Raw genomic sequence first — 191,841 nt, 5'->3', positions numbered from 1 at the left:
GCGGCCAATACCGATATCCATGCGGGGATCACGACCGCGGTCATCGTGAACACCGCCATCGTCCTCGTCGGCACCCTCACCACCGTCCTCTTCCTGCGCACCAAGCAGCCCAGCTGACGAAGTGCGCACCTCCACTAAGGCAACTCCGCCTTGTGACAGCCCTGCCCCGGCCGCGAACGTTGGCCCCGGGCCCGGCGCGAGCGCCGGCTACCGATGGAAAGGAACCCCGATGGCCACACCCACCGTCGTCAGCTGGGAACAGGTGTCCGTGCCCACCCCGTCCGGGCGCCTTCCCGCCCGGGTGTACCGGCCCGGTAACGCTTCACCGCAGGGCTGGCTGGTGTGGGCCCACGGGGGCAGCTGGCGTGCCGGATCCGCCCAGGACTGGCACGGCGCCACCGCCGAACTCGCCCGCCACTCCGGCTTCGGCGTGGTGAGCGTGGACTACCGGCTGGCTCCCGACGTACGCCACCCGGCCATGGTCGAGGACATCCTGTCCACCCTGACCTGGGCCGGGGAACAGCAGGACGGGCCCGCCGGAGCCGTGCCCGTCCTCGCCGTCGGCGGGGACAGCGCCGGCGGCACCCTCGCCGCCTCGGCCGCCCTCGTCTGCCGCGACCGCGGGCTGCCGCTGGCCGCGCAGGTGCTGGCGTACCCGCCGCTGGACCCCGCCTGCGCGGCGGCCTCGTACCACCGCTTCCCGGACCTGTTCCCGACGGCCTCCTACCTGATGGCGGCCTGGCAGGACTACCGGCACCCCGGTCGGCCGGTCGCCGCGGACGGCACCCGGCTCCACAGCACCCCCTTCGAAGCCGCCGACCTGCGCGGACTCGCACCGGCCGTGATGGCCACCGGCGACCTCGACCCCGTCAGCGACGACGTGCACCACTACGGGCGCCTGTTGCGGGCGGCCGGGGTGGAGGTCGCCCTGCGGGAGTTCCGGCAGACGGGCCACGGGGCGTTCCTGCAGCCGGGCCGCGGCCCGGGCGGGCACCCGGCGGCGTCGATGCGCGGCTGGCTCGGGCTGGCCCTGCGCCGGCTGACCTCACCGAACGGCCCCGAAGCCGCACCCTCTTCCCTTACCTGGAGCTGATATGACCACCTCCGACGTCCCCAACCTCGACGCCCTGCTGCGCCACTTCGCCGATCTGCGCGACGGCATCCACGGCGGCTCCGTCTCCCGCCCCGACAAGGAGGAGCACTTCCGTACCGCCGCGCGCCTGCTGGACCCGTACGCCCGCCAGGCGCTCGGCGAGCTCAACGACGAACTGCTCCTCGGACAGGGCGTGATCGACGCCAGCGGCGTCCAACGAGCCGGCGACCGGAGCCTCTTCCACGCCTGGACCCTGTGGTGGGACGAGCAGTCGGCCGCCGACATCCCGCCCGTGACGCTGTACGCGCACTACGGAGCCTCCTTCCACCACCCGCACCTGCGGGGCGCGACGGTGTCCGAATGGCCGCTGAACGTCTTCGACGACGCACAGGCAGCCGCCGAACTGCCCACCCTGCGCGCGATCGCCGCCGCGGACCTCCACAACCTGGTCTTCGAACGGGACTTCAGGATCGTGCCCGCGACCATGGCGGGCGCCACCGGCCTCCCCGTCCACCAGCACTGAAAGGCGGCCCGTCATGACGAAGCTGCGACTGTCCGTACTCGACCAGACGCCGGTCGGCGAGGACCACACCCCGGACCAGGCGCTGCGCGCCTCCGTGGATCTCGCCCGCGCCGCCGAGGGCCTCGGCTACACCCGCTACTGGGTCGCCGAACACCACGACTCGCCCGGCTTCGCGAGCAGCGCGCCGGAGATCCTCGCGGGCACCCTGCTCGCCCACACCGCGCGGATGCGGATCGGGACCGGCGGGGTGCTGCTGCCCCGCTACGACCCGGCGAAGGTGGCCGAGGTGTTCGGCGTACTGGCCTCCCTGCACCCGGGACGGGTCGACCTCGGCATCGGCCGGGCCGGCGGCCCCGCCCGCGACTTCCCGCAGCGGCTGGCGCAGCTGCACGCACTGCTGGGGGAGGGCGGAGTCGTCCCGCACGCACCGGTCCCGCCGCAGATGTGGCTCCTGGGCGCGGGACGCGAGTCGGCGCGGCTGGCCGGGCTGCTGGGTACGGAGTTCGCGTTCGGGCACTTCTTCTCCCCGGCGGGCGGCCAGGAGGCCTTCGAGGAATACCGCGACCGGTTCCGCACCTCCACGGGCGACCGGCCGGGCGGCGCGCTTGCGGTACGCGTGGTGACGGCGGACAGCGCCGGCCGCGCCGAGGAACTGGCCCAGAGCCTGCTGCTGTGGCGCGCCCGCAAGGACCTCGGACAGGACGGCCCGCTGCCGTCGTACGAGACCACGCGCCGCCACCGCTGGACGGGCGCGGAACTGGAACGGGCCAAGGTGCACCGCACGGCCCTCGTTTCCGGAGCGCCGGAACAGGTGTCCGCGGTACTGACGGCCCTCGCCGGGAGCCACGGCGTGGACGAGCTGATCGTCAACACCCTGACCTGCGACCCGGCGGACCGACGGCGTTCCTACGAGCTGCTGTCCGAGGCTTTCGCCCTCCCGGGCCCCGATCCGCGATCCGCAGCTGCCGCGGTGGGCGTCTCCGGCCCGGCCCTCCGGGGTCAGGAGCGGTCGAGGCCCCAGGTCTGGAGCGCGTAGGCCCGGCCCTTCTCCTCGCCCGTGATCAACGGCACGTCGAGGAGACGGAAACCGGCCCGGGTGGCCACGCCGACGCTGGAGGCGTTCTCGGCCTCCAGCTCCAGGATCACCTGGTCCACCCCCAGCTGCTCGAAGGCATAAGCGGCCATCACCCGCACCGCGCGGGCGGCCAGACCCTGGCCCCGGTGCGCCGGACCGAGCGCGTATCCGAGCTCCGTGCCCTCGGGCGCGCGCTTGAGCATCACCTCGCCGAGCGGGGCGCCGCCGTCGACGGTGATGGCCAGCAGGACGGCCGTACCCTCCTGGCGCAGCTCCCGCGCCCGGTTCAGACGGTTGCGGGCGGCCTCGTCGTCGAAGGGGGAGACGATCGGCGTCCAGTACGCGACGTCCGGGTGGTCGAACAGCCCGGGCATCGACGCCAGGTCCGCCGCCGTCCAGTCGCGCAGGACCAGACCCTCGCCCGTCAGCTCCATCCGATCGGGAAAGGACGGCGTCGTGCTGCTCATGCGGGAGGACCTCCGTGATCGGTGCGGGACGAACCAAGATATCCGGCGACCGGTCATCGGTTCACCGGGTTATCCGCCCGGCGGTGCCCACGCGCCCGCTAGACCGCGTACCGGTCCGGGGCGAAGAGGGAAGGGTTCGCCGCGATCCAGTCCGAGGTGCGGCGCAGGCCCTCCTCCAGGCCGACCCGGGGCCGCCAGCCGGCCCAGTCACGGGCCCGGGAATTGTCCGACAACAGGCGCTGGACCTCGCTGCCCGACGGGCGCAGCCGGGTCGGGTCCACCACCACCTCCGCGTCCCGGCCGGAAGCCGCGATCAGGGCCTCGGCCAGGGCGCCGACCGAGATCTCCTCGCCAGTGCCGAGGTTGACCACCTCACCCAGCGCCCGGTCGCACTCCGCCACCGCCAGGAAGCCCTCCGCCGTGTCCGTCACGTACGTGAAGTCCCGGGTCGGCGTGAGCGAGCCGAGACGGATCTCCCGGGAGCCGGCGTGCAGCTGCGCCAGGATCGTCGGGATGACCGCGCGCGCCGACTGGCGCGGCCCGAACGTGTTGAACGGGCGCACCACCGTCACCGGGAGCTCGAAGGCGTGGTGGAAGGAGAGCGCCATCATGTCCGCGCCGATCTTCGACGCGGAGTACGGGGACTGCGGCTGCAGCGGGTGGCTCTCGGAGATCGGGGCGGTCAGCGCCGTCCCGTAGACCTCACTGGTCGACGTGTGCACCAGACGCCGTACGCCGTGGCGCCGGCAGGCCTCCGCCACGTTCTGCGTGCCCGTGACGTTCGTCTGCACGTACGCGCCCGGCGAGGCGTAGCTGTACGGGATCCCGATCAGCGCCGCCAGGTGGAAGACGGTGTCGCAGCCGGCCACCGCGTCGCTGACCCGGCCCGCGTCACGGACATCGCCCGCCCACATCTCCACCGGACCGTCCGGGTCGCCGAGGTAGCGCGCCAGGTGGCCCTTCTCGGCGTACGGCTTGTAGTGGACGAAAGCGCGCACCCTCGCCCCCCGCGACACCAGCAGGTCCACCAGGGTCGAGCCGATGAAGCCCTCCGCGCCGGTGACGAGGACGGTGCGGTCGGTCCAGCTGTTCATATGCGCTCCAGGTGAGGGGTGGGGACGAGGCCGGCGACGCGGAGGACTTCCGCGGCCAGCAGTTCGGCGGCCCGCGCGTGCGGGCCGGGGTCGGCGGCGCCGGCCATCGCCGACAGCCGGGCCGGGTCGGCCAGCAGCGGCCCGATGAGGCCGGCGAGACGTTCGGCGGTGGTCTCGGCGTCGGGCAGGAGCAGTCCCGCCCCCGCGTCCGACAGCACCCGCGCGTTGTGGGTCTGGTGGTCGCCGGGCGCGTACGGGTAGGGCACCAGGACCGCCGGGACCCCGGTCGCCGCCAGCTCGGCGACGGTCGCCGAGCCCGCACGGCACACCACCAGGTCGGCGGCCGCGTAGACGAGGTCCATCCGGTCCAGGTACGGCACGGCCCGGGCGATCCGCTGCCCACCGGACGACAGCAGCTCGGCCATCGTGTCCGCCAGCGCGTCCGGACCGGTCTTGACCAGCAGCTGTACGTCGTCCCGGTACTGCCAGAGGTCGGCGAGCGCGGCTGCCGCCCGCGTGAGGCGGACCGCGCCCAGGCTGCCGCCGTTGAAGACGATCAGCCGGCGCCCCGCGGGCACTCCGAGCGCGCGCCGGGCCTCGGCGCGCAGCGCGGCCCGGTCCGGGCCGGGCAGTTCCGCGAGGCCGGACAGGGCCGCCGAGATCGGCATCCCGGTGGTCAGCGCCCGGTCACCGCCCGAGAGGTGGCCCCGGCTGCGGTCGAAGGCCACCGCGACGTGCGGGGTGAGCCGGGCCGCGAACTGGTTGGCACGCCCGGGCACCGCATTCGACTCGTGGATCACCGCCGGCAGCCCCGCCAGCCGGGCCCCGAGCACCGCGGGGGCGCTGGGATATCCGCCCATGCCCACGACGATGTGGGCACCCTGCGCCCGGATCACCGCACGCGCCTGGTGCGCCGAGCGCAGCAGCGCCGCGGGGAGCAGGTAGCGCTTCGCGCCCAGCGCGGGATCGAAGGGGATCATGTCGACGGTGTGCAGGCGGTAGCCGGCGCCGGGGATCAGCTCGGTCTCCAGGCCCCGCTCGGTCCCGATGAACGAGACCACGGCTCCGGGCACGGCGCGGCGCAGCGCCTCCGCGAGGGCGAGACCGGGATAGATGTGCCCGCCGGTGCCGCCCGCACCGATCACGACGGAGAGTGCCGCGGTTGTGCGGTGTGTGGTGGTGGTCATGTGCGCACACTCCCGGTGCGCCCTAAGAACGTTCTAAGAGCCGATCCGGCGGCCCGCAGCGGATAGCCGCAGTTCAGTGCCTGCCCGCCGCGCCCGCGCCCGCCCCGAGGGGCCAGGCGCGCACGGGGCCTCCGGAGCCGTGTGTGGCTCGCCTGCTCCACCCAGCCACGGTCGCCCGTACCGGCCGCGTCTCGGTGTGGATCCCTGCACGCGCCGTCGGCCGGACAGCGCGCTCGGCGTGCTGGACCGGCGCGGGCACGGCAGGCTGGGGGCGTGTCGGACCAGACGGAAATCATCGTGCATCCGGTGTCCCCCAAGGGCGGCCGGAAGGTCACCGTTCATGCGCTCGGCGTGGACGTGGACCTCGGGCGTGCGCAGACGCCGAGGGACGTTGCCGAGTTCCTGCGTCGCGCCGGCCTGGAGGACGTGGACCTGAGCGAGGACGGGCCGATCACCTGGGAGGGCGGCGGCCCCGAAGTATGGAAGCGCCCCGACGCCTGAGGGCCGGCGGCGGTACTCGGGGAGCCAATCGGGGAGCCACGAGAGGCAGCACAAGCAGGATCTGCCTGGACTGCCATGGACAGTGGGGAGCCGGAACCCTTGGCCGCAAGGGCTCCGCAACGGCGCTTCCTAAGCCTCTCCTTTCCCCTGGCTCAAGAACGTTCTAAGAGGTTTTCTCAGAAGCCTTTGGCAGGCTTTGCCCCATGAGCTCCACGGACAGCACAAGCAGCACGCGCGGTTCAGGCGGTACGGGCAGGCAGCGCATCCTCGTCGTCGACGACGAGCCCGAGGTGCGGGCAGCCGTCGAGGACGGACTCGCGGTCGAGGGGTACGAGGTCCGGGGCGCCCCGGACGGCCTCGCGGCGCTCTCCCAGGTCGCGGCCTGGGAGCCCGACGCGGTCGTCCTCGACGTGATGATGCCCGTGCTCGACGGCCTCGCCGTCTGCCGGCAGCTGCGGGCGCTGGGCGACCGTACTCCCGTTCTCGTCCTGACCGCGCTCGACTCCGTCAGCGAGCGCGTCGACGGACTGGAGGCGGGCGCCGACGACTACCTCGTCAAACCCTTCGCCCTGGACGAGCTGGTCGCCCGGGTCCGCGCGCTCCTGCGACGGGCCGCGCCCGGACCCGCCGGCACCGCGGCCGCCCCGCTCGGCTTCGCCGACCTCGTCCTGGACCCGGCGACCCGCACCGGCCGCCGGGGGAGCCGCCCGCTGGAATTCAGCCGGACCGAAGCGGCCCTGCTCGAACTGTTCCTGCGCCACCCCGGCCAGGTGCTCCCGCGCGAGCTGATCCTCGAACTGGTGTGGGGACGGGACTTCGGGCCGGACTCCAACTCCCTCGCCGTCTACGTCGGCTACCTGCGCCGGAAGCTGGAAGCCGCGGGCGAGCCCCGGCTCGTGCACACCGTCCACGGGGTCGGCTACCGGCTGGAGGCGGCGTGAGCGGCGGCCGCCGGCGGCTCGGCCGGGTCTGGCGCAGGCGCGGTCCGCTGCGCACCCGGCTGGCGCTGTCGGTCACCGCCGCCGTGGCCCTCGTGGCCGTCGGGGTGTGCGCGGCGGCGTACCTGGTGGTCCGGTCCGCACTCTACGAGCAGCTCGACCTCAGCCTCACCCAGTCCGCGCGGCTCGCCGCCCAGCGCAACCCGGGGGCCGCGCCGGGCGTCCTGGCCGGGGAATGCCGGTTCCTGGCGGCGCCCGCCTGCGCGGAGGTCGTCCCCGCCGACCCCGCCGACGACCCCCGTCCGCCGGGACAGCTCCCCGTCGCCCCCGCCGCACGCAAGGTCGCCGAGGGCACGAAGTCCCCCTACTACACGAACATCACGGTCGCCGGACACCCCGCCCGGATGCTCACCACCGACTACGCCAAGGGCCGCGCGCTCCAGGTCGCCCTGCGGGCCGACACCGCCCTGGACGGCATCGAGGAAGCCGCCCGCTGGCTGGTCCTGACAGCTGCCGCCGGTGTCCTGCTGGCCGCCCTCCTCGGCTACTGGGTCTCACGGACCGGCCTGGCCCCGGTCGCCCGGCTCACCGCGACCGCCGAGCGGATCGCCGCCACCCGCGACGCCCGCCACCGCATCGAACTGCCCCCACCGGGACGCGAGGACGAGATCACCCGCCTGGCCACCAGCTTCAACACCATGCTGGGAGAGCTCGAACAGTCCATCGCCGCGCAGCGCCAGCTGGTCGCCGACGCCTCCCACGAACTGCGCACCCCGCTGACGGCACTGCGGACCAACGCCGAACTGCTGGCCCGGGCCGATCGGCTCACCCCCGAGCAGCGCGAGCGCGCCTCGGCCGCGCTGGGGCGGCAGCTGCGGGAGGTGACGGGGCTCGTCAACGACCTGATCGAGCTGGCACGCGACGAAGAGCCGCAGCCGCTGGTGGAACAGGTCCGGCTGGGCGCACTGGTGGAGCACTGCACGCAGGCGGCGCGGACGCACTGGCCGGCCGTGCCCTTCCACGTACGCGTGCCGGCCGAGCCCGTCGTGGTGGCGGGGGTACCCGCGCGACTCAGCCGTCTGCTCGGGAACCTGCTCGACAACGCGGCCAAGTTCAGCCGGGACGGGCTGCCCGTCGAGGTGGAGCTGGTGGCGGGCCTCCCGGACCGGGGACCGGAGCTGACGGTCCGTGACCACGGCCCGGGGATCTCGCCGGACGACCTGCCGCACATCTTCGACCGGTTCTACCGGGCCGGGGCGGCCCGCGCCCTGCCGGGGTCGGGGCTCGGCCTCGCCATGGCGCGGCAGATCGCGCGGGCGCACTCCGCCGAGCTCACGGCGGAGGCCGCCCCGGGCGGGGGCGCACTGTTCCGGCTGGCGTTCTGACCCCCTTGCAGGGCTGTGACCGGCCCTGCGGGGGCGGGCGGAATCCCGCTCACCCCGAGCCGCGGGACGGCCCTGGGACGAGCCCAGGAAACCGGCTCTGAGCTGGGCGGATGTTCGTCCCCTTCGGCCCCGGGACCGACGCGGCCGTGCTGCGGTTCCGGTCCGCGTACCCGCGGGAGACCGGCGGCCCGGACGGCATCGTCGGCATCAAGACCTGGGGATCCCTCATCCCCGCCGCGGAGGGCTGAGGCCTCCCCGGTTGTGATCTTCGGCCCAGTCTCCTGCGGACACTCCGTCGGGCGGCCGGTCTGCGGCAGGGTGTCCGGTAAGGAGTCCGAAGACGGGGGAGAGATCGATGAAGCGGCACGTCGAGTTCGAGCGTCTGCACAACTTCCGTGACCTGGGCGGCTATCGGTCCGCCGACGGCCGGAACGTCCGGTGGGGGACGGTGTACCGGGCCGACTCGCTCGGCAAGCTGGCGGGCGGCGACTGGGAGCGGTTCCTGGAGCTCGGGATCGGGACCGTGATCGACCTGCGGTATCCGTGGGAGATCGAGGCCAAGGGGCGGGTGCCCGAGGCGGAGCGGTTCCGCTACGTCAACCTGAGCATCGAGCACCGGCCCTACGACCAGGCCGAGATCGACCCGGACATCGACCCCTGGCGCTACCTCGCGGACCGGTTCGCCGAGGTCACCGAGGACGGGGCCGAGGAGATCCGGCAGGTACTGGAGGAGCTGGCGCACGCACCCGGACCCCTGGTCTTCCACTGCACCTCGGGCAAGGACCGGACCGGACTCATCGGAGTCTTCCTGCTGACCCTGCTCGGGGTGGACCGGGCCGACGTCCTCGCCGACTTCGCGCTCACCGAACTGGCCACCGAGCGGCTCGCCGCCGACTGGCGGGCCGCTCACCCGGGCCGGGTCATGAAGTGGCCGAGTTACGGCCGCGCCCCCGCCGTGATCATGGAGTTGGTGCTCGCGGACCTCGAGGCCCGGTACGGATCCGTGCACGGCTACCTCACGGACCGGGCCGGCCTGTCGGAGCGGACCGCGGAGCGGTTGCGCTCCCGCCTGCTGACGGGCGGCGGCGGCGATGACGGCGGCAACGGCGGCCGCGCGACGTGAAGTCGCTCTGGTGGCGCCACCGGCGCGTCTCCTACCATCGGAACACGGGTGGGGGAGGGGGGTGCGTTCATGGCAGCGCACGTGGGGCGGCTGGAACGCTTCGTTGCCTGGGTGCTGCGGAACGCCGACGTCGTGGTCGCCCTCGGCATCGCGATGGCGGTCGGACTCCTCGACATCTTCGGCGACGTCATCAGTGACGACGTCTCCTCGGGTGCCACCCTCGTCGTGCTCGGCCTCCTCGCGACCGGGTCGATCGTGGAGCGGGTGCGCCGGCCCGCGAGCATCCAGGAGGCGATGAGCGGGACCCGGCAGGCCCTGGAAGACCTCGCGATGGTGCGTTCGCTCTCGGGCAACGAGGTCGGCGAGGCGCTGCGCAAGGCCCGTCAGCACACCAACCTCTGGTACTTCAAGGGCGGTACGGGCACCTACCTGCGGGCGGTCACCCTGCCCCTGTGCGTGGCCGCCGCCAAGGAACAGCGCTCCCAGCTCAACGTGAAGATCGACATCGTCAATCCGGCCGACGAGCGGGCCTGCGCCGCGTATGCCCGGTTCCGGCAGATGTTCGGCGGGCAGCGTCGCGGAGACGACGTGTGGACCACCGACCGGGTCCGCCGGGAGTCGTACGCGACCGTCCTCGCCGCCTGCTGGTACCAGCGGCAGCTGACCACGCTGGAGATCAGCGTGCACCTGTCGGCCGCCGTCCCGACCCTGCGGTTCGACCTGTCGGAGACCTGCCTCGTCATCACCCAGGACGACCGGTCCCGGGTGAACCTGCTGGTGGAGCGTGGGCAACCGCTCTACGACTACTACGTAACCGAGTTGCACCAGAGCCGCGAGCAGGCGACCGTGCTCGATCTGCGCGTCGCCTCCCCGCTCGGCCAGGAGCCCACCGTCGACGAGGTGCGGACGCTCTTCGACGACCTGCGGCTGCCCTTGCCGCGCGTCTTCACCGACAGCGACATCGGCAAGATCATCGAAAAGGCCCTGCACGCGGAGGACCCCTACAGGAGGTGATGCGCTCCGGCGCGTGCCCATGGACCGCGAGCTCGAAAGCACTCTCGCCACCCTGGAGGAGATCGCCTCCGGGACCCGGGAGTTACATGCTGTCCGTCATCCGCTCGGATTCCTCTGCCTGCCACTGCTGAGAGAAGGACCGCGCGGAATCTGCGTGCACCTCTTCGAGACCGGCAACCGCGCCGATCCGGACGCGTCACCGATGCACGCCCACAGCTGGGAACTGCGCAGCCGCGTGCTGTACGGGCGGGTGGCCAACGTGCCCGTACGGACGAGCGCGGTGCGGGACGGCGAGGAGGGCGCCACCCACCGGGTCTTCGAGGTGTTCAGCGGGAGCGACGGCGTGGACGAGATCCGGCCGACCTCGCTCCTGGTACGGAGCGAGCCCGGACCCGCCCACATCAGCGCGGGCGGGGAGACGTACACCCTGCCGGCCGGCGAGTTCCACGCCACCGCACTGGAAGGCATGGAACCCGCGGCCACCCTGGTGCACGGCATGTCGATCCCCGGGCAGCTCGACCTCTCGCTCGGCCCGCTCGACGGCCGGCCGCGCCGCACGACCCGCCGGCTGTGCGACACCGCGCAGACCGTGCGCAGCGTCCACACCGTCCTCAGGAGGATCGATGCCGAGCAGCGGGCCTGATTTCGACCACGAGAGGCAGGTCGCCGTCGCCGCGGCGGAAGAGGCGGGCGGCCTGCTGCGCAGGCGCTTCGGCACGGCGCGGTGCGTGCGGACGAAGGGCGGGTCGGGGGACGTGCAGGTGGACCTCGACCTCGCCGCCGAGAAGCTCGTGCTCAGCCGGATACAGCGCCACTTCCCGCACGACCGGATCCTGTCCGAGGAGGCCGGGCTCCTGGAGGCGGCGGGCGAACGGACCTGGCTGGTCGACCCGCTGGACGGCAGCAACAACGTCGTCATCGGGCTGCCCACCTATGCGGTGGGGATCGGGCTGTGTCTGGGTGGTACTCCTGTGATGGGAGTGGTGCACGAGCCGGTCACCGGGGAGACCTGGCACGCGGTCCGGGGGTACGGAGCCCACGGGCCGTCCGGCGCGCTGCCCGGCCCCGGCCCCACCCTGCCGCGCTCCGGCCCCGTCGTCGCCTGGACCCAGGGGTACGCCGTGGAACGGGGCGACGTGACGGCGGTGGCCCTGCGCGCGGTGCTGGAGCTGCGCTGCCGGCGCGTCCTGCAGCTGTGGGCGCCGCTGCTCGGCTGGAGCCTGCTGGCGCGCGGCACCATCGACGCCTTCGTCGGCTACCGCGCCGAGGGCGTCGACCTGCCGACCGGGGCGCTGCTCGCGGCCGAGGCGGGCGTGGAGCTGCGCACGCTGTCCGGGACGGCGTTCAGACCCGGCTTCGCAGGGGCCGACACCGGGCGAAGCTTCGTGGCGGCACGCGGCGAGATCCTCGCGTACCTCCTGGACGAGGTGGGGTCCGTCACCACGGCCTAAAGGGTTCAGTGCGGGCGCTTCCTCGAGGACCATGTCTGGCGCGAGTCCGGTCTACCCGGAAGCGGCGGGCACCGCGGTGATCACCGAAGGCGCCTGCCTGGGAACGGGGTTGATCGTGCCGCACCGCAAACGTGCTGGACGTCCCCTCCTGCGTGGTCAGGAGGAGGACACGAGATCCGTGAGGGGCAGGTCCTCCACGGTCGGCGACACCTTGGTGGTGACGACGCTCATCCACCGAGCATCCGGGTTGGACAAGATGATGATCGACGGCTGATCATGCAACGCCCGGTCAAGCAAGGGTGACGAACGAGAGGGGGCGTGGGGGCGCGTGGAGCTGCGCGACATCGAGATCTTCCTGACCTTGTCGGAGGAGCTGCACTTCGGAAGGACAGCCGAACGGCTGCACGTTTCCTCGGCACGGATCAGTCAGGCGATCAAGAAGCAGGAACGGTCGATCGGGGCGAAACTGTTCGAGCGGACCAGCCGGCGGGTACGGCTGACGCCGGTGGGTGAGCAGTTGCTCGGGGATTTGCGGCCGGTGTTCCTAGGCCTGAAGGCGAGCATGGACCGGGCGCGGCTCGCCGCCCGGGGCCAGACGGACATCCTGAGGATCGGCCTGATGGTCACCAACGGCCACGAACTGCGGCCCTTCTGGGACGCCTTCCGTTCGCAGCATCCGCAGTGGGGACTGCGGCTGAACCACAACGGCTACATCGACCCGTTCGCGCCGCTACGCAACGGAGAGATCGACCTGCTGCTGTCATGGCTTCCGGTGGAAGAACCCGATCTGACCGTGGGGCCGGTGCTCTTCGTGGAGCCCAGGGTCGCACTGATGGCCTCCGACCACAGGCTGGCCGGACGCTCGTCCGTGACCCTGGAAGCGTTCGCGGACCACGGCGTGGCCGGGCCGGACGGACTCCAGCCCGAGTACTTCGAGGACGCCTTCGTCCCGTTCTCCGCGGCCAGCGGTCGTGCCATCGAACGGAAGTTCCAGGTCACGACGCTGGACCAGCTGTACACGCTCGTGGCCGACGGGGAGGTCATCCACCTCCTGGGCAATCAGGTCACCCGCTTCTACGTCCGCCCCGACGTCACGTACGTGTCCGTTCGTGACATGCCCGTCCTGCGGTGGGGGCTGGTCTGGCGTTCGGACAACGACAGCCCGATGGTCCGGTCGTTCGTCCGCATAGCCCGCCGGCTCGGCACGATGTCCTTGTGAGGGAATCCGGACCGATGCCGAAATTCGTAGAAGGAACCGGCTGACCCAGGTCGCCGGAGAACGCCGCAGGCGCGGGGCCGACGGCGTGTGGTCGCGGCAAGTGGTCACTCATCGGACGGACACATCCGATCAGCTGACCAACCTCCCGAAGAGGCACGCTTCAGGTCGTGGCCGCCAGTGCCAGGGTCGCCGCCAGTGTGCCCGCCACCGCCAGCACGAAGCCCGTGCCGAAGAAGCGGCCCAGGTCGATCCGGGTGCCGTGCCAGCGGCACCGCTCGAACCACAGGAGGGTGGCCAGCGAGGCCCACGGCGTGATGACCGGCCCCACGTTGACGCCGATCAGCTGGGCGAGCAGCTGCTCGTGGTTGGCCACCCCAATGGCCGCCTCGCCCGCCAGATAGGCCGGGAGGTTGTTCAGCACGTTCGAGAAGCCCGCCCCGACCGCCGCCGACCTCAGCGTGCCGACGACGCCGTTGTCGGAGCCCATCGCTGCCGCGAGGATGTCGTGCAGCCCGTGGGCGTTGACCGTCTCCACGACCAGGAACATCCCCGGGACCAGGACGAGGAGCCGCCAGGGGATCAGGGAGAGGCGCAGCGCTTCCCGGCCGCGCACCCAGAAGGCCACGACCACGATCAGCGCGGCCGCCATCGACGCCGACCACAGCGGTACGTCGGCGAGCAGGATCGCCAGCAGGAATCCGGCGCACGCCACCGCGCTCACCCGGAACAGGACCGGGTCCGCGGGGCGCGGCAGGGGGGGCGGGGTGTAGCGGGTCTCGCCGCGGCGCCCCGGGCGCCAGTAGAAGCCCCACAGGCAGGCCATCGTGACCGCGATGGCGGCCAGCTGCGGCGCCCACATGGTGGCGGCCATCTCCGACGGTTTCAGTGCGATCCGGTCCGCGGCCAGCAGGTTCGTCAGGTTCGACACGGGAAGCAGCAGGCTGGCCGTGTTCGCCAGCCACACCGTGGTCATCGCCAGCGGTACGGGCGCGATACCGACCCGGGTCGCCAGCGCCAGCATCACCGGGGTCAGCAGGACCGCCGTCGTGTCCAGGTTGAGGGTGATGGTGGTGACGGACGCGAACAGCACGCAGAGACAGAAGAGGAGGGGGTACCGGCCGCGCCCCGCCCGGGCCACCCAGGTGGCGACGACGTCGAAGACCTCCGCCTTGCCGGTCAGTTCGGCGAGGACGATGACGGTGGCCAGGAACACCACCAGCGGTCCGATGCGCTCCAGCACGTCCGTGGCGGGTCCGGTGGGCAGCAGGCCCGTGGCGACGCACAGCGCACCGAGTGCGAGCAGGCCGCCGGCCAGCCAGTCCAGGGGATGCAGACGCCTGAGGAGGGACACGCCGAACAGGTTCGCACATACACACGCCCCGGCATCAGACGGGGCGGAAGGAACCGGACAGGCCCGCCCGGGCGACGTCTCCGGCGGCCCGCACGGGATCGCCCCGCCCTTGACGGGACAAACCCGCCGCAGGGGGCACGGCCCTACGATGGACTCATGATGACGGACGGGCAATTCGGCGCTCCCGCAAGAGAGTTCGACTTCTTCATCAGTTACTCCCCGGCAGACGAACAATGGGCCGCATGGATCGCCTGGACCCTGGAGGAAGCCGGCTACCGCACGGTGGTGCAGGCCTGGGACTTCGTACCGGGAACCAACTTCATAGACTTCATGGACCGGGGGGTCAGCGAGTCCCTGGCGGTCATCGCCGTACTGTCCCGCCACTACGAGCGTTCCACCTACGGTCGCATGGAATGGCAGGCCGCGCTCCGGGCCTCGCCCGAGTCGCCCGAACGGAGGCTGCTGACCGTCCGGGTGGACGAGATCCCGATCGAGGGACTGCTCGCCACCATCACCTACGTCGACCTCGTCGGCGTGGCGGACATCGACGCGGCCCGCTCCCTGCTGCTGAACCGGGTCGGGCAGGCCGTCGACGGCCATGCCCGGCCGGGCCGCCGTCCCGGCTATCCGGGGAGCGGACCAGGACCCGTCCGCCACCCGGAGCAGCCCAATCCGGGCCGGCCGCAGCCGAGCGCGCTCGCCGGCCCCGGCTGGTCGGGGCGCCGGCGGCCGGCCCGGGCACCGCTCTACCCGCAGGCCGCCGCGGCCGGACACGGCGCCCAGGACACCGTGACCGTCCTGCACCTGGCCGGGCCCGACTTCGGGCGCGGCCGCGAACCCGACTCGCTCAGCCGGCAGATCCGCGGCGACCTCATCATGCTCAGGGACGCAGGAGCACCCGCCCCCGATCTGATGGTGGTCACCGGTGACCTCACCGCGTCCGGCAGCCCGCGCGAATGCGACCAGGCCCTCAGCTTCCTCACCGCGCTGCGGTCCCAGCTCGACCTGTCCCCCCAGCGGGTGATGGTGGTGCCGGGCGCGCAGGACGTGAACCAGGCCGCATCCCAGGCCTACTTCCACACCTGCGAGGCGGACGAGGTGGCACCGCAGCCCCCGTACTGGCCCAAATGGCGCCACTACACCCGGCTGTTCCGCGGCCTCTACCAGGGCCTGGACACCGTCTTCGACAGCGACCAGCCCTGGACCCTCTTCCCGGTGCCCGAACTGAGCACGGTCGTCGCCGGATTCAACTCCTCCATGGCCTACAGCCACCGCCCCGAGGAGCAGTACGGCTTCATCGGCCGCGACCAGGCCGCCTGGTTCGCCGAGGCCATGCGCCGGTACGAGGAGGAGGGCTGGCTGCGCATCGGCGCGCTCCGCCACCCGCTCACCGACGGCCGCCGCCCCGGTGACGCGGTCGGCGGCCCCGGCGGACTGCGGGACGCCGACACCTTCGCCCGGCTGGCCGCCCCGCGGCTGCACCTGCTGCTGCACGGGCCGACCGGCGGCCCGCGCACCACCACCTCCGCGCCCAGCCGGACCCAGCTCGCCGGGACTTCCGGGGCTTCCGCGGCTTCCGGGGGCGCCGGTGAGCTGCCCCTGTTCGGCTCCGCGGCCCCCGCCCGGTTCCAGCTGCTCCAGGTCGGCGCCGAGGGCGTGACCCGCTGGGACGACCGGATCACCTCCGCGTCCGAGACCTTCCCCGCCGCGTGGCGGCAGACCCGCCGGGTCTTCCCCGTACCGGAACTGCCCGCCGTCATCGAGGTCGAGCGGGCCGGCGGCCGGGCCCCCCTGGACGATCCGGCCGCCTCGCTCGCCGAACGGGTGAAGGAGATCTGCCGCGTGCGCCGGGAGGGCGTACGGCTGCGCGACGTCCCGCGCCGCGAACCGGGCGACATGGTGCAGATCATGGCCACCTGGCAGGAGCAGGAGGACGGCGTCGTCCAGCAGCAGCGCATAGCCGTCCACCCCGGGAGCCCCACCGAGGAAGAACTCGACCGCTTCATCGCCCAGGTGCACGCGACCGACACCGGCTCCGAGGCCGTCCTGGTGTACGCGGGCGAGGCCCCGGCCGGCGGGCTGCGCCGCCGGGCCGCCGCCCACGGCGTCCGGGTCCGGGTCCGCAGCTTCATCGAGTTCCAGGGCCTGCTCGACCTCCGGGGCTACGTCGCCGCGCAGACGGCCCGGCTCAGCAGCAGCGAGCAGTACGCCCCCGGCCTCTACCTCCCCCAGCGCTACCGCGACGCCGACCGCCCCGACGGCCAGGAACGTGACGGACTCGTCGAGGAGCTGCTGGAACTCCTGGAGTCCGATCACGGCCGGTTCGTCCTGCTCCTCGGCGACTTCGGACACGGCAAGACCTTCGCCCTGCGCGAGCTCGCCCGGCGCATCTGCGAACAGCTCCCGCACCTGACCCCGCTGCTGATCCCGCTCAATTCCCTCGACCGGGCGCACAGCCTCGAAGGCCTGGTCGCCGCCCACCTGGCCGGCCACGACGTCGACACCATCGACCTGCGGGCCCTGCGCTACATGCTCGCCCAGGGCCGCGTCGTCCTGCTCTTCGACGGCTTCGACGAACTGGTCAACCGGGTCAGCTACGACCGGGCCGCCGACCACCTCCAGGTCCTCCTCGACGCGGCCGTCGACCACGCCAAGATCGTCGTCAGCAGCCGCACCCAGCACTTCAAATCGCACGCCCAGGTCCTCACCGCGCTCGGCGAGCGCGTCGGCCTGCTCCCACAGCGCAGGATCCTGGCCGTCGAGGGCTTCACCCCCGCCCAGATCCGCTCCTACCTCGTACGCAGCTACGGCGACGAGCGCGCCGCCGACCACCGCTACCAGCTCCTGCGCAACATCCCCGACCTCCTGATGCTCTGCCGCAACCCCCGGCTGCTCTCCTTCGTCGCCGATCTGAGCCAGGACCAGCTGCGCGCGGTCGCCGGAGCGGGCCGGGCGCTCAGCCCCGCCCGGCTGTACGAGGACGTGTTCACCTCCTGGCTCGACCACGAGGAACGGCGCGGCCAGGGCGGGCCCGGCGCGCCGCCCGGGCTCACCATCGACCAGCTGTGGGCCGCGGTCACCGCGCTGGCCTGGCGGCTGTGGGAGAGCGGCCGCAGCGCCCTGCGGCTCGACGAGCTCACCGAGACCGTGGCCGACACCCTCAGCGAACTCACCGAGTCCCCGCTCACCCCCTCCGAACGCGCCCAGGCGGTCGGCGCGGGCAGCCTGCTGGTCCGCAGCGACGACGGGGTCTTCCAGTTCATCCACGGCTCCGTCATCGAATGGCTGGTGGCGCGGGAGGCCGCCCGCCAGCTCGCCCGCGGACAGCACACCCTGCTCCTCGCGCGCCCGCTCAGCCAGCTCGCCGTCGAGTTCTTCTGCGACCTCGCCGACCACGAGCAGTGCGCCCGCTGGGTGCGCGAGGTCCTCGACTCCCCGGGGCGCGCGGTCAGCGAGGCCGCCCGCGCCAACGCCGTCCGGATCTCCGACCGGCTCCGGGTACCGGCCAACGCCGACCTGCGCGGCGCCCGGCTGGCCGGTGAGGACCTCTCGCACCGTGACTTCTCCGGGGTCGACCTCACCGACGCCGATCTGACGGACGCCCGGCTGATCGGCGCCAACCTCTCCGGCGCGCTGCTGCGGGGCACCCGGCTGACCGGCGCCCGCCTCGACCGGGCCGACCTGAGCCGGGCCGACCTGACCGGCGCGAACCTCAGCCGGGCCCGGCTGACCCGGACCGATCTGCGGGGCGCCCTGCTGACCGGCAGCCGCTGGCACCGGGCCGCGCTCATCGACGTGACGATGGACGACGCGGTGCGGTCGGCCCCCGAGCTCGGGACCGCCGCGATCGCCCCCGGGATGCCCGTGGACGCCGGGTTCCGGCCCTCCGCCGTCGGGGTCCCGTACGGCTTCGGTGTGCGCACCAGCCGCCTCCCCGAACCCATCGCGTACAGCAGCGACGGCGAACTCCTCGCGGTCGGCAGCGAGGACGGCTCCGTCCTGGTCTGCGGCGCCGACGACGGCCGCGCCGTGCGCACCCTCCAGGGGCACGAAGGGCGCGTGTACGCCGTGAAGTTCCGGCCGGACGTCATCGCCACCGGCGGCTCCGACGGCGCCGTACGGCTCTGGGACCCGGTGACCGGGACGTGCCGGCACCACCTGCGGGTCCACCCCGACGGCGTGTGGCCGGTCTCCTTCGACGCAGGCGGCACCCTGCTCGCGACCGGCGACCGAGAGGGCCTGGTCACGGTCTGGGACACGGCCACCGGCGAGCCCGTGCACCGGATGCCGGGTCACACCGCGCCCGTCTACACCGCGGTCTACGGACCGGACGGCCTGCTGCTCACCGGGGACGCGAGCGCGAAGGTACGGCTCTGGGACCTGAACACCGGGCACTGCGTCCGGGAGCTCGACGGCCACCAGGGGGCCGTCTACCGCGCCCGGTTCAGCCCCGACGGGACCCTCTTCGCCACCGCCGACCGGGGCGCGCCCGGGCAGGGCGGCACGGTGCGGATCTGGCGTACGGCCGACGCGCGGCTGCTGCACGAGTTCACCGGACACACCGGCCGGGTGTACGTCCTCGACTTCCACCCCGACGGCAACCTCCTCGCCAGCGGCGACACCGACGGCCAGGTGCGGCTCTGGGACCCGGTGGTCGGCGCCCCCGCCGGAATCCTCGAACGGGGCACCGGAGCCGTCTACCAGGTGCTCTTCGGCGACCACGGCAAGCTCCTCGCCGCCTGCGACAGCAACGGCGCGGTCCGGCTGTGGACGGTCACCGGGCGCCCCCACGGCTACACGATCGCCCTCCATCCCCAGCAGCCGACCGAGCACCGCGGCACGGCCTGGGCGTGCGCCTTCCGGCCCGGCGACAGCCAGCTGCTCACCGTCGGCAACGACGGCGGCGCGCAGATCTGGGACGCGGCCACCGGCCAGGGCAAGCGCATCCTGCGCGGCCACGGCCGCAGGATCAGCGGTGTCGCCTTCAGCGCGGACGGCACGCAGCTGGCCACCGCCGGGAACGACGGGGTCGTACGGCTGTGGGAGACGCGCACGGGCCGGCGTACGGAAGAGCTCACCGGGCGCGGAGACCGGCTGGTCTCGGCGGCCTTCAGCCCCCTCGAACCCATCCTGGCCACGGCCAGCAACGACGGTGACATGTACCTCTGGAACCCGGTGGGCGGCGAGTACCTGCGGGAGCTCGACGCCGAGACCGAGCACGTCTGGGCGGAATCCTTCAACGCCGACGGGACCCTGCTGGCCACCGCCAACGACGACGATTCCGTCCGCGTCTGGTTCCGCCCCACGGGTTCCCCCGTGTCGACACTGGCCGAGCACCGGGGCCGGGTCCGCTCGATCGCCTTCCGCCCGGACGCCGACGTACTGGCCACCGGCTGCGACGACAGTTTCGTACGGGTGTGGGATGCCAGGAGCGGAGGTCTCCTGGAGCAGCTCGGCGGGCATGCCGACCGGGTGTACGGCGTCGCGTACGGCCCGGGGAGCGCCTGGCTCGCCAGCGCGAGCTGGGACGGTACGGCCATCGTCTGGCGGGACGGGCAGGCGGACCGGCGCCTGCGCGGACGCGGCGGCAGGCTGTGGACGGTGGCCGCCCACCCGAGCCGCCCGCTGCTGGCCACCGGCGGCGACGACCGGGCCGTCGGCCTGTGGGACGCGGAGACGGGCGAGCACCTCACCGACCTCGTCGGCCACACCGGCCGGGTGCTCTCGCTCGCCTTCTCCCCGGACGGCACGACCCTGGCGAGCGGCGCCGAGGACGGCACCGTACGGCTCTGGAACGTCCCGGCGGACGGGGAACCGCCGTCCCTGCGTGCGACGCTGATGGGCATGACGGGCGGCTGGGCGGCGCTGACACCGGCCGGCGGGTACAAGTACGAGGGCGATGTGGCCGGTGAGTTCTGGCACGTCGTGGGCATGTCCCGGTTCACCCCGGGGGAGCTCGACGAGTACCTGCCGGGCATCCACCGGCTGCCGCTCGGCGAGGAGCTCTGACGCCCTGACGGCCTCCGCTACGGTTGGTCCGCATGACGCACACCGAAGCAGAGGTCACCGCGGAGCTGGTCCGGGACCTGTTACGCGATCAGCACCCCGATCTGGCGGACCGCCCCGTGCGGTTCGGCGCCCGGGGCTGGGACAACCAGCTGTGGCGGCTCGGGGAGGACCTCGCCGTCCGGCTGCCTTGGGCGACGCCGTCCGCGGACGCGCTGCTGCGCAAGGAGCACGCCTGGCTGCCCGCCCTCGCCCCGGCCCTGCCGCTGCCCGTTCCCGTCCCGCAGCGCATCGGCGAGCCCTCCGAGCGGTTCCCGCGCCCCTGGATCGTCACCACCTGGGTGCCCGGTGAGCCCGCCGACCGCGCCCCGGCCACGAACGCCGCCGACGCGGCCGAGGGGCTGGCCGCCTTCCTGACGGCTCTTCACCGGCCTGCCCCCGACGGGGCACCCGCCGGCAACTACGGCCGCGGGGGGCCGCTGGCGGCGATCGCCGGCGGGGTCGCCGAGGGGCTGGCCTCGGCCACCGAGCTGGGGCTGATCCCCGATCCGGACGCCGTCCGCGCGGTCTGGGAGGACGCCGTCGCCGCGCCCGTCTGGGCGGGCCCGGCGCTGTGGCTCCACGGAGACCTCCATCCGGCGAACGTCCTGACCGCCGACGGCTCCTTCTGCGGTGTGATCGACTTCGGTGATCTCTGCGCGGGCGATCCGGCCTGCGACCTGGCCGCCCCCTGGATCCTGCTGCCCGACGGCGCCGCCGACCGCTTCCACGCCGCCTACCGGCCGGCCCCGGACGAGGCGACCCTGCGCCGCGCCCGCGGCTGGGCCGTGCAGCGCGCCCTCGGCGGCATCCTGATCGGCGAAGCCGGCGTCCGTGGCCGCCCGGGCGGCAAGCCCACCTGGGGCCCACCCGCCCAGGCCGCACTGCGACGCCTCGTGGCGACCGCGGGCTGACCGGCCCGGCCGCCGGCTCAGCCGAGGGAGGAGACGGACGGGACGACGACCCCGTAGAGATCGGCGATCGTGGCCAGCGCGGAGTGGTGGAGCTGCTCGGCTGACACCTCGGCGACCGCCGTCCGCAGCGGCCGGGTCGCGCAGGCGTCCGCGACGACCGTGGGCCGGTTGCCCCGCAGGAACGCGCCTTCCGCAGTGAAGGTGACGCACATGTGGGTCATGAACCCGGCGAGGATGACGTCCTTGTGGCCGGCGGCGTCCACGTGGTCGCCGAGGTCCGTGTCGACGAAGGCGTTGGGGACCGTCTTGACGACCACGGGTTCGCCTTCGACGGGAGCCACCCGGGGGTGGATCCGGCCGATCTCGGCCCGGATGTCGTACGGGCTTCCCTCGCCGCCGTCGTTGATCACGTGGATGACCTTCGCCCCGGCCTCACGGGCCCGGGCCAGCAGCGCGGCGGCGGCGTCGAGGGCGGCCTCCCATCCCGTCAGCTCCATCACGCCCCGGGTGTAGGTGTTCTGGCAGTCGATCAGGATCAGCGTCGCTCCGGCCGGTGACGCCGGGCTCTGATCGAGGCCGCTCAGATCGCGCAGGGTCGTCTTGGACATGGAAATACCCTCCTGGGGTGTCACGTCGAGAGGTGCCGGCCGCGGAGCGGCGGCCGTGCTCTCCACGCTAGGACCCACCCCGGATGTCGGCAATGTCATCCAACCCGCAGAAACCGACATACGGTGGGTCCTGACACGGCCGTCGTCGTACCGAACGGAGACCCCCTTGAGCACCGTCGGACGGTTCATCGTCGTCGTCCTCTTCGACGGCGTCGACCTGCTGGACGTCACCGGACCTCCCGAGGTGTTCGCCCTGCTGCAGCGGGAGCTGGGCGAGGCGTCGGGATACCGCGTGGCCCTGGCCGCCGAGACCATGGACCCCGTCACCACCTCCGCCGGGGTCCGGATCCTCCCCGACACCACCTTCCAGGAGGTGGCGGGGCGGAGCATCGACACCCTGCTGGTGCCCGGGTCGGTGGAGGTCGACGGCCGGGGCCGGGTCCGCGCCCTCGCCGACCCCGCCGTGGTCGACCGGGTGCGGACCCTCGCGGCCACGGCCCGGCGCGTCGCATCCGTCTGCGTGGGCGCGCACATCCTCGCGGACGCCGGGCTGCTGGACGGCAGGCGCGCCACCACCCACTGGTCGACCGCCCGCCAACTCGCCGACGAGCACCCCTCGATCGAGGTCGACGCCGATCCGATCTTCATCCGCGACCAGGACGTGTGGACCGGCGCCGGGATCAGCGCCTGCCTCGACCTCTCGCTGGCCCTCGTCGCCGACGACTTCGGCGAGGCCGCCGCCCTGCGCGTCGCCCGCCAGCTGGTGATGTACCTGAAACGGCCCGGCGGGCAGAGCCAGTTCAGCGTCCCGCTCGAGCCGGTGTCGACGACCCGCCGCATCGAGGACCTCCGCCACTACGTCATGCGGAACATCGCCGAGGAGCTGACCGTCGCCGACCTCGCCGAACAGGCGCACGTCGGCGAACGGCAGCTCACCCGGATCTTCAAGACGGAACTGGGGACGACCCCGGCCGCCTACATCGAATCGGCCCGCGTCGAAGTGGCCCGCAACCGGCTGGAGTCCACGGACGACACCCTCGAACGCGTCGCGACCGTCTGCGGCTTCAACACGACCGACACCCTCGTCCGTGCCTTCCGCCGCAAGCTCGACACGACGCCGACGGAGTACCGCAACCGCTTCCGGGCGTCCTGAGGGCTGCCCGTACCCGGCTCAGACCGTCGGGAAGGCCAGCAGGGCCACCGGAGCCGAGGTCGGCCGCGGTGAGCCGCCGGCCGGTTCGACGGTGACGCCCATCCCCGACGCCGCGTTGACCGGGCCGTCGAGCAGGGTGGCCGTCGCCGGGGTACCGGTGTCCATCAGCCCCGCCGAACGCATCTTCCCGCCGCCGTCGTCGTACCAGAGCTGGTACACCTTGCCGCCGGGCGGCGCCGGCATGCCGGAGGCCGCGAACACGGCCTGGTTGCGGGAGGCCGAGACGACCACCGTGCCCACCGCTCCGCCCCGCAGCGGCGCCGTGGACACCCGGGCGTCGGTGGCCGCGAGCACCGCGCCGACCGCGTCGTTGGTGAGACGGGCCTGCTGCGCCTGCTGCCGGGCGTCCTCGGCCTGTTCGTACTGGGACACCGCGACCCCGCCGAGCGCCACGGCCGCCGCGATGCAGGCCGCCAGGGCCCAGTTCGACACCGGCCGCCAGCGGGGCCGTACGTGGCCGCCGCGTCCGGACTTCACCGTCGAGGGCCCTTCCTGGCGTACTGTCGCGATCTGTCGCATCACCGCGTCCCGCAGCGCGGGACTCGGCGGCGCCGCCACGGCGAGCCCGAGGCGCGTGACGGTCTCGGAGAACTCCCGGACCTCCAGCGAGCAGGACATGCAGTCGGAGAGGTGCCGCTCGACGGCGGTCCGTTCGTCCGGTTCCAGGGCGTCGAGCACGTACGCGCCCGTCAACGTGTGCGGATCCGCGGTGTTCACACGCCCACCCCCAGGCAGTCACGAAGCCGGATGAGCCCGTCGCGCAGCCGTGTCTTCACCGTACCCAACGGCAGGGCCAGCAACTCCGCGACCTCCCGGTGGGTCAGACCACGGTAGTACGCCAGGGTGACCGACTGCCGCTGCAGTTCACTCAGCCCGTTCAGACAGCGCCGTACCTGCTCGCGCTCCAGCCGGCTCTCCACCTGCTCCACCACCTCGTCGTAGGCCGTGGTGTGGTCCAGCAGCGCCGCCCGCTTCTCACGGTTGGTCGACGCCTGCGCGGAACGCACCCGGTCGACGGCCCGGCGGTGGGCCAGGGTCAGCACCCAGTTCATCACCGACCCCCGTGACGGCTGGTAGCGGGCGGCGGTCCGCCAGAGCTCGACCAGTACTTCCTGGGCGACCTCCTCGGACTGGGCCGGGTCCCGCAGCACGGTCCGTACGAGGCCCAGCACGGGGCCCGACACCGCCTCGAAGACGGCCGTGAACGCCTGCTGATCACCGCGGGCCACCCGGCCCATCAGTTCCGGCAGGTCGGGAGCGGCCGACGGATGCCGGCCTATGCGCACGTTCTCTCTCACCGGGGAGGTCCTCCAGGAGTACTCGGTTGCACAGCTCATTCGGAGCCGAGGGGCAGGTGGATGGGTCGCGGCGGACAGGGCCTTCGGCAGCCCGGGAACACGGCTCGACAGCTTGTGCGGGTCGCCGTCCGTTCGGGTGAGGGGGCCATCCGGATGAGGGCCGGTGCCGAATAGGCGGCGTGACTCACCGATGGGTGGGTCCCGTAGACGCAGGAGAGACCATGAGCATTCACACCTTCCGCCGTGCCGCCCTCGCCGTGACCGCCGCAGTGCTGCTTCCGCTGGCACTGTCCGCCTGTTCGGAGGAGAGTACGAGCAATCAGGGAGCCGCCGCGCCCGACGCGGTCTCTTCACCCCAGCCGATCGGTGAGATCGAAGCGGGCGCGGGCGGTCCGTTCGGCCCCGCGTGTGCCTCGGTGCCCAAGAGCGGCGCGGGCTCCTTCGACGGTATGGCGCAGGACCCGGTGGCCACCGCCGCCTCGAACAACCCGGCGCTGTCGACGCTGGTCACGGCCGTGAAGAAGGCCGGCCTGGTGGACACGCTGAACAATGCCCAGAACATCACGGTGTTCGCGCCGACCAACGACGCGTTCGCGAAGATCCCGAAGGCGGATCTGGACAAGGTCCTGGCGGACAAGGCGACCCTGACCAAGATCCTCACTTACCACGTGGTGGGCGAGAAGCTCACCCCGCAGCAACTGGGGAGCGGCTCCTTCCAGACCCTCCAGAAGGGAATGATCACCACCAAGGGCTCGGGCACCGCCTACCAGGTGAACAACTCCTCCAAGGTGGTCTGCGGCAACGTCCCCACCGCCAATGCCACCGTCTACATCGTCGACACGGTCCTCATGCCGAAGTAGGCGCGCTCCGGACGATCAGCTCGTGGGCGGCGGTCCGTGCATCCAGCCGGACCGTGCCCCTGGAAGTACTCCGGGAGCACCCGCGACACCCGATCGGAGCAACTCCATGACGGACGCACAAGGACCCTCGGCCCCGGCCACACGGTGCCTGGTCACCGGAGCCACCGGCTACATCGGCGGCCGGCTCGTCCCCGAGCTCATCACCGCTGGCCACCGGGTGCGCTGCCTCGCCCGCACCCCGGAGAAACTGCGCGACCATCCCTGGGCCGGCCAGGTGGAGATCGTCCGCGGCGACGTCACCGACGCCGCGTCGCTCGCCCCCGCCCTGCGGGACGTGGACGTCGCCTACTACCTCGTGCACGCCCTCGGCACCGGGCGCGGCTTCGAGGACACCGACCGCCTCGCCGCACGCAACTTCGCCGAGCAGGCCCGCGCCGCCGGCGTCCGCCGCATCGTCTACCTGGGCGGACTCACCCCGAGCGGGGTTCCCGACCGGGACCTCTCGCCCCATCTGCGCTCCCGCGCCGAGGTCGGGCGCATCCTCCTGGACTCCGGGGTCCCCACCACGGTGCTGCGCGCCGCCGTCATCATCGGCTCCGGCTCGGCCTCCTTCGAGATGCTCCGCTACCTGACCGAGCGGCTGCCCGTGATGGTCACCCCCAGCTGGGTGCGCACCCGTATCCAGCCCATCGCCGTCCGCGACGTCCTGCGCTACCTGGTCGGCAGCGCCCGCATGCCCGCCGAGGTCAGCCGCGCCTTCGACATCGGCGGCCCCGACGTCCTCACCTACCTCGACATGATGCGCCGCTACGCCCGGGTCGACGGGCTGCCCCAGCGGCTCATCCTGCCCGTACCGGTCCTCACCCCGAGGCTCTCCAGCCACTGGGTCGGCCTGGTCACCCCGGTGCCCCGCGCCATCGCCCGCCCCCTCGCGGAGTCCCTCAAGTACGAGGTCGTCTGCGACGAGCACGACATCGCCACCTGGGTGCCCGACCCGCCCGGTGCCCCCCTCGACTTCGACACGGCCCTCACCTACGCCCTCCAGAAGGTCCGCGACGCCCAGGTCCTCACCCGCTGGTCCTCCGCCTCCGTGCCCGGCGCGCCGAGCGACCCGCTGCCCACCGACCCCGACTGGGCCGGCGGCAGCCTCTACTCCGATGTGCGCGAACGCACCGTCGAAGCCTCGCCGCAGGCCCTGTGGCGGGTCGTGGAGGGGATCGGCGGGGAGAACGGCTGGTACTCCTTCCCCCTCGCCTGGGCCGTCCGCGGCTGGTTCGACCGGCTCGTCGGGGGCGTCGGACTGCGCCGGGGCCGCCGGGACGCCGCACACCTGCGGGTCGGCGACTCCCTGGACTTCTGGCGGGTCGAGGAGATCGAACGCGGCCGGCTGCTCAGGCTCCGCGCCGAGATGCGGCTGCCCGGCCTCGCCTGGCTGGAGATGTACGCCGAGCAGGACGGTGACGGCCGCACCCGGTACCGGCAGCGGGCGCTCTTCCACCCGCGCGGCCTGGCCGGTCACCTGTACTGGTGGAGCGTCTCGCCGTTCCACGCCGTCGTCTTCGGGGGCATGGCCCGCAACATCGCGCGCACGGCGGAGGCGGGTGAGGACCGCGACCCGGCCGCATCCGCCGGATCCGCATCCCCCGCGTCCGCTGCATCCGCCGGGGCCGCGCGCGCCGAATGACGGGCAAGGCCAGCCCAGCGACCACCGCGCGGCACCTCCAGCGTCCGCCCGGTGGCCCGATGCCAGGAGCACCACCATGAACGTCTCGGTCGTCCTGTTCACCTCGGACCTCCGCGTCCACGACCATCCGCCGCTGCGCGCCGCGCTGGGCCAGGGGAACGAGACCGTTCCGCTCTTCGTCCGCGACCCGGCGGTGGACCGCGCCGGCTTCGCGGCGCCCAACCGGCTCGCCTTCCTCGCGGACTGCCTGGCCGGACTCGACTCCGGGCTGCGCGAGCGCGGCGGCCGCCTCGTGGTGCGCTCGGGGGACCCCGTCGCCGAGGTGTGCGCCGTCGTACGGCAGGCCGACGCCGACGAGGTGCACATGGCGGCCGGGTGCAGCGCCTTCGCCCTGCACCGCGAGCAGCGGCTGCGCAGCGCCCTGGAGGCCGACGGGCGGCGCCTGTACGTCCACGACGGCGTGGTCACCGCCCTGCCCGCCGGCGCCGTGACCCCGAGCGGATCCGATCACTTCGCCGTCTTCACCCCGTACTTCAGGCGCTGGTCGGGCGAGCGGCTGCGCGAGCCGCTCGCGCCGCCGCGGGAGGTCCGGGTGCCCGGCGCCATCCGCTCCGAGGCGCTCCCGTCCCGCGCCGCCGTCGCATCCGTCTCGGCGGGCCTGGCCACCGGGGGCGAGCGGGAGGGCAGGCAGCGGCTCACGGACTGGCTGGGGGAGTACGCCGACGGGTACGAGGAAGGCCACGACGACCTCCCCGGCGACGCCACCTCCCGCCTCTCCCCGTACATCCACTTCGGTGCGGTCTCGGCGGCCGAGGCCGTGCACCGGGCGCGGTCCCGGGGCGGGGCGGGCGCCGAGGCCTTCGTACGGCAGCTCTGCTGGCGCGACTTCCAGTACCAGCTCCTCGCCGCCCGCCCCGGCGCCGCCGCCCGGGACTACCGCACCCGGGACGACCGCTGGCGGCGCGGCAAGGCGGCCGAGGCCGACCTGCTGGCCTGGAAGGAGGGCCGCACCGGCTATCCCGTGGTGGACGCGGCCATGCGGCAACTCGCACATGAGGGCTGGATGCCGGGCCGGGGCCGGCTGCTCGCCGCGTCCTTCCTGACCAAGACGCTCTACATCGACTGGCGCGCCGGAGCCCGCCACTTCCTCGACCTGCTGGTCGACGGCGACGTGGCCAACAACCAGCTCAACTGGCAGTGGGTGGCCGGTACCGGCACCGACAGCCGCCCCAACCGGGTGCTCAACCCGGTGATCCAGGGCAAGCGGTACGATCCCGACGGCGCGTACGTACGCCGCTGGGTCCCGGAACTCGCCGGCCTGCCGGGCTCTTCGGTCCACGAGCCCTGGCGGCTGGCCGGCCTGGAACGGGCCCGGTACGACTACCCGGATCCCCTGGTCGGGCTCCCGGAAGGGCTCGCCCGCTTCCGGCGGGCCCGCGGCAAGGACGGCCCGTGACCCCATCGGCTGTCGGCGGTCACAGGTGGGTGCCAGACTGGACGGGTATTCGGAAGACGCCTGGTCCGGGCCCGCCGCGCGCCCGGAGGCCGGCCTGAAGCCCGGCCCGTCGGCGGTGCTCCCGCAGGCCGCCCGGTTCACGCGGGTGTGCGCCTACGACCGCCCCGGTACGAGACCCGGCTGGACGGTGCGCCGAACGGCTCGACGCCGGTCACCCGGCCCACCACGGCGGCAGCGGGCGAGGGACCTGCGGGCAGCGCTCGCCGCGGCCGGTGAGCACCCGCCGTACGGACTGGTCGGCGCCTCGGGGGGCGAGCAGGCCCGTGCCGGTCAGGAGCGGTGAGCGGCCGCACCGCCTCCGCCTCCTCCTGCCGCGGCGGTCGTCGCCGCCTCGCACAGTCCGCGCAGCAGGCCCAGCGCCTCCCGCAGCCCGCCGGGGCGCAGCATGCCCGGGGCGGGTACGGGCCCCGCCCAGCCGGGGCCCGCCAGGAGGACCGTGGTCCGGGCGCGGGCGCCCTTGACCCCCCAGGTGGTGTCGGCGACGTGCCGGGCCAGGGCGTGGTGCGCGGTGGAGCGGGCCTGGGCCCACAGCACGACCGCGACCGGCCCCGTCCGGCGCACGGCCTGGTCGAGCGCCTCGGGCGGGACCGCCGCCCCGAACATCCGGGCGGGCAGGCTCAGTTCGGCGAGACCGGCGGCGAGCGCCTCCAGCGGGAGCGTGTGCTGCTCGCCCGGTACGCACGCCAGCAGGATCGGGGGAGCGCTCGCCCGGGGCCCGGACAGCGCCCCGATGCTCACGCGGCGCAGCGCGGTGGAGACGTGCCAGGAGAGCAGGTGCTCGACCTCGACGTACTGGTCGCCCGAGGTCTCCCACTTGCGCCCCACGGCGTGCAGGGTCGGCACCATCACCTCCTCCCAGGTGGTGACCAGGCCGTACTCGCCGATCAGGGAGCCGAGCATCTCGTCCATGGTCGGTGAATCGAGGCGGACGGCGGCCCGGCCCAGCCCCCGGCACTCCTGACGCACGTCGCCGAGCGGCAGGCCGTTGCCCGATCCCGGCTGGCGGCCCGGTGCGGCGGGGGCGGAAGCGGGCACGAGGGGCGCCGGACCGGCGCGGGCGGCGCGCGCGGCGCGCGCCGCCTCCGCGGGCGGCACCCCCGACGCGGTCAGGCGGCACATCTCCTGCAGGACGGCGATGTCCCCGGAGGTCCACCGCCGGTGCCTGCCGTCCTCACGGGCGGCCGGCCCGATGCCGTACCGCCGGTCCCAGGAGCGCAGTGTCGTCGGGGCGACCCCCAGCCGGCGGGCCACGGCTCCGGTGGTGACACCGTGCGCGGGCTCGGCGGCCTCGGCCGGCCCGGCGGCCTCGCCGGGCTGTGCGGGCTCGTTCATGCATCCATCATGCGACGCACAATCGATGCGAGTGGAATCGATGCGCGGGCGGGGCGGAATCTGGACGGGAACCCGGTCCCGCGTCCCGGCCACGAGGAGCAGTCGCCATGAGCGCACCGAGCGTCACCGTCCGGCCGTCCCCCGCGACCGCGGACCGGGAGCGGCTCCTCGACCACGAGGTCGCCGACGGTTTCGTACGCGGCGACGAGCGGTGCCTGAGCGCCGCGTACCGGCGCTGGGGCGGGCTCGTCCTCACCCTGGCGGCCCGCACCCTCGGCGATTCCAGGGAGGCCGAGGACGTCAGCCAGCAGGTCTTCCTGGCCGCCTGGCAGGGCCGCGCCAGCTACCGGCCCGAGCGCGGACCGTTCCCCGGCTGGCTGGTCGGCATCACCCGGCGGAAGATCGCCGACGCGCTCACGGCCCGTACCCGCCGGCTCGACCTGGCCGCCGCGGCCGGCGCCGCCCTGCCGCCCACGGGCGAGCCGGCGGCGGGCCCGGAAACCGTCCTGGACCGGCTCCTCGTCACCGGCGAACTGGCGAAACTGCCCCGCGCACAGCGGGAGGTGCTGGCCATGGCCTTCTACGCGGACCTGACCCAGGCCCAGATCGCGGAGCGCACCGGGCTGCCGCTCGGCACCGTCAAGAGCCACGCCCGCCGGGGGCTGCACCGGATGCGCCACTGCCTCGGCGGCGAGGCCCGCGGTGGCGGCAGCACCGGCGGCAGCGCCGGTGGAGGTGGTGGAGCCGGCCGGTCCCCGACAGCCGTCGAAACAAGATCCCATCCGCCGGCCGTCCGGCACCGAAGTACCCGTGAAACGCCCGGCACCGGCCGTGCGGGGCAGGCGAGCGCGAGGGGTTGAGTGACGTGGACCGGAGGAGAGTCGCTGTGGTGGGCGGAGGCGTGGCCGGGCTGACGGCCGCCCACATCCTGCAACGCACGTACGACGTGGTGCTGTACGAGGCGGACGACCGCCTCGGAGGCCACGCCCACACCCATGAACTGCCCACCGAGGACGCGGGAACGGTCCACGTGGACAGCGGATTCATCGTGCACAACGAGCGCACCTACCCGCACCTGCTGCGGCTGTTCCGCGAACTCGGCGTCACCACCCAGGAATCCGAGATGAGCATGTCCGTCCGGTGCGACGGCTGCGGCCTGGAGTACGCGGGCGCCCGGGGCGCGGCCGGACTGCTCGGCGGAGGCAACTGGCTGCGCGGACGCCACCTGCGCATGCTCACCGAGGTCCCGCGCTTCCACCGCGCCGCCCGGCAGCTGCTCGCCTCCCCCGACACCGGGCAGACCCTGGGGGAGTTCCTCGACCGGCGCGGCTTCTCCCGTTACTTCGTCGGACACTTCGCCATCCCGCTCGTCGCGGCCGTCTGGTCGTGCGCACCGGACACCGCCCTCCAGTACCCCGCCCGGTACCTCTTCCGCTTCCTGGCCCACCACGGACTGCTGTCCGTCAAGGGATCCCCGCAGTGGCGTACGGTCACGGGCGGTTCGGCGAGCTACGTGGCCAAGGCCGCCAAGCACCTGACCTCCGTCCGCACCTCGACCCCGGTCCGGGCCGTCGTGCGCGCCGCCGACCACGCGCGCGTGCTCACCCCGGACGGCGACTCGACCCCGTACGCGGCCGTGGTCGTCGCCGTCCACCCCGACCAGGCGCTGCGCCTGCTGGCCGATCCGACCGAGGACGAGATCCGGATCCTCGGCGCGTTCACCTACTCCCGCAATCCCACCGTGCTGCACCGCGACACCTCGCTGCTGCCGCGCTCCGCGCACGCGCGCGCCTCGTGGAACTACTGGCTCCCCTCCTGCTCGGCCCGGCCCGAGACCGTCCAGGTCAGCTACGACATGAACCGGCTCCAGCGGCTGCCCACCGCCGAGCCGCACATCGTCACCCTCAACGCCCGCGGCCGGGTCGACCCCTTCGACGTGATCGCCCGCATGGTGTACGAACACCCCGTCTACACCCCGCAGTCCGTCGCCGCGCAGCAGGAACTGCCCCGGCTGAACACGTCCGTGACCGCCTTCGCCGGTGCCTACCACGGCTGGGGCTTCCACGAGGACGGCTGCCTCTCCGGCGTCGCCGCCGCCGAGGCCCTGGGGGTGAGGTGGTGAACGACAGCCCCGCGGGGCGGGCCGTCCCGCCCCGCGTACCGGCCCTGTACGAGTGCACGGTCGCCCACGCCCGCACCACCCCCGTCCGCCACGCCTTCCAGCAGCGCACCTACCTGTGGCTCATCGACATCGACGAGCCGCCCCGCATCCCCCGGGCGCTGCGCCCGCTGGCCCGGTTCGACCCCCGGGACCACTTCGGCGGCCGGGCACCCACCCTGCGCGCGGGCCTGGAGGCGCAGCTGTCCGCCCACGGCGTGAAGAACGCGGACGGGCACGTCCTGATGCTCGCCCACGCCCGGGTCCTCGGGCACGTCTTCAACCCGCTGACCCTCTACTGGTGCCACGACCGCGCCGGTACCCCGGTCTGCGTCGTCGCCGAGGTCCACAACACCTACGGCGAGCGCCACTGCTACCTGCTGCGCCCCGGCGCCGACGGACTGACCGACGTCCCGAAGGACTTCTACGTCTCGCCGTTCTTCGCGGTCGAGGGCTTCTACCGGATGCGGCTGCCCGTCCCCGGCGACCGGCTCGACCTGACCGTGCAACTGCGCCAGGACGACGGAACCTGCCCCTTCACCGCGACCGTGACGGGCCGCCACCGCCCGGCCGGCGCCCGCGCCCTGCTCGGCGCCGCCCTGCGCCACCCCTTCTCCACCGCCCGGGTCTCCGCCGGCATCCGCTTCCACGGCATCCGCCTCTTCCTCCGCGGCCTCCCGGTCCGCCCCCGTCCCGTCCGTCCCACGCAGGAAGGCACCTTGTGACCGTCTCGTACCTCCCGGCCCGCGAGAGCGCGCCCGCACCCGTCGACCCGGCGCGCTGGCCCGACGTGGCCCGGCCGCCCCGCGCCTCGGCCCTGCGTACCGCCGTCGCCGAGCGGATCATCGGCCGCGCCCTCGCCCGGCTCCCGCTGCGGGTCCGGCACGGGGGCGGAGAGCCGCCCGCCTACCGGGTCCCCCGGCAGGCGGGAGCGCTGCCCACCCTCACCCTCCACGACCCCGAGGCCTTCCACCGCAGGATCGGCGCGGACGGCCTGATCGGCTTCGGCGAGTCGTACATGGCCGGGGAATGGGACAGCGACGACCTGGTCGGAGCGCTGACCGTGCTCGCCACCCACGTGGACGACCTGGTGCCGGCGCCGCTGCGCCGACTGCGCGAAGCCTGGGTGCGCGGGCGCCCGGAGCAGCAGCGCAACACCCCCGAGGGGGCGAGGGAGAACATCCACCGCCACTACGACCTGTCCAACGAACTGTTCACCCTGTTCCTCGACCGGAGCATGAGCTACTCCTCGGCGGTCTTCGCCGCCTTCCCCGCGTCACCCGCCACTTTCACCGCCGCCCAGCACCGCAAGATCGACCGGCTCCTCGACCTCGCGGACGTCGGACCGGGCACCCGGCTGCTGGAGATCGGCACCGGCTGGGGCGAGCTGGCGATCCGGGCCGCCTCCCGGGGCGCCGACGTGCTGACCGTGACGCTCTCCGCCGAGCAGCGCGACCTGGCCCGAGAACGCATCGCCGCGGCCGGCCTCGGCGACCGCGTCACCGTCGAACTGCGCGACTACCGGCACGTCGAAGGCGCCTTCGACGCCGTCGTCAGCGTCGAGATGATCGAAGCGGTCGGCGCCGAGTACTGGGCCACCTACTTCGCCGCCCTGCGCCGGCTCCTCGCCCCCGGCGGCCGCGTCGCCCTCCAGGCCATCACCATGCCGCACGAGCGCATGCTCCTCACCGCCCGCACACACACCTGGATCAGCAAGTACATCTTCCCCGGCGGCCTCATCCCCTCCCGTGAGGCGATCGCCCGCGCGAGCGCGGCGGCCGGGCTGAGCACCGTGGCGGACGACGGCTTCGGCGACCACTACGCGGAGACGCTGCGGCTGTGGCGCGAGGAATTCGACCGCCGGGCCGACTCCGTCTCCGCCCTCGGCTTCGACCGCACCTTCCACCGCATGTGGGAGCTCTACCTCGCCTACTCCGAGGCCGGGTTCCGCTCGCGCTACCTGGACGTACGCCAACTCCTGCTCACCGCCGACCGGCACGGGCCAGGGGAGCCCCGATGACCGTCGCGACCCAGGCCCAGGCCCTGGCGACCGGCGTCGACGGGGGCGCGCTGTCCGTGAACCTCGCCGCCGCGGCCGGCGCCGCCTTCGCCGTCATGCTGGTCACCTTCGCCGTGGCCGCCGTCAAGGGCCTGCACCGGATCGTCGACATCGCCTGGGGAGCCGCCTTCGCCGCGGTGGCGCTCACCAGCTGGCTGCTGTCGAGCGGGTACGGCGACGACGGCCGGCGTCTCGCCGTCGCCGCGGCGACCGTCGTGTGGGGACTGCGCCTCGCCCTGCACATCGCCCGGCGCGGCCGGGGGCACGGCGAGGACCCGCGCTACGCCCGCATGCTCGCCCGGGCGCCGGGCAGCACCCGGCTCTACGCCCTGCGCAAGGTCTACCTCCTCCAGGGCGCGCTGGTCTGGCTCGTCTCGCTGCCCGTACAGGCCGCGTCGTACGTGCCCGTTCCGCTCGGGCCGCTCGCCGCCGCCGGCCTGCTGCTCTGGGCGGCCGGACTGCTCTTCGAGGCGGTCGGCGACCTCCAGCTGGCCCGCTTCAGGGAACGCCCCGAGCACCGAGGAACGATCATGGACCGCGGTCTGTGGAGCTGGACGCGGCACCCCAACTACTTCGGCGACTTCCTCGTCTGGTGGGGCCTTTATCTGCTGGCCTGCGCGACCTGGCAGACTGCGGCACTCACACTGGTCTCACCGCTGGTGATGAGCGCGCTGCTGATCTGGGGCAGCGGCAAGAGACTGTTGGAGGCACACATGGCGGACCGGCCCGGCTACGCCGCCTACGCCGCCCGCACCAGCGGGTTCTTCCCGCGCCCGCCGCGCCGCATACCCCGGGAGGCGGGGTGAGCGCCGGGACCGAGCGGGGCACGGAGGCCACCGGCGAGGGCCGCGCCCTCGTGCTCCGTACGTCCCCCGCGACCCCGGCGGCCGCGGTCCTGCTGCTGCACGGAGGGCGCGAGGAGGGGCCGGAGCCGCCACCCCTGGTCAACCTGCCCGCGCTGCGGATGCGGCCCTTCGCGGCCGCCGTCGTCCGCGCGACGCGCGGCCGCGATGTCCTGGTGGCGGAGGTGCGCTACCGCCACCGCGGCTGGAACGGCTCCCGCTGCGACGCCGCCCGGGACGCGGAGGCGGCCCTCACGCGGCTGCGGGGACTCGCCGGAGACGTACCGGTGGTCCTGGTCGGCCATTCCATGGGCGGCCGGGCGGCGCTGCGGGCGGCCGGCGCGCCCCTGGTGCACGGCGTGGTGGCCCTCGCCCCCTGGTGTCCGCCGGGCGAACCGGTGGACCACCTCGCGGGCCGACGGCTCTACCTGCTGCACGACGAGGAGGACCGGGTCACCTCGGCCGCCGGGTCCTGGGAGTTCGTCCGCCGGTCCCGGCTCGCGGGCGCCGACGCCACCGCCATCCCGATGTCCACGGGCGGCCACGCGATGCTCCGCGGCGCGGGCGCCTGGCACCGGCGCACCGCGGCGCTCGTCACCGGCCTGGTCACCCGGGACTGAGGCCCGCCCGGCGCCGGATGTTCACCACCACCCCTGCGACCAGCAGCAACCCCAGCGCGTCGGCGAGGACGAGCGTGTCATTGCTGCTCGGCGCGCGCTCTTCAGCGGTTCGCCGGTCAGTGACCGGCAGGCGGCTCGAAGCAACCGCCCTCGGGGTACGGGCCGTTGGTCTTCACCACATAGTTGGTCTTCTGCACGTAGGCGGTGACGCAGGCGTCGTCATGGACCCGGACGCCGACCAATGCGCCCTCGGGCGTGACGTAGTGGTCGGTCTCGAAGCGCGGCCCCATGTCCCGCACGCTGAGGGTTCCGCCGAGCCACTCACCCTTCGGCCCGAACCGCTCCTCCTGGAACCCGACCTCGAGCAGCGCCGCGCGCACGCTCGCCGGATCCCACGTCCCGCCGTCCCAGAGCCGTTCGAGGACGGGCTCGATGCGGTCGGCGTCCCGCTGCGCGTCCTGCGCGCTCGCAGGAGACATGTCACCGGGGATACGGAAGCCGTTGTTCTCGCGATAGCGCGAAGTGCCTTCCGACGCGGCACCGGCCGGGCTGGGATGGGAGCGGTCCCAGCTGTGCTGCGTGAACATCAGCAGTGCTCCGGCCAGGGTGGCGGCGAGCAACTGCGTCAGCGCCGTCCAGCGCGCACGGAACACGAGCGCGAGGGCCGCGATCACGAGCACGGCCACGAGGTAATGCTGGATCCGCGCGATGTGCGCGAGGTCCGCCGCGTCGATCCGCTCCCGGTTCCCCTGCGCGGCCCAGACCTCCAGGCCGTGCCCGAACATGAAGTCCAGCACGAGCCATCCCACCCCGAGCAGTAGGAGGGGAATACCGATGGCCAGGTCTGCGCCGAGGGACGTCCGGCGCGACCAGGGTCGCCAGTCACGCCACGATCGGGGTTCGGTCAGGGAATCGATCATGGCCGCATCATGTCGAGCCGGCCGCGGGCAGGCATGAGTACGCGTACTCAGGCGCCGCGCCCAGGGGGTGTCCTGCGGATCAGGCCGGGCTCGCGAGATCCGGAAGAGACACCGCCTGGAGGCCGAGCGAGCGGTACTCGTCCAGCACCGCGAAGCCGGTGCTCGGCCTGGTCGGCCACGACCTGTATCCCGTCCATCCGCCCAGCCCAGGCAGGGCCGTGGCCCACCCGTCGGACTTTTCCGCCGGCCGGCAGGACACCCCCAGGGGGTGAACGACCAATCCGGCGGCGGCAGCGCTGCGAAGTCACCGGTGTGAGCATCGACATGGCAGTCATCGAGCGGGGAGCGGCGGCCGCGCTGGCCGGGCTGGTGTCCGGCTACGCGGCACTGGCGCTGGCGGAACTGGCCGCCGCCGGGATCCGGCCCGAGGCCGGTCCGGTCACCGCCATCGGGGGAGCGGCCATCGACCGCACACCCGCCGGGGTCAAGGACTGGGCGATCCGCACCTTCGGGGCCGACGACAAACTCGTCCTGCAGCTCGGGATCCTCGCCGTGACGGCCCTCCTGGCGATGGCCCTCGGCCTGCTCGCCCTGCGCGGGCGGCGGACCGCGGCGGCCGGCGTGTTCCTCTTCGGCCTGGTGGGAGCCGTGGCCGCGCTGAACCGGCCGGACTCCGCCGGATTCGCCGACGCCCTGCCGTCCCTGGCCGGCGGCCTGGCGGGGGCCGCCGCGCTGTTCGTACTGACCGGACCGCTCGTGACCGCCCCGCCCCCGGCAGGGCCGACGGGCGAGAGCACCGGCTGGAGCCGCCGCCGCTTCCTGCTGCTCACGGGGGCCGCCGCGGCGCTCGGCAGCGGGGCGGGGGCCGTCGGCCGGGCCCTGAACTCGTCGCACTCCGGCGACGCGAGCGCCTCCCGGGCGGCCGTGGTCCTGCCGGCCCCCGCGTCACCGGCACCGGACCTGCCCCCGGGCGCGGCCCTGCGCGTACCGGGGATCAGCCCCTTCACGACACCGAACAAGGACTTCTACCGCGTCGACACCGCGCTCGTCGTCCCCAGGGTCCCGGCCGGGACGTGGCGGCTGCGGATCCACGGGAAGGGCGTGCGCCGCGAGCTGAACCTCTCCTTCGAGGACCTGCTCGCCCGCCCGCTCATCGAGCGGGACATCACCTTGACCTGCGTCTCCAACGAGGTCGGCGGACCGTACGCGGGCAACGCCAGGTGGCTCGGCGCCCGCCTCGGCGACCTGCTCGCGGAGGCCGGCGTACAGCCCCCGTCGCAGGGCGGACCCGCCGACCAGCTGGTGGCCCGCTCCGTCGACGGCATGACCCTGGGCGCTCCGGTCGAGGACGTCATGGACGGCCGGGACGCCCTGCTCGCGGTCGGCATGAACGGCGAGCCGCTCCCGCTCGCCCACGGCTTTCCGGTGCGGATGGTCGTCCCCGGCCTGTACGGGTACGTGTCGGCCTGCAAGTGGATCGAGGACATCGAGCTCACCACCTTCGACGCCTACGACCCGTACTGGGTCAAGCGCGCCTGGGCCGCGCGTGCACCGGTCAAGACCCAGGCGCGCATCGACACCCCCAAGCCCTTCGCCCGCCCCGCCACCGGCACGGTGATGGTGGCCGGGGTCGCCTGGGCCCAGCACCGCGGCATCGACCGCGTCGAGATCCAGATCGACGAAGGACCGTGGCAGGAGACCGATCTCGCCACCGAGGACTCCCACGACACCTGGCGCCAGTGGTCCTACTCCTGGCAGGCCACGTCCGGTACGCACACCCTCACCGTCCGCGCCACCGACCGGACGGGCGAGACCCAGACGGAACTCCGCACCCCGACCCTCCCCGACGGGGCCAGTGGCCGGCATTCCGTCGTCGTCATGGCCGGATAGGCGCCGGACCGGCACCGAACGGGCCTCTGACGGGCGCGGGACCGGCGCGGGACCGGCGCCGGACGGGCGTCGGACCGGTGTCGGGAACACCTTTCCGGCCGACCTGTGGCGACACCTCGGCCAAGCCCGTGAGCAGGCCGGTACGCGCCTATTTGACGTGCACCTGCTAGGGCAAAATGGCAGATGTCACGGGCAAATCGGTACGGGAGGGTGTGGTCTTGGCGTTGCTGTCCTTACCGGTACGGCGCATACGGGCACTACGGGCGAAGGGCGGGGTGGGATCGGGCCTGCAACGCGCCCAGTCCTTCCTGATCGTGGCCACCCTCCTGTACCGGGCGAGCCATCTGACGGTGGGCGCCCTCGCCGTCGCCCAGCGCCGCTCGGAACTCCCCCTGCAGTACGCGGGATTCGCCGCCGCCCTCGGACTGAGCGTGCTGACCTACGGCGCCGCCCTGCGGCGCGGCTGGTTCGACCGGCGGCACATCTGGGCGGACGTCCTGGTCACCGGCTGCGTACTGCCCCTGGCCCTCTGCACCTGGGGCGGAGTGCGCGAACCGCCCACGATCGCGTGGGCCATGCTGCTCGGCGGGTCGGCGAGCGCCGTCGCGGCCATCTCCCTCGAACGGCTCCACGCCCTCACCGTCATCGCCCTGCTCATGGTCACCCACTTCATCGGCTACCAGGCGGTGGGCGCGAGCCCCGCCGTCGTTCTCGGCCATCTCAACTCGATCGTGTCCTCGGCCGTGATGACCTGGCTCTTCCGCTGGTACCTGCTCCGCCAGGGCCGCCTCCTCGACGAGGCCAACGCCCGCGCGGTGGCCGCCGAGGCCCACAAGGCGCGCTACGCCGAACGGCTGGAACACCACCGGGTGCTGCACGACACCGTCCTCGCCACCTTGACCACCCTGGCCTCCGGCTCGGTCGACGCCAACGCCCCCGAGGTGCGCCAGCGCTGCGCGCGCGAGGCCGCGTACCTGCGCCGGCTGATCCAGCAGACCGCCGCGGAGGTCCACCACCGGGAGATCGGCACGGCCCTGGAGGAGGCGGTCGGCTCCGTCGAGAGCCTCCAGCTGCGGGTCACCGCCCAGTACCACGACCTGCCGCAGGTGCCCCCCGAGGTCGCCGCCGCGCTGGGGGACGCCGTCCGCGAGGCGCTGAACAACGTACGGCGCCACGCGGGCACCGGACACGCCTACCTCACCGCCACCAGGGACCCGGACGCGCGCGGGGGAGCCGTCGTCACCGTGGTCGACCGGGGGCCCGGATTCGACCCCGAGCGGTGCGAGCCCGGCCTCGGCCTGCGCGGCTCGGTCCACGGCCGGATGGCGGAGGTGGGGGGCCGGGCGACCGTGGACACCGCCCCCGGCGAGGGCGTACGGGTGGAGCTGAGATGGCCCGGGTGATCACCGTTTCGGTGGTCGACGACGACCGGATGCTCCTCGACGGCCTGCGGGCCTGGCTCGGCGGCGTGCCGGAGCTGCGGCTCGTGGCGACCGCCGCCACCGTCGGGGAGCTCCTCGGCGCACCGGACGCCCAGCGTCCGTACGGCTTCGGGGCCACGGGCTACTCGCCGCCCGACATCGTCCTCCTCGATCTCGTCCTGCGCGACGGCTCCGCCCCCGCCGACAACATCCGGCGGCTGCTGCGGACCGGAAGCCGCGTCCTGATGATCAGCACGGTGCCCGACCGCTCCCGGATCATCGAGGCCGTCCGGGCCGGCGCCGACGGCTACCTCACCAAGGACCACGACCTGCCCACCCTGGTCGCCGCCATCAAGGACCTGGCCTCGGGCCAGGGCGCCCTCTCCGCGGAACTCGCCTTCGCCTGCGCCTACGACGACAGCCCCGCACGCCCCCGCCTCTCGCCCCGGGAACGCCAGATCCTCCTCGACTACGCCTCCGGACTGACCCTGAAATCCGCCGCCCGGCGCGCCGGCATCACCGTCCACACGGCCAAGGACTACCTGGACCGGGTCAAGGCCAAGTACCAGCAGGCGGGCCGCCCCACCTACACCAAGCTCGACCTGGCCCGACGGGTACGCGAGGACAGTCTCGACGCGGGCTGACCACCCCCACAAGCCCCCCAAACGGACGGCTACAGGGGGCACACGCACCGTCCCTATCGTCGTCCGCGGCGGTGCCTCGGACGGCCCGCCGGAAAGGGGACGAGCCGGTGTCCATCTTCTGGCCGGCGCTGCCGGAGGACTGTACCGCCGCGGGCCCGGGCGGCGGCCCGCACCCGAGGCGAGGGGAACTCGTCGGCCGCGGAACCGAGATGGGGCAGATCATGCTCGCGCTGGCGGCCGCCCGGTCCGGTCGCGGCACGGCACTCTTCGTCACCGGTGAGCCCGGTGTCGGCAAGACCCGGCTCGCCACCGAGGCCCTCGCCATGGCCGCCGAGACGAACATGGTCACGGTACGGGGGAGGGCCAGCGCGGTCGGTTCCCCCGTCCCCTACCGGCCGCTGGTCGAGGCGCTGCTCCTGCTGTCCCGGGCCGGCCTGCTGCCGGACCCGGCGGAACTCGCCCGCTACGGGCCGGTCATGGCCCGGCTGCTGACCGGCGCCCGGAACACGGACGCCGACGCCGCCCCGCACCTCGTGGTCGCCGAAACCATGCTGCGCCTGCTCGCCGTCGTCGGGGAACGGCAGGGCTGCCTGCTCGTCCTCGACGACCTGCACGACGCCGACGCCGGAACACTGGCGGTCGTCGAATACCTCCTCGACAACATCGGGCACCAGCCGGCCGTACTCCTCCTCGTCACCGGATGCGCACCCGTTGCGGCGACCGAACTCGCCACGCGGGCCCGCCAGCGCGGAGCCGCCGCGGTGCTCGGCCTCGCCCCCCTCAGCCGCCCCGACGTGCACCTGCTCATCGCGGCCGAGCTGTGCGTCCCCCCGGCCGAGGTCTGCCCGGACCTCGTCCACCGCGCGGCCGACAGCAGTGCCGGAATCCCCTTCGTCGTCAAGGAGCTCGTCCACGACCTCACCGGCCGCCCCGCCCGCCACGACCGCCTCGGCCCCGGGACGCCGTCCGTGCCGCCCACCGTCGCGGACAACGTCAGGCGCCAGGCCGGGCGGCTCGGCCCGCTCGGCGTGGAACTCCTCGGCATGGCGGCCCTGTTCGGCCGGCGCTTCGCACTGCCCGTCCTGGAGCGCGCCATCGGCCGCGACCACGCCGAACTGTCCGCGGCCCTGCGCGCCGCCGTCGCCTCGTACCTGATCACGCCGGACGGGCCGGGCGCCCAGTGGTACACCTTCCGCTACCCGCTGGCGGCCGAGGCCCTGCGGGACGATCTCGGCCCGGGGGAGCGAACCCGGTACGTAGGGCGGGCCGCGCGCGCCCTCACCGAGCTCCACCCCGGGCTGCCCGGGACGTGGTGCGAGCACGCCGCCCAGCTGCACGAGCACGCCGGCGACACCCCCGAGGCCATCCGCCTGTACTCCGAGGCGGCCGGGCGGGCGGCGGGCGAGGGCGCGGTGGACCGGGCGGTGGACCTGCTCACCCGGGCCCACCGGCTCGTCGAACCGGGTACCGCGCCCGAACTGCACGCCACGGTGCTGGAGCGGCTGCTGGACGCCGTCGCCCGCTCGGCGCGGTTCGACCGCCTGCCCGCGCCCGCGGCCATCCTGTCCACCCTCGGCGGCGACGGCGGCGGGCACGGCATCCCCGCCCAGCGGCGCGCCGGACTCCACGCCCGGCTCAGCGACATCGCCACCCTGACGGGCCGCCCCGCGGAAGCCCTGTGGCACCTCGACATCGCCCGCGCGCTGCTCGGAAGCCACCCGGCCGACCAGTACGCCGCCCTCGTGGACCTCTGCGCCGTGCACGTGGAACTGAGCCGGCTCGCCCCCGACAGGCTGAGCACCGCCACCCGCTACGCCCACCGGGCCCTGGAAGCCGCCCAGCGCGTCGACCTGCCGGACGTGGCCTGCAGGGCCCTGCTGCTCCTCGGGCAGCTGGCCCGGGAACAGGACGAGCCGACGGCCGCGGCCCACTTGCGGCGGGCGCGCGCCATCGCCCTCGCCCGCCGGCTCCCCGTCCCGCGCATGGCCGCCGACGTGCACCTGGCCATCGTCGCCGCGAGCCACGACGGCCGGCCCGACCGGATCGAACAGGCCCGGCAGGAGGCCCTGGGCATGGGCCTGCTGCCCCTGGCCCACGAGACCGGCTTCGTCCTCGCGCTGGACCGGATCCGGCACGGCCGGTTCGACGAGGCCCGGGACCGGATCCGGGAGGCCGCCGCCGATGCCTCACGCCTCGGCCTGGGCCGCCCCCTGGCCATGCTGCGGCTCGCCGAGGCCGTACGGTACGCCCACCAGGGGCGCCGCGCCGAGATGCGCGGAGCGCTGGAGCGGCTGGCCCCGCTGCTGGACGCGGCGCCCGGCTTACGCGCGATGTCGTACGGGATGGCGCGGGCGTTCTGCTCGCTGCTGGAGGAGCGGCACGAGGCCGCCGGGCAGGAGTTCGCGCAGGCCCTCGCCTACGACGCGGAGAATCCCGCGACGGGCGAGTTCGGCAAGCACGGCATCATCCTGCTCCTCGGCGTACTGGCCGGCCGCATGGGGCGGCGCCACCACGCCGAGGTCACACGCGCGAGCGCCGGCGCCACCCGCTGGAACCACCAGTTCACCGGCCTGGCGCACGCCGTGCTGCTCGGCCGCGAGGGCCGCCCCGACGAGGCGACGGCCGCCGCAAGCAAGGCACTCGAGGCGGCCGAACCCTTCCCCATGGCACGCAGGCTGTGTCTGCGCCTCGTCGCGCAGTCGGCGTACGACGACGGCTGGGGCACGCCGGTCGAGTGGCTGCGCGAGGCGGAGGAGTACTTCCACGACGCCGGACTCCAAGCGGTCGCCGGAGCGTGCCGGGCCCTGCTGCGCGGGATGGGCGCGTCGGTCCGGCAACGGCGCACGGGCAGCGAGCGGGTGCCGCAGGACCTGCGCCGTTGCGGGATCACCGTCCGTGAGTTCGAGGTGGCCCGGCTGGTCGCCGAACGCATCAGCAACAAGGACATCGCCGGCCGGCTGCACATCTCGCTGCGCACCGTCGAGAAACACGTGGCGAGCCTCCTGCAGAAGACCGGCCACCCGAACCGGACGGCCTTCGCCACCGCCACCCGCGACCTGGTGGCCTAGAGTCCTGGGATCAGGACAGGCGGGCCAGCGGGTGTCCGGCCGTCAGGGTCACCACGCGGTCGAAGCGGCCGTCGAGGTCCTCGTCCCCGTGGTGCACGACGAGGAGCGCGCGCCCGGCGGTCCGCTCGCGCAGCAGCCGGAACACCAGCTCCCTGCCGTGGTCGTCGAGGTTCGCGAACGGCTCGTCGGCCAGGTACACGTCCGCGTCCTCGCACAGGAGCGCGGCGACCCCGGCGCGCTGGCGCTGGCCCGAGGACAGCTCCGAGGGCAGCTGGTCGGCGGGCACGTCCAGGTCCAGCGCGGCGCGCAGCCGCTCGTCGGGGACGAGGTCGCGCACCGGCAGCGGGGGCAGGTTCACCGGAGCGGTCAGACTCGCCACCCGAGGCGGCAGGGTGACCGACCCGGCGTCGGGGGCGAGCGTCCCGGAGATGATGTGCAGCAGCGTGGTCTTCCCGCAGCCGTTGGGGCCGCGCAGCAGCACGTGCTCGCCGGCGCGCAGCTCGAAGGCGTCGAACGAGACCCCGGCCACCCCGGACGCCCCGCTCGCCCCGGCCTCGGGCCCGTCCCCGTCGGCGCCGCCGTACACGACACGGGCTCCGCGGACCCGTACCAGCGCCCCCTCGTCGTGGTACGGGGTCTCCCGAGCCTCCCGCAGGGACTCGATCCGTTCGAGGACGGCCGTGCTCCGGCGGGCCTGCGGAATCATGTTGATGAGGTCGAACATCCCGGTCACCGCCCGCCACAGCGAGTTGACGAAGGCGAGGAAGCTGCCGAAGGACATCCGGCCGGAGAAGACGAAGAAGGCCCCGACGATCATCGAAGCGGTGTCCGACAGGTTCATCACCAGGTCGCTGAGGGTCCGCTGGCGCTGCGCCAGCCGGAAGTTGACGAAGGTGATGCCGAGGAAGCCGCGCAGCGCGTCCTGGTTCGCGCGGCGCGTCCCCGGCAGCAGCGACGGCAGACCGCGCAGGGCGGGGAAGGCCTCCAGGGTCCGGGTCAGCGTGTTGACGTACCTGGCCTCCGCCTCGCGTTCGGGACCGGTGTTCTCCTCTATCCGCCTGCCGAGCCGGTTGCTCACGAACACCAGCGGCGGCACGATCACCAGCAGGACGAGGCTGGCCTGCCAGGACAGGTACAGCAGCACCCCGAGGAAGACGACCGAGGTGACCGCCTGCCGTGCGATGCGCAGGGACACGTCGACGGCGGGCAGCACCCCCTGGGACACGTCGTTGTGGATGCGGCTGACGTACGAGGCGTTGCCCGCCCGCGACACCTTCCGGCCGTCCAGGCCGAGGGCGCGGGCCAGCAGCTCCGTCTCCAGCACCAGAGTGAACGCGTTCTCGAACCGTTTGCGCCGGCAGGCGATCCAGTACCCCGTCAGGTTGAGGGTCAGCCCGAGCGCGAGGTAGGTGAGCCCGAGGAAGAGGAAGCGCCGCAGGTCGGCGGTCAGGATCGCCTCGTCGAACAGGGCCTTGAGCAGCAGCGGGTGCAGCAGCGCCTCCAGCCCGCTCGTGGCGACCTCGGCGACGAGGATCACCACGAAGGGGGCCCGGTGCCCCCGCAGCGTGCGCCAGAGCTGCCTCACCGCCCGACCTCGTCCAGCAGGAAGTCGGCCGGGCCTCCCCGGTTCACCCGGTGGAGCACCCGCAGCAAGCCCGCCGAGCCGGTCAGGTAGTCGGTGGAGCAGCGCAGCAGCCCCTCACCGGGCAGTCCCAGCAGGGGCGGCCGGCCCTCGGCGCGGGGCAGCCCGAAACGTTCCGCGGGCTCGAAGAGGAAGACCTTCCGGATGAAGTCGAGCTGGCGCAGCGCCGTATCGCGGTACGCCCGGTCGCCGGTGAACTCGGCCGCGTCCAGCAGCGCGTCGGCGACCCCGGCCATGCCGAAGGCGTAGCCCGGCATCACCGAGTACCGGACGTCCAGCCCGCGCAGGACGGTCCGGGCCGCGTCCGTGTCCCCGTAGCGGAGCAGTACCTTCAGCACGCCCGCGGACCCGACCTCGACGTAGGGCTCCATCGTCCCCTCGTGCTCGAACATGACCGGGCCGCCCTCGTCGTCGATGGGCTCGGCGTGGGCCATCTCCCAGGCGAGCGCCTCCCGCCCGAGCCGCAGGTAGCGCGCCTCGCCCGTGATCTGGTGCATGCGCAGCAGGAACATCGCGACGCCGGCCTGCCCGAAGCCCAGGCCGGTCAGCGGCTCCGTCGCGGTGAACTCGTTGAGCCAGTGGGCCTGCCCGCCGTCCCGCTGCGCCGTCTCGTACAGCGCCTGCGCGCACTCCCGCGCCGCGGCGAGGTCGCGGGGGTCGTGGCCGCGCAGGAAGAAGCGCAGGTTCGTCATGCCGATCCCGGAGAGGCCGTAGTAGAAGGTGTGGTCGCCCTTCTCCACCGCCCGCTCGTTGGCCCGGGTCAGCAGCTCCCTGGCCGGTACGCCGAGCCCGAGGGAGTCGGCCGCCCAGGCGATGCCGGACAGGCCGTTCATGAGACCGTCCGGGTAGCCGGCCGGATCGATGTCCGCCAGCCTGCGGCCCAGCCAGGCACGCCATTCGGGCCGGACCGGGACGCCGCTGGCGTGCAGCGCCCACAGGACTCCGCTCGCCCCGAAGCCCAGGCTCAGCGGGTTGGTGACGTGCGCGAAGGGGTCCACGGGGAAGAGCGTGTCGCGGCCGGTGTCGGCGCTCGTTTCGACGAACGCGGCCACCCCGGCCTCCGTCTCCGCCAGGGCGAGCCGCTCCTCGACGACCGGGCGCGACGGCAGGGCCTCGACCGCGCCGAGCAGGCCGGCCTCGTCCTCCAGGGCCTTCAGCAGGCCGGTGAGGTCCATCCGGTCCTGAGCCAGGTCGGTGATCAGCCGGTGCACCCGCTCCGGCCAGCCCAGTCCCTCGGTGATGAAGATCCGGTACAGATCCAGGACGTCCTCGCGCAGGTACGACATGGCGGCGATCGGGAAGATGAAGTACGCCATGGTCGACGCGAGGGCGTACCGGTCGCCCTCCGGCCCGTACGCCTTGAAGCGGTTGCGGGAGAGGCTGAACCCCGGGGTGTAGAGCTCGACCGGTTTCGCCAGAGCGGCGGCACCGCTCTCGGCCAGCCGGCAGGCCTCCAGGTCGACGATGGTCACCTCGTAGGTGTCCGGGTCGATCAGCAGGTTCGCGGCGGTGAAGTCGGTGAGGATCACACCACGGTCGTGGGCGGCCTGGATGGCGCGGGCCAGCCCGCGGAAGACGGCGAGGAAGATCCGCAGGTACTCCCGCGACCGCTCGATGTCGAACCCCGGCCGCGCCAGCGGGTTGCGTTCCAGCAGCACCGAGCGGATGTCGGAGCTGTCGACGAACTCCTCGGCGATGTAGTGGTGTTCCCAGTGCCGGAACTTCGCGATCGGCGCCGGGTACGAGCCCGCGTCGGCCAGCCGGTTCAGGAACATCCACTCGCGGCCCAGGATGTCCACGGCGTCGTGGTCCTGCCGCGGGTTGATGTTGGTGTGCGGGCGGGCCTCCTTGAGCAGCACCGGGCGGTCGTCGTCCGCGGTGTCCTCGGCCGTGTACACGCCGCCGCTGTTGGAGAACTGGATCGCGCCGGTCACCCGGAAGCGGCCCCCGAGCAGGCCGTCGTCCCCCTCGTCCTCGTCGGCGGGCCGCCAGTCGTCGAACGGCCAGGGCACCCAGGAGGGATGCGCGTGGCCCGGGCGCCGGTCGTCGGGGACGGGTCCGTCCGGTCCGAGGATCCGCGGCATCCTGCGGCCGAGGACGTCGACGGTGTGGGTGTCGAGGAACTGGCCGTAGCGGAAGTAGAGGGCCTTGTTGTCCCGGTACCGCAGGTCGGACAGGACGTAGGCACCCTCGACGCCCTTCAGGAGGCGGGCGAGGTCCGCGAGGCACGTGCGGAACTCGTCGTCGTCGCGCGGGTAGACGGTGACGAGTTTGCCGCCGCTGCCCCGGGAGATGGCCTTGGAGTTGAGCATCTCGAAGACGTTGAGATCGAGAGCGATCTTGAAATCGATCTCGCGTTCCGTCAGGTGGCCGATCACCGAAGCGGCGACCTCGCGCACGTGGCGGTGGCTCGACGAGACGTGGATCTTCCAGCCCTGCGCCGGCAGGTTCTCGTTGTGCCGGAAGCTCCACCAGATACCGCTGCGGACGAACCGGGCCCGGACCCGCTCGTCGAACGCGGCGAGGAAGTGGTCCGCGTTCGGCTCGTAGAAGACGTCGAGCGGGTCGAAGAACAGTGTGTCGTTCCACGCGAAGAGGAAGCGGTAGACCCAGCGTTCGTTGCGCATGTCAGCCTCTGTGATCGTCCGGGGGCCGCCGGCAGCAGCGGCTGCGGCAGCGGCCGTCGGGAACGGTGGGTCCGTGCGGGGGCGCGCCGAGCCCACGCACGGACCCGGCAGGTCAGTTCGGGTTCTGCGGCTCGCGCGGAGACTTGCAGCAGTCGCTGCTGCTGCTCGTCAGGCTGATGGTGGCGGCAGCGCTGGGCGTGACGCGGGCCTCCATGTTCTGAAGCTTGAGGACGCTCATCCGGATCACCTCCTCGAAGGTCGGGTGCGCGGTTCGCGCTGATGTGGATTCCTGGCCGGCCGATCGGCAGGTCCGACTCAACGCCATCCGCTCCACCCGCACATGGGCGGTGACCCCGCATAATCTCCGCCCGCACCCCCCACCGGAATGCCGCCCGGAACGGGGCGCAATGGTGGTGGTCCGCACGCTCCGGCCGACGGCACCCGGTGTGGTAGAGAAGGGCGATGTCAGAGGCGGTGTCTAGCCTCGGGGCTATGTCTGAGACCTCCACGGGTACGCCCGACGACGTGAATGCCCCGCTCGACGATCCGCGGTGGACCGCGCAGTGGGCCGACGGCCCCGTACCGGACCAGCGGCGGCTGCGTCCCCTCATCGGCCACAGCGGCCCGGTGCGGGCGGTGGCCACGGCGACCGTCGACGGCAGGCCGGTCGCGGTCTCGGGCAGCCGGGACCACACCGTGCGCGTCTGGGACCTCGCGACGGGCGAACAGCTCCACGAACCGGTCACCGGCCGCACCGACCCGGTGTCCTCGATGACGGCCGAGGTGCTGTCCGTGGCCACGGCGGTCGCCGACGGCAGGCCCGTGGCCTTCAGCCGGCACGGCGACGGCGCGGTCCTGGTGTGGGACCTGGCCACCGGTCGCGCGGCCGGGGAGTTCGTCAGGCTCGTGGAAAGCGCCGTCCTGGACGGGCGCCGGGTCCTCCTCACCCTCGGGGCCGACGGGACCCTGTCGGTGGGCGACCTGCTCACCGGCCGCCGGGTCGCCGCCTTCCCGTCGGCGGCCGGCATCGCGATGCTGGACGGCCGCCGTGTCGTCCTCACCGTCGACGACATCGACGTGGACCGGACGGTGCGCGTGTGGGACCTGGGCACCGGGGAGCAGCTGGCCCGGTCGCTGGAGGTGGTGCGGACCGTCGCCCTCGACGGACGCGTGCTCGCCGTCACCGCCGGGGAGCCGGACCAGGGGGAGCAGCGGCTGTGGGACCTGGCGACCGGTGAGCCGGTGGAGACCCCCTCGGCCGCCGCGGCCCTGTCCGGCGGCGAGGACCGGCCCGGCGTGACGACCCTGACGGTGGTGCACGGACGCGCCGTCGCCGTCGGCCTCGACGGCGAGGAGCCCCGCTTCATCGGTCCCCTGGCTGGCGCCCGCCAGAACGGGGCCCTGGTACGGACCCGGGCGCGGGAGACCGCGGTGCTGGACGGGCGTACCGTCGCCCTCACCGCCGAAGCGGACGGGACCCTGCGCGTCTGGGACCTGACGGACGACCGGCCGCGCGTGAACGGTATGCGGGTGATCGGTGCCGTCGGCGCCAGCGGCACGGCGCCGGCCTTCCCGCCCGGCCCGGAGCAGGAGGCGGACCTCTGGCGCCGGCTCTCCGGCCGCGGGACCGGCCCTTCCGGCAGCGGCCCTTCCGGCAGTGGCGATCCGGTCCTGCTCACCGTGGAGCAGGACGACACGGTGGTGGTACGGGACCGCGCCACCGGCCAGCCCGTGGGCCCGCCGCTGACCGGCCACACCGGCAAGGTCTGGGACGTGGCCACCGCCGTCGTGGACGGGCGGCCCGTGGCCGTCACGGCCGGCGCCGATCACACGCTCCGGACCTGGGACCTCAGCCACGCCCACGCCGACGCCCACGCCGACGCCCACGCCGACGCCCACGCCGACGCCCACGGCGACAGTCCGGCCCGCGCCGGCCACACCGGTACGGTCTCGGCGATCACCACGGCCGTTCTCGACGGGGGCCCGGTGGTTGTCACGGCAGCCGCCGACCGCACCCTGCACGTCCGGGACCTGACCACCGGTCAGCCGGTCACGGCCCCCGTGACCGGCCTGGAGGGCGAGGTGACCGCCATGGTCGCATCGGTGGTGGACGGGCGGCCGGTGGTCGTGACCGCAGGCTCCGGTGACACCCTGCACCTGCTGGATCCGGTGGGCGGGGAACTTCTCAGCGAGCCCGTCACCAGCCACCACGGCCGGGTACTGGCCCTGGCCGGCGCGACCCTGGACGGCCGGCCGGTCGTGGTCACGGCCGGCGCCGACCGCACCGCGGCGATCTGGGACCTCGCCACCCGCCGCCTCGTCGGCGAACCGCTCACCGGCCACACCAGCAGGGTGACCGCCGTCGCAACGGCGGAACTGGCGGGGCGGCCCGTCGCGGTCACCGGAAGCTGGGACAAGACCGTACGGCTGTGGGACCTCACCACCGGCCGGCAGATCGGCGAACCCCTGACCGGCCATACCGACTGGGTGACATCGGTGGCCACCACGCTCGTCGACGGCAGGCCCGTGGCGGTCAGCAGGAGCCGGGACAAGACGGTGCGCCTGTGGGACCTGGCCACGATGCGGGAGATCGGCGAACCCCTGACCGGCCACACGGATCCGAACGGGCCCATGGTCGTCACCGCCGGGGGCGCCCGGCCGGTGGCGGCCATCGGCCAGGGCCAGGCCGTGCGGTTCTGGGACCTCGCCACGGGGCGGGAGGCGGGGACCGAGTACGCGCTGCCGCTCCCGGTGGCCGCGCTCGGGGCCGCGCCGGGCGGACGGCTCGTGGTCGCCTTCGGCCCGGAGGTCACGGTGCTGCGCCCGGCGGCAGGTTGACTCAATCGGATCGTACCCCTCCGGTAGGTCGGGAGAATCTCAGCAGCAAGAGGCGGTGATCGGCCGTGCGGGCGGGGGCGAGTGAATTCGCCGCTGCCGTACGGCGGTTCACCGATCCCCCCCCCAGTACCGTGAGAGGCACCACGATGACCACACACCGCGTCAGGCGTTACGCGGCACGCACGTTGACCATGGCGGTCGCGGCCTGCGCCGTCGCTGCGGCGACCACCCTTCCGGCGTCCGCCGCCGACCAGCCGACCAGGCAGCAGCTCATGGCGGACTGCGCCTCGGGCGAAGGCAAGTGCACCTTCAACTCGCCCCAGCTCGGGGAGGCGTACCTGGGTGAGTTCCGCCAGGTGTCGAACTCGCTGTTCAACTGCAGCACGTCGGACGCCACCCAGTCGATGACCTGGGACGACACGGTGGGCTCCACCGACTCGCTGGGCGTCTCCGTCACGGCGGGAGGCAAGATAGCGGGCATCGTCGACCTGAGCGTAACCGCGAGTTACAGCCATAGTTGGTCGAGCAGTCATTCGGAGAGCAGCTCGCTCAACATGACGGTGAAGCCCGGCGAGGTCGGATGGATCTCGCGCGCCCAGGTGATGCAGAAGGTCTCCGGTACCTGGCAGACCCACTACGACAGCCCCAAGTGGAACCACTACTACTGGTTCTTCCAGGACACGATCACCAGCCCGGCCAAGAACGGCACGGACGGCAAGAGCAACGCGGTGGTGGTCAAGAGCCGCAAGATGACGGCCGCGGAGAAGCGCTCCTGCACCGCCGAGGGCCATCAGGGCCACACGTTCGTACAGTCCCGCTGAACGCTCCCGGCCCCGCCCCGCTCCCCGGGGGCGGGGCCGGGACGGCACGGGCCGCACCGGGTTCGGGGGCGGCCCCCCGCCGGCATGCTGCCCGGGGGACGACGAAGACCGACGAGGTATCCGATCCGGCCCGGGAGGCCCTGGAGGCCTCGAGGGGCCCCTCGCGACGGCCCGGGAGTCCGTCGGGCTGTACCGCGGGCTCGCGCGCGGACACCGCGTACCGCCGCAGCTCGGCAACGCGCTCTCCCTGCTCGCGGCGGCACTGGGCGACCTCGCCCTGGCACCGGCGTCGCACGCCCGCGTGCGGACCTTAGGCCGGTGCCGACCTCGCCGGGGGCCTGGCGGCCGCCACGGAGGCGGTCGGCCTCTTACGCGCGCCCGCGGCCGAGGTCCCGCAGATGTACGCCCCCTCCCTCGCGGAGGTCCGCGCCCTGCAGGACCGGCTGCGGGCACCGACCCCGCCGCCCCGCCGAGGGGGCTTTTAGTCGACGTTCATGAGGGTGTCAAGTCCCGAGTTTCCGGAACATGACCTGGATATGGCCCCCGGGGCTTACTTGTGGTGCGGGCCTCACCGGAAACAGAACGAGGCAGACGAAAGAAACGGAATACCCCTTCTTTCGTCGACATCACCGCAGCGTCCCGGAAATCCGGGCACGTCACATACCCCTCTTGAACCTGTAGGAGAAAGTCATGAACCGCAAGATGCACACCAGCAACGTTGTCCGTCCCACCCGTCGCGGTTTCCGCGTCGCCACTCTGGTCGCCGCGGCCGCTGTGGTCACAGGAGGAGTTGTGCTTCCGGCGTCCATGGCCTCGGCCGCTCCGGTGGCCACCCACGTCGCTACGGCCCTCCCGAACGGTGGGGGCGCCGGAGGTGACGGTGGTAAGGGCGGTACCGGCGGTCTCGTCGGTGGCGCCGGTGGTGCCGGTGGCTCCGGTGGCGGCAGTGTCCTGGGCACCGGCGGCAAGGGCGGTAACGGCGGTACCGGTGGAGGCGGCCTCCTGCTCGGCGGCGCCGGTGGCGGTGGCGGCGGTGGCGGCGAAGGCCGCATCGGTGGCGCCGGTGGTAACGGTGGCGACGGCGGCTTCGGCGTCCTCCAGGGCGGCAACGCCGGTGGCGGCGGCGGGGGCGGCGACGGCTTCCTCAAGGGAGGCAAGGGCGGCAACGGCGGTAACGGCGGCTTCAGCATCTTCAACGGAGGCAACGGCGGCAAGGCCGGAGACGGCGGCCTCGGTGGCCTGATCGGCGGCGAAGGAGGCAACGGCGGATCCGGTGGCGGCAGCCTCTTCTGACCGCTCACCCCGCAGTACCCAGCTCAACGGGGTGGAGGCCTTCGGGCCTCCACCCCCACCCCCCCACAGTTCCACCCCCTCGTCGGTATGTGCCGAAACGGAGAAACCCCTCATGTTCACGAAGTCCTGGCAGCGTCCGATCATCCTGGTCACGGCCTCTCTGGCCCTCGTCACCGGTACGGCGTGCGCCGCGCAGGCGTCGCAGTCCCACACCCCCACGAACATCAGCGCCTCGGCCCCGGCCGGCAAGCCCGACCACTGCATCGGTTTCGGCGCCGGCGGCAAGGGCGGAGAGGGCGGCAAGGGCGGCCGGGGCGGCGAGCCCGGTCAGCCGGGTGAGCCCGGCCAGCCCGGCGGGGTCGGCTGCTTCAAGTTCGAAGACCTGCCCGACAAGCCGAAGGCGGACCTGACGGTGGTCGACAAGGTGCGCATCGTGCTCATCGTGATGGCGGCCGACGACCCGGACCAGACCACGAAGAAGATCGCCGACAAGTACAAGATCTCGGACGAGCAGATCGACACCTGGAAGAAGTACTACGTCGACGGCGACTGGTTCGCCCTGATGGCGGACGACGTCCGCTCGTGAGACCCAGGCGCCCCGGCCCGCAGCGGGCCGGGGCGCCGGAGAAACCTCGGGGAACGAACGGCCGGACATGAATCGGCCCATTCGACAGGAATGCGGAAAGCGGAACACCGTGACCGCGCCACGGAAAGCAATTTCCAGGAAAGGCAGAGTTTCATGCGTACGCGATCCATGAAGTTTCGGCTCGGTCTCATCATTTCGGCGACTCTGATCGGCGCGGGTGCGATGGCACCGGTCGCCACGGCGGCCCCGGCGCCGTCCGCCCGGACGGTCTCCGCGTTCGACACCGGCGACGCGCACCCGGGCGGCGGCCGCTTCGACGGCCGCGCGGTGCTCGGCGGGGTCAAGGTGGACAAGGGCAGCGTCCGGGTCGGCGACCGGGTCTGTGCGGGCAGCTGCGACGGATCGGTGAACGGCACCAAGGGCGGCAAGGGCGGAATCTGCGCCGGGCTGTGCAACGGGAGTGCCAACGGCGGCAACGGCACCACGGGCGTGCCGGGCGGCAACGGTACGAACGGCGGCAAGGGCGGAGTCTGCGCCGGGACCTGCAACGGGAGTGCCAACGGCGGCAACGGTGGCACCGGCGGGGTCGCGCTCCCCGGCGGTGACGGCGGCAAGGGCGGCAACGGCGGGGACGGCGGCCTCTGCATCGGCTTCGGCTGCGGGACCACCGGTGGCTTCGGCGGTAACGGCGGCGCCGGTGGCAGCGACGACGACTGACCGCCGAGGACCGCGGCGCGCACCGTGACCGGTTCCCTTCGGGGACCGGTCACGGTGCGTTTCCGCGTGCGTTTCCGCGTGCGCTTCCATGTGCGCGTCCGTCCCGTCCGTGCCGCTTGACGGGGCGGCGCGCGGAGGGGCCGCTCGATAGACTTCCAGGTATGGAAGAGCGGCCTGCCGCGTCCGGCGGCGTCACCCGGCCGGGTGAGGGGGGCGTCCGATGAGCGAGGTATCCAACCTCAGCGTGTACGCGGGCCGTGCCTCGGGCCTCATCGGCAAGCAGATCGCGGGCTACCGCGTGGAGCGCATGATCGGCCGCGGTGGCATGGCCGTCGTCTACTGCGCGAAGGACCTGCGCCTGGACCGTACGGTCGCACTCAAACTGATCGCCCCCGAGCGCGCCCGCGACGAGACCTTCCGGCGCCGCTTCACGCACGAATCGCGGGTGGCCGCGTCGATCGACCACCCGCACATCGTGCCCATCTTCGAAGCCGGTGAGACCGACGGCGTCCTCTACATCGCCATGCGCTACGTCTCCGGCCTCGACCTGCGCGCGCTGCTGGACCGCGAGGGCCCGCTGCCCGTGGCGACCGCCCTGCGCATCGCCGCCCAGGTGGCATCGGCGCTCGACGCGGCCCATGACCACGATCTCGTGCACCGGGACGTCAAGCCAGGCAACATCCTGGTCGCCGCGGGCACCGACAGCGAGCACCCCGAGCACATCTACCTCACGGACTTCGGGCTGACGAAGAAGGCGCTGGCGCTGACCGGGTTCACCACGGACGGCGAGTTCGTCGGCACGCTCGACTACATGGCGCCGGAACAGATCTCCGGCAGGCCGGTGGACGGCAGGTGCGATCTCTACAGCCTGGCGTGCGTCGTCTACGAAACCCTCGCCGGCGGGCCGCCCTTCGAGCGCGAGGAGGACGCGGCGCTGCTGTGGGCGCACCAGTACGACCCCCCGCCCCCACTGACGCAGCGGCGGCCGGGAATCGCTCCCGCCGCCGCCGACGTACTGACCAAGGCTCTGTCCAAGCTCCCCGAGGACCGCTACGGGTCCTGCCTCGAATTCGTGGCCGCTCTGCGCGTCGCCACGGGAGGCGGCACCGGCCGTCAGGCCGATCCGCCGTCGCGGGAGGGTTCCCGTCCCCCCGGTGTCCCGGGGGACTCCGTGCCCCCGCGGGAGCCCCCGGACTGGGCCCGGCCGGTCTTCTACGGCCTGCCCGGCGGCGGCTCGTAGGCCGCCTCGCCCGTCACGGGCGCTTCCGCATTCCTTCGTACGTCGTTCCTGCGTGGTCCCCGCACGTTCCTGCGGCTGTCACAGACCCATGGAGATGGCCAGGCGGGTCATCTCGGCCGTGGTGCTGATGTTCAGCTTGGCGCGGATGCGGCGCAGGTAGGCGTCGACCGTGTGCTTGGAGAGCCCCATCTGGCGGGCCGTCTGCAGGTAGGTGCAGCCTGCAGCGATGTGTCGCAGTGCCTCCTGCTCGCGCGGGGCGAGGGTGGGGGCGGTGGCTTCGGTCTGCGGGGCGACGAGGGTGAGGCTCATGATTTCCTCCGACGGATCGGCCTGGTCATCACTGCTCACGTCCTCGGAAGCAGGGGACGTATACCGGAATGTCGGTGTTTGTCCCTGATAAAGAGCTTGTCGGCGGGACTTCATGGAGCTGTCCGTCGACTGTCACAGGCGCGTCACAGGGAACATTTACGTGCATATCGCCCGGCCTCGTGCGCGTCCTCAGTACTCGGTGAGGGACTGCTCGGCCCAGATGGTCTTGCCGATGGCCGCGTGCCGGGTGCCCCAGCGCTGGGCGAGCTGGGCGACCAGCAGCAGGCCCCGCCCGCCCTCGTCGAAGGTCCGGGCCCGCCGCATGTGCGGGGCGGTGCTGCTCGCGTCGGAGACCTCGCAGATCAGGGTGCTGTTCTTCTCGTGGATCAGCCGCAGCTGGATGGGCGGCTGGCCGTACCTGATCGCATTGGTGACCAGCTCACTGACCAGCAGCTCGGTGACGAAGGCGGCCTCCTCCAGCCCCCAGGCCGTCAGCTGGTCGGTGGTCTGGCGCCGGGCCATGGCCACGACGGACGGGTCGGAGGGCAGGTCCCAGACGACCACCTGGTCCGCGTGCAGGCCCCGGGTGCGCGCGACGAGCAGGGCCACGTCGTCGTCCGGGCGGTGCGTCAGCATGGCCGTCAGTACGCGGTCGCACACCGCGTCCAGCGTGTCCGCGGGCCGGACCAGGGCCGCGAACATGCTGTCCAGCGCCTCGTCGATGTCGTGGTCGCGGGCCTGCAGCAGACCGTCCGTGTACAGGGCGAGGATGCTGCCCTCGGGCAGTTCGACCTCGAGCGTCTCGAACGGCAGACCGCCCAGGCCCAGCGGGGGACCGGCCGGGACGTCCAGCAGGTACACGGAGCCCTCCGGGGAGACCACGGCGGGCGGCGGGTGGCCGGCCCGGGCGACCGTGCAGCGGCGGATGACCGGGTCGTAGACCACGTAGAGGCAGGTGGTGCCGATGCCCCCGGCCGTCTCCCCGCCGGACTCCTGGTCGCCCTCGTCGGCGGACAGGTGGATGACGAGGTCGTCGAGGTGGGTGAGCAGCTCGTCGGGTCCCAGGTCGACATCGGCCAGGGTGCGTACGGCGGTGCGCAGCCGCCCCATGGTCGCGGTGGCCCGGATCCCGTGGCCGACGACGTCCCCCACGACCAGCGCCACCCGGGCGCCCGACAGCGGGATCACGTCGAACCAGTCGCCGCCCACGCCGGCCTCGCCGGCGGCGGGCAGATAGCGGGAGGCGATCTCCAGCGCGGCCTGGTCGGGCAGCGTGTGCGGGAGCAGGCTGCGCTGCAGCGTCATGGTCGTCGTGTGCTCCCGGCCCGACCGGTAGGCGTTGCGGATCCCGGCCGCCGCCCGGGCCGTGAGCTCCTCGGCCACCCGCAGGTCCTCCGGCTGGAAGGGCTCCTGGCGCCGGTGGCGGGAGAAGACGGCCACACCGAGCGTGCCCCCGCCGGCCCGCATCGGCACCACCATGATCGAGTGGGCCCCGTACTCCCCGATCCAGGCGGCCCCGGGGTCCTGGGCCGCCCACCGGGCGAGGTCGGGGTCCGCGGCCCCGTACACGGCGCCGTGGCCCGCGAGCAGCGCTGCGACGGGCGGCGACAGCGGCGGATAGCTGGTCGTGTCTCCGACGGCGACGCCGGACTCGGGGGTTCCGTCGAGGACCGACCGCGCCGCGGCGCGGCACACGGTGACCGGCCCGTCAGCCTGGACCGAGGACGGCTCGTCGCCGCGCGGGAGCGGTTCCAGCAGGTCGACGACCGCGAAATCGGCGAACCGGGGGACGGCGGCGTCGGCCAGCTCGTGCGCGGTGCGGACACTGTCCAGCGTGGTCCCGATCGGCGCGGTGTCGACCTCGTCCGTCAGGAGCATCTGGTGCTGGACGCTCTCCGCCCCGCCGCGGTCGTGCGCGGCCAGACATACGGCGCGCACCCGGCCGTCCGGGTCCCGCAACGGCGCCAGCGAGGTGGCCCAACCGTGCTCCGCGCCGGCGCCCGTCGGGTGGACGAAGGCCTCCATGTACTGCGGCTCACCGGAGTCGAACGCCAGGCGCATCCGGCGCTCGGTCTCGTCGCTCATGGGATCCGGCGCGATCTCCGGCAGCCGTAGACCCCGCATTTCGGCCTCCGTGAGGGAGAGCGCGCGTTCCATGCCGGCGTTCGCCCGCACCAGGCGCAGGTCCGCGTCGAAGACCGCCAGAAAGCAGGGGGACTGGGTGAACGCCCATTCCTTCATCGGTTCGTCCCAGGGGGAGCGGCGCGCGCCCCCGACGGCGGACACCACGAACCACTTGACGATCCCGCCGCTGGACGTCCAGCGGTGCGCGAGCAGGGCCACCTCCATGCGGTGACCGTCCCGGTGGCGCAGCGCCACCGTGCCGCTCCACCGCTCCCGCTCGGACGGCACCCGCCGCGCCGCGTCGCTGAGGACATCGGCGAGCCGGTGGGCGGCGGGCAGCCCCACGACCTCGGACGGAACATAGCCGAGCAGCCGGGTCGCGCCCTCGCTCCACTCGGTGACGATGCCCTGCTCGTTGATCGTCGCCGAGGCCGTGTAGGCCGACTCGAGGGAGGCGCCCGTCTCCTCGGGCCGCTCACCAGGAGAGGTGGGAACTTGCTCCATCGCCACTCATCTCGCCCTCGCTCGTTCCGCTGCCGCCGTCCCACGGGGACGTGCTAGGCCAGGCGCTCCTCTGACCAGAATGATCCAGCCGGGCAAGGAGCACCAACGCAGTACCGGCACGCGGGGCACTCAGCCACCCGGGTGCGCGAGGACGAGGGCGAGCGCCGCGTCGTCCGCCCGCCAGACCATCGCACGGCGCTGTCCGCCGAGGAGGGGCGGCCGGAGGCCGAGGATCGGGATGCCGCGTGGAGCGGCGCCGAAGACCGAGCTCCGGTCGGCCTTGACCGCGGCCTCCTTCAGCGCCCAGGCCCCGGTCATGGCGCCGGGCCGCTCCCTGCCGACGAGGGAGAGCTCCTCGGGTGACAGGAAATGGTCCGCGACCCGGCGTACGGCGTCGGCCGAGTCCATCTCGCACAGGTCCACCCCGACCGGTTCCGGCGCGAGAGCCGCAGCGACGTGCCCGGCGGTGTGGCTGATGGAGACGTACAGGTCGGCCACCGGGCTGCCGCCGACGACGACGCGGGGGCTGCCGTCGTCCCGCGGGAGGATCTCCACGCCGTCCGGCGGTGCGGAGACCACCTCACCCACCAGCTGCTTGGCGAGCAGCCGGCCGGCCGTCCACTCGGCCTGCCGCCAGGGCCGCAGCCCGCGGAGCACGCGCCGCTCGGCCGGTGAGAGCGGCGGCACCCGCCGGAGCTCGCCGGCCCGGGCCACGATCAGGCGGGCTCCGCCCCACAGGTGGACCCGGCCCGGCACGATCGGCCGGAAGCCGGCGTCCACGGCGGTGGCGGTCACGAGACCGGCGCCGAGTCGAGGAGCAGCAGCTCGCGCGCCAGCGCGGCCACGGCCTGGCGGATCTGGCCGGGCGTGTGGTCGTACGTGATGAAGAACCGCAGCCGGGCCTGCTCCTCCGGTACGGCCGGATGGAGGATGGGGTTGACGCTGATGCCCTGCCGGAACAGGGCCTCCGCGAGCTGCAGGGTCTTCAGCGAGTCCCCGACGATGCACGGCACGACCGGCGTGTCATGGCTGTCCCCGGTGTTGATGCCCGCCTCGCGCGCGAGGTGGACGAAGAGCGCCGCGTTCTCCGAGAGCCGCGCCACCCGCTGCGGCTCGGCACGCAGCATGCGCAGGGCGGTCAGCGAGGCCGCGGTGTCGGCCGGGGTCATCCCGGCGCTGTAGACGAAGCCCGGCACGGTGTAGCGCAGGTACTCCACGACCGGGCGGCTCCCCGCGACGTAGCCGCCGCAGCTCGCCAGCGCCTTCGACAGCGTGCCCGACCACAGGTCGACGGCCGAGCGGTCGATGCCGTAGTACTCGCCGATGCCACGGCCCGTCCGGCCGATCGTCCCGATGCTGTGCGCCTCGTCGATCATCAGCAGCGCGCCGTGCCGGCGCTTGACGTCGACGAGGGCGGGCAGGTCGGCGATGTCCCCGTCCATGCTGTAGACGCCTTCGACGACGACGAGCACCCGCCGGTACTGGTCGCGGACCTGCGACAGCAGGGCGTCGAGGGCGGCGGCGTCGTTGTGGGGGAAGGGCCGCCGGGTCGCGCCGGCGAGCCTGCACCCCTGCAGGATGCTGTCGTGCGCGAGGGAGTCGTGGACGATGAGGTCCCCCGGTCCGACGAGGTGGCCGATCACGGTGACGTTGGTGGCATGGCCGTTGGCCAGGGTGATCGCCGCTTCGCATCCGAGCAGGCCGGCGATCTCGCTCTCGAGTTCCAGGTGGAGCGGTCGGCTGCCGGAGAGCAGCCGGCTGGCGGAGACCGAGGTCCCGCAGCGCTCTATCGCCTCGTGGGCCGCCTCGTTCACCTGCGGGTGGGTCGCCATGCCCAGGTAGTTGTAGCTGGAGAAGGAGAGGAGTTCCCGGCCGTCGACGACGGTGGTGTCCGTCAGCGCGCCCTCATGGACGAGGAAGTACGGATTGGCCAGCCCCAGCCCGGAGAGCGTGGCGATGCGCTCGGAGTGGGCGGTGACCTCCGGGAAGCACTCGATCCGTGTGTGCTGCTCGGGCAGCGGGGAGGCGGCCGGGTCCGTGGCGGTCGGCGGGTCGCAGGCCAGGGGGACCGACGGGTCGGCGGGCGGCGGTGCCGGGGCTTCGCCGGCTGCGGAGCGCTGCTCGGGGACGGGGACGGGGGTCGGTACGGCGTCGCCGCAGCCGCTCGCGATCATCGCCGCGATCCCTCCGACGGTCGGCCGGTCGGTGGCCGTGTCGTCGCGGGTCCACTGCGGCCACTGCCGCTTGAGGGAGGTGAACAGGTCGGTCAGCATCAGCGAGTCGAACCCGAGGTCGTCGATCAGCAGCTGGTCATCGCGCAGATGGGCGACGGGGAACGCGCTGACCCGGGCCACGTGCGCGAGCACGGACTCCGTAACCGTGCTGATGTCCCCGGCCGGAGACGGCCCCTCGTCGGCGGGCTCGGCGGGCTCGGCGGGTTCGGCGGGTTCGGCGGGCGCCGTGGGAGTGACCGAGGGCACCGGGGTGGTTCCGGACGGCGCCGGGGCGGCGGCCTCCGAGGCCCGGTTCCGCTCGGGGAGCGTCTCGGCGAGACGGGCCAGCAGAGCCGCCTCCGCAGCCGGGTTCGGCCCGGGGAGGGTTTCGGCGAGGCGGGCGAGCAACGCCGTCTGCTGCTGGACCAGCCGGAGCAGCTCGTCCATCGGGTGGAGCGGCGAGTCGTTCATCGTGATCTCCTCGGCGGATACGGGCCGGAACTGGGACTGGAGCCGGGGCTGGGGCCGGCGGGAGGGGGCGGAGCCGCCCGTCGTCCCCACGCCCCGGCGGGGCACCCAGTAGGACTGCGTGGCGAGCTTCGCCACCGGAAGGTCGAGCAGCCGGCGCTCCTCCTGGGGAACCAGGGCGCGCGGGTCGACCGGGGCGCCCAGGACCGCGAGCCGGGCGAGGGCCCGGACGAAGCCCCGGCCGCCGTCCGGCGCCACCCCGGTGACCGGCACGACATGGACGTCGCCGTGGTCGGTGAGGTTGCGGCGGACCGAGGTCAGGAGCGAGTTGCCGCCGGTCACCTGGAGGAAGACACGAGCCCCCTGGTCGTAGGCGGTGCGCACGGCGTCGGCGAACTGGACCGGCGCGGACGCGTGCCGGCCCCACAGCTCGCGCAGCCGCTCGGGATCGCCGCAGACGGCCGCGTTCACGGATGAGACGAACGGCAGCACGGGGCTGCTGACGGGGCGGTCGGCGAGGTCCGCGCTCATCTTCTCGTCGGCGGCGGCGAGCCGCGGCGAGTGGAAGGCGTTCGACACGTCGAGCGCCACCGTGACGACCCCCGCCCCGGCGCAGGCCTGCCGCATGGCGTCGAGCCCTTGCGGCGTGCCGCTGACCACGACCTGCCTCGGCTGGTTGAAGCAGGCGAGCCACACGTCGTCGATGCCGGTCACCAGGCGACGGCAGGTCTCCTTGTCGGTCTGTACGGCGAGCATCCCGCCGCGCAGACCGCTCTCGGCCTCCCGGAGGGTCGCGCCCCGGTGCACCAGCAGCCGTACGGTGTCCTCGTCGGTGAGCGCGCCGGCCGCCGCGGCCGCGGCGAACTCCCCGACGCTGTGGCCGAGGACCAGGTCGGGCGCGATGCCGAAGCCGGCGAGGAGCCGGGTGGCGGCGATCTGGACGGTCCCGAGCAGCGGCTGGCACACCTCGGTGGAGGCGAGCCTGCGCCCGCTCTCCTCCGCGCCGTCCCCGGCGGTCGCCGCCCCGCCGTACAGCAGGTCGCCGATGTCGAAGCCGGTGGCCTCACGGGCCGTTGCGCCCAGGCCGTCGACGGTCGCCCGGAAGCCGGGGAACCGCTCGTAGAGGTCCCGCATCATGCCGGGCCGCTGGCTGCCCTGACCGGGGAAGAGGAACGCGAGGCGGCGCCGCTCGGCCGGCAGCGGGGCGTCGGCGGCGAAGGCGTCGTCCCCGAGGTCGCCCCGCTCGCCCTCGACGAGCTGCTCGCGGGCGTGGCGCAGCCGCCGTACGAAGGCCTCCGTGTCGTCGGCCACGATCGCGAGCCGGGCCGTCAGCGGCCGGCGGGAGCCCAGGGTGTGGGCCACGGCTGCCAGCGGGGCCGGGTCCGCCGTGTCGAGTGCATCGAGAACGTCGCCGATGTGCTGGTCCAGGAGCTCGGCACTGCCGGCCGAGAGCATGACGAGCTGAGGGCCGGCGTCCCGGGTGTCCCCGGCGTCCCCGGAGTCCCCGTTCTCCGCGGTGTTCCCGGCGCGTTCCGGGAGACGGCCGGCGGCAGGGGCGGGGGCGGGCCGCTCCTCCAGCACCACGTGGACGTTCGTCCCGCCGAAGCCGAACGAGCTGACGGCGGCCCGGAGCGGCGTGCCGGACTCCGGAAAGGGCCGTGAGGTGTCGGCGAGACGCAGGCCCGCGGCGTCGATGCCCAGCCCCGGGTGCGGGGCCGTCTTCGGCTGCGGAACGATCGTCCGGTGGTGGACGACCAGGGCCGTCTTGATCAGTCCGGCGATGCCCGCGGCGGACAGCGAGTGCCCGATGAGGGCCTTGCCCGCGCCGACGTAGCACAACGAGGGGTCGTCGTCGGGGTACTCGGTACGCAGCCGGCGCAGCGCCTCGACCTCGGCGCGGTCGCCGGTGGCGGTGCCGGTCCCGTGGGCCTCCAGGAAGTCGACCGAGGACGGGGCGACCCCCGCGTCGTCGTAGGCCCGGCGCATGGCGCGCAGCTGGCCTTCGGGAGCGGGCGCCAGCGGCCCGGGGGACGCGCCGTCGTTGGCCGAGCCGACGCCCTTGATCACCGCGTAGACCCGGTCGCCCGCGTCGAGCGCGTCGGCGAGCGGCCGTACGACGACGGCGCCGGCGCCCTCACCGAGGACGAAACCGTCGGCCCCCTCGTCGAAGGGGCGGCACATTCCGGTGGCGGACAGTGCCCGGAGCGTCGAGAAGCCGATCAGGCTGTCGGGGGTGAGGTTGAGGTACACGCCACCCACGACGGCGATCCGGCAGCTGCCCTGGCGCAGTTGGCTGACGGCCTGGTCCAGGGCCACGAGCGAGCCGGAGCAGGCGGCGTCGACGGTGAAGCTGGGCCCGCCGAGGTCGAAGTGCCGGCTGACGGTGCCGGGGGCCATGTTGAGCAGGCTCCCCGGCAGGCTGAAGGGCTGCACGGTGCCGAGCGATCCCGCGTGGTCCCTGACGGCGTCGAGGATGCCGCCGGCGTCCGCCGCGGCCTGCCCCGCGTCCTCGGCCAGGGCGATGGCCCGGATGGGGGCCGACATGAGGTCCTTGTAGTCGGACACCGACATGCCGCAGAAGACCCCGGTGTTCTCCCGGTCGAAGTCGCCCCGGCCCAGCCCCGCGTCGTCGAGGGCCTCGCGGGTGACGTCCAGCAGCAGCCGGTGCTGCGGGTCCATGGCCCGGGCACGCGCGGGCGGCACGCCGTAGTGCAGGGCGTCGAAGCGGTCCACGTCGTCCAGGAAGGCGACCTGGTCGGTGTACGCCGCATGGGGGGCCGACGGATTTCCGGGTTCGTGGAAGGTCTCATGGTTCCAGCGCTCCTTCGGCACGGCGGAGAACTGCCGTTCCCCGCTCAGCAGGAGCTTCCAGTAGGCGCTGATGTCGGGAGCGCCGGGGAAGCGGCAGCCGAGTCCGGTGATGGCGATGTCGGTCATGGGAGTTCTTCCTTGTCGTGAAGGGGGAGGAGTACGGGGGAGGGGACGGGGACGGGGACAGGGACGGGTACGGGGAGGGGCCGGTGGTCAGTGCCGCGCACGGGCCGGGGACCGCAGGGCGGGCCGGGCCGCGGGACACCTGCGGACGGGAGCCGGGGGCGGACGGGACGCCGGGAGCGGCTCCTTGGGCCGGATGGGACGCGGCGCCCACCAGTTCAGGCCGCCGGCCAGCCGCATGAGCGCCGGTACGAGGACCCCCCGTACGAGCGTGGCGTCGAGGAGGACGCCGAGGCCCGCGCCGATCCCGAAGAACTGCAGCAGGGACACCTGCGAGGTGCCGAAGCTCAGGAGGGTGAAGGCGAGCAGCGCCCCGGCGGTGGTGACGATGCCGCCCGTGCGGGCCATGCCCGTGACGATCGAGCGGGCGTTGTCCTGCCCGGCGTCGTGCGCCTCCTTGATGCGCGCGAGGACGAACACCTCGTAGTCCACAGAGAGTCCGAAGACGATGCAGAACAGCAGGACCGGCATGGTCGTACTGAGGGGCCCCGGCGTGAAGCCGAGCAGCTGGTGCAGGTGACCCGACTGGAAGACCCACACCATGGCCCCGAGGACGGCCGCGAGGCTCAGCGCGTTCAGCGCGATGGCCTTCAGCGGCAGCAGCAGACTGCGCGTGAAGCCCAGCAGCAGCGCGAAGGTGGTGACGGAGATCAGCGCGAGCGCCAGTGGGATCCGGTCGCCCACGGTCGCCTTGGCGTCGACCAGGACCGCGCTCGGTCCGCCGACCAGGACCTCGGTGCCCGCGGGGGCGGGGACCGCGCGGATGTCGTGGACGAGCTGCTGGGCGGCGTGCGACTGGGGGTCGACCAGCGGCACCACGGAGAGCTGGACCGGGCCGTCGGCGGCCGGCCGGGTGGTGGCCGCGGCCGGGCCGGAGACCGCAGCCCGCGCCCCGTACCGGAAGCCGCCGTCGGGTCCCACGACCTGGGCGACCTGCGGGAACGCGGACAGGCGACGGGCGTACTCCACCCGCTCCGACGAGGAGGCGTCGCCCGTGGTGACGACCGTCAGCGCGCTGGAGCCCTTCATGTCGAACCGGTCGCGCACCAGGTCGCCGGCCTGCCGGCCGGACGCGCTCGACGGCAGCGCCCGGTCGTCCGGGGTGGCGAAATCGGCGTGCGCGAAGGGCGCGGCGAGCAGCACCAGCAGACCGATCACCGGCAGTGCCGCGACCAGCGGGCGGCGTACGACGATCCGCGCCAGCTCCTCCCAGAATCCGGACCGGGAGCCGGAGCGGACCTTGTGCCGCCACGGCACGGCCCAGGCGTTCACCCGCTTCCCGAGCAGTGCGAGCAGTGCGGGCAGCACGGTCACGGCGCTCACCGCCGCGATCGCCACCACGGCGATGCCCGCGTAGGCGAAGGAGCGCAGGAAGTACGGCGGGAACACCAGCAGGGTGGCGAGCGCGGCGGAGACCGTCGCGGCGCTGAAGGCGATCGTGTGGCCGGCGGTGCGCACGGTCCGTACGGCGGCGGTACTCGGGAGGAATCCGGCGGCGAGCTCCTCCCGGAACCGCGAGACGACCAGCAGTCCGTAGTCGATGCCCAGCCCCAGGCCGAGCGCCGTGGTGAGGTTCAGCGCGAACACGGAGACGTCGGTGACGCTGCCGAGAACGCTCAGGACCAGCAGCGTCCCGGCGATGGCGAGGATCCCGATCAGCAGGGGCAGGGCCGCGGCGACCACACTGCCGAACACCAGGACCAGCAGGATCAGGGTGCCCGGCAGGACGACGGACTCGGCCCGCTTCAGGTCGGACTCGGAGATGTCCTGGAGCTCGGCGTCGACGAGGGCGCTCCCTCCGACGTGCACCGCGAGGGCCTTCCCGGCCCCGGCCGGGGTGGCCAGCTCCGCGCGCAGCCGCTCGGCCCGCGCCGCGAGCTCTTCCCCCTCGCCGTCCACGTGCGCGACCAGCATCGCCGCGTGGCCGTCGCGGCTGCGCAGCTCCGCCGCGCCGCCGGTCCAGTACGAGGTCACGGCGCTCACGTGCGGCTGCGCGGTGAGCTTTCGGGTCAGTTCCTCGCCCGCGCCGCGGGCGGGCGGGTCGCCCGCCGAACCGCTGCCGCTCTCCGCCACGAGGACGAGGTTCGGGGAGGCGCCCAGGCGCTCGGCGGCCAGGCGCGCGGCGCGGCTGGACTCGGACCGCGGATCGTCGTATCCCTGCGTCTTCAGCCGTCCGGTCGCATCCATGCCGAAAAGGACGGAGAGGACGAGGAAGACGAGCGCGCCGACGAGGACGAGTCGGGGGTGACGGGTCACGAAGGCCCCTGCGCGGCGGAACATGGATGCCTCCGGTACGGACGGCGATTCGCTCCTGCTCTCGCGCAGGAAGGTCGATATCCACCGTGCCCGGAGGCGCGACGAGGCCGTAGTCCCGGCCATTCGTACCTTGACAGGAGCGGAGGGGACGGTACCCCGAGTGCGTCGACACGCAGGGTGACATTGCGTGCCCGTGGGTCACTCGATGTAGTGGGTCCGTGGTGGGAGTGGCGGCGCCGGGGTGCGTCCGGTGCGTCCGCCGCCGACTATGGGCGGCGTACCACCCCCACTGCCGTTGTCAGGAGCTCACCATGCTGGAGCGCAAACTGCGCAAGGACCGCACCGAGGTCACCTTCATCCTGCCTGTCGACACCCCGCCGGGACCGGTCAGTGTGGTGGGCGACTTCAACGACTGGCAGCCCGGTGTCCACACCCTGGCCCGCCGGAAGGACGGCAAGCGCGCCGTGACCGTCGAGCTGCCCAGCAAGAGCACCCATTCCTTCCGGTACCTGGCGGCCGGGGACTACTGGTTCAACGACGAGAGCGCCGGGGACCAGGACGGCCCCAACAGCCGCCTGCACACCTGACGGCCCGGACTCCTCTCGGACCGGAGCGCGCCCCGGCCTTCGGCCGGGGCGCGTTTGTGCGGCACCGGTCCGATCAAGTAAGGTTAGGCTAAGCTAATCGATCAACAGTACACATTTAAGGGCGAGTTGGTTGGCCCCTCACTCCTGCGTGCCCGTTTTGTCTATCGACAGGGCGCCGGGGAATCAGCTTAGCTTTGCCTAAGTTTCGGTCGCGGCTGCGTCGGCGTGCCGACCCGTCCGGGTGGGGATCGAAGGGATGACGTAGAGCGACATGGGCACCCTTGCAGTGGAACGCCCCGCGCCCAGGGGCGTGACGGAGGCCCGGCGGCGGCGGGTCGTGGGCTCGGTCACCCTGGTGCTGGTCCTCGTGGCCGCCGTGGTGGTGTCGTTGGCCGTCGGCGCGCGGGCGCTGACCCCCGCCGAGGTGTGGCGAGGGTTATCGGCGGCGCCGGACCCCGACCAGCGGCTCACCGAGATACGGCTCATCGTGCGGACCGTACGGGTGCCGCGCACGGTGCTCGCGGTCGTGGCGGGCGTGGCCCTGGGGGTCGGCGGGGCGCTGATCCAGGGGTATACGCGCAATCCGATCGCCGACACGGGCCTGCTGGGCGTGAACTCCGGCGCCTCCTTCGCCGTGGTGCTGGTGATCGCCCTGTTCGGGTTCGCCAACCCGTTCCAGTACGTCTGGTTCGCCTTCCTGGGCGCCGCGGTCGCCGGCGTCGTCGTCTTCGGGCTGGCGAGCATCGGCCGGGGGGCCGGTAACCCGCTGACCCTCGCACTGGCCGGACAAGGGGTCACGGTGTTCCTCGCCGCGATGACCACGGCGGTCGCGCTGTCCGACAAGGCCTCGCTGAACGCCCTGCGGTTCTGGAACGCGGGCTCCGTGGCCGGTGTCGGGTTCGACGTCATCCGGCCGGTGACCGCGTTCGTCGCCGTCGGGCTGGTGCTCGCGCTGATCACGCTGCCCGCCCTCAACCTGCTCAACCTCGGCGACGACGTCGCACGGGGGCTGGGGGTGAACATCGTGCTGAGCCGGACCGTCGGCATCGCCGCCGTCACCCTGCTCGCGGGAGCCGCCACGGCGGCGTGCGGCCCCATCGCCTTCCTCGGCCTGATGGTGGCCCACGTGGCCCGGTACCTGACCGGGCCGGACTACCGCTGGCTGGTGCCGTACGCGGGCCTGCTCGGCGCCATCGTCCTGCTGGTCTGCGACATAGCGGGGCGCCTGCTGGTGCGGCCGGGGGAGCTGGACGCGGGGGTCGTGGTGGCCCTCCTCGGAGCCCCGTTCTTCGCGGCCCTGGTGTGGCGCGGAAAGTTCAAGAGTGCGTGACCGGGACCGGGGTGAAGGCATTGGCATCGGTGACGCCGGGCGTGCGGCTCGGCCCCGTCTCGTTCGTATGGCGGCCGTGGGCCGTGTGCGTCACGCTGCTGCTGGCGGCGGCGGCCTTCCTCGTGTTCTGCGTGTCCATCGGCGTGGGGGACTTCCCCATCGGCCTGTCGCGGGTGATGGCCACGGTCGTGGGCGGGGGCGAGCAGGTCGACCAGTTCGTCATCATGGATCTGCGGATGCCGCGCGCCCTGGCCGGGCTCGTCGTGGGCGTCGCGCTCGGGGTGTCCGGGGCGATCACCCAGTCGATCGCGCGCAACCCGCTGGCCAGCCCGGACATCCTGGGGATCACCGGGGGCGCCGGCGCCGTCGCGGTGTTCCTGGTGACGGTGTCGGGCGGGACCGCCACGGCGCTCGTCCACTCCGTGGGCCTGTCCGGGGCGGCGCTCGCGGGCGGCCTCGGCACGGGTCTCCTCGTGTACTTCCTGGCCTGGCGGCGCGGGATCGACGGCTTCCGGCTCATCCTCATCGGCATCTCGGTGAGCGCCGTGACGGAGGCGGTCACGACCTGGCTGCTGGCCACCGCCGACATCAGGGACGTGGCCCGGGCCCAGGCCTGGCTGGTCGGCTCGCTGGACAACCGGTCGTGGGACGACGTGGGTGTGGCGCTGTGGTGCACCCTCGCCCTGATGGCCGTCGTGACGGTGGTCGCCTTCCAGTTCAAGCCGCTGCACCTCGGTGACGACGTCGCCGCGGGCCTGGGCGTCCGGTACACGAGGGTGCGGGCGGTGCTGCTGCTGTGCGCGGTGCTGCTGGCCGGCGTGGCGGTGAGCGCGGCCGGCCCGGTCCCGTTCGTCGCGCTGGTGGCGCCCCAGGTGGCGATGCGGCTGGCGAAGTGCCCGACGCCGCCGATGGCGGCCTCCGGGCTGGTCGGCGCCCTGCTGCTGATCGGCGCGGACCTGGTCGCCCGTACGGCACTGCCGATCACCCTCCCGGTCGGGGTGGTGACCGCCGTGATCGGCGGTCCCTTCCTCATCCATCTGCTGGTGCGGGCCAACCTCCGCTGACCGGTGGCCCCGCAGACCCGTAGACCGCCGGACATCCGACCCTCAGACCCTCAGACCCTTCAGACGTGCCTACTTCAGGGGGAGTTGTGTCCGTATCGCAGACCGCCGGGATCGAGTCCGACGGGGCCGAGGTCGTACGGCTGGCGGCCAGAGGGGTCACCGTCGGGTACGGCGGCCGGGTCGTCATCGACGACCTGCACGTGTCGATCCCGCCGCGGGTGATCACCACGATCATCGGCTCCAACGGGTGCGGGAAGTCCACCCTGTTGCGGACCCTGTCCCGGCTGCTCAAACCGACCAGCGGATCGGTCGTGCTGGACGGCGAGGACATCGGCCGGCTCAGGACCCGGGACGTGGCCAAGAAGCTCGGCCTGCTGCCGCAGGCTCCCGTGGCGCCGGAAGGGCTCACCGTGGCCGACCTCGTGGCCAGGGGCCGCCATCCGCACCAGAGCTGGCTGCGGCAGTGGTCCTCCGACGACGCCGACGTCGTGGCGCGGGCCCTGGCCATGACCGGGGTGTCCGACCTGGCCGACCGCCCGGTCGACGCCCTGTCGGGCGGGCAGCGGCAGCGGGTCTGGATCTCGATGACGCTGGCTCAGGGCACCGACCTGCTGCTCCTGGACGAGCCGACCACGTATCTGGACCTGGCGCACGCGATCGACGTGCTCGACCTCGTGGACGACCTGCACGAGTCGGGATGCACCGTCGTCCTGGTGCTGCACGACCTCAATCTGGCCACCCGCTACAGCGACAACCTCATCGTGATGAAAGCCGGTTCGATCCTCGCGCAGGGGCACCCCCGTGACGTGATCACCGCCGAGCTGTTGTACGAGGCGTTCGGGCTGCGCGCCAAGGTGATAGACGACCCGGTGGGCGACAGGCCGCTCATCGTCCCCATCGGCCGCGCCCACGTGAACACCCCCTAGATCAAACAAAGTTACGCCGCAAGTAAGGCTAGGCTAGCCTCACTTGAGCGCGGTAGGGTTTGGCTGCCCTCGGGCGGAACTGCAATGGACGGCACGAAAGCAAGGGATTTCGGATGCTCTTCCATCGAACGACACGTATGAAGCCCTGGCGGCGGTTGGCGGCGGGAGCCTCCGCCGCGGCCCTCGGTGTCGGCCTCCTGGCCGGATGCGGTTCCGATTCGGCGGACCAGGCCGACAAGAAGAGCGACAACGCCCCGGCCGTCGGGGGCACCTTCCCGGTCACCGTGGAGCACGCCTTCGGATCGACCGAGGTCGAGAAGGCTCCCAAGCGGGTCGTCGCGGTCGGGTACACCGACGACCAGGCCATCCTGGCGCTCGGCATCAAGCCGGTCGGCATGGTCGACCAGTATCCGAACCCGCCGGGCACGTCCCCCGACATCAACACCCAGTGGCCCTGGGTGAAGGAGAAGTGGGGCGGCACCCGCCCCGAGGTCATCATGAACAACGGTGACGCCGGCCCGAACTACGAGAAGATCGCGGCCCTGCGGCCGGACCTGATCATCGCCGTGTACTCCGAGATCGACCAGGCCGCCTACGAGAAGCTCACCAAGATCGCGCCGACGGTGGGCCGCACCAAGGCCGAGAAGGAACCGTTCAGCGCTCCCTGGCAGGACAACGCCGTCCACATCGCCAAGGCGCTCGGCCAGGAGGCCAAGGGCACCGAGCTGGTGAAGGGCATCCAGGACAAGCTCGACACGGCCAGGAAGACGCACCCCGAGTTCGCGAACCAGACCGCCGTCCCCGTGTCCTGGTACAAGGACTCGGTGGCCCCCTTCACCACCACCGACGTGCGCGGCCGGCTGGTGACGGGCATCGGCTACAAGGGCCGGACCGAGATCGACAGAATTGCGGACGGCAAGTTCTACACCACGCTCTCCCCGGAGCGCATGGACCTCGTCGACGTCGACCGCATCTTCGTCATCGCCGACAAGGCGGACCAGGAAGCCCTGAAGAAGTTCCAGCTGTTCACCAACCTGAACGCGGTCAAGAACGGCAAGGTCTCCTACCTCCTCGACAGCGAGGGCCCGGCCGTCGGCGCGGCCATGTCCCAGGGCACCCTGCTCTCCCTGCCGTACGCCATCGACGAACTCGTCAAGTCGGCCGGCCAGGTGTGAGCCTCACCGCCGCGCGCGTCGCCCCGTCGACCCTGCGCACGACGACCGGACGCGAGGCCACCCGCTGGGTCACGGCGCACTGCCGCGAGGTGCCGTGGCTCACCTTCGCCACCGTGTTCACCACGGTGGCAGGGGCGGCCCTGCAGGTGCTCCCGCTGCTCCTGCTCGGCCGCGTCGTCGACGCGGTGGTCGCGGGCGGACCGCACTCCATCCTGGTCACGACCGGGGTGCTGATGGTGGCCGCCGCGCTGCTCGGCGCGGCGGCCACCGCCCTGTCGGCCTACCTCATCGGGCGCCTCGGCGCGGACCTGCTCGCCCGGCTGCGCGAAGGCGCCGTCCGGGCGGTGCTCGGGATGCCGAGCGCCCGGATCGAGCAGGTCGGCCGGGGGGACGTGCTCTCCCGGGTCGGCGACGACGTGGCCGTCCTGTCCAAAGGCATCAGGACGGCCGTCCCCACCGTGTTCTCGGCCGGGGTGCTGGTCGTCATCGCCACGATCGGCATGTTCGGCCTGGACTGGCGGCTCGGTCTGGCCGGTGCCTGCGCGCTGCCCGCGTACGGTCTGGCCCTGCGCTGGTACCTGCCCCGCTCCGCCCCGCTCTACCGCCAGCAGCGGGCGGCCCAGGCCGACCGCGCGCAGGCCCTGATCAGCGGACTGAACGGGATAGACACGGTCCGGGCGTACCGCCTCGAAGGGGCCGTCCGCGAGAAGGTCACCCATGAGTCGTGGCGGGTACGCGACCTCGGCATCGAGGTGTTCCGGCTCTTCGGCCGGTTCGTCGGCCGGGAGAACCGCGCCGAGTTCATCGGGCTGGTCCTGATCATCGTGGTGGGGTACGCCCTGCTGGAGGCCGACGCCGCCAGCCTCGGCGAGGTCTCCGCGGCCCCGCTGCTGTTCCACCGGCTCTTCACCCCGCTGGGCTCCATCATGTTCACCTTCGACGAGGCGCAGAAGTCGGGCGCGAGCCTGACCCGCCTGGTCGGAGTGCTGGAGGAGGACGCGGAGGACCGGCTGGTGGGCTCCCTGGCCGTGGCGGGGGCGGCGGACCCGCCGGACCCGCCGGACCCGGTGCCCGTGACCGTGCGCGGGCTGACGTTCCGCTACCCCGACTCCGAGGATCCCGTCGTCCGGGACGTCGACCTGACGATCCCGGCCGGCACCTCGCTCGCCCTGGTCGGGGCGACGGGCGCGGGCAAGTCCACCCTGGCCGCGCTGATCGCGGGCATCGGCACCCCGCAGAGCGGGTCCGTGCGCATAGGGTCCACCGACCTCGCCGGCCTCGACGAGGCCGGGGCCCGGGCCCTGGTCAGCATCCTCACCCAGGAGACCCACGTCTTCTCCGGACCGCTCGCCGAGGACCTGCGCCTGGCCGCACCGGAGGCGACCGACACCCAGCTGATGGACGCCCTGCGCACGGTCGGCGCCGACGGCTGGGTCGACGCGCTGCCCGACGGTCTGCACACCCTGGTCGGCGAGGGCGGCGAACGCCTCGACGCCACCAAGGTCGCCCACGTCGCCCTGGCCCGGCTGGTGCTGGGCCGCACCCCCGTCGTGGTGCTCGACGAGTCCACGGCGGAGGCGGGCAGCGAGGGCGCGGCCGAGCTGGAACGGGCCGTGCTCGCCGCGTGCGCGGGACGGACCACGCTGTTCGTGGCACACCGGCTGACCCAGGCCATGGCGGCGGACCGGATCGCCGTACTGGACGCGGGACGCGTCGTGGAGCAGGGGACGCACGAGGAGTTGGTGGCCCTGGGCGGCCGCTACGCACGACTGTGGCGGGCCTGGCGCGAGGGCAGCTAGGCCGCCCCATTTTTCGGCTGGGCCAACATATCGATCTGGAAAGGGCGTTGAGCCTTCGATGACGGAATCGACCGCTCGTCTCGTGCTGCTTTCTCCCACCCGCCTGGCCGAAGTGCGCCGGCGGTCCGGCGACTACGGCGACACGGTGATCGCCCGGGCGTGCGCCGTCGCACTGGCCTATTGGGCCACGGGCCGCAGCCCCGACGGCCTGGATCTGACCCCCGGCACCCTCTTCGCCGACGTCCTCGGCTGGGCAGACAACGGCGGTGCGGGACCGGCCGGCTGGGAGGTCGGGACGGACGGCTCCGACGGCCCGGACGGCCCGCCCGGCCGGAGCATCACCCTCCCGGAAGGCGTCGTACCGGCCGACGCGCAGCTCGCCCTGGACGACCTGGCCGACTTCCCGGACCGGCCCCTCTCCACCATCGGCCCCTGCGGTGTCGCGCAGCGGCTCGCGACCCTGGCCGAGTGGAACGACACCGGGGCGGACCGGATCCGCCCGACCGTCGTCGAGATGTTCCGCGAGCAGGCACGCCTGCGGCCGGACGCCGTCGCCGTCGTCGACGAGCACTGCTCGCTGACCTACCGCCAGGCCGCCGAACTCTCCGCCCAGCTGGCCCACCACCTCATCGAACGCGGCCTCACCGCCGAACAGGTCGTCGCCATCTCCCTCGACCGCTCCGCCGCCATGGTGATCGGCCTGCTCGGCGTGCTCCAGGCGGGAGCCGCGTTCGTACCGCTCGATCCGCAGTGGCCCGCGGCGCGCCGCTCCGTCGTCATCGCCGACGCCCGCGTCGTCCTGCAGCTCAACCACTCCGGCGAACACGCCCCGGACGAACCGGAAGCCGTATCCGTCGACCTCGGCGACTGGCGGTTCGGCTCCTGCTCCGGCGAGGGGACCGGGGTCACCGTCCCCGGAGACGCCCTGGCCTACGTGATCTTCACCTCCGGTTCGACCGGCCGGCCCAAGGGCGCGATGATCCGCCACGAGGCCATCAGCGAGCGCCTGCTGTGGCAGGCCGGGGAGATCCTGGGCTTCGGCCACGACGACGCGTCGCTGTTCAAGGCGCCGCTGTCCTTCGACATCTCCATCAACGAGATCTTCCTGCCGCTGGTGTGCGGCGGCCGGCTGGTGGTCCTGCGCCCCGGCGGCGAACGCGACCCGCACCACCTGCTGAGCGTGATCGCCGAGCAGCGCGTCACCTTCACCTACCTCGTGTCGTCCATGCTGGACGTACTGCTGGAGATCGCCGGCGACTCCGGACGCCTCGACAGCCTGCGGCACGTGTGGTGCGGCGGCGAGGTGCTGACCCCGGAGCTGTACGAGCGCTTCCGCACCCGGCTCGACATACCCATGTACCACGGCTACGGCCCCGCCGAGACGACGATCGGCGTCTCGCACGTCATCTACCGGGGCGCCGCTGAACGCCTGTCGACGTCGATCGGCAAGGCCAACCCCAACACCCAGCTGTACGTGCTCGACGACGAACTGCGCCCGGTCCCGGTCGGGGTCGGCGGCGAGCTGTACGTCGGAGGGTTCCTGCTCGGGCGCGGCTACGTGGGCGCGCCCGGCCTGACGGCCTCCCGGTTCGTCGCGAACCCCTTCGCCACGGACGGATCCCGGCTGTACCGCACCGGTGACCTCGCCCGCTTCGCCCCCGACGGATCCCTGGACTTCCTCGGCCGCGCCGACAACCAGATCAAGATCCGCGGCATGCGGCTGGAGATCGAGGACGTCGAGGTCGGCCTCGCCGAGCATCCCGCCGTACGCCACACCTGCGTCGTCGCGAAGAAGAACACGGCCGGCGGCACCTACCTCGTGGGCTACGTGATCCCCGCCACCGGGAGCGAGGACCTGCGCGTCGACGAGGTCAAGCAGTGGGCCGCCGGGCACATGGTCGAGTACATGGTGCCCGCCCACATCGTCGTGATGAAGGAGTTCCCGCTCACCGCCAACGGCAAGCTCGACCGGGGCGCGCTGCCGGAGCCCCAGGCCGGCGCGGGCGCGCTCGCCCCGCCCGTCACCGAGAACGAGCGCCTGGTGTGCGCGGCGGTCGCGGCGGTGCTGCGGCGTGACGCGGTCGGCGTCGACCAGGACTTCTTCCAGCTCGGCGGGGACAGCATCCTGGCGATCTCCCTGCTGAGCGCCCTGCGCGAGGCGGGCCTCCACGTCACGGCCCGCCAGATCTTCACCAACAGCGTCGTGGGCGCGCTGGCGGCGGTCGCGGACCGCGAGGCCGCCGCCGTGGACCACGGCGACGTCGCCACCGGGACGGTCGTGGGATCGCCGATCGTGCAGTGGCTCGGCGCGACCACGGACGCCATCGACGGCTTCGTGCAGTCGGTCGTGCTGAACACCCCGGCGAACCTGACGGCCGACGCGCTCGATGCCGTCCTCACCGCCGTCGTCGCACGGCACGACATGCTGCGCGCCAAGCTGGTGCGGGGCGAGCGCTGGAGCTTCGAGATCCCGGAGGCGGACCGGGCCGTGGCGCGATGGCAGGAGAGCGACCGGCCGCTCGACGAGTGCGTCACGCTCGCCACCGAGGGTCTGGACCCCGCCGACGGCGTGATGCTGCGCGCCGTCTGGCGCCGCGAGGCGCGCCAGCTGGTCCTGGTCGCGCACCACGTGGTGATCGACGGCGTGTCCTGGCGGATCCTGATGGAGGACCTCTCCACGGCGTGGCGCTGGTACGTCTCGGGCGCACCCGTCGAACTGCCCCCGGTGGGCACGTCGTTCCGGCGCTGGACGCAGCTCCTGGCGCGCGCGCGGTTCGACGCCGACCTCGCCCATTTCCGGCGCGCCCTGCCCGGGGCGGACGCGCCGCTGGGCCGGCGCGCGCTGTCCGCGGCCGACACCGTCGCCCGGGAGCGCACGACGACCCTCTCGGTCGGCCCCGACGTCACGGCCGCGCTGCTGGGCGAGGTCCCCGCGAGGTTCCACGCGGGCGTCAACGACGTGCTGCTGACCGCGCTCGCCGTCACCCTCGCCCGGTGGCGCCGCGACCTCGGCCAGGACCAGACGTTCGCGCACATCGAACTGGAGGGCCACGGCCGCGAAGGACGCCACGTGGCGGACTCCGCCGGCTTCGAGCCGGAACTGTCGCGGACCGTGGGCTGGTTCACCACCCTGTTCCCGGTGACCGTCGACCCCGGCGCGGCCACCGACCTCACGGCTCCCGCCTACCTGGTCGCCGCGCTCAAGGCGGTCAAGGAGGACCTCGCGCGGGTCCCGGGCAACGGCGTCTCCTACGGCGCCCTGCGCTACCTGGCCGACGCCGCGTTCGACGCGCCCGCCCCCCAGGTGCTCTTCAACTACCTGGGCCGCTTCGACGCGGGCTCCTCCGGCGACTGGGAGCTCGCCCAGACCACCGGCCGGCTGGGCGAAAGGCGCGACCCCAGGATGCGGCTGCCGCGCGCCCTGGAGTTCAACGCGATCGCCGAACCCGCCTCGGCCGGCGGCGCGTACGAACTGGTCACCACCCTCTCCTGGCCCGACGGGCTGCTCACCGACCAGGACGTCGAGACCATCGGCGGGTACTTCCGCGAGGCCCTGACCGGACTGGCCGCACTGGCCGCACTCGACCTGGCCGGACTCGGCCTGGGCGGCCACTCGCCCAGCGACTTCGCCGTGCCGGCGCTCACCCAGGCCGACGTCGACGAGCTGGACGGTCCGGCGCTGCGGGACGTCCTGCCGCTGACCCCGCTCCAGGAGGGCCTCTACTTCCACTCGGTCTTCGACGACGACTCCGCGGGCAGCTACGTCGAACAGCAGCTCCTGACCCTGGACGGGGAGGTGGACGCCGGCCGGCTCGCGGCGGCGGCCACCCGCCTGCTCACGCTCTTCCCCAACCTGGCCGCACGCTTCACGGCCCTCGCCGACGGCCGCGTGGTCTCCGTCCTGGAGGGCGGGGTGCAGGCCCCGTTCACCACCCTGGACCGCCCCGGCATCACCGGCGAGGAGATCCGCGAGCACGCCGAGCGCGATCGCCGCGCCGGGTTCGACCTGGCGAGCGGCCCGCTGATGCGGTACACGCTGATCCGCACCGGCCCTGCCCGCAGCGTCCTGGTGCAGACCGTGCACCACATCATCGCCGACGGCTGGTCGGTGCCTCCGATGCTCCGCGCCCTGCTGGCCGAGTACCACGCGCCGGGGACCGTGCACCCGCGCGGCGGCTTCACCGACTACGTGCGCCGGCTCGCCGGACGCGACGAGGACGAGAGCGACCGGGTGTGGCGCGAACAGCTCGCCGGGCTCCCCGGCCCCTCGCTGGTCGCCGAGGGGCACACGCCGTCCGACCGGTTCGCCGACACCGCCACCTCGCCGGAGGGGGACATCGACGAGGCCGCCCGGTCCGCCGGTGTCCCGCTCAGCGTGGCCGTGCACAGCGCCTGGGCGGCGACGCTCGGCGGCCTCCTGCAGGGCAGGGACGTCGTCTTCGGCTCCACGGTGTCCGGGCGCGACGCCGACGTGCCCGGCATCGGGGACATGGTGGGTCTGTTCATCAACACGATCCCCGTGCGCGCCCGGTGGGCCGCCACCACCACGGCGCGCGACCTGCTCGCCTCGGTACGGGACCACCAGAGCGCGGTGCTGGCGCACCAGCACGTCTCCCTCGCGCGCATCAGCCGCCTGAGCGGAGCGGGCCCGCTCTTCGACACCCTGGTGGTGTTCGACGTGGCGACCGACGTGGCGGGCCTGCGCGGACCCGAGGACACGCTCGTCATCGGCGACATCGTGAACGAGGGCGCACCGCACTACCCGTTGACCCTCGTCGTGGAGCGCGCGCCCGACGGCCGCCCCCGCTTCAACCTGATCCACGACGGCGCGCTGGTCCGGGAGCCGACCGCCCGGACGATCCTGTCCACCTTCACCCGCACCCTCACCGGCCTGCTGACCCGGCCGGACGCCCTCGTCGACGACCTGGCTCCGACCGGCACCCTGCCCCCCGCACGGATCACCCCGACGACGCTGGGCGCACTCTTCGACGCCGCCGCGCACCGCGATCCGGCCGCGACCGCCCTCACCCAGTGCGCCCTCGACGGCGGCAGCCGGTCACTGACCTACGGTGAACTGGCCGCCGCGAAGGACGAGCTGGCTTCGTCCCTGCGCGCCGCCGGTGTCCGGCCGGGCGAACGCGTCGCCGTCGCCGTCCCGCGCTCCCTCGAACAGGTCGTCGCCCTCGTCGCCGTCGTCAGCGCGGGCGGTGCGTACGTACCGCTGGACCTCGCGTACCCGGACGGACGCCTGGAGTACATCCTCACCGACGCGGCTCCGCAGGTCGTGCTCGTGGACCCGGAGCACCGGGACCGCTTCACGCGGCTGCTGGCCCGGGCGGGCGTACCGGCCCGTGTGCTCGTACAGGGGGAGCGGCCGCCGCAGGCCGCCCAGGCCGCCCCGGATGCCCCGGAGGTCCAGGACACCCAGGCCGCCCGGGACGCCGCCGGGTCCGGGGCCGACTGGCACGATCCCGCGTACGTGATCTACACGTCCGGGTCGACCGGCAGGCCCAAGGGCGTCGTCGTCCCGCACTCCAGCGTGGTGACCCTGCTCGCGAACACCCGGCCCGCCATGGACTTCGGCCCGCACGACGTGTGGGTCCAGTTCCACTCGTACTCCTTCGACTTCGCGGTGTGGGAGCTGTGGGGCGCGCTCGCCCACGGCGCCGAGCTGCTCGTGCCGGAATACGGACTGACCCGCTCACCCGTCGACTTCCACCGCCTGGTGCGCGAGCGCCGGGTGACCGTCCTCAACCAGACCCCGTCGGCCTTCTACCAGTTCATCGAGGCCGACCGGCACGCCGACGAGCCCGCCACCACCCTGCGCCGGATCATCTTCGGGGGCGAGGCACTGGATCCCGGGCGGCTGCGCGGCTGGGTCGAGCGGTACGGGACGGCCTCGCCCGAACTGGTCAACATGTACGGCATCACCGAGACCACCGTGCACGTCACGCACCGGGTCCTGACCGACGATGACTTCCGCTCCGGCGAGGACGTCAGCCCGATCGGCGGCCCGATCCCCGGACTGGTCACCTACCTGCTCGACGACCGGCTCCGGCCGGTCCCGCCGGGCCGGGTGGGCGCCATCTACGTCGCCGGCGACCAGGTCTCCCTCGGCTACCTGCGGCGCCCGTCCCTCACCGCGTGCCGGTTCGTCGCCGACCCGTTCGCGGCCGACGGATCCCGGATGTACCACACGGGTGACCTCGCCCGCCGTACGCTCGGCGGCGAGCTGGAGTTCACCGGCCGAGCCGACGACCAGGTGCAGCTCAAGGGCTTCCGCATCGAGCCCGGTGAGGTGGAGTCCGCGATCCGGGAACTCGACGGTGTGGTCGACGTGGCCGTCACCGTGGCCGACAGCGCGGACCACCTGGTCGCGCATGTCGTGGGCCGGGTGCCCCAGGACCTCGCAGGCCTCCTGGCCTCGAAGCTGCCCGTCCACATGGTGCCCGGCCTGGTCCTGCCCGTCGACGCCCTGCCGCTGACGGTCAACGGCAAACTGGACCGCGAGGCCCTGATCGCACGCGCCGCGCCGCACGACGCGCCGCACGGCGTACCGGCCGCCGCGAGCGGCTCCCCGAACGCCTCCCCGACCGCCTCCGTGACCGCCTCCGCACTCACCGCACTGGTCGGCATCTTCACCGAGACCCTGCCCGGCACCGCCGTCGACGGCGACAGCGACTTCTTCCGGGCCGGCGGCGACAGCATCCTCGCCATCACCGTCGTCAACCGGGCCAGGGCCCTGGGCTTCGCGATCGCCCCCCGGGACGTGTTCCTGCTCAGGACCCCGCGCGCGCTCGCCGAGCACCTGGCGACGAGCACCCCGCACCCCGCGGCGCCCGGCGCACCCGTACCCGCACCGCGCGAGGACGGCCCGCTGACCCCGACCCCGATCATCCTGCGCCGGCGCGAACTCGGCGGATCCCTCGCCCGGTTCGCCCAGGCCCGGTCCCTGGTCGCGGCCGAGGGCACCGGCCACGCCGACGCCGAGCGCGCCGCGAACGCCGTCGTCGCCGCACACCCGGCCCTGCGGCTGCGGCTGCGCACCGAGCACGGGGTGTGGGCCCTGCGCACCGAACCCGCCCGCGCGGTCACCGTCGTACGCAGCGACGCGCCCGATGCGACGGCCGCGGCGGACGAAGCCGCCGGGCGGCTCGACCCCGAGACCGGGGACGTCGTCGCGTTCTCCTGGCTGGAGACGACCCGGACCCTCGTGGTCACCGCGCACCACCTCGCCGTCGACGCCGTCTCCTGGCTGATCCTGCTGGACGACATCGCCACCGCCCTGCGCGGGAACCCGCTCGCCCCGCCGACCACCTCCTACGCCGCGTACGCGCAGGCACTGGCCGACCGGTCGGCCCACGAGACCGACGGCCTCGGGCACTGGATCACCACCCTCCAGGCACCCGCGCTGCTGCCCGTGGCCGAGCGGCCGCGCGAGACCACGGTCGTCCTCCCGCCCGGGACCAGCGACCAGGTGACGCGCACCGCGCCCGCCGCACTCGGCGTCGGCCTCACCGAGCTGCTGTGCGGCGCGCTGCGCACCGCGCTCACCCGCATCCAGCCCTCGCCCACCGATCTGGCGATCGAGCTGGAGCGGCACGGCCGGGTCCCGGCATCGGCACACCACGACTACACCCGTACGGTCGGCTGGTTCACCGCCATCGCCCCGGTGCGCCTCACACCGCACACCGACCCCGTCGCCGCGGCCCGTGAGGTCGCCGAACGCCAGCCGGACGAGCGCGCGCACGTCGCGTACGGCGGGCTCCGGTACCTCAACCCGCAGACGGCGCCGCTGCTCACCGCCCGCCCGCAGGTGCTGTTCAACTACCTCGGCCGGGGCGGCGAGTCTCGGGCCATCCACCTCACCGGCGCCGACGAGGGCAGCCCGTACGCCGTCGAGGTCAACGCCTGGACCGACGCGGCCACCGGAAGCCTGCACGCGGTCTTCACCCTCGCCGAGGGCATACCCGACGAGATCACCGAGCACTGGCGCGCCGCCCTGGAACTCGTCGCGGCCGCCGCCACGACCGCCGAGCGCACGGCGCCGGTCACCCCGCTCCAGCGCGGCCTGTTCTTCCAGGCGCAGCTGGCGGGCGCGGCCGGACACTACGTCGCGCAGAGCTGGTTCACCTTCGACCGGCGCCTGGACACCGACGCGCTGGCCGAGGCGATGGCCTGGGTGATCGCCCGGCACCCGGTCGTGGGCGCGGGCTTCACCACCGACGACGACGGCAAGGCCGTCCAGGTCCTGGGCGCGGGCCGGCGGGTCGGCGTCCGCACGGTCGGCCTCGCGACGGAGGCCGAGATCGAGGCCCTGCTCGCCCGCGACCGCGACACCGGATTCGACCCGGGTGAGCCGCCGCTGATCCGCCTGACCGTGGTGCGGCTGCCCGGCGACCGCGACGGCCTGCTGCTCAGCTACCACCTGCTGTTGTGGGACGGCTGGTCCCGCGAGATCGTGCTGCGGGACCTCTTCGACGCCTACGAGGCCTCCCTCGCGGGCGAGTTGACGACACCGGCCCCGGCCGCGCCCGCCTTCGAGGACTACGCCCGGGCCCTCGACGCCAGGGACCCGGCCGTCTCGGAACGCTTCTGGGCGCAGCACCTGGCCGGCCTCCCCGGCCCCACGCTGCTGGCCGGCCCGGCGCCGGCCCTGGTCGACGACCTGCCGCGGACACTCGTACACACCCTCTCCGCCGAAGCGTCGCAGCTGCTGCGGGACGTCGCCCGGACGCACGGCGTCACCCTCAACTCGGTGCTGACCGGCGCGTTCGGGCTCCTGCTCGCAGCCCGCACCGGCCGCGCCGACGCCGTGTTCGGCGTGACCGTCTCGGGCCGCGAGGGCGAGGACCTCTCCGAGGTCGTCGGCGTCCTGCTCAACACCGTGCCCATGTGGACCAGGGCCCGGCCGGACGACACCGTCCGGGACTACCTGACGGCCGTACAGGCGGCCCGGGTCGAGGCGATGGAGCACGAGCACCTCGGACTCGGCGAGATCCAGCGGGCCGGTGGCCACGACACCCTGTTCGACAACCTGTTCGTGCTCCAGAACTTCCTGGACATGGACGCGTTCGCCGAGATGAACACCCGGCACGGCATCACCGCGGTCCGGGCCGACGACTCCACGCACTATCCGTTCACCTGGGTCGTCACCCCCGGCGACCGGCTCACGGTCAAGCTGGAGTACCGCGACCACGACACCGCGGCCGCCCGGGGGCTCCTCGACGACTACCTGGACCTGCTCGGGGACCTGGCCCGCTCCACCGGCCCGGTGGGCACGCTGCCGGGCGCGGGCCCCGAGCCGGTGCCCGCCGCGCGCACGGAGGTCGGCACGGACACCGTGGTCGACCGGTTCGACCTGGCGGCCGACCGCGATCCACGGCGGGTCGCGCTCGTCGCCCACGGCCGGACCATGACCTTCGAGCGGCTCCGCGACCGCAGCCGGGAGCTGGCGGGCGTGCTCGCCGCACGCGGCATCGGACCCGGGACGACGGTGGCCCTCGCCGTCCCGCGCTCCCTCGACTCGATCGTCGCGCTCTTCGCCGTCCTGCGCGTGGGCGCCGCGTACGTGCCGCTGGAGCTGGACCACCCGGACGAGCGGATCGCCGCCATCGTCGCGGACGCCCGCCCGGACGTGACCCTCACCGTGAGCGCCGTCTCACCCCGGCTGACCGGCGACCTGATCGAACTGGACCGGCCCCTCCCCGGGGCCGAGCCGTTCGTGACCTTCGCACCCGACGACCCGAACCGCCTGCGCCACCCCGCCTACACGATCTACACCTCCGGATCCACCGGCAGGCCGAAGGGCGTGGTGACCGAGTACGCAGGGCTCACCAACATGCTGATCAACCACCAGCGGCGGATCTTCGAGCCGGTGCTCGCGGACCACGGCCACCGGGTCTTCCGCATCGCCCACACCGTGTCCTTCGCCTTCGACATGTCGTGGGAGGAACTGCTCTGGCTCGCCGACGGCCACGAGGTGCACATCTGCGACGAGGAACTGCGCCGCGACGCCCCCCGCCTCGTCGAGTACTGCCTGGAGCACGGGATCGACGTCATCAACGTGACCCCGACCTACGCGCAGCAGCTGGTGGCCGAGGGCCTGCTCGACCACCCCGAGCGGCGGCCCGCCCTGGTGCTGCTGGGCGGCGAGGCCGTCAGCCCCACCCTGTGGCAGCGGCTCGCCGACACCGAGGGCACGGCCGGCTACAACCTGTACGGCCCCACCGAATACACCATCAACACCCTGGGCGTCGGCACCTTCGAGTGCCAGGACCCGGTGGTCGGCGTGGCCATCGACAACACGGACGTGTACGTCCTGGACCCGTGGCTGCGACCGCTGCCGGACAATGTCCCCGGCGAGCTGTACGTGGCGGGCATCGGCATCGCGCGCGGCTACCTCGGGCAGCCCGCCCAGACCGCCGACCGGTTCGTCGCCTGCCCGTTCGGCGCACCCGGCGAACGCATGTACCGCACCGGGGACCTGGTGGCCCGGCGGCCCGACGGGAACCTGATGTACCTGGGCCGCACCGACCAGCAGGTCAAGATCCGCGGCCACCGCGTCGAACCGGGCGAGGTCGAGGCCGCGTTCGCCGCGCACCCGGCGGTGCGGTTCGTCGCCGCGGTCGCCCAGCCCGACCCGCAGGTCGACGGCGCGTACCGGCTGGCCGCCTACCTCGTACTCGGCGGCCCGGGCGGTTCCGACCTGGCGGCGGTCGCCGCCGAGGTGGGGGCCGGGCTGCCGGACTTCCTGCGCCCGACGCACTACGCCCAGGTCGACCGCATCCCGCTGACCGTCAACGGGAAGGCGGACACCAAGGCGTTGCCGGAGGCCCGGCCACTGGGCACGCTGACCACGGCGGGGGAGCGCGGCCCGGAGACCGGGACCGAGACCGTCGTGTGCGAGTTCTTCGCCGAAGCACTCGACCTGGACGACGACGAGGTGAGCGCGCTGAGTGATTTCGTGTCCCTGGGAGGCCACTCCATGCTGGCGGTGCGGCTGATCGGCCTCCTCCGCCGGGAGTACGGTCCCGTGATCACGGTCCGCGATCTGTTCACCCTGCGAACCCCGGAAATGATTGCCCGCCACCTCGATGAAAACTCCTGACACGCAGCGGCCCCGACCGGGGTCCGACATCCTCAAGACCGCTCTGCGCCGCAACATCGGCGCCATGACCTGGGGCACCGTCCTCATGGGCCTCTACCAGGCCGGTGAGACCGCCTTCCCCATCGCGCTCGGCCTGATCGTCGAGCACACGATGCAGGACCGCGGCCCCGGTGCGCTCGCCCTGTCGATCGGCGCGCTGGCCGTGATCATCACGACCGTGTCGCTGTCGTGGCGGTTCGGCATGCGCATCCTGCAGAAGGCCAACACGACCGAGGCGCACCGCTGGCGGGCGCGGGTCGCGGACTGCGGGCTGGAGCCGGTGGCCAGGGACGCCGGCCTCAAGTCCGGCGAGGTGCTGACCATCGCCACCGAGGACGCCGACCAGACGGCCGACATCATCGAGGTGGTGCCGCTGCTGCTCAGCTCACTGGTCGCCGTACTGGTCGCGGCGGTCGCGCTGGGACTGGCCGACCTGCGGCTCGGCCTGCTGGTGATCGCGGGCACCGCCCTGATCCTCTCCGTCCTGAGCGTGATGTCCCGGCGGATCGGCTCCAGCACCCGCGAACAGCAGGCCAGGGTGGCCCGGGCGGGCGCCAAGGTGGCCGACCTGATCACCGGTCTGCGCCCGCTCCACGGCTTCGGCGGCAACCACGCGGCCTTCCGGTCCTACCGGAAGGCCAGTACGGAGGCCAAGCACCAGGCGATCACCGTGGCCGGGGTGAACGGCGTGTACGCGGGCACCGCCACGGCCCTGAACGCGGCGCTCGCCGCCGGCGTGACCCTGACGGCCGGCTGGCTGGCCTTCAACGGCCACATCACCGTCGGGGAGCTCGTCATGGCCGTGGGGCTCGCCCAGTTCATCATGGAACCGCTGAAGCTGTTCTCGGACATGCCCAAGTACGTGATGACGGCCCGCGCTTCGGCCGAACGCATGGCGCTGGTGCTGGCCGCGCCCCCGGTGGCCGCGCACGGGACGGAGCGCCCGGCCGCCGGCGGTGGCCTGGAGGTCGACTGCGTCCGGTACGGGACCCTGCGCGCCCTGAAGTTCCAGGTGCCGGCGGGCGAGTTCGTGGCGATCGCCGTCTACCAGCCGCGTGCCGCGGCCGACCTCGCCGCGATCCTGGCCGTGAAGGTCCCGCCGCACGCGTACGAAGGAGCGGTGCGGGTCGGCGGGGAGGAGCTCGCCGCCCTGTCGGTCGAGGCGGTCCGCGAGCACATGCTGGTGAACCCGTACGACGGGGAGATCTTCGCGGGCACCCTCCGCACGAACATCGACCCGTCGGGCACCAGCCGCACGGTCGACGCGGCCGTCGAGGCGTCCATGCTGAACGACGTCGTCGCCCTCCACCGCGAAGGACTCGACCACGGCGTCCGCGACCGCGGCGCGAACCTCTCCGGCGGACAGCGCCAACGGCTGTCCTTGGCCCGGGCCCTGGCCGCCGACTCCGACATCCTCGTCCTGCACGATCCGACCACGGCCGTCGACGCGGTCACCGAGCAGCTCATCGCACGCAACGTCGCGAAGATGCGCCGCGGCCGCACCACCGTCGTGATCACCAGCAGCCCGGCCCTCCTGGACGCCGCCGACCGTGTGCTCGTCCTGGACGACGGGGTCATCACGGCCGAGGGCACCCACCGCAACCTCCTCGCCGGGGACGAGGAGTACTGCCTGGCAGTGGCCCGTTGACCCGTCCTGGGCGCGGCACCGGCAGTACCGGCCACGGGCTCCGTCCTGACCTGGAGCCTCACCCGTGACGATGACGTGGCGGCAAGGACCGTCAAGACCCCGGTGGCACCGCTCGGGCGGGCGAAGACGGGGACGGTGTGGCCGGGGCGGCAGTGGCCCAACTACCGCCATTTAAACGGAATCACATGCACCGAATGCGTGATGTGTCACTGTGTCAGGAGTGACGTTGCATTGCTCGACAAATGCGAGTTATGGTCCCAATGACCAATCTGACCTGGCAGCGTGCCGGAGGGGACCAAAGGGGCCGTGATGCCCCGGCGGACCGGGCGCTGAAGGTGTTCATATGCGCAATAGGGGGATTTGTGCTGCGTAGGTCCGTGCGCTCTGCGTTTCCGGGCGGTTTTCGAGGTCCGGAGCGATGCTCCGCAGCCTCGGCGCATTGCCGCACGCCCGTCATGATGAACGCCTCGACCGGCTCGCCCTTTCAGTCTTCTTCACCCTGACTCGTCGGGTACCGGCGGGCCTCCCGGCCTGAACGACTTCGTCTTTCGGCTCTTCTTCCGCTCGGTCTGGCCCAGGTACTCGGCGCCGTGCGGACTGCGGTGCGCGGTGCGCCTTCCGCAGGGCTGCCCCACGCGGCTGCCGGACCGCCGCGGCGCGTCTGCCGTCACTTTCACCAGCTCATGCCCAGCCGCCGGTTTCCCGGTGGCAGAGGAGTTTCGCAAGACCATGCACACCAATCACACCACTTCCCTACGAGTGCGACGGATCGTCACACGGGGCCTGGTGACCGCCACCGCCCTCGCAGCCGTCGCGGGCACCGTCGCGCCGAGCGCGTTCGCCGACAGCGCCTCCGGGACTGCCGCATCGGATGCCGTGGCCCGCGCCGCGGGCATCGGGACGACCGACGGCCAGCGCGTCGAGGCCGCGGCCGTGGTCCGCCTGGACCCGACCGCCGACCTGCTCCTGCTCAGCGACTACGACTTCATCCACGCACTGTGGCAGAAGGCCGTCGAAACGGGCGAGAAGCTGGACGCGGTGCGCACCGCCTCCGAAAAGGCGATGGCCGGCACGGCCGCCGAGGACCACGTGCGGTTCATCACCTCCGGCATCCATGAGGCGTACCGGCTCGACCAGGAGCGCGAGCGCTACAAGGCCGAATCCGAGCGTGCGGCCAGGCTGGCCAAGTCCCAGGTTCTGCTCGCCATCGGCATTCCCAGCACCCCGGAGCTGCTGTCCCTCGGCGACGACAACTTCGTCCGGGCCGTCGCGAGGCACGCCGCGTCAGGCCCCGAGGTACGGGCAGCGGCGCTGAAGGCGCTGCTCGGCGAGCCGGCGGACTGGCGGGAGTTCATCCTGAACGGCGCCCGTGACGCCCACAAGCGGGACGTTACGAACGAGCTGAAGGAACTGGAGGAGAAGAACCGCAAGGAGGCCGAGCGCCTCAAGGAGCTCGCGGCCCGCAAGAACGCCGCGGCCCTCTTCCGCATCACGCCCTCCCAGGCCATGCTCGAACTGAGCGACGACAACTTCATCCGCGAACTCCTGCGCCTGTCCCCCGCCGACCTCAAGAGCAGCGAGCTCTACGCGGAAGCGCAGCGCGCCACCCTCGCCTCGGACCCCACCGTGTGGAAGGCCTTCATCCACACCGGCGCCGATACCGCGTACAAGCGCGATGCCGAGAACCAGCGCAAGAAGCTCGCGGCGGCGAACCGCAAGCTCGCCCTGCAGATCAAGGCCGCAGCGCAGAAGAGCGGGGTCAACCTCAATCTGGCCGAGGCAGCCATGAAGGCGCTGGCCGGCAGCGACGAGGACGTCGCGCTGTTCCTCAGGCCGGACACCCAGGAACGGCTCAAGCGCCAGTCCCTCCGGGCGCGGGACAGCGGGGACTACGCGCGCCAGTCCGACGCGGACAACGGCAGGGCGGTCATGAGGAACCTCTCGGGCAGCAGCTCACTGAACGACCGTGAGGACGCCACCTGGGTCGTCGTACCCTCTCTTGCGAGCGAGCCCGGCTGCTACTCCTTCGAGTCCGTGCGCAAGCCCGGCTATTACCTCAGGAGCGGGGAGATGGAACAGGGCGCGCCGAAGGTGGAGATCGCCGCCGACGACCGCAGCGAAGCATTCCGCAAGAGTGCCAACTGGTGTGTCCGCCAGCCCCCGGCGCTCCCCGAGAAGGGCGGAGTGTCCTTCACGCAGGCCGGCGACACGGGCCTGAGGTGGCTGTCGCCCACGCCTCGGGACGTCTACGCCCGCTCCAACTTCACGTTCCCCGCGATCGGCAGTCAAGAGGCCCTCCTGGCCGTCTGGACCATGTCTCCGCCGCTGGCTCCCTGACCGCCGTGAAGGGCCCCTGCTCGTCCGGTCCGTCACGGAGCAGGCATGCAAGGGCGCCGGTGTCGATCGTGCCGCGTTCGTGAGAACCGCCCGACGAGCAGGTTCGGGTCGCGGTGCCCGGTGCGCCGCGGCCCGGCCTGACGAGCGCTGATGTCACAGAGCTCTTCGGCGGCCGGAAAAGATGGGCCTTTCGGACCAGAGGCAAGAAAACCAGCCAAGGGGCGGAAGGCGGTACGTATGGCCGACGATCACCGGAGTGGGTCGGAAGCGGCCGTACGGCCCGTCCGCTCGGCTCGTGCGGACCGTCCTCGCCGCCGTACGAAGCAGCGCGGGCAGAGCGTCAACTCGGCATGAGCGCCGGCTTCGTTGACCCGATCTCCGTTCCCCGTAAAGGGATTCCCGGGAAGCCGGGGGACTTCGCTGTGCGTAGTCGAACGTAATTCGGAACGTGAAATTCCGATGGCGAAAACAAGATCATTGTCGGGTTTGGGTATTCCTGTTACGGTCTCGATGACTGGCTGGGGAGCCGGTCAGGGGCCCACGAAGTGAGCGACCGACTCACACTGTTCCACTTTGTGCGCGTCCGTAAGGCAATTCACGGGGATACGGGGGACGGGACGGCAGTGGGCCGTGCGTGCGTCCAAGCGCGGTGACGACGCAGGGCACCGACGCGTCGACCATTCCGCGGACGGCAGGAAACGACAGCCCGTCGGGCTCGTGCGGGGCACTGTCGTGACGCTGCTGCCGGCTTGCGTCGACATCGCGCGGCGGCGGGGAAATCCCTCCGCCGCGCCGACGCGGCGACGGATGCGCGTACGTACGGAAGACCGGGGGCGATCTCCCTTCTTCCGCGATACCCATGTCGACCCCATGCTCCCCCAATTCAAAGCATCAAAGGGGCTTTTGAAACAGCATGCACAACAGAAACACCACCCCCCTGCGGCAGACCGTCGCACGGGGAATCGCGACCAGCACCGCGCTCGCCGCCGCTCTCGGCGTGGCAGCACCTGGCGTTGCGCTCGCCGCGCCGTCGCAGACCGCACCCCCGGCGACGGCGCAGGCCTCGAGCATCGGAACGACGGACACCCAACGCGTGGAGGCGGCGGCCGTCGTGCGGCTCGACCCCGCCCCGGACGTTCTCCTCCTCGGCGACTACGACTTCGTCCACGCCCTGTGGCAGAAGGCCAGGGACGGGGGTGAGCGGCTGGACTCGGTGCGTACCGCCGCGGAACAGGCCATGGCCAGTACCAAGGCCGAGGACCACGCGCGGTTCGTCATCACCGGTATCCACGAGGCCTACCGGCTCGACCAGCAGCGCGAACGGGACCGGGCCGAGGCCGAACGCACCGCCCGACTCACGAAGTCACAGGCGCTGCTGGCCGTCGGCATCCCCAGCACCCCCGAACTGCTCGCCCTGAGCGACGACAACTTCATCCGCGTGATCCTGAAGCACGAGGTCTCCGGGCCGGAGGTACGCGCCGCCGCCATACGTGCGCTGCTGAGCGACCCGGCGGCCTGGCGGGAGTTCATCGACAACGGTGTGCGCGAGGCCCACAAGCGCGGCGCCTCCTGACGTGAGCAGCCGAGAGGAAGCGGGCTTTCCGATGGCACGGATCTTGTGGCAGGTGAGTGTGGTCCTGGGGGTCGTCGCGGGAACGTGCACGGGTCATTCCGCCCACGCCCAGGACGCACCACCTGAGCGGACGTCGCTCCGGGCCCCGGCAGCAGTGCCGACGCTTCCGCCGCCGACATCCGTGCCTGCGCCGAGCCCCGGCTCGGAGGCGTCACAGGCGGCGCTGACCGCGGCCGCGGCCGGTGCGCGCAAGCAGGTGCAGGGGATCGCGCTGTCGGGGCTCCCCGCGGAATTGCGGACCTCGGCGTGGAACGCGCTGCGCAGCACCCGTGGTGATGCGGCGATCGCCGACTGGCTGGCGCCGGGCGGCGGGTACGACCTGGCGAAGCAGCGCCTGAAGGACGCCCGGACTCGCAACCGCATGTTCTGCGAGCGCGTGTTGCGCACCCATCCGGCGGATCTCGCGCCCCAGACCCGCGGTGCGGTGGAGCGGGCTCTGAAGGGTTCGGACGCCGACCGGGCCGCCTTCGTGAAGACCGGTTACGCCCAGGCGCAGCAGATCGACCGGATGGCCCGGGAAGCTGCCGCGGGTGAGCAGCGCGCGCTGCTGGACCGGGACCGGGAGTTCGTGCGGTCGCTGGCCGAGCACGATCCGGGCGAGCAGGTCCGGGTGGCGGCGCAGTGGGCTCTACGGCCCGGGGCCGCGGACGAGGACGTGCGGGAGTTCTACGGCTTCGGCTGGGTGACCGGCGGGGCTCTGGACCTGGAGGGCCACCGACTGCGGACCGCGGACTCCGAGGCCCTGCGCCACCGGGCGTTGACCCTGCTCCTGAAGACCGCGGCCGAGGCGGAGGAGGCGCTGCGCGGCGCGTCGGACACCGCCGCGGCCCGAGCCGAGGCGGAACGCGCCTGGCAGGCCGTGACCGCGCACGCCCAAGGCGCCCACACGGCCTGGTTGGCGGAACGGCAACGCGCCGGGCAACAGGCTGACAGTTGGAAGAACATACAGGCCCTCGCCGCGGGGGCGGCGGAGGAAATCTGGCAGCGCATCGCCGACCCCGCCGCAGAGAACCAACGCTCCTGGGCCAAGGAGGAACAGGACGCGACCGGGTCCGCCGCCTTCTGGCAGGACATCCTCCAGCGGGCCCACGACGGTGAGAACCGCGTGACGAGCTGACGCCCCCAGGGGGCGATCGGCGTCGGCCGATCACGTCGGGCGGGCTCATACGACACCCGGGTGCCCCGTCCCCAGCAGGGGACGGGGCACCCGGCTTTTCTGCTGCACCCATTTCATCACCATGTCCATCTCAACCATTTCAGGGGGATTTCTCTCGTGAGGGGAACAGTCCGGCCGGGGGCCGGAAAACGGCCCGGCCGTGTACGGGCGGCCGTCGCCAGGGCGGTGTCCACGATGCTGGCGGCTTCGCTGCTGGGCGGCCTGGTCGCTCCGGCCCAGGCCGCCACGCCCGGCCCGAACAGCTTGTCCTCGGCTCAGGCGGCCGCACTGCTGGCACAGTTCGCGCGGGCGAAGGAGGCCGCTGCGCCGCTCGGGGCGCCGCAGACCGGGCTCGCCCGGCTCAGCGCGGATGCCGACCGTCAGCTGGTGGAGGACTACGCCGAGTTCGACGAGGAGGAGGAGGTCCGCGAGGCGGCCAGGAAGGCGCTGGAGAGCACCGATCCGAACGCCGTCCGCCAGTTCCTGGAGCACGGTGAGGCTGAGGCCCGGCGGCGTGCCAAGGACAAGCGGAACACCGGTGACACCGAGAACCGGAAGAAGATCGAGCCGCTGCGGGGCACGGGCGGGCCGTTCTTCAACGCCGAGGTCGAACGTGTACTGACGGGGACCGCGCAGGACCGCGCGGACTTCCTGGCGTTCGGCGCGGAGATCGCGCGCGGGCGCGACAGGACCACCCAGGACAACGACCGCAAGCGGGCCGAGGAGAACCGCAAGCGCGTCGAAATGCTGGTCGCCTCCGGCGGTCCGGAGGTGAGGAACGCCGCCCGGCTGGCCCTCGCCGGCGGTGACGACAAGGTGATCGCGGAGTTCCTGGACAAGGGCTATCTGATCGCGGCGCAGAAGGACGCCGACGAGCGGGCCGCACGGGAGAAGGAGCAGAAGGAGGCGCTGGAGGCCGCGGAGAAGCTGCGCAAGCTCGCGCAGAAAGCCACCCGTGCCGCCGAGGCCCGCAGCAAGCTGATCGCGGCGCACGGCGATGCCGTACGAGCATTGAAGAACTCCGCCAACGCCATGAGCCGGGCGGCCGCCGCCTCACGCGATGCCGACCGGCTGCTGGCCGCGGACCGGGCGGGCAAGCGGCTGTCGGACTACACGAAGCTCAAGGAGGACGTCGCCCAGCAGGTCGGCTTCGCCGACACCGCCGCCAAGCAGGCCGCGGTCGCCGCCGGGCAGGCCAAGGTACAGGCCGAGGTCCTCGTGGAAACCGGGCTGACCTACGGCACGCAGTGGTCCGACGTCGCGGCCGGCATCTCCGCGGCGGCCGGCGCCGCGCTGCGCGCCGCGGAGACCGCCGCGCACGCGGTCGACGCCAGCGCCGCGGACTCCGCGGGCCTCAACTCGCAGAACCAGGCCCAACTGCACGAGCAGCAGGCCAAGGCATGGCGTGAGAACGCCGATCAGCACGCCGCGGCCGCATCCGAACTGGCCCGGCAGGCCGAGCAGCAGGCCAAGACCGCGGCCGACGCCGCGGCCAAGAGCCGACAGGCCCGGATCGATGCGGAGCAGGCCGAGAAGGAGGCCTGGGAGCACGCCCGTAACACCCGCGACGCCCGGGTGGAGGCCCAGCGGCAGGCGAAGATCGCCGACGACCAGCGAGTCGTCGCCCAGCGTGAACGCGACCTGGCCACCGCCGCCAGGGTGCGGTCCGAGCAGGAGCGGGACGCCGCGGCACAGGCGCGTGCGCTCGCGGACGCCGAGGCACGTACGGCGTCGGCCAAGCGCGCCGAGGCACAAGCGGCCGCGGCCACCGCCGCACGGATGCGCGGAGACGCGCAGACCCAGGAGGGAAACGCCTCCAAGGCCTCGAAGCTGGCGACGGACGAGGAGACCAAGGCTCGCGACGCGCGGAACAAGGCCTACGAAGCGGAACGGCTGCACAGGGCGGAGGAAGCCCGGGCCCGGGCCACCGAGGCACTGGCCGCCGCAGCGAGCAGCACGTCCGACGCCGGTCTCGCTCGGCAGGCGGCAGAGGCGGCACGAGCGGACGCGAACGCGGCCGGGCGGGAGGCCGTCACCGCCCGTACCGCCGCCGACTCGGCCACCGGCGCGGCGATGAGGTCGCGAGAGGCGGCCATCGCATCGGCGGGTGCGGCGGCCAGATCCCGCGCGGCGGCGACCGAGGCCGGAGGGCACGCCACACGAGCCGACGCGGCGGCGAACAGGGCCGAGGCCGCCGCCTTCGCCTCGAACGCGGCGGCGAACACCGCCGAGGCCCAGGCCGCCCTCACCCGCGCCGCGACCCAGCGGGCGAACGCCAAGGCGGCCGAGGCCACCGCACAGGAGAACCGCGCGGGCAGCGCCGCACATGCGGCCGCCCGGCTGGCCGGGCTGGCCGCCATCCAGGCCAACCAGGCTCTGCAGGCGGCCAACCGCACCAGGGACGAGGCCGACGGGGCCACCCGCGAGGCGGGCATGGCACAGCTCCAGTCCGCCATCGCGGTCCAGGCCGCCACCGGAGCCCGGACCACAGCGGCGGGCATCGCCGATCCGGCGAACACCGCGATCGCGCTCACCGCGCCCTTCGCCGGCAAGGACGTCGACGCGGACTTCGCCGCGGCGGTGGCCAATGCCGCGCTGCAGACCGGCAAGGAGCAGGTCGCCTCCGCGGAGGCGAAGGCCGCCGAGGCGGTCCAGGCCGCCGAAGCCGCCGAGACCGCGGCGAAGCAGGCACACGCACAGGTTGCGCCGGCGTACAAGGCGGCCGCCGCGGCCGCCCGCTCGACGGCGAACGCGACGAAGTCCTCGGCGGCCGCGACGGCGTCGTCCGCACAGGCCGCGGAGGACGGCGCGAAGGCCAGAGCAGCCGCGGCACGGTCCAACCAGGCCGACGCCCAGGCGCAGACCGACGCCCAGCAAGCCCGTCAAGCGGCGAAGGACTCCTACGCGGACGCGGTGGCCGCCAGGACCGCGGCCGCCCAGGCCGAAGCCGAGGCGGGACGGGCTCGGGGCGCCGCCCTGGAGGCGGAGAACCAGGCGACTGCCGCCAGCAGCGCCGCCACCCTGGCCGAAAAGGAGGCGAGCACCGCCCGGGCCGCGGCGACGCAGGCGGAGAAGGACGCCGCTGACGCCGAGAAGCTCGCCACCTCCGCCGAGGAACACGCCAAGACCGCGGAGACCGCCGCCAAGAACGCCAACCAGCACGCCCGTGAGGCCGACGAAGCGGCCAAGAGGGCCGAGGAGGAACAGCGCGAGCAGCAGCGCAGGGAGCGGGAGGAGGCCGCGAAGACCAAGCCGAAGGGCGACGCACCGGCCGCCCCTGACGAGGCGGAGCGCAAGGCGCTCGAAGCCGCCGGCATCAGCCTTGACGAGTATCAACTGGCCCGGGCGCTCACGGAGCAGAACCTCCTCGACTACCTGCTGGAGAATGGCGCCGAGATCCTCGTCGAACTCTTCCTCGAGGACATCAAGGCCTGCATCGACGATCCCGACATCCCGACCTGCCTCTGGGCCGTCGTTCAGAACATCGGCCCGGCCAAGGCGCTCAAGGTCGCCAGCAAGATACCGAGGATTGCGAAAGCCATCGCCGGGATCAACACGTTCCTCGACAAGTCGGCCAAGGCGAAGAAGCTCATCCAAAAGGGCGAGAAGATCGTCGAGCAGGTCAGGCGGGGACTTCCTGACTGCCTGATAGACAAGGTCAAGGACAAGAAGCCGGGCCCCACCCCGAAGTCCGGCATGCTGCTGGCCGGCGCCAACGGAAAGGACAAGGGCAAAGACAAGGGCAAGGACAAGGACGACGACGACTGCCCGGCCATCGGGATCACCATCTATCGCACCCCGAAGGTGGTCGACAAGGAATACGAGGACAAGTACGGCCCCAACCCGGCCTCACACACCACTGGTGACCAGTCGGTCTACTTCGGAGAGCGCAGCGTGGCCGCGGAATACATCGGTAGCGGCAGCGGCCCCTACGCGGACGGCATGTTCAGGTACGATATGTCGCCGGAGTTTCTGGTGAAATTCTCGAAGTCCCCTGAGCGATACGACTGGAAGGGTCCGAACGGTACCCCGCGCGTCGAGTTCGTGATTCCCGTCGACCGACTGAAGGAGTTCAACGAGCTCACCGTGAATCGTAGGTGGCTGCACAAGGGGAAGGACGGCGGCAAATGAAATTCCGCTTGCACCATGAGGTCGACGTGACCGTGGTCGCCTCTCAACCCTGGGGGCTGGACGTGGAGTCGCGGGACGGCACCCCCGGGTTCGTCGACCGGACCATGAGCCCGGCCTGGCCCTCAGGTGATCAGGACGCTCTCGTCGGCACGGTGCTCCGCACCGTCGTCATCGACGACCGACGAGACCCGGTGCGCCTGAGCGCTCTCGACGCAGACAGGGAAATCGCCCGCCGGAAGCGCTCGGCGGCCGGCGGCTGATCCCTCCGGCTCGGCCGCCCCAGAGGCCCATCGGATTCGACCCCGGTGGGCCTCCGGGCCGTCCGGCCGAATGGGTTGCGCCGGCTGTCGCGCAGTGCCGTCCTCGCCGCCCGTGGCCCCGTCCGCCCGTGGTCTTCGTGGCGTCCATCGTGCAGCACATACATACAGCCCGGCTCGCCGGCATGCGATGCATGGCCATCAAACGTGAGAACGTCGCCATCGCCGTTCGCACTGAACGAGGGACCCGGCGCGATCGGCGGATCGGCGCGGGCGTCGGCCGGGCCGCTGAGCGGCCCGGCCTTCAGCGGATCAGGCGTGGACCTGAACCCATTGGGTGCACTTGCGCTCGCTGCCCTTCGCGACGCACCCGCGCAGCTTGTACGCGTGGCCCTCGGGCAGGTTGCCGGAAACGACCTTCATGTAGATCGCCTTGTGGCCGCGCGTGGAAGCGATGCGCCCCGTGCTCAGCTCGGCCTCGACCGCCCATCCGTCGGGGCTGATGTCCTTGGCGATCAGGGAGTCGCCCGGAATGTCGGGCGCAGGCTGCGGATCGGCGTTCCACCGGGCGAAGCCCATGTCGTGGCCGTCCGTGGGGCTGACGAGGTTCATCGTGAACGACCCGTCCCCCGCCCGCGCGGCAACGCCCGAGATCCCGGTCCTGGACACGGAGAAGTCGATGTCGGTCGAGAGGTCGCCCACCTCGTCCGCGCTGGCGGTCGCGGCCCCGGCCGTGAACGCCACGCCGACGAAAAGGGCGGCCGAACCGAGGACCGCGCCGATGCGCTTGTGTATCGAACCCATGATTTCCTTTGTTCCCGCGCGCGACGGCACGCCGCCGCGCGCACGCTCTCCCGCCGGCCTCGAACTTCGCCGGGGGTCGTTCAACACCACTGTAACCAGGGTCCGTTGAGAGCCTACTGGCGGGTATCGGTCGAACCGTCATACCCGCCGGGCGACTTCGGCGGCATCCGGCGCAGCGGGTGACCGGGCTCGGGGGAGCATCGGCCGGCGGTCGACGCCGACCGTGACAGGGGGCGGCCCCACGACGCCGAGGCGCCGGGGGCCGCTCCTGCTTCACCCGCGTGCCACGTGGGGGGCTCGCGGGGTGATGTCAGGTCCTGTCGCGCTTGTCACGCAGGGAGTCCTGGATTCCGCGGGCGCGCTCCTCGGCCTCGCTCATGGCTTCCTTCGCCTTGCCCTTGGCCTGGTCCGTCTTGCCCTCGGCCTTCATCCGCTCATTGCCGGTGACCTTGCCGGCGGCCTCCTTGGCCTTGCCCTTGGCCTGATCCATCTTGCCCTTGTCTGCCATGGTGAACTCCTTGGTGTAGGAAATGTCGACGGACCCAAACTAGGCTGAAACAGACAAACGTGCGCGGCGAGGCCGGCGGTCGGCGCATGTTTTCGAGCCTCAGGCTCTGGGCCGTACGCGTGAACACCGGCGGGTTGCCGCCACAGCGGAGCCCGGGCCGCGGATCGGGCTGTTCGGCTCGCTCGGAAGCGACCTCGGTTCCGACAGGCCGTCTGCCCCGTCGGCCTTCTCCCATGCGCAAGAGTTCGCTACTGCGCTAGCGCCAGGCCGCCTCTTTCGGATCTTGTCGGCCGAGCCCGCGTTGTCCTCGGTCGGCGACGCTCCGCATCGCCCCCCTCGTCCGCCGTGCGATCCTTCCCCTCGGCCCTGGCGCCTAGCCGAGCGCCCAGGCCACGTCCCGGAGCAGGGCCTGGCGCCAGCCCGCACGGTCGTGGCCCGACGCCGACCGGGAGGCCCGCACGGTCGCACCGGCCCGCTCGGCCAGGGTCTCGACCAGCTCGCAGTGGGGCAGCATCCGTGTCTCGTGTTCCCCCACGTCGAAGGCGATCCGCAGGCCGGAAAGGTCGGGGCGCTCCCGCAGGCGTGCGGCGACGGAGCCGCCGACCGGACCGCCGAGGGGGTCCGCCGACCGCACGGCGCCGGGTGTCCACCACAGCGAGGCCGACTGGCAGGCGACCCGGGACACCAGATCCGGGAACTCCAGGGCCGCGTACACCGCGCTCAGCCCGCCCAGGCTCTGCCCGGCGACCACCAGGCGGTCCCCGCCCACGGGGACGCCGGACTCCGCGACCAGCGGCAGCAGTTCGTCACGGACCGCCTCCCACAGCTCCGGCCGGCATCCGAACTCGGCCTCCCGGTCCCTCGTCGGCAGGAAGACGAGGGTGACGGGGGGCATCTCGCCACCGGCGACGGCGGAGTCGAAGGCGGTCATGGCCGGGTGCAGGTACAGCCAGTCGTCCCCGTCCAGCAGCAGCACCACGGGCCCGCCGCCGCCCGCCGGGTGGATCCGTACGGTCCGCCGCCCGCCGAGCCGCTCGCTCGCCCAGCGGACCCGGGTCCGCGGGACGGGCAGGACGTCCTCGGCTCCGAAGGCGGGCCAGTGCGGCTGGGCCGGAGCGTCCGGGGTGGCGGCGACGGACCGGTCGCCGCCCGCGCCGGCCGGGTTGAACGGGTCGGCGTACGCGGTGTCGTCCACGAGGAACTGGTAGGTCACCCGCAGCCGCGCCGGCATCCGGACCTCGGCGTACCAGCAGTCCGTACCACCCCAGCGGCGCAGGGGGACGTCCTGCGACCAGCTCTCGAAGCCGATCCGGGCCGCGCCGCCCCGCCACAGGAACAGGGTCGTCCAACCGCCGCCGTCGGCGGGTACCGACCTGGGCCCCGCGACCGCCGCCCAGAACTCCTCGGACCCCGGCTCACCGGGCAGCCCGTATGCGGCGAAGGCGGTCTCCAGGGGCATGAAGTCTCCTAGCGGCGACGGGAGTCAGGCGAACCTCATTTATAGCGTTCCGGCGGGGTCCGGGAGAGGATGACCTTGGAAGGCGCTTCTCGTCGGCGGAAGGGGCAACGTGCGGGCCGTGATATCTGCGGGTCGGATGGTCACGGGTCCGGGCGGCCAAGTGGTCCCGGACGGGGCCGTGCTGTGCGACGGAGACGCGATCGTGGCAGCCGGACCGCGCGCGGAGGTCGAGGCGCAGGCCGGGACGGACACTCCACGGCTTGACTTCCCCGGGTCCACCCTGCTGCCCGGGCTCATCGATGCCCACGTCCATCTCGCGCTCGACGCCGGTCCCGACCCCGTGGCCGGCCTGCAGGCGGCAGGAGACGCCGAGCTCTACGCCGGGATGGCCGACCGGGCCGGACGGTTGCTCGCCACGGGCGTGACCACCGCGCGCGACCTCGGCGACCGGGGCGGGCTCGCCGTACGCCTGCGGGACGAGATCGCGGCCGGTCGGGTACCGGGGCCGCGGCTGCTGTCCGCCGGAACACCGCTGACCGTCCCGGGCGGGCACTGCTGGTTCATGGGCGGTGAGGTACGGGGGAGCGAGGCGATCCGCGCGGCGGTCCGCCGCAACGCGGCCGCCGGAGTGGACCTCATCAAGGTCATGGCCACGGGCGGAGGCATCACCAAGGGCGGACCGGCCAGTTGGCAGGCCCAGTTCACCCCCGAGGAGCTGAGCCTGCTCGTGGCGCAGGCGCGGAGCTCCGGGTTGCCGGTGGCCGCGCACGCCCACGGGACCGAGGGCATCGCGGCCGCCGTGGCCGCCGGGGTGGACACCATCGAGCACTGCACGTGGATGGGGCGCTCGGGCTTCGACGTACGGGATGATCTGGTCGACGCCATCGCGGCGCGCGGCATCGCCGTCTGCCCTGCGGCGAGCCCCGACTGGCGGGGTTTCGCCGAGCGGTTCGGCCGGGAGCGGGCCGAGGAGATGTTCGGGCGGCTCCGGTGGATGGCGGAGCGCGGCGTGCGCCTGCTGCCCGGTACGGACGCGGGCGTCCCGTACGCCGTCTTCGACGGGTTCGTCTCCAGCCTGGAGTTCTTCGGACACATCGGGCTGGCACCGGCCGAGATCGTCGACCTGGCCACCTCGGGCGCCGCACGGGTCCTGGGGATCGGCGGCGACACCGGCCGGCTCGCGGCCGGGCTCCGGGCCGACCTGCTGGTGGTGGACGGAGATCCGCTCACCGACCTCGCCGCGTTGCGTGCGGTCCGGCTGGTCGTGGCCGGCGGACGGGCGGTCAGTCAGCTGCCGGGGGCCTCCTGAGCAGGGGCATCAGGGGTGGGCCGGCCGCCGGGACGCGTTCCAGGACGCCGCCCGCGAAGACGTCGTAGAGCGGCAGCGTCTCCAGGTGGACGTAGCCGATGTGGCAGTCGCAGGTGGTCAGCGGGCACGGACGGGGGCCGAGCGCCGTCCGGTAGGAGCCGTCGTAGAGGTTGCCGAGCTCGGCGCGGACGAAGTGGCAGCGGCGGACCGTGCCGTCGCCGTCCACCGAGATCACCGACTCCCCGGTGCGGCACGGCAGTCCGGCCGAGCGGTGCGGGTGCCGGCTGTACGGGAACAGCGGGTCGAGGGCGGTCCACAGGCCGGCCTCGGCGTCGGTGTAGCCGTGACCGTCGGCCGCGTTCACCCACAGGTAGACGTGGGCGGGGAGGTCGGCGCGCAGCCTGCGGGCGTGTTCCAGGTTCTCGGGGAGGCCGACGATGCCGACGCTGTGGCGGATGCCCCGGTCGGCGAGGTCACGCAGCTTGACCAGGAAGCGGTCGTACGGGGTCTGCCCCGGGTGGTAGGTGCACCACAGGGCGAGCGTGGCGGGGTCGGCCTCCCCGAGCCAGTCCGTGCGGCAGCTCAGGTTGGTCTGGATGACGACGCGGTCGACGTGCGGCTGGTGCGAGAGGTCGACGAGGGCGCGGCGGTACCAGGAGCGGACCAGCCCCTCACCCCACGGCGTGAACAGCAGGGAGAGCCGGTCCTCCCCGGAACGGGAGCGCGCCCAGCCGGTGAACCGTTCGAGGGCTGCCCGGTCGGCGCGCAGCTGGGCCGTGGTGTCACGCCGCTTGGCGAACGGACAGTACGGGCAGTCGTAGTCGCAGGAGGCCAGCGGGCCGCGGTAGAGCAGGGTGAGGTCCACGGCGGCTACTTGGCCTCGTAGGCGGCCATCGCGGCCCGTACGGCCGGCGAGAACAGCTCCGGGCCGAGCGCGTCCGAGTGGGCCAGGCCCTCGGGGGACAGGCGCAGGAGCGGGCCCGTACCGTCCTCGTCGAGCCAGCCGCGGGCGGCGAACGCGGCCAGTTCGGCGGGGAAATCCTCGTGCGGGCCGGCGCCGAACCGCTCCCGGTAGTCGGCGACCGGCATGCCCTGCGCCTGCAGCAGCGACTGGAGGAGGTGGCGGCGGCGGGCCTCGTCGCCGTTGGTGGGACGGCCGTGGACGGCACGGGTGAAGTCGTCGGTGGCGGTGTAGTCGTCGATGATCCCGCGGATCTCGCCCATGTCGACCGCGTAGTCGAACGAGTAGTGCAGCGCGGAGGTGTAGGAACGGGCGCCGCAGCCCAGGCCGATCATGCCGTCGGTCTGGCAGGCGTGGTCGTCCGGGCCCTGGGGCGCCGTACCGGCCAGCCGGAACATGCGCATCGACACCTGCTCGTAGCCGTGCGCGAGGAGGTGGTCGCGGCCCTGCCGGTAGAGGCCGAGGCGCTGCTCGTCCCAGGCCCGGTCGGTGAGCGCGGTGCGCCGGGCGAGCCCGGTGAGGGGGCGGACGTACAGGGGGTACAGGTACAGCTCCTCGGGGCGCCAGGCGAGGGCGGCGTCCAGGGAGGTGCGCCAGGTGGCGGAGGTCTGGCCGTCGATGCCGTAGATGAGGTCGATGTTGAGGACGGGGACGCGGGCGTCACGGATCCGGCCGAGTGCCGCCTCGACATCGGAGCGGCGCTGGGGGCGTACGGCCGCCCGGGCCTCCTCGGCGACGAAGCTCTGGACGCCGATGCTGACGCGGGTGGCGCCGCGCTCGGCGAGGACGGCGAGCCGGTCGGCGGTGGCGGTGGCCGGGGACGTCTCGACGGACAGCGGGACGGCGCGCAGGTCGGCGCCCATGCGCCGCTCGGCGATGTCGCAGAGCCGTTCCAGTTCGAGGGCCGTCAGGAAGGTGGGCGTCCCGCCGCCGAAGGCGGCGTTGGCGAAGGAGACCGGGCCGTCGTCGCCGAGGGCGTCGCGGACGGCGGTGGCCTGGCGCTCCAGGGCGTCGAGGTAGCGGCCGGTGAGCCCGTCGGGTGCGCCGATGCGGGTGAAGAGGTTGCAGAAGCCGCAGCGGACCTCGCAGAAGGGTATGTGGAGGTAGAGGGAGAGGGCGTCCTTGCGTTCGCCGTGCCACAGGTCCCGCAGGGCGGGCCGCTCGGGCAGCGGCCGGTAGGCGGTCTTGTGGGGGTAGGCGTACACGTAGGCGCTGTACGGGCTGCCCGGCGGCGCGGTGGGTGCGAGCGGGGCGGGCGCGGGTGCGGGGGCGGTCATGCGGACGGCTCCAGGAAGAAGTGGGCGTACGGCACGGTCCAGACGGCCTCGTGGGCGAGGCGGTGGCCGGTGTAGCCGTCGTCGCCGTAGGTGGTGCCGTGGTCGGAGCAGACGATGGCGAAGCAGCGGCGGCGGGAGCTCATGGCGGTGAACAGCCGGCCGATGTGCCGGTCGATGTATTCGAGGGCGGCGGCGTGGGTGGCGCGCGTGTCGCCCGCTTCGGCGGTGGCACCGGCGAGGTGGAACCAGTTGGGCTGGTGCAGCGCCGAGGCGTTGACGAACAGGAACAGCCGCTGCTCGGCGGGGAGCGCGGCGACGACCTGTTCGGCCCGCTCGACCTGTGCCTCGAAGGAGGTGGGCGACGCGACACCGAAGGCCGGTTCCCAGTGGCTCTCCTGGAACATGCCGGGGAGTACGCCGCCCAGCGCGCCCTGCTTGTTGAAGAAGCCGACGCCGCCGACGCACACCGTGCGGTACCCGGCCGCGGCGAGGCCGGACACCAGGTCGGGGGAGTCGAAGACGTACGTGCGGCCGGCGGTGCTCTCGCTGCCGGCGAAGCGGGCGGCGAACAGCCGGGGGTGCGGGCCGGGCCGGGCGGGGGTGGGCAGGAAGCCGGCGAACATCGCCTGATGGGAGGCGTAGGTGAAGCTGCCCGGGGCGTGCCGCTCCTCCCAGACGCCTCCGGGCAGGTGCCGGGCCAGGTTCGGAATGCGTCCGGCGGCGGCCAGTTCGACGGCGACGTCGTGGCGCAGGGTGTCCAGGGTGAGCAGGAGCAGGTCGTCGCGGCCGACGACCTCGTTCATGTCGGGGAGCGGGAGCGGGAGCGGGGGCGGGGGCGGGGGCGGGAGTGCTGGGGTCTCAGGCGGGTGCACGGTGGTTCCTCGTGGGGTGGTGCTGCACGTGTCTTCGGATGGCGGCGGCCACCTGCGCGGCATAGGTGTCCTGGCCCTCGGCGCCGCTGCCGGGCAGTCCGGTCAGGCCCGGCAGGAGGTCGCCGAAGGCGTTGACCTCTGCGACGGCGAACCGGCGCCAGCCGACCGCGGGCAGAAGATCGACACCGACGCACAGGGTGCCCGGGAAGCAGGCCGCGGCCCGCTCGCAGGTCCGCAGGGCCTCGGCCCAGGCGGGGCCTGCCGCCTGGACCGCGGCGGCCAGGTCGCCGCGCCGGCCGCCGAGATGGAGGTTGGTCATGGGGGTCCGGCTGGTGCGGACCACGGCGTGGGTGGCGCGGCCGGCCACGACGACCACGCGCAGGTCGGCCGCCCCGTCGCCGAGGGAGGCCTTGGGCCACCAGCGTTCGACGTGGAGTCCGTCGGGGGCGAGGGCGTCGACCAGCGCGGCGACCTCCGGCTCGCGCGTGAGGCGCCGTACCCGCAGGGAGTTGTGCAGCCGGCCGCCCTCCGCGCTCTCCACGGAGGTGGTCGCCCTGATCCGGCCCCCGGCGGCCGTCTCGACGGCCACGACACCGGAGGCCGAGGAACCGTGGGCCGGCTTCAGGAACACCCGCGGCATGCCGTGCGCGGCCATGAGGGCCCGTACGTCCTCCCAGCCGCGTACGGGGGCGTCGCCGCCGGAGGTCGGCGACCGCGGCACGGGGACCCCGGCGCGGGCGAGGACCTCGTGGCAGAGCCGCTTGTCGAAGAGGACGGCCAGCTCGTCGGGGTCGTCCAGGCGCAGGCCGCCGGTCAGCGACCGGACGGCCGCCGTGAAGGCGGCGTACCAGCGGGCCCCGCCCTCCACCCGGGTGGGGTCCCCGGCGCCGCGCAGGAGCCGGTCGACCTCGGCGTTCTCCCCCGGCGACTCGATCCGCACGATCTCGTCGGCGGCGAAGGCGGCGCCGCCCCCGCGCAGGACGTCCGTCCAGGGCACGACACGCGGCGCGGGCAGCCCCGCGTCGCGCACCGCCCCGGAGAACAGGGCGACGCGCCGGTTCTCCGGATTGCCGACGACCGCCCAGCGCGGCGGTGGTGCGTGGTCCGTCATGGCCCGCGCGCTACTCGCCGACGGCGACGTAGCGCCAGACCCGGCCGTCGTCCTCGTCCTCTTCGGCGTGGCCGCGGTTCAGGTCGAGGGTGACGCCGGCGCCGCCCAGGACCTCCTGGAAGCGCTCGCGCAGCGCCGCACCCAGGTAGTTGTGGTGCAGGTCCAGCTTCTTGAGGTGCGTCAAGGGCTGTCCGGAGAGCAGGGCGGCGCCGCCCCGGTCGGTGAGGACGCCCATGGACAGGTCGAAGGTCTCCAGGCGGGCGACGACGGGAGCGGACGCGACGGCCGTGGCGATCTCGTCCTGGATGTCGCTGTTGCGCAGGCCCAGGTGACGCAGGCGCGGCAGCCGGTCGCCGTCGAGGATCGGCGCCACGTCGGCGACCGCCGCGTCCCCGCCGTACTCGCTCGTCCCGAGCCACAGGTCGAGGTGGACCAGGGCGGGCAGGTCACTGGCGGCGACGCCGCGGACCGCCTCGGCGGGCATGCCGCCGGTCTCGACGGTCAGGGAGCGGAGCCTGCGGTGCGTGACGGCGGGGAAGACCAGCCCCGAGCCGCCGCGCACGCCGAACTCCTCCAGCTCCGGGAAGCCGTCGAGGAGCGGGCCGACGTCGCTCTGGTTGATCCAGGAGATCTCGCAGAATTAAGCCCTGTCAGGCCCTGGGCCAGCGAATCCCTTGATCGCGGTCAATGGAGTGGGAAACAACTGGGAGATGATCTAGGGAACCTGTCCCTTCAGCCTCTCCTGAAGCCCGTCCCAACGCTCCTGCATCGTCTTCATGATGGCCTGCTCCATGGCCACTGTCACGCTGCTGTAAGTCCCCTCCACACCACCCAGTTCGTGCCCCATGCGGGCCTCCACCGCGTACCGGTTGTGTCCGTGCTCGTCGAGCCACGCCTTGTGCCCGTGGCGGAGCAGGTACAGCCTCCGCCCCTGGAACTCGGGCACCTTGGGGATCTCGGGCCGCGGAATGCGCACGCGGGGCCCCTCGGGCCGCTCGGCAGCGCCATGGGTGATGGTGCGCCAGTACGTCTGGTTGAAGTCCTGGGCGGCCAAGCAACGCCCTCGGGCCGAGGGGAAGACCCACGGCCGGTTGTGCGACGCCAAGACCTCGGCCAGCATCTCAGCAAGGAACGGTGGGATCACCAGCGTTCGGGCACTGGCGTACTTGGGCGGGAAGTACTCGACGTCGCCTCGCCCCACCCGCGCGGTGCGCTGAGCCTGCCACTGCACACGGATGGCCGGCATGAGGTCCGCGCCCGCCCCGTAGCGGTTGGCGTCATCGACGTATCGGTCGGCCTCTGCAGGATCGTCGCGCGGATCGGAGGCGGGCCAGTAGGGATAGCAGTGTTCGCGTCGCAGACCGAAGAGCTCGCCTGGTCGCATGCCCGTTACCGCCATGGTCCAGATCAAGGCATAGCCCGGACCGCCGAGGACCGTTCGGGCGTTGCGGGCCAGCGCCTCGACCGTCTCCTCGGACAGGTCCCGCTTGCGCTCCTTCGGCTTCTTCACGAACTTGCCGCGGCGCTTGGTCCGGTCGACGGGGGAGACCTTGATAAGCCGCGGCACGGCGTCGTCGAGGATCATGTTGAACGTGGACATCACGTTCTTCGCGGCGGAGGTGCCGACCTTGTCCTCGACCCGCTTCTTGAAAGCCCGGTACTCCAGGACGTCGATGTCGCCGATGGCCTTGCCCCGGAAGTAAGGCCGGATGTGGGCCTCGACGCGGGACCGGTAGGCCACCTCTGTTGAATAGGCGTGGTTCATCGTGCCGAGCCAGTCGTCCAACCAGTCGGACAGGAGCGTGGCCTTGTCGCGGTTACGAACGTGGGTGCCGTGCCGGATCTCGTAGAGCTTGTCGAGTCCGTGCTGGGTGGCGGCTTCCTCGTCGGTGAATCCGCCTTTGGATTCGTACCGCTTCCGTCCGTTGGCGAGGTACTCGCCGCTCCACCATTTGACGCGGCAGGTTCCGCCGCGCCATTCCAGATGGACGTGCTGCTCAACCCGGGCCATGGTCAGCCCCTTTCCTTCGCCTGGGTGGTGCGAAGGCCGGCGGGCACCCCTGCCGCCCGGCTTCGCAGTGACCGCTACACGTCTGCCCGGCCAACCTGACAGCCGGCGCAGTCTGAGCAGGGTGCCCCCTGTGCCTCCATCAGCTGCATGACCGTCTTGCGTGTCGGCTGGTCGTGCAGTGCTGCCAGAGGTAGAGCGCACACCGTTTCATCGTCGATCCGTAGTGCCTGTCCCATGAACGCCGGGCCTAGATCGAGAGTGACCACTTTTACCATTGGGTCCTCCCACGTGTTGCCTTGTAGAGAACCTCCCCAGGTGCCCCAAAGGGTGGCACGCGGAACAAGCTTGCGGGAGGGGATGGTTGAAAGTTCTCGATCTCCCAGAGTTACGATCCGATTACGGGCTAATGGTTGTACGCAAATCGGCGCAGTTTAGGACGCCTCGGGAAGGACACCGCGCTTGCGTAGCTCTTCCACCACCCGGTCCTGCAGCTCTCGGATCTCCCGAACGGTCAGGTTGGGGGTCGTGGCCATGGCGGAGTCCTTGATGATGTCGCGGACGTCTTCCGGCACGAGCGAGTCCGGCACCCGGGTGGTCATGTAGGTGCCACCCTGCGCCGTGTGGTAGCTGACCGGCACGGGCTCGCCGCCTTCGGCGATGTGGACGCAGGTGCCGGTCGCCCAGCCGAGAGTGGCGTCGACTTTCGCGTAGCTGACGTCGCGCACCGACTCGCCCTCTTCGACCCGCTTCCAGGTGTCCTTGGAAACGCCGGCGGCGTGCGCCGCGGCCACGCGGGACGGGAACTGTTCCAGCCGTCGGGCTTTGACGGCCTTCGCAAGCCGTCCTAGGTCAAGGGTCATGGGGCCCAGTTTGACAGGACCGGCTAGGTCCAGCCAGGTCCGCCCTCCAGAACGGCCTAAACCTTAATCAGACACGCCTAACTAGAGCTGACTACTACCGACCAGTAGAAAGATCATGGCCATCTAAGGCTAACTAGAGCTAGACATTCAGAGCTAGCTAGGGCTAGATTCAAGGCATGCACCAGCCCCCAACCTTCGAGGTCAACGGGGACGCGATCCGCAAGGAGCGCATGGATGCGGGGCTCGAGATTTCCGAGCTGGCAGAGGCGGCAGGCATAAGCCGGCGCTACCTCTCCCACCTGGAGAACGGCACCCGCAGCCGCCCTCGCCCCCGCCGGTACGCCGCGCTCCGCAACGCCTTGAACATCACCGACGACCGACTCCTCGCCGCGCCGAGGACCGGAAGCAAGGAGTGACATGCCCACCGCCAAGTACGAGAAGTACTGCGTCGCAGTGCCGCCCCTCGACCCGAACGCCGACGTGATGACGATCCAGGAGAGCGCCTACGTGCTCAAGTGCAGCGTCAGCCACCTGTACCGCGTACTCCGGGCGAACCCGAAGCTTCGCAGCCGTTCCGGGCGACGCGTCGTCATGAACAAGGCGGCCAGGGACGCGTACTACCGCATGAACCAGGGCGCCAAGCGCCTGGCCACTGCCGCCTAGCTGCGGCATGCGGCCCCGACCGCCGGTGACCTGTCCAGTAACCGGCCGGCCAGGGCCTCCCGATCCACCCCTCACCTGCACGCCTACATGCAAGGAGAAGAGGACCCGTGAACGACATCATCGCCGGTGATCCGGCTACGACCAACCCCGTCGCCCGCAACGAGCTCCTGGCTCTCATCGAGACGCTGAAGGCCGAGCGCGACGAGCTCCTGAGTCGCCTGCACACCGTGGCCGGTGCGAAGTACTGGACGAACGAGGACGGCGAGAAGTTCGTCTTCATCAAGGACATCGGCGCTGCCGTATTCGCGCCCTACGGCGGCGCTCGATCCGTCGCCGACGCCGAGAAGGCTGCCGCTCAGCGTTCGGTCGACACCCAGTTCCCGATCATCGCCGCGTTCCTGGCCGACGAGGACGGTGCGTCATGACCACGCCGACGCCTGAGATCGCCCGACTGGACGTGGCCGAGGCCGTCCTGATCGCTGACCTGAAGGCAATCGCCGCCCGCCGAGAGATGGCTGGCCTGCTGGCCGAGCAGCGGCACCAGCTCCTCGACCTCGACGCCGACTCCACCTGCCCGTTCGAGGGCGCCTGCCGCTACCCGTACCTGACCGCCGGAGGCCAGTCGTGAGCGACTACCCCGAGATCGCCGCCCGGTTCGCCCGGGAGACCGACGGCCACCAGATGACCGTGCTGCACGAGGACGGCCTGTACCGCCACGTGCGATTCGAGAACCCGCAGTACGGCGCCATCTACCGGTTCGACCTCATCACGTGGCCGCACGGCCTGCTGATCCGCGGCGACGGCCCGAACTTCGCCTTCTCCCTGTACCCGACGGTCGACCTGTTCGACCTGTTCCGGCGGACCGCGAAGGTCGACGACATCAACGCGGACTACTGGCAGGAGAAGGTCGTCGCCGGGAAGGTCCAGGACTGGTCGGAGGAGAAGTTCCGCACCTGGCTGGTGAAGGAAGCAGCGAAGGACGAGGCCCGACACCCCGGTCTTGTGAATGCGGTCAACCGGCAGATCCTGCACAGCGACGAGCACAACACCGAGTACAGGGGAACAGCCGAGTACGCCCTCGCCTCATTCACCCATCGCGACTATCGCCTCCGCTTCCCGGAGCGGTGGGAGGAGTCCTTCGAGGACTACTCGTGGGAGTTCCTGTGGGCCTGCCACGCGATCCGCTGGGGTATCGGCCGATACGACATCGCGAAGGCAGTTCCGAAGGCGGCGACGTCGTGACCGCCCCGACGCAGGTGCTCTCGGCCCTGCTGTGCGACCCGGACGCCGCCACTCAGATGGCCGGCCCGCTGCTCCGCTCGCTGGACCTGACAGGCCGGGATCCGCTGGCGTGGATCACCGACCCGAACCTCCAGCAGTCGATCGCCGACGGCTTCATCGACATCCCCGACGACCTGCTCAGGGGCCCGCGATGACCGCCCGCCGCGTCTACGGCCTGGCCGCTGCTGCCGCTGTCACCGGCGCCCTACTCATCGCCCTCGGGCACCGAATCTCCAGGGGGAACCCGTGAGCACGATCCTCGTACAGATCGACGACCAGACCTTGCCGCTGGCGAAGTGCGTCTGGGTCGAGTACCGGCCCTGCGGCTGCCCGTGCGGCGTGATGAACGCCGACTGGGGCGGCGGCGACGTGGTCTACGCGACCGAGGAGCAGGCCCGCCGTGAGATGTACCCGCTGAAGCGGGAGCGCGACAAGGCCATCAAGCAGGGCTTCATGCTGAAGCTCCTCACCTTCGCCAACTACCGCGACTCCGTCGACATCACCATGCGCTGCGAGGCGTGCGAGCCGCAGACGACGGAGGCCTCCGATGGCAACTGAAGACCGCCTCGCCGAAATCGCGGCGCGCGTCCTGGCCGCCACCAAGGGCACGTGGGGCACCTACTACGACGGCACAGCCTACCACCTGGCCGCCGATATGCACGTCACGGATCCGTCCAACAGCCGGCCGATCGGCAGCATTCCGGACGGCAACGACAAGACCCAGGCATTCCACAACGCCATGTTCATCGGCCGCGCCCTCGACGACGTCCGTTGGCTGCTGGCCGAGCTGGCCGAGGCCCGTATCCGGCTGGAGATCACCGAGCGGCAGGCGGGAGACCTCGACGCCAAGCTCACCGAGCGGACCCAGCAGCTGAACGGGCTCCTCGCCGCCCTGGACTACGACGAGAAGGCGGTCCCGGCGTGAGCCTCCTCGGTATAGCCCGGCCGCGTGGCCAGCACCGCGCGGTCGACGAGGTCCACCGTCTCCGCGCCGAACTGGATCAGGAGCGGGCCCGGACCGCGGACCTGCGCCGGCAGCTCGACACCGCCATCACCGGATGGGACAACGCCAACGCGAAGGTCAACCGGCTCCGGGATGAACGAGACCGGGCGGTCGAGGCCACGCGACAGAACCAGACCGCCGTCTCCTCCCTGACCTCACACCCCGCAGTCGCCGACACCCAACCGATCGTCATGCCGCTCCACCTGGCCGCCGAGAAGGGACTCCTGCCGTGACCGTTCACCAGCACGTCGTTCAGCTGCGCGGCAAGCCCGCCTTCACCGTGAACGCCATCGAGCCGGCTCCGGGCCTGTTCATCTACCGGGGCCTGCCGTACAGCCGGTGGGGCGAAGAGTTCCACTGGCACATCGGCCACCACTCGGGCCTGATCATCGCCTCTGCGCCGTCCGCGGTCGAGGCCCGCAAGGCCGTCGCGGAGATCGCCGACCTCGCCGACTGGACCCTCTCCGCGCAGGAGATCAAGGACGACGCCAGCGTCGACGCCGCCGAGGTCCGCGAGCGAATCATCTACCGCACCGACGCGGTGTTCCACCAGAACCGCCGCGCCGCTTAAAGACCCGCCGGGGCCAGCCGTGCACCCACCGGCCGCCCCGGCGCCAAACCGCCACCGCTGAGGGCCCCCACACCGGGGCCCCAGCCCGCCACACCCTGAAAGGAGTCGTCGTGCGCACCTCACTCACCATCCGACGCTGGCGCATCGACCTCTACGACCGGGCCTTCTACATCCAGAGGCAGCCCAACCCGAAGTGCTCCGACTGCGACGGCCGAGGCGACATCGCATGCGGCCCTGGCGTCGGCCCCTACGGCGAAGAGCCGGACTTCCGGCCCTGCGACTGCTGGGACCCGTACCGCAACATCCGTATCCCGTTCGCCCGGCGTCCCGTCGCAGTTGATCGGTGGCCTTTCTGATGGAGACCCCCACCGGAATCCTCCTCGGAGAGTTCACCCCCGGCACCCCCGAATGGGACGCCGCCCGCGCCGGCCTGTGCATCACAGCCACCGAGATCGCCGCAGTGCTGGGCCTGTCCCCGTGGCAGTCCCCGTTCTCTCTCTGGCACAAGAAGTCCGGCCTGCCCACAGCGCCGTTCCAGTCGAACCCGGCGATCGAGTGGGGCAACCGGCTCGAGGACGCCGTCGCCCAGAAGATCGCCGACAACCATCCCGAGCTCACCCTCACCAGGACCGGTACCTGGCGGCACGCCGAACGGGAATGGCAGCGCGCCACCCCCGACCGACTGGCCGGCCGCATTGTCGAATGCAAGACCAGCCCGTTCGGTGACGACTGGGGCCCCGACGGTGGCGACCAGGTCCCCATCCACTACCGCTGTCAGGTCATCTGGCAGCAGGACACCCTGGGCCTGTTCGAGCCGGCCATCATCGGCGTCCTGATCGGCGGCTGGGACTACCGCGAACTCTGCATCGAGTACGACGCCATGGACGCCGAGATCATGCGCGGCGCGGCCGAACGCTTCCTCGACTCCGTCCGACGCAACGAGCGCCCCCCGATCGACGGCTCGGACGCCACCTACCAGACGATCCGCGTCCAGCCGACCGGCCGCGAAGACATCGACGTAGAGATCAGCGCCGAACTCGCCGCCGACTACGAGATCGCCCAACAGGCCGCGAAGGCATCGGCCGCAGAAATCACCCGGGCGCGCGGCCGAATCCTCGACGCGATCGGCAACGGCTACCGGGCCGTCCACAACGACCGACGCATCGCCTACCGAACCGTCAACCCCGACGGAACCACCCTCGCCCTCCAGCCCTACAGGAGCTAGGAAACCCAATGGTCGAACAGCGATTGCACCCCATGACCATCCGTGAGTGGGAGGCAGCCATCGACGCAGCCGATCTCATCATCGGCCCGTCCTTCGGCTTCCAGGCGGTATCCGGCGAATGGAACGCGGCGGTGCACGTAGCCACCGGAGACAGCCTCACGGTCGAAGCCCGCGACGAACTCGTCGAAGAGCTCCGCAAGGCCGTGGCCGAGACCGTCAACCGCGTCCTCTGCACCCGCCCCGTCCGACAGTCGTACAGGAGCCACCCGTGAGCCACATCGGCAACGCCATCGAAAAGCGCGACAACGGGCCGGCCGCCCAGATCGAGGCCTACCGCAGTGAGTACGCGGCCCTCGTCCCCTCTCACATCAACGCCGACCAATGGATCCGCCTGGCCATGGGCGCCATCCGTGGAAACGAAGACCTGGAGAAGGCCGCCCGCAACGACATCGGCGTCTTCCTGCGGGAACTGAAGACCGCTGCCCGGCTCGGCCTGGAGCCCGGAACGGAGCAGTTCTACATCACGGCCCGCAAGAGCAAGGCCCACAACTACAACCTGATCATCAAGGGGATCGTCGGCTACCAAGGCATCGTCGAACTGATCTACCGGGCCGGCGCCGCCTCCTCCGTCATCGTCGAAGCCGTCCGCCAGAACGACACCTTCCGATACGTGCCCGGCCGGGACGAACGCCCGATCCACGAAATCGACTGGTTCGGCGGAGATCGCGGCCCGCTCGTCGGCGTGTACGCCTACGCCGTCATGAAGGACGGCGCCACGAGCAAGGTCGTCGTCCTCAACCACCAGCAGGTCATGGCGATCAAGGCCAAGTCCGACAGCAAGGGCTCCGAGTACAGCCCATGGAACACCGCTGAGGAATCCATGTGGCTGAAGAGCGCTCTTCGGCAGCTGGCCAAGTGGGTTCCCACCTCGGCCGAGTTCATGAAGGAGCAGCTTCGGGCGGAAGCCGCGGTTGCTGCTGAGACCTCCCTGGGGCCAGCAATGCCGTCCGTCCTGGACGACCACGACCCCACCTACGACGACGGCCCCATCGAGGGCGAGCTCGTCGACTAGCAGAACCCGGGGCGGCCCGACCCCAAGACGGGCCGCCCACCCCCAGTACACCGCACAGGAGAGGACCACCGCCATGACCCGTCGCCTCACCGTCGCCGAACGCCACGCCTCCGCCGAAAAGGACCTCCTCCTCGAGGAGATAGCCGACCAGTCCAGCTGGGACAAGTTCCTCGTCGAGCAGGCCGTCCTCGCCGTCGGCCGCGGCCAGAGCGAATTCACGGCCAACGACTTCCGCACCCTGCTCCCCGAACTCGGCCTCGGCTTCCTGGGCGCCGCGATCAGCGCCCTCCACGGCGGTGGACTGATCCGCCACACCGGCAGCTACGTCCCGTCGGACCTCGACAGCACCCGCGGCCACCGGCTCAGTGTCTGGACGCTGACCGACAAGGCCCTCGCCCTCGCCGCCGACCGGGCCACCGCACGACGGGCGGCCGCCGCATGAACGCCTCCGACACCGTCTGGACCTGCATCGGCATCGTGGTCGGCCTCCTCCTCATCGCCACCTACGGCTGGGACGCCTGGCACAAGGGCCGCACCCGTCGCCGCTGGCAGGCCACCGCACGACAAGCCGCACGCCGCACCGAGGACGACGTCCGCCGCGACCTCGCCGACACAAAGGCCGACCTCGAAATCGCCCAGCTCGAAGCCTGGCTGCACACCCCGCCACAGCCCCGCAACACCATCCCCCACCAGACCCGCCGGACGGAGGAAGACCGATGAGCATCGAAGTCGCAGTCAGGGAGGCGAACAATCGCCGCCAGCAGCGCCGTCGCCGCCTGATCGCCGCGGGCCAGTGGAACCCCTGGACCGACGCCTCACTCGTTCGCGACCACATCGCAGCACTGCGAGCCCAGGGAGTCACCCTGCGGCGCATCGCCGAACTCTCCACCACGCCATACGGAGAGATCGCCAGCATCCTCTACAACGGCAACTCCCGCCCGCCTATCCAGCGGGTACGGACGGAGATCGCCAGCCAGATCCTCGGCGTCCAGCCGGTCTGGGAGGGCCTCTCCGACGATGCATACATGCCGTCAACCGGCGCGGTCCGCCGGCTTCAGGCTCTCGTGGCCATCGGCTGGCCTCCCCCGGTCCTCGCCCAGCGGCTCGGCCTGTACTTGACCTACCTCAACAAGATCCTCAGGGGCGAGAAGCCCAAGCTGAAGGGCCGTACAAACCGGGCTGTCGAGGCTCTCTACGACGAGCTGTGGAACGTTGATCCGGTTGGCCAGGGCATTCGGGCCGCGTCCATCGCCCGCGCCAAATCCCGGGCCGCAGCCAACGAGTGGGCGCTTGCCGCGGCTTGGGACGACGAAAGCATCTACGACCCGCAGGCCACACCCCACCTGGGCGAACGCACCCCTCGCTACATCGCAATCGCCGAGGACTGCGCCGAGCTCGAACGCCAGGGGCACACCCGGCAGCAGATCGCCGAACGCCTCGGCGTCACCCGTGACGCACTCCAGCGCGCCCTCTCCCTCTACCGCAAGACCGTCCTCGACAGCACCGACATGCGAAAGGCCGCCTAATGTCCGACCCCCGCAGCGGCTCCCTCTGCACTGGCTACGCAGGCCTAGACGCCGCAGTGCAGGCCGTGTTCGGCGGCACCACCGCCTGGGTGTCCGACATCGACCCGGGCGCCTGTCAGATCCTCAAGCACCGCATGCCCGACACCCCCAACATCGGCGACCTCACCGTCACCGACTGGGCCGCCGTGGAGCCCGTCGACATCGTCCTCGGCGGCTACCCCTGCCAGCCCTTCTCCACCGCCGGCAAGCGGAAAGGAACCTCCGATGAGCGCCACATCTGGCCGTACATCGCAGACGCCCTTGGCGTACTACGACCCCGAATCGCGGTCTTTGAGAACGTCGCAGGGCACCTTCGATTGGGATTCGACACCGTCCTCGCCGACCTTGCCCGCCTCGGGTTCGATGTCCAGTGGGCGTGTGTACGCGCATCGGAGGTCGGCGCTCCCCATCAGCGGAACCGGCTCTTCATCCTCGCCACTGCTGCCGACGCCCCGCACCTCGGATACGAACGGGGCGGGAGCGCACGGGGACGGCGGCTTGGATCTCCGGACCACCGTGACGCTGCTGCCGACGCCCGCAGCGAGGGACTGGAAGTCCGGGGAGTCCAACCTGATCGGAACGAATGCCAGGCCGCTGAACGAGGTCGTGGTGAACCTGCTTCCGACTCCGCGCGCATCGGACGGGGCGAAGGGCGGCCCGAACCAACGCGGTTCGAAGGGCGACCTGGCGCTACCGGCAGCGGTGGTGCAGCTCCTGCCGACACCCAAGGCGAACGACGCCAGGTCGACCCGCACATCAGCACGGGCAAGGGCGGGGGGATCGGGACCGACGCTGACCGACGCTCTTTGTCCGCGGCCCAGTGGGGCCGTTTCGCCCCCGCCATCCGCCGCTGGGAAGCCGCCACCGGACGACGTGCCCCCCGGGCAACTGACGATCGCAATCGACTGAGTCCGCGGTTCGTCGAGTGGCTGATGGGCCTTGAAGCCGGCTGGGTCACCGACGTCCCCGGCCTCTCCCGCACCCAGCAGCTGCACGCCCTCGGCAACGGCGTCGTGCCCCAGCAGGCCGAAGCAGCCATCCGGCTTCTCGCCGAACGAGCCGCCAGCCACACGGCCGCCGCGGCCTAGCCGAACCACTTACCCGCACCAGCCAGAGAGAAGCCTGCCGTGACCTTGGACGCCATGAACTGGGTGTGGGATCACTCCCAGTCGAAGGGCAATGCGCGGATCGCCGTGCTGTTCGTAGCGGACCAGGTGCGCACTGCGGCGTGCGAAGTGAAGCTCTCCTACCCGGCCCTCATGCGAGCGCTGAACACGAAGTCGAAGACGACCGTCAGTGCCGCTCTCGTCGCGGCCAAGAAGCTCGGCGAACTGGAGATCGCGGAGGAGGCGGCAGGCCGTCGGTCGCATCTCTACAGGCTGCCGAAGGCCATCGGATACTCCCGTTCGGCCTCTCGTAGCGGTCCAGAAATTGGACCGCTAGAGCCTGGTAGTGGTCCAGAAGTTGGACCACAAGACCACGTAGACCCCTCTCGTAGCGGTCCAGATTCTGGACCGCATGAGGACCGTAGTGGTCCAGGTTTTGCACGTAGTGGTCCAGAAACTGGACCACCTTCCCCATTCCCAAAAGAGCAGGCAAGCAGCGAGGCCTCGGATCGACCTGACGCCTTCACACGCTGCCAGCCGCTCGTGAAGGCCATGACGCAAGCCGGCGTCACCGTCAGCTGGAGCATGAAGCCCTCCGACTGGCTCGACATCGCGGCCGTCATCGACAGAGCCGGCGTGACCGCGATGGTCCGCTACGCCGTCGACACCAAGGCCACCGCACGCCAGCCGATCCGCTACGCCACGTTCTTCCTCCGCGGCGGCTGGAAGGGCCTGCCGCCCGCAGCCGCCAACGTTCCGCAGCCCCGCCCCGGCGGCATCAAGCCGCCCCACTGCGGAGACCCCGACTGCGACGAGATCAGCCGCACCCGCGAGATCGAAGACGACCGCGGACTCCGCAGCCTCCAGCGCTGCCCCGACTGCCACCCCGCCAGCAAAGGACAAGCCGCATGACCGAGCCCGCCTGGGAAACCGAATTCCCCGACGAGATCACCACCGCCGCCCCGCACAACGAGGAAGCCGAGATGGCCGTCCTCGGCGCCATGCTCCTCGAGAAGTCCGTCATCGAACCGATCTCCGCGATCCTCACCGGCGGCCCCGGCGACTTCTACAAGCCCAGCCACCAGACGATCTACATGACGATCTGCGACCTGTACGCCGGCAGCCGCGACCCGAAGATCGACCCGATCACCGTGTCCGCCGCGCTGCTGGCCAACGGAGAGATCAGCAAAGTCGGCGGCGGCGCCTACCTGTCGAAGCTCGTCAACTCCGTCCCCTCAACCGCGAACGCCACCTACTACGCCGACCTCATCCGCGAGAGCGCCAAACTCCGCGCCGTCCTCACCGCCACCCGCCGAGCCACCAGCCGCGCCCTCACCGCCGCCTCCACCGCCGCCGAGATCCTCGACGCCGCCATGGCCGACCTCCAAGCCGCCGCGTCCGGGGCACCCGCCGCCGACGTCCGCCTGTCCGTCGCCGAACGCTGGATGAGCTTCATCGACGAACTCGAAATCGGCGCCGACCCGAACGCCCTCGACACCCCCTGGCCCGACCTCAACCAGGTCGTCGAACTCAAGCCCGGCCAACTCGTCACAGTCGGCGCCGCAACCGGCGGAGGCAAGTCCCTGTTCGGCATGAACCTCGCCGCCCACGTCGCCCTCACCCGCGGCAAGCCCGTCCTCGTCGCCAGCATGGAAATGGGCGGCTCCGAACTCATGGCCCGCCTCACCTCCGCCGAAGCCAGCGTCCCCCTCGACCGGCTCATCCGCCGCAAGCTCGACGCCGGCGACTGGGACAAGGTTTTCAAGGCCGCCCCGCGGCTCCAGAACGCCGGGAACTTCATCCTCGACGACTCCGCGAACCTCACCCTCGGCAAGATCCGGGCCCGCATGCGCTGGATGGCCTCCCGTGGCACCCCGCCCGCCATGGTCGTCGCCGACTACCTCCAGCTCATGACCCCCGAAGGCACCAAGTCCAACGCCACCCGCGCCAACGAGGTAGCCGAACTCTCTCGCGGCCTGAAGCTCCTCGCCATGGAGTTCGAGATCCCCGTCGTGGCCCTCGCCCAGTTCAACCGCAACGCTGCCGGCCGGCAGCCCCAGGTCACCGACTTCAAGGACTCCTCAGCGATCGAGCAGGACTCCAACGTGATCGTCCTTCTACACCGGCCGCTCGCCGAAGACGGTTCCGACACCACCGACCGCGCCGGAGAGATCGACCTGATCGTCGCCAAGAACCGCAACGGGGCCGCCGGCCGGACCGTCGCCCTCACCTTCCAGGGGCACTACGCCCGCCTCCGCTCCATGGGACGGATGTGATCAGCATGGCCATAACCGCGATCGAGACCTACTACGCCGGACACCTGTTCCGCTCCCGCCTCGAGGCACGCTGGGCAACCGTCTTCAACGACCTGGGCATCCGCTGGGAGTACGAACCCCAGGGCTTCCTCGTCGGCGACCAGCAGCGCCCGTACCTGCCCGACTTCCGCCTCCCCGACATCGGCTGGTGGATCGAGGTCAAGGGAACTGGCGAGCGCCTCGACATGGGTCTCCTCACCGACGCAGTCCACCCGACCAAGGGCATCGGCGCTCACGGCGGCGCGACCAGCCTCCTGATCCTCGGGCCGATTCCTGACACCTGCGGGGCGACCCCGCTGCACTTCAGCGTCAGCCAGGCAGCCCACTGCGGTCAGCTGCACCGGTGCGGCGACGACTGCGACTTTCCGCCGCCGCTGTACGGGCTGGACTACTTCCTCGCCATCGACGACCTGGCCAGCCTCGGCACTGACCTCAGCACCATTCGGCCGAGCGATCTCGAGACCTGGCGCAAGTGGGGTGCCTACCCCATCCCGTATGGCCGGCCGATCGGCACCGTTCCGCAAGGCGACCTGACCCGAACGCTTCTCGACCCGCGGGTGCCGGCAGGCCCGCACCTCGAGGCGGCGTACACCCTCGGCCGCACCGCCCGATTCGAGCACGGGGCGAAGGCCGCATGAGCGCCGTCCTCGGAATCCCCTGCCACGACTCCGGCACCCAACGCCCCGACAGCAGCCCCGTCCACCACGCCCGCTACACCGGAGGCAACGCCGCATGACCCTCGACGAGATCATCACCGCCCTCGAAGCCGAAGACCCCCGCAAGGTCCTGCCCGACGGCTTCACCAACCCGCACAGCTACCGCGGCTACTACCACGAACTCGCCTTCGAACCCGCCGTCGACGTCATCGTCGGCGAAATGCTCGCGGATGCCCGGGGAGCCTTGGGCGCCTGGTTCACCGGCTGGAAGGGCGGCGACTTCCAGATGGGCGGTTACACGGACTGCTGGCTTGCCTTTGAGGGCAGCGCGGGCGGCGACGCCATCGGCCCCCTGCTCCTCCGCCTGATGCTCGCCGCCGGACACGTGCCGGGCGGCGAGGCCGAGCGGTGACCGCCTCCACGGCCGCCCGCCAGCCCATCCCGCGACGACCCCGAAAGGCCAACCGATGACCGACACCGACCTTCAGGTCCTGCTCCCGCTGCAGCACCTCATCGACCAGATCGTCCGATCCACCCCCATAGGGGCAACCGAGCAGCTCGCCGCCGAGCTCACCGTGCACACCGTGGCCTGGGTCGGGAAGAACGTGCTCCCCGCCACGCCCGACATGGCCCCGTTTGTCGCGGACATCGACGCCGAGCGCGGACGGCAGCTCGCCAAGTGGGGTGACCAGCGGCACCCCGACGGAACCGGCCTGCCGTACTACGTCGAGGCGGCCAAGGCGGCCCGCCGGGAGTGCCAGTACGCCGCCGATACCCCCATGGGGCCGCGGTGGGCGCTGATCCTCCTCGAGGAGATCTACGAGGCCCTCGCCGAGGACGACCCGGCCAAGCTGCGCGCCGAACTCGTGCAGTCCGCGGCCGTCATCGCCGCCTGGGTCAGCGACCTCGACCGCCGCCCCACCCCGTGATGCAGGCGACCCGCCCCCTCGATCGAAGCGAGGGGGCGGGCCACCCCGATTCCACCACACGAAGGAGACCCCCGATGACCGAGGTCCGCACCATGGAGCTCACCCGCCTGCTCGCCGAGTTCACCAACGGCGACGAGACCGGCTGGGACGCCGAACGTGCCTGGCTCACCAGCCAGCACCCCCGCCGCCTGGCCCGCATCCGTGCCGAGATCGAGGCCGGCAACTTCCCGCCCGTCCGCCTCGACCTCGCCGAGCGACGTGTCGTCGACGGACATCATCGGATCATCGCCGCCGAACAGTTGGGTCGGAGCATGGTGCCCTACGCCAACGCGTGGGACGGCTCGGAGTGGTGGCTCCTGGCGAGCGATCAAGGTGGCGACGACGCGAAGGCCGTGTCGTGACCGGCACGCCCCGGACCGTCGATCGCCTGAGCTCCGGCCAGCTCCGAATGCTGGAGCTCGCCGCGAACGGAGCCACCGACCACGAGATCGCCCGCCAGTTGGACGTCTCCGTCCACACGGTCCGCGACCAGTGGCGCTACAACCTGCGGCCCGCGCTCGGCGGCATCGACCGAACCCACACCATCGCCCTCGCCGTAGCCGCGGGGCTCGCGCATCCCGTCCCCAGAGAGGTCGCCGCATGAGCCGCTACCTGAACCAGCTCCTCGCCCTCGTCGCGGTCGCCGAGCAACGGCCGCTAGACGCAGCCGAGGCGGACATCCTGCGCGACCGGATCCGTGCCCTGGACGCAAGCCGTCGGCAAGTCGGGGCGCTTGAGGCGGCCTTGCAGCGGGCCAGGACGGCCCGTCCGGCGCCCTCAGCGCCCGCGTAAGGCTCTCGCAGCGCTCCGGCATCCCTCGCGACGTCGGAGCCCGCCACAGGCCCTGAGGCGCCCACAGAGCCCCGCCACCCGACCCGAACCGCGCGCAAGGAGACAGCCCACATGCCGATTACCCCCGTCTCGACACCGCTCTACACCCTCACCTGCGACGACACCGACTGCGAGTACCTCGCCGACATCGACGGCGACGGCCGCATCTACTTCGAGACCCCCGACGAAGCCCGCGACTGGGCTCTCGGCTGGGGCTGGGCAACCGACAACGCCGACCGGCGCCGCCTTCTCTGTCCCGGCTGCGCCGAGGAGCAGCTGAACGCCGCCGACGAGGCCGCTGAGATCGCGGCCGCCGTGCTGTACGCCCTCAACATGCCGTAACCCGCCCCATTCCGGCCGTCCCCCGGGGCGGCCGGCCCGGACACCACCCACACCACCGGAAGGACCCTCACGTGACCGCCACCCGTATCCCGATCGAGCCGATCCACCTCTCCAACGGCACCATCACAGGACTCGTCTTCCTCGACCCGAACCGGCCGCACACCGTGCCGGACGAGCGCGGCTGCCCCGACTGCGACGGAGACGTCTACGACTCGGGATGCCCCGCCTCGGGCTGCAGCGGATACGCCTGCCCCGACTGCGGCACCGGCTGTGACCTCGACTTCGTTTCCGCCGAGGACGGGGGCCGCTGCGCCCAGGCCATCGACGAGGACGGCGACGACGACGAGGACGCCAAAGCATGAGCCAGCAGCCCACGTTCAGCCTTGCCGAGATCCACGCTCAGATCGGCGTCTGCAACGAGCTCCAAGCCCGCATGGACCAACTCTTCGCCGACTGGCGGCAGCTCCTCCGTGACCAAGCAGCAGCCCGCACCGGCTTGCCCGACATCGAGACTTCGGAGTAGGCCGTGCCGACCCTGCTCCTCGTCGCCGGCGGCCTCACCCTCATGGCCCTCGCCCTCGCCGCCATCAGCTGGGCACTCCGTCACGGCGAGCAGCAGGACCGCGCGGCCCGCCACACCGACCCCCACGCCGCGTACTGGGGCCGGGACGACAGCCCCGGCCCCACGACACCCGACAGGCCCGCAGACGGGCGTACACGACCACGACACCGGAGACACCGATGACCGCCCAGCCCCTCGGCGCCGACACCGCGCACGACAGTGCCGTCCGCCAGATCGACGACACCACCGACCGCCTCAACCGCATCACCGGCAACCGCACCGTCCCGGAGGCCATTGCAGTCGGCGTCCTCACCGCCCAGTCCAACCTCGCCATCGCAACCGCGCTCCTTGCCGTCGCCGACGCCATCCGCAGCACCCAGCCCGACAGGAGCCAGCCGTGACCCTCTGCACCGCCAGCCTCAACGACTCCGTCACCGCCCGCCTCCACCACTGCACCCTCACCGCCGGACACGACGGCTGGCATCGCGGGCCGCTTGTCGGCGACACCACCCTCATGTGGACCGACGCCACCCCCGGCGGCGTACCGCACCGCGACCAGGTGGCCGAGAGGAGCCGGACGTGACCGACTTGTGGCTGCCCGCCGAGGAGGCGTACACCCGCGAACCCCCACCCGCCCACACCGCCCAAGCCGTGACCGATGAGCAGGCCTTCACCGACATCCACGGCCCCCAACCGACCGCGCCCCGCCCGTACCGGACGACGGTCACTGTCGGCTCCATCGACGACTACAAACCCGAAGGAGATCAGCCGTGACCGACCCCACCGAGCACTGCGGCGCCCAGTTCCCCGCCTTCGAAGACCAGCCGCCCACCGAGTGCGTCCTCCGGCCCGGCCACCAGGGCAGTCACGCCAACGAGTACGACACCCGCTGGATCATCAAGGCCGAAGCCGGCTACTGCCCGCACTGCGGACGCGGCGACGCCGGACCCACCGCCGAAGCCTACGAACAGCTGCGGCAACGAGCAGTGACGGCTGAGGCCGCCATCAACCGCGTTCGAGCCCTCGCCATCGAACTCGACGGTGGCTGCCCCTGGACCAGCTCCGCACCCGGCATCGCAGACGAGATCCGCGAAGCCCTCGAACCGCCCGCCGAGTACATCGACCCCAACCCGACCATCCCCAGCATCGACCTGGCCAGAGCCCGCAAGGAGACCCCCGATGCCTGACCTCCACGGCTGGATCAGCCAGCAGATCGCCAAGGCCGAAGCCGCTGCCGAAGCCTGCCCGCCCTGGCCGTGGACGTTCAACCCCGACGAGGACACCGTCCTTGCCGCTGACGGCATCCAAGTCGCCGACACCTTCGCCCTCAGTAGCAGGCAGCAGCACGCGGTCGGCGCCCATATCGCCGCCAACGACCCGGCCGCCGTACTCCGCCGCTGTACCGCCGACCGGAAGATCCTCGCCATCCACCGGTACGCCGGCGGCAACAGCTGGGACCAGTACGCCTGTCACGGCTGCGGCTACGACGACACCGGCTACCTCGTCGACCACACCAACGACTGCGAAACCCTCCAGGCCCTCGCCGAGGGCTACGGGATCACCGAGGACGAACTGGCCGGACTCGACCGACCCGAGCAAGAGCGGCAGGCGAGCGGCGGCGGAAAGACAGCACTCCAGGTGATCGACGAATTCCTCTGGGCAGCCGCAGCGACCCGGCAGGCGACGACCCCCACCACCGATGTTCCCGCCGCACTCCGCGGACCCAACTGGAAGGCCAAGCCGTGACCGCCAAACGCCTCGCCGCCCGAATCGTCGCCCCAGTACTCGCCCTGGTCTTCGTCGTCGGCTTCTCCATCGGCACCTACCACGACGACGGCGGCGGATGGCCGGCCGTAGCAGCCCTGTGGATCACCATCGGAATCCTCCTCGCCGCAGCATTCGCATTCGCCTGGGCCCTCGACAACTGGAACGCCCGATAACCCACCGCTTGACCTGCCCCGTACCGCCCGCACAAGGAGCACAGCCGTGAGTGAAACCGTCGCCCGCTGCGTCAAGTGCCGCCGCGCCCTCTGGGAAGACGAACGAACCGCCGGCCGGTGGGCCTGCTACCGCTGCGAAGAGACCGCCGTCGCCCAGCTTCGCAAAATTCCCGACCTGTTCCGCAAGGCCGACCAGACCGCAGCCTTCACCAAGGGCAGCGCCAGGGCCACCGGCGGCACCCGCAGCGCAGGATCTTCCGCACCCCTCAAGGTCGACGTCCTCAGCATCGTCGCCAACGGAGGCGCCGTAGCCCTGTTGCAGGCCGTCGAAGACGCATGGCGAACCCGGCTTCGATGGTCCATGGGCGAGACCCGCCACCGGGCAGACATCGACGGCGCCACCAGCTTTTTGATCAACAACGTGCGCTGGGCATGCGGCGAATACCCCGAAGTCGGATCAGACCTACAGGTCATAGCCCAAATCCACGGCCGGCTCGACTACATCGACACCGGGAACCCGCCCGCCCGCACCTACATCCTGTTCTGCTCCGCCGACAACTGCGACGGACAGCTCCGGGTCAGCCTCTCCGTCCCCTACGCCAAATGCCCCAAATGCGACGAGGGCTACGACCGCTGGCAGCTCGACCAACTCGACAGCGAGTTCGGACCCAACCCCAACCGGTCCGCCGCGTGAAGAAGGCCCCCACCTGTTCGGGTGGGGGCCTTCTGGCGTGTCCGGGGTCAGGCGCTGAGCGCGATCTGATCCCCGTGCTCGAACGCGGCGATCAGGTCAGACATCCCTGCGTACACCTCTTCGAGCAGCGGACGGTCCTCGTCGGAGTAGACGGCGACCTTGTCGATCCGCGAGCCGGCCGGACCGGGGATCTTCTCCGGGCGGCGGCCATGCCTCTTGAAGAACGCGTTCGACACCCGCGCCCCGAAGCCCGACTGGAACTTCGCGACCGTCTTCGCCTTGTGGCCCTTCTCCGCGAGGAACGTCGCCGCGTACAGCGGGGTCTCCCCAGGCTCAAGCTCCGGACGCTCACCCATCGCGCGAGCCAGGATCACCTTCGCCGTCGCCGTCGCGTAGGGCTCCGGGAGGGCAGGGCGGAGGATCGCCAGGATCTCCGCCTGATCCCGGTACGCTACGGGGCCAGCGGCGGCAGTGATCTCAAGCGGGGCGGCAGCAGGGACCACATACTTACCGGTCTTCCGAATCGCCGGCAGGACGTCCCGAGTGATCCAGCGCTTGAACGCCTTGGCCTCAGGCTTCCGGCTCCGGAGGATCATCGAGTAGAGACCCGATTCGTTGACGACCGACATGGAACGCTGACCACTCTCCACATTGTGGAGAGTGCGTTCGTCGTCATCCAGGTGAGCGAGTGAGCTGTGCAGGTTGCTCAGGTTCAGTGCAGACGCGACGTCCGTGGCGACCCACCAGGGCTCGCCATCGCGCATCACGGTACGGACCTCAGCCCCCTCGAAGGTGAAGCGTTCGACGCCCCCGCCATCGCTTGAACCGTCGAGAGGTGCGAGCATGGTCATGGTCTCTCCGATCTGTGGACACAGTGGATTGATCGATGGGCCCACCCGGTTCTTGGTCGTTCGGGGTGGGCCCTCTGCGTCTCACGGTAGTGGCAACATCGGCACTTTCGCTACAACTTCGCCCAACTAGATCGCCAAAGTTGATTCGACCTAGGCCAAGTTGGCATACTGTTGGCATGACTCAGGCCAATGATCGTGACCACGACCGGCTCGCCACGCAGGTCCGAGCCCGCCGACTGGAGCTTGGGCTCAGCCGCGCCGGCTTGGCGGAGCGCGCGGGCGTCTCGAAGGGAACGTGCCTTCGCGTCGAGGAAGGGCAGCCGATCCGCGACACCAGCTACGCAAAGATCGACGCGGCCCTGAAATGGGCGCCTGGCTCGTGTGCCGCGATTTATGTCGGAGGGGACCCGACTCCTGCAACTGGACAAACGCCCCTCATCGAGTCTGTGCGGTTGATCAACGAGGAGGACATTGGCGATGCCGTGATGATCATGGCCGTCAAGAATTCCGACCTCTCGGCAGCCGAGATTCGTGCCATGAGAGACGGGGTCATTGAGGAGCTCAAGCAGCGCGGCTTGCTGTAGCGACACGAGAAGGGCCCGACCGCATCGCGCGGTCGGGCCCTTCTTTCGTTCCGGCGCTACTCCGCCGCTCCGGGCGGCGGGATTGGGATGGAGTAGCTGAGCGTGTACTTGTCTGCGGCGACGACCATGTCGCATGTCTCGACAGGGCGTTCGTCAGCAAGATACGTGCGGGTGATCGTTATTACCGGCACCCCGGGTGCAACACGGAGAGCCTCCCCTTCGTATGGACGCGGGGCCCGAGCGTTCACCTCTTCGACGACCTGCGTGATGTGCAACCCGATGGAGTCGAAGCGGGGGATGACACCGCTCACAGGACCCCCTTCCGGCTGCTCGATCGGAGTGCCCTCGGTCAGGGAAGACGGCTCATAAGACGTCGACAACATGATCGGCTCATCGTCGGCCAAGAAGGTGTAGGTCGTGCGGACCACGTCGTCGCCGGGCTGAATAGCGAGCCGCTCAGCGATGACCTTCGTGGCGGTAGTCCTTCGGGTCTGATACTCCCACTCTGAGCGCCGCCCCTCCGCTTCGGCGGCACGCTTCATCGGCGAGGCGGTCGGACGCTTGCCGTACAGGTCGCCCGAGATCCGCTTTCGCGGGGGAGTCTGCTCTCGCACAAACGTGCCAGCCCCCTGTCGCTTAATCACGAGCCCCTCGTTTTGCAGCACCTCCACCGCGTTGCGGATCACGATGCGCGACACGCGGTACTCGGCCATGAGGTCGACCTCGGTGGGCAGCCGATCCCCAGCCTGGAGCGCGCCGTCGAGGACCTGCTGCCTGATGTCGTCGGCGATCTGCTGGTATGCCGGCTTGCCCTGATATGCCACTTTGCCCCTTCCTTGGCCATTGGTCACAACAAGTGAACCACGCGGCTGAGCTGCCCATCTACAACCGATTGCGTGACGGCGCGCTCACACCCTTGCGCATCTTCGGCTATTCGTCATAACCTTTGACGTGTCGGCAGGAACAGCGAAACCGGCAAGTTCAGCCACGCCTCAACAGCAAAGGCCCCGACGGGGAGTTCTCGGTGCTACCAACACCGAGCCCGTCAGGGCCTGCGCATCAGAGATTGGGTCTCAGAGATGCAGCACGAGCTTACCGTGTCTGCCCCACAGCAGGCACGCGATGGCCGTCCCCTGGGGGTCAGGGTCATCGCCACCGCCCTCCGAGTCGACCAGACCACGGTCTACCGAGAGATCAAGTCGGGTCGTCTCCCCTCCTACCGCGTCGGCTCTGGCCGCGGAACGATCCGCGTCAGCAGGGCCGCGTTCATGCAGTACCTCGACGACCGCGGGATCCCGGCGAGCGAGTTGGCGGTGGCGCTGTGACCACCGCCCTGCCCCGCCTCGTGCCGGCTGTCGTGAGCGGTCAGCAGATTTACATCGAGTGCCCGTCCTGGTGCACCGTCGATCACGTCGCATCCCCCGAGGGCCACCTTGAGGACGTGTGGCATTGCGGCGACTACGCCGATCTCAACGCGCCCCGCATCGGCAAGGACCCCGAGCTGGCCCTGTTCGCCCGCCTGGGGATCGACCCCTACGCCTCCGAGCCGGAGCGTCGCCAGGCATTCGTCACCGTCGATGACGGCGGCGAGGGCTACTACATGGCCCCGGAGCAGGCGGAACAGTTCGCCGACAACCTCGAAGCCTTCGCGGAGCAGATCCGCAGCATGGCGCGGACCGCAAAGGACGTGGCGTGATGCCGAAGACCATCCACCCCACCCCGATCCGCCCCGTCGACTCGGACCCGTCCATGGAGGAAGCCCTTCGCCGGGCTCGCCGCCAGCAGGCCATCGTTCACTCACTGAAGGCCGCCGACCTGTCCGACGAGGCGGGGGAGCCGGCTTACGCCGCTGGCTTCCGTGCCGACGCTGACCGGATGCGACGGGAGCTCGCGTCATGAGCGGCCTCACGCCGAGCCAGCAGGCGACGGTGGACAGCGCCCGCGAGGCGCTCACCCGATCACATGAGCTGCCCATCGGTACCGCCAGCAACCGCGAACTGTGCTGGAACATCGGCCGGCTTGAGGTCGGCCTCGAGCAGGCGCTGCGTCTTATCGACGAGCTCCGCCAGGTGTCGTCATGAACGCCTCCGCCCAGTCGCCCTGGAACTGGGGCGAGGAGATGCGCCGGGCGCGGCTCGCGTTCTTCGAGGCGGGCGGTCTCTCTGCCGCTTGGTCTGAGGAGCGCCGAGGTGACGGCAAGGCCGCCCGCATCGGACAGATCCTCATCCACCCGGGCATCGCGCCGACTGCCCTCCCGCAGTACCAGCTGTCCGCCCGCCTCGCCTTCGAGACGGCCGCCGCCAGCAACATCCAGCCCGGCGACTGCCCGTGCAACTGGTGCGGGCAGGGAGGCAGCGACCCCATCGACCCGCAGGACGAGGAGTAGCCGCCGTGATCGCCAGCACCCCCGTACCGCAGGACGAGCGCGAAGCCCAGGCCCGCACTCTGGCCGCCCGGATCGTCCTCCTGCTCGACCAGCTGGACGACCTCGACGTCGGCACCACGACCGGCGAGCTCCACACCCCCGCCGGTGTCATCCGGCGGACACCCGACCACGGCTGGAACATCAGCGGCCGCTAGACCCCACCCCGGCACGACCAACCGGAGGACCGTCATGCCCGAAACCGCCTGGCCCGAGGGCGTCATCGCCCGCTACCTGACGAAGGCCGCCGAGATCCTCGGCGACGACGACATCACCGTTGACGTCTGCGAGACGGAGCACGGCTACGAAGCCCGATGCCGCGGCTGCCAGTACGTCAGCTTCGACTACACCCCCGAATACGTGTCCAGCGTTGTCGGGGACCGGATCGTGGCCCGGTCGACGGATCGCCTCGCCTCCGACTGTGCCCAGGCCCACGCCGAGAAGTGCCGGGCCGTGCCCCGACCCACCGCCTGACCTCATCCCCGCCTGACCATCGGAGACTCCCATGCTCGAGACCCGCCTCATCAGCCAGTACCTGACCGCGCTCCGCACCAACGACTACCTCGGCCAGACCCGCCTCCTGGCCGTCGCCGCCGACTACGACCACCACAACGGCTCCGGCCTCGTCGAGCAGCTCGAAGCGCTCAGCGTGAACGGGCAGGAGGCCGCCTGATGGACGTCGCCGGCTACCGGTTAGCGCGCCAGTACGGGCCCATCCTCGACCGCGTCCAGTCCATCGCTGACCAGGCGGCCTTCCTCGTCCGGCAGAAGGTGCGCGGCCAGATGCCCCTGACCCACATCGTTGTGGCCGCGAAGAAGCACTGTCCCGAGGTCGTCATCCGCTCCCAGCAGCAGACGATCAGCACGACTGCATTGCCCACGAAGGCTGAAGCCTGCGACTACCTCGGTATCACCACCGTCAGCCCGGCCGGTGTTCTCGTCGTCATCAATGCCGGGTCGGCCGGCTCGAACCAGCGAATGCTCGACGAGACCGTCATCCACGAGTTGGTGCACGCCGTCCAATACGGGCGACCCGGGATGCGGGAGACCGCCGTCAAGGGGCTCCGCAACAACTACGGGATAGAGCGACTGACGCTTCCGAAGGGCTGGAAGCTCAACCGGCAGATCGGCCGGGACGAGCGTGAAGCCGAGAGCTACGAGTATCTCGCCCGGCAGCTCCGCTGACCGGTTGCCCGATCCGTCCGACAGGTGCGGGCGGTGAGGGGAGCCGGGACAGCCCCGGCCCAGGGAGGGAACTCATGCCTACCGATCGAGAGCCCGACACTCTGACGGATCGCGCGGGACGTGTCTGGACCCGGCGCCACTCCCAGTACCCCGGCGATCCGGTCCGCTACTCCACCACCGGATCAGTGCTCGCACTGAGTGCTGAAGAAGTACGGCAACTCCCCCAGGGAAGTCGCCTCCGGTACTGACCGTAGCCCGCTCCGCCCGTCTCGAACGGGCGGACTGGAGATCTGTCAGCACCACCGCCCGACACCCCGCCTGACCAACGAGGAGCCTCGCCATGCCCATCTTCCGCCGCAAGCCCACCGGCACCCGCCCGACCGACGCCCAGGTCCGCGCTGCCGCCGCCGCCGTGAACCGCGGTGACATCGCAGCCGCCAACAAGGTGTGCGAGGACGCCGGCGACTACCAGCAGGAGACCGCCATGCGGATCTTCCGCTACATCGATGTCGAGGCCCCCTGATGGCCGGCCACACCGGCCTGATGGCGGCAGCCCGCCGAGCCCGGGTCCTCGTCTTCTTCGGATTCCTCGCCTGGATGTTCGGGATCAACCCGCCCGGCTGGCAGCGCCTCCTCCTCGCCGTCCTCGCCCTGGCCGCAGTCGCCGCCGACATCTACCTCGACGGCCACCTCAACACCCGCACCAAACCCCGCTACGAAACCGCCGCCTAACCCCCACACCACGAAGGGACCACGACCGTGAGCAGCGACCACCGCTCCTGGCAGGAGCGCGACGCGGACGCCGAGGCGACCCGGGTCAAGGCGGCCACCGCGGCGGCCGACGCGGAAGCCGAACGCCGCCGGCGGGAACTCCTCGACGCACCGAAGATCGCCGCGGCGCAGGCCAAGGCCGAGGAGATCCAGCGGGCCGCCCGCGAAGCCAAGGAAGCCGCCGACAAGAAAGCCGCCGACGACCTTGCCGCCGAACAGGCCGAGCGTCGGCGCCAGGCCGACATCAAGAAGCGCGACGCCAAGGCCGCCCAGGCCGTCAAGTTCTTCGCCGTCGCCTGCTTCCTCGTCGCGATGCCGCTGCAGCTGCGGGCGTTCTGGTCCGCGGACCGGCCATGGGACATGCTCGCCCCGCTGGTCCTGGAGTCCGCCGCCTGGGTGATGATGCGGCAGGCAGAGGCGGCCATCGCCGCCCGCCGGACCGTGTGGCAGTACCTGACCGGTGCCGCCATCGCCGCCTCGATCGCAGCCACCGTGAACGTGTACGACGGTGCGACCCACGCCGGCATCGGGATGACGTTCGGTCTCGTCGGCGGCTTCTGCTCCCTGGCCGGCCCCACCGTGTGGGCGGTCCACGAGTTCGGGGCCCGCGCCAAGACGGCGAAGGCCACCCGAGCCGAGCGGAAGCTGGCCGAGCAGCAGGCGAAGCAGGCCGCCGCCGAGCTGGAAGCCGTCAGGGTGCAGGCCGAGGCGGACCTGGCCGCGAAGAAGCTGGACGCCGAGACCCGGCTGAAGATCGAGTCTGACAAGCGGGCCGCCCACGAGGCGAAGGTCGCCGCGGACAAGGCTGCAGCCGACGCCGTCCTCGCCGCGCAGGACGAGCAGCGCAAGACCCTCTACCCGGGGGCGTGGGAACAGTACGAGCTGATCCTCGCCGCGAACCCCCTCGGTTCCATCAGCCGCGACCGTGCATGGGACGAGGCGCGCCGAGCCGACGCCCACCCCGACGTGTGGCAGCGCTACCAGATCCTGACGCTGAACGCCCCCGCCAACACCAAGAGCTTCGACCTGTGGGCCGAGGCGTGGAGGTCGGAGAAGGGCCTGCCGCCCGGTCACACGATCGAGGGTCTCGCCGCGAAGCTGGCCGCCCGCGAGTACGTCGACCAGACCCTGGCCGAGCATCTCGGAGTGGCCGAGAACCTGGCTGTCGAAGAGCTCCTCGCCGACATCTTCGGCGGCCGCGGAGACAGTGGCGGGACGCCTGCCAAGGGTGGCCCCAGGAAGCCGGGCGACGGCCCCTCGAAGGGTGCTACAGGCCTTGTGAATATTGGACGGGAGGGGGATACAGCCTCGCGCTACAAGCACGACACAGACCCCCTCGCGGACGTCGACCTCGAAGCTGCCCGGCAGCTCCACGACTTGGCCCCGGAGAAGTTCTCAACGCCTGCCGTCGCCAAGCTCCTCGGCCGCTCGCCCAACTACGCCAAGCGCGTCCGCGACGCCATCCGTGACGCCGTCAACAACCCGAAGGAGGAGCAGTGAGCACCGCCGCGCAGCACCCGCACCTGACCGTCGTCCCCCCGATGCCGACCGTGGCACCGGCCCCCCTCGAGGGTGTCGTAGCCAAGGACGCCCCGATCGCCCTCCGGTCCGACAGTGGCATCGCCCGAGTCGTCGAGCACGTCCGGCAGCACCACGGCTATGCGCCGCTCGTCGGCCGCGGCTACGCCCGGCTTGGCCGGCGTTGGCTCGCCGGACTCCACGACTACCACCCGCACATGATCGCCACCGCTGAGCAGGCCCTCAACGCGACGCAGGACATCGCGGAACAGAAGGGCCTTCGCATCGAGGTCGAGGAGCGGCGGGCCCGATACCGCCGACACCGCTTGATCTACACCACCAAAACCGGCATGTGGGCCACCACCGCCATGACCGCGGCCGGCGTCGGCACCCTCAGTGGCGGCCTGGCGGTCAGCATCGCCACCGCCGTCGGCGCCTACCTGTACGGCATCCGTCACGGCATCGGCGATGAGCTCGGCGTCGGCACCTCGCAGACGACGCTGGAACTCGGCAGCCCGCCCACGTTCGAAGGCGTCACGGCCACGGCGGGCGGCATGACCATCGAGCAGCTGCCCGCCGACACCAAGCCATTCCCTGTCGCCCAGGCAACCACGCCCCAGCAGCTGGCAGTCTGCGTCCTCGCCGCCCTCCTCAAAGAAGGAGTACCTGTCGCCGAGGTGTTCGAGATCAGCCGTCACGTTTGGGGATGGCAGTGCACCGTCCGCGTGAGCGAAGGCACCCCCGAAGCGATCATCAAAGCTGCCGGTGGCCTCGAAACCAGCTTCGACCTCGGAACCAACCGGCTCCGGATCCAGCCCATCAAGGCGCGCCGCGCCTGCGCCACCCTCCGACTCATCGAAAGCGACCCCTTCGTCACAGCACCCGCCCCGCCCTACCGCGCACCCAAGTCGATCAGCATCACCGATCGGGCCAGGGTGGGCACCTCCATCGGCGGCGATCCGCTCGAGATCAGCCTTGCCGGCGTCATGGGTCTGATCGTCGCATCCTCCGGCGGCGGCAAGACCGGCATCCTCCAGTCCCTCGGCGAAGTCACCACCGCCTGCCGCGACAACATCACCATCGACATCGACCCGTTCGGCGACGGCCTCGAAGACCTCCACGACGGAGTACGCCTCACGGCTCGCACCACCGAGCAGATCGAAGCCGTCCTCGCCTTCCTCCTCGTCCTCGCCAAGGGTCGAGCTCGCCTCCGCCGCAAGCTCGGCATGGGCAACAAGTGGCGGCCCAGCCCCGAACACCCCGCCATCACCGTCATCTTCGACGAGTACCCCAAAGCCTCCGAACTGGCCCAGCTGCTCGCGTTCCAGCTGCTGATCGTCGGCCGGAAGGAATGCGTCGAGATGGAGCTCGCAGCACAGGGAGGCACGATCGACTTCCTGGGAAAGAACATCGCCCAGATGATCGCGCTCGCCCTGGTCGGGCCCTGCCGGCGGGTCGACACGAACGCCGTCTTCGGAGACGGTGCCGCGGCCGAAGGCTGGTTGCCCCACCGGCTCGACCCCGCCACAGACACCGACCCCAAGGACGCGGGCCACGTCTTCGGCCAAGGCGTTCCCGGCCTGGCCAACCAGGCGGTCGAGTACGCCATCCACCACTTCGACGCGGCCACCCTCCGCAAGCTGGGAGCCGAGCGCCTGGCCGCCGGGCTGGTCGAGCTGGATCAGGAGTCCATCGCGGCCATGGCAGACGTCGACCTGCCGGAGATCTCGAACTTCCCCAAGGTCCTGTCCTGGTCGGCGCTGTTGCACTTGTGTGGCGCCCAGCCGGCCGCAGGACACGCGACCGCCCACCCGATCGTCGCCGAGGCGCTCGCCGTCATGGACGAGCGGCAGGTCGACCGGATGCGGACCGAGACGCTCGCTGCGGCGATGCACCTGACCGTAGGCGAGCTGAAGGCCAAGTTCCGTGAGGCGGGTGTCGGCGAACCGATGCCGATCGGCGAGATCGACGGCCTGCAGAACCCCCGCGGCTACAAGCGGGACATGCTCAACCGCGCCTGATATGCGCAGATCGCACCTCTGATCGGGCTCTGCTCGGCCTGCTCCACCGCAGGTCAGAGCCCGATCGGCCTCTGCTCGCCTGCTGCTCGCGACGACCGCCGAGCAGCCCCCGAGCAGCCCCCGAACAGACCGCGAGCAACCTCTGACCTGCACCGGAGCAGAACGAGCACACCCTCGAGCAGAGAACAAACCACCGCATACCGACCAAGGAGAACGTCATGGGTAAGAGCTGGACCACCAAGCGCCGCGGAGACGAGAAGGACTTCCTCCGCTCCCTCCACAAGGGCAAGACCGTCTACGTCATCAACACCCCCGAGCACGGCGGCAACGCCCACCTGTGGAACCACGCCCAGACCTGGAGCGAGCACACCGTCACCGGCAAGCATCCCCTCCTCGGCGGCTGGCAGATCGGCAACAACACCAGCGCCGAGACCTTCTTCCGCTGGGCCGGCACCGTCTACGACACCCCGCCCCGCGGGATTCCCCACCACTCCGACCCCGGCCCCGACTGCCGCGACGAGGGTCTCTACGGAATCGGCCGCGGTCAGGAGTTCAAGGGGACGTTCGGTTCGCAGAACGACGGAGCCGAGGAGATGGAGCGCCTGGGCGCCGAGGCGGCTGCGCGAGCCAAGGCCGACAAGAAGTCCGGCGCCCGCAAGGGGTGGTGGTGATGGCCGGGATGACCGACGAGCAGTGGATCAAGCAGAACTCTAACCTCAGCCTCACCCGCGCCCGGCTCCTCGGCCTCTGTGGCAAATGCGGCGGCAAGGGCAAGCTGTGGTGGGTCTTCGGTGGGGAACGAGGCGTCGTCGAGTGCGACCTCTGCCGCGGAACCGGGAAAGCCAAGTGATCGCCCTCGCCCCGGCCGCCGTCCGTGTGACGGCGGCCCCGGCCCTTACCCTCGACGAACGGCTGGCCTTGGCCGGCCTGGCCATGGACGACCACCTCGACCGCGCCGGGCTCGCCATCGCGATCCGTACCGCCCCGATCGAGATTCCCGAGATCCTCGTCGACCCGCTCCCGGCCACCACGCCGGCAACGACACCAGCCACCCCGGCCGACGTCCTGCGGCACGCCGGCAGCCTGATCCGGGAGCACGGCTGGATCCGCGGCTACGTCGGCAGCGCGGCCACCGGCTACTGCGTCATCGGCGCCATCCGCACCGCGGCCGGCGGCAACCGCGGCCTCGAAGACTCGGCCGAGGCTCTCCTGCTCGACCGGATCCGCGCCGAACAGCCCGACATCATCTCGGCCGGCGCCTGGAACGACGCCCAAACCGGACCCGGACCCGGACCCGTATTGCGGATGCTCAGCTGACCTACCGCTCGACCAGGCCCTCGCCATCCGCGGGGGCCTTCGGCGTGAGGATCGCGCGGGCCATCCAGCCCGGCCCGGACGCCCGCATCGGCGCCGTCGTCGGCGTCGCACCCAACAGCAGACACAACCGGTCCAACTCACGCTGACACTCGACAGCCGTCGAACCGCGGACCATGTACGAGACGCCCATGCCGACATCATGGCGTCCATGGAGACCCCCTTACGTCCATAGCAGGCCTTTCTTGACGGCAAGATCCGGCATATGTCACAGTGCCCTCAGCGAGATACTCGTGTGTCCGCATCCTCAAGCCCCCACCTCGCTGGGGGCTTTTCGCGTTCCTGGGGGTGGCATGGAATTGCACGAGCTGTACCCCGATGACTTGGTCTTCGAGAACGAAGCCACCGAGGCAACCGGGGTCCCCGGGGCCGTTATCCGGCAGTGGGCACGTCGAGGCAAGATCCGCCGCTTCAAGGGCCGCATTAGCGAGTACGCCGGCAACGGACGCGAGCACACCACCATGTACGCGCTCCCCGAGATCCAGGAACGGGCCGCCAACTACCGGCCCGCACCACAACGGAACCCCAAGGCCGCCTGACTCAAACTGCTGCGGGCCGAACCGAAATCGGCCACCATGGGCGCCCCAGAACCGCGACCGAGGGACGCCCCATGTTCGGCAGTAAGAAGACCCCAGAAGAGAAGGCCGCCGCAGCCCGCCTCAGCAAGATCCGAGGCGCAGCAGCCGCAGCCGGAGTCACCATGTTCGGCGGCAAGTTCAAAGCCCCGAACCAGATGGACGTCCCCGTCGAGGGTGCGAGGATAACGCTGGAGCGTGGCGAAGAGGCGAAGGCCCGCATCACCGCCACCCGCGTCGCCCTAACCGGGATCTTCGCGCTCTGGCTGAAGAAGGACATGAACAAGCTCTTCGTCACCATCGAAGGCGCGGGCGGCGAAGTACTTGTCCAACCCGTCGCCGCGGCGAAAGAACCGCAGGCGCGCATCCTGGCCACGCTCGTCAACGGCGAAGCGACCACACCCGAGTAGCCCGGCCGCACGGTGCGGCGGATCCACCCTGAGGGAGGTCCGCCATGCCGCTGCCCGACGGAGTAGAGACCGTCACCATCGAGGACGACCGGGCGCACCCCGACGGCGGCCCGATGCGCGGCAAGGTCATCTTCCGGCCGCGCGTCCGCACCGTCACCTCGACCGAGCACGGCCTGATCGTCATGGGCGACGCGGTGGGCGAGTGGGTGAACGGCACCCTCAGCGTCGAACTCCTCGCGGGCGATGCCGACGGCTTCACCCCCAGCGGCTGGACCTACCAGGTCATCGAGCGGCCCTACGACGCGGCCGGCGACAGCTACGACATCCTCCTCGCCGCCAGCCTCGGCCCCACCGTCCAACTGGCCGATCTCGCGCCGACCAGTCCGGAGCAGGGCGACTACGTCACCGTCCCCGGCCCGGCCGGGCCCACAGGACCGACGGGGGCGACCGGCCCTCAAGGACCCGCAGGACCGACCGGGGCAACGGGACCTCAAGGCCCGGTCGGCGCTACGGGCGCTACGGGATCCGCAGGGCCTGCCGGAGCAGACGGAGCCGCGGGTGCAACGGGTCCGCAGGGGCCCAAGGGCGACACTGGCGACACCGGGGCGACCGGAGCACAGGGACCGCAAGGCGTCCCGGGAGCCACCGGAGCCACGGGCGCCACCGGACCGGCAGGAGCCGACGGCGCCCAAGGCCGTCAGGGCCCGGCAGGAACTGACGGGGCAAGCCTCCGCACCAACGAGGTCCGCATCTCCGACGGCGCCGTCCAGGATCTGGCCAGTGCCGCCTCCTGGACCATTGCGGCTACCAGTGTCGGCACTCAGCTGAAGTGCAGCATCCCCGCGGAGGTCGGCGACCGGATCCGGGTCGACATCGGCATGCTCTACTCGGGCACCCGTTACCTCGATGCCGTCCTCCTTGACTCGGCCGGCGCCATCAACCTCTACGCCGGCACTCTCACCACCAGCCCGCTCGCCGAGGGCAACCCTGAGCTCTACCCCAGCACTTCCTTCGGCAAGGCGTCCTCGGGGATCGTCTTCACCGTGGCGGCCGGGCACCTCTCCGGCGGGCAGGCGACCATCGCCCTCGCCAACCAGGGCACCGGGGCTGGCCGCATCTACGCCTTCTCCGGCTACCCGTTCCGTCTGAGCCTGACAAACCTCGGCCCCGCTGTCGCTCCGACTTCCATCAGCGTCGCCCAGACCGGCACTCCGACCAGCGGATACATCAAGTACGCGCCCGCCGGCGTAGCCCTCACGGGCTCCGACGTCACCGGACCGTTCCGCTACCTCGGGGCGACCGGCTTCCAAATCGGCAGCGGCACCCCGGACAGCAGCAACGTCCTCCCGATCAGCCGCTACCCCAACACCCGCGGCACCCTGTCGTCATCCCAGTCGGTCTGGTCGGTCGAATTCGGAACCGACGCGGCCACGCTGCAGCTCCGCTTCAACTACCAGACCGCGGGCATGTACCGGCTCTGGGTGGACGGCCGCCGCTACACCGATCTCATGCTGCCGATCGGAGGCACTACGCCTGGCAGCACCCATCTGATGACCGTCAACCTCGGCGTCGCGCAGGCCCGCACGGTGAGGTTCGACTTCTACACCGTGCCCTTCGGCGGCGTGCACCTACCGCCAGGAGCGACCATGTGGTCGACCTCCGCGCGCGCGGACCGGTTCATGGCCTTCGGGGACAGCCTCTCCGACGGCTCCAGCATGAACACAGGCGGCGGAGCAGGCACCTGGGCCCACAAGACGGCCCGGCTCCTCGGCTACGACGACTACTGGAACGAAGCCCGCGGAGGAACCGGCTACATCACCTCCGGGAGCTTCACCACCCTCGCAAACCGGGTCGCCACCGACGTCGTCGCCAACGCGCCGACCAAGCTGGTCGTCTGGGCGGGCTACAACGACAACGCGGGCAGCCAGGTGACCATCGGGGCGGCTGCGGCATCCCTGTACTCGACGATTCAGGCCGGCCTGCCCGACTGCGACGTCTACGTCATCGGCTGCTGGTCGCCCACAGGCAGCCCAGGGTCGACCCTGACCAATACGGACACCACCCTGAGGACGTCGGCAGCTGCTGCAGGGCTCCCGTTCATCAGCCCCATCACTGGAGGCTGCTACAACGCCTCAGGGACGCTCGTGGCAATCCATGGGGCATGGATTACGGGCACAGGGCGCGTAGGGGCCACCACGGGCACCGGGAACGCCGATACGTACATCGGTACGGATGCTGTCCATCCCACGGACGCGGGGCATGCCTACCTGGCCAGGCGTATAGCAGCAGCCATCCAGGAACTCACGCCCCCCTAGGGGCTACGCGACACCCCCACCCCCTTCATGGGGGGGCAGGGGGTATCAGGGGGGAAGGGGGCGGGGCGTGCCGACGTCGCCCCCCACGAGATGTGGGGATCCTGAGTGTCAGGAGCTCACCACGCAAGGACGATGCGAGCAGCACCGGAGGAAGGCGTGGGCTAACAAGTCCAAGGCCTGGGGCTCAGGGAGCACGCGCAAGTGGCGCGCATTCAGGGCTCAGAGGCTCGAAGCGGAGCCTCAGTGTCGATGGTGTGGCACGCGGGCCGGCCTTGAGGTTGATCACATCATCCCGCTGTCCGAGGGCGGCTCGAAGTGGGATCCAGCGAACGTTCAGGTGCTCTGCAGGACTCATCACGAGGTCAAATCGGCTCAGGACAGGCGTCGAAGGACTCGTCCGGACGGTCCTGGGCTCACATTTTGACCCTGTACAAGGTCGTTTCCAGGTGGGAAAATGGGCCTCGGATCTCCGTCTTTTGGGTCTCTGAGAACCCAAATCGGCTCCCAAAAGCCCGGATTTACCCCCGGGGAAGCCCCCGGGAGGGGGTAGGGGAGTCAAAATCACCAAAACGGACATCCTGGACAGCGCCGCGGTGAGCTGGGATGGCGCACGCTCAAGCCAAGGACCCCCCTGACCTGCGGTTTCTCCAACCATGATCCGTTACGCTGCGTGAGGGGGTTCCCGTGCCCTCTCCCAAGCCACGCCCGGCCGGCCTCAAGCTGGTCGAGGGCACCCGGCCCGGCCGCGACTCGGGGGGCCGCAAGGTCGCTGAGCCGCCCGCCTTCAAGCGGGTTCCGCCCGAGGCCCCCGAGTGGCTGCCCGCCGAGGCGCGCGCCGAGTGGGAGCGGGTCGTCCCAGAGCTTGCCCGCCTTGACCTCCTCAAGCCCGTCGACCGCTCCGCTCTGACTGCGTACTGCCTTACGTGGGACCGGCTCGTCCAGGCGCAGCGGCAGATGGACGAGGACGGCTCGGTGCTGGCGACCAACTCCCAGGGCCGCGTGCGGCATCCTGCGGTCGCGGTGATCGAGGCGGCGTCGAAGGAGCTGCGGGCGTGGGCGGGGGAGTTCGGTCTGACGCCGTCGGCTGAGTCGAGGGTGGGCCGACAGGGGGACGACGATGGGGACTCGACGAACCCGTTCGCCGGCTCCGGCTGACCTGGGGATTTCCCCGGAGGTGGCCTGGTATCTGGAGTCCCGCGGGATCCCGCTGCCGGACTGTCCGCCGAAGATTCAGACTCCGAACCCGGGCGAGGCCAAGGGTGCGGTCTTCGACCCGGCCAAAGTCGACAAGGTCTTGCAGTCGTTTCACCTGCTGCGGCACACGCAGGGCAAGTGGGCGGGCAAGCCACTGGACCCGGATCCGTGGCAGGTGGCGTACATCCTGGCGCCGGTGTTCGGCTGGGTCCGCTGGGACGACGAGGCCGAGGGCTACGTGCGGATCGTCCGCAAGCTGTACGTGGACGTGCCCCGCAGGAACGGCAAGACGACCCTGTCGGGCGGCATCGCCGTGTATCTGATGGCCGCGGACTCGGAGCCGGGTGCCCAGGTGTACGCGGCGGCCACGTCGGAGAAGCAGGCCCGTTACACCTTCGACCCGATCAAGACGATCGCGGAGCGGGCGCCGGCACTGAAGGGGAACGTCAAGGCGTTCACCAAGAAGATCACGCACCCGGCATCCGGCAGCTACTTCACGGTCGTCTCGTCGGTGGCCGAGGCCCTGCACGGCGCCAATGTCCACGGCGGGATCATCGATGAGCTGCACGTCCACAAGTCGCCCGACCTGGTGGAGACGATTGAGACGGGCACCGGCTCCCGCCGGCAGCCGCTGGTCATCATCATCACGACGGCGGATGAGGGCAAACAGGAGTCGATCTACGATCGGAAGCGGCAGTACATCGAGCAGCTGGCCCGCGGCGCGCTGCACGACCTGGACACCTACGGCGTGGTCTGGGGCGCCGGCGAGGACGACGACCCGCACGCCGAGGCGACCTGGCGGAAGGCAAACCCCGGGTACGGCGTGAGCCCTTCGGCCGCGTACCTTCGCGGCGCTTCGGCCGAGGCTCAGCAGTCGCCGGCCGACCTGGCCAAGTTCTTGCGCCTGCACCTGGGGATCCGCACCAAGCAGACGACCAGGTTCCTGACGCTGGAGGCTTGGGATCGCAACGCGTCCATGGTCGACGAGAAGCGGTTCGAGGGGCGGGAGGCGTATGGCGGCCTGGACCTCGCGAGCTCGTCCGACCTGTGCGCGCTCTGCTGGCTGTTCCCCGACGACTCGACGGGGACGCTGGATGCGGTCTTCAGGTTCTGGACTCCGGAGGACAATCTCCGGGCGTTGGACAAGCGAACCGCAGGCGCGGCCAGCCGCTGGGTCCGCGAGGGCTTCCTGGTGGCGACACCGGGGAACGTCGCGGACTACGACTGGATCAAGGAGCAGATCCGGCGAGACCGTGACCACTTCAAGGTCAAGTCGATCGGCTACGACCCATGGAACGCGAGCCAGCTGACGAACGACCTGGTCAGCGAGCGAGCGCCGATGGTCAAGGTCCGCCAAGGCTTCGCGACCATGAGCCCGGTCCTGAAGGAGATCCAAAGGCTCACACTCCAGGGGACGCCGGAAGCGCCCGCGCTCCGGCACGGTGGCCACCCGGTCGCCCGCTGGTGCGTCGACAACCTGGCGGTGGCCATGGACCCGGCCGGCAACGTCAAGCCCGACAAGGCGAACTCTGGCGACAAGATCGACGGCGTATCGGCGCTGGCCACGGCGATGGCCGAGGTCGTCGCCCGGCCCCCGCGACGGAAGTCCCGCTACGCGGACGACGAAGAAATCATGGTCGTGTAGCGGCCGCCTGATAGGAGGCCGCATGTTCGCCTGGCGTCGCACCGCGGTGCGCAAGCGCGTGATCGTGAACCTCGCTGACAAGGCCTTCTCCGGGGTGCTGTGGGCTAAGCGCGGCCCGCTGCTGGTCCTGCGTGACGCCGAGCTGCTGGAGCCGGGACGGGCGGCGCAGCCCATGGATGGCGAGGTCGTCATCGAGCGGCACCGGATCGAGTTCACCCAGGTTCTCGCGACGGGCGGTGGCGGCTGATGGCGTTCGTGGTCTCCTCCGGCCAGCTCGCGGTGACCGGCGCCGGCGTCACCCCCGGCTATGCGGCGATGCCGTTGTCAGCAGCACCGTGGGAGTACGAGACGATCTGGCGCACCCAGCCGCAGGTCCGCACGGTGATCGGGTTCCTTGCCAGGAACATCGCCCAGCTGGGCATCCACACCTTCCGCAGGGTCAGCGACACTGATCGCGAGCGGCTGACGGATCACCCGCTGGCGAAGCTGCTTGCGGCGCCGATGCCTGGCATGACTGCCTACCGGTTCGTCGAGCGGATCGTCTCGGACGTCGCGCTCTATGACGACTGGTACGGGATCAAGCTGAAGCTCGACGGTGAGCTGCGGATCCTTCCCGTACCGCCGTCCTTGATCCGTCCGCACGGCGGGAACTGGATCGCCCCCAAGTACTACGAGACTGCGGGCGGCCGGGACTTCGCGATCGACGAGGTCGTCCACATCCACGGCTATGCGCCTGACAATCTGACCGTCGGCTCCTCGCCGATCGAGTCGCTGCGCGAGCTGCTCCTCGAATCGTCCGAGGCGGCCCGCCAGCGATCGCAGATGTGGAAGGGCGGGGCCCGACTGACGGGTGTCCTGAAGCGTCCGGCTGACGCACCTGACTGGGGGCCCAAGGAGAAGGTTCGCTTCCGAGAGATGTGGCGGACGTTCTCCCAGGGCGGCGGCGCCGAGGGCGGCACGCCGATCCTCGAGGACGGCATGGACTACGTGCCGGTCGGCTTCAACCCAGAGCAGGCCCAGTACATCGAGGCCCGCAAGCTGACGAGGGAAGAAGTCAGCGCCGCCTACTTCATCCCGCCGCCACTGATCGGGATCCTCGATCACGCCACTTACTCCAACATCAAAGAGCAGCACGCCCACCTGTACCAGGACACGCTCGGGCCGTGGATGGTGATGCTGCAGCAGGAGATCGTGGCGCAGATCCTGCCTGACCTGCCGGGTGACAACGGCGACGTCTACTGCGAGTTCAACATCGACGCCAAGCTCCGAGGCTCCTTCGAGGAGCAGGCAGTCGCGGCGTCAACGGCGACGGGCCGGCCGTGGATGACGGTCAACGAGACGCGTGCTCGCAACAACCTGCCGGCGATCGACGGCGGCGATTCGCTGATCACTCCGATGAACGTGACCGAGGGCGGGCTTGCTTCGCCGCGGGATACGGCGCCGGATCCGGCGGCGCTCCCAAAAGCGCGGGGCCTGGCGCTGGTCAAGGGCGGCAGGCCGGCTGAACTGGGAACCGCGGCGACCGAGGCCGAGGCGTTCGCGACGTCGCTGGAGAAGTGGACGAAGCGAGCCGCCGACCGGCTGCTGGTGGCCGCGGGTGCCAAGGCAGGCGACATGCCGGACCTGCTGGCGCTGTGGGCCGCCGGCTCCGAGGACCGGCTCGCGCAGCTGGAAGCGCTGCTTGCGGACCACGGATACCGCATGGCCCAGGTCGGCGCCTGGGAGGTTCTGAACACCTGGAACCCGGATGCCGAGAACTGGTCGGCCGACGCGATGCTGGCCTGGATCCTCGCGGCCGCGCACACGCACGCGGAGCAGCACGAGGAGGCCGGCCGCAAGGCGGTCGCCACGGTGCAGGAGCGTGGCGGCGACGGCTGGCGCGAAGACTTGCAGGGCGCGGCCCTGGCTTGGGAGTCGGCGGCCACCGTCCGCGCCGCGACGGCCACGACAGAGCTCCGCTCCTTCGGCGGCCACGATGCCGCCTCAGCGTCCGGTCTGGTGAAGAAGATCTGGCGGACCGGCGGCCGCAACCCGCGGCCCTCACACAAGGCCCAGAACGGCGAGTCCGTCAGCCTCGACGACGTGTTCTCCAACGGCCTCCGGTGGCCGGGCGACGGCCAGGGCAAGGTCGACGAACTCGTGAACTGCAACTGCACTCTCGACTATGCGAAGGAGGGATGACGTGCGCACCAAGGATTTCACCGCGAGGGTGAAGGCGGCGGGCGTCGCCGACGGGCTGGCCGAGGGGCAGTTCGTGGCGATCGTCAGCGTGTTCGGCAATGAGGACTCGGTGGGCGACGTCGTCCGTCCGGGCGCGTTCACGGAGACGCTGGCCGAGTGGGGCGAGAAGGGTGACCCGATCCCGGTGATCTGGTCCCACGCCTGGGGTGATCCTTTCGCTCACGTCGGCGTCGTCGTCAAGGCTGTCGAGACCCTGCAGGGGCTGGAGGTCACTGGCCAGATCGACGACCTCGACACCAATCCGACCAGCGCCCAGGTGTACCGCCTACTCAAGGGCAGGCGCGTCACCCAGTTCTCCTTCGCCTACGACGTCAAGGAAGGCGCCTGGGTCGAAGACGAGAACCACAAGTTCGGCGGCTACTACGAGCTCCGCCGACTCAAGCTCCACGAGGTCGGACCGTGCCTAGTCGGCGCCAACCAGGAGACCGAACTCCTCGCGGCCAAGGCCCACGGCCTGGCTCGCGGCGCGAAGGCCGGCCGCGTTCTCAGCCAGGCCAACTACGACTCCCTCACCCGCGCGCACGAAGCGATCGGTGAGGTCCTCGCGGCGGCAACGCCCGAGAAGAGCAAGACCGAAGAGAATCCGACCGAGGAATCCGGCAAGCAGGCCGCCGAGGCGGCCGCGGGCACCGAGCCCTCCGCCCAGCCCGACGGGACCCTGCCCGGCCAGGAAACCAAGGCCGAACCCATCCCCAGCAGCACAGAGGAAGAGTCCACGCCAGACCCCCGCGAAGCGTCCGCAGAGGATGCCGCCAAGGTCGGTGCCGCCGCCTCCCGCCTGCTTACTCGCCTGGATCTCGACCTGCTCGAGCTGGGCGCTTAACCGGAACGAGGAGACATGACCGTCAAGATCGACGAACTCACCGAGCAGATCAAGCACCACCTCACCGAGGCGCGCGCCATCGCCGCGAAGGCCGAGGCCGAGGACCGCGACTTCACCGACACGGAGCGATCCGCCCTCAACGAGCACATGGCCAAGGCCACCGAGGGGAGCGACGAACTGAAGAAGGCCAAGGGCGACGCCGCCCTGCGGTCGACGCTGGCCGGTCTCGGTGACGACATCGGCCTCAACGAGAAGAAGTCCGGCGAGCGGCGCACTCCCGCTGGCCTGATCGTGCCCGACGAGAAGACCTCTCTCGGTGAGCACTTCGTAAAGTCGGCCGAGTACGCGGCCCTGATGGGCACCACCGCGAACGGCCAGTTCGGCGCCAAGCAGCGCGTCCAGTCCCTGCCCGTCGGATACAAGAGCCTGGTCACCGGCCTGTCCGACACCTCCGCCGGCGCGTTCGTCAACAACGACCGCATCGGGATGCAGGTCGCCCTCGAGGCATTCCAGCGCCCGCTGCGGCTGCGCGACGTGGTCACCAACGGCACGACCACGTCGGACACGGTCGAGTACGTGCGGATGACGTCGACCACAAACAACGCGGCGCCGATCGCCGAGGCCACGTCCTCGGCAGCGCCGACCGCTCCCGGCGGAGCTGGTGCGCTGGTCAACAACGCGGGCGGAGGGTACAAGCCCGAGTCGGCGCTGGCCGCCGCCAAGGTCACCACCCCGGTGCGCACGATCGCACACTGGATCCCGGTCACCAAGCGGGCTCTCAGTGACGCGGCCCAGATCAGGACCCTGATCGACGCCTTCCTCCGCTACGGGCTGGAGGAGGAACTCGAAGACCAGATGATCTCCGGTGACGGTACCGGCGAAAACTTCGAGGGCCTCAGCAACGTCTCCGGCGTCCAGGCCCAGGCCTGGGACACCAACGCTCTGACGACCACCCGCAAGGCCAAGACCAAGGTCCGCACCGTCGGCCGCTCGGTCGCCAACGCTTACCTCCTCAACCCGGCAGACCTGGAAACGATTGACCTCCTCCAGGACAACGAGGCCCGCTTCTACTTCGGCGGCCCCTCCAGCTCCGGCTCGGCTGGCACCCTCTGGGGCGTCCCGGTCATCGAGACCGAAGCGGTCCCCGCGGGCACCGGCTACGTGGGCGACTTCCGCAAGGCGGTCCTCTGGGACCGCGAGCAGGCGTCCATCCAGATGACCGACAGTCATGCGGATTTCTTCGTGAGGAATTTGGTGGCAATCCTCGCGGAAATGCGCGCTGCCTTTGGGGTGCTGCAGCCCAACGCATTTGTTGAAATCGACCTCACGGCCTGATATCCCCGATAAACTGCGGGAATAAGAAGCGCCCCGGGTTGGTGCTACCAACACCTCGCCGGGGCCTGCCGGAATACCTGATCTAAGCAGGAGACCGAGCGTGTCTCAGACTAAGGCCTGTGCTCGTTGTAGCGCAACGAAGCCCGTAAGCGAGTTCCCTGTGGGGAAGCGCTGGAGCGACGGACTGTTCCCCTACTGCCGTGAGTGCAAGCGGGCGTCGGACCGGGCGTCCTATGCGAAGAATCGCGAGAAGCGGCAACCCGTCAAGCGTGACTACTACGCAAGAAACGCAGAGACGCTTAAGGAACGGGCCATCACTTCCTACCGAGCCAACCCGGCAGTCGTGAAGCGGCGGGCCGCCAAATGGGCTGCAGAGAATCCTGAGAGGCGCCGCGAGATTCGCGCCAATTCGCAACGGCGCGCCTACGTTCTGGATCCAGAGCGGAAGCGGGAGGTGTGGCGGAGGCGTCATGCCGCAATCAAGCGGGGCGTAGCGGTCTACCGGTTCAGTAGCGATCACGTCGCTGCCAAGGTGGCCTACTGGGGCGGTCGATGCTGGGTCTGCCGCGTCCCATACGAGGCGATCGATCACGTCAAGCCGCTGGCCAAGGGTGGCCCGCACATGCTGGCGAATCTTCGCCCGATCTGTACGAGCTGCAACACGAGGAAGCGCGACCGCTGGCCGCTTCCCTAACCAAGGAGTAAGGGCATGGCCTATCTCAACGCTGGCGCGGGCGCTGCTCGCGAAGGCAGGCAAGCCACAGCCGTGGCCGACGCCGCGGCCGCCACTTCCGTGGTCGCCGCTGGCGCCAACCCGACAAAGGCCGAGTACGACGCCCTGCGCGCCGACTACCTGGCACTCCGCACCAAGGTCAACGCGCTGCTCGCCGCGATGCGGACATCCGGCCAGCTTGCGCCGTGACCCTGTTCACCCGGCAGACGGCTCGAGGGCGGTGCCCGTGCGGCGCCGAGCATGCGGCGTGCGGACCGCCCTCGACCGCCATTCCCGTCGATCAGCACATCGTGGAGGTGTCCGCCATGAGCGGCCCGCTCAGGAAGTACCGGTACATATCGCCCGGCGGAAGCGAGTCCGTCCTCAAGCTGAGCGCGGAGGATGCCGAGCGTCACGGCCTGTCCGACGAGGATCTCGTCGAATCAGGCAGCAGCGCGAAGGCAGCTGACACGGACCCGAACAAGGCGCGTACCGCCGCGGCCAACAAGGCGCGTGCGCCTCGCGGCAAGGGCGGTGCGGGTGGTGGCGACTGACACTCCGCTGGCCGACCCGGCACGGCTGGCGCTCTACCTGCGAGTCCCGGCTGACGACCCGCTTCTGCTCGAGGTTCTCCGCTCCGCGTCGCAGCGGTTCCGGGGGGCAGCCGGCCACGCGGTCGATCTGATCGAGGACGAGGTCATCACCCTCGACGGCAACGGCCGGCAGTCACTTCTGCTTCCGGTCTGGCCGACGACCGCCGTCAAGAAGGTAATCCTTGAGGGCGAGGAGCTCGTCGAAGGCACGGACTACGACTGGTCCGAGGCGGGCATCCTGCGCCGCCTCAGCTGTCAGGTTTGGCCCGACAAGCTCCGCTGCATCGAGGTCACGTACAGCCACGGCTGGACGGAGATCCCGTCCGACATCTCGGACGCGGTCATCGAGCAGGCGCGCGCCAACTATCGGGCCGAGCCCGGCGTGAAGTCGAAGGCCGTCGGCGGGCAGTCCGTGACCTGGGAGACGGGCGTCACCAGTCAGTGGTCCGCGGCCGTCGAACGCCATCAGGTTCAGACTGGGAGCGACGCCTGATGATGTTCAACCAGACGCTCGTCCGGGTACGCGCGGGCACGCGCCCGGACCGCGGCGGGAACACGGTCGCCGACTGGACGACCGCTACCCGCCTGACCGTCGAGCAGGTCAACATCCAGCCCAGCGTCCAGCAGGAGTCCCATGACGAGACCCGCTCGTCGAAGGTCACCGGCTGGCATGTCCAGTCCGCCGAGGGCACCGACCCCGACATTCGCGCGGACGACCGCATCGAGTGGGACGGTCTGACTCTTGAGGTCGACGGAGAGGTCGCGCGCTGGCCGGACCTGTTCGTGAACGCGGTGCACCACATCGAGTTCGAAATGAAGCGGTCCACCGGATAGGAGGCCTGCTGTGCTGGAGAAGTTCGAGCTGGACGCGGCCGGCGTGCGGGAAGTCCTCAAGGGCCAAGGAGTCCGCGACCTGGTGGACGGCTGCGCCCAGCAGGTCGCCGACAACGTCAAGGCGAGCGTCCGTGACGGTGTCCCCGTCGAGGTTCGCAAGTACACGACGGACCGCGGCGCGGCAACGGTCGTCGTGGCCGATGTGCGCGGCATGGCGTGGCAGGCCCGTGACGGCATCCTCACCCGCGCGGCCGCTGCCGCCGGCCTTGAGGTGAAGGCCTGGCAGCAGTGAAGCCGCTCGTTGTTTTCGGAGACGTGCAGGCCGCGGGCGCCACTCTCCTGCGGACGGCACTGACCGGCCGCCATGAGACCTACGCCAACGGAGTCACCGTAGGAACCCGGGTCCCGGGCGACCGGTCACCGGAGACCCCGCATCTGCCTTACGTCATGGTTCGCAAGGACTCCGACTTCCCGCATCAGTCCATGGCCAATGCCCGCTGCACGCTGCGCGTCACCGTGTGGCACAAGGACGCCGACCAGGCACACGACCTGGCGATGCTCTGCCAGGCCCTGCTCCTGATCCACTCCGGGCCCGTCATCCGCGGTACCCGGCCCGGCACTGGCCCGATCGCGGCGGTCGACGAGGGCGCAGAGCGGGCCGCCTCCGGCATCGACCTCAGCACGTTTACCGTCCTCGCCAACGTCAAACCCCAGGTGCTCAGCGCCTGATCTGGACCGCCGAACTGCGACGACAACCCCTTACCCAATGAAGGAGGACGCCGTGGCCGGCGACCCGCTGAAGGCAAATCTGTGGACGGACGCGGACGTCTACATCTCAACCAACCTCTCCGCGACCCTGCCCGCCAACGCGGGTACCCCGTTCGGCGTGGACTGGGATCTCGTCGGTCTCCTCGACGGCGACGACGGCTTTCCCGAATCCCGCGACGAGGATACCGACGACAAGTTCGCGTGGGGCGGCATCCTCGTCAAGACGTCGCGCAATCACTTCAAGATGACGAAGAGCTTCACCGCCCTGGAGGACAACGACACCACGTTCTCGCTCCTGTGGCCCGGCTCGTCCTCCACTCAGATCGTCGTGCCCCGCCCGGCCAAGGTGCTGGTCGCGTTCGAAACGCGCGAGGGCAACAAGGTCCGGCGTCTGATCACCGCGAACTACGCGGAAGTCTCGCTCGACGGAGACCACGGCGAGAACGAGACCGACCTCGAATCTATGACGTTCGTCGCGACGATCTATCCCACCGGCGGCGGCGTCCTCTTCGACCGCCAGAACACGCCGACGATGACCGCCCTGGACGTCACGCCTGCCACCAAGACCCTGGCCCCCGCGGCGATCGGGGCGCTCGTCGCCACGGCCACCTACAGCGACCTGTCCACGGCGATCGTCACAGCGTCCGCGTCGTGGGTGTCCAGCAACCTGACCAAGGCGACCGTCGAAAGCGGCTACGTCACGGCCGTGGCCACCGGCTCCGCCACCATCACCGCCTCCTACGGCGGCTTCTCCGACACCTGCGCGGTGACGGTCAGCTGACCGCCGGGGCGCGGCCTTCGTCGCGGTTCGGCCGCGCCCCGGTGCACCCCTCCGAACCGCGACAGGAGCGTCATGCCCCTCAGCTACACCGACCAGCAGATCCACGACAAGGCCGTCCACCTCGGCCTGATCCCGCACGACGCCGACCTGCCCCGCCATCTGCGCGGCAAGGTCGTCGCCGCCATGGCCTACGGCGACGCCACCGAACAACAGCAGGCCCCCGAGCCGCAGCTTGCCCAGGAGATCGTCATCCAGCCGGGCGGCGCGATCCTCGTCGATGGCAAGCCTTTCCCCTGGCTCGTCGCCACCCAACCCATGGAGATCGGCCTTAACCCCGACGGCATCAGCACAGTCCGCTTCACCCTGATGGCCGCCACGGTGCAGGTCATCCGCCCCGAACCGCGAGCCGAAAGCGAGTAGTTATGGCCACCCGAACCGCGACCGCCAAGCCGGCCGACGACCAGCCGTTCGACTTCAACCTCGACGCCGTCGAAGCCGAAGTAGAACTCCGGCCCTTCCGAGTCCACTTCGGTGGCCGGCGATTCGAGTTCACCCACATGCAGGAACTCGACGCGTGGGACACCATCGAAGCTGCCGAGGGCGGCGACGTGGGCGTCGTCGTGAACAGCATGAAGCTCGCACTGGGCGACCAGTGGGAGGAGTTCCGCAAGGTGCCCATGCCGCAGCACAAGCTCATGCGGCTCTTCAAGGCGTGGCAGGCGCACTCCGGAGTCCAGTCGGGGGAATCCGAGGCCTCCGGGAACTGATCCGGAGGCACGGTCGGGCCCTCGAGGCAGACCTCCGCAGCGAGTACGGAGTCCGTCTCCGAGACCTGTTCACCGGCGGACTGACGTGGCGAGAGCTCGCCTCCTACGTCGATGGCCTGCCGCCCGGCAGCCGGGTGCGTACCGCCCTCAACGGCGGCCGCCCGGAGCCGACACCTGAGGCGGTTCTCCTCGCCGACCTGTTCGACATGCTCCAGAACGTCGACTGGCACATCGTCGCCAGCAACGTCGAGAAGAAGTCGAACCTGCCGAAGGTACCCAAGCCGTACCCGCGCTGGTGGCTCAGAGCACCGGCGTCCAAGACGTCGGGCGCTGATCGCGTGGCCCGGCTCGAAGCCGCCCGCGAACGCAGGCGCGAGCGCGCGGAAGCCATAGCTGACGGCCGAATCGCCTGACCTGACTGGGGGTGCCGGGTGCCGAATGTCGGCTACGCAACGATCCAGATCATTCCCTCCGTTCGCGGGATCGCCGACGAGCTGCGCAGCCAACTCGTCGGCCCGTCCGAGGACGCAGGCGCGGACGCCGGTGAGGCTGCGGGCGGCAGCCTGAAGGAGAAGCTCCTCATCGGCGTCGCGGCGGCGGGCGTCGCGGCGGGCGCTGTCCTCGTCGCCGGCATCGCCGAGGCGATCGAGCAAGCGGGCATCACGTCCACGCTGCAGGCCCAGCTGGGTGCGACCGCGAAGGACGCCGGGAAGTACGGCCAGGTCGCGGGCAAGTTGTACAGCAAGGGCATCACCGAGACGTTCCAGGAAGGCGCGGACGCGATCCGTGCCGTGGTCAATGCCGGCCTCGTCTCCCCGGATGCCACGAACGCCCAGCTCGAATCCATCGCCGGGAAGATGAGCGACGTCTCGGTGACGTTCGCTACGGACATGGAGCGGCAGACCGAAGCCGTCGCGGCGATGTTCAAGAACGGAGTCGCGCCGTCGGCAGAGGCCGCCCTCGATCTGATCACGGTCGGCTTCCAGAAGCTGGGCCCGAACGCGAACGATCTCCTGGACACATTCCAGGAGTACTCGATCCAGTTCAAGAAGCTGGGCATCGACGGCGAGGAAGCGCTCGGCCTGTTCCAGCAGGGCATCGCAGCGGGCGCCCGGGACACCGACATCATTGCCGACGCGTTCAAGGAATTCGGCATCCGTGCGATCGACATGTCCACGTCCTCGCAGGACGCGTACAAGGCGCTCGGGCTGGACGCAGAGAAGATGTCCCTGCAGATCGCGAAGGGTGGCGACACTGCGGGCGAAGGCCTGCAGATCGTCCTCGACAAGCTTCGCGAGATGAAGGATCCGGTTGCCCAGAACGCGGCGGCCGTCGGCCTGTTCGGCACACAGGCCGAAGACCTCGGCAACGCCCTGTTCGCGCTGGATCCGAACACCGCCATCGACGGCTTCGGCCTGATCACCGGCGCCGCCGGCGAGCTGGGCAAGACGCTCCACTCCGGGCCCATGCACGAACTGGAAGTCTTTGGCAGGACCATCAAGCAGAACCTGATCGACCTCCTCACAAGCGAAGTCCTGCCCGTCATGCTGGAGGTCGCGCACGGGTTCAACACCTACTTGCTGCCGCCGATTCTCGCCGTCACCACGGCGGTCGGCGGCCCGCTCATCGCTGCCCTGAAATTCCTACTCGGCGTCGGCCTGTCGGTCGTCGACTGGCTGCGCGAGTGGGGCGTCTGGCTGACCCCGGCCGCGATCCTCATAGGCGGGTTGACGATCGCCCTCAACGCGCAGGCCATCGCTACCGCCGCCGTGACCGCGGTCTTTTCCATCTACCGGGCGGCCATCCTCATCGGCACGGCGGTGACGTCCGGTTTCACCGCAGCGCAGGCGCTGCTGAACGCGGTCATGGCACTGAACCCGATCACCCTGATCGTGATCGCGCTCATCGCTCTGGCCGCCGCCATCGTCATCGCCTACAGGCGCAGCGAGACCTTCCGGGCCATCGTGCAGGCTGTATGGGCGGGTATCCAGACGGCGGTCATGTGGGCCTGGGAGCGCGTCATCAAGCCCGCTCTTGAGGGCTTCATGACCGGCCTTCGGGCCGTGGGCGATGCGGCCGTGTGGCTGTGGAACTACCTGCAGCCTGCGCTCTCTCTGATCGGGTCCGCGTTCCGTACCCTCGCCACGATCGTGCTGACCATATTCGTCCTGCCGACCGTCGTCGCGATCAAAATGCTCGGCGCGATCTTCGGCTGGCTGTGGGATGTGGCGATCAAGCCCGTCTTCGACCTGATCGCTGCCGGGGCAATGTGGCTGTGGAGTAACGGAATCAAGCCGGCGATCGACAACATCGTTGCCCTGTTCCGGTTCGCTGGAGCCGTTGCCATGTGGCTGTGGACCAACGCGATCAAGCCGGCGTGGGACCTCATCGCCGCAGGCTCGAAGTGGCTGTGGGCGAACGGCATCAAGCCGACGATCGACAACATCGTGTCGATGATCCGCGTCCTCGGCGCGGCGGCGATGTGGCTGTGGCAGAACGCCATCAAGCCCGCATGGGACGGGATCGGTATCGCGATCCGATGGGTGTACCAGACGTTCATCAAGCCGGCGTTCGACAACATCTCGAAGGGAATCGACTACGTCCGGGACAGCTTCAAGACCGGGGTCGACGCGATCGGCAGGATCTGGGAAGGCCTGAAGGACATCGCTCGCAAGCCCGTCCAATACCTGGTGGACGTGGTGTACAACGACGGGGTCCGAAAAGTCTGGAATGCCGTTGCGGAGTTCACCGGCTCCAAGCAGCTTGGCGTGCTCCACTTCGCCTCAGGCGGCTCTGTCTTCGGCGCCGGCACCGCCACCTCGGACAGCATCCCAGCCCTGCTCTCCAACGGAGAGCACGTGTGGACGGCCCGCGAGGTACGGGGCGCGGGCGGCCATGCGGCCGTCGAGGCACTCCGGGCGCGGGCTGCCCGCAGCGGCTCCGCCTTCGCCAACGGCGGGGTGGTCGGTGTCCCACGCTTCGCGGACGGGGGTGTCGTGGACTGGCTGTCCGGCAAGGCCCGCCAGATCGGCGGCGCCCTCATGGACGGTATCGAGTTCATGACGAGCCCGAGTCAGGCCTGGGATGTCGCGACCAAGTTCATCCGCGACCAGATCGGCTCCAACCTGACCGGGTCGCAGTGGGCGCAGGCACTCAGCCAGTTCCCGATCAAGATGCTGCAGAGCCTGAAGGAGAAGGTCGTCTCCGCGGCGGAGGGTCTCATCGGAGGCTCGGCCTCGGGCTCGGTCGCCGCGGCCATGGGCTTCGCCCGCTCGCAGGCCGGCAAGCCCTACCAGTGGGGTGGCGCGGGCGATCCTTCATGGGACTGCTCGGGCTTCATGTCCGGGATCCAGAAGGTCATCCAGGGGCTGGCTCCTGGCGGGCGTCTGTGGTCGACGTTTTCCTTCCAGGGGGACACCGCCCCGGCTGGCTGGCACCGCAACCTGAAGAGCCCATTCATGATCGGCATCACCAATAACGGGGTCGGCCACACCGCCGGAACCCTGGCCGGCATGAACGTCGAGAGCCGCGGCGGGGACGGTGTCGTCGTGGGCGCACGCGCCCGCGGCTACGACAACGCACTCTTCCAAACCCGATACGGCTTCGCGCCCGCCCTCAAGAAGTACGACTCAGGCGGCTGGCTCCAGCCAGGAGTCACCACCGCAGTCAACGCCAGCGGTAGGCCTGAGGCGATCCTCACCGCACCCCAGTGGCGGCTCGCCGAAAGCGCGCTCGCCAACTCTGCCCGAGGGATCGGCCCCGGTGACCAGCTCACGCTCGTCGTCGATGGTCAGGAGTTCCACGCCTACGTGGACGATCGGGCCGACGGGCGCGTAACGGCAGGAATGCGGGGCCTCCGGAACACCGTGACATCAGGCCGAAGGGGGTAAGCATGGCGATCCCCGGAAACTTCCTGTCCGCTGTCACCGAGGCCGTCGATCCCAACACCAGCGGCTGGCTCGCCAAGCTGAACTGCACGATCAGTAAGGGGACGGGCGGCCGGAACGGGGACGGGACGCTCCGTCTGTCGTCGACGGCCTCGGGTGAGATGCAGGCCCGCACCGCCTCCTCCTATCCGGTGACCGTCGGCCAGGAGTATCAGGCGTTCGCGGACGCTTCTGGTGCGACGGTGCCGGAGCGGATCGGGATCCGCTGGATGACTGCGGCGAACGCCGAGATCAGCATCACCTGGTCGCTGTCCACGGCTACGGCCTCGGCGACCTGGCACCGGATCGCAGTCTCCGGGGTCGCGCCGGCTACGGCGGCTTCCGCCCAGGTGGTGGTGTCGGCGACCCCCGCGGCCGGGTCGGTCGTCAACCACTTCGAGAATGTGTACCTCGGTCTTCCGATGCGAACCCAGGGCAACCTGTTGTCGGCGGACGCGGAGGGCATCGAGCACGCCACCCTCAAGTGGGTGGCGGAGACGAATTGCAGCGTGGCCCGGCAGGCGCCGATGGTGCAGTGGCCGGTCGACTACTACCTGGCGGGCGGCCAGGTTCTGGCGCTGACGGTGACCGCGAACGGCAACGCGGCGGCGAAGGTCACCGAGAAGCCGACGGCGATGGCGGGCACCGAGTACGTCGGCTACTGCTATCTCAGCCCGCCGACTTCGGGCAGCACCACGTGGGTGGAGCTGCGGTTCTACACGGCCGCGGACGTTCTGCTGACTGCGACGCGCGCGAACCTGGCGGCCCCAGGGACCGGCTACTACCAGCAGCGAGTGTCCGCGGTCGCCCCGGCCACCACGGCCTATGCGACGCTCGCGGTCGGCATCACGTCCGGTACGGCCGCGCAGGTGATGCGGATCGACGGCGCGGTCATCGCGACCGTCCCGGTGATCCGCGAGGGCAGCATCGTCCCCTACGCCGACGCCTCGTTCGAGGCGGACGTTGCCGGCTGGACGGTGGTCAGCGGTGTGGCCACGCTGGCCCGGTCCACGCCGTGGGGAACCTACGGTGTCGACGGCGCCTACGCGCTGACCGTGTCGTCGGCGACGGCTACCGCGAGCACGATCCGCTCCGCGCGTTTCCCCGCGGGCGCGGCGGCCGGGAAGAGCTACCGGCTGCAGCTGTACACGAACGTGTCCGCGGGCGGCTGGACGCTTCAGAGGCACATCCGCTGGTACGACGCCGCCAACAACAGCCTGGGCCTCACCTCCTCGACCTCTGCGGCGGCGCCGACGCCGAACTGGTGGGTGCTCACGCACAGCGGGACGGCGCCCGCGCTCGCGACGCAGGCCGCGGTGGAACTGTCGCTGACCGCGACGTCGACGTCGTCGGCGCTGCGGGTCGACGCGGTGCAGATCTGGGAGGCGCTGCCCCTCATCGAGGTTGCCGCCGACGACGCGACGGCCGTGGTCACGCTGACATTGCGGGAGCTGACCGTCGGCTATCTGATGTCGGTGTGGCGGGTGACCGCCGACGCGCCCCGGACCCTGGTCCGCGGCGCGTCCGGCCTGATCCGGTTCGAGGTGATCGCCGCCGACCAGCTGGTCATCGAGGATGCGGAGGCCCCGCTCGGCGTGCCGGTCACCTACTACGTGGAGATCGCGGCCGATGTCAGCGCCGCCGCGGAGGCGCGGACCAGCGTCAGTGTCGAGCTCGATCCGGGCGACACCCAGTACGCGTGGCTGAAGGACCCGGGCCGCCCGGACCGGAACATGCGGGTCATGATGGCGGAGCCTCCGTCGTGGAGCCGGCCGATCGCTCAGGCCGAATACCGGGTGCGGCGCCGCCGTAACCCGGTCATCCTCAGCGACGTCCGAGCCGGCCTCGAGGGAACCCTCTCCCTGTATACCCAGACCGACGAGGAGAGGGCTGCGCTGCACCGGCTGCTCGACTCCGGGGCGGTGCTGCTGTGGCAGGCAGCCCCCGGCCACGGCGTCGACGACATGTACATCGCCGTCGGCGCCGCCGCGGAGGGCCGTCAGGGCATGGCGACCGAGCAGTGGCGGACCTGGCAGCTGCCCGTCAAGCAGGTCGACATGCCCGCCACGGTGGGCGTCGCCAGCTCCTCCGGCCGCACCTGGCAGGACATCCTCACCGAGAACGCGACGTGGGCCGAGGTGCTTTCCAAGTACGCAACCTGGGAGGACGTGTTCCTGGACCGGCAGATCGGAGCCTGATGTATCCCGTCACCGACAGGTTCCTGCAGGCCATCGCCGAATCCCACGACGTCGCCGTCGAGGTGGTCCTCATCCGCACAGACGGCACCGATGAGGTTCTCAACATCACCGGCGGCAGCGTGTCCGTCGACCGGAGCGCGTCCGTGCGCCGCACCTGCACGGTCACGCTCTCCGACCCCACCCTCATTCCGCGGACCGCCGCCGACAGGATCAGCATCTACGGTGCCCGCCTGCGGATCAGCCGCGGCGTCCAGTACGGCGACGGCTCCCAGGAGCTCGTACCGCTCGGCGTGTTCCGGATCGACAGCGTCAGCGGTGACGTCGACGAAGGTCCCGTGACCATCACCGGGAAAGGCCTCGAAGTGGTCGTATCCGACGATCGGTTCACCGCCCCTTACCGGGCCACGGGTACCGCGGTGAGCGCCGTCACCGCCCTGATCCAGCGGTCGATCCCGGCCGCCTCGGTGGTCACCGGATCGGTCGCGGACGTCGGTATCGGAGCCCGCACCTGGGATGTCGGGGCCGATCCGTGGGCGGCGGTCAGTGAACTCGCGTCCGTCATCGGCGCCGAGGTGTATGCGGACGGCTCCGGGGGGTTCGTCATCGCCGAGCTGCCTGACATCCTCACCGCCAGCCCCGTCTGGACGGTCGCGGCAGGCGAGGGCGGCACCTACGTTGAGGCAAGCCGGGGCATGAGCAGTGACGCTGTTTTCAACGGCATCCTGGCCGGCGGGGAGAACAGCGAGGCTGGTGTCGCGCCGTTCCAGGTGCTCGTCGTCGACTCCGACCCGGGCAGCCCCACCTACTGGGACGGCCCCTACGGGCATCGTCTGGCCCCGCAGCCGGTCACCTCGCCGGCGATCCTCACCTCGATCCAGGCGACCGCTGCGGCAACGCTGCGACTGAGGCAGGCCCAGGCGGCGAACGCGTCCGCGGACCTGACCACGCTGCCCAATCCGGCGCTGGAGGTCGGCGACGTGCTGCGGGTCGTCTACGCGGACGGCAGCGCAGAGCTCCACCAGGTCTCCGCGTTCCCCGTGCCGCTGGATGTGGGCGGCGCGTTCACCATCCGCACGATCTCCGCGAGGGAGGCCGCGTGATGAACTCCGTGCAGCAGGCTGCCGCCGACCTCGCCGACACCCTCTACAGCCAGGTGAGGCAGGCATCCGACCAGGACCCCAGCATCCGCGGGGCCGACTGGCGGCTGGCCGTCGTCGCGTCGATCCAGACCACCGGCACCGTCACGACCACCGACGGCATCGTCGCCCGCCGCACCGACCTGTATGTCACGCCCGTGGTCGGTGACACGATCATCCTCACCGTTTCCGGCATGGGGAACTGGATGGCCCTCGGGCGGCTGGCGCCCTCGTCCACGGCCGGCACGTGGCAGGCCCTCACCTACTCCGGCACCTGGTCGGCGTGGGGGTCACCGTTCTACTCACCCGCCTACCGCATCAACGGCGACAACACGGTCTCCCTGTCCGGCCTGGCCAGGGCGCCGGCGGCCACGTCGGGGGTGTCCACGGTTGCGACGCTGCCGGTCGCTGCCAGGCCTGCCTCGTCGGTGTACCGCTCCATCCTCGTCAACGCCGGCGTCAACGGCACCCTCACGATCGACCCCGACGGCACGATGCAGATCCGCGACTACACCGGCACCGCCGGCTGGGTCGCTCTCGACGGCGTCGTGTTCCGGACCATCTAGAAAGGGGGCCCGTGTGGGCACCGATCTGTACGGGCAGGGCATCCCGGTCACGTCCATCACGGACGCGCCGAACGCCCAAACGCTCGCCACGAACCTGGCCCTGATGGCCGGCCAGACCGTCATGCGATTCACGAACGCGGCAGCCCGCGCTGCCGCACTCACCAGCCCGGTCGCGGGCATGCACGCCTACCTGGTCACCGAAAAACGGTTGACCTATTACGACGGCAGCAGCTGGATCATCCAGAACACCAACGCCTTCGTGTACGCGTCAGCCGTGCAGTCGGTGCCCAACAACACGACGACCACGATCAACATCAACTCGGCCATCGTCGACGACACGGCCGGCCTGAACGTAGCCGGCCACTACTGGCTCACCCCCATGGCCGGCGTATACCGGATGACCGCCATGGTCGCCTGGACAGGCAGCGGCGGAGGCGGCTGGCGAACCCTGTGGCTGAACAACAACGGCGTACAGATCGTGGGCAGTCAGGGCGGCGCCGTCGGCTCGACCATCGGCATCACACAGGAGCGCACCTGCGTGGCCTCGCTGGCCGCCGGACGGCAGATATCCCTGCTCGTCATGCAGCAGTCCGGCAGCGCACTCAACACGGACATCATCGGAAACATCGCCGGATCCATCGAATTCGAGTTCCTGCACGCCTGACCGACCCCAGCCCCGGACCGCCTCGGCCGGGGCTTCCTCACGCCTGGAGGTCTCATGGCCTGGTACCCCGGAGCCCAGAAGATGGAGCTCCAGCCCGAATCGGACTCGCAGCCGGCGATCCGCCCGACGCAGTTCATCGTGCACAGCATCGCCGCCCCGTGGACGCCGAAGCGAACCTACGAGTACTGGCGCGACAGCACGAACCTGGAGTCGCACTTCGGACTCGGCTTCGACGGCAGCATCGCCCAGTTCATCGGCACCCAGACCCGCGCGGACGCCAACTATCTGGCGAACCTGCGGCCCGATGGCAGCGGCGCGGTTTCGCTGGAGAGCGCCTCGAACCTGAACCACACGGATCCGTGGACCGACGCCCAGGTCGAAGAGATCATCAAGCTCGGCGTGTGGCTCCACAAGCAGCACGGCATCCCGCTGCGGATCTGCCGCACCGCCTCCGACCCCGGCTACGGCTACCACCGCCTCCACGCCGATTGGGCGGTGGGCGGCACCGCCTGCCCCGGCGACGCGCGCGTCGCCCAGTTCAAAAACGTGATCTTCCCCGCGATCGTCGCCCGCGCCAACGGGCAGACCCCCGAACCCCCTCAGCAGGAGGACATCGTGACACCCGCAGAAATCAACGCCATCGCCGAGGCCGTATGGAACCACCCGCTGCCGAACGTGACGGTAGAAGGCGTCCAGGACGGCAAGACCAAGGCGGCATTCTGGCACCTGGTCTGGGGGGACTACGCCCAGAAGCAGCTCCTCGACGCCATCGCGGCCTCCAAGATGAAGCCCGCCGACATCGCGGCGGCCCTCGCCGACGGCACCCTCAAGGTGAAGGTCACCGTCGAACCCGCCACCCCGAAGGCGGTCTGAACATGAAGCTCTTCAATCGTGAACCCGCGCTCTGGCTCGGCCTCGTCGCGATCGGCGTGAAGCTCCTCGCCGCGTTCGGCATGGACGTGTCCGCCGATCAGCAGGCCGTCATCAACGCGGTCGCCGCAGCCCTCGTCGGCCTCATCCTCGCCGTCATGGCGCATGACGCGGTCGGTGCCGCCGTCTTGGGCTTCGCCCAGGCCGCGCTCGCGCTGGCAGTCGGGTTCGGCCTCGACTGGTCTGCCGAGCAGCAGGCCGTTGTCCTCGCCGCGGCCGCCGCAGTCGTCGCCATGTGGGACCGGACGCAGATCACCGCGCCGGTACCGGCCGCCGCGGTACAGCGCCCCCTCTCGGGCGTGTAAGTGCGGTGCCGTGCGGTCCGGCGGATCCGACATCAGCTGGGCCGCCGCGGCCACTTCCTCCTCATCCTCGGCATCGGCAAAACGTGCTGGGGAGCCGGCATGATCGTAGACCCGCCCACGACCGCCGGCCTGCAACTCCTGACCCGCATCGCCCCGCTGCACTGCTGGGCATGGCTGTGGGTCATCGCGGGTTGCGTCACTACCGCCTCGGCTTTCCTCAAGATCGGCCGAGACCGCTTTGGATTTGTTGCCGCACTGGTTCCGCCGGCCGTGTGGGCAATCGCGTACCTCGCCGCTGTCATGTCGGGCGAGTTCTCCCGCGGCGCCTACGTCGCAATCTGGTACCTGACCTCCCACGTGGGGGTGATCATGTGGGCCGCGACGGTGCCCGAGCACTCAGTGCCCAAGTCTCCGCGGACCCGGAGAGCTGAGGGCGGATGAACGGCGTGTGGACGGCGGTAGTCACGGTCAGCGCGGCAGTGCTGACGATGATCGGGGCGGTGTACACGGCACGGTCATCGCGGGCCGCAGCCGCGGCGACGGCCCGAGCCACTGAGGTGGCGGCGGTAGTCCAGAGCGAGCCAGCCCAGCGGGCAGCAGATCTCCAGGCGTTCCGGGAGATCCGGGAGAAGCAGACCGCCGACCTGGCCGAGACCCGCGAGGAAGTCCGCAGCCTGAGATCGCTGGTCCGTGCGTTCGTCTTCTACGTCGGCGACCTGACAGCGCAGATGCGGCAGGCCGGCATCGAGCCGCCGGCGCCCCCGGACCGGATCAACGAGTACAACCGGACTGGAGTGTGATGAGCGACGATCCCGCCCCGCGGCCTGCGACGCCTCGCCGTCAGCAGCCGATGGCCGACGCCGAGACGCTCATCGACATGGGCGTCCTCGAAGAACAACCGCAGCCCCCGCCAGACGTACCGCCCGAGCCGCCGGTCGAGGAGCAGGCCAACGCGCTCGCCCTCGACGCGGCTCTCGCCGAGGCCGGCGTCACCAAGAGTGCTGAGGACTCTGCCGCCCTGGCCGAGCTCGCCAAGTTGGACCCGGCGACCGTCGAGGCCATCGCCACGTGGGTCAAGCACAAGAAGAAGGATCCGCCGGTCAAGAAGTGAGCACGCCCCCACCGCTTCAGCGGTGGGGGCGCTTCGCTGCGTCAGGGAGGCGATAACCCCCACGTGCCGCAGCTCCGTTGAAGAGACGGAGCCCAGATAAGATGCCCTATCCAATGCAGAATAATGCCCGTTATCCTGTAACCATGGCCTCGCTTCCGGCAGTTCCCCAGACGACCTTCCTCGAGCCGACCGCCACACCCCAGCTCACCCTCCGAGGAACCCCGCCCGCATCATCCCCGAGCGACCTCCTCGACCTGCTCAGCACAGCAGGCGCCTCCCCGACCGTCGTCGAAGCGACCGCCACCTGGCTCGCCCGCCGCAAGTCCGCGCACAGCCAGACCGCCTACGCCAAGGACGCCGGCTGGTGGCTCGCCTGGTGCGCCCACAGCACGGTCAACCCGGCCAACGCTCGCGCGCTGCACGCCGACCAGTACGCCACCGCCCTCGCCGCCGCCGGACTCGCCAAGTCCACACAGGCCCGCCGACTCGCCGCCGTCTCCGCCTGGTACGCCTACCTGGTCCGCGCCGAGGCAGCCGACCGCAACCCGTTCCTCGACATGGACCGGCCCTCGGTCTCGGCCGACGACTCGCCCACCCAAGGACTCACCCCGGCCCAGCTGGCCGCAATCCTGAAGCATGCACGCGAGCACGAGAGCGCACGGACCTATGCCCTCCTCGCCGTCCTTGCCACAACGGCCGCCCGCATCGGCTCGGTCCTCGCCGCCACCGTCGATGCCATCGGCCATGACGAAGGTCACCGGGTCATCCGCCTCCACACCAAGGGCGATCACAGGAAGCGCGTCGTCCTAGTGCCGCTGGCCGTAAAGGCAGTTGAGGCGTACCTTGCGGAACGTCCGGACGCCGAACCAACAGACCCCTTGTTCGCAACCAAGACCGGGCGACCACTGGACGAGCCGGCCGCCTTCCGCACCCTACGGCGGGTGGCAAAGGCTGCCGGCATCCCGCACGGCGATCGTCTGTCACCGCACTCGTTCCGTCACAGCTACGCCACCACGCTCCTGAGCAAGCAGGTTGCGCTGGCCGATGTCCAGGACGCGCTGGGGCACGCCGACCCGAGGACCACTCGCCGCTACGACCGCGCCGCGGGCGCCCTGCACCGATCGCCGTCGTACAGGATGCAGGAGGAGCTGACCCGCGCCATGGACGCCGAGTAGCACCGAACAAGACGTTATGCGTAAGGGCCGTATCGCCAGTGCTCGTAGCGGGTGCGGCATACCCAGACGTCCAGCTCGTCGCACGGGCAAGCGCCGCACAGGCCGCAGACTTCGCGGTCACAATCAGAACAAATCACAGGGGAGTCACTGTCGGGCATGAGTAGAGTCTGCCCGCTTTCCGGCTGCCACACTGGGGTCCCACCGCCGGAGGAGGAATCGTGCCGCTGCTCGACCGCCTGCCCCTGTCCATCCCGGTTGCCCGCGCTGTACTACCCAGCGTGGAGCACGACCCGATGCTGCACGCTGGTGTAGCCCTGATGTTGCTGGTTGGTCTCCGGCCGGGCGAGGTCAGCCGGCTCACTGTGGCCGACTACGAGCCGGGCGCAGAGCCGCGTCTCACGGTGGACGGCAACCGCCGCATCCGCATTGCCGCATCGGCTGCCGCGTCGCTCGACGCCTACCTGGGCGGCCAGGACATGGAGCCCGACGAGCCCCTGCTGTTCGGCTTCCACCGGCGGCACGGCGACATGATGCGCCGGGTCTTCACTGAGAAGACGGAGCAGGCCCGATTGCATGTCAGCATGCATGACCTGCGGCAGGTCGCGATGCGGGCGGCGCTGGAAGACGGCGCGCCCGTGACGCACATCGATGCGTACTTCGGCACGGACAAGACCGGGCAGTTGACCACGGACGATCTGACGCACGGATTCGACGCGGCGATGGCCCGCACCCTTGAGGCCGCCTTCGGAGCCTGACCGCCTGACCTCCCTGAAGCCCGCCTCCGCATCCAGCGGGGGCGGGCTTCTTCGTATCCGGAATCTTGCTCTGTCATATGCCTACCGTCCCGCCTGTCTGCGGGTTTACGGTGTGGCTCCGGACCATCCCGGGCCCGACGCCCTCCCGGCTCCCCACGGGAGGGTTGCCGCGCGCCTACGGCGGGGACTCCGCCCACACTGTCGCGGGCGCGCCGTCCCAGTCGATGAGCGGGGACTCGGCGACCTGCTGCTCGTCCAGGTCGAGGCCGGCAATCCGCAGGAACTCGACGACGTCAGCGAGGCTGTACGCGAGCCCGGCGATCTGGCCGTCGATACGGACGCGCCGGCCGCCAGTGCCACGGGGCCGTTTGATCACAATGGGCCGTTCGCTCATACCCCCAGCCTGCGACGGACCGGCTAGTCCAGCACGCCGAGGGCGGTGTCGGGGGAGCAGTACGGGCAGGCCGGGATGCGGTCGACGCCGAGCGCACGCAGGGCCGCATCCCGGGTGATGGGCCGCATCCGCCAGCCCTTGCCGCCCATGGTGCAGCCGCCGGCGTGGACTTTCGCCGGATGCTTGGCGAGGTCCAGCTCGAGCTCCCAGTCCGGTGGCGGGGCGGGCGGTACGCGCGTGGCCTGCTCGGCCAGGCGCTTCTCCTCGGCCGCGATCCAGCTGCGGGTCCGTTTCAGGTCGCTGATCTGTACCCGCTCCAGGAAGCGGAGGAGATCGAGACGGGACGGCTGAACATCGGACACAAGTTCGATTCTACGACGATCGGCGCACGCCGTTGTCGGCGGCCAGGTCTACAGTCGGATCATCCCATTCAAGGGTTGAGGCGGGCTGCCTCGCTGCACGATCCCGCCCCACCGGACCCCACGGGGACAGCGCCCGGCGGGGCGGAGGTCTGTCAGGCCTCGGGCGCCGGCTCCGGATGCCGCACGGCCTTCTTCACCGCAGCCTCCAGCTTGCCGCGGTCCTGCCCGGCCGCCGTCGCGTGTTCGGTCACCGCGGCCTGCACCTCCGCCGCCCGATCCCGCCACACCGCGTAGGCCGCCTCGCGCTCCGCCCGCTGCTCCTCCGTCCAGCCGGCAATCGGCCCGTACTCGGCCGCCAGCCGCAGCACCTCGGCGTGAGCCTCGTCTGAGGCGGCCTGGAGTCGGATGAGTTCGTCCATCTGTTCGTCTGCCACCAGCGGATCCTACGCCGCGAGCTCCTGCTCGGCGCGGACCGCCTCAGCCCACTCCACCACCAGCCGCAGGTAGCGCTCCCGATCCCCAGGCTCCAGCGAGCCGCCCGCCCACAGGTCGCGGATCTCAGCGTTCACCAGCTCAGCGGACCGGATCATGCCGCCATGCTACGAGCCGCCACCGACAAGAGGAACCGGCCGGCCGACAGCACTACGATCACCGGCATGGCCCTCTACGAGATCACCTATGCGATCATCCCGCCCGGCGTCGGACCCGACGACTACGAACCCGCCGACCTCGAACGACGCACCGAACGGTTCGAACTCGCCGACCCTGAACCGGCAGCCAGCGTCACCCTCGGACCGCACATGGCCGACGTGCAGCGGGCCATCAAGGCTATCCTGCCCGAAGGGTCCGGCGTGATCGTTTCCCGCATGGGGGTCGTCACCGGCTGAGGTGTCGCTCGGCGTCCGCGAGCCGGGCCTGATAGTGCGCTCGGTCACGCGGGTACCCGGCCAGAGCGGGCAGCGCCTCCCGGAACCCAGCTGCCGCTGTTGCCCAGTCCCGGCACGCCAACGCCGCATCCGCTGCCTGCAGCCGGGCCCGCGTCGGATCCAGCCAGTACAGCCAGCCCGGCCGCTCTTCCTCCTCGGGAACCTGCTCGGCAAGCCGTAGCGCCACGTCCGACAGGCGCCGTGCCCGGTCCCGTTCACCCAGTCTTGCCGCCGCCATCGCCTCCTGGTGTGCGGCTACCGATCCCGCCGCCGGCGAGAGCTGGCCCGCCCGCCCGGCCTCCGCGGTTCGCAAGGCACGTTGGGGATCACCGTGTTGCAGGCTGTAGTAGGAGCGGACCCGATGCACCCACGACGCCATGTCGGTATGCCCGCCGTCGACCGCCCAGCCGTGCGCCAGGTCCAACCATGCCAGCGCCGGTCCTGTCGCGCCGTGGGTGTGCGCCACCCATGACAACCAGTGCGCGTGCTCGGCGGCGAGCAGCATCAGGCGATCCGCGACCGGCCCTGACGTCGCCGGAATCAGGCGGGTGACTGCGTCCAGCTGCGAGCGAACGACGCGCCACAGCTCCATCCCGCCGACCTCGTCCTCGGCCCGTCGATGCTGGGCGAGAACCTGCCCGATCCAGTCCGCGGTCCGTAGGTCGGTGCGGCCGGTGGCATGCCCGTGCGCAATGCGCTCGCGCAGTTCGAGCGGAGGCGCCCACTGATTCGGATCTGATGCGGCGGGCATGCCCGTGAGTTCTGTCGGCACCTGAAGTCCCTCCGTGATGCGGGCGATTACCTCCGCCGACGTGATCCTGCGGCGGCCCTTTTCTATGGCAGCGATATTGGGCTGCGCCACGCCGATCAGGCCTTCAAGGTCACGTTGGGAGATCCCGGCTGCTCGCCGGTACTCGCGGAGGATGGCGGCCCAGTCCTGCTCCGCCCACGCTGCTCGCAGACGGATGTCCGTCCATGGTCCTCTGGTGCTCACCCGGGGACGATATCGCCGCCTGATATCGCCTGCATATCGGTCAGCAGGTTGGCGCGTTCCACGATGAGAGTCCCAGCCGAGTGAGCCGGAGACGCCATGGACAGCCCTGATTGCACGTACTGCCTGAAGCCGGACGCCGACGTGTGCGTCCAGGCCGTTCCCACGGTCAACGGTCCGCGTCTCGTATTCGCCCACACGGGCTGCGCGGCCGAGCGGGGCGCGCCTGCGCTGTACCGCCTCCTGCCGGTCGAGCAGGCGGCCCGATGACCGCCGGCCGGATCTGCTGCGAGTGCGACCAGGCCATCGTCGGTGAGGCCCGGGAGATCGTGCGGCACAGCGCATCTGGGGTCCGCCCCAACGACTGGGCGCACATCGAGCCCTGTCAGCCGCAAAGGGCAGCCCGGTCTTCCGTAGCCCGCAGGTTGCCCCGCCGCTTTCCGCGGTCCTAGACCCCCGCCCGTCCCGATGCGGCGGCTACGGGGCGGGCGGGTACGCATTCGTAACCAGCCAGTAGGTTTGTGTTCGCTTCAACAAACTTCGTCGCTCGTATGTTCGAACGAACATCAGTCAACCGCTAGGTAGAACCTGTCGGTTGGTGACGTTTGCGCAGGTCGAACGCGTGGTGCGGGTGCATATATCTGCGAAGCCACTAGCCCTAGATGTGTAGGGCATGCAGACTGGGGCAATCGCAGGGAGTGGCTGAAAGGCAGCTATGTGTTTGGCGGAAGCAAGCTCTTCACCGAGATCCGGAGGACGCAGGCGATGCGCAACAGATGGCTGATCTTGGCGTCCGTCGTGCCGCCCTCGAGCCTCTGGACGGTCGACCGGTCGATGCCGGCCTGCTGTGCCAGACGCTCCTGTGTCAAGCCCTCGTGAATTCGGGCCACGCGGATGCGGTCGCCCACGCTTCTTTGGACTTCTCGAATCCAACGATCTTGTTCTGCTGACACTAGCCCAGGTCAGCTCAACAAGATCAACTTGTCAGCAGCAGAACTGAAGCATCTCGTGATCTTGATCGATCGGTCGACCGGCAGGAACTGGGTCGACCTCGAGAGGCGTTGCCCTCTCGCCGAAAGCGGCCATCCGTCGACCGCAGCACCCCAGTAGCGGCCGACGGATGGTCTCGATCTCCACTCCGACTGTCCGGGGTGGGGGAGCGGTCTGCGGCCCAGGGGCGTCGACCGCTCGCTCGCGAAGGCGGCCGCGGCAGGGAACGAGTACCTCCCCAGGTGCTCCCTGTCGCGGCTTCCTTTTGCGGGACTGGGGGACGACTGGGAGATGATCATGATGGACCACGGCAAACTCGAGCCGACTCGAGCTAACTAAGGCCATCTTGGCTAGGCTGCAAACCCCAAGTCACTACTGAGTGGGCAGGTCAGGAGGAGCGGGCCGACGTCGCTCTGGTTGATCCAGGAGATCTCGCACTGCTCGGACTCCATGTCCCCGAGGAACAGGCCCCGCAGGGCGGGCAGGCGGGGGCGTGCGTCGAGGAGGGCGCCGATGATGTCCTCGGGCCCGGTCTCGTAGGCCTCCTCCCAGGAGCCGACCACGATCGCGCGGACCACGGTGGTGTCGACCGCGGCGGTGAACCGGGCGAACGCCTCGGTCCAGCTCTCCTCGCTGTCGTAGCTGTCGCAGGAGATCCGCCACGCGACGGCGTCCGCCGCGGGCAGCGGGGTCGTGTCCGCGTCCCCCGGGCTCGGGAAATCGAAGACGGGCAGCCCGCACGATTCCGTCAGGTGTCTCGGGTAACTCATGGGGTGCCCGCCGTTCCTCGCCTGTCGCGTCCGATGTGCTGCAAGTTGTACCAAGGCGCACTGACAGGGGCCGAGGCAGGGCGGGTGCGGGGCCGGTGCGGGGCCGGTGCGGTGCGGGGCGGGCGGAAGGACGTTGTCAGACCCGCCCCCTACTTTCGGAGAAGAACGCGGCGCACCGGGCGGCGCGTGGGGAAGGGACACCCATGTACCGGCAGGGGGACGTGCTCATCGTGCCGCTCGACGAGTCGGCGGTGCCGCCGCACGCGGCCGACGCGGAACAGGAGCCGCGGGACAGGCGGGGCCGGATGGTCCTCGCGCTGGGCGAGGTGACCGGGCACGCCCACGCGGTGCTCGGGCCCGGACGGCTCGTCCGCGAACCGGGAGCCTTCGGCCCGCTGCTGCTGCATCTCCCGGACGGCGGGCGGGTGGTGCACGAGGAGCACGCCGCGATACCCCTGCCCAAGGGCTGGTACCGGGTCGTGCGACAGCGGGAGTACCTGCCCGGAGCGGTACGGATCGTGGCGGACTGACAGCATGCCGGACAGTGGGGGGAGCAGGATCGTGTCGACGGACATCGACGTGTGGAGGGCGGCCTCGGCGGCCACCGGGCCGGCCGACCGCATGGCCGCGGAGGCGGGGGTGCGCCTGGCGTACCGGGCCGCGGGCCTGGCGGAGCCGGAGCGGATCGTCTGGGCGGACTCGCCCCGGGAGGCGGTGCGGCTGCTCGGCGGGGACGACGGGCCGTGCGGGCCGGCCGCGCGCGGGCGCGGCGTACGGGAGGCGGTGCGCAGCGCGCCGTGGGCGGCCGAGCGGGACCGCGTGCAGCGCAGGCTCGGCCCGCAGGGCTGGGGGCGGCACTGGAGCGCGACGGGCGGCCGCCTGTGGGAGAACACGGAACGCCTGGCGGAACGGGTCCGCAGCGGTCTCGTCGAGGAGCTGACGGCCGGGGCCGACGCCCCCGCGGCCGTGGAGCGGTCGCTGCGCCTGCTGCTCCTGGACGCGGTGCTCGGGCAGCACGACGCGGCCTGGCTGTGCGCCTTCGACACGCGGGAGGGCGCACCCCTGCACGGACTCGGCGTCCTGGCCCGCTCGGCCGGCTGGTGGTGGCCCTACGAACGGCTGGCCGTGCTGTGCGAGCGCCCGGTGGAGCTGCACCGCGACGAGGCGGGCAGGCTGGACCGCGGGGACGGCCCGGCGCTGGCGTTCCCCGACGGGTTCGCGCTGTACGCGTGGCGGGGCATGCCCGTCCCGGCCGAATTCCTGGCCGGACTGGGCGCGCTGACGCCGGGGCGGATCCGGGAGGAGGAGAACGCCGAACTGCGCCGGGTGATGCTGGAGTTCTACGGGTACGACCGCTATCTGCGGGAGTCGGGGGCCGCCCCCGTGCACCAGGACGAGACGGGTGTCCTGTGGCGCATACCCATGCCGGACGACGAGGCCGTCGTGATGGTGGAGGTCGTCAACTCGACGCCGGAGCCCGACGGTACCAGCCGCACCTACTGGCTGCGGGTCCCGCCGACGACCCGGACCGCCCGCCAGGGCGTGGCCTGGACGTTCGGCCTCGGAGCCGAGGCGTACGCACCGCTCCGGGAGACCTGAGACGACCGGATCCAGGGGCTGAGCACGGCCCGGTACGGCCGGGACGAGGCCGGAAGTTCGATCGCGACGGGGCGCCGGGCCTGCCGGGGATCGCGATGCCGGTGTCGAGCCGCCGCGGTGGCCTGAAGCCTCCGTACCGGTAGAGGGCGGCGGCGGCCTTGAACTCGGCGCCGTTCTCCACCCACACGGGCACGGCGAGCTCGAACAGCCGCAGGGTGCCATCCGGGCGTGCGGCCACACGTTCCCGCGACCCACGCCGTCCGCGCACCGAAGAGTCGTTCCTTATGTTCCTTTTTTGGGTGTTTTGCGGGTGAAGCAGAACACTCTCCGCAATGCATTGCGCATGGGTTTCGGGAGCCGGGGCAGGCGGCCGGACCAAGTCGGTCTGACCGACAGGGGGACTCAAAGGAACGAAAGGCAACACGTACCGTGACGGCAGCACAGCAGACCATCCACGTGGGCGGAGAGTGGCGCGCAGCCCTGTCCGGGGCCACGCGCGAGATCATCGACCCCGTCGACGCGACCCCCTTCGAGGTCGTGGCGGAGGGCGGCGTCCTGGACACCGACGACGCCGTGGCCGCCGCGCGCGCCGCGTTCGACTTCGGTGCCTGGCCGCGCACGCCCGTCGCCGAGCGGGCCGCCCTGCTGCGCCGCGTGGCCGCACTGCTGGAGCGCGACCGCGAGCGGATCGGCGCCCTGGAGAGCCGGGACGCGGGCAAGACGCTGGAGGAGGGCCGCGTCGACGTCGACTGCGTCCGCGACGCCTTCCGCTACTTCGCCGGCCTCGTGGAGGACGAGAACGGCGCCGGACGCGTCGTCGACGCCGGTTCGGACGAGATCCGCAGCGTCGTCGTGCACGAGCCGGTCGGCGTCTGCGCCCTGATCACGCCGTGGAACTACCCGCTGCTCCAGGCCAGCTGGAAGATCGCGCCCGCGCTCGCCGCCGGCAACACCTTCGTGATCAAGCCCAGCGAGATCACCCCGCTGACCACCGTCGCGCTGGTCGAACTGCTCCTGGAGGCCGGACTTCCGCTCGGCGCGGCCAACGTCGTCACCGGTCCCGGCGACACGGTCGGCGCCCGGCTGGCCGAGCACCCCGATGTCGACCTCGTCTCGTTCACGGGCGGTCTCGCCAGCGGCACCAAGGTTGCCCGGTCGGCAGCCGACAGCGTCAAGAAGGTCGCACTCGAACTGGGCGGCAAGAACCCCAACGTCGTCTTCGCCGACGCCTGTTCGACGCCCGACGGCTTCGACACCGCCGTCGACCAGGCACTCAACGCCGCCTTCATCCACAGCGGCCAGGTCTGCTCCGCCGGCTCCCGCCTCATCGTCGAGGAGCCGCTGCGCGACCGTTTCGTCGCCGAGCTCTCCCGCCGGGCCGAACTGATCCGGCTCGGGCGCGGCACCGACGCGGGTGTCGAGTGCGGCCCGCTCGTCTCCGCGGCCCAGCTGGCGCGGACCGAGGCCTACGTCGCCTCCGCCCTCGCCGAGGGCGCGGTCCTGCGCGCGGGCGGCGTGAGGCCGGCCGGCCCCGGCTACTTCTTCCGGCCCACGGTCCTCGACCGGTGCCACCGCGGCATGCGCGTCGTCCGCGAGGAGGTCTTCGGCCCCGTCCTCACCGTGGAGACCTTCCGCACGGAGGCAGAGGCCGTCGCCCTCGCCAACGACACCGAGTACGGCCTCGCCGGAGCGGTGTGGACCTCCGACGAACACCGGGCCCGGCGGGTCGCCGGCCTGCTGCGGCACGGCACCGTCTGGATCAACGACTTCCATCCCTACCTGCCGCAGGCCGAATGGGGCGGCTTCGGGAAGTCCGGCATCGGCCGCGAGCTGGGCCCCGGCGGTCTCGCCGAATACCGCGAGGCCAAGCACATCTACCAGAACCTCGCTCCGCGCCCCGTGCGCTGGTTCGCGGGCACGACGACGGCGAAGGGCTGAGCATGAACGACCACCACGTGTACGACTACGTCGTCGTCGGCGGCGGCACCGCCGGATCCGTCATCGCGTCCCGGCTGACCGAGGACCCCGACGTCAGCGTCGCCGTCATCGAGGGCGGCCCCAGCGACGTCGGCCGCGACGACGTCCTCACCCTGCGCCGGTGGATGGGCCTGCTCGGCGGTGAGCTCGACTACGACTACCCCACGACCGAGCAGCCCCGGGGCAACTCGCACATCCGCCACAGCCGTGCGCGGGTGCTGGGCGGCTGTTCCTCGCACAACACCCTCATCGCCTTCAAGCCCCTCCCCTCCGACTGGGACGAGTGGGCCGAAGCCGGCGCCGACGGGTGGGACGCGAAGGCCATGGATCCCTACTTCGCCCGGCTGCGCAACAACATCGTCCCCGTCGGCGAGGCCGACCGGAACGCGATCGCCCGGGACTTCGTCGACGCGGCGCAGACCGCGCTCGGTGTGCCGCGGATCGAGGGCTTCAACCGACGCCCCTTCGACGAAGGCGCCGGCTTCTTCGACCTCGCCTACCACCCGGAGAACAACAAGCGCTCGTCCGCCTCCGTCGCCTATCTGCACCCGTTCCTGGACCGGCCGAACCTGCACATAGCCCTGGAGACCTGGGCGTTCCGGCTGGAACTCGAGGGCACCCGCGCCACCGGCGTGCACATCCGTACCAAGGAGGGCGCGGAGCACGTCGTACGCGCCCGGCGCGAGGTCCTGGTGTGCGCCGGGGCCGTGGACACCCCGCGCCTGCTGCTGCACTCCGGCATCGGGCCGCGCGCCGACCTGGAGAAGCTCGGCATCCCCGTCGTGCACGACCTGCCGGGTGTCGGGGAGAACCTGCTCGACCACCCCGAGTCGGTCATCGTGTGGGAGACGCACGGGCCGATCCCGGAGAACTCCGCGATGGACTCCGACGCCGGACTGTTCGTCCGCCGGGACCCCGGGGCCGAGGGCCCGGACCTGATGTTCCACTTCTACCAGATCCCCTTCACCGAAAATCCGGAGCGCCTGGGCTACGAACGGCCCGCGCACGGCGTGTCGATGACCCCGAACATCCCCAAGCCGCGCAGCCGCGGCCGGCTCTACCTGACGAGCGCCGACCCCCAGGTCAAGCCCGCGCTCGACTTCCGGTACTTCACCGACGAGGACGACTACGACGGCCGGACCCTCGTGGACGGGATCCGCATCGCCCGGCGGATCGCGGCGAGCGAGCCGCTGGCCGGCTGGCTCAAGCGGGAGGTGTGCCCGGGCCCCGAGGTGACCTCCGACGAGGAACTCAGCGCGTACGCCCGCCAGGTCGCGCACACCGTCTACCACCCCGCCGGTACCTGCCGGATGGGGGCCGACGACGACGAACTCGCCGTCGTCGCGCCCGATCTGAAAATCCGGGGTCTCGACGGCGTCCGGATAGCCGACGCGTCCGTCTTCCCCACCATGACCGCCGTCAACCCCATGATCGGCGTGCTCATGGTCGGCGAGAAATGCGCCGACCTGCTGGGAGGAACCACCCGATGAAGAAGCCGCACACGCCGCAAACGCTGCACACCGCGACCGGGCCGCAGCCGCCGGCCGAGCCCGTCTTCTCCGTACGCGACCTGTGGAAGGTCTTCGGCCCGAAGGCCGAGCGCGTGCCCGCCGACAAGGACCTCGGGGCCCTCGGCGCGGCCGAGCTGCGCGAGCGCACCGGCTGCACCGCCGCCGTCCGCGACGTCTCCTTCGACGTCCACAGGGGCGAGGTCTTCGTCGTCATGGGCCTGTCGGGCTCGGGAAAGTCCACGCTCGTACGCTGCCTCACCCGGCTCATCGAACCGACCTCGGGCACGATCTCCATCGACGGCGAGGACGTGCTGTCCATGGACACCGGCCGGCTCCGCGAGCTGCGCCGGCACCGGGCGGCCATGGTCTTCCAGCACTTCGGGCTGCTCCCGCACCGGACGGTGCTCGACAACATCGCCTACGGGCTGGAGATCCAGGGCGTGGGACGCGGCGAACGGCGTGACCGGGCCGCCGAGTTCGCGACCAAGGTGGGCCTGGACGGCCTGGAGCACCGCAGGCCGGGCCAGTTGTCCGGCGGCCAGCAGCAGCGCGTGGGCCTGGCCCGCGCACTCGCCGTGGACCCCGAGGTCCTGCTGTTCGACGAGCCGTTCAGCGCGCTGGACCCGCTCATCCGCCGGGACATGCAGGAAGAGGTCGTACGCCTGCACCGCGAGGAGGGACGCACGATGGTCTTCATCACGCACGACCTGAGCGAGGCACTGAAGCTCGGCGACCGCATCGCGCTGATGCGCGACGGCCGCATCGTGCAGCTCGGCACGCCGGAGGAGATCGTCGGCGCCCCCGCCGACGACTACGTCAGGGACTTCGTCCGGGACGTGCCGCGCGAGCAGGTGCTGACCGTGCGCTCGGCGATGCGACCGGCACGCGCCGACGAGGCCCAGGCCGGCCCGGCGCTCGCCCCGGGCGCCACCGTGCACGAGGCCATCGAGGCCGTCGCCCGTACCGGCGAGAACGCGCGGGTCGTCGAGGACGGCCGGTGCCTCGGGGTGGTCGACCACGCGGGACTCCTCGGTGTCGTCGCCGGGGTTCCGGCCGCGACCGGGAAGGCGGTGGCCTGATGTACGGCCATACGACCTGGCCGCCGCCGTGCGGCACGACCGGCGCCGGCGCCCTGGCAGCGCCGTCCGCCGCCGGGCGGTGGAGCCGATGACCACCACCGCCACCCCCGCTCCGCAGGCCCCCACGACCACGACCACGACCGCGACTACGACCGCGACCACGACCGCGACCACGACCGCGCCCCCCACCGACGACGGACCCGGTGTGCTGCGCACGCTCGCGCACCACCGCGCTCGGCTCATCGGCGTCTGCGCGGCGCTCGCGCTCGTCCTCGGCTGCGTACTCCTGGGCGCCGGGAACTGGCCGGCGTCGCTCTCCGCCGACCTGTCCGGACCGCTCGGGCGCGCCAGCGACTGGATCATCGACAACCGTGACGGCCACCCGCTCTTCCTCTACTTCTTCGGGCACGTCAGCAACCTCGTGGTCGTGTCCGTCCGCGCCGTGTACCTGGTGCTGCTCGCTCTCGGCTGGGCCGGCGTCACCGCCGCCGCCGCTCTGCTGGCCTGGCGGGTGGCGGGAGTCCGGCTCGCGCTGACCTCCGCCGCCGCCTTCGCCGTGTGCGGACTGCTCGGCATGTGGGTGCCCACCATGCAGACCCTCGCCCTGATGGTGGTCGCCGTCGCAGCGTCCGTGCTGCTCGGAGGTCTCCTCGGGCTGGCCGCCGGCCTGTCGGACCGTGTGCACCGCATCCTGCGGCCCGTGCTGGACACCATGCAGGTGCTGCCGGCCTTCGCGTACCTCCTGCCCGTCGTCCTCGTCTTCGGTATCGGCGTGCCCGCGGCCGTCCTCGCGACCGTCGTCTACGCGGCCCCGCCCATGGCCCGCCTCACCGCGCTCGGGCTGCGCGACGCCGACGCCGGCGTCCTGGAGGCCGCCACCTCGCTCGGCGCCACCGGCAGGCAGCGGCTGCTGACGGCCCGGCTGCCGCTGGCCCGCAAGGAACTGCTGCTCGGCGTCAACCAGTCGATCATGATGGCGCTGGGGATGGCCGTGATCGCGTCCGTCATCGGCGCGGGCGGTCTCGGCGACCGCGTCTACCAGGCGCTGGCCTCCGTCGACGTCGGCGCCGCGCTCGCCGCCGGTGTGCCGATCGTGCTGCTCGCCATCGTCCTGGACCGGGTCACCGCCGCGGCGGGGGAGCGGATCGGAGCCCCTGCGGCCCCCCGGAGCCGGCTCGTCCGGTCCGTCACCGCCCTGCTGACCGCCGCGGTCGTCGTCGGCGGCCGCCTCGTCGACGGGCTCTCCTGGCCCGACGCGTGGACGGTGGACATCGCCGGGCCCGTCAACGAAACGGTCGACTGGATGACCGCCCACCTCTACTCCGGAGTGCCCCTCGTCGGCGGCACCGCGGACTGGGCGGGGCACTACACCACGTGGGTCCTGGGCCCCCTGCGCGACGGACTGCAGTGGCTGCCCTGGTGGACCGTCCTGCTGACCGTCGGCGTACTCGCCCTGCTCATCGGCACCTGGCGCACCGCCACGACCGCCGTCCTCGCGATGGCCGCCATCGGTGTCCTCGGCGTCTGGGACCCGGCGCTGGACACCCTGTCCCAGGTCCTGGCCGCCGTCACCGTGACCCTGCTGATCGGCTTCGCCCTCGGCGTCGCCGCGGCCCGCAGTACGCGCCTGGGGCGCGCGCTGCGTCCGGTGCTCGACGTCTTCCAGACGATGCCGCAGTTCGTGTACCTGATCCCCGTCGTCGCCCTCTTCGGCGTGGGCCGCGCCCCGGCCGCCGCGGCCGCCGTGGTCTACGCACTGCCCGCGGTGGTGCGGATCACGGCCCAGGGCGTGCACGCCGTGGACCCGGCCGCGCTGGAGTCCGCGCGCTCGATGGGCGCGACCGGACGGCAGCAACTGCTCCAGGTCCAGCTGCCGCTGGCACGGCCCGCGCTGCTGCTGGCCGTCAACCAGGGCGTGGTGCTGGTCCTCGCCGTGGTCGTCATCGGCGGCCTCGTGGGGGGCGGCGCGCTCGGCTACGACGCGGTCTTCGGCCTCGCCCAGGGCGACCTGGCGACCGGTCTGGTCGCCGGCGCGGCGATCGTCTGCCTCGGCCTGATGCTCGACCGCGTCACCCAGCCGACGCAGCGCCGCGACCCCGCCGGAAAGGGGGCCTGAGATGGCTCACGCACGACGCACCCGCCCCGCCGCGCTCGCGGCCGGCCTCGCCGTCGCCCTGACGGCCCTCACCGGCTGCGGCGCCGCCGACATGACCCGCCAGGCCTCCCCGTACGCCGACGCGAAGGGCTCCCGCACGGTGACGCTGTCCGTGCAGTCGTGGGTGGGCGCCCAGGCCAACGTCGCCGTCGCCCAGTACCTGCTGGAGCACGAGCTCGGCTACCGGGTGGACACCGTCCAGATCGACGAGGTACCCGCCTGGGACGCGCTCAGCCAGGGCCGGGTGGACGCCATCCTGGAGGACTGGGGCCACCCCGAGCAGGAGAAGCGGTACGTCGACGACAAGGCGACGATCGCGCGGGGCGGAGACCTCGGAGTGACCGGCCACATCGGCTGGTTCGTGCCGACGTACTTCGCCGAGGAACACCCGGACGTCACCGACTGGAAGAACCTGAACAAGTACGCCGCCGAGTTCCGCACCGCGGAGAGCGGCGGCAAGGGCCAGCTGCTCGACGGCTCCCCGTCCTACGTGACGAACGACAAGGCCCTCGTGAAGAACCTGGACCTCGACTACCAGGTCGTGTTCGCGGGATCGGAGGCCGCGCAGATCACCCAGATCAGGCAGTTCGCCAAGGAGAAGAAGCCGTTCCTGAGCTACTGGTACAAGCCCCAGTGGCTGTTCGAGAAGGTCCCGATGACGGAGGTGAAGCTGCCCGCCTACGAGGAGGGCTGTGACGCCGACCCGCAGAAGGTGGCCTGCGCGTACCCGCACACGCCGCTGCAGAAGTTCCTCAACGCCCGCTTCGCGGACGGCGGGGGCGACGCCGCCGCCTTCCTGAAGAAGTTCCGGTGGACGACCGAGATGCAGAACGACGTCGCCCTGATGATCGCCGAGGAGAAGCTGTCACCGCAGGAAGCGGCCGGCCGCTGGGTCAAGCAGAACGAGGCCACCTGGCGGTCATGGCTCCCGTCCTGACCCGGAGGCCTGGAGGGACACCCCCTCCAGGCCCCGGCCGCACTCCGTTCGATCCGCGCCCCCTCGCCAACGGCGACTTCGACCGTTACCGGACCTTCCGCAACCACCGGGCTCGCTACCGATGCGTCACACGTGCGCGTTCTACGCGTTCGGGTCCCACTCTGCGAGCTGCTCCATCGGCTCGGTGTCGCCGGTGGTCTCCAGGCCCTCGAGCGGGGCGCGCTCGTAGAAGTAGAGGACCAGTTCGCTCGCTTCGCCTCGCATCGCCATGTCGCCCGGCTCCGCGTCGGCGGCGAGATCGTCGCAGCGGACGCCGTCGGCGTCGAGGGTCAGGCGCCAGGAGCGGCCCTCGGTCGTGTGCAGGTCGATGGTCGCCGGCTTGAACGGCCAGGGGACGGTCGTCGCCGCGACGGTCGTCAGGAACTCGTCGACGCCCTCGACCGCGACGTCCGTCGGCAGCGGCTGTGCGGCCCCCTGGGTGAGCTGGACGTCGTAGGTGTGGACGGCGATCTCCTGGATCTGGTGCCGGGCCACGGCTCCACTGGTCTCCGGGGCCTGCGAGCGGCCCCACCAGGTCCAGCAGCCGCGGTCCGGGCCGGCCTCGCGCATCGCGTCGAGCATGAGCTCGGTCGACTCGGCGAGCCAGGCGTCCAGGGCTTCGCGGTCGCGGGGCGCGGTCGGGGCGCCCTTCGGGTCCGTCCTCGCCGGGGGCTCAGCGCCCGGGCCCGCCGCGACGATGGCGGCCTGGCGGCGGCGGCCGTCGCCGAGGTGCTGCGCCAGTTCGCGCAGCGTCCAGTCCGGGCAGGTCGGGACCTGGGCGTCAAGGTCGGGGGCGGACGCGATCGCGGCGCGGAACGCGGCCGAGCGGTCTTCGATCAGCCGCAGGACCTCGGGAAATTCCAGAATGTTATGCACCTCGGTTGTGTATCACGGTGCTCCGGCCGCCACGTAGCGAATTTGTCGGACGAACGCGTCGACGGCCGGGCGGAGCGCCGACGCCGAAGCCGTCCTGAAACTCCGCGCGGCGAGCGTGAACTGACGGAGCGGTCCGAAGTGCGCCTCGACCGGTTCCGGCCCCGCCGCCGCCGACCCGGGCTGCCTCCGCCCAGGTGCGGCCGACTTCGAGCCGGGAGCGCCCAGAGGCGTGCGTCGGATCGGACGGGAGAGGGTTGCGCAGCGTCGTCTGGACGAGCCGGTGAACGGTGACGTCCTGATCGGTGAGCTTGATCAGGTTGTAGTCGGCGAGCAGGGTCAGGGCTTCGTCGACGGCGGCCGGTCCGGTGGCCGCCGGCCCGGTCTACACCGGTACCGAGAGGGCTGCGCGCGGTACGGCCTCGGGCGCGTACCACGCGAGGGTGTGGAGCAGCTGCGCCGCCAGCGGGGCGGTCTCCTCCAGGGTCCGGAGCGTCGTGCGCCAGATGCGGGCGATGGTCCGGTCCGCGTCGTGGCTGTCGCCTGCGGCGTCCAGCACCGTGGCGGGCGTCCGGGAGAGAACGTTCCGGTACGCGGCGAAGGACATGCCGGTCTGCCGGAGGTACGCACCTGCCTGCGCGAGAGCCAGTGGCAGGTGACCGAGCTCGGTGGCCAGGGCATCGGCCTCCCGGAGGTCGTCACCGGTGGGCTCCGACCGGGGCATGGCCAGGCGGCACAACAGGCTGACCGAAGGCTCTGTGGCCAGCACGTCGATGCGCAGCGACTGTGCGCCGGGACGCCAGCCGTCCGCGCGCCGGCTGGTGACGAGTTGGTGTCCGTGGCCGCGGAGCCGTCCGAGGTAGGGGTGACGGGGCGCCGGTATGACTCGCGTGCCCAAATCCACGCGAAGCGTCGAGGAGCCCCAGCGGGCCGCGGGTCGCCGGGGCTGCGCGCGGGGACGATACTGAAGGTCACGGTGCGTGGAGGCGACATGCGTGAACCGGAGCAGCGCGGCCCGGGGACGGTCCCGGCCTCCGCCGGCGGCACGGCAGCGGTCGTCCTGGACGACGAAGGCGTGGTCATCGCCCGTTCCGAGCGGGCCGCGACGCTGCTGGAATGCTCGCCGGGCCGGACGTGTGTGCCCCTGCTGGGGATGCTGGCGCGCGCCGGAACGGATGCGGGACCGGCCGGGCACCCGATGCCCGTTCCGGGTGGCGGTCATGCGGGCCCGGAGGTACCGCTGGTCTGCACGGTCGTCCGGCTCGCGGCTCGCACTCCGGGAGACTCCGGCGCGGACACGCAGTGGCTCGTCCTGCTCACCCCGGCGGAAACGGCGGAGGAGGCGGCCGAGCGGGATGCGCGCAGGCGCCGGACGGCACTCTCCCAGGCCGCCGCCGAGGGCCTCGGCAGCTCCCTGGACGTGATCGAGATGGCCGAGACCCTGGTGGATCTGCTCGTCCCCGATTTCGCCGACCTGGCCACCGTGGACATCGCCGAGAACGTGCTGGTCGGCGACGAGCCCCCGCGCTTCGACACCAGCGGCGACGTCCGCCTGCGCCGGACCGCAGCCGCGCAGAGCCCGGAGATATCCGCCGAGGACCTCCTGGCGGTGGGGGAGGCGCTTCCTCCCGTGGCGGACAGTACGTTGATGCGTCCCCTCATGCAGGGGCTGCCCGTGCTGGTGCCGGACGTCGCCCTCCTGCACGCGAAGCTCGGCGTGGATCCGAAGGCCCTGCCGCTGTTCGTCCCGAGCGGAGCGCACTCCTCCGTGGCCATGCCGCTCTACGCGCGAGGCCTGATACTCGGCTGCGTCACGGTCTGGCGCAGCCAGCTGCCTTCCGCGTTCGGCGAGGAGGACGCCGCACTGCTGCATGACGTCGTCTCCAGGGCCGCACTCGGCGTGGACAACGCGCGCCGCTACACCAGGGAACACCGGTCGGTGGTGACCCTGCAGCGGAGCCTGCTGCCGCGCTCGGCCCTGGACTCCGCCGCCGCCGAAACGGTGGGCGTCTACCAGCCGGGGGGCGGTGGGCTGGGCGTCGGCGGAGACTGGTTCGACGTGATCCCCCTGCCGTCGCTGCGCGTCGCGTTCGTCGTCGGGGATGTCGTCGGCCATGGCCTCGATGCCACCGCGGCCATGGCGCGACTGCGGACCGCGGTGCAGACCCTCGCCGACCTCGACCTCGATCCGGGCGAGCTCCTCACCCATCTCGACGACCTGGTACTCGGCTTCTCCGAGGAGCAGATGGCCGGCGAGTCCCGCTCGGAGCGCTCGGAGCCGGCGGTGCTGGGAGCGACGTGCCTGTACGCCGTCTACGACCCGGTGGCGGGCCGGTGCGCCGCAGCCGCCGCGGGACATCCGCCGCCGGTCCTGCTGCCGCCGGACGGGGAGCCGGTCTTCCTCGGGGTGACGCCGGGGCCGCCGCTGGGGGTGGGCGGAGTGCCGTTCGAGGTGACGGAGTTCGGCGTACGTCCCGGCAGCATGCTCGCGTTCTTCACGGACGGACTCGTGGAGAGCCGGGGCGGCGACATCGACGAGGGGATGGAGCGGTTGCGGGACTCGTTCGCCGGAGCCGACCCGAGGCTGCCGCTCGACGAGCTCAGCCGGACCGTTTTCGACGGGGTGCGGCCGCAAGAACCCGTCGATGACGCCGCCTTGCTGCTGGCCCGCCTCAACGCCCTCTCGTCCGACCAGGTCGCCGAGTGGGAACTCGAAGCCGACCTCTCGCTCGTCGCGCACGCGCGCGAACTGGTGGTGGGCCAGCTGTCCGACTGGCAGTTGGACGACCTGGGCTTCGTGACCGAACTCGTCGCCAGCGAGCTCGTCACGAACGCGATCCGCTACGCCCGGGGACCGGTCGGGCTCCGGCTGATCCGCGACCGGGTGCTGGTCTGCGAGGTGTCCGACCCCAGCAGCACCCAGCCACGCCTGCGACGTGCCCGGGAAACGGACGAGGGCGGGCGGGGCTTGTTCCTCGTGGCCCAGCTCACCGATCGCTGGGGCTGCCGGTTCACCAGCACCGGCAAGACCATCTGGACGGAGCAGCCCATCGGCGGCCTCGCCCCGGCCACCGCGGGCCGCTGATCGCTCCGCGTGCGCGCGTACGGCCCGACCGGTAGCGTCGAGAGGGAGCGTTCCGACCACACAAGCGACAACACCACCGAGAACGCCGCCGACTTCGCCGATCTGCGCACGGCGCAGCCGAACTCGGCGACGGGAAACCCGGCCGCGAGCCCGAACCGTTCACGATCGTCCCGAACTGACCGGGAGGGCACATGGCACTCCACCCCGCGCCCCGTCGGCGCCGCACCGCACGACGGCTCCTGGCCACCTCGGCCGGCATGGTGACCGGCATCCTCGTCACCGGCCTGCTCGCGGCGCCCGCCCAGGCGCAGTCCCGCACCGACACCAGCGCCGGCCCCGACGCGCCCATCGGCACCGTCGCCCGGACGGTGGGCGACGCCCGCTTCGAACCAGGCCCCTGCCCGAAGACGCCGGAACCGATCGAGGCGCTCGACGAGGCCCGCTGCGGAACGCTCACCGTGCCCGAGAACCGCGCCGAACCGAACGGCCGGACCATCGACCTCGGCGTCGCGATCGTGCCCGCCGCGACCGCCGAGCCGAAACCCGACCCCATCGTGTGGCTCGCCGGCGGACCCGGCGACGACGCCGTGGGGGAGGCGAAGATGGCGATCGACGGCGGCCTGAACCGCGACCGTGACGTCATCTTCATGTCCCAGCGCGGTACGTACTCGGCCGACCCGGACCTCCTGTGCCCCAACATCGACGAGTTCAACGCACGCTCCGTCGGTCTCGTCTACGACGCTCCCTCAACCGAACGCCTGCACGTCGAGGCCACGAAGGCCTGTCGCGACAAACTGGCGGCCCGCGGGATCGACCTCGGCGCCTACAACGACACCGAGAGCGCCGCCGACTACGAGGACCTGCGCAAGGCGCTGGACATCAAGCAGTGGAACCTGTTCGGGATCTCCTACGGCACCCACCTGGCGCTGGTCTACATGCGCCTGCACCCCGAGGGACTCCGCTCGGTGGGCATCGACGGCATCCTGCCGCCCTCCACGTCCGGGTCGGCAGCGACCTGGAGCAGCGCCCGGCAGGGCTTCGACGGCCTGTTCAAGGCCTGCGCGGAGCAGCCGGCGTGCAACAAGCGCTATCCGAACCTGTCGGCCACCTTCGACCGCCTCGTCCGCGAGCTCGAAGCCAAGCCGGTCACCACCACCGTCACCCTCCCCGGCAGCGACAAGCCGGTGAAGGTCGTCCTGGACGGCGGAGCCCTGGTGAACTGGATGACCTCCGCCACCCACGTGGCGCCCCAGGTGCCCGCCGCGCTCGACGAGCTGGCGCACGGCAAGCCGCAGCGGATCGCCCAGCAGTGGGCGGGCGGCAAGCTGAGCCCCCAGGCCATGGGCAGGGTCGCGCACGGACTGGTCTACGGCGTCTTCTGCAGCGAGTGGACCCCGTACGAGAGCCAGGAGGAGGCACTCCGGGGCGGGCAGGAAGCCTTCCCGACGTTCCCCCGCCCGGTACAGGAGCAGGCTCCGCAGCTCACCTTCCTCCGCCCGGACTGCGACGCCTGGAACGTCCCCCCGGCGTCGCCCTCGATCCGGGACGTCACGCACGGTGACATCCCGACCCTCGCCCTGTCGGGCGGGTTCGACTCCCAGACCGGGGCGGACAACGGACCGTACGTCGCCCGGACGCTGCCCAAGGCCAAGGTCGTCACGGTCCCGTACGAGCCGCACGTGGTGTTCGCGACCTCGAAGTGCGCCCAGGAGATCACCGTCTCGTTCTTCGACGACCCGGCCGCGCCGAAGACCGCGTGCCTCAAGAGCCTGCGAGCGCCAGAGTTCGAGATCGGGTCCTGAAATCACCCTGTGGAGGCGTGCGGAGGCAGCGGCCAGGGTGCGGGCAGCCGGGCCGGCTGCCCGCACGGGAGCGGCCGAGCCGGTCAGCTCTTGCCGAGGAGGGTGTTCATACGGGCGATCTCCGCGCTCTGCGAGGTGACGATCGCTGCCGCCATGTCCTTGGCGGGCCCGTACGCGCCGTCGCTCTGCTCGGTCCTCGCCATGGCGACGGCGCCTTCGTGGTGCCTGACCATCATCTGGAGGAAGGCGGTGTCGAACGCCTTGCCGGAGGAGGCCGAGAGCTGCTGCATCTCCTCGGCGGCCATCATGCCGGACATGTCGTGTCCGCCGTGGTCCCCGCCCGCGGCCGGGATCTTCTCGCCCCAGGAGGCCAGCCAGCCGGAGAGGGTCCTGATCTCCGGGTCCTGGGCCTTCCTGACCTCCTCCGCGAGCTTCTTCACCTCGGCGGACTCCGCGCGGGCCGCGGCGAGGCCGGCCATCTCGACGGCCTGCCGGTGGTGGGGGATCATCCCCTGGGCGAAGACGGTGTCGGCGGCGTTGTGGTCGCCCTGCCGGCCCGGCGCGGAGGCGGACGGCGAGGGGGAGGAGCCGTGCTCGGCCTGTGCCGGGCCGGAGCCGTCGCCATCGCCGCCGCAGGCGGCGAGGACGAGTGCGGCGGTGGCGGCCGCGGCCACGCCCGTGGCGCGGCGGATCAGGGAACGCTTGCTGGTCATGGTGCTGCTCCTGCGGTGAGGGCACGCGCGCATCGGGGCGTGCCGGGGTAGGGACCGGTCCGAGTGCTCGGGCCGGCCTATATGCGCAGGAGTTGCAATGCGCTCAGTGACGGTGGCGCGCGTCCGCCGACCGCACCGGTGATGTCGATCCCGGGACCGAGGACCGGCACCGCCGCGACGCCGCCCCCTGCGGCGGCCGGTGAGGGCAGGACGGGCGCGCCCGCCGTACCCGTGGCGGCGCAGGTCGCATCCGCGTGCTGGATGTGCCCGCCGCTTCCGTCGCCGGCCGGCTCATCGGCCCGTACGGCCCGGTCGTGCCGCATCGCGTGCTCGCCGGCGGCGGGCGTGCCGTGCGCGACGGCCGTCCCGTGGGCGGCCGCGCACCCGGGTGCGGCGGCGGAGGCCGCGACGCCGCCCGGCCCCAGGCCGTGCATGGCCACGAGGCCCACCAGCACGGCCAGGACCAGCAGGAGGAAGGAGCGCAGCACGAGGGGCCTCATCGCGCGCCTCGCCTGCTGATCCATACCGGCATCGTAGGCGCCCCCGCCCCCAGGGCGAAGCCGGGCCGCAGTTCCTGTCTTCGAGGAGACACACGGGGATGCCGTCCGGCAGGTCGCTGCGACCTGCCGGACGGCGGATACGAGCCCCGCCGCTCAGGGAGCGGCGTTGCGGGAAGCGGCCGTGCATCCGGGTGCGCCGTCAGTCCCGCAAGCGTGCTTCGACGGTCTCGACGAGACCGTCGATCACACCGTCCGGCGACGGGCTGTAGTGCGGCACGGCCCAGCGCGTGATCCTCGCGTCGATGAGCGAGGGCCGGCCGGAGGCCAGGGCCGCGCGGAACGCCTCCTCGAACTCCTCCAGCGTCTCCACCCGGTACCCGTCCGCGCCGCACGCGCGGGCGTACGCGGCGAAGTCCGGGTTCCGGAACTCGACCAGACCGGATTCGGCGTACGTCACCAGCTGGAAGAGCTTGATCAGCTTGAACTCCCCGTCGTTGAAGATGACCCAGATGACGGGGATCTCGTGCTCGACGGCGGTCATCAGCTCGAACCCGGACAGCGAGTAGCAGCCGTCGCCGCACCCGACGACGACGGTCCGGTCCGGGTGGGCGACCTTCAGGCCGATGGCTCCGTTGACGTGCCCGGCCATCGGCCCGAAGGAGCCCGCCTTGCGGAAGTTCTGCCCCTGTTCGAGCTCCACGTAGTACCCGAGCCACGCGAGATGGGCGCCCGCGTCCGCGAGCAGCACACCCCTGGGCGGCAGCATGCGCCCGATGGACTGCGCGAGTTCGCCTGGGTGGATCTTCCCCGGCAGGTGGTGGATCCTGCGGGCCTCGTAGTCCCGGCCGTCGACCTCGACCGCCGGTACCTCGCCGACCAGCCGCTCCAGCTCGTCGGCCAGGGCGGCCACGGCGGGACGTGCATCGGACAACAGGGTGTGGTCGGGCCGGTAGGCCTTGTGGAACTCGCCCTCGGAGATGTTCACATGGATGAGCAGCTTGTTCTCGAACAGGTCCGCGCGGTAGTTGAACGTGGCGTGCTGGTTGAGGGAATTGCCCACGCACAGCACGACGTCGGCTTCACGGAAGGCCTTCCACGCACTGGAATGGCCGCTGTCGGCGAAGACGCCCACCGCGAGCGGGTGCCCCTCCGACACGATGCCCTTGCCGTCCAAGGTGGTGAGCAGCGGGATCTGGAACCGCTCGATCAGCCGCTGGATCTCCGGGCCCGCCCCGCTGCGCACCGCACCGAATCCGACGAGCGCCACGATGCGCTTGCGCCGTGCCAGGGCGTCCGCCAGGACCGCCGCGATCTCCGCCACGCGTGCCGGATCCGGCAGGACCGGCTTCACGTCGAGCCTCAGCGGCCGGAAGTCGGTGACTTCGACGCCGCGGTGGGTCAGGTCCTCGGGCACGTGGATGTGCACGGGGCCGGGCCTTCCCTCGAAAGCGGTGTTGACCGCTTCCTCGAGGACGTCGCAGGTGTCGGCGATATCGGTGAGCAGGAAGGACTTCTTGGTGGTGGCCGCGAACATGGCCTGGGAATCGGGCGTGCGGTTCAGCCCCGAGGTCTCGTTGAGCGAACCCCATCCGCGCCACCGCATGTTCGCGTACCCCGAGACCGCGAGGACCGGATAGGAGTCGGACATGGCCACGGCGAGCCCCGAGAACAGGTTGAACGCGCCCGGCCCGGCGGTCGCGAAGCAGAAGCCCAGTTGGCCCGTGTACATGGCGTATCCGCAGGCCATGAACGACGCGGCCTGCTCGTGCCGGGTGATGATCGGCCGGATCAGCTGCGAATGCTTCAGTGCCAGCATCAGACCCGCCGCGTTCTCCCCGGCACCGCCGAAGGCCGCCCGTACGCCGATGCCTTCCAGCCCCTTGACGACGGCTTCGTAGACTCTCACCGGATCTCCCTCATCGCCTCATCGCCTCATGGCCTCGTCGCCTCATCCGTGCCAGCGCACCGCGTGCCGGCGGTGGGCGCCGGTCAGGCCGTTCCGGAAGAAGCGCTCGTAGTACTCGGACTCGACGTGGTGGGCCTGCAGCCAGATGCCCGGTACGTGGATGGCGTCGGTGTGTGCCGGGAAGCGCCCGTGGGTCTCGTGGATGTACACGCACACGTCCCGCGCGCATTCGACCACCTGGCGGTCGTACTCACTGGCCTCGGTGAGGTACCGCTGCGCGTAGTCGTCCTTGTAGATGCGGGCGAAGAGGTCCTTGTCGGTGTAGATGCCCCGCTCCCCGAACTTGGCGCGGACGACGGCGTCCACGGCTTCGCGCATCGACGGGTAGTTGGGCGGGCAGGCGCTCTTGATCAGGTGTTCCCCGCCGGCCCGCAGTCCCACCGGGTGGGAGCGCAGCCCGGCGTACTTCGGCAGCGGTACCTGCCAGCGCAGGATGTCGGCGGGGCGGAACCGCGGCGTGGCGAAGTCGAAGCCCAGCATGCGGCCGTACGCGCGCGAGAACTTCGGGTCGCCCAGCATGATCTGGGGGCTGATCGACGCGTGGATCCAGGCGCCCAGTCCCATGGCGTCCGCGGCCAGCATCATGTTCTGCAGCAGCAGGTCGGCCTCGATCTGGGTGCGCATCGGCCCCAGGGAACCGAGCGGCAGCTTGACGGCGGGGTTGAGGAAGCCGCTGCGCACCCATTTCCGTACCCCGGCCGGGCGGTAGAAGTTGCGGTCGTCGACGAGGGTGGGCCGGGCCCCCTCGGGCTGGGTGAGCAGGTACATCAGGGCGTTGATGTACTGGTGGGAGAGGTCGACCACCGGCAGGAAGAGGGTGGTGCCGGGGAGGTTGGACAGGAACCGGTTGGAGTCCAGGTACGCCGGGAAGTCGCGCATCCCCCCGGCGACGTCCAGGCGGTGGTCCAGCACCCGCACCTTCGAGAGGCGTGCGCGTTCGATCAGGGTCTCGGGGCCGAAGGCACGGTCCGGGTCGGGCGGCAGTTTCCTCAGGTAGTAGGTGCCCGTGTCGTTGATCATGAAGAAGTGGGTGGCCTGCGCGTTGTCGGGGCTGCCCGCGGTCCGGCCCGTCATGTTCAGGTTCGGCTTGGCCATGATCGGCTGGTGGTCGCGGGGGTCCTCGAAGGGCCGGTCGGGCATGGTGAGGCCCGAGGAGCCGGTGAGGGCGATGAGCACCGCTTCCTCGAGCTCGCCCAGCGGCTGCGGCCGGTGCGGCGAGTCGTAGCTCATCGATCCGGCCGGCACGGACGCGCCCCTGCTGACCCGGTGGGTGCGCCGCTCGAAGAGCGTCTGCCACAGGGGACGGGACAGCAGGTCCTCCAGGCCGGGGTGGCTCGCGTTCTCGGATGTGGACATGGCCCTCTCCCGCTCAGCCGCGGCCGCTGCCGTTCCGGACCGGTGCGACCGGGCGCCAGGGTGCGAACGCGCTCGCCCCGCGCGGCAGGATGCCCGCCAGCTCGGGGCAGTGCCGCAGGATGACGCTCGTCATGCCGCCCCGCTCGATCCAGTCCATGCCCAGCGGCGTGTAGACCTCCGGCCGGAAGTCGACCGTGAGGAAGCGGTCGCTCTGCAGGCGTCGGCTGGCCATCAGGATGAACACGCGGAAAGCGGTGTCGCTGAAGCCGAAGCCCGCGGGCGGATTCTCGGCGAAGAGCCCCACCATGGTGTCGATGTCGTCCACCGAGCGGTAGACGTCCCGCAGCCGTGCGACCGTCTCCGGATCGCAGGAGAGGTCCTCGAAGCGCCGGATCCGCGGCTTGTGCAGGCCGGCCCGGAAGTCGTTGTAGCGCGGGACGCCGCGGCGCCGGGTGCGCACCAGGTCGACCACCGAGAGGTCGATCACCTCACCGTCCCGCTGGAACGCCTGCAGGGCGCGCGGGAAGTTGTGCAGGGTGATCGCCCCCGGGTGGGCGATGCCCAGCGAGTACAAGGTGTTCACCAACCCGGTCTTGCGGATCAGCGGCTCCGTGGCCGCGCCCTGGAGGGCGGTGAAGTCCAGGGTGTCGAGCCGGCGGCCGAACCGGTGGTCGACGAGCTCGTAGTCGTCGGGCAGCAGCGGGTGCATCCGGTAGACGGTGACGAACTCCTCCGTGAGGGAGTACGGGGCACCGTGGTGGTCGGGCAGGGTCTTCGGGATGCCGTGGCGCCCGTTCGCCTCCAGCAGCCAGACGCCCAGCTGGTCGAGCCAGTTCTTCGGCGGCCCCTGCCAGTTGGTCTTCATGCCGATGTCGAGCGTCTCGGTGGCGAGGATCGCGGGGGTCCACTCGACCGTGTGGATCTTCGCGATCAGGGCGGACACGATCAGCCGGGCCGTGTGGTAGATCCGGTCCTCGGCCATGCGCGGATACTCGTGCCGCAGGGCTTCGCACACCGCGTTGTGCTCGCGGGCGAAGAGGGTGTGCATGGCGCTCAGGCCGAGCCACCAGTTGTCGGTGAACCCGGTGAGCGGGAAGCCGTTCGAGCCGTTCGGCAGGTGTCCCTCCTCCAGCCGCAGGCCGGCGCCGCCGTCGGGCTCACGCAGCGACATCGCGGCGGACCGGTCACCGCCGTAGACCTCCGAGCCGTCCCACCAGTGCGACACGTCGCCGGCGAACACGATCGGCGGCCGTCCATCGGGCGTGGGCACCGCCTCGTCCGCGCCGAAGCGCATCACCGCCTCGCGCGGTCCGCCCGGGGTGTTCTGCCAGGTGTCGCCGGGTGGCAGCGGCACCTCGACGCTCCGGGTGGCCACCGGAAGCCTCTTGTGCTTGACCCAGTCGTGCACCTGGAACTGGATCCACGCGGCGGCGATGATGTTCAGCGAGGTCGCGGGGATGAACGCCTCACGCCGGAGCAGTTCCCGGCTCACGGTCACCGGGTTGGGCGTGTCGAACCGGTCCGGGCGGTAGACGGGTGGCATGGTCCGGCCGAACGTCGCCCCGACCGCGCCCATCCGCGGCGCCGACAGATCGTTGTACGAGCCGTCGTAACTGCGCCTGACCAGCAGCTCCTCGTCGGGCGGTGCCTCCACCGGGCCGGCCTCGGGCGGAGCTTCGTGGACCTCGGTGTCGATGAGGTTGTGCCGCCGCAGCGTCTGCCGGAAGGCCATCAGGTTGAGCAGACCGAGCGGGGTGGGCAGCCGGTGCCACGGGACGAAGCGGTTGACCGTGCGGAAGCCGGCCCGCAGCGGTGCCCCGAGCAGCTCGTTGCGCCGCGGCTCGACCGTCATGAAGCGCCGGCCCAGCCGGTGGGCGCTGCTCGCCTCGTAGGCGGCCTTGCGGGCACGGTTGAGGTTGCCCAGGGGGCGGAACCCCTCCGAGGTGTGCCACGGGTTGAACGCCAGCAGGTCGACCCGCGCCGCGCCGGCGCGGGCCTCGGCGGTGTGGATGTCCTGGCACGGGATGGTCAGCGTGGCCACCGGCACGAGGGGCGCGTCACCCTCCTTCCACTCGGCCGCACCGTCCTCGACGGGCGTGCGCAGGGCGTCCACGTAGCGCTGCACGCACAGCTCGAAGACGACGTCCGTCCGGCGCAGCCGCTGGGAGAGCTCGCGCCGCAGGTAGTCGGGATCGGTGCGCGACGCCTCCGGGGCCGCCGGGGCGTCCGCGGCGGGCCGCAGCTGGTACCGCACCGGTCCGCGGTCACCCCACAGGATCGCGCCGCGGCTCCAGTACGTCTCCAGGGCCAGGCTGCGCACCGTGCGCCTGGTTCCCGCGACGATGTTGCGCCGCATCCGGGTGGCCGTGGGCAGGCCGACCGCCAGGGGCAGCTTGACGAACAGGGCGTATCCCTTGCGCAGCCGCGAGTCGGCACCTGCCATGGCCTTGGCGAAGGCGACGAACTCGCGCGCGTCGCGGGCGTGGGAGACCGGGAAGCTCGTCATCAGCAGATCGTGGGTCTCACCGGGGCCCACCTCGACGCGCAGCGCCGCCCCGCGCAGATCGGGCGCGAAGTCGGGCTGACGGACCCCGCTCGCGTTGGACAGCCGGACCGTGACCGGGTACTCGGCTCCGGGCAGGGCGAAACCCGCCCGCAGGGCCTCCGGAAGGTCCTCGCGGAACCTCAGCCGGGCGTTCTCCACACCGAGGACCGCCTTGGCGTGGAAGGTCCGGTCGACGGCGGCGGCGCCGCTGCGCCTCTTCACCTTGAGCTGCACCCGCAGCAGCTCACGCGCCAGCCGCTCGAAGACCAGCCGCTCGGCCTCCGGGCTGCCGCCGGCGTAGCGTTCGTACTGTTCGACCTCGTCCATGCGAGCCTCTTCCCGGAGGGGATTCGTTCCGTGCACTCCTCACGACGCTGCCCCAGCTCGGGGCCGCTGTCGTGCGGAGCGGGGCAGACAGGCGAACGCCCCGGGGAACGGCGCGGTGATCCCCGGGCCGTGGAGCACCACGGTGCGGGGCCGCCCGTCCCCACCCGTCCGGCGCAGCGCCCCGGAATCTTCTGCGCCGCAGCGCCTTCGCCCCGGGGACCGGGAAGGGTGAGTGCGCATCGCTCCGCTTGGCGGAGCCGTGGCGGCACCCGTTGTTGTTGCGGCACCGAGGCGCATGTCCGCCTTCTGGAGGGCGTCGGCACCCTCGTCGGCAATCTGTCGGCACGCCCGTCGGCACACCCTCAGGAACAGAACGGTGAGTGACATGATCCCCTCCGGCGAATCCCGGGAAGAGCAGGAACAACGGACCGCGGCGGCGCGGCGGTATCGCGAGGCGTCCGCGGAGCGGCAGGAGATCGAGGCGAAGCTGGCGGCCGGGGTGCTGTACCCGGACACCCCGGAGCGGATCGCCTCGCGGGTCAACCGGCTGCTCGAACGGGGCGGGGTCCCTCCGGCCGCGGCTGTGGAGAGCGTCCACGCGGAGGCGCTGGACGTGCCCGAAACCCTGGAGCGGGTCATCGGTCTCACCAAGGATCTCCAGCCGTGGAGCTTCCTGCCCCGGGGTGCCCGCGCGGCCGCCACCGTCGCCCGGATCTCGATCCTCCGGGGCGGCCTCGAACGGCCGCACGGCACCGGCTTCCTGGTCTCCCCCCGGCTGCTGCTGACCAACCACCACGTGCTGCCGGACGCGGAGACGGCACGGCGCTGCTTCCTGGAGTTCAACGCCCAGGTCACCATCGACAACGCACCCGACGCCGCGGTCCGGTTCGCCTTGGCCCCCGATACGTTCTTCACGGCGGACGAGCACCTCGACTACGCCTTGGTGGCGGTCGAATCCGCCGCCGACGGCAGCCTCGCAGGCGCCAGATTCGGCTGGAACCAGCTCAGCAACCAGCAGGGCAAAGTGGTCCAGAACGAACCTGTGAACGTCATCGGCCATCCCATGGGCCGGCTCAAGGAGATCGCCCTCCGCGACAACGCCCTCGTACAGCGGCTCGACGACTTCCTCCACTACCGGACCGACACCGAGCCCGGCAATTCCGGGTCCCCGGTCTTCAACGACCAGTGGGAGGTCGTGGCGCTGCACCACATGGGCGTGCCGAACACGGACACCCAGGGCCGCATCCTGCGCAAGGACGGCCAGATCTGGCGCGGCGGCGTCGACAGCGACGACACCATCGACTACGTCTCGAACGAGGGCGCCCGCACCAGTTCGATCCTCAAGCACCTCGCCACGCTGCCGCTGGATCCCCAGCGGCGCGCGCTGCTGGCGGAGATGGGTCCCGAATCCGGGCTCCGGCAGGACGCCGCCGCCGGCCCGGTGGAGACGCCGGTCGCGCCGGCCGTGACCCCGGCCCCGACCCCGCAGGAGGCCGCCGCGGCCGCCGCGGACGCCGCCCCGGTCCCCGCGGCTGCCGGGACCCACGTCGGTCTGCGCGCCCCGAAGGACGCCTTCGGCGGCCGGCGGCACCTGGTCTTCCTGCACGGCCGGAGCCAGCAGGGCAAGGACCCCGAGCTGCTCCGCCGCGGCTGGACCGGGGGACTCAACCACGGGCTCACCCGCGCCGGGCTCCCCACCGTCGACCCGGCGGACGTGTGGTTCCCGTACTACGGCGACCGGATCGTCGAAGTCATCGGGCAGCACGAGACGCTCCCCGCCTCCTACGCCGACTCGCCCGCCGCGGCGGCGGTGGAGGCCTTCGCCGCCGAGTCCGCGGAGGGGACGTACGAGCAGCTCGTCATCGAGGCGGCGGTCCTGGCCGGCATGCCGCAGGACGGGCAGGCGGCCACGGAAAATCTCGGCAGCAGGCTCGTCGGATCCCTCCAGGGCGCCCTGAGCTGGCTGGCGGCCAAGACCGACGTGGACGCGCTGGCCATCGCGAACATCTTCCGTGACGTGGACGCCTACCTCAGCGATCGGGCGGTCCGCGAGGCCGTCCTGGACCGTGTGTTCGAGGAGATCCCGCACGACGGCGAGTTGGTCCTGGTGACCCACAGCCTGGGCACGGTGGTCGGCATGGACCTCGTCGCCGACCGGCTCCCCCCGGGCATGAAGGTCACCCTCCTCGTCACCGCGGGCAGCCCCCTCGGGATGAACGCGGTCAACAGCCGGCTCACCCCGCCGGGCACCGCACGCCCCGGGACCGTCGCCGAGTGGGTCAACGTCTGGTGCCCGACCGACGCGGTGGCCATCGGCTGCCCGCTGGAGCCCGTCTGGGGCAAGCTGACGGAGGAGCACGCCGTGGTGAACGCGAGCGACCGGGCCCACAGCATCGAGGAGTACCTCGCCCACCCGGAAGTCGCCACGGCGATCGACAAGTTCCTCGCACGACAGGCCGGGTGAGCGAAACCGGCGGTTGCCGGTGGGACTGCCGAGCCCAGGGCAGTTCACGTATGCCCTCGGTGCCGGGAACGGAGCCGACCCCGTCGCCACGCATCGCGACGTGGGCCTCGGCCCGTTCCGGGGCGTGGATCCGGCGGAGGCGGCTCGGCGGCAGGATCAGGGTCTGCCCGGCCGCGGTGGCCGAGGTGGGTGCACAGGAAGTCGCGGGAGGCGTCCACGTCGGCGACGGTCATGAGAGCCCCCTGGAGAAGTGGGTGATGGTGAGGCCGGTGTCGATGGTTGGCGTGGTGGTCCGGGCGTGGTGCGTGGACGTGCCGGGGCGGTCGAACAGGGGGATGCCGGACCCGACGATGACGGCGGGGTGGCGCTTGCCGACGAGGGTGTCGAACCGCTGGGCGGCCCGGTCGAGGGTGGTGGTGATGTAGCAGGTCAGCTGACGCAAGCGGTTCTCGCTTCTTCGATACGTATGCGGATTGCGGATGCAGGTGCAGGTGCAGGTGCAGGTGCAGGTGCGGGTACGGGTACGGCGGTCAGGGCGTGGGCACGTCGAGCTGGAACTCGTGCGTGCGCCGGTAGGTGTGGAAGCCCAGGCGGTGGTTGACGGCGAGCATGTGGACGTTGTCGTCGGCGTTGTCCGTCTCGATCTCGGTGACGCCGGGATGTTCGGCGCGCAGCCGGCGCAGCATGGCGGC

General features: G+C 71.5%; 189 protein-coding genes and 3 pseudogenes. 147 read left to right on the top strand and 45 right to left on the bottom strand.

Annotated features, from left to right (window positions below):
- The first annotated feature begins 229 nt into the window (after window positions 1-229).
- From ACZ573_RS28635 to ACZ573_RS28625, 3 genes are read left to right on the top strand one after another with little or no spacing between them, the layout of a single operon-like run.
- On the top strand, window positions 230-1,093 hold the full coding sequence (locus tag ACZ573_RS28635; protein ID WP_471309377.1) for an alpha/beta hydrolase fold domain-containing protein: 864 nt from the start codon (window positions 230-232) through the stop codon (window positions 1,091-1,093).
- 1 nt (window position 1,094) lies between these two features.
- Window positions 1,095-1,616 (top strand): hypothetical protein, encoded by a 522-nt coding sequence (locus tag ACZ573_RS28630; RefSeq protein WP_471309374.1) that lies wholly within the window; start codon window positions 1,095-1,097, stop codon window positions 1,614-1,616.
- Window positions 1,617-1,629: 13 nt separating this feature from the next.
- On the top strand, window positions 1,630-2,652 hold the full coding sequence (locus ACZ573_RS28625; protein ID WP_471309371.1) for an LLM class flavin-dependent oxidoreductase: 1,023 nt from the start codon (window positions 1,630-1,632) through the stop codon (window positions 2,650-2,652).
- Here ACZ573_RS28625 and ACZ573_RS28620 read toward each other — a convergent pair.
- The 3 genes from ACZ573_RS28620 to ACZ573_RS28610 all read right to left on the bottom strand — a co-directional run bounded on the left by ACZ573_RS28620 (window position 2,616) and on the right by ACZ573_RS28610 (window position 5,439).
- Window positions 2,616-3,158, bottom strand: coding sequence for a GNAT family N-acetyltransferase (locus tag ACZ573_RS28620; protein WP_471309369.1), 543 nt, complete (start codon window positions 3,156-3,158; stop codon window positions 2,616-2,618). The genes ACZ573_RS28625 and ACZ573_RS28620 overlap by 37 nt on opposite strands.
- 98 nt (window positions 3,159-3,256) lie before the next feature.
- Window positions 3,257-4,252: an SDR family NAD(P)-dependent oxidoreductase gene (locus ACZ573_RS28615; protein WP_471309367.1), complete on the bottom strand. Its 996-nt coding sequence runs from the start codon at window positions 4,250-4,252 to the stop codon at window positions 3,257-3,259.
- Window positions 4,249-5,439: a UDP-N-acetylglucosamine--N-acetylmuramyl-(pentapeptide) pyrophosphoryl-undecaprenol N-acetylglucosamine transferase gene (locus tag ACZ573_RS28610; RefSeq protein WP_471309365.1), complete on the bottom strand. Its 1,191-nt coding sequence runs from the start codon at window positions 5,437-5,439 to the stop codon at window positions 4,249-4,251. Before ACZ573_RS28610 ends, ACZ573_RS28615 begins: the two co-directional genes overlap by 4 nt.
- A 273-nt stretch (window positions 5,440-5,712) precedes the next feature.
- Here ACZ573_RS28610 and ACZ573_RS28605 point away from each other — a divergent pair, with 273 nt between their 5' ends.
- The 10 genes and pseudogenes from ACZ573_RS28605 to ACZ573_RS28560 all read left to right on the top strand — a co-directional run bounded on the left by ACZ573_RS28605 (window position 5,713) and on the right by ACZ573_RS28560 (window position 13,070).
- Window positions 5,713-5,940 (top strand): hypothetical protein, encoded by a 228-nt coding sequence (locus tag ACZ573_RS28605; RefSeq protein WP_030010218.1) that lies wholly within the window; start codon window positions 5,713-5,715, stop codon window positions 5,938-5,940.
- Window positions 5,941-6,143: 203 nt separating this feature from the next.
- A complete protein-coding gene (locus ACZ573_RS28600) occupies window positions 6,144-6,881 on the top strand; it encodes a response regulator transcription factor (protein WP_471309360.1) in 738 nt (245 codons plus the stop codon).
- Window positions 6,878-8,263 carry a sensor histidine kinase gene (locus ACZ573_RS28595; protein ID WP_471309356.1) on the top strand — a complete coding sequence of 462 codons (1,386 nt, stop codon included), beginning with the start codon at window positions 6,878-6,880 and terminating at the stop codon, window positions 8,261-8,263. Before ACZ573_RS28600 ends, ACZ573_RS28595 begins: the two co-directional genes overlap by 4 nt.
- A gap of 110 nt (window positions 8,264-8,373) precedes the next feature.
- Complete coding sequence (locus ACZ573_RS28590) at window positions 8,374-8,511, top strand: peptidoglycan-binding domain-containing protein (RefSeq protein ID WP_471309353.1); 138 nt, start codon at window positions 8,374-8,376, stop codon at window positions 8,509-8,511.
- A gap of 107 nt (window positions 8,512-8,618) precedes the next feature.
- Window positions 8,619-9,386: a tyrosine-protein phosphatase gene (locus ACZ573_RS28585; protein ID WP_471309350.1), complete on the top strand. Its 768-nt coding sequence runs from the start codon at window positions 8,619-8,621 to the stop codon at window positions 9,384-9,386.
- Window positions 9,387-9,455: 69 nt separating this feature from the next.
- Complete coding sequence (locus ACZ573_RS28580; RefSeq protein WP_471309347.1) at window positions 9,456-10,400, top strand: hypothetical protein; 945 nt, start codon at window positions 9,456-9,458, stop codon at window positions 10,398-10,400.
- Between the two features lie 19 nt (window positions 10,401-10,419).
- Window positions 10,420-11,043: a hypothetical protein gene (locus ACZ573_RS28575; protein WP_471309396.1), complete on the top strand. Its 624-nt coding sequence runs from the start codon at window positions 10,420-10,422 to the stop codon at window positions 11,041-11,043.
- Window positions 11,024-11,851, top strand: coding sequence for an inositol monophosphatase family protein (locus tag ACZ573_RS28570; RefSeq protein ID WP_471309344.1), 828 nt, complete (start codon window positions 11,024-11,026; stop codon window positions 11,849-11,851). Before ACZ573_RS28575 ends, ACZ573_RS28570 begins: the two co-directional genes overlap by 20 nt.
- Before the next feature lie 30 nt (window positions 11,852-11,881).
- A pseudogene (locus tag ACZ573_RS28565) lies at window positions 11,882-12,041 on the top strand (IS5/IS1182 family transposase); the annotation flags it as partial.
- A gap of 138 nt (window positions 12,042-12,179) precedes the next feature.
- Window positions 12,180-13,070 carry a LysR family transcriptional regulator gene (locus tag ACZ573_RS28560; RefSeq protein ID WP_471309339.1) on the top strand — a complete coding sequence of 297 codons (891 nt, stop codon included), beginning with the start codon at window positions 12,180-12,182 and terminating at the stop codon, window positions 13,068-13,070.
- 160 nt (window positions 13,071-13,230) lie between these two features.
- Here ACZ573_RS28560 and ACZ573_RS28555 read toward each other — a convergent pair whose 3' ends face one another.
- Window positions 13,231-14,421 (bottom strand): SLC13 family permease, encoded by a 1,191-nt coding sequence (locus ACZ573_RS28555; protein WP_471309337.1) that lies wholly within the window; start codon window positions 14,419-14,421, stop codon window positions 13,231-13,233.
- A gap of 159 nt (window positions 14,422-14,580) precedes the next feature.
- Between ACZ573_RS28555 and ACZ573_RS28550 the strand changes: the two genes are divergently transcribed.
- Together ACZ573_RS28550 and ACZ573_RS28545 are read left to right on the top strand one after the other, a co-directional pair.
- Window positions 14,581-20,430 (top strand): WD40 domain-containing protein, encoded by a 5,850-nt coding sequence (locus ACZ573_RS28550; protein ID WP_471309394.1) that lies wholly within the window; start codon window positions 14,581-14,583, stop codon window positions 20,428-20,430.
- Between the two features lie 32 nt (window positions 20,431-20,462).
- Complete coding sequence (locus ACZ573_RS28545) at window positions 20,463-21,380, top strand: aminoglycoside phosphotransferase family protein (RefSeq protein WP_471309334.1); 918 nt, start codon at window positions 20,463-20,465, stop codon at window positions 21,378-21,380.
- A gap of 17 nt (window positions 21,381-21,397) precedes the next feature.
- Here ACZ573_RS28545 and ACZ573_RS28540 read toward each other — a convergent pair whose 3' ends face one another.
- Window positions 21,398-21,988 carry an isochorismatase family protein gene (locus ACZ573_RS28540; RefSeq protein ID WP_471309329.1) on the bottom strand — a complete coding sequence of 197 codons (591 nt, stop codon included), beginning with the start codon at window positions 21,986-21,988 and terminating at the stop codon, window positions 21,398-21,400.
- Between the two features lie 166 nt (window positions 21,989-22,154).
- On the opposite strand from ACZ573_RS28540, the gene ACZ573_RS28535 reads away from it, so the two are divergent.
- The gene (locus tag ACZ573_RS28535) at window positions 22,155-23,141 is read left to right on the top strand and encodes a GlxA family transcriptional regulator (protein WP_471309326.1); all 987 of its coding nucleotides are present in this window, start codon (window positions 22,155-22,157) and stop codon (window positions 23,139-23,141) included.
- A gap of 18 nt (window positions 23,142-23,159) precedes the next feature.
- Here ACZ573_RS28535 and ACZ573_RS28530 read toward each other — a convergent pair whose 3' ends face one another.
- Together ACZ573_RS28530 and ACZ573_RS28525 are read right to left on the bottom strand one after the other, a co-directional pair.
- A complete protein-coding gene (locus ACZ573_RS28530; protein WP_471309324.1) occupies window positions 23,160-23,918 on the bottom strand; it encodes an anti-sigma factor in 759 nt (252 codons plus the stop codon).
- Complete coding sequence (locus ACZ573_RS28525; protein WP_301372762.1) at window positions 23,915-24,499, bottom strand: sigma-70 family RNA polymerase sigma factor; 585 nt, start codon at window positions 24,497-24,499, stop codon at window positions 23,915-23,917. Before ACZ573_RS28525 ends, ACZ573_RS28530 begins: the two co-directional genes overlap by 4 nt.
- A gap of 221 nt (window positions 24,500-24,720) precedes the next feature.
- On the opposite strand from ACZ573_RS28525, the gene ACZ573_RS28520 reads away from it, so the two are divergent.
- From ACZ573_RS28520 to ACZ573_RS28510, 3 genes are all read left to right on the top strand, one after another.
- Window positions 24,721-25,359 (top strand): fasciclin domain-containing protein, encoded by a 639-nt coding sequence (locus ACZ573_RS28520; protein ID WP_471309319.1) that lies wholly within the window; start codon window positions 24,721-24,723, stop codon window positions 25,357-25,359.
- Between the two features lie 106 nt (window positions 25,360-25,465).
- The gene (locus ACZ573_RS28515) at window positions 25,466-27,043 is read left to right on the top strand and encodes an SDR family oxidoreductase (protein ID WP_471309317.1); all 1,578 of its coding nucleotides are present in this window, start codon (window positions 25,466-25,468) and stop codon (window positions 27,041-27,043) included.
- Window positions 27,044-27,119: 76 nt separating this feature from the next.
- Window positions 27,120-28,499 (top strand): cryptochrome/photolyase family protein, encoded by a 1,380-nt coding sequence (locus tag ACZ573_RS28510; protein ID WP_471309315.1) that lies wholly within the window; start codon window positions 27,120-27,122, stop codon window positions 28,497-28,499.
- Window positions 28,500-28,829: 330 nt separating this feature from the next.
- Here the strand turns inward: ACZ573_RS28510 and ACZ573_RS28505 are convergent, their stop codons facing one another.
- Complete coding sequence (locus ACZ573_RS28505; protein ID WP_471309312.1) at window positions 28,830-29,891, bottom strand: MerR family transcriptional regulator; 1,062 nt, start codon at window positions 29,889-29,891, stop codon at window positions 28,830-28,832.
- A 107-nt stretch (window positions 29,892-29,998) separates the two neighbouring features.
- Here ACZ573_RS28505 and ACZ573_RS28500 point away from each other — a divergent pair.
- The 6 genes and pseudogenes from ACZ573_RS28500 to ACZ573_RS28475 form a co-directional block, all read left to right on the top strand.
- A pseudogene (locus tag ACZ573_RS28500) lies at window positions 29,999-30,577 on the top strand (sigma-70 family RNA polymerase sigma factor); the annotation flags it as partial.
- Between the two features lie 200 nt (window positions 30,578-30,777).
- Entirely contained in the window at window positions 30,778-32,013 is a 1,236-nt protein-coding gene (locus ACZ573_RS28495; RefSeq protein ID WP_471309307.1) for an NAD(P)/FAD-dependent oxidoreductase, read from the top strand.
- Window positions 32,010-32,774, top strand: a complete 765-nt coding sequence (locus ACZ573_RS28490) for a DUF1365 domain-containing protein (RefSeq protein WP_471309304.1) — start codon at window positions 32,010-32,012, stop codon at window positions 32,772-32,774. Before ACZ573_RS28495 ends, ACZ573_RS28490 begins: the two co-directional genes overlap by 4 nt.
- Complete coding sequence (locus tag ACZ573_RS28485; protein ID WP_471309301.1) at window positions 32,771-34,069, top strand: class I SAM-dependent methyltransferase; 1,299 nt, start codon at window positions 32,771-32,773, stop codon at window positions 34,067-34,069. Before ACZ573_RS28490 ends, ACZ573_RS28485 begins: the two co-directional genes overlap by 4 nt.
- A gap of 95 nt (window positions 34,070-34,164) precedes the next feature.
- Window positions 34,165-34,914: a DUF1295 domain-containing protein gene (locus ACZ573_RS28480; RefSeq protein ID WP_471309390.1), complete on the top strand. Its 750-nt coding sequence runs from the start codon at window positions 34,165-34,167 to the stop codon at window positions 34,912-34,914.
- Window positions 34,911-35,570, top strand: coding sequence for an alpha/beta fold hydrolase (locus ACZ573_RS28475; RefSeq protein WP_471309298.1), 660 nt, complete (start codon window positions 34,911-34,913; stop codon window positions 35,568-35,570). The genes ACZ573_RS28480 and ACZ573_RS28475 overlap by 4 nt, the downstream gene beginning before the upstream one ends.
- Window positions 35,571-35,686: 116 nt before the next feature.
- Here ACZ573_RS28475 and ACZ573_RS28470 read toward each other — a convergent pair whose 3' ends face one another.
- Complete coding sequence (locus ACZ573_RS28470) at window positions 35,687-36,490, bottom strand: DUF6234 family protein (protein WP_471309296.1); 804 nt, start codon at window positions 36,488-36,490, stop codon at window positions 35,687-35,689.
- Window positions 36,491-36,814: 324 nt separating this feature from the next.
- Between ACZ573_RS28470 and ACZ573_RS28465 the strand changes: the two genes are divergently transcribed.
- The 4 genes from ACZ573_RS28465 (at window position 36,815) to ACZ573_RS28450 (ending at window position 43,513) form a co-directional block, all read left to right on the top strand.
- The gene (locus ACZ573_RS28465; RefSeq protein ID WP_471309387.1) at window positions 36,815-38,380 is read left to right on the top strand and encodes a molybdopterin-dependent oxidoreductase; all 1,566 of its coding nucleotides are present in this window, start codon (window positions 36,815-36,817) and stop codon (window positions 38,378-38,380) included.
- Window positions 38,381-38,556: 176 nt separating this feature from the next.
- Window positions 38,557-39,783, top strand: a complete 1,227-nt coding sequence (locus tag ACZ573_RS28460) for a sensor histidine kinase (RefSeq protein ID WP_471309292.1) — start codon at window positions 38,557-38,559, stop codon at window positions 39,781-39,783.
- A complete protein-coding gene (locus ACZ573_RS28455) occupies window positions 39,771-40,445 on the top strand; it encodes a response regulator (protein ID WP_301372785.1) in 675 nt (224 codons plus the stop codon). Before ACZ573_RS28460 ends, ACZ573_RS28455 begins: the two co-directional genes overlap by 13 nt.
- 107 nt (window positions 40,446-40,552) lie before the next feature.
- Complete coding sequence (locus ACZ573_RS28450; protein WP_471309290.1) at window positions 40,553-43,513, top strand: helix-turn-helix transcriptional regulator; 2,961 nt, start codon at window positions 40,553-40,555, stop codon at window positions 43,511-43,513.
- A gap of 10 nt (window positions 43,514-43,523) precedes the next feature.
- Here ACZ573_RS28450 and ACZ573_RS28445 read toward each other — a convergent pair whose 3' ends face one another.
- From ACZ573_RS28445 to ACZ573_RS28435, 3 genes are all read right to left on the bottom strand, one after another.
- The gene (locus ACZ573_RS28445; protein WP_471309289.1) at window positions 43,524-45,098 is read right to left on the bottom strand and encodes an ATP-binding cassette domain-containing protein; all 1,575 of its coding nucleotides are present in this window, start codon (window positions 45,096-45,098) and stop codon (window positions 43,524-43,526) included.
- Window positions 45,095-47,782, bottom strand: coding sequence for a class III lanthionine synthetase LanKC (gene lanKC / locus ACZ573_RS28440; protein WP_471309287.1), 2,688 nt, complete (start codon window positions 47,780-47,782; stop codon window positions 45,095-45,097). The genes ACZ573_RS28445 and lanKC overlap by 4 nt, the downstream gene beginning before the upstream one ends.
- 112 nt (window positions 47,783-47,894) lie before the next feature.
- Window positions 47,895-48,020: a class III lanthipeptide gene (locus ACZ573_RS28435; protein ID WP_266388495.1), complete on the bottom strand. Its 126-nt coding sequence runs from the start codon at window positions 48,018-48,020 to the stop codon at window positions 47,895-47,897.
- Window positions 48,021-48,274: 254 nt separating this feature from the next.
- Between ACZ573_RS28435 and ACZ573_RS28430 the strand changes: the two genes are divergently transcribed.
- The 6 genes from ACZ573_RS28430 (at window position 48,275) to ACZ573_RS28405 (ending at window position 55,277) form a co-directional block, all read left to right on the top strand.
- Window positions 48,275-50,620: a WD40 repeat domain-containing protein gene (locus ACZ573_RS28430; protein ID WP_471309284.1), complete on the top strand. Its 2,346-nt coding sequence runs from the start codon at window positions 48,275-48,277 to the stop codon at window positions 50,618-50,620.
- Between the two features lie 146 nt (window positions 50,621-50,766).
- Window positions 50,767-51,441: a hypothetical protein gene (locus ACZ573_RS28425; RefSeq protein WP_471309278.1), complete on the top strand. Its 675-nt coding sequence runs from the start codon at window positions 50,767-50,769 to the stop codon at window positions 51,439-51,441.
- A 690-nt stretch (window positions 51,442-52,131) separates the two neighbouring features.
- On the top strand, window positions 52,132-52,734 hold the full coding sequence (locus tag ACZ573_RS28420; RefSeq protein WP_471309276.1) for a hypothetical protein: 603 nt from the start codon (window positions 52,132-52,134) through the stop codon (window positions 52,732-52,734).
- Between the two features lie 112 nt (window positions 52,735-52,846).
- A complete protein-coding gene (locus tag ACZ573_RS28415; RefSeq protein ID WP_471309273.1) occupies window positions 52,847-53,320 on the top strand; it encodes a hypothetical protein in 474 nt (157 codons plus the stop codon).
- A 153-nt stretch (window positions 53,321-53,473) separates the two neighbouring features.
- A complete protein-coding gene (locus ACZ573_RS28410) occupies window positions 53,474-54,037 on the top strand; it encodes a hypothetical protein (RefSeq protein ID WP_471309268.1) in 564 nt (187 codons plus the stop codon).
- A 220-nt stretch (window positions 54,038-54,257) separates the two neighbouring features.
- On the top strand, window positions 54,258-55,277 hold the full coding sequence (locus ACZ573_RS28405) for a serine/threonine-protein kinase (RefSeq protein WP_471309266.1): 1,020 nt from the start codon (window positions 54,258-54,260) through the stop codon (window positions 55,275-55,277).
- Window positions 55,278-55,355: 78 nt separating this feature from the next.
- On the opposite strand, the gene ACZ573_RS28400 is transcribed toward ACZ573_RS28405, so the two are convergent.
- The 5 genes from ACZ573_RS28400 to ACZ573_RS28380 form a co-directional block, all read right to left on the bottom strand.
- Complete coding sequence (locus ACZ573_RS28400; RefSeq protein ID WP_030010891.1) at window positions 55,356-55,586, bottom strand: response regulator transcription factor; 231 nt, start codon at window positions 55,584-55,586, stop codon at window positions 55,356-55,358.
- A 189-nt stretch (window positions 55,587-55,775) separates the two neighbouring features.
- Complete coding sequence (locus ACZ573_RS28395) at window positions 55,776-58,214, bottom strand: SpoIIE family protein phosphatase (protein WP_471309263.1); 2,439 nt, start codon at window positions 58,212-58,214, stop codon at window positions 55,776-55,778.
- 129 nt (window positions 58,215-58,343) lie between these two features.
- Window positions 58,344-59,009 carry a 4'-phosphopantetheinyl transferase family protein gene (locus ACZ573_RS28390; protein WP_471309260.1) on the bottom strand — a complete coding sequence of 222 codons (666 nt, stop codon included), beginning with the start codon at window positions 59,007-59,009 and terminating at the stop codon, window positions 58,344-58,346.
- The gene (locus ACZ573_RS28385) at window positions 59,006-63,832 is read right to left on the bottom strand and encodes a type I polyketide synthase (RefSeq protein ID WP_471309255.1); all 4,827 of its coding nucleotides are present in this window, start codon (window positions 63,830-63,832) and stop codon (window positions 59,006-59,008) included. The genes ACZ573_RS28390 and ACZ573_RS28385 overlap by 4 nt, the downstream gene beginning before the upstream one ends.
- 87 nt (window positions 63,833-63,919) lie before the next feature.
- A complete protein-coding gene (locus tag ACZ573_RS28380; RefSeq protein WP_471309254.1) occupies window positions 63,920-66,145 on the bottom strand; it encodes an MMPL family transporter in 2,226 nt (741 codons plus the stop codon).
- A gap of 311 nt (window positions 66,146-66,456) precedes the next feature.
- Between ACZ573_RS28380 and ACZ573_RS28375 the strand changes: the two genes are divergently transcribed.
- The 13 genes from ACZ573_RS28375 to ACZ573_RS28315 all read left to right on the top strand — a co-directional run bounded on the left by ACZ573_RS28375 (window position 66,457) and on the right by ACZ573_RS28315 (window position 95,340).
- On the top strand, window positions 66,457-66,732 hold the full coding sequence (locus tag ACZ573_RS28375; RefSeq protein ID WP_030384091.1) for an isoamylase early set domain-containing protein: 276 nt from the start codon (window positions 66,457-66,459) through the stop codon (window positions 66,730-66,732).
- Window positions 66,733-67,003: 271 nt separating this feature from the next.
- Window positions 67,004-68,062, top strand: coding sequence for a FecCD family ABC transporter permease (locus ACZ573_RS28370; RefSeq protein WP_471309251.1), 1,059 nt, complete (start codon window positions 67,004-67,006; stop codon window positions 68,060-68,062).
- Window positions 68,059-69,126, top strand: a complete 1,068-nt coding sequence (locus ACZ573_RS28365) for a FecCD family ABC transporter permease (protein WP_471309249.1) — start codon at window positions 68,059-68,061, stop codon at window positions 69,124-69,126. Before ACZ573_RS28370 ends, ACZ573_RS28365 begins: the two co-directional genes overlap by 4 nt.
- An 86-nt stretch (window positions 69,127-69,212) precedes the next feature.
- Window positions 69,213-70,052 carry an ABC transporter ATP-binding protein gene (locus ACZ573_RS28360; RefSeq protein WP_471309246.1) on the top strand — a complete coding sequence of 280 codons (840 nt, stop codon included), beginning with the start codon at window positions 69,213-69,215 and terminating at the stop codon, window positions 70,050-70,052.
- A gap of 113 nt (window positions 70,053-70,165) precedes the next feature.
- Entirely contained in the window at window positions 70,166-71,227 is a 1,062-nt protein-coding gene (locus ACZ573_RS28355; RefSeq protein WP_471309244.1) for an iron-siderophore ABC transporter substrate-binding protein, read from the top strand.
- Window positions 71,224-73,026 (top strand): ABC transporter ATP-binding protein, encoded by a 1,803-nt coding sequence (locus ACZ573_RS28350; protein WP_471309242.1) that lies wholly within the window; start codon window positions 71,224-71,226, stop codon window positions 73,024-73,026. Before ACZ573_RS28355 ends, ACZ573_RS28350 begins: the two co-directional genes overlap by 4 nt.
- 58 nt (window positions 73,027-73,084) lie before the next feature.
- Window positions 73,085-84,136: an amino acid adenylation domain-containing protein gene (locus tag ACZ573_RS28345; protein ID WP_471309239.1), complete on the top strand. Its 11,052-nt coding sequence runs from the start codon at window positions 73,085-73,087 to the stop codon at window positions 84,134-84,136.
- Window positions 84,123-85,823 (top strand): ABC transporter ATP-binding protein, encoded by a 1,701-nt coding sequence (locus ACZ573_RS28340; RefSeq protein WP_471309238.1) that lies wholly within the window; start codon window positions 84,123-84,125, stop codon window positions 85,821-85,823. Before ACZ573_RS28345 ends, ACZ573_RS28340 begins: the two co-directional genes overlap by 14 nt.
- 786 nt (window positions 85,824-86,609) lie before the next feature.
- Complete coding sequence (locus tag ACZ573_RS28335) at window positions 86,610-88,160, top strand: AbfB domain-containing protein (protein WP_471309235.1); 1,551 nt, start codon at window positions 86,610-86,612, stop codon at window positions 88,158-88,160.
- A gap of 913 nt (window positions 88,161-89,073) precedes the next feature.
- Complete coding sequence (locus ACZ573_RS28330; RefSeq protein WP_471309231.1) at window positions 89,074-89,733, top strand: hypothetical protein; 660 nt, start codon at window positions 89,074-89,076, stop codon at window positions 89,731-89,733.
- A 181-nt stretch (window positions 89,734-89,914) separates the two neighbouring features.
- On the top strand, window positions 89,915-90,910 hold the full coding sequence (locus ACZ573_RS28325) for a hypothetical protein (protein ID WP_471309229.1): 996 nt from the start codon (window positions 89,915-89,917) through the stop codon (window positions 90,908-90,910).
- A 234-nt stretch (window positions 90,911-91,144) separates the two neighbouring features.
- Window positions 91,145-95,080, top strand: a complete 3,936-nt coding sequence (locus tag ACZ573_RS28320) for a hypothetical protein (protein WP_471309228.1) — start codon at window positions 91,145-91,147, stop codon at window positions 95,078-95,080.
- The gene (locus ACZ573_RS28315; RefSeq protein ID WP_471309224.1) at window positions 95,077-95,340 is read left to right on the top strand and encodes a hypothetical protein; all 264 of its coding nucleotides are present in this window, start codon (window positions 95,077-95,079) and stop codon (window positions 95,338-95,340) included. The genes ACZ573_RS28320 and ACZ573_RS28315 overlap by 4 nt, the downstream gene beginning before the upstream one ends.
- A gap of 309 nt (window positions 95,341-95,649) precedes the next feature.
- Here ACZ573_RS28315 and ACZ573_RS28310 read toward each other — a convergent pair whose 3' ends face one another.
- From ACZ573_RS28310 to ACZ573_RS28300, 3 genes are all read right to left on the bottom strand, one after another.
- Window positions 95,650-96,141: a hypothetical protein gene (locus tag ACZ573_RS28310; RefSeq protein WP_471309222.1), complete on the bottom strand. Its 492-nt coding sequence runs from the start codon at window positions 96,139-96,141 to the stop codon at window positions 95,650-95,652.
- Window positions 96,142-96,451: 310 nt separating this feature from the next.
- Complete coding sequence (locus ACZ573_RS28305) at window positions 96,452-96,649, bottom strand: CsbD family protein (RefSeq protein WP_471309219.1); 198 nt, start codon at window positions 96,647-96,649, stop codon at window positions 96,452-96,454.
- A gap of 373 nt (window positions 96,650-97,022) precedes the next feature.
- Window positions 97,023-98,108 (bottom strand): alpha/beta hydrolase-fold protein, encoded by a 1,086-nt coding sequence (locus ACZ573_RS28300; protein ID WP_471309216.1) that lies wholly within the window; start codon window positions 98,106-98,108, stop codon window positions 97,023-97,025.
- A gap of 136 nt (window positions 98,109-98,244) precedes the next feature.
- Between ACZ573_RS28300 and ACZ573_RS28295 the strand changes: the two genes are divergently transcribed.
- Window positions 98,245-99,417, top strand: a complete 1,173-nt coding sequence (locus ACZ573_RS28295; protein ID WP_471309384.1) for an amidohydrolase family protein — start codon at window positions 98,245-98,247, stop codon at window positions 99,415-99,417.
- On the opposite strand, the gene ACZ573_RS28290 is transcribed toward ACZ573_RS28295, so the two are convergent.
- From ACZ573_RS28290 to ACZ573_RS28260, 7 genes and pseudogenes are all read right to left on the bottom strand, one after another.
- Window positions 99,392-100,282: an STM4011 family radical SAM protein gene (locus ACZ573_RS28290; protein WP_471309213.1), complete on the bottom strand. Its 891-nt coding sequence runs from the start codon at window positions 100,280-100,282 to the stop codon at window positions 99,392-99,394. The genes ACZ573_RS28295 and ACZ573_RS28290 overlap by 26 nt on opposite strands.
- A 5-nt stretch (window positions 100,283-100,287) precedes the next feature.
- Window positions 100,288-101,655, bottom strand: a complete 1,368-nt coding sequence (locus tag ACZ573_RS28285; protein ID WP_471309211.1) for an STM4012 family radical SAM protein — start codon at window positions 101,653-101,655, stop codon at window positions 100,288-100,290.
- Window positions 101,652-102,458: an STM4013/SEN3800 family hydrolase gene (locus ACZ573_RS28280; protein ID WP_471309206.1), complete on the bottom strand. Its 807-nt coding sequence runs from the start codon at window positions 102,456-102,458 to the stop codon at window positions 101,652-101,654. The genes ACZ573_RS28285 and ACZ573_RS28280 overlap by 4 nt, the downstream gene beginning before the upstream one ends.
- A gap of 55 nt (window positions 102,459-102,513) precedes the next feature.
- Window positions 102,514-103,638: an STM4014 family protein gene (locus tag ACZ573_RS28275; RefSeq protein WP_471309204.1), complete on the bottom strand. Its 1,125-nt coding sequence runs from the start codon at window positions 103,636-103,638 to the stop codon at window positions 102,514-102,516.
- Window positions 103,639-103,648: 10 nt separating this feature from the next.
- Window positions 103,649-104,275, bottom strand: a pseudogene (locus ACZ573_RS28270) (STM4015 family protein); the annotation flags it as partial.
- Window positions 104,276-104,353: 78 nt separating this feature from the next.
- Complete coding sequence (locus ACZ573_RS28265; protein ID WP_471309201.1) at window positions 104,354-105,649, bottom strand: tyrosine-type recombinase/integrase; 1,296 nt, start codon at window positions 105,647-105,649, stop codon at window positions 104,354-104,356.
- Window positions 105,650-106,080: 431 nt separating this feature from the next.
- Window positions 106,081-106,509, bottom strand: coding sequence for a hypothetical protein (locus ACZ573_RS28260; RefSeq protein WP_471309198.1), 429 nt, complete (start codon window positions 106,507-106,509; stop codon window positions 106,081-106,083).
- 176 nt (window positions 106,510-106,685) lie between these two features.
- Between ACZ573_RS28260 and ACZ573_RS28255 the strand changes: the two genes are divergently transcribed.
- From ACZ573_RS28255 to ACZ573_RS28080, 36 genes are all read left to right on the top strand, one after another.
- Window positions 106,686-106,925 (top strand): helix-turn-helix domain-containing protein, encoded by a 240-nt coding sequence (locus ACZ573_RS28255; protein WP_471309194.1) that lies wholly within the window; start codon window positions 106,686-106,688, stop codon window positions 106,923-106,925.
- A 1-nt stretch (window position 106,926) separates the two neighbouring features.
- Window positions 106,927-107,172 carry a MerR family transcriptional regulator gene (locus ACZ573_RS28250; RefSeq protein ID WP_471271938.1) on the top strand — a complete coding sequence of 82 codons (246 nt, stop codon included), beginning with the start codon at window positions 106,927-106,929 and terminating at the stop codon, window positions 107,170-107,172.
- A 107-nt stretch (window positions 107,173-107,279) separates the two neighbouring features.
- A complete protein-coding gene (locus tag ACZ573_RS28245; protein WP_471309192.1) occupies window positions 107,280-107,597 on the top strand; it encodes a hypothetical protein in 318 nt (105 codons plus the stop codon).
- Window positions 107,594-107,800 (top strand): hypothetical protein, encoded by a 207-nt coding sequence (locus ACZ573_RS28240; RefSeq protein WP_471309189.1) that lies wholly within the window; start codon window positions 107,594-107,596, stop codon window positions 107,798-107,800. The genes ACZ573_RS28245 and ACZ573_RS28240 overlap by 4 nt, the downstream gene beginning before the upstream one ends.
- Complete coding sequence (locus ACZ573_RS28235) at window positions 107,797-108,414, top strand: hypothetical protein (RefSeq protein WP_471309186.1); 618 nt, start codon at window positions 107,797-107,799, stop codon at window positions 108,412-108,414. Before ACZ573_RS28240 ends, ACZ573_RS28235 begins: the two co-directional genes overlap by 4 nt.
- The gene (locus ACZ573_RS28230; RefSeq protein ID WP_471309183.1) at window positions 108,411-108,608 is read left to right on the top strand and encodes a hypothetical protein; all 198 of its coding nucleotides are present in this window, start codon (window positions 108,411-108,413) and stop codon (window positions 108,606-108,608) included. Before ACZ573_RS28235 ends, ACZ573_RS28230 begins: the two co-directional genes overlap by 4 nt.
- Window positions 108,609-108,699: 91 nt before the next feature.
- A complete protein-coding gene (locus ACZ573_RS28225; protein WP_471309180.1) occupies window positions 108,700-109,011 on the top strand; it encodes a hypothetical protein in 312 nt (103 codons plus the stop codon).
- A complete protein-coding gene (locus ACZ573_RS28220; RefSeq protein ID WP_471309177.1) occupies window positions 109,001-109,378 on the top strand; it encodes a hypothetical protein in 378 nt (125 codons plus the stop codon). Before ACZ573_RS28225 ends, ACZ573_RS28220 begins: the two co-directional genes overlap by 11 nt.
- Window positions 109,375-109,689 carry a hypothetical protein gene (locus ACZ573_RS28215; protein ID WP_471309175.1) on the top strand — a complete coding sequence of 105 codons (315 nt, stop codon included), beginning with the start codon at window positions 109,375-109,377 and terminating at the stop codon, window positions 109,687-109,689. Before ACZ573_RS28220 ends, ACZ573_RS28215 begins: the two co-directional genes overlap by 4 nt.
- A complete protein-coding gene (locus tag ACZ573_RS28210) occupies window positions 109,686-110,027 on the top strand; it encodes a hypothetical protein (protein ID WP_471309172.1) in 342 nt (113 codons plus the stop codon). Before ACZ573_RS28215 ends, ACZ573_RS28210 begins: the two co-directional genes overlap by 4 nt.
- 110 nt (window positions 110,028-110,137) lie before the next feature.
- Window positions 110,138-110,383 carry a hypothetical protein gene (locus tag ACZ573_RS28205; protein ID WP_471309169.1) on the top strand — a complete coding sequence of 82 codons (246 nt, stop codon included), beginning with the start codon at window positions 110,138-110,140 and terminating at the stop codon, window positions 110,381-110,383.
- Entirely contained in the window at window positions 110,383-111,252 is an 870-nt protein-coding gene (locus ACZ573_RS28200) for a YqaJ viral recombinase family nuclease (RefSeq protein WP_471309166.1), read from the top strand. The genes ACZ573_RS28205 and ACZ573_RS28200 overlap by 1 nt, the downstream gene beginning before the upstream one ends.
- 32 nt (window positions 111,253-111,284) lie before the next feature.
- Window positions 111,285-111,524 carry a hypothetical protein gene (locus ACZ573_RS28195; protein WP_471309164.1) on the top strand — a complete coding sequence of 80 codons (240 nt, stop codon included), beginning with the start codon at window positions 111,285-111,287 and terminating at the stop codon, window positions 111,522-111,524.
- Entirely contained in the window at window positions 111,521-112,324 is an 804-nt protein-coding gene (locus ACZ573_RS28190) for a recombinase RecT (protein ID WP_471309160.1), read from the top strand. Before ACZ573_RS28195 ends, ACZ573_RS28190 begins: the two co-directional genes overlap by 4 nt.
- 73 nt (window positions 112,325-112,397) lie before the next feature.
- Window positions 112,398-112,766 (top strand): hypothetical protein, encoded by a 369-nt coding sequence (locus ACZ573_RS28185; RefSeq protein ID WP_471309157.1) that lies wholly within the window; start codon window positions 112,398-112,400, stop codon window positions 112,764-112,766.
- Complete coding sequence (locus ACZ573_RS28180; protein ID WP_471309153.1) at window positions 112,763-113,044, top strand: hypothetical protein; 282 nt, start codon at window positions 112,763-112,765, stop codon at window positions 113,042-113,044. Before ACZ573_RS28185 ends, ACZ573_RS28180 begins: the two co-directional genes overlap by 4 nt.
- Entirely contained in the window at window positions 113,041-113,850 is an 810-nt protein-coding gene (locus ACZ573_RS28175; RefSeq protein WP_471309150.1) for a hypothetical protein, read from the top strand. The genes ACZ573_RS28180 and ACZ573_RS28175 overlap by 4 nt, the downstream gene beginning before the upstream one ends.
- Entirely contained in the window at window positions 113,850-114,977 is a 1,128-nt protein-coding gene (locus ACZ573_RS28170) for a DNA cytosine methyltransferase (protein WP_471309147.1), read from the top strand. Before ACZ573_RS28175 ends, ACZ573_RS28170 begins: the two co-directional genes overlap by 1 nt.
- A gap of 570 nt (window positions 114,978-115,547) precedes the next feature.
- Window positions 115,548-115,907: a hypothetical protein gene (locus ACZ573_RS28165; protein ID WP_471309144.1), complete on the top strand. Its 360-nt coding sequence runs from the start codon at window positions 115,548-115,550 to the stop codon at window positions 115,905-115,907.
- Window positions 115,904-117,271, top strand: coding sequence for a replicative DNA helicase (locus ACZ573_RS28160; RefSeq protein ID WP_471309140.1), 1,368 nt, complete (start codon window positions 115,904-115,906; stop codon window positions 117,269-117,271). Before ACZ573_RS28165 ends, ACZ573_RS28160 begins: the two co-directional genes overlap by 4 nt.
- A gap of 5 nt (window positions 117,272-117,276) precedes the next feature.
- Window positions 117,277-117,948, top strand: coding sequence for a PDDEXK family nuclease (locus ACZ573_RS28155; protein WP_471309136.1), 672 nt, complete (start codon window positions 117,277-117,279; stop codon window positions 117,946-117,948).
- A gap of 94 nt (window positions 117,949-118,042) precedes the next feature.
- Window positions 118,043-118,378, top strand: coding sequence for a hypothetical protein (locus ACZ573_RS28150; RefSeq protein WP_471309132.1), 336 nt, complete (start codon window positions 118,043-118,045; stop codon window positions 118,376-118,378).
- A 55-nt stretch (window positions 118,379-118,433) separates the two neighbouring features.
- Window positions 118,434-118,895 (top strand): NUDIX hydrolase, encoded by a 462-nt coding sequence (locus ACZ573_RS28145; RefSeq protein ID WP_471309130.1) that lies wholly within the window; start codon window positions 118,434-118,436, stop codon window positions 118,893-118,895.
- Window positions 118,896-118,969: 74 nt separating this feature from the next.
- Window positions 118,970-119,296, top strand: a complete 327-nt coding sequence (locus ACZ573_RS28140; RefSeq protein WP_471309127.1) for a ParB N-terminal domain-containing protein — start codon at window positions 118,970-118,972, stop codon at window positions 119,294-119,296.
- The gene (locus ACZ573_RS28135; RefSeq protein ID WP_471309124.1) at window positions 119,293-119,538 is read left to right on the top strand and encodes a helix-turn-helix domain-containing protein; all 246 of its coding nucleotides are present in this window, start codon (window positions 119,293-119,295) and stop codon (window positions 119,536-119,538) included. Before ACZ573_RS28140 ends, ACZ573_RS28135 begins: the two co-directional genes overlap by 4 nt.
- 299 nt (window positions 119,539-119,837) lie before the next feature.
- On the top strand, window positions 119,838-120,107 hold the full coding sequence (locus tag ACZ573_RS28130; RefSeq protein ID WP_471309121.1) for a hypothetical protein: 270 nt from the start codon (window positions 119,838-119,840) through the stop codon (window positions 120,105-120,107).
- 71 nt (window positions 120,108-120,178) lie between these two features.
- Window positions 120,179-120,469 carry a hypothetical protein gene (locus ACZ573_RS28125; RefSeq protein WP_471309119.1) on the top strand — a complete coding sequence of 97 codons (291 nt, stop codon included), beginning with the start codon at window positions 120,179-120,181 and terminating at the stop codon, window positions 120,467-120,469.
- On the top strand, window positions 120,466-120,630 hold the full coding sequence (locus tag ACZ573_RS28120; protein ID WP_471309117.1) for a hypothetical protein: 165 nt from the start codon (window positions 120,466-120,468) through the stop codon (window positions 120,628-120,630). Before ACZ573_RS28125 ends, ACZ573_RS28120 begins: the two co-directional genes overlap by 4 nt.
- 3 nt (window positions 120,631-120,633) lie before the next feature.
- The gene (locus tag ACZ573_RS28115; RefSeq protein WP_471309113.1) at window positions 120,634-120,852 is read left to right on the top strand and encodes a hypothetical protein; all 219 of its coding nucleotides are present in this window, start codon (window positions 120,634-120,636) and stop codon (window positions 120,850-120,852) included.
- Window positions 120,849-121,070: a hypothetical protein gene (locus ACZ573_RS28110; RefSeq protein WP_471309109.1), complete on the top strand. Its 222-nt coding sequence runs from the start codon at window positions 120,849-120,851 to the stop codon at window positions 121,068-121,070. The genes ACZ573_RS28115 and ACZ573_RS28110 overlap by 4 nt, the downstream gene beginning before the upstream one ends.
- On the top strand, window positions 121,067-121,252 hold the full coding sequence (locus ACZ573_RS28105; RefSeq protein ID WP_471309107.1) for a hypothetical protein: 186 nt from the start codon (window positions 121,067-121,069) through the stop codon (window positions 121,250-121,252). Before ACZ573_RS28110 ends, ACZ573_RS28105 begins: the two co-directional genes overlap by 4 nt.
- Complete coding sequence (locus tag ACZ573_RS28100) at window positions 121,249-121,443, top strand: hypothetical protein (protein WP_471309104.1); 195 nt, start codon at window positions 121,249-121,251, stop codon at window positions 121,441-121,443. Before ACZ573_RS28105 ends, ACZ573_RS28100 begins: the two co-directional genes overlap by 4 nt.
- Window positions 121,440-121,856 carry a hypothetical protein gene (locus tag ACZ573_RS28095; RefSeq protein WP_471309102.1) on the top strand — a complete coding sequence of 139 codons (417 nt, stop codon included), beginning with the start codon at window positions 121,440-121,442 and terminating at the stop codon, window positions 121,854-121,856. Before ACZ573_RS28100 ends, ACZ573_RS28095 begins: the two co-directional genes overlap by 4 nt.
- Window positions 121,849-122,415, top strand: coding sequence for a DUF6221 family protein (locus ACZ573_RS28090; RefSeq protein ID WP_471309099.1), 567 nt, complete (start codon window positions 121,849-121,851; stop codon window positions 122,413-122,415). Before ACZ573_RS28095 ends, ACZ573_RS28090 begins: the two co-directional genes overlap by 8 nt.
- On the top strand, window positions 122,412-122,609 hold the full coding sequence (locus ACZ573_RS28085) for a hypothetical protein (RefSeq protein ID WP_471309098.1): 198 nt from the start codon (window positions 122,412-122,414) through the stop codon (window positions 122,607-122,609). The genes ACZ573_RS28090 and ACZ573_RS28085 overlap by 4 nt, the downstream gene beginning before the upstream one ends.
- A gap of 46 nt (window positions 122,610-122,655) precedes the next feature.
- Window positions 122,656-123,303: a hypothetical protein gene (locus ACZ573_RS28080; RefSeq protein ID WP_471309095.1), complete on the top strand. Its 648-nt coding sequence runs from the start codon at window positions 122,656-122,658 to the stop codon at window positions 123,301-123,303.
- 47 nt (window positions 123,304-123,350) lie between these two features.
- Here the strand turns inward: ACZ573_RS28080 and ACZ573_RS28075 are convergent, their stop codons facing one another.
- Window positions 123,351-124,154, bottom strand: coding sequence for a BRO-N domain-containing protein (locus ACZ573_RS28075; protein ID WP_471309094.1), 804 nt, complete (start codon window positions 124,152-124,154; stop codon window positions 123,351-123,353).
- A gap of 176 nt (window positions 124,155-124,330) precedes the next feature.
- Here ACZ573_RS28075 and ACZ573_RS28070 point away from each other — a divergent pair, with 176 nt between their 5' ends.
- A complete protein-coding gene (locus ACZ573_RS28070; protein ID WP_471309093.1) occupies window positions 124,331-124,738 on the top strand; it encodes a helix-turn-helix domain-containing protein in 408 nt (135 codons plus the stop codon).
- A 56-nt stretch (window positions 124,739-124,794) separates the two neighbouring features.
- Here the strand turns inward: ACZ573_RS28070 and ACZ573_RS28065 are convergent, their stop codons facing one another.
- The gene (locus ACZ573_RS28065) at window positions 124,795-125,562 is read right to left on the bottom strand and encodes a GntR family transcriptional regulator (protein WP_471309090.1); all 768 of its coding nucleotides are present in this window, start codon (window positions 125,560-125,562) and stop codon (window positions 124,795-124,797) included.
- A 273-nt stretch (window positions 125,563-125,835) separates the two neighbouring features.
- Between ACZ573_RS28065 and ACZ573_RS28060 the strand changes: the two genes are divergently transcribed.
- The 16 genes from ACZ573_RS28060 (at window position 125,836) to ACZ573_RS27985 (ending at window position 133,972) form a co-directional block, all read left to right on the top strand.
- Window positions 125,836-126,063, top strand: a complete 228-nt coding sequence (locus tag ACZ573_RS28060; RefSeq protein ID WP_471309088.1) for a helix-turn-helix domain-containing protein — start codon at window positions 125,836-125,838, stop codon at window positions 126,061-126,063.
- Window positions 126,060-126,434, top strand: coding sequence for a DUF6907 domain-containing protein (locus tag ACZ573_RS28055; protein WP_471309085.1), 375 nt, complete (start codon window positions 126,060-126,062; stop codon window positions 126,432-126,434). Before ACZ573_RS28060 ends, ACZ573_RS28055 begins: the two co-directional genes overlap by 4 nt.
- Window positions 126,434-126,637 carry a hypothetical protein gene (locus ACZ573_RS28050; RefSeq protein ID WP_471309083.1) on the top strand — a complete coding sequence of 68 codons (204 nt, stop codon included), beginning with the start codon at window positions 126,434-126,436 and terminating at the stop codon, window positions 126,635-126,637. The genes ACZ573_RS28055 and ACZ573_RS28050 overlap by 1 nt, the downstream gene beginning before the upstream one ends.
- Window positions 126,634-126,819 (top strand): hypothetical protein, encoded by a 186-nt coding sequence (locus ACZ573_RS28045; protein ID WP_471309078.1) that lies wholly within the window; start codon window positions 126,634-126,636, stop codon window positions 126,817-126,819. The genes ACZ573_RS28050 and ACZ573_RS28045 overlap by 4 nt, the downstream gene beginning before the upstream one ends.
- On the top strand, window positions 126,816-127,124 hold the full coding sequence (locus tag ACZ573_RS28040) for a hypothetical protein (RefSeq protein ID WP_471309075.1): 309 nt from the start codon (window positions 126,816-126,818) through the stop codon (window positions 127,122-127,124). The genes ACZ573_RS28045 and ACZ573_RS28040 overlap by 4 nt, the downstream gene beginning before the upstream one ends.
- Before the next feature lie 5 nt (window positions 127,125-127,129).
- The gene (locus tag ACZ573_RS28035; protein WP_471309073.1) at window positions 127,130-127,318 is read left to right on the top strand and encodes a hypothetical protein; all 189 of its coding nucleotides are present in this window, start codon (window positions 127,130-127,132) and stop codon (window positions 127,316-127,318) included.
- Window positions 127,319-127,352: 34 nt separating this feature from the next.
- Entirely contained in the window at window positions 127,353-127,634 is a 282-nt protein-coding gene (locus tag ACZ573_RS28030) for a hypothetical protein (RefSeq protein ID WP_471309071.1), read from the top strand.
- 31 nt (window positions 127,635-127,665) lie between these two features.
- Window positions 127,666-127,833: a hypothetical protein gene (locus ACZ573_RS28025; protein ID WP_471309068.1), complete on the top strand. Its 168-nt coding sequence runs from the start codon at window positions 127,666-127,668 to the stop codon at window positions 127,831-127,833.
- The gene (locus ACZ573_RS28020) at window positions 127,833-128,345 is read left to right on the top strand and encodes a hypothetical protein (RefSeq protein WP_471309065.1); all 513 of its coding nucleotides are present in this window, start codon (window positions 127,833-127,835) and stop codon (window positions 128,343-128,345) included. The genes ACZ573_RS28025 and ACZ573_RS28020 overlap by 1 nt, the downstream gene beginning before the upstream one ends.
- Before the next feature lie 340 nt (window positions 128,346-128,685).
- Complete coding sequence (locus ACZ573_RS28015) at window positions 128,686-128,868, top strand: hypothetical protein (protein WP_161294433.1); 183 nt, start codon at window positions 128,686-128,688, stop codon at window positions 128,866-128,868.
- A complete protein-coding gene (locus ACZ573_RS28010; protein ID WP_471309062.1) occupies window positions 128,868-129,077 on the top strand; it encodes a hypothetical protein in 210 nt (69 codons plus the stop codon). Before ACZ573_RS28015 ends, ACZ573_RS28010 begins: the two co-directional genes overlap by 1 nt.
- 27 nt (window positions 129,078-129,104) lie before the next feature.
- On the top strand, window positions 129,105-130,616 hold the full coding sequence (locus ACZ573_RS28005) for a hypothetical protein (protein ID WP_471309060.1): 1,512 nt from the start codon (window positions 129,105-129,107) through the stop codon (window positions 130,614-130,616).
- Window positions 130,613-132,655, top strand: a complete 2,043-nt coding sequence (locus tag ACZ573_RS28000) for a hypothetical protein (protein WP_471309057.1) — start codon at window positions 130,613-130,615, stop codon at window positions 132,653-132,655. Before ACZ573_RS28005 ends, ACZ573_RS28000 begins: the two co-directional genes overlap by 4 nt.
- 218 nt (window positions 132,656-132,873) lie before the next feature.
- Window positions 132,874-133,326: a hypothetical protein gene (locus ACZ573_RS27995; protein WP_471309054.1), complete on the top strand. Its 453-nt coding sequence runs from the start codon at window positions 132,874-132,876 to the stop codon at window positions 133,324-133,326.
- An 8-nt stretch (window positions 133,327-133,334) separates the two neighbouring features.
- A complete protein-coding gene (locus tag ACZ573_RS27990; protein WP_471309051.1) occupies window positions 133,335-133,505 on the top strand; it encodes a hypothetical protein in 171 nt (56 codons plus the stop codon).
- Complete coding sequence (locus tag ACZ573_RS27985; protein WP_471309048.1) at window positions 133,502-133,972, top strand: DUF6197 family protein; 471 nt, start codon at window positions 133,502-133,504, stop codon at window positions 133,970-133,972. Before ACZ573_RS27990 ends, ACZ573_RS27985 begins: the two co-directional genes overlap by 4 nt.
- Window position 133,973: 1 nt before the next feature.
- Here ACZ573_RS27985 and ACZ573_RS27980 read toward each other — a convergent pair whose 3' ends face one another.
- Window positions 133,974-134,162, bottom strand: coding sequence for a hypothetical protein (locus ACZ573_RS27980; RefSeq protein WP_471309045.1), 189 nt, complete (start codon window positions 134,160-134,162; stop codon window positions 133,974-133,976).
- A 160-nt stretch (window positions 134,163-134,322) separates the two neighbouring features.
- Here ACZ573_RS27980 and ACZ573_RS27975 point away from each other — a divergent pair, with 160 nt between their 5' ends.
- The 33 genes from ACZ573_RS27975 to ACZ573_RS27815 all read left to right on the top strand — a co-directional run bounded on the left by ACZ573_RS27975 (window position 134,323) and on the right by ACZ573_RS27815 (window position 161,788).
- Window positions 134,323-134,568 (top strand): hypothetical protein, encoded by a 246-nt coding sequence (locus ACZ573_RS27975; RefSeq protein WP_471309043.1) that lies wholly within the window; start codon window positions 134,323-134,325, stop codon window positions 134,566-134,568.
- Between the two features lie 71 nt (window positions 134,569-134,639).
- Complete coding sequence (locus ACZ573_RS27970; protein WP_471309040.1) at window positions 134,640-135,014, top strand: hypothetical protein; 375 nt, start codon at window positions 134,640-134,642, stop codon at window positions 135,012-135,014.
- Between the two features lie 44 nt (window positions 135,015-135,058).
- The gene (locus ACZ573_RS27965) at window positions 135,059-137,329 is read left to right on the top strand and encodes an SGNH/GDSL hydrolase family protein (protein WP_471309035.1); all 2,271 of its coding nucleotides are present in this window, start codon (window positions 135,059-135,061) and stop codon (window positions 137,327-137,329) included.
- A gap of 67 nt (window positions 137,330-137,396) precedes the next feature.
- Complete coding sequence (locus tag ACZ573_RS27960) at window positions 137,397-137,753, top strand: HNH endonuclease (RefSeq protein ID WP_471309032.1); 357 nt, start codon at window positions 137,397-137,399, stop codon at window positions 137,751-137,753.
- A gap of 260 nt (window positions 137,754-138,013) precedes the next feature.
- Complete coding sequence (locus tag ACZ573_RS27955) at window positions 138,014-138,484, top strand: phage terminase small subunit P27 family (RefSeq protein WP_471309029.1); 471 nt, start codon at window positions 138,014-138,016, stop codon at window positions 138,482-138,484.
- Between the two features lie 19 nt (window positions 138,485-138,503).
- The gene (locus ACZ573_RS27950) at window positions 138,504-140,168 is read left to right on the top strand and encodes a terminase large subunit (RefSeq protein ID WP_471309026.1); all 1,665 of its coding nucleotides are present in this window, start codon (window positions 138,504-138,506) and stop codon (window positions 140,166-140,168) included.
- 22 nt (window positions 140,169-140,190) lie between these two features.
- Complete coding sequence (locus ACZ573_RS27945; protein ID WP_471309023.1) at window positions 140,191-140,415, top strand: hypothetical protein; 225 nt, start codon at window positions 140,191-140,193, stop codon at window positions 140,413-140,415.
- The gene (locus ACZ573_RS27940) at window positions 140,415-142,349 is read left to right on the top strand and encodes a phage portal protein (RefSeq protein ID WP_471309021.1); all 1,935 of its coding nucleotides are present in this window, start codon (window positions 140,415-140,417) and stop codon (window positions 142,347-142,349) included. Before ACZ573_RS27945 ends, ACZ573_RS27940 begins: the two co-directional genes overlap by 1 nt.
- 1 nt (window position 142,350) lies before the next feature.
- Window positions 142,351-143,232 (top strand): HK97 family phage prohead protease, encoded by an 882-nt coding sequence (locus ACZ573_RS27935; protein ID WP_471309018.1) that lies wholly within the window; start codon window positions 142,351-142,353, stop codon window positions 143,230-143,232.
- 15 nt (window positions 143,233-143,247) lie between these two features.
- A complete protein-coding gene (locus ACZ573_RS27930; RefSeq protein ID WP_471309015.1) occupies window positions 143,248-144,567 on the top strand; it encodes a phage major capsid protein in 1,320 nt (439 codons plus the stop codon).
- Between the two features lie 100 nt (window positions 144,568-144,667).
- Window positions 144,668-145,261, top strand: a complete 594-nt coding sequence (locus tag ACZ573_RS27925; RefSeq protein ID WP_471309012.1) for an HNH endonuclease signature motif containing protein — start codon at window positions 144,668-144,670, stop codon at window positions 145,259-145,261.
- Window positions 145,262-145,276: 15 nt separating this feature from the next.
- Window positions 145,277-145,489 carry a hypothetical protein gene (locus tag ACZ573_RS27920; RefSeq protein ID WP_471309010.1) on the top strand — a complete coding sequence of 71 codons (213 nt, stop codon included), beginning with the start codon at window positions 145,277-145,279 and terminating at the stop codon, window positions 145,487-145,489.
- A gap of 116 nt (window positions 145,490-145,605) precedes the next feature.
- A complete protein-coding gene (locus ACZ573_RS27915) occupies window positions 145,606-145,833 on the top strand; it encodes a hypothetical protein (RefSeq protein WP_471309008.1) in 228 nt (75 codons plus the stop codon).
- Window positions 145,823-146,365, top strand: coding sequence for a mobile element protein (locus ACZ573_RS27910; RefSeq protein WP_471309005.1), 543 nt, complete (start codon window positions 145,823-145,825; stop codon window positions 146,363-146,365). The genes ACZ573_RS27915 and ACZ573_RS27910 overlap by 11 nt, the downstream gene beginning before the upstream one ends.
- Window positions 146,365-146,706: a hypothetical protein gene (locus ACZ573_RS27905; RefSeq protein WP_471309002.1), complete on the top strand. Its 342-nt coding sequence runs from the start codon at window positions 146,365-146,367 to the stop codon at window positions 146,704-146,706. Before ACZ573_RS27910 ends, ACZ573_RS27905 begins: the two co-directional genes overlap by 1 nt.
- 10 nt (window positions 146,707-146,716) lie before the next feature.
- Window positions 146,717-146,998, top strand: a complete 282-nt coding sequence (locus tag ACZ573_RS27900) for a hypothetical protein (RefSeq protein WP_471308999.1) — start codon at window positions 146,717-146,719, stop codon at window positions 146,996-146,998.
- Entirely contained in the window at window positions 146,995-147,435 is a 441-nt protein-coding gene (locus ACZ573_RS27895) for a hypothetical protein (RefSeq protein ID WP_471308995.1), read from the top strand. Before ACZ573_RS27900 ends, ACZ573_RS27895 begins: the two co-directional genes overlap by 4 nt.
- A 52-nt stretch (window positions 147,436-147,487) precedes the next feature.
- A complete protein-coding gene (locus ACZ573_RS27890) occupies window positions 147,488-148,255 on the top strand; it encodes an Ig-like domain-containing protein (RefSeq protein WP_471308992.1) in 768 nt (255 codons plus the stop codon).
- 72 nt (window positions 148,256-148,327) lie between these two features.
- Window positions 148,328-148,675, top strand: coding sequence for a hypothetical protein (locus ACZ573_RS27885; RefSeq protein ID WP_471308989.1), 348 nt, complete (start codon window positions 148,328-148,330; stop codon window positions 148,673-148,675).
- Window positions 148,676-148,677: 2 nt separating this feature from the next.
- Entirely contained in the window at window positions 148,678-149,022 is a 345-nt protein-coding gene (locus ACZ573_RS27880; protein ID WP_471308987.1) for a hypothetical protein, read from the top strand.
- A gap of 134 nt (window positions 149,023-149,156) precedes the next feature.
- A complete protein-coding gene (locus ACZ573_RS27875) occupies window positions 149,157-149,435 on the top strand; it encodes a hypothetical protein (protein WP_471308985.1) in 279 nt (92 codons plus the stop codon).
- Window positions 149,436-149,453: 18 nt separating this feature from the next.
- Window positions 149,454-152,912 carry a phage tail tape measure protein gene (locus ACZ573_RS27870; RefSeq protein ID WP_471308982.1) on the top strand — a complete coding sequence of 1,153 codons (3,459 nt, stop codon included), beginning with the start codon at window positions 149,454-149,456 and terminating at the stop codon, window positions 152,910-152,912.
- A gap of 2 nt (window positions 152,913-152,914) precedes the next feature.
- Window positions 152,915-155,146, top strand: a complete 2,232-nt coding sequence (locus ACZ573_RS27865) for a hypothetical protein (protein WP_471308980.1) — start codon at window positions 152,915-152,917, stop codon at window positions 155,144-155,146.
- The gene (locus ACZ573_RS27860; protein WP_471308977.1) at window positions 155,146-156,246 is read left to right on the top strand and encodes a DUF5047 domain-containing protein; all 1,101 of its coding nucleotides are present in this window, start codon (window positions 155,146-155,148) and stop codon (window positions 156,244-156,246) included. Before ACZ573_RS27865 ends, ACZ573_RS27860 begins: the two co-directional genes overlap by 1 nt.
- Entirely contained in the window at window positions 156,246-156,848 is a 603-nt protein-coding gene (locus tag ACZ573_RS27855; protein WP_471308975.1) for a hypothetical protein, read from the top strand. The genes ACZ573_RS27860 and ACZ573_RS27855 overlap by 1 nt, the downstream gene beginning before the upstream one ends.
- 13 nt (window positions 156,849-156,861) lie before the next feature.
- Window positions 156,862-157,512, top strand: a complete 651-nt coding sequence (locus ACZ573_RS27850) for a hypothetical protein (protein ID WP_471308973.1) — start codon at window positions 156,862-156,864, stop codon at window positions 157,510-157,512.
- A 54-nt stretch (window positions 157,513-157,566) separates the two neighbouring features.
- The gene (locus ACZ573_RS27845; RefSeq protein WP_471308971.1) at window positions 157,567-158,385 is read left to right on the top strand and encodes an N-acetylmuramoyl-L-alanine amidase; all 819 of its coding nucleotides are present in this window, start codon (window positions 157,567-157,569) and stop codon (window positions 158,383-158,385) included.
- 2 nt (window positions 158,386-158,387) lie between these two features.
- Window positions 158,388-158,747: a hypothetical protein gene (locus tag ACZ573_RS27840; RefSeq protein ID WP_471308969.1), complete on the top strand. Its 360-nt coding sequence runs from the start codon at window positions 158,388-158,390 to the stop codon at window positions 158,745-158,747.
- A 99-nt stretch (window positions 158,748-158,846) separates the two neighbouring features.
- The gene (locus ACZ573_RS27835; RefSeq protein ID WP_471308966.1) at window positions 158,847-159,188 is read left to right on the top strand and encodes a hypothetical protein; all 342 of its coding nucleotides are present in this window, start codon (window positions 158,847-158,849) and stop codon (window positions 159,186-159,188) included.
- Entirely contained in the window at window positions 159,185-159,547 is a 363-nt protein-coding gene (locus tag ACZ573_RS27830) for a hypothetical protein (RefSeq protein WP_471308963.1), read from the top strand. Before ACZ573_RS27835 ends, ACZ573_RS27830 begins: the two co-directional genes overlap by 4 nt.
- Window positions 159,547-159,858: a hypothetical protein gene (locus ACZ573_RS27825; RefSeq protein ID WP_471308960.1), complete on the top strand. Its 312-nt coding sequence runs from the start codon at window positions 159,547-159,549 to the stop codon at window positions 159,856-159,858. The genes ACZ573_RS27830 and ACZ573_RS27825 overlap by 1 nt, the downstream gene beginning before the upstream one ends.
- A 143-nt stretch (window positions 159,859-160,001) precedes the next feature.
- Window positions 160,002-161,033: a tyrosine-type recombinase/integrase gene (locus tag ACZ573_RS27820; RefSeq protein ID WP_471308958.1), complete on the top strand. Its 1,032-nt coding sequence runs from the start codon at window positions 160,002-160,004 to the stop codon at window positions 161,031-161,033.
- Between the two features lie 218 nt (window positions 161,034-161,251).
- The gene (locus ACZ573_RS27815) at window positions 161,252-161,788 is read left to right on the top strand and encodes a site-specific integrase (RefSeq protein WP_471308957.1); all 537 of its coding nucleotides are present in this window, start codon (window positions 161,252-161,254) and stop codon (window positions 161,786-161,788) included.
- A gap of 175 nt (window positions 161,789-161,963) precedes the next feature.
- On the opposite strand, the gene ACZ573_RS27810 is transcribed toward ACZ573_RS27815, so the two are convergent.
- The 4 genes from ACZ573_RS27810 to ACZ573_RS27795 form a co-directional block, all read right to left on the bottom strand.
- A complete protein-coding gene (locus tag ACZ573_RS27810; RefSeq protein ID WP_136231389.1) occupies window positions 161,964-162,182 on the bottom strand; it encodes a hypothetical protein in 219 nt (72 codons plus the stop codon).
- A 23-nt stretch (window positions 162,183-162,205) separates the two neighbouring features.
- Window positions 162,206-162,544, bottom strand: coding sequence for a DUF6233 domain-containing protein (locus ACZ573_RS27805; RefSeq protein ID WP_471308955.1), 339 nt, complete (start codon window positions 162,542-162,544; stop codon window positions 162,206-162,208).
- 152 nt (window positions 162,545-162,696) lie between these two features.
- Window positions 162,697-162,978: a hypothetical protein gene (locus ACZ573_RS27800; protein ID WP_471308953.1), complete on the bottom strand. Its 282-nt coding sequence runs from the start codon at window positions 162,976-162,978 to the stop codon at window positions 162,697-162,699.
- Window positions 162,979-162,987: 9 nt separating this feature from the next.
- Window positions 162,988-163,134: a hypothetical protein gene (locus ACZ573_RS27795; protein WP_471308949.1), complete on the bottom strand. Its 147-nt coding sequence runs from the start codon at window positions 163,132-163,134 to the stop codon at window positions 162,988-162,990.
- Window positions 163,135-163,200: 66 nt separating this feature from the next.
- Here ACZ573_RS27795 and ACZ573_RS27790 point away from each other — a divergent pair, with 66 nt between their 5' ends.
- Window positions 163,201-163,431, top strand: a complete 231-nt coding sequence (locus ACZ573_RS27790) for a hypothetical protein (protein WP_471308946.1) — start codon at window positions 163,201-163,203, stop codon at window positions 163,429-163,431.
- Here ACZ573_RS27790 and ACZ573_RS27785 read toward each other — a convergent pair.
- Window positions 163,421-164,464 (bottom strand): helix-turn-helix domain-containing protein, encoded by a 1,044-nt coding sequence (locus ACZ573_RS27785; RefSeq protein WP_471308942.1) that lies wholly within the window; start codon window positions 164,462-164,464, stop codon window positions 163,421-163,423. The two genes, ACZ573_RS27790 and ACZ573_RS27785, sit on opposite strands and share 11 nt — an antisense overlap.
- Window positions 164,465-164,560: 96 nt before the next feature.
- Here ACZ573_RS27785 and ACZ573_RS27780 point away from each other — a divergent pair, with 96 nt between their 5' ends.
- Complete coding sequence (locus ACZ573_RS27780; RefSeq protein WP_471308938.1) at window positions 164,561-164,731, top strand: hypothetical protein; 171 nt, start codon at window positions 164,561-164,563, stop codon at window positions 164,729-164,731.
- Window positions 164,732-165,174: 443 nt separating this feature from the next.
- On the opposite strand, the gene ACZ573_RS27775 is transcribed toward ACZ573_RS27780, so the two are convergent.
- Window positions 165,175-165,369 (bottom strand): helix-turn-helix domain-containing protein, encoded by a 195-nt coding sequence (locus ACZ573_RS27775; protein ID WP_471308935.1) that lies wholly within the window; start codon window positions 165,367-165,369, stop codon window positions 165,175-165,177.
- A gap of 432 nt (window positions 165,370-165,801) precedes the next feature.
- Entirely contained in the window at window positions 165,802-166,221 is a 420-nt protein-coding gene (locus ACZ573_RS27770; protein ID WP_471308931.1) for a hypothetical protein, read from the bottom strand.
- A gap of 203 nt (window positions 166,222-166,424) precedes the next feature.
- Between ACZ573_RS27770 and ACZ573_RS27765 the strand changes: the two genes are divergently transcribed.
- From ACZ573_RS27765 to ACZ573_RS27735, 7 genes are all read left to right on the top strand, one after another.
- The gene (locus ACZ573_RS27765) at window positions 166,425-166,751 is read left to right on the top strand and encodes a hypothetical protein (protein ID WP_471308928.1); all 327 of its coding nucleotides are present in this window, start codon (window positions 166,425-166,427) and stop codon (window positions 166,749-166,751) included.
- A gap of 4 nt (window positions 166,752-166,755) precedes the next feature.
- On the top strand, window positions 166,756-167,820 hold the full coding sequence (locus tag ACZ573_RS27760; RefSeq protein ID WP_471308925.1) for a DUF6745 domain-containing protein: 1,065 nt from the start codon (window positions 166,756-166,758) through the stop codon (window positions 167,818-167,820).
- A gap of 429 nt (window positions 167,821-168,249) precedes the next feature.
- Window positions 168,250-169,758: an aldehyde dehydrogenase family protein gene (locus tag ACZ573_RS27755; RefSeq protein WP_471308921.1), complete on the top strand. Its 1,509-nt coding sequence runs from the start codon at window positions 168,250-168,252 to the stop codon at window positions 169,756-169,758.
- Between the two features lie 2 nt (window positions 169,759-169,760).
- A complete protein-coding gene (locus ACZ573_RS27750) occupies window positions 169,761-171,287 on the top strand; it encodes a GMC family oxidoreductase (RefSeq protein WP_471308917.1) in 1,527 nt (508 codons plus the stop codon).
- Window positions 171,284-172,387, top strand: coding sequence for a quaternary amine ABC transporter ATP-binding protein (locus tag ACZ573_RS27745; protein WP_471308914.1), 1,104 nt, complete (start codon window positions 171,284-171,286; stop codon window positions 172,385-172,387). The genes ACZ573_RS27750 and ACZ573_RS27745 overlap by 4 nt, the downstream gene beginning before the upstream one ends.
- Window positions 172,388-172,475: 88 nt before the next feature.
- Window positions 172,476-174,503: an ABC transporter permease subunit gene (locus tag ACZ573_RS27740; protein WP_471308911.1), complete on the top strand. Its 2,028-nt coding sequence runs from the start codon at window positions 172,476-172,478 to the stop codon at window positions 174,501-174,503.
- Between the two features lies 1 nt (window position 174,504).
- A complete protein-coding gene (locus ACZ573_RS27735; protein ID WP_471308908.1) occupies window positions 174,505-175,479 on the top strand; it encodes an ABC transporter substrate-binding protein in 975 nt (324 codons plus the stop codon).
- Window positions 175,480-175,620: 141 nt separating this feature from the next.
- Here the strand turns inward: ACZ573_RS27735 and ACZ573_RS27730 are convergent, their stop codons facing one another.
- Entirely contained in the window at window positions 175,621-176,394 is a 774-nt protein-coding gene (locus ACZ573_RS27730; RefSeq protein WP_471308905.1) for a maleylpyruvate isomerase family mycothiol-dependent enzyme, read from the bottom strand.
- Between the two features lie 382 nt (window positions 176,395-176,776).
- Window positions 176,777-177,289, bottom strand: coding sequence for a hypothetical protein (locus ACZ573_RS27725; RefSeq protein ID WP_471308900.1), 513 nt, complete (start codon window positions 177,287-177,289; stop codon window positions 176,777-176,779).
- Between the two features lie 93 nt (window positions 177,290-177,382).
- Here ACZ573_RS27725 and ACZ573_RS27720 point away from each other — a divergent pair, with 93 nt between their 5' ends.
- Together ACZ573_RS27720 and ACZ573_RS27715 are read left to right on the top strand one after the other, a co-directional pair.
- Window positions 177,383-179,476, top strand: coding sequence for an ATP-binding SpoIIE family protein phosphatase (locus ACZ573_RS27720; RefSeq protein ID WP_471308897.1), 2,094 nt, complete (start codon window positions 177,383-177,385; stop codon window positions 179,474-179,476).
- Between the two features lie 191 nt (window positions 179,477-179,667).
- The gene (locus ACZ573_RS27715) at window positions 179,668-181,278 is read left to right on the top strand and encodes an alpha/beta fold hydrolase (protein ID WP_471308894.1); all 1,611 of its coding nucleotides are present in this window, start codon (window positions 179,668-179,670) and stop codon (window positions 181,276-181,278) included.
- Between the two features lie 83 nt (window positions 181,279-181,361).
- Here ACZ573_RS27715 and ACZ573_RS27710 read toward each other — a convergent pair whose 3' ends face one another.
- From ACZ573_RS27710 to ACZ573_RS27690, 5 genes are all read right to left on the bottom strand, one after another.
- Entirely contained in the window at window positions 181,362-181,991 is a 630-nt protein-coding gene (locus ACZ573_RS27710) for a DUF305 domain-containing protein (RefSeq protein WP_471308891.1), read from the bottom strand.
- Between the two features lie 77 nt (window positions 181,992-182,068).
- Complete coding sequence (locus ACZ573_RS27705) at window positions 182,069-182,515, bottom strand: DUF6153 family protein (protein WP_471308888.1); 447 nt, start codon at window positions 182,513-182,515, stop codon at window positions 182,069-182,071.
- A gap of 175 nt (window positions 182,516-182,690) precedes the next feature.
- Entirely contained in the window at window positions 182,691-184,397 is a 1,707-nt protein-coding gene (locus tag ACZ573_RS27700) for a thiamine pyrophosphate-binding protein (RefSeq protein ID WP_471308886.1), read from the bottom strand.
- A gap of 42 nt (window positions 184,398-184,439) precedes the next feature.
- On the bottom strand, window positions 184,440-185,813 hold the full coding sequence (locus ACZ573_RS27695) for a hypothetical protein (RefSeq protein ID WP_471308883.1): 1,374 nt from the start codon (window positions 185,811-185,813) through the stop codon (window positions 184,440-184,442).
- A gap of 13 nt (window positions 185,814-185,826) precedes the next feature.
- A complete protein-coding gene (locus ACZ573_RS27690; protein WP_471308880.1) occupies window positions 185,827-188,685 on the bottom strand; it encodes a peroxidase family protein in 2,859 nt (952 codons plus the stop codon).
- Window positions 188,686-189,070: 385 nt separating this feature from the next.
- On the opposite strand from ACZ573_RS27690, the gene ACZ573_RS27685 reads away from it, so the two are divergent.
- Entirely contained in the window at window positions 189,071-191,149 is a 2,079-nt protein-coding gene (locus ACZ573_RS27685; RefSeq protein ID WP_471309381.1) for a trypsin-like serine peptidase, read from the top strand.
- A 229-nt stretch (window positions 191,150-191,378) separates the two neighbouring features.
- On the opposite strand, the gene ACZ573_RS27680 is transcribed toward ACZ573_RS27685, so the two are convergent.
- Entirely contained in the window at window positions 191,379-191,591 is a 213-nt protein-coding gene (locus tag ACZ573_RS27680; protein WP_471308877.1) for a hypothetical protein, read from the bottom strand.
- Between the last annotated feature and the right edge of the window lie 250 nt (window positions 191,592-191,841).

Source organism: Streptomyces sp. NPDC040545 (assembly GCF_055595065.1).
The sequence above is the reverse complement of the archived record's forward strand: the minus strand, read 5'-3'. Positions and strand labels throughout refer to the sequence as shown.

Coding starts and splice junctions, on each gene's coding strand:
- ACZ573_RS28160 (WP_471309140.1), top strand. CDS start 115,904: ATGACCGAGCCCGCCTGGGAAACCGAATTCCCCGACGAGATCACCACC.
- ACZ573_RS27835 (WP_471308966.1), top strand. CDS start 158,847: ATGATCGTAGACCCGCCCACGACCGCCGGCCTGCAACTCCTGACCCGC.
- ACZ573_RS28320 (WP_471309228.1), top strand. CDS start 91,145: ATGCTGGCGGCTTCGCTGCTGGGCGGCCTGGTCGCTCCGGCCCAGGCC.
- ACZ573_RS28460 (WP_471309292.1), top strand. CDS start 38,557: ATGGCAGATGTCACGGGCAAATCGGTACGGGAGGGTGTGGTCTTGGCG.
- ACZ573_RS27705 (WP_471308888.1), bottom strand. CDS start 182,515: ATGGATCAGCAGGCGAGGCGCGCGATGAGGCCCCTCGTGCTGCGCTCC.
- ACZ573_RS28025 (WP_471309068.1), top strand. CDS start 127,666: ATGCTCGAGACCCGCCTCATCAGCCAGTACCTGACCGCGCTCCGCACC.
- ACZ573_RS27740 (WP_471308911.1), top strand. CDS start 172,476: ATGACCACCACCGCCACCCCCGCTCCGCAGGCCCCCACGACCACGACC.
- ACZ573_RS28255 (WP_471309194.1), top strand. CDS start 106,686: ATGCACCAGCCCCCAACCTTCGAGGTCAACGGGGACGCGATCCGCAAG.
- ACZ573_RS28400 (WP_030010891.1), bottom strand. CDS start 55,586: ATGAGCCTCACCCTCGTCGCCCCGCAGACCGAAGCCACCGCCCCCACC.
- ACZ573_RS27765 (WP_471308928.1), top strand. CDS start 166,425: ATGTACCGGCAGGGGGACGTGCTCATCGTGCCGCTCGACGAGTCGGCG.
- ACZ573_RS28510 (WP_471309315.1), top strand. CDS start 27,120: ATGAACGTCTCGGTCGTCCTGTTCACCTCGGACCTCCGCGTCCACGAC.
- ACZ573_RS28580 (WP_471309347.1), top strand. CDS start 9,456: ATGGCAGCGCACGTGGGGCGGCTGGAACGCTTCGTTGCCTGGGTGCTG.
- ACZ573_RS28620 (WP_471309369.1), bottom strand. CDS start 3,158: ATGAGCAGCACGACGCCGTCCTTTCCCGATCGGATGGAGCTGACGGGC.
- ACZ573_RS28300 (WP_471309216.1), bottom strand. CDS start 98,108: ATGCCCCTGGAGACCGCCTTCGCCGCATACGGGCTGCCCGGTGAGCCG.
- ACZ573_RS27840 (WP_471308969.1), top strand. CDS start 158,388: ATGAAGCTCTTCAATCGTGAACCCGCGCTCTGGCTCGGCCTCGTCGCG.
- ACZ573_RS28430 (WP_471309284.1), top strand. CDS start 48,275: ATGTCTGAGACCTCCACGGGTACGCCCGACGACGTGAATGCCCCGCTC.
- ACZ573_RS28130 (WP_471309121.1), top strand. CDS start 119,838: ATGCCGATTACCCCCGTCTCGACACCGCTCTACACCCTCACCTGCGAC.
- ACZ573_RS28185 (WP_471309157.1), top strand. CDS start 112,398: ATGACCCGTCGCCTCACCGTCGCCGAACGCCACGCCTCCGCCGAAAAG.
- ACZ573_RS28410 (WP_471309268.1), top strand. CDS start 53,474: ATGCGTACGCGATCCATGAAGTTTCGGCTCGGTCTCATCATTTCGGCG.
- ACZ573_RS28265 (WP_471309201.1), bottom strand. CDS start 105,649: ATGGCCCGGGTTGAGCAGCACGTCCATCTGGAATGGCGCGGCGGAACC.
- ACZ573_RS28370 (WP_471309251.1), top strand. CDS start 67,004: ATGGGCACCCTTGCAGTGGAACGCCCCGCGCCCAGGGGCGTGACGGAG.
- ACZ573_RS27915 (WP_471309008.1), top strand. CDS start 145,606: ATGAGCGGCCCGCTCAGGAAGTACCGGTACATATCGCCCGGCGGAAGC.
- ACZ573_RS28545 (WP_471309334.1), top strand. CDS start 20,463: ATGACGCACACCGAAGCAGAGGTCACCGCGGAGCTGGTCCGGGACCTG.
- ACZ573_RS28470 (WP_471309296.1), bottom strand. CDS start 36,490: ATGATCGATTCCCTGACCGAACCCCGATCGTGGCGTGACTGGCGACCC.
- ACZ573_RS28590 (WP_471309353.1), top strand. CDS start 8,374: ATGTTCGTCCCCTTCGGCCCCGGGACCGACGCGGCCGTGCTGCGGTTC.
- ACZ573_RS28420 (WP_471309276.1), top strand. CDS start 52,132: ATGAACCGCAAGATGCACACCAGCAACGTTGTCCGTCCCACCCGTCGC.
- ACZ573_RS27690 (WP_471308880.1), bottom strand. CDS start 188,685: ATGGACGAGGTCGAACAGTACGAACGCTACGCCGGCGGCAGCCCGGAG.
- ACZ573_RS27735 (WP_471308908.1), top strand. CDS start 174,505: ATGGCTCACGCACGACGCACCCGCCCCGCCGCGCTCGCGGCCGGCCTC.
- ACZ573_RS28010 (WP_471309062.1), top strand. CDS start 128,868: ATGGCCGGCCACACCGGCCTGATGGCGGCAGCCCGCCGAGCCCGGGTC.
- ACZ573_RS27975 (WP_471309043.1), top strand. CDS start 134,323: ATGGAATTGCACGAGCTGTACCCCGATGACTTGGTCTTCGAGAACGAA.
- ACZ573_RS28195 (WP_471309164.1), top strand. CDS start 111,285: ATGACCATCCGTGAGTGGGAGGCAGCCATCGACGCAGCCGATCTCATC.
- ACZ573_RS28375 (WP_030384091.1), top strand. CDS start 66,457: ATGCTGGAGCGCAAACTGCGCAAGGACCGCACCGAGGTCACCTTCATC.
- ACZ573_RS28295 (WP_471309384.1), top strand. CDS start 98,245: ATGGTCACGGGTCCGGGCGGCCAAGTGGTCCCGGACGGGGCCGTGCTG.
- ACZ573_RS28385 (WP_471309255.1), bottom strand. CDS start 63,832: ATGACCGACATCGCCATCACCGGACTCGGCTGCCGCTTCCCCGGCGCT.
- ACZ573_RS28465 (WP_471309387.1), top strand. CDS start 36,815: ATGGCAGTCATCGAGCGGGGAGCGGCGGCCGCGCTGGCCGGGCTGGTG.
- ACZ573_RS28275 (WP_471309204.1), bottom strand. CDS start 103,638: ATGACGGACCACGCACCACCGCCGCGCTGGGCGGTCGTCGGCAATCCG.
- ACZ573_RS27920 (WP_471309010.1), top strand. CDS start 145,277: ATGGCCTATCTCAACGCTGGCGCGGGCGCTGCTCGCGAAGGCAGGCAA.
- ACZ573_RS27905 (WP_471309002.1), top strand. CDS start 146,365: ATGATGTTCAACCAGACGCTCGTCCGGGTACGCGCGGGCACGCGCCCG.
- ACZ573_RS28340 (WP_471309238.1), top strand. CDS start 84,123: ATGAAAACTCCTGACACGCAGCGGCCCCGACCGGGGTCCGACATCCTC.
- ACZ573_RS27995 (WP_471309054.1), top strand. CDS start 132,874: ATGGGTAAGAGCTGGACCACCAAGCGCCGCGGAGACGAGAAGGACTTC.
- ACZ573_RS28260 (WP_471309198.1), bottom strand. CDS start 106,509: ATGACCCTTGACCTAGGACGGCTTGCGAAGGCCGTCAAAGCCCGACGG.
- ACZ573_RS28550 (WP_471309394.1), top strand. CDS start 14,581: ATGACGGACGGGCAATTCGGCGCTCCCGCAAGAGAGTTCGACTTCTTC.
- ACZ573_RS28155 (WP_471309136.1), top strand. CDS start 117,277: ATGGCCATAACCGCGATCGAGACCTACTACGCCGGACACCTGTTCCGC.
- ACZ573_RS28175 (WP_471309150.1), top strand. CDS start 113,041: ATGAGCATCGAAGTCGCAGTCAGGGAGGCGAACAATCGCCGCCAGCAG.
- ACZ573_RS28220 (WP_471309177.1), top strand. CDS start 109,001: ATGGCAACTGAAGACCGCCTCGCCGAAATCGCGGCGCGCGTCCTGGCC.
- ACZ573_RS27990 (WP_471309051.1), top strand. CDS start 133,335: ATGACCGACGAGCAGTGGATCAAGCAGAACTCTAACCTCAGCCTCACC.
- ACZ573_RS27940 (WP_471309021.1), top strand. CDS start 140,415: ATGGCGTTCGTGGTCTCCTCCGGCCAGCTCGCGGTGACCGGCGCCGGC.
- ACZ573_RS27880 (WP_471308987.1), top strand. CDS start 148,678: ATGGCCACCCGAACCGCGACCGCCAAGCCGGCCGACGACCAGCCGTTC.
- ACZ573_RS28575 (WP_471309396.1), top strand. CDS start 10,420: ATGGACCGCGAGCTCGAAAGCACTCTCGCCACCCTGGAGGAGATCGCC.
- ACZ573_RS27810 (WP_136231389.1), bottom strand. CDS start 162,182: ATGAGCGAACGGCCCATTGTGATCAAACGGCCCCGTGGCACTGGCGGC.
- ACZ573_RS28170 (WP_471309147.1), top strand. CDS start 113,850: ATGTCCGACCCCCGCAGCGGCTCCCTCTGCACTGGCTACGCAGGCCTA.
- ACZ573_RS28635 (WP_471309377.1), top strand. CDS start 230: ATGGCCACACCCACCGTCGTCAGCTGGGAACAGGTGTCCGTGCCCACC.
- ACZ573_RS27965 (WP_471309035.1), top strand. CDS start 135,059: ATGCCGCTGCCCGACGGAGTAGAGACCGTCACCATCGAGGACGACCGG.
- ACZ573_RS27795 (WP_471308949.1), bottom strand. CDS start 163,134: ATGATCCGGTCCGCTGAGCTGGTGAACGCTGAGATCCGCGACCTGTGG.
- ACZ573_RS28615 (WP_471309367.1), bottom strand. CDS start 4,252: ATGAACAGCTGGACCGACCGCACCGTCCTCGTCACCGGCGCGGAGGGC.
- ACZ573_RS28120 (WP_471309117.1), top strand. CDS start 120,466: ATGAGCCAGCAGCCCACGTTCAGCCTTGCCGAGATCCACGCTCAGATC.
- ACZ573_RS27845 (WP_471308971.1), top strand. CDS start 157,567: ATGGCCTGGTACCCCGGAGCCCAGAAGATGGAGCTCCAGCCCGAATCG.
- ACZ573_RS28395 (WP_471309263.1), bottom strand. CDS start 58,214: ATGGAGCAAGTTCCCACCTCTCCTGGTGAGCGGCCCGAGGAGACGGGC.
- ACZ573_RS28315 (WP_471309224.1), top strand. CDS start 95,077: ATGAAATTCCGCTTGCACCATGAGGTCGACGTGACCGTGGTCGCCTCT.
- ACZ573_RS28180 (WP_471309153.1), top strand. CDS start 112,763: ATGAACGCCTCCGACACCGTCTGGACCTGCATCGGCATCGTGGTCGGC.
- ACZ573_RS28505 (WP_471309312.1), bottom strand. CDS start 29,891: ATGAACGAGCCCGCACAGCCCGGCGAGGCCGCCGGGCCGGCCGAGGCC.
- ACZ573_RS28070 (WP_471309093.1), top strand. CDS start 124,331: ATGACTCAGGCCAATGATCGTGACCACGACCGGCTCGCCACGCAGGTC.
- ACZ573_RS27760 (WP_471308925.1), top strand. CDS start 166,756: ATGCCGGACAGTGGGGGGAGCAGGATCGTGTCGACGGACATCGACGTG.
- ACZ573_RS27750 (WP_471308917.1), top strand. CDS start 169,761: ATGAACGACCACCACGTGTACGACTACGTCGTCGTCGGCGGCGGCACC.
- ACZ573_RS28140 (WP_471309127.1), top strand. CDS start 118,970: ATGACCGAGGTCCGCACCATGGAGCTCACCCGCCTGCTCGCCGAGTTC.
- ACZ573_RS28355 (WP_471309244.1), top strand. CDS start 70,166: ATGCTCTTCCATCGAACGACACGTATGAAGCCCTGGCGGCGGTTGGCG.
- ACZ573_RS28040 (WP_471309075.1), top strand. CDS start 126,816: ATGAACGCCTCCGCCCAGTCGCCCTGGAACTGGGGCGAGGAGATGCGC.
- ACZ573_RS28330 (WP_471309231.1), top strand. CDS start 89,074: ATGCACAACAGAAACACCACCCCCCTGCGGCAGACCGTCGCACGGGGA.
- ACZ573_RS28045 (WP_471309078.1), top strand. CDS start 126,634: ATGAGCGGCCTCACGCCGAGCCAGCAGGCGACGGTGGACAGCGCCCGC.
- ACZ573_RS28405 (WP_471309266.1), top strand. CDS start 54,258: ATGAGCGAGGTATCCAACCTCAGCGTGTACGCGGGCCGTGCCTCGGGC.
- ACZ573_RS28585 (WP_471309350.1), top strand. CDS start 8,619: ATGAAGCGGCACGTCGAGTTCGAGCGTCTGCACAACTTCCGTGACCTG.
- ACZ573_RS28480 (WP_471309390.1), top strand. CDS start 34,165: ATGCTGGTCACCTTCGCCGTGGCCGCCGTCAAGGGCCTGCACCGGATC.
- ACZ573_RS27715 (WP_471308894.1), top strand. CDS start 179,668: ATGGCACTCCACCCCGCGCCCCGTCGGCGCCGCACCGCACGACGGCTC.
- ACZ573_RS28030 (WP_471309071.1), top strand. CDS start 127,353: ATGCCCGAAACCGCCTGGCCCGAGGGCGTCATCGCCCGCTACCTGACG.
- ACZ573_RS28625 (WP_471309371.1), top strand. CDS start 1,630: ATGACGAAGCTGCGACTGTCCGTACTCGACCAGACGCCGGTCGGCGAG.
- ACZ573_RS27695 (WP_471308883.1), bottom strand. CDS start 185,813: ATGTCCACATCCGAGAACGCGAGCCACCCCGGCCTGGAGGACCTGCTG.
- ACZ573_RS28455 (WP_301372785.1), top strand. CDS start 39,771: ATGGCCCGGGTGATCACCGTTTCGGTGGTCGACGACGACCGGATGCTC.
- ACZ573_RS28630 (WP_471309374.1), top strand. CDS start 1,095: ATGACCACCTCCGACGTCCCCAACCTCGACGCCCTGCTGCGCCACTTC.
- ACZ573_RS27685 (WP_471309381.1), top strand. CDS start 189,071: ATGATCCCCTCCGGCGAATCCCGGGAAGAGCAGGAACAACGGACCGCG.
- ACZ573_RS27790 (WP_471308946.1), top strand. CDS start 163,201: ATGGCCCTCTACGAGATCACCTATGCGATCATCCCGCCCGGCGTCGGA.
- ACZ573_RS28090 (WP_471309099.1), top strand. CDS start 121,849: ATGCCTGACCTCCACGGCTGGATCAGCCAGCAGATCGCCAAGGCCGAA.
- ACZ573_RS28145 (WP_471309130.1), top strand. CDS start 118,434: ATGACCGACACCGACCTTCAGGTCCTGCTCCCGCTGCAGCACCTCATC.
- ACZ573_RS27970 (WP_471309040.1), top strand. CDS start 134,640: ATGTTCGGCAGTAAGAAGACCCCAGAAGAGAAGGCCGCCGCAGCCCGC.
- ACZ573_RS27780 (WP_471308938.1), top strand. CDS start 164,561: ATGGACAGCCCTGATTGCACGTACTGCCTGAAGCCGGACGCCGACGTG.
- ACZ573_RS28110 (WP_471309109.1), top strand. CDS start 120,849: ATGACCGCCCAGCCCCTCGGCGCCGACACCGCGCACGACAGTGCCGTC.
- ACZ573_RS28020 (WP_471309065.1), top strand. CDS start 127,833: ATGGACGTCGCCGGCTACCGGTTAGCGCGCCAGTACGGGCCCATCCTC.
- ACZ573_RS27855 (WP_471308975.1), top strand. CDS start 156,246: ATGAACTCCGTGCAGCAGGCTGCCGCCGACCTCGCCGACACCCTCTAC.
- lanKC (WP_471309287.1), bottom strand. CDS start 47,782: ATGCGCAACGAACGCTGGGTCTACCGCTTCCTCTTCGCGTGGAACGAC.
- ACZ573_RS28015 (WP_161294433.1), top strand. CDS start 128,686: ATGCCCATCTTCCGCCGCAAGCCCACCGGCACCCGCCCGACCGACGCC.
- ACZ573_RS28050 (WP_471309083.1), top strand. CDS start 126,434: ATGCCGAAGACCATCCACCCCACCCCGATCCGCCCCGTCGACTCGGAC.
- ACZ573_RS28150 (WP_471309132.1), top strand. CDS start 118,043: ATGACCCTCGACGAGATCATCACCGCCCTCGAAGCCGAAGACCCCCGC.
- ACZ573_RS27745 (WP_471308914.1), top strand. CDS start 171,284: ATGAAGAAGCCGCACACGCCGCAAACGCTGCACACCGCGACCGGGCCG.
- ACZ573_RS28285 (WP_471309211.1), bottom strand. CDS start 101,655: ATGACCGCCCCCGCACCCGCGCCCGCCCCGCTCGCACCCACCGCGCCG.
- ACZ573_RS27930 (WP_471309015.1), top strand. CDS start 143,248: ATGACCGTCAAGATCGACGAACTCACCGAGCAGATCAAGCACCACCTC.
- ACZ573_RS27945 (WP_471309023.1), top strand. CDS start 140,191: ATGTTCGCCTGGCGTCGCACCGCGGTGCGCAAGCGCGTGATCGTGAAC.
- ACZ573_RS28600 (WP_471309360.1), top strand. CDS start 6,144: ATGAGCTCCACGGACAGCACAAGCAGCACGCGCGGTTCAGGCGGTACG.
- ACZ573_RS28280 (WP_471309206.1), bottom strand. CDS start 102,458: ATGAACGAGGTCGTCGGCCGCGACGACCTGCTCCTGCTCACCCTGGAC.
- ACZ573_RS27820 (WP_471308958.1), top strand. CDS start 160,002: ATGGCCTCGCTTCCGGCAGTTCCCCAGACGACCTTCCTCGAGCCGACC.
- ACZ573_RS28075 (WP_471309094.1), bottom strand. CDS start 124,154: ATGACCATGCTCGCACCTCTCGACGGTTCAAGCGATGGCGGGGGCGTC.
- ACZ573_RS28415 (WP_471309273.1), top strand. CDS start 52,847: ATGTTCACGAAGTCCTGGCAGCGTCCGATCATCCTGGTCACGGCCTCT.
- ACZ573_RS28310 (WP_471309222.1), bottom strand. CDS start 96,141: ATGGGTTCGATACACAAGCGCATCGGCGCGGTCCTCGGTTCGGCCGCC.
- ACZ573_RS27720 (WP_471308897.1), top strand. CDS start 177,383: ATGCGTGAACCGGAGCAGCGCGGCCCGGGGACGGTCCCGGCCTCCGCC.
- ACZ573_RS28345 (WP_471309239.1), top strand. CDS start 73,085: ATGACGGAATCGACCGCTCGTCTCGTGCTGCTTTCTCCCACCCGCCTG.
- ACZ573_RS28200 (WP_471309166.1), top strand. CDS start 110,383: ATGGAGACCCCCACCGGAATCCTCCTCGGAGAGTTCACCCCCGGCACC.
- ACZ573_RS27830 (WP_471308963.1), top strand. CDS start 159,185: ATGAACGGCGTGTGGACGGCGGTAGTCACGGTCAGCGCGGCAGTGCTG.
- ACZ573_RS27710 (WP_471308891.1), bottom strand. CDS start 181,991: ATGACCAGCAAGCGTTCCCTGATCCGCCGCGCCACGGGCGTGGCCGCG.
- ACZ573_RS28425 (WP_471309278.1), top strand. CDS start 50,767: ATGACCACACACCGCGTCAGGCGTTACGCGGCACGCACGTTGACCATG.
- ACZ573_RS27885 (WP_471308989.1), top strand. CDS start 148,328: ATGCCCCTCAGCTACACCGACCAGCAGATCCACGACAAGGCCGTCCAC.
- ACZ573_RS28240 (WP_471309189.1), top strand. CDS start 107,594: ATGACCACGCCGACGCCTGAGATCGCCCGACTGGACGTGGCCGAGGCC.
- ACZ573_RS27770 (WP_471308931.1), bottom strand. CDS start 166,221: ATGAGTTACCCGAGACACCTGACGGAATCGTGCGGGCTGCCCGTCTTC.
- ACZ573_RS27865 (WP_471308980.1), top strand. CDS start 152,915: ATGGCGATCCCCGGAAACTTCCTGTCCGCTGTCACCGAGGCCGTCGAT.
- ACZ573_RS28515 (WP_471309317.1), top strand. CDS start 25,466: ATGACGGACGCACAAGGACCCTCGGCCCCGGCCACACGGTGCCTGGTC.
- ACZ573_RS28570 (WP_471309344.1), top strand. CDS start 11,024: ATGCCGAGCAGCGGGCCTGATTTCGACCACGAGAGGCAGGTCGCCGTC.
- ACZ573_RS28610 (WP_471309365.1), bottom strand. CDS start 5,439: ATGACCACCACCACACACCGCACAACCGCGGCACTCTCCGTCGTGATC.
- ACZ573_RS28250 (WP_471271938.1), top strand. CDS start 106,927: ATGCCCACCGCCAAGTACGAGAAGTACTGCGTCGCAGTGCCGCCCCTC.
- ACZ573_RS27825 (WP_471308960.1), top strand. CDS start 159,547: ATGAGCGACGATCCCGCCCCGCGGCCTGCGACGCCTCGCCGTCAGCAG.
- ACZ573_RS28520 (WP_471309319.1), top strand. CDS start 24,721: ATGAGCATTCACACCTTCCGCCGTGCCGCCCTCGCCGTGACCGCCGCA.
- ACZ573_RS28540 (WP_471309329.1), bottom strand. CDS start 21,988: ATGTCCAAGACGACCCTGCGCGATCTGAGCGGCCTCGATCAGAGCCCG.
- ACZ573_RS28435 (WP_266388495.1), bottom strand. CDS start 48,020: ATGAGCGTCCTCAAGCTTCAGAACATGGAGGCCCGCGTCACGCCCAGC.
- ACZ573_RS28165 (WP_471309144.1), top strand. CDS start 115,548: ATGACGCAAGCCGGCGTCACCGTCAGCTGGAGCATGAAGCCCTCCGAC.
- ACZ573_RS27980 (WP_471309045.1), bottom strand. CDS start 134,162: ATGGGCGTCTCGTACATGGTCCGCGGTTCGACGGCTGTCGAGTGTCAG.
- ACZ573_RS28305 (WP_471309219.1), bottom strand. CDS start 96,649: ATGGCAGACAAGGGCAAGATGGATCAGGCCAAGGGCAAGGCCAAGGAG.
- ACZ573_RS27860 (WP_471308977.1), top strand. CDS start 155,146: ATGTATCCCGTCACCGACAGGTTCCTGCAGGCCATCGCCGAATCCCAC.